This is a genomic window from Pseudotamlana agarivorans, assembly GCF_001642835.1.
Lineage (GTDB): Bacteria > Bacteroidota > Bacteroidia > Flavobacteriales > Flavobacteriaceae > Pseudotamlana > Pseudotamlana agarivorans.
On the sequence record NZ_LXEI01000008.1, the window covers coordinates 57,672 to 258,479 of the forward strand.

The window sequence follows — 200,808 nt, forward strand, 5'->3', positions numbered from 1 at the left end:
ACGAAGGGTTTACACACAGTGCTTTTGGCGATATTTTTTTAGAGGATTTACGTGTTTACAGAGAAAATCAATTGGCTAAACAAGGGTTTAAAGCTGTTTTTCCTATTTGGAAACGGGATACTAAAGCCCTTTTAAATGAATTTTTAGATTTAGGTTTTAAAACCATTATTGTTTGTGCCAACTCTAAATATTTTGGCGAAGACTTTGTGGGTACCGTAATTGATAAAGACTTTATTGCTAACCTACCAGAAGGCGTAGATCCATGCGGTGAAAATGGCGAGTTTCACACCTTTTGCTTCGACGGACCTATTTTTAATAAACCAATCCCCTTTACCATTGGTGAAAAAGTGCTAAGAGAATATAACCGACCTAAAACAAATGATGACGATGATAACATCTGCAAAAGTGATTCGGAAAAATATGGTGTTTGGTATTGTGATTTAATACCATAAAAAAGAGGCTTTCTTAGAAGTCTATTTTACGTCCATCTGAATTTATTTCAGATTCTCATAATCATTGAATTTCAATATCAGGAGATTCTATATCGCGTACAGAATGACGTTTGTTTTAACTTTTAAGAAAACCTCTAATTAGTAAGGTTTACACCTAAATGATATTAATTAAAATATATTTTAGAAGCTCCTAAAGCCACGCTTACTGTTTCTATTTTAGCTTGAGTTCCTAAATCGTAAACATGTAATTCACTTAAATCTGAAAAATTAGCATCAAGCAAATAAATATTATCATTTTCTACTTCTAATCCATATAAATAACCTTGAGATTCCACAATTGATGTCGTAGATAGTGAACCAGCGTTTTCATCAATAGTATACACTTTTCCATTTGAAGCATAATAAATATCACCATTATTAACAACCATTAATGAAGGATGTTCACCTTCTGCGAACACAATCTCTGAATCTACTTCTAATGAGCTCGTATTAATAGTAGAAATACTTCCTTCAGTGTTACCAATCACATTCCAGTCGGCATCATAAATGGTTCTTCCTTCAGATAAAACAACTAAATTACCTGCACTGTTAAACTCTAATTCATCAGGATTATCTTTTACAGTAATCTCTTGAAGGTTTTCAGTTGCTATATCAATAACCGAAACAATATTATTAGTAGTATATGCACCTTTATGAGACACAAATAACTTCCCGTCTTTTGCAATAATTCTTTCAGGTCCATTACCAACACTAATTGTACCTTCAACAGCGTAAGTACTTAAATCGACTACAGCCACAAAATCGTCAGTGTCATCCGAAGTAGATCCCCAGTTCGTTACATAACCTTTGTTTCCAACAATAGTCATAAATCTAGGTCCTGATAAACCTTCTGAAATTTCACCTTCATATTCAAAAGTATATCGGTCCACTACTGTAATGGTATTGGTATTATCTACAACGATAAACGCTTTAGAATCATTAAAAGCTATAGATTGCAAAAAAGTTCCTAGTTCAAGATCGTTGTTATTTTTTTTAAAAATTAAATTTTCAGAAAACGATAAATCTTCTGAAACAAAAGACACAGAACCGGTTCCAGCTCCGCTACCTTCACCGCTAATTAAAATACCATTTTCGTATGCGCCTTTTGGTAAGTTGTCACTCCCATCATCATCGTTAGAACATGAATTAAAAAGTAAAACACTAAAAATAAAAAGTGCTGATAATAATTTATTGATTTTCATAATTTAAAAAATATAGTTTATATTAAAATTAAAGTTTCTATTTGGCATCGGGCGTCTAGGCTGGGTTACATAGTATTTATTAAATACATTATTTACCTTAAGCCCCATTTTTAATTGCTGATTTTGAGTATTTAAAAGCTTAAAATCTATACCTGTATTAGCAACAAAGTAATGCGGTATTACAAAATCTTCAGAATTACTTGCTGTAGTATACACTTTACCATTATACAACTGCTGATAAAAAAAACTGAATCTTCTATAGTTGTAGCCTAAATTTCCATTAAATAAATTCTTTGGTACAAATATGACCTGAAGATCGGTGGCACCATCAATGGCAAGGGTGTAATTATAATTGGCATTTAATACTAATTGATGCTTATTAAAATTCTTTTTATAAGACATAACGACCTCAAGCCCTTTATTAGTGACTTCCGATAAGTTTATTGGCACCCAAACGCCTGGTCTATTTGCATCGCCATTAGGCGTCCAAATAATTTTATCTTTTGCCTGGATATAAAAGGCACCAACATCTATTGAAAACTGGTTGTTTTTATACCCCACTCCCACTTCTGATTGCAAAGCACTTTCGGGAATTAAATCTAGGTTCCCTTGACCTGGCCAATATAAATCGTTGTAAGTGGGCACTCTATAATTTTTAGACCCATTGGCTCTAATAAAAAAATGATTTAATGGTTTTATTTTTAATCCTAAAGCATACGTAAACGGCACTTGATAATCGGAGTTAAAGTCTTTTCTAATTTTAGCATCAAAATATAGGATTCGGTTGATATGCTGGTCGTAAATAAAAGACTGAGAAAACTGTTTTCTGTTTCGTTTTGTTATTTGATCTGTTTTTCCAAAAGCAGATTCATATTCAGAATAAGAAGATACGGTTGCATGCCACTTGGGTAAACGATAACTCACATTATAATTTAACAAATACCGATCTGATAACCCAAAATTGAATGTCTCAGAAGCTTTATCATCAAAATACCTATATTCTTGAAATAAATAAGCCAATTTGGCTTCATGGCTTAACCTTTTATTTTCGAAAGTGTATACCAATAAATTCCGGTAATTAATATCTTGATACTTATCATTAGCAGACGTCGGGTTTGGTAATTCTCCCGAAAATAAACGCTCTCCAAAATAGTTTGAACTGTAAAAATTTAGTTTAGAAAACTTCGTTAGCAAGAAAGAACCACTAACATTAAAACCCAAGTTTTCGTATGCGCCATTCGTGTTTTTATAATCTGTACCTAATAACGGATAATCATTTTCCGATTGATTATAGGATAGTCCTGCGTTTATAGTCCATTTAGAATTTGAAACTTTTAATTTATACAAGCTGTTATAAGTATCATAACTCCCCAATGAAGCTATAAACTGATTACTGACAAGCTCATCATTTGAAAATTTCAAATTATCGTTCAAATGAATCGTACCACCTATGGCTCCAGAACCATATTCTAAACTTCCACCGCCACTTCGAATATCAATAGCATCAAATAAACTAACCGTTAAAGAATTAAACCCTGTTTGCCCATTGTTAATGGAGTTAATATTAATACCATTCCAAATAACAGCAGTGTTGGAAGCGCTAGTACCCCTAAAACTAGCCGTACTAGTTCCTCCTGCCCCATATTCTTTAATGTATAAAGGAGAATTAAAACGTAACAAAGCGCTAAAGGATTCTAAATTGTTTACAATTATGGAATCGTTTAATGTTTCAACTTTATAACCTGCTGAATGATTTGTTAATTTTCTATCTGATACAATAACGACTTCACCTAAACGATTAACCAGGCTATCGTTTTGAGCAACACCATGAAACCAGACAAAAAACAATAATGTTTTAAAAAAGATTTTTTTCATAATAACTAAACCTTTATCCCGAAAGTTTTATTTTTTTGTTATGAAAATGGCAGGTCTCCTGACTTGCGTCTCCGTGTTGGTCTTCCCAAAGTTATCATGGCGCAGCAAATTATATTTGCTTTGGCAATCTCATACCTCAGTGACATTAAAGTGTAACACGAATCTCTTTTAAAGAGATACCCAATAAATTGGGTACTAAGCTTACAGTTGCGGGAACAGTTCTGGATTTTAACCAGATTCCCTTTTAATCGATAATGATAGTATTCTTATTCATTGTGAAGCATACTAAATTTGCTATCGAACCAAAATTCGCTGCAAATGTATAGTATTTTATTTATTATTTGGATACTAATAGATCCTTATAATTATAAAATTTTGAACTGAGTTCTGGTGATGTTTTATAGTAATCTGGATGAATCATTTTTGCTAAACTTTCAATACCATTTACCAACGTACTCGCCGAAGGTTGTGTAAACATATCAAAGTCTGCAATGTATACTTGATTATTTTGAACAGCTCTTAAACTGTTCCATTCTGGCTTTTCTTCCAAAAACTTCATATCCTCTAATGTTCTTGCTACCGTATAGCCACATGGAGCGATAACCAAAACTTCAGGATTATATTTTACAATTTTATCCCAAGGAATAACAATACTATCTCCTGATGGATGTGACAGCATATCAATACCTCCGGCATAAGCAATTTGATGAGAAATCCAGTGCCCGCAATTAAATAAAGGGTCTATCCACTCTAACAGCAAAACACTTTTAGGTTGCAATCTATTTTTTCTTTGAATATCAATAACGTCATCTATGCGCTGCATTAAGGCATCAACATGCGCTTTACCTTTTTTTTCTTGGCCAAGTACTTTTGCTATTGTTAAAACAGAATCAAAAACATCATCTAAAGACTGTGGTGTAATAGCAATAATTTCTGGTGTTTTTTCCAACATTGAAACTGCAGCTGCAGTACATTCGGTATCTATTTGGCATACTTCACAAACATCTTGGGTAAAAATGACATCGGGTAAAATCTGCTCTAACTTTTCTTGATCTACATAGTATAAACTTTCACCTTTATTTTTACTATTCGAAAATAACGTATCGATTTCCTTACTCGTATAATTTTTACCTTCCAAAACACATCTTACAACAGGTGTCTTTTCATTTAAAGCTTGGGCAGGGCATTCGAAGGTTATTCCCTCCAACAAATCTTGGAGTCCCATGTCATAAATCATTTGAGTTACTGCAGGTAAAAAAGAAGAAACAATCATAATTTTCAAATATTAAAAAACAAAAATACATACTTTTAATATAGCTTTCCTGTTTAAGAAATGTTTTTAACCTTTGCTACTTAACATCAGATCGAATTATGATTTACTACATCACAGGAGGCGAACGTTCAGGTAAAAGCAGTTACGCCCAAAACTTGGCTTTATCATTTTCTAACAGTCCAAAATATATTGCAACGTCACGAATTTGGGACGGTGATCACAGAAAACGCATAGAGAGACATCAAGCCGATCGTGATGAGCGCTGGACTTCCGTTGAAGAGGAAAAAGAAGTTGCTAATCACATCAACCCAAAAGATGTTGTTGTTATAGACTGCGTGACCTTGTGGCTTACCAATTTTTTTATCGACACAAAAAATGATATTGAAAAAGCTTTAGAATTAGCTAAAGTAGAATTCAACAAACTTTTAGATTTGGATGCTACCATTATCATCATTTCCAATGAAATTGGTATGGGCGTGCATGCCCAAACCGAAATTGGTCGAAAATTCACCGAATTGCAAGGTTGGATGAATCAGCATATTGCCAAAAACGCCGATAAAGCCACTGTAATGATTTCAGGAATACCACTAACGCTAAAATAATTAATCATGGTTAAAACCGATTTACAACAAGCCCTTCAACACAAAATAGACACTAAAACAAAACCGCTTGGTGCCTTAGGAAAATTAGAAAATCTAGCCTTTAAAATAGGCTGTATTCAAAATACTGAAACCCCAAAAATCACGAATCCAACCATCGTTGTTTTTGCTGGAGACCATGGTATTGCTGCCAAAGGTGAAGTGAATCCTTTTCCGCAGGAAGTAACCGCACAAATGGTTTATAATTTTGTAAACGGCGGTGCAGCAATCAATGTTTTTAGTAAAACAAACGACATCGATTTAAAAGTTGTTGATGCTGGCGTTAATCATACGTTTGATAGCGAAATAGGTATTATTGACGCCAAGATTGATTTTGGTACTAAAAATTACCAAAATGAGCCAGCCATGACATTGCAACAGTGCGAAGAAGCTTTCAAAAAGGCTGAAATCATTGTTGAAAACCTTCATAAAAATGGTTGTAACACCATAGGTTTTGGTGAAATGGGTATTAGTAATACCTCATCGGCTGCCTTGTTAATGAGTTATTTCACAAAAAACCCTGTTAAAGATTGTGTGGGTTCTGGTACTGGTTTAGACTCCCAAGGAATCTCGAAAAAAGCTGAAATTCTTGAAAGCGTTTTTCAAAAATATACCCCACAATCCCCTAAAGAAGCTCTGGCGACTTTCGGCGGATTTGAAATCGCCATGATTTGCGCAGCCATATTAAAAGCCAGTGCATTAAACATGGTTGTGGTTATTGATGGCTTTATTGTGACCTCAGCACTATTAGTCGCTAAAGCGATAAATCCTGAAGTGATTGATCATGTTGTTTTTGCCCATAACTCCAATGAGAAAGGCCATAAAAATATGTTAGCGTTTTTAAAGGCTGAACCTCTTTTAGATCTAGGTTTACGATTAGGAGAAGGTACTGGTGCAGCTCTAGCAATTCCGCTTTTAAGAGCTTCCGTAGATTTTTTAAACAACATGGCTAGCTTTGAAAGTGCTGGTGTTAGTGGAGAATCTGAAAACTAAAATCGTGAAGCACCCATTAAAGAAACTATAGTTATAAACATATGAAAAGAGAGCTCCAAATATTCCTTACGGCCATCATGTTTTTTACGCGAATCCCTTGTCCGAAGTGGGTGAATCATGAACCAGAATTTTTAACCAAGAGTTCCAAATATTTTTCTTTAGTCGGCATTATTGTAGGGGCTATCGGTGCCTTAGTTTACTATGCCGCCTCTTACGTGTTTTCTACTGAAATTGCTATCGCCCTAAGTATGGTCGCCACGATATATACTACAGGAGCCTTTCATGAAGATGGCTTTGCCGATGTTTGCGACGGATTAGGTGGCGGCTGGACCAAAGAGAAAATCTTACTCATCATGAAAGATTCTCGATTGGGCACTTATGGTGCCGCAGGACTAGGCCTAATTTTGGGTATTAAATTTTTAGCTCTGACTGATATGCCGGTATACCTCATTCCGCTCATCATTATTTCGGGACATAGCCTAAGCCGATTTATAGCCACGACCCTTATTTATACGCATCCCTACGTTCGCGACACCGAAGACAGTAAGGCCAAGCCTGCAGCAAAAAGCATGAGTATGGGTATGTTAGCCAGCAGCGCTATTTTTGGTGTTTTACCACTATTTTTTTTCAAAACATGGTGGGTTTTCGCAACCATAATCCCGTGTTATTTAGCCAAAATGTATCTGGCAGCTAAGTTTAAAAAATGGCTTGGCGGACAAACGGGCGATTGTGCAGGAGCAGTTCAACAATTTTCAGAAGTTATCTTTTATTTAAGTATTTTAGCCTTATGGAAATTTATCTAATTAGACACACCACGCCACAAGTTGAGAAAGGTATTTGTTACGGACAAACCGATTTGGATTTAATTGAAAATTTCCAATCTGAATTTGAAACCGTAGTTTCTAAAATTCCTCAAAACGAAAATATCAGCGTGTTTTCTAGTCCGTTGAAACGTTGCACCCAATTGGCGGACACCTTAAGCAATCAAGTCATTTTAGACAACCGCTTGAAGGAACTCAATTTTGGTGCTTGGGAACTAAAACCGTGGAACGACATTCCTGAAACCGAAATGAACCCATGGATGCAAGAGTTTGTGAACACCGCCGTACCCAATGGAGAATCTTACAGTGAACTAGCTTCACGAGTACGATCTTTTTTTCAAGCCTTATTAATTTTAAAAACTCAGAAGAACGTCGTTATTGTATCGCATGCAGGTCCAATTCGTGCGTTTCTTGCACACGTTTTAGATATCCCTTTAAAAGATTCATTCAAAATAAAAATAAACTATGGCGACGTGTTTCACCTTCGTTTACAGGGTAAGTCTTTTAAATTGGTTAGTGATGTTGACTTATAAGTTTCAAATTAGCAAAATTATAGTTGCTTGAAACAGCTTTGCTTTCTATATCAACATTAATTTTATGTTTGAAAAACGGTGCGTTAACCACCAAGGTATGGAACTCTCCATTTTCGCCACAGGCATCAATCCCTTTATTTTCCAACTCTTCTACTAAATCAGATGTCATTGTCCTTCCAAGGTAATCGGGACCTAACTCTTGGTTGCAAGACACAATAATGGCTTCAATGCCGACATCAATCATCTCTAAAACCAACTGTTTTCTATGCCCTTGCCATAAAGGCAAAATAGCCTCTAGCGCTGCTGCAGTTGAAACTTTTTCTTCCCATGCCCTATGCGATTCAATATCAATATCTCCAAAAACAGCATGAGTTATGGGGTAAGACTGGGTGATTTTCTTTAAATTTTCAATGTATTTAACCTCATAATCTGTCCATGTACTACTAAAAAAATGGATAGGTAAGCCTAAGGCTTCAGCTTGCGCTTGTAAGATGTCTTTAGGAATACCGTGAGACCGCGATCTGTCTCCAAATTCATTCATAACATTTAAAAGTACCGTTGGCTCAAAACCAAGTTTTGTAGCCTTATAAAAGGCGTAACAACTATCCTTACCACCACTCCATGAACACAAAAATCTCATATTATTTTATTTAATTTGTTCGAAAGTAAACTTAAGTATGTCGTAATACAAAAAAAATAATGACCTTTGAATTTCAATTATAATCCATGCGTTTTTTAATTTTACTTTCCCTTAGCTGCCTTTTTTTAACTTCTTGCAAGGATGAAAAGAAGAATACCCCTCCAAATCAAGAAGTTGTATCAACACCTGAAAACATCAAGTACGCCAAGGGATTTAGCATTACCAATTATAAAAATTATACCGAAATTATTGTCACCTCGCCTTGGCCAGGAAGCCAGGACGCTTTCAGATATCTTTTAGTGGATAACGATGAAGATATCCCTGAATTTCGTGAATCTACAGTTATCATTAAACGTCCTATCACTAAAGTTGTGGCCATGTCTACAACCAATATTCCTGCATTGGAATATTTGAATGTAGAAGACCGCTTGGTTGGTTTCCCTTCAACCAAATTTATTTCATCAGAGAAAACTAGAGCCCTTATCGATAAAGGCCATATTAAAGATTTGAATAACGATTTAGAAATAAATATGGAACTGTTTTTGGAGTTGCAGCCAGACTTAGTGATTGCCTTTTCCGTAAACGGAATCAATAAATCTTTAAACCAAATAGAAAAATTTGGCTACCCCGTGGTTTTAGACGGATCGTGGACAGAAGAACATCCACTAGGGCGTGCCGAATGGATTAAATTTATGGGAGCGCTTTTCAACAAACAAGATGAAGCTAATGCCATTTTTGAATCCATTGAAGCCGATTATTTAGAGGCTAAAAAATTAGCTATGGAGGTCAATGAAAAACCCGTTATCATTTCAGGATCCATGTTTAACGATGTATGGAATATGCCTGGAGGAAAAAGTTATATCGCTAAATATTTCGAAGATGCTAATACCAATTATATCTGGAAAGACGACCTTTCAAACGGTAGTATACATCTCAACTTCGAGAATGTTTTAGAACGTGGTCGTGAAGCAGATTTATGGATTGGTGCCGGGTCCTTTTACAACCTTGAAGACATGAAAAAAAGTCATAAAGGATACACTTATTTTGATGCTTACAAGAACAAAAATATTTACTCGTACACCAAAAAAACCGGTCCGAAAGGTGGCATATTGTATTATGAATTAGGTCCTCTACGCCCCGATCTTATTTTAAAAGATATCATCAATATTTCGCATCCTTATTTATTAAAAGATTACGAAAACTACTTTTATAAACGTTTAGACTAGTTGCAAAATCCTAAAAAATATCAACTCATATTTATAGCACTTATTCTGCTACTCATTGTTTGTTTTTTTATAAATATCAGTTTGGGGTCTATTTCAATTCCCAATAAAGATATTGTTAAAACCATTTTAGGAACAAGCGATAATGTATCTTGGCATCATATTATTATAAATTACAGACTCCCTAAGGCTTTTACCGCCATGATTGTAGGCTCTGGTCTGGGTGTTTCAGGCTTGATGATGCAAACCTTATTTAGAAACCCTTTAGCAGGACCTTTTGTATTGGGTATTACTTCTGGTGCCAGTTTAGGTGTGGCCATTGTTACCATGGGTGCCTCCCTATTTGGCGGGGTGCTTCTCGGTGTTTTAGCCTCAAAATGGACTTTGGTTATAGCTGCCACGTTAGGAAGTTTTTTAGTGTTACTTACCGTTTTAATTGTATCGACTAAGGTTCGTGATGCTATGGCCATTCTTATTATTGGTCTTATGTTTGGTAGTATTTCGGCTGCAGTGGTTAACGTCCTATCCTATTTCAGTTCGGCCGAAGAATTGCAACAATATTTCTTTTGGGGCTTTGGTAGTTTGGGCAATTTATCTTGGCAAGAGCTCCTTATTCTTTTTGCACTTTATGCTTTAGGCATCCTTTTAAGCTTAGCTGCTATTAAAAGTTTAAATTCATTATTACTGGGCGAAAATTACGCCAAAAGTCTAGGGTTAAACATTAAAAAAAGTAGGCTCCTCATTATAACCTCTACCAGTTTATTAGCGGGAACCATTACGGCTTTTGCAGGTCCCATTGCTTTTATCGGGCTCGCCATACCGCATATAACCAGACAAGTTTTTAGCACCTCCAATCATAAAATATTATTACCTGCCGTATTTTTATTCGGTGCTATAATCATGTTAATTTGTGATAGTATAGCGCAACTACCTACTAGCGATTATACCTTACCTATTAACGCCATTACCTCTTTAATAGGTGCCCCTGTGGTTATTTGGTTATTGGTTAGAAAAAGAAAAATGATGTTTTAATGACTAGGCCCGCTACACATATCGTTTTAAAAGCCGAGGATCTTTCCATTGGTTATACCTCTAAAAAAGAGCATCATATTATCGCTTCAAACATTAATATTGAGTTACACAAAGGGGAATTGGTAGGCTTAATTGGCGCCAATGGCATTGGAAAATCGACACTTTTACGCTCAATAACCAACGTACAACCTGCACTCTCTGGAAGTATCGCTATAAATGATAAAAATTTAAACAGCTATTCTAATTTAGAACTTGCTAAAGTTTTAAGTCTGGTACTAACTGAGAAACTAGCGTCTAAAAACTTAACCGTTTTTGAACTCGTGGCCTTAGGCAGGCAACCTTATACCAATTGGATTGGTAATTTTTCTGAAAACGATAAAACCAAGATTCATGAAGCGCTATCACACATTAAAATTGAAAACCTTATAAACAAAAAATGTTTTGAATTGAGTGATGGTCAGCTTCAAAAAGTGATGATTGCACGAGCCTTAGCTCAAGATACCGATTTAATTATTCTAGATGAACCTACCACACATTTGGACATGTATCACAAAGCCTATATTTTGAAACTCCTTCAAAAACTGGCTAAAGAAACCCAAAAAACCATTTTATTTTCCTCACATGAAATCGATTTAGCCATTCAACTATGTGACAAATTAATTGTGATGACTGAAGCCGCCGTAGTTTCAGACCAACCTTGTAACCTGATTTCAAAAGGCACATTCGACACCTTATTCCCTGAAGATTTAATTGCTTTTGATGCGAATACGGGAAGTTTTAGGGTAAAAAAATAATGTTTTCAGCTTTAAACAAAATTAACTATCTTTAAATATTTGATTTACTGAATATTACAAAACTCTCTCCTTAAGAAAATTAAAAGCAGACCTGAATTTTTATGCCATGCATCGGGATAAAAAATGGCATTGATCACTTTTAATTTTCAATCAAATGAAATCTAGATTCATAATTGCTATTAGCAGCACCCTATTACTGGTTCTGGTCTATGGCTCAATAACTTTTTCTTTATCTGAAGCAACCCCCAAATTACCAAAACTGGTGATGAGTACTATATCATGCACACCTGCAAAGTATTTGTTAGAAGACATAGATTCCACGAAACAAATTTCACCATTGTTTAATAATTTAGGAAAGCTCCATTTTAAAGTGACCACCAAAAACGATAGAGCTCAAGCATTCTTTAACCAAGGGGTGAAATTATCATATGCCTTTAATCATGCGGAAGCACATCGTTCCTTTATGGAAGCCGCACGCTTAGACCCTGATATGGCTATGGCATTCTGGGGACAAGCATTTGCCTTAGGACCTAACATAAATGATCCTACACCAACCGATGAGCGCAAAACAAAAATTAACGAAGCCATTACCAAAGCGCTTTTATTAAAACCAAATGCCAGTAATAAAGAACAGGAACTCATAAAAGCGCTTTCGTCAAGGTATAGTAACGATTTCAAAGCGAATCCAGACACACTCAACATGGCCTATATGAAAGCTATGGAAACCGTATTGCAACATTTTCCTGAAGATGCTAATATTCAAATTCTATATGCTGCCTCAGTTATGAATACCATACCGTGGAATTATTGGGACAAAAATGGAGAGCCATCTCCAAATATCAAAGAAGCTAAAGCAGCCTTAGAGAAAGCCATGACACTCGAACCAGAAAATCCAGGAGCCCACCATTATTTCATTCATATGGTTGAACTTCCTTATCCCGATATGGGCGTGGCAAGTGCCGATAAACTTGCTTCGCTAATGCCTGGAGCCGGACATATTGTACACATGCCTTCTCATATTTATATTCGAGTTGGCAGATACAAAGATGCGGTAACGACGAACCAAAAAGCCATATTGGCCGATGAAAACTATATTTCACAATGTTTTTCGCAAGGCCTTTATCCGCTTGGTTATTATCCGCATAACATTCATTTTTTATGGTCGTCGGCGAGTTTATTGGGCGCCAGCGATATTGCCATTGATGCCGCAAAAAAAACAGCCGAAAAAGTACCTATGGGCGAATTTTTAGAAATGCCTTTCTTGCAGGATTTTGCAGCCACTCCATTACTGGCTTACACACGGTTTGGCAAGTGGAACGAGATTTTAACCATTCCTGCGCCTAGTTCAAAAATCAAACATCTTAACCTGATGCGACACTATGCCCGAGGCATAGCATTTATAAGAAAAGGGAATATAGATAAGGCTCAAATAGAACTAGATAAAATTGAAATTCTGAAAAATGATCCTGAATTAGAAACCTTGGTGGCCACAGCTAATAATGCTTCCATACATTCAGCTCATATTGCCTTTGAAGTCGTTTCAGGAGAGCTCGAGGCTGCAAAAGGGAATTTAAATCAGGCCATCACACATTTACAAAAGGCCGTTGTTTTTGAAGATGCCCTAGTATACACCGAACCCGCTGCTTGGCACATTCCTACCCGTCAAAGTTTAGGAGCCATTTTAATGAAAGCAAAGAAATATAAGGAAGCCGAAAATATTTATACGGAAGATTTAAGCATTTTGAGACAAAATGGTTGGTCGTTGATAGGATTATACAATAGCCTAATCGCTCAAGGAAAAACAACAGAAGCCAAGACCATAAAAGCCGAGTTTGATAAAGCTTGGAAAGATGCAGACATTACCATAAACAATTCAATTTTATAAGTAAATCACACATAAGCTGCTTAATTTATTTTAATAATTTACAGAAAATCTGGAATTCCTAAAAATGTTATTAAATTGAATCTTGAGATTAATTCTTAAATCTAAAAAATATATATTTGAATATATTTCTTTTTTAAATGAACGACAATCTCATATTAATAATCGCTATTCTTATTGCTGCTGCCATTGGCGCTTATATTGGTAAACTGATTACAAACCTTAAAAGTAAAAGCGAAAAAAGTACTTTAGAAGAACGTAATAATAATTTACAACAACAATTAGCCGATTTTAAACAACAAGCAGAAAGTGACAAACAAAAGGAATTCAATCACTTCAACAGCCAGTTGGATGCCTTAAAAGAGACCATTTCTAAAATTGAAACCGAACGTGAAGCCATTCGACGTGAAAAGGATTTTTTAAACACCGAATTGACACGTAAAAATTCTGAATTTGAAAATCTTCAATTAAAAAATGATGAACAAAAAGCTGAAGTAGAAAAACTTCAAGAAAAGTTCACCAAAGAATTTGAGAATCTTGCCAATAAAATTCTAGACGAAAAATCTGAGAAATTTACCATTCAGAATAAAGAAAACATCAAGAATATTTTAAATCCGCTGCAAGAGAAAATTAAAACTTTTGAAGAAAAAGTAGATAGCTCTCAAAAAGAAAGCCTCATCATGCATTCGGCACTTAAAGAACAGTTGCTAGGCTTGAAGGATTTAAACCTACAAATGACCAAAGAAACCACCAATTTAACCCGCGCATTAAAAGGTGACAGCAAAATGCAAGGAAACTGGGGCGAATTGGTATTAGAGCGCGTATTGGAAAAATCGGGCTTAGAAAAAGATCGTGAATACTTTGTACAGCAAAGTTTCACCAAAGCCGATGGCACTAGAGTATTACCAGATGTGGTATTAAGCCTTCCAGATGGCAAAAAAATGATTATTGACAGCAAGGTGTCACTAACCGATTACGAACGCTTAGTAAATGCCGAAGACGATGACAAAGCCATTCACTTAAAAGCCCATGTTAATTCTATTAAGCGCCATGTAGACCAGCTTTCAGAAAAGAACTATCAAGATTTATACGATATGGAATCTCCGGATTTCGTATTGATGTTTATCCCTATAGAACCTGCCTTTGCTGTGGTTGTACATGAAGATAATACGATTTACAACAAAGCTTTTGAAAAGAATATTGTTATTGTAACACCATCTACCCTCCTAGCCACATTACGTACTATTGATACCATGTGGAATAACGAGAAGCAGCAACGCAATGCCTTAGAAATTGCTAGACAAGCCGGTGCGCTATATGATAAATTTGAAGGCCTAGTCACCGATTTAACAGGTGTAGGTAAAAAAATAGATGCTGCTAAGAGTGATTATTCAGCAGCTATGAATAAATTAGTAGACGGTAGAGGGAACATCATTACAAGCATTGAAAAGCTTAAAAAGATGGGAGCCAAAGCCAAAAAAGCACTTCCTGAAGCCATTATCAAACGTGCCGAAGAAGATCATATTTAATACGAAAACATCATGATAAAAGTAATTTTTAAAATTATTATCGCCCTAATCATCGTAGCTGCAGGCTATTTCTGCTTTATTTATTTTGCACATTATAGCGAAGGCGTTCGGGCAGGTGAATTGGTTAAATTCACTAAAAAAGGTATGGTGATTAAAACTTGGGAAGGTCAAATAAGTCAGGGCGTTTCAGAATCTCAGTTTTTTGAGTTTTCGGTAGAAAAAGGCGAACAAGCTGTTATAGACGACCTTAATAATTATCAAGGAGAATATGTAAAACTTCACTATTTCGAACGCTACAGAAACCTCTTTTGGCTAGGTCATACCAAACACTTTGTAACCAAAGTTGAAAAAATTAAAAAACACGAAAAAAACACACTCCTTAATAAATAGTTTTATGTTTAAACACGCATCAGAATCACAAGTTTCAATTACCCAACTCATGCTCCCATCCCACTCCAATTTTAGTGGTAAAATTCATGGCGGACATATTTTAGGCTTAATGGATCAAATTGCCTTCGCCTGTGCTTCAAAGCATTCGAGACATTATTGTGTGACAGCATCTGTTAATCGAGTGGATTTTCTTAATCCTATTGAAGTTGGTGAATTGGTCACTTTAAAAGCCTCTATAAACTACACAGGTAACACCTCTATGGTGGTTGGCCTACGCGTAGAATCTCAAAATATTCAATCTGGTGAAATAAAGCACTGTAATTCGTCATATTTTACTATGGTAGCTAAAGACGAAAATGGAAATAATGTACCTGTACCAGGGCTCATATTAGACGATAAGCAAAGCATACGACGCTTTGCTAGAAGTATTGCACGACAAGAGCAGTCAAAATCCAGAACTTCTACATTCAAGGCATCAGAATTTATAATGGAAGAACACCTTGCCTTGTTAAAAAATCAAAATGCCAAAATAGCATTATAAAAAAAGCCGCTTTAAGCGGCTTTTTTTATATCTATATCTCAGTAAATTACTTACTCAAGTACATTTTACGTCTTGCGTATAAGTCGTAAAACTGATCATCTTTTAAGCTATCTATAAATAAGATACTTTCACCTGTACTCTTCATTTCAGGTCCTAAACGCTTATCTACATTCGGGAATTTATTAAAAGAGAATACCGGTTGTTTAATTGCATAACCTTCAAGTTGAGGGTTAAATTTAAAGTCGGTTACCTTTTTAGCTCCCAACATTACTTTAGTCGCGTAATTTACATAAGGCTCTTTGTAAGCTTTAGCTATAAATGGTACGGTTCTAGAAGCTCTTGGGTTTGCTTCGATAATGTAAACTTTATCATCTTTAACGGCAAACTGAATGTTAATTAAACCTACCGTATTTAATGCTCTAGCAATGGTGTGGGTATGGTCTATAATTTGTTGCATCACCAAGTCACCTAAGTTGAAGGCTGGTAAAGTCGCATTAGAATCTCCAGAGTGTACCCCACAAGGTTCGATATGCTCCATGATACCAATAATGTATACATTTCCATCGGCATCGCAAATCGCATCTGCTTCAGCTTCAATAGCACCATCTAAGTAGTGATCTAATAACAGTTTATTGTTTGGAATTTTTCTTAGTAAATCAACAACGTGCTCTACTAATTCTTCTTTATTGATAACAATTTTCATCCCTTGACCACCTAATACATACGATGGACGTACTAAGATTGGGAAATCTAATTCTTCAGCTAATTTTAAAGCTTCATCAGCATTTTCAGCAACTCCAAATTCAGGGTAAGGAATATTGTGATCCTTTAATAGTTTAGAGAAACTTCCGCGGTCTTCAGCTAAATCTAAAGCCTCGAAACTCGTTCCTATAATTTTGATACCGTATTTGGTTAGCTTTTCTGCTAATTTTAAAGCGGTTTGTCCACCTAATTGCACGATAACACCTTCTGGGTTTTCATGACGGATGATATCGTAGATATGCTCCCAGAATACTGGCTCGAAGTATAATTTATCGGCCGTATCGAAATCGGTAGAAACCGTTTCAGGGTTACAGTTAATCATGATGGTTTCGTAACCACACTCGGCAGCTGCTAAAACCCCATGCACACAACAGTAATCAAACTCGATACCTTGTCCGATTCGGTTTGGTCCAGAACCTAAAACAACAATCTTCTTTTTATCGGTTACCACACTTTCGTTGTGTACGTATGTTTCGCCTTCGGCGCTTTCAATCGTATTTTCGAAAGTTGAATAGTAATATGGTGTTTTAGCCGTAAACTCTGCAGCACAGGTATCTACTAACTTAAACACACGTTGAATGTTAAGTTCTTCCCTTTTATTATACACCTGACTTTCTAAACAGCCCAACATGTGTGCTATTTGACGGTCACCATATCCTTTTTGCTTCGCTTCTAAAAGTAAATCGCGATCTAAAGTATCGATAGTGTATGTAGAAATTTCTTTTTCTAATTGGAATAATTCCTCGTACTGCTTTAAGTACCACATATCAATTTTAGTGATATCGTAAATCTGACTTAAAGGAATTCCCATGGCAATGGCATCGTAAATTACGAATACACGATCCCAACTTGCATTGGTTAATTTATCGATGATTTGGTTATAATCGGTATACCCTTTTCCATCGGCACCTAAACCATTACGTTTAATTTCTAAAGACTGAGTGGCTTTATGAAGTGCTTCTTGGAACGAACGTCCAATACCCATAACCTCACCTACGGCTTTCATTTGAAGACCTAAAGTACGATCAGATCCTTCAAATTTATCAAAGTTCCAACGTGGTATTTTTACGATAACGTAATCTAAAGTCGGCTCAAATAAAGCTGAAGTTGATTTTGTAATTTGGTTATCTAATTCATCTAAAGTGTAACCTATAGCTAATTTAGTAGCAATTTTAGCGATAGGATATCCTGTAGCTTTACTTGCTAATGCCGATGAACGTGACACACGAGGGTTAATTTCAATGGCAATAATTTCTTCTTTCTCATCTGGACTTACAGCAAACTGTACGTTACATCCACCTTCAAAATCACCAATACTACGCATCATTTTAATAGCCATATCACGCATTTTCTGGAAGGTGGTATCGCTTAATGTCATGGCTGGTGCCACGGTGATAGAGTCTCCTGTATGAATTCCCATCGGGTCCATATTTTCAATAGAACAGATAATAACTACGTTATCGTTTCTATCACGAAGTAACTCTAACTCATATTCTTTCCAGCCCATCATGGCCTTATCGATCATAACTTCGTGAATTGGAGATACTTCAAGACCATGTCTTAAAAGTTTATCAAAATCCTTCTCTTCGTAAACAATAGCGGCTCCTGCACCACCTAAAGTAAAGGAAGAACGAATACATAATGGGAAACCAAATTCTTGTGCAATTTCTTTACCTTTTAAAAATGATGTTGCTGTAGCTTGAGGTGCCATAGCTACACCAATTTTATTCATCAACTCTCTAAATTGCTCTCTATCTTCTGTAATATTAATCGCGTTGATATCAACACCTATTAATTCTACTCCAAAATCTTTCCAAATCCCCTTTTCATCAGCTTCAATACATAAATTTAATGCCGTTTGTCCTCCCATAGTAGGTAAAACAGCATCAATTTGAGGGTGTTCTTCTAAAATTTTAATAATCGACTTTGTAGTTAAAGGTAACAAGTACACATGATCGGCCATAGAAGGATCGGTCATGATAGTTGCAGGGTTCGAATTAATTAAAATAGTTTCAATTCCATCTTCTCTTAAAGATCTCAAAGATTGTGACCCTGAATAGTCAAACTCACACGCTTGTCCAATTACAATTGGCCCAGACCCTATAATAAGTATCGATTTTAATTTTGGATTTTTAGGCATTTTATGATCTAGTTATAATATTGAAAGTTAATGATTTACAAAAATAATAATAAGATGATATAAAAAAAGGCGTTACACTTAAGTAACACCTTTATTTTTATAAACAATTATTCATCAATTATTTTTTATGTCTAGTTTCAGATGATACAGACAATTTTTTTCTTCCTTTAGCTCTTCTACGTGCTAATACCTTTCTACCGTTAGCAGAAGCCATTCTTTCTCTGAAACCGTGTTTGTTTCTTCTCTTTCTTTTAGAAGGCTGAAATGTTCTTTTACTCATTGTCTTATATCTTTAATTCTGAAAATGTATGTTTTTTTTAATCCTTTGGCCTTTCTTCAAAACCGAGGGCAAATATACAAAGAGTTTTTACTTCCGCAAACCTAAATGTAAAAAAAATTGAATAATTTTTATTTTGTAACCCATAGCATGTAAGTCCTTTATATATTAAGGTTAAGACCTTTCTTTTGTTATTCCTTAATATATAAAATTTGATAAAAATTTAGTTTCTTTGCAATCTTAAATGACCAAAATACGTCGTTTTTTCAAGAACGACTTCTAAAAATTATTCGAAAATACAGATTATGTTCAACAAAAATATAAAACTTGTTTTAGCTGTAGCGATTATTGCTTATGCCGTGTATCAATTTACCGAAAGTAATATCGGCAACGGTATTATGCTTATCCTACTATCATTGATATTCATTTTTCTTTATTTCAAGAATGAATTCATACTATTAGCCTTTTTAAAATTACGTAAGCAAGATTTTGAAGGCGCTAAAGGATGGCTCAATAAAATTAAAAACCCGGAAGGTGCTTTAGTAAAAAAACAACAAGGCTACTATAACTACTTACATGGTATCATGGTTTCTCAAACCAATATGAATGAATCTGAAAAGTTTTTCAAAAAAGCCATTGCTTTAGGACTTTCTATGGATCATGATTTAGCCATGGCAAAATTGAATTTAGCAGGAATCGCTTTTTCTAAACGCAGAAAACAAGAAGCACAAAAACTACTTTCTGAAGCGACAAAACTGGATAAACAAGGTATGTTAACCGATCAAATTAAAATGATGAAGGACAACATGAAACGCGCACAAATGCCAAATCAGCATTACGGCGCTGGTGGTTCTTTAAGAGCACAAAAACGTCGCGGCTAACAATCCTTATAAAACACACATAAAAAAAGCTCAAAACTTTCAGTTTTGAGCTTTTTTTATTGGCTAAATCTTCTTGGTAAGATTTCAACCAAAATATTATTTATTAGGGTACACCCCTTTCATTGGGATTTCAATATGATATAGCTTACGACTGCTATTATTAAGTTTAGGTTCACGTAACCAAGGATTGTGAATTTTTAAAATCTTATAATTGATATCAAACTTTTTAGCAAATACAGCAAAATCGGTTACTGCGGTATCAACCTTAACCGTATAAGATGGCACTTCGCTATATAAATCTTTTTCTCTAAAATTGAATCCGTATTTCTTAGGGTTTGATAAAATTTCTTTTAAAGCTATGATTCTAAACACATAGCGCCCAGTTTCTTCTCCTAATAATAAATCGTAATAATCATCAACCATTTGATCACTTAATCGGCGCGACACTCCTGAATTCCCTGCATTGTAGGCCGCCGCAGCGAGCGTCCAACTACCTAGCAATTCTTTAGATTTTAGCAAGTACTGACAAGCCGCTTCCGTAGATTTCTCAAGATGATAACGTTCATCAACATTATCGTTTACTTCTAAACCATATTCTCTTGCTGTGGCTGGCATGATTTGCCAAATACCTCGAGCACCAGCTGGAGATACCACATTCACTAAGCCACTTTCTATAACCGCTAAATACTTAAAGTCATCTGGAATACCGTACTTTTTTAAAATAGGTTCTATAACTGGGAAACATTTATTTGCACGCTTAAACATGAGCAAGCCATTGGATTGCCAGTATGTATTTACGAGCAACTCCCTATCCATACGCTCGTAAATATCTGGATTTTTTAAAGGGACTGGTTCGCCTGCAAAATCTAAATGTTCTGGAATTTGTAAAGCATAAACATTATAGCCGTTTACCCTTTCTTTTTCGTAATTTTCATCGGTAGGCACATCTTGTACGGCGTAAATAAAAATCCCACACAAGCTTAATAGCCCTATAAATATAAAACCTTTTTGTATTCTTTTCATTGCTCTAATTTTACCTTAAAGGTAGAGAAATTTCGATTATTCTGCTAATATAATTTGAGGTAAATTCGCGTTAAACCACCTGTATTTATTAATAATCATGATATGGGTTCCCTCAGGAATACGGGTGCAATTGCTAATGTATTGCATCGGAAAAACAGGGTCTTTATCGCCATGAATGTGAATTAAATTTGGATCGTACGACTCTTGGTCCCAGCACACCATTTCCTTAATAGCCCAACTTAAATATTTAGGATCATTCACTGAAAGATACTTTTTATACAAGGCCAAGCGCTTGGTAACTTCCTTTCCGAAGGCGTATTTTTCTAGAACATCAATCTTACTTGCCAATTGCGTAGGCACGATTTTATAAGCACCTGTGGTTCTAGCCAATTGCATGGTTTTAGGCAACTCAAATTTACTCTTAACGCTTGAAACGATAATAAGTTTTCTCACCTGGATATGCTTACTCATTTCTTGAACCAACACTCCCCCAAAGGAAACCCCTATTAAAACTGGATTTTCATGCTTTATGTTTTTGGTCATTCTTAAAGCATAATCTGAAATAGGCTCATCTTTTAAAGGTAACATCCATTCTAAAAAATGCATTTCAAAAGTGTCTTTAGGCAGGTCGATATATTCAAAAATTTGTGAGCTTGCTGCCATGCCCGGCATGAAGTAAACAGGTATTAGCGACTGAATCATAAGGTATTAACTTTTAATTTACTTTCAGTTAACAATTTTTTTTCGTACTTTTGCGCAAAGTTATAGTAATACCCCCCTCGCTAGACTAACAATCCGAAACATAAACTTAGACAAAATGGTGGAAGCTGCAGAATTAATTGACAACGATTTTTTACGTCAATATGAACTTAAGATTGACGATCATTTAGCGAAAATTGAATACTCTTTACAAGAACGAAAAATTTTTTTAACCAAATTAGTAATTCCTGAAAGTATTACCAATGATGAATTTAAAAAAGATTTTTTAGCCCTTGTTTTCGATCAAATTCAAGAACGTAATTTAAGCGTGGTACCTACGAGTCCTGAAATCGCTAAATTCATGAGAAGTAACAGAAAGTACAAACGAATGCTTCCTGTAGGAGTAAGAATTTAATAGCATTAACAAAACGCTATAAAACAAGAAGCTGTCTCTAAAATCGAGGCAGCTTTTTTTATGATATATTATTGAGTACTTCTGCAAAATCAAATCGCACTAACCCATCGTCATCGATTTCAGTAAGTACCACTTCATGAAGTGTGTTTACCAATTCTGGATTCCAAGGTGTTTTTACTTTAACGTAATTCTCGGTAAACCCATGAATGTAGCCTTCCTTATTTTCGCTTTCAAATAACACGGTTCTTTGCGTTCCTAACTGACTCTCATAAAAAGCACGACGTTTTTTAACCGATAACCCTCTAAGCATCTTACTACGTTTGGATCGCACATTATTAGGTACAACGCCATCCATGTCTACAGCCTCGGTATTATCACGTTCTGAATACGTGAACACATGTAAATAAGAAATATCCAGTGTACTTAAAAAATTATAGGTCTCTAAAAAAAGTTCATCAGTTTCACCAGGAAAACCAACAATAACATCCACACCTATACAAGCATAAGGCATGACTTCTTTAATTTTTGAAACACGATCTACATACAATTCACGCATGTAACGACGTTTCATTTTTTTTAGAATTTCGTTAGAACCAGACTGTAAAGGCACATGAAAATGAGGTACAAAAGCCCTAGATTTAGAAACGAGATCGATGGTTTCGTTTTTAAGTAAATTAGGCTCTATTGAAGAAATTCTTAAACGCTCAATCCCTTCCACTTTATCTAATTCGGTAACCAAATCTAAAAAAGTATGCTCGTGTTTTTTATTGCCGAATTCACCTTTACCGTAGTCACCAATATTAACACCAGTTAAAACGATTTCTTTAATATTTTGCTCCGAAATTTCTCGAGCATTTTTTAAGACGTTAGTCATGGTATCACTTCTAGAAATACCTCGAGCTAAAGGAATGGTACAATAGGTACATTTATAATCGCAACCATCTTGCACTTTTAAAAAGGCACGCGTTCGATCGCCAATGGAATAAGAACCCACATAAAAATCGGCATCTTCGATTTCGCAGGAATGCACTTCACCAAAATCGTTTTTAGATAAATCGTTAAGGTAGTCGGTAATTTTAAACTTCTCGGTAGCACCAAGTACCAAATCTACGCCATGAACATCAGCCAATTCTTGCGGCTTTAACTGGGCATAACACCCTACAGCTGCCACAAAAGCATTCTCATTGTTCTTTTGGGCTTGTTTTACAATCGTTTTAAATCGCTTATCGGCATTTTCGGTAACCGAACAAGTATTAATCACATAGATATCTGCTTTTTCAGAAAAATCAACCCTATCAAAACCTTCTTTACTAAAATCTCTAGCAATGGTAGAGGTTTCTGAAAAATTTAATTTACAACCTAAAGTATAAAATGCGACTTTCTTATTCATGGTATTTTGTCACCTTGAATTTGCTTCAAGATCTTTTAAAAATTATCTTTACCTTTTCTCATACAGAAACAAAAAGAAAGCATTCTAACAGAGAATGACACACTTGAAGCTCAAAAAATATGAGGGTGCAAATTTACAACTAATTAGTTATATGATAAAACCTAATCTTAAACAAATAATAAGCTATTTATCAGTTACTTATCTCACCCTTTTCTTTTTATCTTGTAAGACCGACCACGACATCAATAGAGATCATTTGGTTTTTCGGTACAACGAATACGCTAATATCAATACTTTAGATCCGGCTTTTTCGAGAACATTGCAAGACAACTCGGTTTGTAATCAGCTTTTTAACGGCCTCGTTCAACTGGATGACGAGCTCAATATTCTACCGTGTATTGCAAAGAATTGGACCATTTCGGAAGACGGCATGACCTACCAATTTAATCTGCGTCAAGATGTATGGTTTCATAACCACGAATTATTTGGCAAAGACTCTACAAGAACGGTTGTAGCAAACGATTTTAAATACAGCTTTAACCGACTTAGAGATGAAAAAATTGCCTCACCAGGCAGCTGGGTTTTAAACAAAGTGGACGATTTTGAAGCTGTTAACGACAGTATTTTTGAAATTAAACTTACACAACCTTTCCCTGCTTTTATCGGACTTTTAACCATGAAGTACTGCTCGGTCATTCCGCATGAAGTTGCTGATTTTTATGGATTTGAATTTAGAAGTCACCCTATTGGAACAGGTCCTTTTAAGTTTAAACGCTGGGAAGAAAACATCAAACTTGTTTTTAGAAAAAATCACAATTATTTTGAAACCGACCAAGAAGGCAGGAAACTGCCTTATTTAGAAGCCGTTGCTATTACGTTTCTCCCTGACAAACAGAGTGAATTTTTACAGTTTGCACAAGGAAATATCGATTATGTTTCTGGTTTAGACGCTTCATATAAAGATGAAATATTAACTGCCAACGGAAAACTCCAAAAACAATATGCCGAATCGGTAAACATGATTCGTGGACCCTACTTAAATACGGAATATTTAGGTTTTTATTTAGATTCTGAAACGCCCGAAATACAATCGGAACTCCTAAGAAAAGCTATTAATTACGGTTTTGACAGAAAAAAAATGATTGTTTACTTAAGAAACGGCATTGGCACACCTGCTAACGGTGGCTTTATCCCCATGGGTTTACCGGGATATGACAAAACCATTGGTTACGATTACCAACCTGAAAGAGCAAAAAAGCTAGTATCACAATTTATAACTGAAACTGGAATTGTCAACCCTAAAATAACTTTAGTAACGACTAGCAACTACCTAAGTTTTTGCGAATTTATGCAACGTGAACTAGAAAAAACTGGACTAAACATACAGGTTGACGTGATGCCCGAAGCATCTCTACGCTCGGCCCGCTCTAACGGTAAGGTGGATATGTTTAGAAGTTCATGGATAGCCGATTATTTGGATGCTGAAAACTACTTATCCATTTTTTACAGTAAAAACTTTGCTCCTCATGGTTCTAATTATTTTCATTTTAAAAATGACACTTTCGACCAATTATACAATAAAGCTTTTACAGTAACCGATATCGAGGAAAGAAAAAAAATATACACAACCATGGATTCTATAGCTATGGATAAAGCACTTATGGTTCCACTGTACTACGATGAAGTCATTCGTTTTACGAGAAAAAATGTAAAAGGCTTAGGGGTTAACCCTATCAATTTACTCGATCTCAAACACGTAAAAAAGACGCTTTAAACATCTTCTAAGCGTTTTTCAATAATTACGCCGTGCACCATGAAATAGACACCTGTGGCATAAAAAAACATGATACTAAAGTCTTGATAAGGCACATCTGTTTTAAAGGTTTTTATAACCATAATTCCTTCAGAAATCATATAACATATCACACCGTAAAACACCGAAAGATAACTTTTTCTATCAACGACTTCTTTACGCAAATAAGCAAACTGACATAAGAGTAATGAAATAAAGTAACTCATTAAAGTTGGCAGAAAATAGTTTCCTAAATCCTCATAGATATAACTCACTAATCCAACAGTATAAATAAAAATGGCTATAGAAAAAGGAATTAAACGACGTACTTGAAAATCTGATTTGTGAGAAAACCGAAAGCATAAAAACAATTTTGCCACAGAATATATAAACAAGCTAGTCATTAAAAGATACATGTTTTCGTGGTTGATAATTAAAAAATCTGCTAAAAAAAAACAAACTAAGGCTAGCATGGTCCATGAAAAATTACGCTTTATAGCAGCCTCATTATTAAAATAGTAGTACGCAATAAGAAGTCCTAAAACCCAAGGTTTTGAAAAATAACGATACGGAACTGCAGGCAAATTTATTTTTACAGCAGTATCAATTATTAAAACTGTAAAGAATAAGATCGCAAACTTTTTTTTGTCTCGTATAATGTTCAACATAATGTTTAATTTGGATCCATTCTTCAATAAAACCTAAATTAAGGTTAGGTTATTATTTTAACCAATGCCAAATTACAAAAAAAACAAATTCAATTTAATAAATAGAAAAATTGCAAACTTTAGTATTTGGCATACTAGTTAAAACATAATAATGAGTTTTATATTTTGTTTGTGATGGATTCTTTTTTCTGTAGAATGGATTAAAAATAGCTTTCTGGCTCCATTCTTTTCTCGGTAATTATACCGTGTATAATCAAATAAATTCCAGTCGCATAGAAAAACATGATGGAAAAGTCTTGAAAAAGCACATCAGTTTTAAAGGTATTTATAATAGTAATACCTTCAGAAACCATGTAACACAACACCCCAGATAATACAAAAAGATAACTCTTTTTATCTACAACTTCCTTTCGAAGATAAGCAAACTGACATAAGAGTAAGGATATAAAATAACTGATAAGCGCGAAGATAAAATAACTTCCCAATCCGTCGTGTATATACAAAATTAACACAACCGTATAAACAAATATAACGATGGAAAACGGAATTAAACGACTGACTTTAAAATCGGATTTATGTGAGAACCGAAAACACAGAAATATCTTTGCTAGGGTATATACTACAAAGCTAGAAACCAATAACACTTGATTTTCTCTATTTATTATCAACAAATCGGCTACAAAAAAGGAACACAAGGCCAACATGACCCAAAAAAAGTTACGGTTCTCTGAAGGCGAATAATTATAATAGTAATATAAAACGATTAGTAATATGGTTGGCGTCTTAGAGATAAAACGGTAAGGCCATGGGAAATTAGTTTTAACAATGGTATCGATGATAAGCATCACAAAAAAAAGCAAGGCAAACTTTTTTTTATCCTTTAGTATCGTCAACATATTATTTCGTTTGGGGTGGCTAGGGTAAAAACTAAATAAATTAAGTTTTAACCGTGCACAAATTACAAAAAAAATGCTAGTCCTTTAAAAAAAATACCAAGTCCATTATGGCTAAAAAATCATACAGCAAAACTATGCTCATAATTAGAACACCAAGTCAACATATTTAATCACGTCTAAACTTTTTAGAAACTTCAAAAACATGCTCTAGGATGGCCTTGTCTTGTTCGGTAAGTTCAATATTTCGCCTTGACATCACTACATGGGCAACTTCAAAAGCCTTTTTGGTTAAATAGGTTGTAAATCCACTGCTTCCACCCCAACTAAAACTAGGCACAAAGTTTCTTGGAAATCCGCTACCAAAAATATTGGCACTCACACCTACAACGGTTCCTGTATTAAACATGGTGTTAATTCCACACTTACTATGATCTCCCATCATAAGACCACAAAACTGCAACCCTGTTTTAGCAAAGCCCTCAGTTTGATAGTCCCACAAACGAACTTCGGCATAGTTATTTTTCAAATTAGAATTATTGGTATCGGCACCAAGGTTACACCACTCACCCAATACAGAATTTCCTAAAAAGCCATCATGCCCTTTGTTAGAATAACCAAATAAAACAGAATTATTAATTTCACCACCTACTTTACTATAAGGTCCCACTGTAGTAGGCCCATATATTTTAGCACCCATTTTCACTGTAGCATGGTCGCATAAAGCAAAAGGCCCTCTAATGATAGCGCCTTCCATTATTTCAGTGTTTTTACCTATATAAATAGGACCACTAGAGGCATTTAAAGTCACAAACTCTAAACGCGCACCATCTTCTATAAAAATATTTTCTGGTGCAATGATATTATTACTAGAAGGAATGGATTGAGATTTTCTACCTTCAGTAATGAGATCAAAATCTTCCTGAATCGCCTCGCCGTTTTTGGAAAAAATATCCCAAGTATGGTTGATTTGAATGGTTTCCGCTTCAAATTCTATGGCTTCGTAGGCATCAAAATCAATATCTTCTTGCTCTTCTTTCGCAAAAAAAGCAATCACATCCTCTCCATTAAAAATAGCCTGATTCTCTTGAAGATCTTTAATCATTTCCACCAGTTCTGGACTTGGAAGGTAGGAAGCATTAATCATCACATTGTCTTCCATTTCTACCATCGGAAACTTATCAGCTAAATAATCTTCGGTAACGGTGGTACTAGTGCAATCTAAAAAAGATTCCCACTTCTCACGAATGGTTAAAATGCCAACACGAATATCGGCAACAGGTCTTGTGTAAGTAAAAGGCAACAGATTGTTACGGGAAGGACCATCAAAAAGAATGTAGTTCATTTTTAGATATAAAATTAAGAGACATACCAATTCTTGTTTAAAATACCCTTAATAAAATGCTCTTATTTCCTTTCTATTTCAGAATAAAAAGAAACCGTAGCTCAGCTATGCTTTATTTTTCTTCTTTCTATAAAGAAAAAAATCAAAATTTTATTTTAAGATCATTTTAAACAAGAATTGGTATTAGGCCTTCGAGATTTTTTCTCAAAAATACCTAACTCATGTTTTGCAATCCAAAAATAGCTTAATTCGGTAAATAAAAAAAGCCTCTCTTTAACAGAAAGGCTTTTAAAATATATTTTTTTGCTAAATTATTTTTTAAACTTAGCGTACTTAGTTTTGAATTTATCAATTCTACCAGCTGTATCTACTAATTTAGATTTACCAGTGTAGAACGGGTGCGATGTTCTAGAAATCTCCATTTTTATTAATGGATACTCAACACCATCAACTTCAAGAGTTTCGTTAGTTTCTGCTGTAGACTTTGTTAAGAATACATCTTCGTTAGACATATCTTTAAATGCTACAATTCTATAATTTTCTGGATGTATCTCTTTTCTCATCGCTAAATGCTTTTTATTACTTTCAATTTTGGAGTGCAAATTTAGTTATTTTTTACAAACCTGCAATACTTTTTATATTTTTTTATCTTTTTATTTGTTTCTGTTTTAGGAACATGACGTATTCCTTGTCAAACAAATCGTAATGTCAAAATTTTTTCACAAAACAAATGTAACGTTTTAATATATTTGAATACTAAGAGAAGTCACTAAAAATTAATTAATCAAAAAACATTATGGAAAATTCTTTAAAGTCCATTGCAACACATTACGGCCTATACTTAGGAGCTCTATTATCATTTTTAACCGTTATAATTTATGCCGTTAATTTGGATTTATTTGTTAATGTATATTATGGTTTTTCCTTGTATTTTATTGTTATTATTTTCGGTATCATAACCGTGGCAAAAGTAAAAGCGAATTACAACGGCTTCTTATCTTTTAAAAACGCCTTTACCTCTTATTTTATAACCATTTTAATAGGCTTAACTATAAGTTCACTTGTTTCGTTTGTTATTTTCAACTTTATAGACCCTGAAGCGGCCGAAATTTTAAAAACCAAAACTATAGACATGCTAGCTAATACTTTAGAAGGCCTGAATACCCCGGTAGACCAAATTGATGAAATGGTTGAAAAAGTTGAGTCTCAAAATATGTTTTCAATAGGTAACGTTTTTCAAAGTTTAGTAGTAAATTATTTAATCCCATTATGTATCATCGGACTCATAGTTGCGGCTGCATTGAAAAAAAGTAACCCAGAGGCCGAATAAATTCTGTATTTTTGAATATTATTTCGAAAATATTCAAATGAACATATCTGTAGTAATTCCACTACTTAACGAACAAGACTCTTTAATCGAACTTCATGATTGGATCGCACGCGTGATGCTATCCAATCAGTTTTCATATGAAATCATCTTTATTGACGATGGCAGTACCGATGATTCCTGGAAGGTTATTACCGATTTGGCTTCACAAGACATTCATGTAAAAGGCATTCAATTTTTAAGAAACTACGGAAAATCACAGGCTCTTCACGCTGGTTTTGAAAAAGCTCAGGGCGAAGTGGTAATTACCATGGATGCCGATTTACAAGACAACCCCGATGAAATCCCCGAGCTTTATCATATGATTAAAGCAGAAGGCTACGATCTTGTTTCGGGATGGAAAAAGAAACGCTACGATTCCGTATTGTCTAAAAACTTACCTTCTAAACTGTTTAATTGGGCTGCCAGAAAAACTTCGGGGGTAAAATTAAACGATTTTAACTGTGGCTTAAAAGCTTATAGGTTAGAAGTTGTAAAAAACATTGATGTCAATGGTGAAATGCACCGCTACATCCCTGTACTTTCAAAAAACGCAGGTTTTAGCAATATTGGTGAAAAAGTGGTACAACACCAAGCACGAAAATATGGTGTTACAAAGTTCGGAATCGATAGGTTTTTACATGGTTTTCTAGACCTCATTACCATTTGGTTTTTATCCCGTTTTGGCAAACGCCCCATGCATTTATTCGGAGCCTTAGGTTTTATTATGATTGCCATAGGTTTTGCTTTTGCTTTTTACTTAGGACTAGATAAACTCTGGATCAACCCTCAAGGCAGACTCATAACCGAGCGTCCGCAATTCTACATCTCACTTTCCACTATGATAATAGGAACACAATTTTTTGTGGCTGGCTTTTTAGGAGAGATCATTTTACGAACTAAATCAGATAAAAAACGCTATACCATTAAAGGGGCGTTAAACTTAAATTAATATTTCAAAATGCAGTATGATCATTTCTTTATGTTTTCTGTATTAACAACTAAATAAAAAGAGGAATTAACTATTTTTGTATCCCTTTACTTTACAACATTATGATACACATTGAACCAAAAATTTTAGAGAGAATAAACAGTTGGTTAACACCAGCGTTTGATGAAGAAACACAAAACACAATTAAAGAAAGCATCGCGCATAAACCTAAAGATATCCAAGAAAGCTTTTATAAAGACTTAGAGTTTGGAACCGGAGGTATGCGTGGTATCATGGGAGTTGGAACCAACAGAATAAACAAATACACCCTTGGAAAAAGTACCCAAGGCCTTAGCGATTATTTGCATAAACAATTTCCTAATGAAACTCCAAAAGCTGTAATTGCTTACGATTGTAGACATAACAGCAAATCTTTAGCTAAAGTAGTTGCCGATGTGTTTTCTGCAAATGGCATTGAAGTTTATTTATTTGAAGATTTACGTCCAACACCAGAATTATCTTTTGCTGTAAAACATTTAAATTGTCACTGTGGTATCGTGTTAACCGCATCACACAATCCTCCAGAATACAACGGATATAAAGTGTATTGGCAAGATGGCGGACAATTAGTACCACCACACGACAAAGGTGTTATTGACGTGATTAACACAGTTGATTATGCCAACATAAAGTTTGATGCTAACGAGCAACTTATTCATACTATAGGCAAGGTCGTTGATGATGTTTTTATTGATGCCTCAGTAGAAAAAGGAAGTGTTGGTGCTACTCAAAAAGCTAAAGATGATCTTACTATCGTTTTCACTTCGCTTCATGGAACATCAATTACTGCTGTTCCTGAAACTTTAAAACGTGCAGGTTATAAAAATGTACATATCGTAAAAGAACAAGAAGTACCAGATGGCGATTTCCCAACAGTTAAATCACCAAATCCTGAGGAACCTGCTGCTTTAAAAATGGCTTTAGAACTTGCCGAAAAAGTTAATGCTGATATCGTTATTGGTACCGATCCAGACTGTGACCGATTAGGGGTTGCTGTTCGTAATTCCGAAAATGAATTACAACTACTTAACGGAAATCAAACTATGGTGATGATGACGGATTTCTTACTTAAACAATGGAAAGCCGAAGACCGTATTAAAGGTAAAGAGTTTATTGCTTCGACGATTGTTTCTACCCCAATGCTTAGCAAATTAGCAGCATCATATGAGGTAGAAAGTAAAATTGTTTTAACCGGATTTAAATGGATTGCTAAACTGATTCATGATTTCCCAGAATTAGATTTCATAGGTGGTGGTGAAGAAAGTTTTGGTTATATGGTAGGTGATTTTGTTCGCGATAAAGATGCCGTAACCTCTACCCTTTTAGCCTGTGAAATTGCAGCCATAACGAAATCTCATGGCAGTTCTTTCTTTAACGAACTTATTCAGTTGTATACCGAACACGGTTTTTACAAAGAAAAACTCGTTTCACTTACTAAAAAAGGCATAGAAGGCGCCGAAGAAATTAAACAAATGATGGTCGACGCTAGAGAAAACCCGCTTGCTATTATCAATGGCTCTAAAGTGTTAAAAATCGAAGATTACGATTTATCTGAAGCCAAAAACATGCTAACCGGTGAGACCACTAAAATTGACATCCCTAAATCGAATGTAATCATTTACTATACAGAAGACGGTAGCCAAGTAGCATTACGACCAAGTGGTACAGAACCAAAAATTAAGTTCTACGTTAGTGTAAACACCGCTTTATCGAATGTCAACGATTTTGCAGCTACAGATACGGAACTTGACAACAAGGCAGAAGCCATTTTAAAAGACATGAACCTTATTTAATGAATAATTTTTATAACCTTTTACAATACGCCAAACCATATAAAAAGTTTGCTATTGGGCATGTCATATCTAATATATTCTATGCTCTATTTGGCACCTTGTCGTTCGTTGCCCTCATCCCCATGCTTGATGTTCTTTTTAAGCCTAAGGAAGTTAGTGCAGCACCTGCTGTAAAACCCGTTTATGAAGGGCTTGGCAGTATCGACGATTACGGTAAGGACCTACTAGCATACGAAGTTAGTCAGCACGCTGGCAACGATCCTCAAAAAGCCCTATTTCTTGTGGTTAGCCTAATTATTATCCTATTCTTGTTAAAAAACATTTTTGGATATATGGCCAACTACTTCATGGTTTTTCTAAGAAATGGCGTGGTAAGAGACTTAAGAACGGCTGTTTATAAAAAAACCGTAAGCCTACCACTCGCCTACTTTTCTGAGCAGAAAAAAGGTGATATCATGTCTAGAGTAACCTCCGACGTTTCGACTTTACAGTACTCTATGCTTCCCATGTTAGAACTTATCGCTAGAGAACCTCTAATGATTATTTTCACCATCGGGACCATGTTTATTTTAAGTGCAAAACTCACCCTATTCGTGTTTATTTTTATTCCTATATCTGGATTCATTATTTCTAGAATTGGTAAAACACTAAAAAGAAAATCTGATCGTGTACAAAGAGAACAGGGTACCATTCTTTCTATTTTAGAAGAAACCTTAACGGGCTTACGAATTATTAAAGGTTTTAATGCTGAAGATAAATTTAATGCCCGTTTTCAAAATTCATCCAACAAGTCTTATCACTTTTCAAATAAGCTATTAAACCGACAAAACCTAGCCTCTCCAACCAGCGAGTTTTTAGGCATTTTGGTTATTGGTATTTTACTTTGGTATGGCGGACAATTGGTACTTATAGACAAATCGTTGGATGGCAGTTCGTTTATTGCTTTTATGGGATTAGCTTACAATATTATGGTGCCTGCAAAAGCTATTTCTCGTGGCATTTATAATGTAAAGCAAGGTAGCGCTTCCGCGGAAAGAATCCAGGAAATTATTGATACGCCTAACCCTTTGAAGGATATTGAAAACGCCATTGAAAAAGAAAGTTTCGATAGTGAAATCAAATTTGATAACATTTGGTTTAAGTATAAAGACGATTACGTTTTAAAGAATTTCAGTTTAAACATTCCTAAAGGAAAAACCGTTGCTCTTGTAGGGCAATCTGGTAGTGGAAAATCTACCATTGCCAACCTCATCACCCGTTTTTACGATGTAAACAAAGGTGAAATACTTATGGACGGGATTAATATTAAAAATTTAGCAACAAAATCTTTGCGTGATCAACTCGGTATTGTGACTCAAGATGCTATTCTTTTTAATGAAACCATAAAAAACAACCTAAAACTAGGGAATGATCAAGCTTCTGATGAAGACATCATTGAAGCTTTAAAAGTTGCTAATGCTTGGGAGTTTGTTAAAGAACTTCCTGAAGGTATAGAAACCAATATTGGTGATGCTGGAAACAAATTGTCTGGCGGACAAAAACAACGTTTAAGTATTGCTCGTGCCGTACTTAAGAGTCCACCAATCATGGTTTTAGACGAAGCGACATCAGCACTTGATACCGAAAGCGAACGTTTAGTTCAGGAAGCTTTAGAGAATATGATGAAAAACAGAACCTCTATTGTTATCGCACACCGCCTTTCAACCATACAAAAAGCCGATGAAATTGTAGTTCTAAACAAAGGAGAAATCGTTGAACAAGGCAAGCACAGTGAGCTTATGGATAAAAAAGGCGTTTATCAAAAGTTGGTTGCCATGCAAAGTTTCGAATAATCTTGGTATTTGAAGAAAAAAAATAAACCTAACTTAATAGAAAATTAGAAAAAGGATAGAGATTTGGGTTTCTATCCTTTTTTCTGTTCCTGTCAGACTTGGGGACATCTAACAACATAAGTTAGGTTGTGAAACAAAAATAAACTACAAGTCTTAATTTAGCAAGGAAAAATACAGTTAATCGTCATTTACGAACGTTTCGTCGATAAAACAATCTATAATCCTTTGATTTACAAATCATTTAAAATCTGAGTAAAACAAAAAGCATACGGCATTAAACTTTTTGTAATTTTAGGAGTCCAATATGCAAACATTACTTAGTGACCGACGAAATAACACTAATAAAACAGCTACAATCTGAACACCAAAAGGATCAAGCCTTTAAGGCGTTGCTAAGCCAATATAAAGAACGTTTGTATTGGCACATTCGTCATATTGTTAAATCTCACGACGACGCCGATGATGTTTTACAGAACACCTTTATAAAAATTTATAAAAACATACATAATTTTAAAGGGGACAGTAAGTTATTTTCTTGGATGTACCGTATTGCAACAAACGAGTCTTTAACTTTTTTAAGCAAAAAAGCCAAGCAGTTACAAATTACCAACGAAGAGCTTCAAACCGCTTCCATTAATAATTTAACCTCAGATGTTTATTTTGAAGGCGACGAAATTCAATTAAAATTGCAGCAAGCCATTGCATCCCTTCCAGAAAAGCAACAATTGGTATTTAATATGAAATACTTTCAAGATTTAAAATATAAGGATATGGCCGAAATATTAAACACAAGCGAAGGCGCATTAAAAGCTTCATACCATATTGCTGTAAAAAAACTTGAAGCCTATTTAACCCAAGATTAAACCTTTACAAAAAAACTAAGTCTTATTAATAAGATGAAAACAAATAAAATACATAATATTAAGTCTTCTGGTTTTAAAGCCCCGCAGGATTATTTTGATGCTTTTGATGACAAACTCATGAACAAGCTTAAAAATGAGTCGCCTGTACAGGGTAAAAAAACTAGTGGTTTTGAAGTGCCTAAAGATTATTTTAAAACTTTAGACGATACCATTATTAAGCAGATTGAAAGTGACAAACCTACAACTAAAGTCATTCCGCTTTTCAATAAAAAAATGATTTTATACGCTACAAGTATCGCGGCTGCTGTGCTATTACTATTTAATTTATCGTTGTTTGATACGAATAGCAAACCAACGTTTGATAGCTTGGATTCTCAATCTGTTGAAAATTATATTTTGAATGAAAACATAAGCTTTTCAGAATTGGCTTCACTTTTTTCTGATGAAGAATTGAATGCAACCATATTTTCTGAAGACCATATAGACGATGAAAACATAGAGAATTACCTCCTTGATTATTCTGATATTGAAACTTTATTAACCGAATAAACACATGAAAAAGATACTTCTTATACTTCTATTTTGCTGTTCACTTTCTGTTACAGCACAAAAAAACAAACGTGATCATATCAAGGCTTTGAAAGTTGCTTATATCACAGAGAAACTAGACTTCACGCCTAGCGAAGCACAAAAATTTTGGCCTGTTTACAACGCTTACGAAGAAAAACATAGCCAAATTAAACATGATGAATTAAGACAAATTCGAAGTGAGATTAAATCGAATTTCGATACCATGACCGATGAGCAAGCGAAAGCCTTAATCGAAAAAGAAAATAAAGCTGAGATGCAATTACATCAGCTTCGCATGGATTTTAATAAGGACCTTGCTAAAATCATTCCTCCGAAAAAAATAATTTTACTTAAAGTTTCGGAAGAAGATTTTAGAAGAAAAATGTTTGAAGAGTTTAAAAAACGTAGAGGCGAAAAACGTTAGTACGTTACATTAATACTATCTTTAAAAGTTAGTTTAGCAATTTTACCAGGCCCTGTACCATAAGCTACCGAATCGTTTAAAAAGCGTAAGGCATAAAACCCAGCTTCGGTAACCTCTTTCCAACTATTACCAGAATCTGTGCTATAATAGACACCTTGAAAACTGCTTGCTACCAGAGCCTGACCACCACTTCTTGGCACATATTGAACACAGCTGCTATATCCTGGCTTTTGATTTTGAGCTACTAACTCCCATGTTTTACCTCCATCGGAAGTTCTAATTTTATTGGCTGCATTCAATTCCGGATGCTTATAGTCCCCGCCAATTGCAAAGCCATGTAATTCATCATAAAAATCGATCGAGTAAATACCTTGAGTATCTCCTTCACTAGAAATATCTGTTTTAGTAACCTGCCATGTTTGGCCGCGATCTTCAGTATAATAAATGTTACCATGAGTTGTTCCAAACCACGCTTTATCACCTAAGGTTTTTATATTTGTGTTACTTGCAGCAAAAGCACCTTCACCAGCTTCGGCTTCTGGCAATTGTGAACAATCCAGTTTTTTCCAAGTGGCACCGCCATCTCTGGTGATGATAACTGAGATACAACCATTCACACTATCTCCAATAGCAATACCATCTTTGTCGTCCCAAAACGTCATCGCATCATAAAAAACACCTTCACCCTGTTCTTCATAGACCAATACCATACGCCCTTTATCACCTGTTTTATAAAGCAAAGCAGGATTTTCAATACTCAACATAAAGAAATCTGATGAAGTATGTGCCGTTGCTCTAAAGTTTAGAGTCAAGGTATCGCGCTCTATAATGGAGGTTTGCCACATGCCTGTTTTAAGATCATTCATACCAAAAATTCCTTTGTTGGCAGCAAAAGCTAAAGTTTTATCTTTTAAAATTTCAAGTGTTCGGATACTGACGTCGGCATCACGAAAAATACCTTCAACCTCAACAACGTTTACATTTTTAAGAATTATAGGCTCTTCAACGGTTATAGGAGAAATAGCCAAACTATCGTCGTGTATCACAACAGGCATTTCATCAATAGGTTCTAATGAAGATTCGGTTGAAGTATCACGACCTTTTTTACAGCTAAATACAAACAATACAAGGAGGAATGGTAAAATATGTTTCATCTAAAAATTTTTTATAAAAATAGGAATCTAGGCCAACTAACTAAAGCCATTTACTTAATAAAATAGTAAAAATTAAAAATGTCGTGAATTCGTAGCAATTAACGTAACTTTGCACCCTTATTATAATATACGATGCGAATACACAGAAATTTAAGCTTTGCGGTTATTGATGGTTTAACACTCATCTTTAACGAAGGGAAATATGCCGATAAGGTGATTCAACAACTTTTAAAACGTGATAAACGTTGGGGATCTCGTGACAGAGGTTTTGTTGCCGAAACCACCTACGATATTGTGCGTTGGAAACGCTTATATGCTGAAATCGCAGAAGTCAAAGCACCTTTTGATCGGGACAACCTATGGCGTATGTTTGCTGTTTGGGCAACTTTAAAGGGTATTAATTTACCTGATTGGAAGTATTTTGAAAACACGCCTACTCGTAAAATTAAAGGCCGTTTTGATGAACTTTCTCAAATAAGAAAATTTAAAGAATCGATTCCCGATTGGCTTGATGAAGTTGGTGAAAAAGAATTAGGAGCAGAATTTTGGACTAAAGAAATAGCAGCCCTAAACGAGCAAGCCGATGTTATTTTAAGAGTGAATACTCTAAAAACGACCAAAGAAAAATTACAAGCCGAATTATTCGATTTAAATATAGAAACCGAATTTATTAAAGGCTATCCAAGCGCTTTAAAGCTAAAAGAACGTGCTAATGTTTTTTCTACTGAAGCTTTTAAAAATGGGCATTTTGAAGTTCAAGACGCCTCTTCTCAACTGGTTGCCGAGTTTGCTAATGTACAACCTGGAATGCGTGTGGTAGATACTTGTGCCGGTGCTGGAGGTAAAACGTTACACTTGGCCTCTTTAATGGAAAACAAGGGGCAAATTATTGCCATGGATATCTATGCCAATAAACTTCATGAATTAAAACGTCGTGCGAAACGTAATGGCGCTCACAATATAGAACCTCGAGCCATCGATTCGACTAAGGTGATTAAAAAACTTTATGATAAGGCAGACCGTGTGGTTATTGATGCGCCTTGCTCTGGTTTAGGTGTATTACGAAGAAATCCGGATGCTAAATGGAAGCTACAACCAGAATTTCTTGATAAAATAAGAAAAACACAGCAGGAGATTTTACAACAGTATTCCAAAATGGTTAAAGCTGGCGGACAAATGGTATATGCTACTTGTTCGGTTCTACCTTCTGAAAACCAAGAGCAAGTTGCAAAATTCTTAAAATCGGAAGCAGGAGCGAATTTCTCATTATTAAAAGACAATAAAGTATCAGCTCATAAATCTGGGTTTGATGGTTTTTATATGGCTCTATTGGAGCGTAAGGCTTAATACCTTCGGTAAGAATGTCTGCCTATATCTGCCTATCGCAGACAGGTATAGTCAAATAAGTTTCGGTGATAAAACACCAATTCGACTACGTTTTCTTTAAATCTAAATCAATTTCAACAGAATTTCACCTGTAGATTTTGAAACGATACGATTCTTTGTATTTTTAATACATGGATTCGACCTTACGGACACATATCTCTGAAATTATAAGCAAACCCATCCATCATGTCTCAGATTTACAAGGTGGAGACATCTCCCATGCTTACAAAATTATTTGTGATGGCCATGCTTATTTTTTAAAAACTAATGAAGCCGCTTATGCCTTAGAAATGTTTCAGAGTGAAGTGACTTCGTTAGGTGCTATAAAGCATACCAATACCATAAAAACACCTGAAATTATATCTTGTGGGATTTTTAAAAACCGCGCCTATTTGTTATTGGAATTTATTCCCACCAAAACTGCTGATGCTTCCGATTTTAAAACTTTAGGAAAACAACTCGCCCAACTACACCAAAACACACAGGAAAACTTTGGCTTTCCCCAACATAATTTCATTGGAAAACTCACTCAAAGCAATACCGAACACAACAATTGGTTAGAATTTTACACTTACGAGCGTTTACTTCCGCAGCTAAACTTAGCCACAGAAAAGAGTTTATTAAAAGCCAATGAAGCACCTAGCGAAGCCCAAATCCTTTCCACTTTAAAACCACTTTTTGAAAACATCAAGCCAAGTTTAATTCATGGCGACTTATGGAGCGGTAATTATCTCATTTCTGATAACGATGTGCCCTACCTTATTGACCCTGCTGCTTATTATGGGCATTATGAAGTTGATATTGCCATGAGCCAACTTTTTGGTGGTTTTGACCAAGAATTCTATGAAGCTTATTTGCAGGAAGTTGAACAAGAAAGCTTCAATCAAAAACGAATAGAAATTTATCAACTCTACTTTCTTTTAGTGCATTTAAATATGTTTGGCTACTCCTACTATACCGATGTTGTGCACATTCTACGTAAGTATTTTTAGCCCTACTTTCTGTTTCAAAAAACACCAATAAAAAACCAAACACAAATCATTAAAATTGTGTATTTTTGCCTTTTTTAAAACTTACACATAATACATCTAAAATGATTCATTTCTTTGGAAACGTAACCAGCAAAGTTTTCGCTGTTCAAACAACAAAAGAATTATCAACTGAAACTATTTCTAAATTAGAATGGTTATTTGGCAATCAGCCAAAAATAGAACAAGCATCATTGGATGCTTTTTTTGTTGGACCCCGAGCTGCTATGATTACGCCTTGGAGTACGAATGCTGTGGAAATCACTCAAAATATGGGGATTTCAGACATTATTAGAATTGAAGAATTTCAAGCTGTCGCTGAAAACTTTAAAGATTTTGATCCGATGATTTCGGAAAAATTTAAGGGGCTAAATCAGGATTCATTTACTATTGATATTCAGCCTGAAGCGATTTTAAACATTGAAGATATTGCTGCTTACAATACGCAAGAGGGTTTATCTTTAAGTGATGAAGAGGTGGCTTATCTAGAAGGTGTGGCTAAAAAAATTGGTCGCCCGTTAACCGATTCTGAGGTTTTCGGATTTTCGCAAGTGAACTCTGAGCACTGTCGTCACAAAATTTTTAACGGAACCTTTGTGATTGATGGCGAAGAAAAACCTACCTCTTTATTTAAGTTAATTAAAGAAACATCGAAACAACATCCTAACGATATTGTTTCGGCTTATAAAGATAACGTGGCTTTTATTAAAGGCCCTAAAGTGGAGCAATTTGCACCAAAACGTGCCGATATTCCTGATTTTTACGAAACTAAAGATTTCGATTCTGTGATTTCGCTTAAAGCGGAAACTCATAACTTCCCTACTACTGTTGAGCCTTTTAACGGTGCTGCAACTGGTTCGGGTGGTGAAATTCGTGATAGATTAGCCGGCGGAAAAGGTTCTATTCCTTTAGCTGGAACGGCAGTTTATATGACCTCGTATTCAAGATTAGAAGAAAACAGACCTTGGGAACAAAAGTTTGAAGCTAGAAAATGGCTATACCAAACCCCAATGGATATATTAATTAAAGCCTCCAATGGTGCTTCCGATTTTGGTAACAAATTCGGTCAGCCCCTAATTACAGGTTCTGTATTAACTTTCGAGCATAATGAAAATCAGTCTTCAAGCGATGCTGCTGCCAGACGTTTAGGTTTTGACAAAGTGATTATGCAAGCGGGTGGTATTGGTTATGGAAAAGCAGATCAAGCCTTAAAAGACAAGCCTAAAGCAGGTGATAAAATAGTTATTCTTGGTGGTGAAAATTACCGTATTGGAATGGGTGGTGCTGCGGTATCATCGGCCGATACTGGAGAATTTGCTTCAGGAATTGAATTAAACGCGGTACAGCGTTCGAATCCAGAAATGCAAAAACGTGCTGCTAATGCCGTTCGTGGTATGGTGGAAGGCGATGAAAACTTTATCGTTTCGATTCACGATCACGGTGCAGGCGGACACTTAAACTGTCTTTCGGAATTGGTTGAAGACACCGGTGGAAAAATCGATTTAGATGCGCTTCCAGTTGGAGATCCAACTTTATCAGACAAAGAAATTATTGGTAACGAATCGCAAGAGCGTATGGGCTTAGTGATTGCCGAAAAACATATTGAAACCTTACACAAAATTGCCGATCGTGAGCGTTCACCAATGTATACTGTAGGTGATGTTACTGGAGACGACCGTTTTACGTTTCAGTCTAAAACCAAAGGAAATACACCAATGGATTTAGCCCTAGAAGATATGTTTGGAAGTTCTCCTAAAACCGTTTTAACAGATAAAACAGTTACTAGAAAATATAAAAACGCCAGATACAAAACCAAAAACATTAGCATTTACTTAAATCAAGTTTTACAATTAGAAGCGGTAGCTTGTAAAGATTGGTTAACAAACAAGGTAGACCGTTGTGTTGGAGGAAAAGTGGCGAAACAACAATGTGTTGGACCTTTACAAATCCCATTAAACAATGTTGGGGTTATGGCTTTAGATTTTAAAGGCAAAGAAGGTATTGCAACAACCATTGGTCACTCCCCTATTTCTGGGTTAATTAACCCGCAAGCAGGAAGTAGAAACTCAATTACCGAATCGCTTACCAACATTGTTTGGGCGCCATTAAAGGATGGCTTACAATCCGTTTCGCTTTCGGCAAACTGGATGTGGCCTTGTAAAAATGAAGGCGAAGATGCGCGTTTGTATGAAGCAGTTCAAGCAGTTTCAGAATTTGCGATCGATTTAGGTGTGAATGTGCCAACAGGTAAAGATTCGCTTTCAATGAAGCAAAAATACCCTGATGGTGATGTGATTTCTCCTGGAACGGTTATTATTTCTGCAGGAGCTAACTGTAACGATATCAACAAAGTGGTAGAACCTGTTTTAAAACAAAACGGCGGAAACATATACTACATTAACATCTCTCAAGATGACTTTAAACTAGGTGGAAGTTCTTTCAACCAAGTATTAAATGCTATTGGTAGCGATGCGCCTGACGTGAAGAATCCTGCTTTTGTTAAGACAGCTTTCAATACCATTCAAGATTTAATTAAAGCGGATAAAATACAAGCTGGGCATGATGTAGCTTCTGGTGGTTTAATTACCACTTTATTAGAGCTTTGTTTTGCTGATGTAAATTTAGGTGCCGATTTAGACCTTTCTGCCTTAAACGAAGAAGATTCTATTAAGGTTTTATTTGCTGAAAACAGCGGATTAATTTTCCAAGCGGATGCTTCGGTAGAAACAGTTTTAGCTGAAAACAACATTGAGTTCTTCAACATTGGTTCTGCGAATGACACTGGAAACCTCAACATTAAAAATAACGACGATACGTTCACATTCAACGTTGTTGAAACTAGAGACGTTTGGTATAAAACATCTTTCTTATTAGACCAAAAGCAAACGGCAAATGGTTTAGCTCAAGATCGTTTTGATAATTTTAAAAATCAACCGCTACAATACACATTCCCTGAAAACTTTACAGGTGTGATGGCAGACATCGTGAAAAATACAGCCCCAGTTGGCAAACGCCCTAAAGCTGCTATTCTTCGTGAAAAAGGATCTAACTCAGAACGTGAAATGGCCAATGCTATGTTTTTAGCTGGATTTGATGTGAAAGACGTACACATGACCGATTTAATTTCTGGTCGTGAAACTTTAGAAGACATTCAGTTTTTAGGTGCTGTTGGTGGTTTCTCTAACTCCGATGTTTTAGGATCGGCTAAAGGTTGGGCAGGAGCCATTAAATACAACGAAAAAGCGAATAAAGCGATACAGAATTTCTTTAAAAGAGAAGATACGCTTTCTGTAGGAATCTGTAATGGTTGTCAGTTATTTATGGAACTGGAAGAAATTAATCCAGAACATGACATTCACGGAAAAATGCACCATAACGATTCTCAGAAACACGAGAGTTCGTTTACTTCTGTAAAAATTCAAGAGAACCACTCGGTAATGCTTTCTAGCCTTGCTGGAAGTACTTTAGGCGTTTGGATTTCACATGGTGAAGGAAAATTTAATTTACCTTATGCAGAAGACCAATACAATATTGTAGCAAAATATGGTTATGAAGGTTACCCAAATAACCCTAACGGCTCTGATTATAACACAGCCATGCTTTGTGATAAAACAGGTCGTCACTTAGTAACCATGCCACATATTGAACGTTCTACGTTCCAATGGAACTGGGCAAACTACCCAAAAAACAGAAAAGACGAAGTAACACCATGGTTGGAAGCGTTTGTGAATGCACGACTTTGGATTGAGAAGAAATAATTCTTTACAACATAAATATTTTTCTTAAACGAGAGGTTGCCTAGTTCGGCAGCCTCTCGTTTATATTTATAATACAATTTAATTTTTAACGTAATGAAAGTCTGGAGTATTATATTTGTAGATGGAACATTCCTACAGCGAAAATACCCCTAATGAAAAAAACGTTTTTAATTATTTCACTTCTACTATATGGTTTTAGTCATGCACAAAACGATATTGACAAACGTCATGCGGATGCCTTAAAAAAACAAATAGATCTAGAAGTAAACAAACCAAAAAAACTACAATTACTAGATAGTCTAGCAACCTTTGTTTGGAAAAAAAAAGTATTACCTTATGATTCTATCTCTAGAATTGCCATAGACTTTGCTGTAGAAATCGACTCTTTTAACAGTGCTGCCTATAACACAACAAACCTCATTAATTATTACAATAATTATTTAGGAAAACCGAAAGAAGGTTTAGCAGTCTTTACAAAATATTTTAACATTTTTAAAGGTCAAATAAGTGACCAAAATATGGCCTGTTTATTTATAGATTCAGGTGACAGTTACTATTTTATTAAAGAAAAAGATTCTGCCTTGCTGCAATATGATAAAGCTATTGAATATGCTAAAAAAGCTAATAACGAAAGACTCTTAGCTACTGCTAAATTATACCAAGGTTACGCCTATACCGATGAAGGTGATTTTGTAAATGCTTCAAAAACTTTACAAGAGGTATCTAAAATTTTTATTAAACTAAAAGACACTTCTAAAATTGTTTCTGTAAAAAATTCACTTTCTATATTATACAGCTATAATGGCTTCTCAAAAGAAGGTCAACAAGAGCGACGAGAGGCGATTTCCCTGGCTGAAAAAGCTAATGACCATGCCTCTTTAACAACCTTTTATTTTAACCAAGCTTTTGACAACAAAAAAGAAGGTTTAGAAAAGGAACGTTTAAAAAACCTACACAAATCCTTAACTGCAGTAAAAAAAACCAACCGTTTCAATTACTTTAAACCTATAATATTTACAGCCTTAGCATCTGCATACGCTGAGAATGACAGTATAAAAAAAGCTAAATGGTACTTAAAAAAGGTTGAAGAAGACAAAGAAAACACAGAAGGTATTTATGAGCACCACTATTATAAAGCACTAAAAAAGATTGCTTTTGCCGAAAGAAAATATGCTGAAGCTGAACAGCTAGGTTTAAAACACCTCAAAATTGTAACATCATCCAACCAGATCGAGAACATACAACTTGCTCAGGCATTTTTAGCAAAGGTTTACGAAAAGCTAAATAAACTTGACCTAGCCTATAAATATTATAAAATCTATAAAAAATCTGAAGATTCAATACTTTCTGTTCGGAAAACAAAGGCACTAGCCTATTACCAAACACTGTATGAAACCGCCAAGCGAGATCAACAAATAACGGAACAAAATACTCAAATTGAATTATTAGATGAACAAAACAAGCGTAAACAACAAGTCCTTTGGTTTGGAGGTCTCTCTCTCATTGCTTTATTTACTATTATTTATTTATGGCGTTCCTATAAGTTTTCACAACGTAAAAGCTTACTAGAAAAGACTTTTGCACAAGATTTAATTAGAAACATTGAAACAGAACGAAAACGTATATCCAGTGAATTACACGATAGTGTCGGACAAAGTTTGTTATTGATTAAAAATAAAATTTTTCTAAATTCTGAAAACAAAACCGACACAGGTTTAGTTGATGGGGCTATTGAAGAAATTCGCACCATATCGCAACAACTTCATCCGTTTCAATTCGAGCAACTGGGACTTATAAAATCCATAAAAAATACTGTTGAAAATTTTCAACAAAACTCAGAAATTTTCTATTCGGAAAATATAGAAATCACGGAATCAAACATACCTAAGGACAGTGAAATTTTCGTTTTTAGGATGATTCAAGAATGCTTAAATAATGTAGAAAAACATTCGCAAGCAAAAGCTTGTAACATAACGATTGAAGTCCATAAAAAAATGGTATGGTTTCAAATTAAGGACAACGGAATTGGTTTTGATATCACCGAAAACAGTAAAACGCTTAATAGCCTAGGTATGAAAACCCTTAAAGAACGTGCTCAAATTATCAACGCTCAAATTCATATAGAATCAGTAAAAACTAAAGGTACAACTGTACTAATAAAAGTTCCTAAAGAAAAATAACATGCCAACTTCTATAATACTAGCCGACGACCATCCACTTCTTCTTAATGGATCCAAAGAGTTTCTAGAAAAGCTCGGTTATAACATTTTAGACACCGCAACCGATGGACAGAAAGCATATAATAAAATATTAAAACATAGACCTGACATTGCAATTTTAGATTTTGAAATGCCGACCCTAAACGGGCTAGAGGTTGCAAAAGACCTAAAACGCAACCAAATTCCTTCTAAAATAATTATTTTAACATTACACAAACAAGAAGCTTTACTTAATGAAATAGGAAAAACCATTGATGGCTATTTAACCAAAGACAGTGCTTTGGAAGAACTTGAAGAGGCTATCAATACAGTTAAAAAAGGCAAAACATTTCTTGGCTCCATTTTAAGAAAATCAGATCTTAAAAAAGATAAAAACACTTATAAACTAACTGCTTCAGAAATAAAAATCTTAAAATATTTGAATGAAAACTATACAAGCAGTCAAATCGCTGACGAACTTTTCATATCCATCCGTACTGTTGAAAAACACAGAAGTAATATTATAAAAAAATTAGGATTAGACTCTTCTAATTATAGTGCATTAATAATTTGGTTAAAAAACAATCCTGATTTTTTTAATACTTAAGTTTGTCGCTTACAAAAATGTACTTTTCAACTTATGAAAAACTTACTGACTGTCCTGCTATTTCTAACTTCAATAGGAAATTTGATTGCTCAATCTGAAAAATCAAACATTACGAAACGCTATTTCTACCATGATAAAGTTATCGCTAGAGAAAAATGGTTTGGTGATGACAGGAAAATAGACAGTCTAAAAACATACTACAAATCTGGAAAACTTGATGAATGCTTTTATTTTCATAATGGAAGATATCAAGGAAAATCATATAAATACAACCCTGCTGGAGAAAAAATAACCACTTGGGAATTTGATAACGGAGAACTTATTAGTAGAACGGACCACATCATTGAGTTTAATAAGAAAACAGAAGAAAAAGTCCTAAAAGCACATGCTACGCTTAAAGAATTGAATCTTGAAATAAAGAACGATCCTAAAAGTTTAAAATTAAGGTTTCAAAGAGCACGCATAAGAAAATATCTTGACAACAACACATTAGCTCTTAATGATTTTAAAACAGCAGAAAAGCACCTATTAAAAATTTCGGAAACCAAAAAAGTACCTGAAAAAATATTAGGAAGTCTTTACGACAATTTGGCTAATATTTATGCAGATTATGAAATGCACGACTACTGCATTCAATACAAACTAAAAGCTATAAAAGCTTCACCTAAAGAAAGTAGGCTTTACCATAATCTGGGTTCTTACCTTATAACCGTTAAATCATACCGGCTAGGCATAGTATATTTAAACAAAGCCATTGAAATAGTGCCAAACCATTCGTTCGCCAATTGGGCACTCTCGGCCGCTTATACCGATTTAGGAGAATACGATAAAGCCATGATTTGTGTAAATACCGCTTTTAAGAATGAAGCGAATTTATATAAGCGAGGTGAAAAAAACACAGAAAGAGACCTAAGAACCATTCGAGGTTTATTATATCATAAATTAGGCGATTCGGATAAAGGCATAGCCGATTTAGAAGAAGCCTTAATTATAAATAACAACAATTCTTTTGCCTATAGGAATTTAGGTGAAGTTTACTTCGACCTAGGCAATTACAATAATGCTTGTGAATTATTAACCAAAGCTAAAACACTGGGCTACGAAAAAACATTCGACCGTGATGATTTACAAGACTACCTTGATTATTCTTGTGAACACGTTGTTGATGAAAACCAAATAGCAGAAACAACATCTGAAACATTTGAAACTACAAAATTAGCCGAAAAACCATATGCTTATCCTAACCCAACAAAAGGTGAAGTAAACATTAAAAATCTGCTGTTTGAAGATTACGATTTTTTAATTTTTGATTTTTCCGGAAAACTAGTTAAACAAGGTGAAAAAAACACAGGTATTAATTTATCTGAATTACCAAGTGGTGTTTATATTATTAAAGTAATCCATAAGGATAAAAGTGAAACCTTTAGAGTTATTCGAGAATAAATCTTAAAACAAAATAACTAAAAAGGGTGTCTTTCATATATTGAAAAACACCCTTTTTTATTATAATTATTTCTGTTATTAACTGATAATTTAAAACTCTTAATTCTCTTCTTTCCCAAACAAATATCCATAAGGCATCCCTACAAATAAGGCGCCTCCAACAATATTACCTAAAGTGGCAGGAATTAAATTTTTAATAAAGAAAGTACTCCAAGTAATATCGGCACCTTCAAAAATAGATAACGGAATAAAGTACATATTGGCAATACTGTGTTCAAAGCCCATCGTTACAAAGGCCATAACAGGAATCCAAATGGCTACTATTTTTCCAATCGTGTTTTTAGCGGCTATACCTTGCCAAATTGCTAAGCACACCAACCAGTTGGCTCCGATCCCTTTTATAAAAGTCACGAGAAACGTATTGCTTGTTTTGCTTTTGGCTATTTTATGAACCATATCAATATACGGTGTATCTGCTACTAGGTGCGTTAAATAAGTTATGATATAAGCCACAAATAAAGCGCCGACAAAATTTCCTATGTACACTAATCCCCAGTTTCTTAACATGGCGTATGCACGCTGTCTTTTGGTTAAAATATTAGGAATGAAATAGGCATTATTTCCTGTAAAAAGTTCGGCGCCAACAATAACCACCAAAATAAGTCCGAGCGGGAACGCTGCGCCAAATAAAAATTTCGCAAACCCCGGATTATTAGCTGCTATTCCAGGAGAGCCACCAGATATAATAATGGCTAATAAACCTCCAAAAGCGACGTAAGCTCCTGCTAAAAATGCTAGAATTAATGTTTTACTAACTTTATAGCCTTCTTTATTCAAGGCTATTTCATTCACTATTTTTATACCTTCTTTAGGGGTGTGCATGATATAATTGATGTAATAAATTTTAAGGAGAATACTAATTCACCTTAACTTCTTTAAAATATTGATTTAAAATTTCTACAGCAGCATCGATCTCCTCCTTCGTGTTTTCACGAGCATCTTTCAACTCATACTCCCAACCTAAGGCTTCCCATTTATGGATGCCTAATTTATGATACGGCTGAATTTCTAACTTTTCAATGGTTTTATAATCCTTGAAATGTTTTCCAAGAGCATGAAGTAATTCGGGTTTGTTAGTAATACCAGGAATTAACACGTATCGCAGCCACATCGCTTTTCCTGATTCTTCACGATGTTTAGCAAAAGTTAAAGCTGTTTTCATATTACGTTGCCCGGTTAAAGCTTCGTAACCTTCTTCGGTCATGTGTTTAATATCTAACATGATTAAATCGGCATAATCGTCTAACAAAGTTTTTGCGAAGTTGTTTAAAAGTCGGCCGTTTGTATCAATATTAGTATGAATCCCCTCTTCTTTTAATCGCTTGAAAAAAGGAACAAGCGCTTTCGATTGTAATAAAGGTTCGCCCCCTGAAACGGTAACACCTCCTTTTTTTCCGAAGTAAGGCTTCACTTTTAATACCTTTTCAACCAATTCTTCAATCTCGTATGGTTGACCTCCAGAAGTTTCAATCGTATCTGGATTATGACAATACACACACTTCAATTTACAGCCTTGTAAAAAAACTACAAAACGAATGCCTGGTCCGTCATGGGTCCCAAAAGATTCAATGGAATGAACATGTAATATATGGTCTTGAGTTTTTGCCATGTTAGTTATCTTCAAATTTAAATAAAAAAATAAGCATCTGAAAAATACAGTATTTATACTTCATTTCCAGATGCTTTTTCAAAATATAAATAAAACTCTACATGGATTCGTGGAAAGAACGTGTAATCACTTCTAATTGCTGTTCTCTTGTTAATCTAACAAAGTTCACAGCATATCCAGAAACACGAATGGTTAATTGAGGATAATCCTCTGGGCGCTCCATAGCATCCATTAACATTTCTCTGTCTAAAACATTCACATTTAAGTGCTGTGCTTTTCTACTGAAATAGCCATCAATAATAGTTGCTAAATTGTCGATACGATCTGTTTCAGAAGATCCTAAGGATTTTGGCACCATTGAGAATGTGTTTGAAATACCGTCTAATGAATCTTTATAATCAATTTTAGAAACTGAATTTAAAGAAGCAATAGCACCGTTACAATCACGACCGTGCATTGGATTTGCTCCAGGAGCAAAAGCGACACCACTTGGTCTACCATCTGGCGTAGCTCCGGTTTTCTTACCGTAAGACACATTTGATGTGATGGTTAATACAGACATTGTTGGTTCTGCATCTTTATAAACTGGCAATTGTTTTAGCTCGTTATTAAAATCGGCTACAGCATTAGCAGCTAAGGTATCTACGCGGTCATCATCATTTCCGTATTTTGGAAACTCACCTTCAATTTTAAAATCAACCGTTAAACCATCTTCATTTCTTATCGGTTTTACTTTCGCATATTTAATAGCTGATAGTGAATCGGCTACAATAGACAATCCTGCAATACCATAGGCAATATTGATGCCGGGGTTAGTATCGATTAAAGCCATTTGCGCTTTTTCGTAATAGTACTTATCGTGCATGTAGTGAATAATATTCATAGAATCATTATACACACGAGCCACTTCTTTCATAGCGATTTTAAAGTTCGCCATTACAGTATCGAAATCTAAATACTCACCATCCAATTCTTTAATACCATCAACCATAGGTTTTCCAGTATTTTCACAACGTCCGCCATTAACAGCTAACAATAATGTTTTAGCTAAGTTGGTACGTGCTCCAAAAAACTGAATAGATTTCCCTAAGCTTTGGTAAGACACACAACATGCAATTCCGTAATCGTCAGATCCACGTTGTGCACGCATTAAATTATCATTTTCAAACTGAATTGAAGAAGTATCAATCGCTACTTTAGCACAATAATCTTTAAAATTTTGCGGTAACTCTTGAGACCATAAAATCGTCATATTCGGTTCAGGTGAAGGCCCTAAATTATATAAGGTATTTAAGAAACGGAACGATGTTTTAGTTACTTTCGTTCTACCATCTTCAAACATACCACCAATAGCCTCGGTTACCCAAGTAGGATCTCCTGCAAAAATTTCATCGTAAGCCGCCATTCTTAAGTGACGTACCATACGTAATTTCATAACGAACTGATCGATGTACTCTTGAGCTTGTTCTTCTGTAATTAAGCCTTCTTTTAAATCATTTTCAATATAAATATCTAAGAAGGTAGACACATTACCTAATGACATCGCAGCACCATCTTGCTCTTTTACAGCAGCTAAATAAGCCATGTAAGTCCATTGTACTGCTTCTTGAGCGTTTTGAGCTGGACGACCTAATTCCAAATCGTATTTAGCACCCAATTCAAGCATATCATTTAATGCTTTTATTTGCGATGACACTTCTTCACGTAAACGAATAACAGCTTCTGTCATTGGTCCAGTGATGTTGCTTAAGTCTTCTTTTTTAGCTTCAATTAAAGCGTTAATTCCGTAAAGGGCCACACGACGATAATCTCCTATAATTCTACCTCTAGCATAATTATCAGGTAATCCAGTTAAAAACCCTAGGGAACGGAATTTTCTAATTTCAGCATTATAAGCATCAAAAACACCATCGTTATGGGTTTTAACGTATTTAGAAAATAATTCGGTTAAATTATCATTAGGTTTTACGCCTTGTTCCTGTAAAGCTTTTTGAACCACTTTAAAACCTCCAAAAGGTTTCATAGCACGCTTTAATAACTCATCGGTTTGTAAACCAACAATAACTTCATTGTCTTTATCTATATATCCCGCTTCAAAAGCGTTTACTGAAGAAATTACTTCTGTATCAACGGCACGTACACCGTTTCTTTGTCTCTCTTCTTGGGTCGCAACTTTACAAACTTCCCATAATTTGTTAGTTTTCTCGCTTGGTCCAACTAAAAATTCATGAGTTCCATGGTACGGTGTGATGTTTTGAAATACAAAATCTCTAACATTAATGTTCTCCGTCCAAATTCCGTTTTTAAACTGTTTTACTTCCATGTGTTTTATATTAATCTTTTAAATATAATTTCGCATCCATGATGTGTATACAAAGGTATAACCTGTTCTCATCTAATAAACTGACATTTATCAGTTTCCAGTTTAAACTGAGGATTTTACCTCTCGAAAACGTTTGAAATTCAATTATTAGACTTTAATTATTTCAATGTTTTCAGTTTTTTTAAAGAGGAGTTATTTTAATTCCACCATAGACACCAGAAATCTTCAATATTTCAACCTCAACATTAAAAGATTCATAAAAGCTTTATAATTTATCTTTTTTTATTGTTAGGGTATATTTTGAACATGGAAATGCATTAATCTTATTCTAAGGCTAAAAAATTAACAAATGTTTATCTTATCTTGTAAAGTCTTATTTGATAATCTTATTTAATTTCATATTTTGCGCGATACCACACTATACTAGAAACATAAGATGACTGAAATCACTAGATTATTTGATTTTCCTTATTTTCAACTTGAAAATAAACCAACTGATTCTGCTTTAGTTACAAAATACAACGGCGAATGGGTTAAAACATCCACTCAAGAATATATTGATAAAGCCAATGCCATGAGCCGCGCTTTGTTGAAACTTGGGGTCAATAAAGATGATAAAATAGCGGTTATTTCATCTTCTAATCGAACCGAATGGAATCTAGTAGATATTGGTGTTTTACAACTTGGTGCTCAAAATGTACCTATATACCCAACGATTTCTGCTGAAGACTATGAATTTATTTTAAATCATAGCGAATCGATTTACTGTTTTGTTTCAGATGAAGAGGTTTTAGAAAAAGTTAATAAAGTTAGACATCGTACAAAATTAAAAGAGATTTATTCCTTTAATATCATCGAGGGATGTAAACACTACTCTGAATTGTTAGAGCTTGGAGCTGATACTAGTAATCAAAACGATGTTGAAACCAGAAAAGATGCTGTATCCCCTAACGATCTAGCAACGATTATTTACACCTCAGGAACCACAGGTAAACCCAAAGGTGTGATGCTTTCTCACTGGAATATTACTAGCAATGTATTAAATAGTATTCCAAGGTTACCTATAAGAGGAGAAAAAACCAAAATTTTAAGCTTTTTACCTATTTGCCATATTTTCGAACGTGTATTGATTTACATCTATCAGCATGCGGGAGCATCGATTTATTACGCCGAAAGTCTTGACAAAATTGCCGATAATGCTAAGGAAATTAAGCCTAACCTTATGAGTGTGGTCCCTAGACTTTTAGAAAAAGTTTATGACAAAATCATGGCCAAAGGCACCGAGCTTACCGGTGTTAAAAAAGCACTATTCTTTTGGGCTGTAAGCCTAGGTGAAATATGGGAGCCTTATAAACAAAATGGCGCTTGGTATGAATTTAAACTGAGTATTGCCAACAAACTTATTTTTAGTAAATGGCGTGAAGCTTTAGGAGGTGAATTGTATACGATGGTTTCTGGAAGCGCTGCACTACAGCCCCGTTTAGCCAGAATATTTTGTGCTGCTGGCATGCAAATTATGGAAGGTTACGGACTTACAGAAACATCGCCCGTGATATCGGTTGGAAAGTACGCCGATAACATGTTTAAAATTGGCACCGTTGGAAAACCTATAGCGAATACTGAAGTAAAAATTGCTGAAGATGGTGAAATCCTAATTAAAGGACCAAACGTGATGCTTGGTTACTACAAAGACCCTGAAAAAACAGCCGAAGTTATAACAGGTGATTATTTTCATACCGGAGACAAAGGGGAAATTGATAGTGAGGGCTTTTTAAAAATAACAGGGCGTAAAAAGGAAATGTTTAAAACTTCTGGTGGTAAATACGTAATTCCTACCCTACTTGAAAACGATTTAAAACAATCCCGCTTTATTGAACAAATCATGGTTATTGGCGAAGGCGAAAAAATGCCAGCAGCCCTTATTCAACCAAACTTTGAATTTATTAACGAGTGGATTGAACGCAAAAAACATCAAATTGATACGCGCGATACGACAGCCATTGCTAATTCTGAAGTCGTCATAAATCGCATTCAAAAAGAAATAGACCATTGCAACAAAAAATTTGGTAAGTGGGAACAAATTAAAACTTTCCGGTTAACTCCAGATGTGTGGTCTATAAAATCTGGACACCTTACACCTACTATGAAAATGCGTAGATCCGTGATTAAAGAAATGTACCATGATCTTATTGAAAATATTTATAGACCTTAATACCACGAATAGCTAGACTTTATTTTTTCACATTAGCAGAATTAACAGGACTAATTTTTTGTATATTTATTACATAACCCCTTAATATTAAGGATTATGAATAAAAAATTTACATTTTTAGTGCTAGTACTTTTACTTGGACTTTTGCCTCAAGTTTCCACTTCCCAGGTTTCTGATAAAGAAATTGATGCCATTGTTAAAAAATCCATGGATAACTTTACAGTAGCCGGGGCCTCCATTGCCGTTGTGAAAGATGGTAAAATTATTATTCAAAAAGGATACGGCGTAACCTCTATCGAAACCCATCAAAAGGTAGATAAAAACACCATTTTTGGCATTGCTTCAAACACAAAAGCATTTACCGCAGCAGCCCTAGCTATTCTTGTTGATGAAGGTAAACTAACATGGAATGACCCCGTAATTAAGCATATTCCAGAATTTAAAATGTATAATGCTTATGCTACAAACAACTTCAACATTATCGACCTCATCACGCATCGTAGTGGTTTAGCAGAAGGTGCTGGAGACTTGATGCTGATGCCTACAGGCTCAGATTTTACAATGAATGATGTTCTAACTAACTACCAATACTTTAAACCTGTTTCAGCTTTTAGAACAGAGGCCGCTTACAATACCGTTCTCTTTTTGGTAGCAAGGGAAATTATTACCAGAATTAGTGGTATTTCTTACGGAGCATTTATTCAGAAACGAATTTTAGAACCACTTAACATGAACAATTCCTGTTATGGCTATTCCAAAACTTTAAATAAACCCAATGTCTCAAAATTTCATATCAGCAAGGAAAACAAATTAAACATTGAAGAAACTCCTAATTGGGATAATAAAAAAGTAAAAGATGCTCTTGAATTTGACTTCGTTTACTCTAATGCCCATGATATGACGAGTTGGATGCTTCTTCATCTTAATAAAGGAAAATATGGCCCAGATTTGAAGCAGCAACTTTTTTCTGAAAAAAATCTTCAAGAAATATGGAAAATCCACACGGTAATAACTCAATCTAAAAACCCAAGATACCATTCAAATTTCTCAGGAGTTGGATTAGGCTGGGGATTAAAGGATATTAACGGTCATTTACAGGCTTCACATATAGGCGGTTTTATGGAGAATAGAATTACCTTAATTCCAGACTTGAATCTTGGTATTATGGTGCTAACAAACACCTCCTTTGATGGTTATGGCTTAATAAATGCCGTTACTCAATCCATTTTAGATAAATATTTAGGTTTAGATGAATTTGATTGGATAAAGACTTATAAAGACTGGCTAAATTTCGATAATACTGAAGCTGATGCTGTGGTCGATAAAGTATGGGCTACGATTAAAACAACCGATACCAAACATCTCGATTTAAAAAACTATATAGGTTCCTACAAGGACCCTTGGCTAGGCACCGTAGAAATCTCAAATAAAGAAAATAAACTCTGGTTTGAATCCTTACGTTCTCCGAAATTATCTGGCCCCATGTACTTCTATAAAGCAAACACCTTTGCTGTAAAATGGACCGATTTTGGTATGCCAGACACAGATGCCTTCGTCATGTTTCAATTGGATGAAGAAGGTAAAGCTATAGGTTTTAAAATGAAAGGTATTTCACCTATAACAGTCCCTAGCAACAATTACCCTGATTTAGATTTTACTAAAATGAAGGACAACTAATCTCTTTTTTTAAATGCGAGTCATTCCAATTTAAACAAGACTTATGTTTGTCCTGTAATCTTTTACTTTTTAATAAAAAATTAGCTTAAATTTCTCGCATCTTTGTTATGCGTGCATAGCAAAATTCGCTATATTTGGGAAAATGATCCAAATATAACATGAAAGACAAGACCATTGATTATATATTGAGAACGACCTGGTTAACGGTTCAAAAAATGTATAATGAGGAAGCTGCAAAAATAGACAGCACCATGGCTACAGGCTTTACTCTACTGAGTATCGATCCAGAAAAAGGAACACCATCAACGGCTTTAGGCCCTAGAATGGGCATGGAAGCAACTAGTTTATCGAGACTACTAAAATCGATGGAAACCAAAGGATTTATTGAACGAAAACCAAATCCAGAAGATGGTAGAGGCGTAATTATTACACTCACAGACTATGGACTCGAAAAGAGAGAAATCTCTAAAGACAAGGTTTTAACCTTTAATGAAGCCATCCGTAAAAATGTTTCCGAAGAACAATTAAATCATTTCTACGAAGTTGCCGAAGTCATAAATCAAATGGTGTGCAACAAAAAAATCTACAACTAAACCCAATAGCTAAACTATAATGAGCAAAAGAAGAATTAATAAGGTAGCCATAATTGGCTCTGGAATCATGGGAAGCGGTATAGCATGTCATTTCGCCAATATTGGTGTTGACGTCCTTTTGCTAGACATCGTTCCTAACGAACTTAATGCTAAAGAAAAAGCACAGGGACTAACACTTGAAAACAAATCGGTAAGAAACCGTATCGTTAACGAGGCTTTATCTGCAGCTTTAAAATCTTCTCCTTCTCCGATTTATCATAAAAGTTTTGCCAGCAGAATAACAACCGGAAATTTAGAAGATGATATTGAAAAAGTGTCTCAAGTCGATTGGATTATGGAAGTGGTCGTGGAGCGACTTGACATCAAAAAACAAGTCTTTGAAAAGCTTGAAAAACACAGAACTCCTGGAACGCTTATTACAAGTAACACCTCTGGGATTCCAATAAAATTTATGAGTGAAGGTCGTAGTGATGATTTTCAAAAGCATTTCTGCGGTACACACTTTTTTAATCCTGCGCGTTACTTAAAATTGTTCGAGATCATTCCTGGTCCTAAAACAGCAGATTCTGTAATTGACTTTTTAAATCAATATGGCGAAAAGTATTTAGGAAAAACATCTGTAATCGCAAAAGACACGCCTGCGTTTATTGGAAACCGAATCGGTATTTTCAGTATCATGAGTTTATTTCATACGGTTAAAAGTATGGACTTAACCATCGAAGAGGTTGATAAACTAACAGGTCCTGTTATAGGTAGACCAAAATCAGCTACCTTTCGTACTGTAGATGTTGTGGGCTTAGACACCCTCGTTCATGTGGCCAATGGTTTGTTTGAAAATGTACCAAATGATGAACGTCATGAGATTTTTAAAATCCCCGATTTTATAGCCTCTATGATGGAAAACAAATGGCTAGGTAGTAAAACAGGACAGGGTTTTTATAAGAAAATTAAAAATGAAGAAGGCCAGAGCGAAATTTTATCTTTAGACCTTAATAATTTAGAGTATCGAAAGAAAAAATCAGCAAAATTTGCCACTTTAGAACTCACGAAGCCAATTGAAAAAGTTATCGATAGGTTCAAAATATTAGTGAATGGGAAAGATAAAGCTGGTGAATTCTACCGTAAAACCTTTGCGACTTTATTTGCTTATGTATCACATAGAATTCCTGAAATTTCAGATAAAATTTACAAAATAGATGATGCCATGAAAGCTGGTTTCGGTTGGGAACACGGTCCTTTTCAAATCTGGGACGCTATTGGTGTTGAAAAAGGTTTAGAACTTATCAAATCTGAAGGTTCGGAGCCTGCTCCTTGGGTCAATGAAATGGTCGCTCTAGGAAACACATCTTTTTATACGGTGAAAGAAGGTGCCTCCTATTTTTATGACATACCTTCTAAAACACAACAAAAAATTCCTGGACAGGATGCTTTTATTATTCTAGATAACATCAGAAAATCTAATGAAGTATTTAAAAATTCAGGTGTAGTTGTTGAAGATTTAGGTGATGGTATTTTAAACTGTGAATTTCAGTCTAAAATGAATACCATTGGCGGCGATGTTTTAGCGGGACTTAACAAAGCAGTCGATATAGCTGAAAAAGATTTCGACGGACTCGTTATAGGAAATCAAGGAGCCAACTTTTCAGTAGGCGCTAATATCGGTATGATTTTTATGATGGCGGTAGAGCAAGAATATGACGAGCTTAATGCTGCTATAAAATATTTCCAAGATACCATGATGCGCATGCGCTATTCATCAATCCCAACAGTTTCTGCGCCTCATGGCATGTCCTTAGGTGGTGCTTGTGAACTTTCTATGCATGCCGACAAAGTTGTGGCAGCTGCCGAAACTTATATCGGACTGGTGGAATTTGGCGTGGGTGTCATCCCTGGAGGTGCAGGATCTAAAGAAATGGCCCTTCGTGCTTCAGATAGCTTTAGAAAAGGAGATGTAGAATTGAATGTATTACAGGAATATTTCCTCACTATTGGTATGGCCAAAGTAGCAACTTCGGCTTACGAAGCTTTCGATTTAGGCATTCTACAAAAAGGAAAAGATATTGTGGTAACAAATAAAGATTGTCAAATAGCGACAGCAAAAGCTCATGCCAGAATTTTGGCCGATGCAGGCTATACCAAACCCGTAAAGCGTAAAGATGTAAAAGTTCTAGGTAAGCAAGCTCTTGGTATGTTTTTAGTAGGAACGGATTCTATGGAAGCTGCGAATTTTATTAGCGAACATGATCAAAAAATCGCTAACAAACTGGCCTATGTTATGGCTGGTGGTGACTTATCAGAACCAGCTCTAGTTACCGAACAATATTTATTGGATCTAGAGCGCGAGGCTTTCCTAAGTTTATGTACCGAACGTAAAACTTTAGAACGCATTCAGCACATGCTAAAAACAGGGAAACCTCTTAGAAATTAGAAGAGCCCCCAAACCCCCAAAAGGGGAACGTAAAAACTTGTGCGTGAAAATTTGTAACCATGAAAAAATAATCAGAAATAACTAATAAAATCCTATTGACCCCTAATAGGTATTTCCCCTTCGGGGGGCTAGGGGGCTAATATGAAACAAGCATATATAGTAAAAGCATATAGAACAGCCGTTGGAAAAGCGCCGAAAGGTGTTTTCCGATTCAAACGCACCGATGAATTGGCTGCCGAAACCATTCAGCACATGATGAAAGCCTTACCTCAATTGGATAAAGATCGCATAGACGATGTTATTGTAGGTAATGCTATGCCTGAAGGTTCACAAGGTTTAAATATGGCGCGTTTAATTTCCTTAATGGGATTAAACTCTGTTGAAGTTCCTGGTGTTACGGTCAATCGTTTTTGTTCTTCTGGTATTGAAACCATTGGTATTGCAACCGCTAAAATTCAAGCTGGCATGGCTGATTGTATTATCGCCGGTGGCGCTGAAAGTATGAGCGCTGTTCCTATGACTGGCTACAAACCAGAACTGAATTACGATATCGTAAAAGCAGGTCATGAAGATTATTACTGGGGTATGGGAAATACCGCTGAAGCTGTGGCGAATCAATTTAATGTGTCTCGTGAAGACCAAGATGAATTCGCTTATCATTCACATATGAAAGCTTTAAAAGCTCAAGCTGAGAACCGTTTTCAAGATCAGATAGTGCCCATTGAAGTTAATGAAACGTATATTGATGCCAACGGCAAAAAGGCAAATAAATCATATACAGTTACTAAAGATGAAGGGCCTCGTGCCGGAACAAGTCTAGAAGCACTTGCCAAACTTCGTCCTGTTTTCGCTCAAGGCGGAAGTGTAACAGCAGGAAACTCGTCGCAGATGAGTGATGGTGCTGCTTTTGTCATGATTATGAGTGAGGACATGGTAAAAGAGCTTAACCTTGAACCTATTGCTAGATTGGTAAATTATGCCGCTGCAGGTGTCGAACCACGCATTATGGGTATCGGACCAGTAAAAGCGATACCAAAAGCACTTAAACAAGCGGGATTACAACAAAAAGATTTAGAGCTTATAGAACTTAACGAAGCCTTTGCATCGCAAGCCCTTGCTGTAATTCGTGAACTAGACCTTAACCCAGATTTGGTAAATGTTAATGGGGGCGCCATTGCTTTAGGTCATCCATTAGGTTGTACTGGTGCAAAACTTTCTGTTCAGTTATTTGACGAAATGCGCAAAAGAAATATGACAGGAAAATACGGTGCCGTCACCATGTGCGTAGGAACTGGTCAAGGCGCTTGTGGGGTTTTTGAGTTTTTGAAGTAAAGGCCCCTCCTAGCCTCCCCAAAGGGGAGTAACTATATAAAGTAGAGAATTTAAACTAAAGTATAACTAAAAACCACCCTGCATCAATTCTTCCACTTTGGAGGAGTTATAGGGAGCATATTATGGAAAAAGACATTTTACGTGGCGGACAATTTCTAGTAAAAGAGATTAACTGCGAAGACATATTCACACCAGAAGATTTTAATGAAGATCAACTCATGATGAAAGAAGCGGTTACCGAGTTTATTGACCGCGAAGTATGGCCCAAAAAAGCTCAATTTGAACAAAAAGATTATGCGCTTACCGAATCCTGTATGCGAAAAGCTGCAGACTTAGGTTTTTTAAGTATCTCTGTACCTGAAGCTTATGGAGGTATGGGCATGGGCTTTGTTGATACCATGTTAGTGTGCGACTATATATCTGGGGCCACAGGCTCTTTTAGCACGGCTTTTGGTGCCCATACTGGTATTGGAACTATGCCAATCACCCTTTACGGCACTGAAGAACAAAAGCAAAAATATGTACCTAAATTAGCCTCTGGCGAATGGTTTGGAGCCTATTGTTTAACAGAACCTAGTGCAGGAAGTGATGCTAACTCTGGAAAAACTAAAGCCGTACTTTCTGAGGATGGTAAGTCCTATAAAATTACAGGACAAAAGATGTGGATTTCTAACGCAGGATTCTGTAGCTTAATGATTGTTTTTGCACGTATCGAAGACGACAAAAATATCACAGGTTTTATCGTAGAATACAATCCCGAAAACCCGAACGGCATTACTCTAGGTGAAGAGGAACACAAACTTGGTATTCGTGCTTCTTCTACAAGACAAGTATTTTTTAATGATACCGTTGTTCCTACAGAAAACATGTTGTCCACTCGAGGAAACGGATTCAAAATTGCGATGAATGCTTTAAATGTAGGCCGTATTAAACTTGCTGCTGCTTGTTTAGATGCCCAGCGCCGTGTTATTACAGAATCTGTAAAATATGCCAACGAACGCATTCAATTTAAAGTGCCTATTTCAAGTTTTGGTGCCATGAGACAAAAAATTGCTGAAATGGCAACCAATTGTTGGGTGGGTGAAGCAGCAAGTTATAGAGCAGCAAAAGACATCGAAGATCGCATTGAACTTAGAAAAAGCAATGGCAAGGACTCTGAGCAGGAAGCCGAATTAAAAGGTGTTGAAGAATATGCTATCGAATGTTCTATTCTAAAAGTAGCTGTTTCAGAATTTATCCAAAAATGTACCGATGAGGGCATTCAGATATTTGGAGGTATGGGCTTTTCGGAAGACACCCCAATTGAATCGGCTTGGAGAGACGCAAGAATTTCCAGAATTTACGAAGGCACCAATGAAATTAACCGTATGCTTTCTATAGGTATGCTTATCAAAAAAGCTATGAAAGGCCATGTTGATGTCCTTACCCCTGCCATGGCTGTAAAAGAAGAATTAATGGGAATACCTTCTTTTGAAACACCCGATTATTCTGAGTTGTTTTCGGAAGAAAAAAATATCATCAAAAACCTTAAAAAATTATTTTTAATGGTGGCTGGTGCCACTCTTCAAAAGTACGGTGAAGAAATAGAGCACCAACAGCAACTCATGTTAGCAGCTTCCGATATTTTAATTCAAATTTATCTGGCTGAATCAGCCATTTTACGTGCCGAAAAAATGGCAAAAAAGAATGGTGAAGAAAAAGTTAAAGAACAAATTGCTATGGCAAAACTTAACTTATTTCACGCCATCGATGTGATTGAAACCGCTGGTAAGCATTCTATCATATCGTTTTCCTCTGGCGACGAACAACGTATGATGCTCATGGGACTAAAACGCTACATCAAATACGTAAACATGCCTAACATCATTGAATTAAGAAATATTATTGCTGAAAAAGTAATTAAGGAAAATAAATATTGTTTTTAAAAAAATATTCAGTATTTTTAATTTAAGACTCATCTTTACTTTTGTTATTTAACTGAAAATAAGATGACACTTATCCAGATAAGTACTTCTGAAATTTATTCCGAATTACTAATAAAAAGTAAAGATGAGTTCTTAGTGACTAACTCAAATTATAAAAACGCTTCGAAAATTCATTTCGAGGCGTTTTTTGTTTTCGGTACTATTAAACCGTATTAGTTTCAAAACACGATCTTAAACCATTAAAATTTAATAATTTTACCTTCTAATTTATTTATAATGAAACAACGTTTACCTTGGCTCATACTCTGCTTATATCTTATTTGTTTTTCCGCGGAAGCGCAACATTTATTTTCTAACAGCAAAAACTTCACACGGCAAGACACCCTTAGAGGTAGCATTACTCCCGAACGTACTTGGTGGGATTTAACATACTACCATCTGGATATTATAGTAGAGCCAAATAATAAATTCATTTCTGGAAAAAACACCATTCAATATAAGGTTTTAAAAGAAAATCAAGTTCTACAAATTGATTTACAACAACCTCTAAAAATCACGAAAGCGACTCAAAACAACAAAGAGTTACACATAAAACATGACGGTAACGCTCATTTTATTACTTTAAAAGACCAACAAAAAATAGGTAGTATACAAAATGTAGCGGTGTATTATGAAGGACAACCTAAAGCTGCAAAAAATGCACCTTGGGATGGTGGATTTTCATGGAAAAAAGACAAAAATGGTAATGATTTTATTGCGACGTCCTGCCAAGGATTGGGTGCAAGCGTTTGGTGGCCATGTAAAGATCACATGTACGATGAGGTAGACAGCATGCTCATTAGTGTAAATATTCCAAAACACCTTACGGATGTTTCTAATGGTAGGCTGCGAAGCGTAAAAGAATACGACCACACAAAAACCTATACTTGGTTTGTAAATAACCCCATTAACAATTACGGGGTTAATGTGAATATTGGCGATTATGCACACTTTTCGGAAGTTTATAATGGTCTAAAAGGAAAATTGGATATGGATTATTATGTGCTTAAAGACAACCTTGAAAAAGCCAAAGTTCATTTTAAAGATGCACCAAAAATGATGAAGGCTTTCGAACATTGGTTTGGCCCATACCCATTTTATGAAGACGGCTATAAACTTGTGGAAGTCCCTTATCTGGGTATGGAACACCAAAGCTCTGTAACCTATGGAAACCACTACCAACAAGGTTATTTAGGAAGCGATTTGTCTGGTACTGGCTGGGGTTTAAAATTTGATTTTCTTATTATTCATGAATCAGGACACGAATGGTTTGCGAATAACATTACGAATAAGGATATTGCTGATATGTGGATACATGAAAGTTTTACGGCGTACTCTGAATCTCTATTCTTAGATTATTACTACGGAAAACAAGCCGCTTCGGAATACATGATTGGAACACGAAGAAGTATCTCAAATGACAAACCCATTATTGGTGAATATCATGTAAATAATGAGGGCTCAGGAGACATGTATTATAAAGGCGCTAACATGCTACACACCCTTCGACAACTTATTGAAGACGATGAGAAATGGCGAAAAATCCTCGTTGGAATGAATAAAACCTTCTACCATCAAACGGTAACAACCCAGCAAATTGAAAACTATTTAAGTCAAAATTCTGGCATCGATCTAACGGCATTCTTTAATCAGTATTTAAGAACCATACAAATCCCTACTTTAGAATACCGTATAGACGACAGCGTCTTAAAATATCGTTGGACCAATATTGTTGAAGACTTTGATATGCCTATTCAAATTACCATAAATAACATTGAACAGTGGCTATATCCTAACTCGGAATGGAAAACTTTAAACAACGAGAAAACGATTTCCACATTTAATGTTGATGAAGATTTCTACATAAACACAAAAAATCTTTAAGTTTTGAATGAGATTCAGGAATCATACTTTGCAAGGGATACAGATTGGTTTGATTGGCTTCTTAAAAATCACAACAAAGAAAAAGGCGTCTATTTAATTTTTTACAAGCTAGAAACCAACATCCCCACAATGCGCTGGGAAGAAGCTGTAAAAGTGGCCTTATGCTTTGGTTGGATAGACTCCAAAGTACAAAGCTTAGGTGACGGTAAAAGACGTCAATATTTTTGTCCGAGAAACCCTAAAAGTAGCTGGAGCGCTATCAATAAAAAATATGTAAACGAACTCATTGAGACTAGCTTAATGCAGGAATCTGGATATAAAGCTATTGAAATAGCTAAAGAGTCGGGAGCTTGGACAGCTATGGACGATGTTGAAAAAGGCGTTATTCCAATAGAACTTCAAGATGCATTCAATAATAATCCACAGGCCTATAAAAATTATAAGAACTTCGCTAAAGGTTATCAAAAATCGTATTTATTTTATCTCGAAAGTGCTAAACGTGAAGCCACCAAACAGAAAAGGATAGTTGAAATTATAAATCTTTGTGAGGCTAATAAAAAGATGCGTTAGCTTTAGGCTTTAGGAAATTTAAAAAATCTGATTAAAGCCTATGAAATAAAATATATCGCAAAAAAAACCCAAGATCTTCACCTTGGGTTCACGCACTAATATTACTAAGATGTTAGGTTTATCGTAATCGATCTACAGATTTTACAAGATCTTCATCCTTCTTGATGGCCTTATTGGCTAAAGCCAAAAATACGATAGAAACAATAGGGAGAAGCATCCCAATACCTTTCTCAGAAACCGCCGTTTCTCCAGATACATTTAGAGATAAATACACAAAAAATCCTAATAAAAAAAAGTTTAATATGATGTTAAGACGTCCCAACATAAACTGAGACTTCCTATTTTTGTAACGCAAGATAGAGGTTATAGAAAAAAGCGCTGAGGTTAAAAACATAAAGTAAATGTATGTAGTGTCATCGGCGTAAACTTTTACCCCATCGACAGTTTCCCATAGGTTAAAGGCAAAAATTAGTCCGCCAGAAACTCCAGCTGCTAACAATAAATATATGGTTTGTATACGTTGTAACATGTGCTTTTTCTACTCTGAAAGGCAAAAATAAAAGAATTAATGCAATAAAATAAAATAAAGTTGTATAATTGCATTAATAATTCTCAACAGTCGCAAATACAAGCGATTAAATCTTCAGATTAAACTCATTTTTTCAGAATAACTTAAGTTAGTGTTCAGTAACAACATATTCAATTAAACATCAATGTTTGAAATTTCACAATTAAAAGAAAAAAAGCTCGCTGATTTACAGGAGATTGCTAAGAAATTGAACGTTCCAAAGTTTCGTTCATTAAAAAAATTAGATCTTGTATACCAAATATTAGATCAGCAAGCTGCAGACCCTAAAGCGGTTAAAGCAGCTGTAACACCAACAGAACCTATTGAACCAGCTAAAAATATAGAAGAAAAGGACACAAAAACAGCAAAGCCTGCGACTAGAAAACCTAGACAACGTGTTCAAAAACCAGTTAGAAATACCCCTCAAAAAGCAGAAGAAAATGCTGCTACACCAACCGATAAAAAAGAAGAAGCTCCAGTTTCAGAACCAGTGAAAACTGAAACAGCTCCTAAACCAAAAAAAGAAGCTCCAAAACAAGACAATAGCCCGAAACCAAAAAAACAAACCGATACGCCGGCTAATAAACAAGCTTCAAGAAATCAAAATAACCAAAATCAGAACAATCAAAATAAAAATCAACATAGAAACCAAAAAAATGGTAATGTTGAAAAAGGCAATAAAGACAACAGAAACCGTTACCGTGAGCCTGATTTCGAATTTGATGCCATCATTGAAAGCGAAGGTGTTTTAGACATCATGCAAGACGGATATGGTTTTTTACGTTCTTCCGATTATAACTATTTATCATCACCAGATGACATTTATGTGTCTCAATCACAAATTAGATTGTTTGGTTTAAAAACAGGTGATACAGTTTTAGGTCATGTACGTCCGCCTAAAGAGGGTGAAAAATATTTCCCTTTAATTAAGGTAAGTAAAATTAATGGTCAGAATCCAAATGTCGTTAGAGACCGTGTATCGTTTGAACACCTAACCCCACTTTTCCCGCAAGAAAAATTTAATATAGCTGAAAAACAAAGTACCATTTCTACGCGAATCATGGATTTGTTTGCGCCAATTGGAAAAGGACAACGTGGTATGATTGTTTCTCAACCAAAAACAGGTAAAACAATGTTATTGAAGGATGTGGCTAATGCTATTGCTGCCAACCATCCTGAAGTTTACCAAATGATTTTATTAATTGATGAACGTCCTGAAGAGGTTACTGACATGCAACGTAACGTTCGTGGTGAAGTCATTGCTTCTACTTTCGACAAGGAAGCACATGAGCATGTAAAAATTGCAAACATCGTACTAGAAAAAGCAAAACGCTTAGTTGAATGTGGACATGATGTAGTTATCCTATTAGACTCCATTACACGTTTGGCTCGTGCTTACAATACCGTACAACCAGCTTCTGGTAAAATATTAAGTGGTGGTGTTGATGCCAATGCTTTACACAAACCAAAACGTTTCTTTGGTGCTGCTCGTAATATCGAAAATGGTGGTTCATTAACCATTATTGCTACCGCTCTTACTGAAACAGGTTCTAAAATGGATGAGGTTATTTTTGAAGAATTTAAAGGAACCGGTAACATGGAACTTCAATTGGATAGAAAGATTTCTAACCGTAGAATTTTCCCTGCTATCGATTTAACCTCTTCAAGTACACGTCGTGACGATATTTTATTAGATGACACAACAGTTCAACGTATGTGGGTAATGCGTAAGTATCTTGCCGACATGAACCCAGTTGAAGCCATGGAATTTATTAACGAACGCTTCAAACAGACTAAAAACAATGAGGAGTTTTTAATTTCTATGAACGGATAAATTTTAAAAACATAAATAATTTAGCCCTAACAAAATTGTTAGGGCTTTTTTATGTTCTTCATTTAGATTATATTTAATCAGAAGAAAGCTTATTTATTTCTTATTTAATTGCCCAATAATCACAGTAATCTACACTCCTAATATCATAATAGAAGTTAGAGCTCCCTTTCCTTTAAAAACAAAATATCAATCATGACCAATAAAATACGCTTACTATTCTTAACCTTAACGTTCACAACCACAATGTTCGCTCAATTATCTTCTCATAAAAAAGAAGCGGTTAACCGAGTAGAAATGCAATATTTACTATACACGCCTACACAAAATAACGAGAAGTCCCCACTTGTTGTTTTTTTACATGGTGGTGCAGAAAGTGATAAAGATTTAAATGTCGCCAAAGCTCACGGCATACCAAAACGTATTACAGAGGGTAAAGATTTTCCTTTTTACGTTTTTGCTCCACTTAACCCCAATAAAAAAGGTCTTTGGGACGATCGAACTATTCATAACATGGCTATGAATTTAGCAGACTCGCTACCTATTGACAAAAAACGCATCTATCTCGCCGGACTTAGTCGTGGTGGTGATGGCATATGGCGAATAGCTGTAAATAACCCTAACACCTATGCCGCTATGATTTCGGTATGTGCCGCAGATATTCCAATGATTTATATAAAATGGGCTAAAAACCTTCCTGTATGGTTTTTTCATGGCGAAAAAGACGCTGTTGTTCCGGTAGAACAAACCAAAGAAGCCTATAATACTTTAAAAAAACTAAACCCAAATACAAAACTAACTTTATACCCAAATGCGACTCACGATAGTTGGACCGAAACTTACAATAACGAAGCGGTGTACTCCTGGCTACTAAAACAGCATTTGTAAGCATTTAATGAGTACTATCTCGACAACAAACTAGGATATGTATTATCATAAAAAAGCCCCTCAACGCTAATCGTTAAGGGGCTTTTAGTATTATTATATAACTTAAACCAAAATTAATACGCTAATAAGAGCTCTTTATATGCTCTTAAATCGGCAATATTCGTTTTATTTTTAAGATTTCTAGTTAAAGAAATAACATATTTAAGACTTTCTACAGGATCTACAACAGCAGCTTCTTCTTCAACGGCTGCAACTTCACCATCCTCTGTTAATAACTCATCATCATCTTCTAACATAGGAATTAGAAATGAATCATGCTCTTCAATATGCTCGTAAGTATATCTTAATACTTTAACCACTAAAGGGGCTTCTTCTTCTATAGCGTAAGTTCTTAATTCTTTAATATCATTTATTAAAGTATCCGTATTAATTCCTGTGTTATCTAAATCAACAAGAATTTTATCTATTAATTTTATTGCTTTTGAATTTTCCAAAGAGGTAATATTATGAGTGTTATTAACTTTTATTACTGCAAATTTAGAGTATTAAAATAAAATTCACTCCATTTTGACTGCTTTTTTTACCCCTATAGTAACATTAAAATCAGCTCAATATGGCGCAAAAAAAAAGCTTCTCATTTCTGAGAAGCTTTCGTATATATTTTAAAATCTTAAGTCGAAAGAATTATAGAGCTGCAACGTGCTTTGCTAAACCAGATTTAAGGTTAGCAGCTTTGTTAGCATGTATAATGTTTTTCTTTGCTAATTTATCTAGCATAGAAACTACAGAAGGATATAAAGTCTCAGCCTCATTCTTATCACTTAACTCACGTAATTTTTTGATAGCATTACGAGTTGTCTTGTGATGATACTTGTTAGTTAAGCGCTTAGCTTCGTTACTTCTTATTCTTTTTAATGCTGACTTATGATTTGCCATTTTCTTTTTCTTTAAAATATTGTAGCCCGTAGGGGAATCGAACCCCTCTTACCAGGATGAAAACCTGGCGTCCTAGCCGATAGACGAACGGGCCATTTGTTTTTTTGAGTGTGCAAAGATAAAACTAATTTACAAATCTGCAACTAAAATTTTATTTTTTTTACTCCTCAATAATTTTTCAAATAACTGTCACAATGTTTCCATTGCGGGTGCAAATGTACAACTAATTTTCACTTTCGCAAGTGCTAAATAACTTTTTTTTAAAAAAAATTTTCAAACACTTGCTTTAGTATTGATTAATAAGCTTTTGCAAATAACACGCGACGTGCCGAAGGTTTACCGGAATAAACACAAACTCCAGTTTCTTCCTTAGCATCTAAAGGAACACACCTAATTGTTGCCTTAGTTAATTCTTTTATTTTATCCTCTGTTTCGGTAGTTCCATCCCAATGTGCCGAAATAAAACCTGTTTTCGTTTCTAAAACAGTTTTAAAGTCTTCGAACGTATCAACCTCCGTGATATGACTATTTCTAAAATCTAAAGCTTTATTAAATAAAGCATCTTGAATCTCTTTTAATAAGCTTTCTATTTTTTCAGCTAAAACATTCAGATTAACCACCTCCTTAGTTAAAGTATCACGACGGGCAATTTCAACAGTGCCATTCGCTAAATCTTTTGGTCCAATAGCAATTCTAATAGGTACGCCTTGCAATTCATGTTGAGCAAATTTTGCTCCCGGTCTGTGCGTATCTCTGTTGTCATACTTAACCGAAATATTTTTAGCTCTTAAGTCGGTTAAAATACTGTTAGCGACTTCTGTGATATTGTTTAAATCTTCCTCACTCTTATATATAGGAACAATAACCACTTGGTTTGGCGCTAAACTTGGTGGTAAAACTAATCCGTTATCATCACTATGTGTCATGATTAAGGCCCCCATTAATCGAGTTGAAACACCCCATGATGTTGCCCAAACATAATCTTGCTTTCCTTCCTTATTCGCAAACTTCACATCGAAGGCCTTTGCGAAATTCTGTCCTAAGAAATGTGATGTTCCTGCCTGCAATGCTTTTCCATCCTGCATTAACGCTTCAATACAATAGGTTTCATCAGCCCCTGCAAAACGTTCACTTTCAGTTTTCAAACCTTGAATTACTGGAATAGCCATAAAATTCTCGGCGAAATTAGCATATACGTTATTCATTAAAGCAGCCTCTTCTAAGGCTTCCTTTTTAGTTTCGTGAGCCGTATGTCCTTCTTGCCATAAAAACTCTGCGGTACGTAAAAACAAACGAGTTCGCATTTCCCAACGCACCACATTAGCCCATTGGTTAATTAATAAAGGTAAATCTCTATATGATTGTACCCACCCTCTAAAGGTATTCCATATAATAGCTTCACTTGTAGGCCTAACAACAAGCTCCTCTTCTAGCCTAGCTTCAGGATCTACACGTAGTTTTCCTGGTTTATCTGGGTCATTTTGTAATCTATAATGAGTTACAACAGCACATTCCTTAGCAAAACCTTCAGCGTTTTTTTCTTCTGCTTCAAATAAGCTCTTAGGAACAAACAATGGAAAATAAGCATTTTGATGTCCTGTTTCCTTAAACATTTTATCTAATTCGGCCTGCATTTTTTCCCATATTGCATAACCATAAGGTTTGATAACCATACACCCTCTAACCGCAGAGTTCTCCGCTAAGTCAGCCTTGACAACCAATTCGTTATACCATTTCGAATAATCTTCTGCTCTACTAGTAAGTTTTTTACCCATAAGTTTTTTTTGGCACAAATGTTGTACCTAAGTTAAATATAAAAATAGTTCAGCAAAACTAACTATTTTTGTAATGTCCAACAATAAAATTTAGAGATATGCAATTTATTAAATACTTAAAAAGAAAAGCACCGTTAGCAAGCCTACTAGGGTTAGCCCTTGTATTTGCTTCTTGCGGTTCTTACGAATATGTTGGCGCAAGCAATGATGGTATTTACGGTGGCACTGTTGCTCAATCGCAACAACAAAGCAATGAAGTTCCAGCGAATAACAATTACTACGAAAATTACTTCAAAACAAAATCAATAGAAGCTGAAAACTTTACTGAAGACCCAGCTATTTTTACAGACATTGATGCTTACGAGAATTCTGCCTATGTGGAAAATGACTCTTTAGTAGATGACTATCAAGGTTATGCTGGCTGGGGACAAAACAACAGTAGCGTTACAGTGAACTATATCGACAATGGCTGGAATAATTGGGGTACCGGTTGGGGCTTTGGCTTTTACTCTGGTTGGGGTTATGGTTATGGCGGCTGGGGTTATCCTGGTTATGGTTGGGGATATCCAAGCTACGGCTGGGGTTGGGGCTACCCAAATTACGGCTGGGGATATCCCGGTTATGGTTGGGGGTACCCAGGATATGGTAACTATTATAGAAATAACAGATATTACTCTTATGGGGCTACGCGTAGAGGAAGCTATGGAAGAAATTACTACGCTGGCACGAATGCTACAAGAAGAAGCTCTTACACGAGAAACAACATCAATGCTTCTAACACCACAAGACGCAGCTCTGCGGGGGTTACTTCAAAATACAACACAACGCGTAGAAGTAGTACCGCAAATGGTAATTCACAAACAACGACTAGAAGAAGTTATACCACCAACAGAAACCTATCTCAAACTGGCGTAACTAGACGATCTTCAACAGTAACGCGAACACCTTCTAACAACTCAACAAGAAGATCATCCAACGCTACGACTAGAAGAAATTCTAGCACGGTTTACAAACAACCTTCAAGATCAAATTCTACGAACTATAATAGTTCTACGTCAAGAAGTTCGAGTTACAATTCTAGTTCTAGTTCACGAAGTAGCGGAAGCTCCATGAGATCATCTGGTGGTTCGAGCCGAAGTTCTTCATCTAGAGGAGGAAGACGATAACATTAAAAACAATAGAAATTAACCAAATAAACTGGATTCAAATCGGTTTATTTGGTTAATTCATGCTCTTAAATCAATAACATATATGAAAAAGATTAGTTTACTACTCTTAAGCGCTTTCACATTTACAGGTATTTATGCTCAAGACATTACTGATGCTTTAAGATATTCGCAAAATGAACCTCAAGGAACTGCTCGCTTTAGAGCACTAAGTGGGGCTTTTGGAGCTCTTGGTGGAGATATGAGCGCTGTAGGTTTGAATCCTGCAGGTTCCGTTGTATTTAGTCATAGTAACATTACAGTTACAGGGTCTAATGCCAATGTGAAAAATGAAACCCTTTACTTTAATGAATACACAAACACTAATGACTCTAATTTTAGTATCAACCAAGGTGGTGCTACTTTAATTTTTGATAACAGAAACAGTTATTCGAAATGGAACAAATTTGCCATGTCCTTTAATTACGAGCGAACGAGTAATTTTAATAACTTTTGGAATGCCAGAGGACTTAACACCAATGACGATGGAAATTTCAGTAATTCGATAGCTAGCTATTTTTATGATTATGCCGATGGACAAAGACTCGCTGATATTTCTGCGATAAATGGAGAATCCATTGATCGTGCCTACCGAGAAATAGGTAATCAATTTGGCTATGGTAACCAACAAGCGTTCTTAGGATATGAATCTTTCATTCTTGACCCTGAATTTGATGATGATGACAACACTACTTATTTTTCAAATGTAGCTGCAGGAAATTTTTACCACGACTACACTTACGTAGCTACTGGCTATAATGGCAAAATGACCTTTAACTTTGCAACACAATTTGAAGACAAGCTATCTTTAGGACTAAACCTAAATTCTCATTTCATTAATTATGAACGCACTACAGCATTACTCGAAGACAATAATAACACTGGGTCTGTGGTAAATCATATTAATTTTCGAAACAGTTTACTTACTACAGGTGCTGGATTCTCTTTTCAACTTGGAGGGATTTACAATATCACGCCAGATCTTAGAGTTGGTTTAATTTACGATTCACCAACATGGTACTCTATCGACGAAGAAACGACACAATATATTAGTACTGAAAGAGATGTTTCGGGTGTACCAACCACACAAATTGTAGACCCAAGAATTATTAATGTGCTACCAAGATATCAGCTTCAAACACCATCGAAAATAACAGCTAGTTTGGCTTATATTATTGCGAAACGCGGGCTCATCAGCTTTGATTACTCAAATCAAAATTTAGCCAACACAGAATTTGGACCAACGTATGACCCCTATTTTATGGATCAAAATGCATTCATCCAAAATTCTTTAACCAACGTATCAACTTATCGAGTTGGTGCAGAATACAGAGTCATAGATTTACTTAGTTTACGTGGTGGTTACCGCTATGAAGATAGTCCGTACAAAGACGGTGTAACGGTAAGTGATTTAAGCGGTTATTCTTTTGGTATTGGTTTAAATTTTGGAAACACCAAACTAGATTTCACGTACGATCAAGCAAATAGATCATACCAAAATAACCTTTACAATCTAAATGGTGGTGGATCTCCATTTGCTTCAATTGACAGAAAAAATCAAAACTTTACGATATCCCTAGGATTCAGTATTTAACAATATAAAAACACCTCAACACTTAAAGACCATTTGAAAGCTCCATACAGTTTTAAATGGTCTTTTGAATTGGTCATAATTTATATAAAAAACGGCTTGTAATGAATAGGGCAATATTCAGACTAAAGCAAAAAATTAATATTTTATCAACACCAAGTATAACAAAACGGAATTGCTTATCTTTGCAAACTAATTTTTGAAATACAAATCATTCGTCATTCTAACATAAAACTCTTGTTAACAAAGAAGTAACAATGAATGACTTTTATGATTGTTGAAAAAACAATAGATTTTAACAGATGAAATTCGATAGTAATTTAGACGATTTTGACGCCTTAGGAGAAGAACACATTGGTACTTCGGAAGATACACCAATGCGAAATGATGCTTTTAAACTGTCTAACGAAGAAAAAATAGACATTATTAAAGATGATGTGCGTCATATCATGGAAACTTTAGGTTTAGATTTAACCGATGACAGCCTAAAAGGAACTCCAAACCGTGTAGCAAAAATGTTTGTTAAAGAAATTTTTGGCGGATTAGATCCTGCTAAAAAGCCTAGCGCTTCAACTTTCGACAACAAATACAAGTATGGCGAAATGCTGGTTGAAAAAAACATCACGGTTTATTCAACTTGCGAGCACCACTTACTCCCTATAGTTGGTAGAGCACATATCGCTTATATTTCAAATGGTACTGTAGTTGGTTTATCTAAAATGAATCGTGTTGTAGATTACTTTGCAAAGCGCCCACAAGTTCAAGAACGTTTAACCATTCAAATCGTTAGAGAACTTCAAAGAGTATTAGGCACAAAAGATGTAGCTTGTGTGATTGATGCTAAACATTTATGCGTAAACTCAAGAGGTATTCGCGACATTGAAAGTAGTACCGTAACTTCAGAGTTTGGAGGAAAATTTAAAGATATGGGTACCCGTCGTGAATTTTTAGACTATATAAAATTAGACACTACTTTTTAGTTCATTCATCAAAAAAACTTGTCATCTAAATCCGCATGCAGCTATACCAATCGCAATCCCTAAAGATTTACAATTCATTATCCGGAAAAAAAGAAACATTTAAACCTATTAATGAAGGCCACATTGGCATGTATGTTTGTGGTCCTACGGTTTATAGTAATGTACACTTGGGTAACGTGAGAACATTTATGTCTTTTGACATGATTTTTCGCTATTTGAAGCATTTGGGTTACAAAGTACGCTATGTAAGAAACATTACAGATGCAGGGCATTTAGAAAATGATGCTGATGTTGGTGAAGATAAAATCACCAAAAAAGCGCGTTTAGAACAAATTGAACCTATGGAAGTCGTACAACGATACACCGTAGATTTTCATAACATTTTAAATACCTTTAACTTTTTACCGCCAAGTATTGAGCCTACTGCTACGGGACATATTATCGAGCAAATTGAACTCATAAAAAATATTATTGACAACGGATTTGCCTATGTCGTAAATGGCTCGGTGTACTTTGATGTCCATAAGTTTAATGAGACGAATGAGTACGGCAAGTTGAGTAAACGTAAACTTGATGATTTAATTCACAACACACGAACCTTAGACGGACAAAGCGATAAAAAGAATCCTCAAGATTTTGCGCTTTGGAAAAAAGCCGAACCACAGCACATTATGCGCTGGCCTTCACCTTGGAGTGATGGATTTCCTGGGTGGCACTTAGAATGTACCGCCATGAGCACCAAATACTTAGGAGAACAATTTGACATTCACGGTGGCGGAATGGATTTAAAATTTCCACACCACGAATGCGAAATAGCTCAAAATGAAGCCGCTTTAGGAAAATCACCTGTAAATTATTGGATGCATGCCAATATGCTAGAGTTAAACGGGCAACGTATGTCTAAATCCACTGGAAATACTGTGAATCCTCACGAATTACTTTCAGGAGACAATAAATTTTTCAGTAAAGCTTATGCACCAAGTGTGATTCGCTTCTTTATTGCACAATCATCTTACCGAAGTGTTTTAGACTTAACGGACGACGGATTATTAGCAAGTGAAAAAGGCTTTAACAGATTGATGGAAGCCATGAATTTGCTAGGTGGCATACAAGCTTCAAATGCTTCATCATTAGACATTGAATCATGGAAACAAAAATGCTATGATGCGATGAACGATGATTTTAATTCGCCAATTTTAATCGCTCATTTATTTGAAGCAGCAAAATATATCAATCAGCTTAAAGAAGGTAGTGAAACCCTCACTTCTGATGACTTAAACATCTTAAAAGACACTTTAAACACCTTTGTTTTTGATGTTCTTGGTTTGGAAAACAATGCTGATAACAGCACTGGAACCGATAAACTTTCTGGAGCTGTCGATGTTTTAATTAAACTCAGACAAGAAGCTAGAGCGAATAAAGATTTTGCTTTATCAGATAAAATCCGTGATGAACTGGCTGAAGTAGGTATTCAGCTCAAAGACGGCAAAGACGGCACTACTTTTTCAATTCAATAAAAAGATACCATCTATAATAGAATACACTTTATTAAAAGTAAATAAGCATGCTTAAAAAAATACTGATAGCGCCTTTTTTACTTTTAATAAAAGTGTATCAAACACTTATTTCCCCTTTAACCCCTGCGACTTGCAGATTCCACCCTACTTGCTCTCAATATGCCAAGGAAGCTTTGACCAAACATGGTTTTTTTAAAGGCGGTTGGTTGGCTATAAAGCGAATTTTCAGTTGTCATCCTTGGGGTGGTTCGGGTTATGATCCTGTACCTTGATTTTGTTGTTTATTGGTTGATTTGTTGAATCGTTTAATTGTGAGTGTCACTTGTCATGTCAAACACAGTGAGACATCTTTTAAATAAAAACTTACACTTAAAAAGATACCTCCTACCGTCGGTATGACAGAAATAGTTCAATGAATCCACTGTTTAACGGTTAAACAAATCCATAGTTAAACAAATAAACCTATTTCACAGGAATCTGCTTCAAAATCTCTAAAACAAACTTCCAATACTTTTGAACTGAAGAAATCTGAGCACGTTCATCTGGAGAGTGTGCACCTTTAATGGTTGGTCCAAAACTAATCATATCCATTTCTGGATAATTCTGACCTAGAATGCCACATTCTAGTCCGGCGTGACAGGCGGCTACATGAGGTTTTTCATCATTTAAATCTTCATAAACTTTAGTCATCACTTTTAAAATAGCAGAATCCATATTAGGTGTCCACCCAGGATAATCGCCTGAAGCCTCAACCTCGCAGCCTATCAATTCGAAAGTTGATTGTAAAGCATTTACTAAATCAATTTTAGAACTTTCTACAGAAGATCGAGTTAAGCAACCAATATGCATATCACCATCTTCAACAATGACTCTAGCAATATTATTAGACGTTTCTACCAGTTCTGGAATATCAGCACTCATACGATACACACCATTTATTGCCGCATACATAGCTCTTGTGAATCCCTCTTGGGTCATTAAATCCATAACCTTTTCCGGCGTTTCACATTTTGAAGCTGTGATACTTAAATCGGGCTCCATGGTTTTAAGCTCCTTTTTTATAATCGCTTCTAGGTTTTTAATCTCGGCAACAAAATCATCCTCCTTCATAGCGTCAATAGCCACAATAGCTGCACTTTCTCTAGGAATCGCATTACGTAAACTTCCTCCGTCAATGGATGAAATACGTAACCCAAAAGCTTCAAATTTATCGTGTAAAATACGATTCATCAATTTATTAGCATTCCCTAAGCCTTCATGAATTTGCATACCTGAATGTCCGCCTTGCAAACCTTTCACTTCAATTTTATAGCCAATTTTAATTTCTGAAGTTTCTTCTTCTTCATACTGTCGTGTCGCGGTAACATCAATTCCTCCGGCGCAGCCCACTCCAATTTCATCGTCTTCTTCGGTATCTAAATTCAACAATATACCTCCTGAAAGTAACCCGCCTTTTAAGCCCATGGCACCAGTCATACCGGTTTCTTCATCAATAGTAAAAAGAGCTTCTATAGCTGGATGAGCAATAGAATCACTTTCTAGAATCGCCATAATAGTAGCAACACCTAATCCGTTATCGGCACCTAAAGTAGTGCCTTTAGCGCGTACCCAATCGCCATCAACATACATATCAATACCCTGTGTGTCAAAATCAAAGTCGGTATCGTTATTCTTTTGGTGCACCATATCTAAATGTGATTGCATCACAACGGTTACTCGGTCTTCCATACCAGAGGTTGCTGGCTTTTTAATAATCACATTACCAACGGCATCAACCAGTGTTTCAAAACCTAAATTTTCACCAAAAGCCTTCATAAAAGCGATGACCCTTTCTTCTTTTTTAGAAGGTCGTGGGACTGCATTTAAATCGGCGAATTTATTCCAAAGGGCTTGAGGTTCTAATTGTCTTATATCTGTGTTCATTTTGTGATTATTTTATCCGTCAAAGATAGAAAAATGGGGCGACCTCAGCATCTTAATGATTCTGTAATATTTAAGATTTAACAAAGTTTAACCTTATAAAAACTTTAAAAATTGAAAATTATATGCTCTATTTTTTTTACTATTTTTGATGATGCTCAAAGACAAAAAAACAATCATAGCACTTGCTATATTTCCTCAAATTATCATTGTTAGAATACTTTCCAATTACCCTGATTTTGTTGAGACCTACTACAGCAAAGCGTTCTACCCATTAATCTCCAAACTATCTCGTTATATTTTAGGATGGATTCCTTTTTCCTTTGGTGATTTGGTTTATGCTTTAACTATAGTTTATGGGATACGTTGGTTAGTTTTAAACAGGAAACGTTTACGCCTGGACACCAAAAATTGGCTTATTGATGTTTTTGCAACGCTCTCTATTTTCTACTTTGTTTTTCATCTGTTTTGGGGCTTAAACTACTACCGACAACCGCTTCACAAAAGTTTAGAACTGGAACATGATTACACCACAGAGCAACTGATAAGTTTCACAGAAAGACTCATCAAAAAGTCGAATGCTATCCATATAAAGATTACGAATAATGACACTTTAAAAGTTGAGATGCCGTATAATAAATCGGAATTATTTAAAAAGGCTCCTGAAGGGTATACATATTTAAAGGAAACCTTTCCGCATTTAGCTTATCATCCACAAAGCGTGAAACAATCTTTATTCAGCTACCCTTTAACCTATATGGGATTTAGCGGGTATTTAAATCCGTTTACCAATGAAGCACAGGTAGACGGACTAATTCCTATTTATAAGCTTTCGACAACTACCACACATGAAATCGCCCATCAATTAGGTTATGCTGCCGAAAATGAAGCCAATTTTATCGGAAGTATGGCGGCTATAAAACACCCTGATCCTTACATTCAATACACGGGTTATACTTTTGGACTGCGTTTTTGCTTAAATGAAATTTATAGACGAGACCCCGATATTTTTGAAAGGATGGAAAAAACTGTAAACCCTGGTATTCTTAAAAACTACAAAGAGGTTCGTGAGTTTTGGGAGAAACACCAAAATCCAGCCGAACCTCTTTTTAAATCTTTTTACAACGGTTTTTTAATAGCCAATAAACAAAGCAAAGGCATGCAAAGTTATAATTATGTCGTTGCGCTTTTAGTTAACTATTTTGAAAAAAACAGTTTATAATTTACTCTATAACTTGAGCGTTTTCAGGCATTTCAAATAATTCCTGATTCGGTTTTTCTTTAGAAACTTTCACGTTTTCAAAATGGTTTTCGCTATGTACAGTTGTAGGTAAATTGTTTTCATATTCATACCTCACAATTGTTTTTGGTAATAACAAACCTTCCACATTCATCCACTCACTGTATTTTCTAAAATGCCATTCTTTAGCTTTTTCTTGAGTAAAGAAGGTTACAGTATAACCTAACCACTCCATTTTATAAGTTTCTGGGTTGTAGTAAATAGCATATTCATCTTCTGGAGACTCCCCTACACCATTTTGGTATCCTATTCTTATCCCTGGATAGGTTTTACCTTCAAAAACCAGTGGTTCTATATCACCATAAATAATACCATCATCAGATAAAATAAAGGGCATGGTATAAAAGTAGAACATCAAATTGTAGTAAAATTTAGGTTTACCTTTGTATTCGGCATCATTCTTATTCTTTAACCAAACTTGTTCCCCATCATAACCTAAGGCATGATCTGGAGTTTCAATTAAAGACTTTCTGTTCCATAAATCGGTTGAAGTAACCTCATTAACACCATTTTTCTCCATGGCGAATTCTAAAAACCGCATGCTTTTCCAAAGATCCAAGCCACCATGAGCTTCAAATATTTTTTCTAAAGCTTCAGGATATTTCTTTTCTTCAGCTATTTCCTTAGTTTCTGTCTCTACAGGTGTTACTACAGTTTCTTTTTTCACATCTTTACAGTTCCAAAAAGCAAGTGCTACAAATAAGTAAATAATTTTTTTCATGTTATGTTTTAATAGGTTTCTTGTTTTGACGTGTTCATTTCGGATTAATTACATAAAATCCTTTACTTTTGTTTTTCAAATATGAAAGCCATTACCAGCATACAAAATTCGTTTGTAAAACAACTTTTCCAATTAAAAGAAAAGTCTCGAGAACGACGTAAAACAGGTCTTTTTTTAATAGAAGGCGCTCGTGAAATTATGTTAGCCATACAAGGCGGATTTGACATAGAAACCATATTATTCAACCCTGAATTACATCCTTTAGAACGTGTAGAAGCGCTTAATGCTGAAGACGTTGATATGATAGAAATTTCGAAAGAAGTCTATCAAAAGCTGGCTTATAGGGAAACTACGGAAGGGATTTTAGCAGTGGCTAAATCAAAGTCACATCAGTTAAATGCTTTAAAGTTCAATACAAAAAGTCCTTTAATTTTAATTGCTGAAGCTCCCGAAAAACCAGGAAATATTGGTGCTATACTTAGAACTGCTGATGCCGCTAACGTAGACGCTGTTATTATTGCCAATCCGAAAACCGATTTATACAACCCGAATATCATCCGTTCTAGCGTTGGTTGTGTATTCACCAACACCATTGCAACAGGAAGCACCACTGAAATCATTAAGTTTTTAAAGACTGAAGGCATTCACATTTATTGTGCTGCACTACAAGCGTCAGAACCCTACCACACGCAAGATTTCACAATACCCACAGCTATAGTTGTAGGCACCGAGGCAACTGGACTAAGTGAAGAATGGCGAGAAAATGCAACACAAAACATCATTATCCCCATGCAAGGTGCTATTGATTCCATGAATGTATCGGTTGCAGCGGGTATTCTTGTTTTTGAAGCTAAGAGGCAGCGAAACTTCAACTAACGGTAGATTAAAGAAATGTGTTTGAAAAAAATATTTATTCCTATTATTTTTGTAGTATTTACTTTTAACTCTTGTCATTTACCAAAATACACTTTAGGAACGATTACTCCTTATGTTGATTTTAGAACTGGAAAATGGTTATTAAATGATGTCCAATCTTCAGAAGACATTAAACCTATTTTAAATAAAATAGCTACAAAAAACTTCAAGATTTTCCTAAACGACAGATTATTTAATGTATCAAACACAAATGGAATTATTGTACCAAATTTTATTCCGTTAAACCCAACTGAAGACATCTTAAAAGATTTAAGAAATGGTACTGCTTTTGATTATTACATAAATATCAAAGCCCAACCCATTAAAAATGAGCTAGGATCAATTCTTATTGGAGACAATAATGATAATTATACGAATCAAGGAAACATTACTGTTGAAATTTATAATTTGAATACACTACAAATCATTTTTCATCAAACTGCTTTTGGAACAAATGGAACTGCCATTTTCACTAAGAATATATCATTTGCGAATAACGCGAACAGTTTAATAATTGGAGGGCTAGAAAAAATAATGAATGAAATAAAGAAAACCTCAAAATACTAATGCTAAAATAGCTACTTAAAACTCCAAGAATCAGAATAAAAATCGCAAAGTCGTAATAAAATAACAGCACACAACTAAATGACCGCACAAAGCCTTTTTTACATCATTATTGCAATTATTATCGTCAATTTTGTTGTCGATAAAATATTAGATGCTTTAAATGCCAAACATTATAATGATAAACTCCCCAAAGTACTGGAAGATGTTTATGATGAAGAGGCCTACAAAACATCACAAAAATATAAAGCCACCAACTATAAGTTTGATTTATTAACCTCATCATTTTCTATTGTTTTAACCTTAGCTTTTTTGGGACTTGACGGATTTGCATTTGTAGACAATTTGGCTCGTAGTTTTAGTGAAAACCCTATCATTATTGCGCTTGTTTTCTTCGGCATTATAATGATTGGTAGCGACATTTTAACCACACCCTTTTCTTATTATAGCACTTTTGTTATTGAAGAAAAATTCGGATTCAATAAAACGACTAAAAAATTGTTCTTTTTAGACAAACTAAAGGGCTGGTTAATGATGGCCATACTCGGCGGTAGTATTTTAGCACTCATCATCTGGTTTTACCAAGTTACAGGCACACAGTTTTGGTTATATGCCTGGGGACTTATGGCCATATTCACATTATTTATGAATATGTTTTATTCAAAATTAATCGTGCCTCTATTTAACAAACAAACACCTTTAGAAGCTGGAAGTTTAAGAAATGGCATCTCAAAATACGCTGAAACCGTAGGTTTTAAACTCGATAAAATATTTGTTATTGACGGTTCCAAACGAAGCACGAAAGCCAATGCTTATTTTTCGGGGTTTGGAAGTGAGAAGCGCGTTACTTTGTATGATACCTTAATTAATGATTTAGATGAAGATGAAATTGTTGCTGTTTTAGCCCATGAAGTTGGTCATTATAAAAAGAAACATATCATTTTTAATTTGTTTGCTTCTATCCTTTTGACAGGAATTACATTGTACATCTTATCTTTATTTATATCAAATCCCTTACTATCAAACGCTTTAGGTGTTGAAACCCCCAGCTTTCATATTGGCTTAATTGCCTTCGGGTTGCTGTACGCACCAATTTCAGAAATTACGGGACTTATTATGAATTTATTTTCAAGAAAATTCGAATACCAAGCGGATGATTATGCTAAAAACACTTTCAAAGCAGAACCTTTAATAACCTCATTAAAAAAGTTATCAAAAAACAGTTTAAGCAATTTAACACCGCACCCTGCATATGTTTTTATGCACTATTCACACCCTACTTTACTGCAAAGGGTGCAAAATTTGAAGAAGTAACACAACGGCTTCCTCATAAATTTCAGAAAGCAAAAATCATAAAAAAACCTGTAACGTGTCTCGTTACAGGCTTTTAAATTATATAATTCTAAAAGGATTATTGTTTAACTAAAGTAACTTCTACCCTTCTATTATTTCTTCTTCCTGCAGCGGTCGAATTATCATCAATAGGGTTAGATTCACCATAACCTTTACTTGTTAAACGATCGGAACTAATACCGTGTTCGATGAAATAAGTCATTACAGTACTGGCACGTTCTTCAGATAATCTCTGGTTTAATGCCTCAGATCCTGAACTATCGGTATGACCGTCAATCGAGAAATGAGAATCAGGATACTCATGTAAAATACCCACAATATTATCTAAAACTTGCTTAGACTCATCTAACACCGTTGATTTTCCATTATGGAATAAGATGGTTTTAGCATAAGCATTTAAAGTTTTCATTACCGCTTCTGTAACTTTTGGTACTTCAGGACACCCATTATTTGCTACGGTTCCGGCTACTTCAGGACAATTATCAACGTTGTCTAAAACACCGTCAGCATCAGTATCAGGCCAAGGACAACCATTGTTTTCAATAGGTCCTGCAACTGTTGGGCACTGATCTACATTATCAAGAACAGCATCATTATCATCATCTCCCCAAGGGCAACCTTTATTTTCCTTTGGCCCAGCCTCGTTAGGACAAGCATCAACGTTATCAAGAACACCATCGGCATCAGCATCACCCCATGGGCAACCGTTGTTTTCAATTGGACCTGCTACTTTAGGACATTCATCAAGTTTATCAATAACACCATCATCATCTTTATCTTTTGAACGACCTTGGTAAATAGGAATTTTTACACCAGCATACACATCGGCTGCCTTACTGTTATCACTCACTAAAGCTGATAATACCGATCCCGAACCAATATATAAAGGCCCTGCTCTAAAGCCTGCTCCTGCTTGGAATCCGCTATACTGCACTATACCCATTGGTAAATAAAAACTAAAAAACTTAGATTCAAAACGAGGTGTTAAAGACACGGTGTTGGCCACACGAGTTGCACTTACTTTTTCTTTAGACACAAGCGATAAATCGGTGTTTAAATTCAAATAGAAACGATTCGTAAAACTCCAATCCGCATTAAAATGTAAAGCCGTAGGTAAATTCACTTTATACCCCGTACTAGAATTTACTATAGTGTAATAGTTATTTAAAAAATCTTCAATGTCATCAGCATTGTCAAAATCATCTTCAATGTCCTCTACACTTACAGCTCCCCTGGTTATATCATAAGTTTCCTCAACACCTTCTTTATAATTGATGCTTCCTATATCGGTAATAGACAAACCTAATTTCAGTTTGTATTTATTTTTATCTTTTAGATAATGCGTTTCACCTTTAGCATTTGTTTTTTGGTAGTCTGGATAATTAGTTCTCCATTCGTATACAAATCCTAAATCAAATCCAACACCTGAAGCTTTTGGCAATTCATATTCGTACCCATCTTCATCAAAAGAGGTATCGAAAGCCGCGTATGTAAGTTCACCAGTAGTTTCGAGAGTTGGCATATTTGGACCAGCGCCATCGGCAACCAAATTAGCCGTGACATTATTTCCATTTAAACGAGCAGATCCACCACCTTGCAAATACTTAACCGTTAAACCTCCTTTTAAAAACTTGGTACGATCGTTTATAATAACGCGCGCGTAGGTAACTCCTAGTTCTCCCCAAGCGTGACCTGTTGTAATTAAATTTCCAGCATCCACATAAACATCTTCACTATCATCACTATCAAAGTTCTTGATAAGATTTCCGTTAACGTTATGAGCTGTTACAAAGGCTCTAGCTCTAGTGGTTACCGCTAAAGAACTGTTTTCGTTAAGATTAAACATGAAAGCAAGCCCTAAAATATCGGTATTCCATAAGGCATTGTTATTATCTGATGGATATGTGTTTGCGTCATCATCAAAATCGAAATCCCCTTTTACCGCATCCATAAAATTAACCCCAGTGTAGTCGTTACCCACAAATGTGCTGGCACCTACAATATTGATATCGGTTTTAAAACGAGAGTCTACAATATTAGCTGGGTTGAGGATGACACTATTCACACCGCTGTAGTTATCGGTGAGAAACCCATTAAAAGATTGACTATGCATGTAAATAGATGCACTAAGCGTCAATAGTAACAAAGTAATTTTTTTCATAAGTTTTTAATTGTTTGTTGTTTATTTTGTGGCTAAAATAGGATATTTGTGTTAACAAAAAGCTAATTTTCTATAAAACGTCATTTTTCCTATCTGTAATGAAAATAGGAAGTCGTTTTCATTTCATACCTTATTAAACCCAAACTTTTTCTTATATCACAAGCTTGGTTTTTACTAAAACCACTAAACACATAAAACATGAAAATTTATACAAAAACAGGCGATAAAGGCACTACAGCTTTATTTGGAGGCACAAGAGTTCCAAAACACCACATCAGAATTGAAAGTTATGGTACTGTAGATGAACTCAACTCATATTTAGGTTTAATACGCGATCAACCCATTCATCAAGATTATATTGATTTAATTATACGTATTCAAGACCGCTTGTTCACGGTAGGTGCCGAATTAGCAACCGATCCTGACAAAGCCACATTAAAAAATGGTAAAGAGCGACTAAATATACCCAGAATCTCTATTGAAGATATCGAGCGACTGGAGCATGAAATGGATATGATGAATGAAGCCCTTCCCGAAATGACTCACTTTATTTTACCCGGCGGAAATCAGTCTGTGTCATTCTGTCATATAGCACGTTGTGTGTGCCGTAGAGCCGAGCGACTAGCTTCTCAACTTAATGAAACAGAACCTATTGAAGCCAATACTTTAACCTACCTTAACCGACTATCTGACTACCTTTTTGTGTTGGCACGGAAGTTGTCTTATGATTTAAGAGCACAAGAAATTAAGTGGATTCCTCAAAAAAACGAAAGCTAATTGACTTTAATTTCATGCGCTATTGAGCTCGTCCATTTTTAATAGGCGATACACAATAAACAAAGACGTTCTTGTAATTAATGATAAATGCATTTTAAAAAATCTTACTAAAAATTTGAGATGATTTTTAATAAGGTTTTTACTCATGTTGAGCCCTTTATATTCAAAAGTCACCATTCTTTTGAGCTTTAAAAACAAAAAAACTCATTGAATATGAAATAATTCATTTTTTTCTTGCTTGTTTAAACTAAAAATTTATTTTTGCACAAAATTAAACACGTAAGAAATGTATTGGACTTTAGAACTAGCATCTTATTTAAGTGATGCACCTTGGCCAGCAACAAAGGATGAGCTTATAGATTACGCCATTAGAACAGGGGCCCCTTTAGAAGTTGTGGAAAACTTACAATCTATTGAAGATGAAGGAGACTCTTATGACTCTATTGAAGAAATTTGGTCTGACTATCCTACAGATGAAGATTACCTTTGGAATGAGGATGAATATTAAACAAACACATAAAGAATAGTTAAAAAAGTCTCAATTTGAGGCTTTTTTTTATCCATATCTTTAAACAAGATGTATCTTTGGAAGCACTTAAAAATGCTTGAAAAGAACCATTTAAAATATATTAGACAACCCTAGTACGTTCTAGGTGTAACACATAAAATAACTCTCATGAATCTTTTAAATTCTGTATTAAAAGTTTTTGTTGGCGACAAATCGAAACAAGATGTCAAGGCTATTACGCCAATAGTTTCCAAAATAAAAACTTTTGAATCTGCTCTAGAAGCATTATCTCACGACCAATTAAGAGCAAAAACAGCCGAGTTTAAGGCTAAAATTGCCGAAGCTAATAAGGCCATCGATGAAAAAATCGCGAATCTTACTTTAGAGGCTGAAAACACCGAGGACATTGATAAACGTGAAGATATATACTTGGACATCGATAAGCTTAAAGATGAAGCTTACGAAGTCACTCAAAGTGTATTAAACGACATTCTTCCTGAAGCTTTTGCTGTTGTAAAAGAAACTGCAAAACGTTTTGTTCATAATACCTCTATTTCAGTTACAGCTAACGAATTTGACCGCTTAATTTCAAGCGAAAAGGATTATGTTGTTCTTAAAGACGATCAGGCTGTTTGGGCAAACTCTTGGGATGCTGCTGGTAAAGCCATCACTTGGGATATGATTCACTACGATGTACAACTTATTGGTGGTATTGCCATGCACCAAGGTAAAATTGCCGAAATGCAAACGGGTGAAGGTAAAACATTAGTGGCAACACTTCCTGTTTACTTAAATGCCCTAGCTGGTAAAGGAGTTCACTTAGTAACGGTTAACGATTACTTAGCGAAACGTGATAGCGCTTGGATGGCGCCAATTTTTCAGTTTCATGGTTTAAGTGTTGATTGTATTGATTACCACAGACCAAATTCTGAAGAAAGAAGAAAAGCTTATAATGCCGACATCACTTACGGAACCAACAACGAATTTGGTTTCGATTACTTACGTGATAACATGGCACATGCTCCAGAAGATTTAGTGCAACGTCCACACAACTACGCCATTGTCGATGAGGTCGATTCTGTATTAGTTGATGATGCCCGTACGCCATTAATTATTTCTGGACCAATTCCTAAAGGTGATCATCACGAATTTAATGAGTTAAAGCCTAAAGTTGACGACATTGTTTCGGTACAACGTAAATATTTAACGGGTGTTTTAGCAGAAGCTAAAAAATTAATTAAAGAAGGTGATACTAAAGAAGGTGCTTTTCAATTGTTACGTGTTTACCGCGGAATCCCTAAAAACAAGGCGCTTATTAAGTTTTTATCTGAAGACGGTATCAAACAACTGCTTCAAAAAACTGAAAACTTCTACATGCAAGATAACAACCGTGAAATGCCTAAGGTAGACGCGGAACTTTACTATGTTATCGAAGAAAAAAATAATCAAGTTGAATTAACCGACAAAGGGGTTGATTACATTTCAGGAAAAGACAATCCAGACTTTTTCATCTTACCAGAAATTGGTGATGAAATTGCTAAAATAGAAAGTCAAGGGCTTTCTGCTGAAGAAGAAGCTACTCTTAAAGAAGATTTATACAAAGATTTTGGGGTGAAATCTGAACGTATTCATACCCTTAATCAATTACTAAAAGCCTACGCTTTATTTGAAAAAGACACACAATATGTGGTGATGGATAATAAAGTGATGATCGTTGATGAGCAAACTGGTCGTATTATGGACGGACGTCGTTACAGTGACGGACTTCACCAAGCGATTGAAGCTAAAGAAAATGTAAAAATTGAAGATGCTACTCAGACTTTTGCAACGGTAACCCTTCAAAATTACTTTAGAATGTACCGCAAACTATCTGGTATGACAGGTACTGCGGTTACTGAAGCTGGTGAGTTCTGGGAAATCTATAAATTAGATGTGGTTGAAATTCCAACCAACCGCCCAATCGCTCGTGATGATAGAGACGATTTAGTGTTTAAAACAAAGCGTGAAAAATACAATGCTGTAATTGACGAGGTAACCCAATTATCACAAGCAGGGCGCCCTGTATTAATTGGAACAACGTCTGTAGAAATTAGTGAGTTATTAGGAAAAATGCTTAGCATTAGAAAAATACCACATAATGTACTTAACGCAAAACAACATAAAAGAGAAGCCGATATCGTTGCTGAAGCTGGTAATGCTGGGCAGGTAACTATCGCTACCAATATGGCTGGTCGTGGTACCGATATTAAATTATCTGAAGAAGTAAAAAAAGCTGGTGGTTTAGCCATCGTTGGTACCGAGCGTCACGATTCGCGTCGTGTAGACAGACAGTTACGTGGTCGTGCTGGTCGTCAAGGTGATCCCGGAAGTTCACAATTTTACGTGTCATTAGAAGATAACTTGATGCGTTTATTTGGTAGCGAACGTATTGCCAAAATGATGGATAAAATGGGCTTAAAAGAAGGTGAAGTTATTCAACACTCTTGGATTTCTAAATCTATTGAAAATGCTCAGAAAAAAGTGGAAGAAAACAACTTTGGTGTTCGTAAACGTCTATTAGAATATGATGATGTGATGAACGCACAACGTGAAGTGGTTTATAAGCGTCGTCATCACGCCTTACACGGAGAGCGTTTGCGTGTAGACTTAGCGAATATGCTTTTCGATACTTCGGAAATTATTTCTGAAAAAAACAAAATCGCTAACGATTATAAAAACTTTGAGTTTGAGTTGATTCGTTATTTCTCAATGGGTGCTCCAGTTACTGAAGCTGAATTCGGAAAATTATCGGCTCAAGAAATCACTTCTAAAGTTTACCATGCAGCCTTCGATCATTATAAAGAAAAGATGGCGCGTAATGCCGATATGGCTTTCCCTGTTATTAAAAATGTGTACGAAACGCAACGCGATAAGTTTAAACGTATCGTAGTACCATTTACCGATGGGATAAAATCATTAAACGTAGTTACCGATCTTGAAAAGGCCTATGAAACTAACGGTAAACAATTAATTACCGACTTTGAAAAGAACATTGCTCTAGCCATTATCGATGATGCCTGGAAAACGCATTTACGTAAAATGGACGAATTAAAGCAATCGGTACAATTAGCGGTTCATGAGCAAAAAGATCCTTTATTAATTTACAAATTTGAAGCTTTCGAACTATTCAAAAGCATGATTGACCAAGTTAATAAAGACGTGATTTCATTCTTATTTAAGGGTGAGTTACCTCAAGAAACTCAAAATACCATTCATGAGGCCAGACAAACACGTGTAAAAGAAAACACGCAAACTCAAAAAGAAGAAATCCCAAATCTAGACGAGCGTTCTGCTCAAAGTAGAGCTGCAAGTAACACGCAACGTCAACCAGAAGTTGTGGAAACTGTTGTACGTTCGGCTCCAAAAATTGGACGAAATGATCGCGTAACGATTAAAAACGTTATGAATGGTGAAAATAAAACCATGAAATTCAAACAAGCTGAACCTTTATTAGCTAAAGGTGAATGGGTTATTGTTGAAGATTAATTCCTGCGTATACAGGAAACTTATAAATGAAAAGCGGGTGTTGAAATTAATTTCAACACCCGCTTTTTTGTTTTAAATACTATATCTATTCGAAATACTAAGAGTATAAGAATTCGACGAGATCAGAATGACGCTACAACTATTCATTGAATTTTGAACCATACTAAAAATTGTCTTCATTGTTTTGAGTTACTCCACCTCCCAAACAAAATCGAAAGACTGTATTAACAAAGTTGCTAAGAAATAATTAAAATGAAGCACAGTAACAGATAAAAGACTATTAGTACAAGGTAAATTAGGACAAGTTTTAAGGGTGTTAAAAAGATAGTTTTGTAAAAAAACTAACACAATGAAATTACAATTACTCTTAGTCACAATACTTTTTAGCAGTATTCAATCTTTTTCTCAAACCCCTGTAAAATTAAGTTCTGGTCAATTTAATTTTATTGAACGCCCTGTTTGGGATAGAAATGATCATATTTATTTTTCTGATGTAGGAACAAGGAAAGTTGAAGTTTATACCGTTTCTACAAATAGCTTTTCTACGGCATTTACTTCTAGTGTAAGAACAAATGGCCTTATGTTTGACAAGAATATGAATATAGTTGTTTGCGAATTTCAAGGCGGACAAATAACCGAAAAATCTACTATCGGCACATTACAAGACACCTATGCAACTGGCTTTACAAACCCAAATGATTTATGTATAGATAAAAAAGGAGGTGTTTATGTTACAGACCCTAATGTAAAAGAAATCTACTATTTAAGCCCAGGCACAACTAAAACAAAAACTTTAATTGATAGTAGTATTGAATTTCCTAACGGCGTAATTATTTCTAATGACGGAAAGACCTTATTTGTAAGTGACTCAAACAACTATGACATTTTAAAATTTGACATCGATTTAAACACCGGGCTTATTAGTAACAAATCGGTTTTTGCTACATTAACAGATACAGATAACTCGGAACCAAAATCGCTTGCTGATGGTATGGCGCTAGATACAGATGGTAACTTATACGTAGCTGCAAAAAAATCGATTCAAATTTTTAACACATCCGGTACTTTAATTAACACCATTAATTTTACAGAAAATCCAACCAACTGTACTTTCGGCTGTTCTAGTTTAAACACTTTATATGTAACAACTCCTAATGATTTTTATAAAATTGATTTTAGTGGTGTTACCGGATTTCAACATCCATTCGATTTACCCGAGACATCACTTTCGGTTAACAAAAAAAGTAAGGATTTTCAATTTAAAACATTTCCTAACCCTACTTACAACCATCAAATAAAAGTTGCTGTTGGCGATAATAACATAACAGAAATAACACTATACAATAATGTTGGTCAAAAAATTAAATCATACGATTTTAAAAAGACAAGTAATATTATAGATATAAATTTAGATCCTAATTTAAAGGCAAATCTTTACATCTTGACTATAAGAACAGCAGACGGCAACATGGCATCTAGTAAAATATTGGTTCTGTAATAAAAGTACTAAAGAATTGGTATAAGTAAAAATTAGACCATATAAAAAAATCCCGATAGGCATTTGCTATCGGGATTTTTATTTAGAATAAAAGGATATTCTTTTGAAATTAAAGTGCCAAGCTGTTAGTCTTCAGAACTTACATTTATTTCTAACTTGAAATTTGCTTTTTCATTACGTCTTGCTGCACTACGCATTAAGTAAACACGGATGGTATAATCACCACTTTCTGCCAATTCACCTTCATACATGTTCTCGTCCATAGAGCTGTTATAAATAGCAACATACTCTTCACCTGGCTCCATAATATTAAAATAATTTGCCGTATTATCAGTTACCATACTCACGTTCATAAATTGACCTTTTCGCACATTGATTTTATAATCGACAATTTGTTCTCCTTTTATACTTGACTCTATAAAAGTTCCTGATGTACCCTTATCAAAATGAACCTCTTCGGTTTTGATGGTAGCTGTTTGTGCGTTTACACTAGAAAACGCTAATAAAACAGCCAAAACGCTAAAGCTTAATTTTTTAAATAAGGGAGTTTTAAAAGCACCAAAACTGTTTAATGGATTAAAATGTTTCATAAGTTTTTATAATTAATGTTCTGTATTAAATGTACGAAAAAAACATATATCTAATTCTAATAGCAAATTAATTTAGCGGAAGAAAGTTATGGTTACAACTTTAACAATAGTTCTGGATTCGGACAATTCTTTTCGTAAAAATCTAAAGTTTGTTTACTACAAACTCCTGGATAATCACCTTCAAGACCCTGAATATCTTTTATGATTTGAAAATGCAAATGTGGCGGATAATTACCATTAACTTCTGAAGCACCCAATCGCCCTAAAACATCACCTGGATTGAAAGTTTGTCCGATTGAAATTTGAGAAATACTATCCACACTTAAATGCCCATAAAGTGTATAAAACGTATGTTTCTCTACCTCATGTTCTAAAATAATCGTTGGACCATAATCTCCAAAATTGGTATTGTTTTTAAAACTATGAACCTGACCAATAATAGGTGCTAACACGGGTGTATTCTCGGGACACCAAAAGTCCACACCCAAGTGTATATTTCGAGCTTTTCGGTTATCTTCTAAAAAATAGGTGCTGCGTTTATAAATATTGCGCACTTCCAAATAGCCTCCATAAGCTACTTCAGACTCATGATTGGCAAGAAAGCTATCGATATAAGCACTAAATTGCTCAACAGAATTCAAATCGACTTTTGAAAACGCACTATTGGTAATCGATAAATCTATAGGCACATATTTAGAAGCTTCAAAAAGTTTTATAGGCTGTTCTAGACTTTTAATAATATCTTCTATAACATTCACATCCATGATAACACAAGTTGTTTTAGCATTTATAATTTAAGTGAAGTACTGTAAAAAAGCAGCAAAGCAAAATACTGCTTTTCACATTGAAATCATAAGTTAACAACATAAATCAAAGCTACATTTTAAGTTGATGTTAACATCATATTTTAGTGAAATTTAGTTGTTATTTATAATTCCAGAATATGACATAAAGTAATACTTTTGCAAGATGGAAAGTATAGAACAGGTTACTAAAAAATTACATCGCGCAACAGGCGAGGCCATCAAACAATATACAATGATTGAAGATGGCGATCGTATTATGGTATGTCTTTCTGGCGGAAAAGACAGTTACACCTTACTTCAAATGTTGTTGCACTTTAAAAAGGTGGCTCCCGTTTCTTTTGAAATTATAGCTGTGAATTTAGATCAGAAACAACCAGGTTTCCCTGAACATGTACTTCCTGAATATTTAACGGATCTGGGTGTACCTTATAAAATCATTGAAAAAAACACCTATAAGGTGGTAATGGAAAAGACGCCTGAAGGGAAAACTACCTGCAGCCTCTGCTCCAGATTACGACGTGGCACCCTCTATGAAGCCGCAAAAGATTTAGGCTGCAATAAACTAGCGTTAGGCCATCATAGAAATGATATTATTGAAACGTTTTTACTGAATTTCTTTTTTGCCGGCAAACTAGAGTCCATGCCTCCGAAATTTAAAAATGATGCTGGCGATTTAATTGTATTACGTCCGTTAGCCCTTTGTAAAGAATCAGACATTGAAGTTTATGCCCAGCATATGGACTTCCCTATAATTCCTTGTAATTTATGTGGTTCTCAAGAAAATTTGCAGCGTAAAAAAGTAAAGGAAATGATTAGTCAATGGGAAAATGAATTTCCTGACAGAAGTTCCGTTATGCTGAATGCCTTGCAGAATGTTTCGCCTTCTCACCTTTTGGATAAGAATATTTATGATTTTGATGTTTTGGAATAGGTAATGACCGAAATTCAATTAACTCAAAAGGTTCTCCATTAAAAAATTAAAGTGACCCCTCTACACTTCTTGTGTTGTTGTCATTCCGATACGCAGTGAGAAACCTCTTTTAAAACTAGGATATTCGTTAACGAGAAGATTTCAACTAATGTCGAAATGACAGTAGCCGCGAGTTATGTAGATAAAAACTTACCTCCTTTAATAGGGGGTTCGAGCAGAGTCGAGAACATTATAGCTTCAATTTAACAAAACTTCTCGACTCCGCTGGAAGACCTTGAAAACTTCTAGGGATAAGATGCTTCAGTCGTACCTCATTCTGCATGACAGCGCATAAGCATTTACTAAGAAATTACCTCGCCGTATAAATCGAAATCTTCAGCTTCTATAATTTTAACCTTAGCAAACTCACCGGTTTTCAAATAGGTTTTAGTCGCATCAATTAAAACTTCGTTATCTACATCAGGCGAATCGAATTCGCTACGTCCCACAAAATAATTACCTTCTTTTCTATCGATAACCACTTTAAACTCCTGCCCTATTTTTTGTTGATTCAGCTCCCATGAAATTTGAGATTGAATTTCCATGATTTGATTAGCGCGATCTATTTTCACTTCTTCAGGAACATCATCTTCTAAATTATAAGCATGTGTATTCTCTTCGTGACTATAAGTAAAACAGCCTAAACGCTCAAAACGCATATCGCTTACCCATTGTTTTAATTCTTGGAAATTCGCTTCAGTTTCACCTGGATAACCTACAATCAATGTCGTTCTAATAGTCATTTCAGGCACTTTAGCACGAAATTCTTGAATTAACTTTGTTGTTTTATCCTTAGTGGTTCCTCGACGCATACTCTTCAGTATATCATCTGAAATATGCTGTAATGGAATATCTAAATAGTTACAAACCTTTGGTTCACGATTCATGATATCTAACACATCCATAGGGAATCCTGTTGGAAATGCATAATGTAAACGAATCCATTCGATACCTTCAACCTTTACCAAGGCTTCAAGTAATTCGGCAAGGTTACGTTTTTTATATAAGTCTAATCCGTAATACGTTAAATCTTGAGCAATTAAAATCAATTCTTTAACGCCGTTTGCCGCTAATTTTTCGGCTTCAACAACCAAGTCTTCAATAGGTGTACTTTTGTGCTTACCACGCATAATTGGAATGGCACAGAAAGAACATGGTCTATCACATCCTTCGGCAATTTTTAAATAAGCATAATTTTTAGGCGTCGTGGTTAAACGCTCACCAATCAACTCATGCTTATAATCGGCACCCAAAGCTTTTAATAAACCAGGTAATTCGGTAGTTCCAAAATACTGATCCACATTAGGAATTTCCTTCTGTAAATCTGGTTTATAACGCTCACTTAAGCAGCCTGTAACAAAAACTTTATCGACTTCACCATCCTCTTTCTTCTGCATGTACTCTAAAATAGTGTTCACACTTTCCTCCTTGGCATTATTTATAAAACCACAGGTGTTAATCACAACAACGTTGCCTTCTTCTTCATGCACAACATCTTTACCGCTAGCTTTTAATTGCCCCATTAGGACTTCACTATCGTAAACGTTTTTACTACAACCTAGAGTAACCACGTTTATTTTATTTTTCTTTAGAGTTTTTGTACGCATAACTTGAATAAATGAGGGCGCAAAGATACGGAATGATTTAGGATATTGCGTAGCAAAGTGCCAAAGATTCAGAGTCTCAAAGACTCAGAGTTACAGAGACTCAAAGATTCAAAGATGCAGGGGCTGAAAATACTGTAGGCATTAGGTATAACGCATAAAGCTTATGGCATACAGAAGTTTTCCTTAAAGTAACTTAGTGTTAAAACCTAAAACTGATGAGATTCCTGCTTTCGCAGGAATATTGTTACTTAAAAAAAGAGTCGACGAATTCGAATTTATTGAAAACCTGTAAATCTTCAATACCCTCGCCTACTCCGATATATTTAACTGGAATTTTAAACTGATCAGAAATACCGATAACGACACCACCTTTGGCAGTACCATCTAGTTTGGTTACTGCTAATGAAGTCACTTCTGTAGCCGCCGTAAATTGCTTAGCTTGCTCGAAAGCGTTTTGTCCTGTAGAACCATCTAAAACCAATAAAACATCATGAGGCGCATCGCCAATTACTTTTTGCATGACACGTTTCACTTTAGACAATTCGTTCATTAAGTTTACTTTATTATGCAAACGGCCTGCTGTATCGATAATAATAACATCGGCACCTTGATTAACACCAGATTGTAAAGCATCGAAAGCCACAGAAGCTGGATCACTTCCCATATCTTGGCGTACCATAGGTACATCAACACGATCTGCCCAAACTTGTAGTTGATCTATAGCTGCCGCCCTAAAGGTATCAGCTGCTCCTAAAACAACTTTTAAACCTTGTTTTTTAAACTGATAAGCCAGCTTACCAATAGTAGTCGTTTTTCCAACACCATTAACACCAACAACCATTAAGATATAAGGTGTTTTTGAACCATTCGGTTGTTTAGGAAGTTCAGGGATGGTGTATTCTGTGTCTTCACCAGAATTGGTTTCACTTAAAAGTCCCGCAATTTCTTCTCGCAATATTTTGTTAAGCTCATCGGTGCCTAAATATTTATCTTGAGCAACACGTTCTTCGATTCGCTCAATAACTTTAAGCGTCGTATTTACACCGACATCACTAGAAACTAAAACTTCTTCAAGGTTATCTAAAACATCATCATCGACTTTAGACTTCCCTGCTACAGCTTTACCTAATTTATCAAAAAAACTAGATTTTGACTTTTCTAATCCTTTATCTAAGGTTTCTTTTTTTTCTGAGGAAAATATTTTTTTAAAAAAACTCATATTGCTTTGCGGTTCATTGTTTAATTAGATGGCTACAAAAAGCTTATTTTAAAATCCACTTTTGATGTTACCTGCTGTATTCTTGTCAATTTCCTTACCATTTTAAACAAACTGTTAATATGTCAGAAACATCGAAAATCATTTCAAATATAAAAATAAAAAAGCTGCTTTCGTAAAGAAAGCAGCTTATAATATCTTGAAACGCTACGTTTTAGTTTTTAGCTAAAAAGTCGTTAACTTCTTCTGGACTCATGATAGATTCAACAAACATGTAAGCTCCAGTTTTAGGAGACTTTACCATCTTTATTGCTTTAGTTAATCTTTTAGATCCTGTTTGTAATGATGCTACTGATTTCTTTGCCATGACCTATTTGGTTTTATTTGGCATTTTTAACAATGTAAAAATGTCTAATTATTTAATTTCTTTATGAACTGTCATACGCTTAAGAATTGGATTAAATTTCTTAATCTCCATTCTATCTGGCGTGTTCTTTTTGTTTTTCGTAGTAATATATCTAGAAGTTCCTGGTTGTCCAGACTCTTTGTGCTCTGTGCACTCTAAAATTACTTGTATTCTGTTACCTTTCTTTGCCATGTCTTTTTACTTTTAAATACAGCTATTATTTTAAAAATCCTTTAGATTTCGCATCTTTAATCGCTGCAGATATACCAACTTTATTAATGGTTTTTAAAGCAGATGCAGAAACCTTTAAAGTTATCCAGCTGTCTTCTTCTGGAATGTAAAAACGTTTCTTTAGTAAATTCGCATTGAACTTGCGTTTAGTTCTGTTTAATGCATGAGACACGTTGTTTCCAACCATCGCCTTCTTTCCTGTTAGTTCACAAACTCTTGACATTTCTATATAACTTTAATTTCTTTGTTGCTTAAAATCGAGGTGCAAATATACAACTAATTTATATTCTAACAACAGAAACTTAATCAATTTTTAAAAATTTCTTTTAAAAGCATTTCCAAGGCCTTATTTACCGCCTTATTTATGACCTTAATTCTTAAATTTCCAAAGTTAAATTCCTGAGAATAAACGGCATTTTGAGTCGCCACAGCAATAAAAACAGTACCAACTTCGGCCTCTGAATCGCCTTTTTTAGGTCCTGCATTACCTGTTGTTGCAATCGCGTAATCTGACTGAAATAATTCGCGTGCATTTCTCGCCATACTTTCTGCAACCTGTTTACTTACAACAGAATGTGTATTAACTTCTTCTTCAGAAACCTTTAATACATTAATTTTTGATTGTGTTGAATAAGTCACCAGTCCGCCTTTAAAGTAAGCCGAAGCACCTGGATTTACCGTAAATCTCTCGGCCACAGCACCTCCAGTACAACTTTCAGCAATGGCTAAGGTTTCACCTTGCTTGGTGAGTTGTTTAGCGATTATAATCTCTACCGAGCCTTCTTTATCTTCTATACCTGCAAACTCCTCTTGAATTAGAGGTATAACGGCATCAATCTGACTTTGTACGTCTTGAATCAATACTTTTTTATCAAACCCTTTGGTCGATAATCGTAATCGCATTAAACCCAAACTTGGTAAATAGGCCAACCTTATATGTGACGGTAGCGCATCTTCCCAAGCCTCAATACGTTCGGCTAAAGCACTTTCTCCTAAGCCATAAACCAATAAGGTTTTATGAAGAATATATGGGCAATTGTATTTACTTTTTAAATGAGGAACCACTTCATGTTCAATGAGGTACTCCATTTCATAAGGCACACCTGGAAGAGAAATAAAAACCTTTTCTCCTTTTTCCATCCACATGCCAGGAGCCGTGCCTAGCGTGTTCATTAAAACTTTAGACGTTGATGGCACCAAGGCTTGGTCTCGATTAACCTGAAGCAATTGTGTTCTAACGTGTTGTTTCCAAATCGACTCTATATTTTCGAGCACAGAAGTATTTAAAACCAACGTATCATTGAAATACTCTGCTATGGTTTTTTTAGTAATATCGTCTTTTGTAGGACCTAATCCTCCGGTAAGTATAATAATATCGACTCTGTTTTCAGCATCTTCAAGAGCTTGTAATATATGCCCTTTATCATCTTGAATGGAGGTGATTTGATATACCGAAACCCCTATTTTATTGAGTTGCTTGGCTATAAAAGCAGAATTTGTATCGATAACCTGACCTATAAGAAGCTCGTCACCTATGGTTATTATTTCTGCTAGCATGTATTCATTTATAAATTGAAATCCGCCTTTAATTCAGCCGCAGCATTTTCGACAGCTGTTAAGACAATATTTAATTGTTCAGTGATATCTTGATCTTTTTTCTCGAACTTGCCCCAATCTTGAACCTCAATTAGTGTTTCTAAAACCCCTAATTCGAACAGATCGACTGTTGGCTTCATTTTATGAGCTGCCTGATAGGCATTGTAATAATCTTTATTAGTAACAGCAACTTTCAATCTTTCAGCATCCTCTGGCACTTCACCTAAAAAGGCATCTGCCAAAGCCGCTATAAAATCTTCATCATTGTCTGCTAATTCTCGTACCCTAAATAATTTGTAATGTTGTTCCATTTACTTAACTGTTATTGAAAACATTTCTTTGTCTTCTAAGAATCCTATTAACTTATCATTTGCGTAAACTTTACCTACGCCTGCTGGGGTACCGGTAAAGATAATATCTCCTATCTTTAATGTGAAATATTTAGACACATATTCTATGATTTCATCGATTTCCCAAAGCATGAGGTTTGTATTTCCATTTTGAACAATATTTTCGTTCTTTTTTAAACAAAATGCAATATTGTTTACATCTGGAAGTTCGGCTTTTGGAATCCAACGCCCTACTACAGCTGCCCCATCAAAGGATTTCGCTTTCTCCCAAGGCAAACCTTTTGCTTTTAATTGACTCTGTAAATCTCGGGCAGTAAAATCAATCCCCAAGCCTATTTCATTATAATATTTATGCGCAAATTTCTTATCGATATGCTTCCCTACCCTATTTATTTTTACCAACACCTCCACCTCATGATGTACATCATCAGAAAAATCTGGAATAAAAAATGGTTGTTTTTTAAGTAGAATGGCGGTATCTGGTTTTATAAAAATAACCGGATCACTGGGCTTTTCATTTTGTAACTCTTTGATGTGTTCGGCGTAATTACGTCCGATGCAGATAAGTTTCACTCAGATTATTGATTATGAATTATTGATTATTGTTTATGGAGTAAGTCAAATTGTTAATGATCTACTACCCCAATTTGTTGTTAAAATTTCTAAGCTTGATGGCTGTTAATACCTTTTTAGTATACAATGGAAAATCGGCATTTAATAACCATCCAAAATACCCAGGCTCCTTTTCTAAAACTTCGGTTACCAGTTTACCTTTATGCTTTCCGAAAGAAAAACACTCTTCGCCGTTTTTATTAAAAGCGATAAAACCTGCAAAATCGGCAAACTTTTTTCTAGAACTGAATTCTGCCAAAAACTTCGTGTCGTTCTCTAAGCTGTCGTATTTTGACAACTGAGCCTTTAACACCTCGTAGGTAGCATTGGTGTCAGCTTCAGCACTATGCGCATCATCTAAATTTTTATCACAATAAAACTTATAAGCGGCACTTAATGTACGCTGCTCCATTTTATGAAATATAGTTTGAACATCTACAGCTAAACGATTTCGCATATCAAAATCGATTTCTGCACGTAACATTTCTTCAGCTAAAAGCGGAATATCGAAGCGATTAGAGTTAAACCCTCCTAAATCGGAATCCTTTATCATATTATAAACTTCCTTGGCTAATTCCTTAAAAGTAGGTTCGTTAGCCACTTTTTCATCGGAAATCCCATGAATGGCAGTCACCTCAGCAGGTATTGGTCTTTCAGGGTTTACCAACCAGGTTTTACTTTCTTTATTTCCATTTGGAAACACTTTAAGTACTGAAATCTCTACAATACGGTCGGAGGTTATATTAATCCCTGTTGTTTCTAAGTCGAAAAAACAAATGGGTTTTTTAAGGTTTAATTCCATGAATTATTATCTATAGTAATTTTAAATACGATTGGGTACTCTACAAAAATAAAAAAACCCAACCGTTTAACGGTTAGGTTTTTCAATAGTTTATTTATAATCGTTATTACAACACTCGATTAACATCCCAAGCTTCTAGATAATCCTTAACAGCTTTAACAAACATACCACCTAAGGCACCGTTTACTACGCGATGATCGTAAGAATGAGATAGGAACATTTTATAACGAATACCTATGAAATCGCCTTCAGGAGTTTCAATTACCGCCGGCACTTTTCTAATGGCACCTAGGGCTAAAATACCAACTTGTGGCTGATTAATAATAGGCGTCCCCATGATACTACCAAAAGACCCAACATTAGTAACCGTGTAGGTTCCGTCTTGAACTTCGTCTGGTTTTAGTTTATTTTCTCTGGCGCGATTAGCCAAATCATTTACCTGCTTTGTCATGCCTACAAGGTTAAGCTGATCGGCATTTTTAATAACAGGTACAATAAGATTACCATCTGGCAAGGCCGCTGCCATACCTAAATTGATATTTTTCTTTTTTATAATGGTATCTCCTTTTACAGAAATATTCATCATGGGATAGTCGCGAAGTGCTTTAGCTATAACTTCCATGAAGATTGGTGTAAAGGTTAAGTTTTCACCTTCTTGCTTCATGAAATTATCTTTAACTTTCTTTCTCCAATTCCAAACATTAGTCACATCGGCCTCGATAAAGCTTTGTACATGTGCTGACGTTTGAAGCGAATCGGTCATGTGATTTGCAACCAGTTTGCCCATTCTAGTCATTTCTATGATTTCATCTTCACCACTAGAAATAACAGAAGCTACCTTAGGAATTGCTTTAGCGGCAGGTTTACTTTGCGCAGCAACAGGTGCTTGAACCACAGGCTTTTCTTCAACCGGCTTACTATCTTTATTTTTTATATAATCTAAAATATCATTTTTGGTAACACGACCTTCACTTCCTGTCCCTACAATAGCATCTAACTCTGATTGTGAAATATTTTCAGCCTTAGCAATATTTCTAACTAAAGGCGAATAGAATTTATTATCACTAGAAACTATAGGGTTAACTGACTCTTGAACACTCGTAATACTTTGAGTGATTTCTTCAACAGCCTTTTCTTGATCTTCTGAAATCTCCACAGGCGCATCGTCTTCATTTGTATCTTGGTCTGAAACAGAATCTCCTTCCGTTTCAATAATTGCTAATACTTGACCTACTTGCACAACATCATCAACATCGAAAAAGCGCTCCACAATAACACCATCAACCTCACTAGGCACCTCACTATCCACTTTATCTGTTGCGATTTCCAAAATAGGATCGTCCATTTCAATAGAGTCTCCCACCTCTTTCAACCAAGATGTTATTGTTGCTTCTGCAACACTTTCTCCCATTTTTGGTAACTTAAGCTCGAACTTTGCCATATCAATAACGTAATAGTGTATTTTTAATTTTCAGTTGCAAAATTACTGAAAACACATGAATTTCTTTAAATTATTTGCAATAAAAACTACTTTAAACTTATAATCTCTCCTCTTGCCAATCCGTTGTCACTTCCTATAATAAAATCCGAATTATTTGGCAGTATCTTATAAGTTAGGGCTTTATTTTGAGAAAATGAAGATTCTATGAATTGAATGATTTCTTTAAAACTTAAAAAATTTCCATCAAAAATAACCTCAACATCGGTTTCAACAGTTTTTAAATCACTTTTCAAAACTACAGGACGATCTAGAAACTTTTCTAAAGATAAATTTCTGGCTTTAGACACCAAATAATAAGCCTGAATCTGTTTCTTCCTAACATGGGGCACCTTTCTTAATAAATAGAAAAACTTAATCCCTACCCAAACTACAAAATCAAAAACAGCATTAGATTTAAAGTGCTTTTCATAAAATATTTGCATGGCACCAAAAAAACGACGCGCATAATTTTTATCTCGTAAAGTACTTTCTCCTTTATAATGAATCACTGAAGTTTTACCATAATAATAATTTTTATAACCCGCCTGAAGCACGCTATAAGACAAGTCGATATCCTCTCCATACATGAAGTAATCCTCATCAAAACCTCCTATTTCATTGTAAACCTCTCGTTTTAAAAACATAAATGCCCCTACAAGTATCTCGACTTCACCAATTCCATCGTGACTCACATGGTTCGCATAATAGGTTTTGGAATGACCACAAATCTTTTTTAAAGCCACACTAACATAGGGTATATTTCGTTTGCTTTCTGGAAGAAAAACTCCCGATCCATTTATCAGTTTACAACCTACAATACCTAAGTCATCTTTTGTTTCTGAAAATTCTAATAATTTCAAAAACGTATCTTCAGCAACGACCGTGTCCGGATTTAGAATGCACAGGTATTCTCCTTTTGCCCGAGCTACCCCTATATTATTCCCTTTAGAAAAGCCGCCGTTTGTTTTTTCTTCTATAAGGATAACGTCTGGAAACAAGTTCTTTACCATTTGGCAGCTATCATCCTCAGAATTATTATCGACTACAATAATTTCTGAATGTATAGTAACTGTAGCAGCTTGAACACTTTTCAAACAAAGTTCCAAAAAGTGGCGCACATTATAATTTAAAATAACAATGGAGAGTTTCACGAGAGGTTTATCTTATTTAACGAGCAATTTACATGAGCTGAAAACAATCGTTTTAATAGTTTTGGTTGGTTGGTTTAATTAAGATTTTAATGAATTTTCAAAAGGCACACGATTAATAATACTTCTACTTAAGGTGATCTCATCGGCATATTCCAATTCATCTCCAACTGAAATTCCCCTTGCAATGGTTGAAGTAAAAACGTTGTAATCTTGAATTTGCTTATAAATATAGAAATTTGTGGTGTCGCCTTCCATCGTTGAACTTAACGCAAAAAGCAATTCCTTTATTTCACCTTGCTTGACTTTATCTACTAAAGACTCAATATTTAAATCGTGAGGACCGATACCATCCATAGGCGATATTTTGCCTCCTAAAACATGGTACAAGCCTTTAAAAGAACTTGTATTCTCGATAGCCATAACGTCCCGAACATCTTCAACAACACAAATTAAACTAGTATCTCTATTGGGATTTGAACAGATTTCACAAAGTTCAACATCACTTATATTATGACAAGATTTACAGAATTTAATATCATCACGCATAGTTTTTAAGGCCTCCACAAGAGCGGTGGTTTGCTCCTTGGGTTGCTTTAGCATGTGCAAAACCAAGCGTAAGGCCGTTCGCTTACCGATTCCTGGCAATTGCGACATTTCGTTTACGGCACGCTCTAATATTTTAGATGAAAATTCCATGTTTGCGAATTTACTATTTTTTAAAACATTTGAAAGCAAAGTCAAAAAAGAATAAAATCTGATGCTTTTTTGTACTTTGGCTCAAAATAAATAGTGATGACGCCTACTCAAATTCTTCTACTTATACTTGCTTATTTTGTTGTTTTGATCTTAATATCTTACTTCACAGGAAAAGAAGATAGCAATGATGCTTTTTTTAAAGCTAATAAATCAGCACCATGGTATCTGGTTGCTTTTGGAATGATTGGCGCTTCACTGTCTGGTGTTACTTTTATATCGGTTCCGGGAGCCGTAGAAACGAAACAATTTGGCTATTTACAAGTGGTTTTTGGCTACTTTTTTGGCTATCTAGTTATCGCTTATGTTTTGCTTCCTATTTACTACAAACTCAACCTAACCTCTATTTACACCTATTTAAGGGATCGTTTCGGACGCGTAAGCTACAAAACGGGTGCTGTAGCTTTTTTAATTTCACGAGTTGTTGGCGCTTCCTTTCGCTTGTTTTTGGTCGCTAAAGTATTGCAATTATTGGTTTTTGATCAGTATGGCATCCCTTTTACTGTAACCGTGATGATCACTATAGCTTTGATATGGTTATACACCTTTAAAGGCGGTATAAAAACCATCATATTTACAGATACTTTGCAAACCCTTTTCATGCTTATTTCGGTGGTGGTTACTATCGCATTTCTTGCCAATGCCTTAGATTTAAATAGCATTTCGGAAATATATAGTCAAGTGTCAACTAGTCCTATGAGTAAAACATTCTTTTTCGACGATCCTAACGACGCTCAATATTTTATAAAAAGTTTTCTGGCCGGGATGTTTATCACCATTACCATGACAGGTCTTGATCAAGACATGATGCAAAAGAATCTAACTTGCAAAAACCTAAAAGAAGCTCAAAAAAACATGATTTCCTTTAGTGTTATTTTAATTTTTGTCAATATTCTCTTTTTAGTTTTAGGGTTACTACTTACCCAATATGCGAATCAAAATGGCATAACCGCCAAAAAGGATGATTTATTTCCAACCATTGCTATGCTTCCAGAAATAGGCATTGTTACTTCCTCGTTTTTCCTTTTAGGTTTAATCGCAGCGGCTTACTCTAGTGCAGATTCTGCTTTAACCTCGTTAACAACTTCCTTTTGTATAGACATTATTGAATTAGATAAAAAACCAAAAGAAGTTCAGAAACGCATAAGAAAACGCACACACATCCTAATCAGTTTTATTTTGGTGCTAGTCATTGTGTTGTTTGATGCTATTTTTAAGGATGTTTCTGTAATTTGGGAACTTTTTAAAGCGGCAGGATACACTTACGGACCTTTACTAGGTTTATTTGCACTTGGCATTTTCACTAAAACACAACTTAAAGACCGTTATGTTTGGATCGTAGCATTAATCGCACCAATCGTATCTTATTTTATAAATGCCTATTCTATGGAGCTTCTAAATGGTTACCAAATAGGATTTGAGATTCTAATTGTTAATGGTTTACTAACCTTTCTAGGTTTAATATTGATTCGTAGAAAGCAAGACCAAAGTACAAGCAACCTCGTATAAAATACCTGCTTCATGAAGTAATTTATAAAACTCTGGGTTTTCTGTTCCGGGGTTAAAAATAACACGTTTTGGTTTTAACGAAATGATGTAATCGTAAAACGGTTTTTGTCTGGTTGGGTTTAAATAGAGGGTGACTGTGTGAATGTTTTCATAAGGCATTAATTCTGTGTCAATTTCTACACCCGAAACCACTCCTTTTTTCAATCCAAAAGCCACAACCTCAACCTGCAATGAAGCTAATCGTTGTACAGCCAAATATGAATAGCGAGTCGATTTTAATGAAGCTCCTATTACCAGTGTTTTTTTACTCATCATGTGAAATTAATTTTTATTAAAAATATACGTTTAAACAGGTTTTACAGCCGTTAATCAAGAAAACAATAATTTAAAGTATTTTTTTTAGGATTTTTACAATAAATAAGACGTTAAAACGTTACCAAAACATACAATCTAACCAGCGAGTCAAATATAATTATTAGAGTTAGTCATCTACACATATTAAAATTCGTCATAAAAGATTGGTATAATAAAGCTCGGAAAAAATTTCCGAGCTTTTCTTTTATGTTAAAATTCGTTAAAAATCAACAGGTTACGAAATGAACAAACAATTTCTACGTCTAAGCAATAAGATTTTTCACTTTAAGTGTTAATTGAAGTTGATTAATAGCTACAGAAGCCCGAATGCACCGTTCGGGCTTTTATATTTTTAGTGGTTAAGCCCATTTTATTATAGCACTCGCCCATGTAAAACCACTACCAAAAGCAGCGAGCACCACATTATCACCTGCTTTAATTTTTCCAGCTTCCCAGGCTTCAGTAAGCGCAATAATTACGGAAGCGGCTGTAGTATTACCATATTTCATAATGTTATTGAAAACCTGTTCATCTTGCAATCCGAATTTACCTTGAATAAATTGCGCAATACGCAAATTGGCTTGGTGTGGAATAAGCAAATCGATGTCCTCTTTTTTCATACCGTTTTTAATCAAGCCTTCCATAATCACTTCGCTAAATCGTACCACGGCATGTTTAAACACAAAGGTACCATCCATATAAGGGAAGTATGAAATATCTTCGCCATCAGATTCTAAAATCTCAGGTACCCAATGTGCAATACTTGGCGATTCTACAATAAGTTTATCGGCGTACTTACCTTCACTATGTAGATGTGTTGATAAAATACCTTTTGAATTATCCTCTTCTCGAGACAACACACAGGCGCCAGCACCATCACCAAAAATCACTGAAACCCCACGTCCTCGTGTGGTTTTATCCAAACCATTACTATGATATTCTGCACCAATAACCAGCACATTTTTATACATGCCCGTTTTTATAAATTGATCGGCCACCGATATGGCATAAACAAATCCGGAGCATTGATTTCTAACATCTAGAGCGCCTACGGTTGGCATATCTAACATATCTTGAATTTGCACGCCACAACCCGGAAAATAATAATCTGGACTAAGGGTTGCAAACACAATAAAATCGATATCATCTTTTGTTATGCCTGCACGTTCAATAGCAATTTTAGCGGCCTTCGCCCCCATAACAGCCGATGTATCTTCGCTTCCTTCAGGAATCCAACGACGTTCTTTTATACCTGTTCGCTCCTGAATCCATTCATCATTGGTATCCATGAGTTTAGACAATTCGTGATTAGTCACCACATTTTCAGGCAAATATTTTCCTAATCCTATTATTTTAGAGTTGTACATATTTAGCAAAGTTTTTCATTTCCGCGTAAGCGAAAATCTTAGTATTGCTAAGCAAAATACAAAATAATACCATGATTCTCGAATATAATACCAGAGTTAAGCTATTATTTCCTTTCAAATTGTGTCAGTTTGTCATATTTACCCAATTGGCATTTTTGTTGTCTGTTGGAGTACAGTAATAAAACTATAAATGAATTAGATTCCTTTTTTAAAGGGAATAAAAAATAATCAAAAGATTCCCTCCTCCGAGGGCACAAAAATTAAAACTATTTATCATGACAAAAGGAAACATTAATGTATCGGTAGAGAATATCTTTCCTCTCATTAAAAAATTCTTGTACAGCGATCACGAAATCTTTTTACGTGAGCTGATTAGTAATGCGACAGATGCCACTTTAAAATTAAAACACTTAACCAATATTGGTGAAGCCAAAGTTGAATATGGCAATCCTAAAATTGAAGTTAAAATTGATAAAGAAGGTAAAAAACTTCACATTATCGATCAAGGTTTAGGTATGACTGCTGAAGAAGTAGAAAAATACATTAACCAAGTAGCCTTTTCTGGAGCTGAAGAGTTTCTAGACAAATACAAAGATTCAGCTAAAGATTCAGGTATTATTGGTCATTTCGGACTAGGTTTCTACTCAGCTTTTATGGTGGCTGAAAAAGTTGAAATCATCACCAAATCTTTCAAAGACGAGCCTGCAGCACATTGGACTTGCGACGGATCGCCAGAATTCACTTTAGAACCTGCTGATAAAACCGATAGAGGTACCGAAATCATCCTTCATATCGCTGAAGACTCAACCGAGTTTTTAGAAGACAGCAAGATTAGCGAGTTACTTTTAAAATATAACAAGTTCATGCCAGTGCCAATTAAATTTGGAACTAAGGAAATTAACGATCCTGAGCACGAACCACAAACTGTAAAAGGTGAAGACGGTAAAGAAACTACCGAACCTCACAGAAAAATTACGGTTGACAACATTATTAACAACCCGAATCCTGCTTGGACAAAGCAGCCAGCAGATTTAAAAGATGAAGATTACACTGGTTTTTACCGTGAATTGTACCCGATGCAATTCGAGGAGCCTTTATTCAACATCCACTTAAATGTTGATTATCCGTTCAACTTAACAGGGATTTTATACTTCCCTAAATTGTCGAACGACATGCAAATGCAAAAAGACAAAATTCAACTGTACCAAAACCAAGTTTTTGTAACGGATAATGTTGAAGGTATTGTTCCTGAATTTTTAACCATGTTACGTGGTGTTATCGATTCGCCAGACATTCCGTTAAACGTATCGCGTTCATATTTACAAGCCGATGGGGCTGTTAAAAAGATTTCATCATACATTACTAGAAAAGTTGCCGATAAGTTAAAGTCTCTTTTCAATGCTAATCGTGAAGATTTTGAAGCGAAATGGAACGATATTAAAATCGTCATTGAATACGGTATGCTTTCTGAAGAGAAATTCTTCGAAAAAGCTGAAGCCTTTGCTTTATACCCTACAGTTGATGGTAAATTCTACACTTACGAAGAGCTTTTCAATAAAATTAAAGCCAATCAAACCGATAAAGATGGTAAGTTAGTGATTCTTTACGCTTCAGATAAAGATGCACAACACAGTTACATCCAATCGGCTAAAGCCAAAGATTACGAAGTATTGTTGTTAGATTCACCAATCATTTCGCACTTAATTCAGAAATTAGAAGGCACGAAAGAGAACATTACTTTTGCTCGTGTTGATGGCGATCATATCAATAATCTAATTAAGAAAGATGAAAATACCATCTCTAAATTAAATGAAGATCAAACGAAAGCTTTAGACGAGTTATTAAAAGAAGTGATTCCTTCTGAAAAATTCACCGTACAATTAGAAGCTATGGACAGCGCTGAGTCGCCTTTTACCATCACGCAACCAGAATTTATGCGTCGTATGAAAGAAATGCAAGCTACAGGCGGAGGCGGTATGAACATGTTCGGTAATATGCCGGAAATGTACAACTTGGTGGTTAATACGAACTCTAACTTAGTTGGAGAAATATTAAATACGGAAGCTAAAGACAAACAAGAACGCTTAATTAATCAGAGTTTAGATTTAGCACGTTTATCTCAAGGCCTACTAAAAGGTGAAGAGCTTACAAACTTCATTAAACGTAGCTACGAAATGATTAAATAAGATCGCTGTTAAGCTAGAATTCTTTTTAATTAAAAATAGCATTCTAGCGCTTTCGCGGAAATAAAACCCTAAAAACCACTTTGTTGATGCAAGGTGGTTTTTTTATGATTTTATTAAGGAATAATTTTTCAATCTTTACGCAACCTTTTACAACATATAACATCTAATAAAAAATTGTATCTATGAAATTGATTAAAACCATTTCTACAGTCATTCTATTGACTATTTTAAGCACGTCTTGCAGCTCTAACGACACTGAAAACACTAGCTTTTGGGTAAACAGTATGAAAGCAGACTGTGATGCTGGAGCTGGGAAAGCACAATGCCTACAAATTTATAAAGGTGAGGATATTGAAAATGCCGAATGGACTTACTTCTATAGTACTATTGAAGGCTTTAACTTTGAACCTGGTTTACTTCAAAAATTAGAAGTTTCAGAAACCCATTTGGAAGCAAAAGATGTTCCTGCCGACGCTTCATCTATTAAATACAAACTGGTAAAAGTTTTGGAGAAAAAAGCAGACCCTAGAATGATATTAAACGACATTTGGGCAGCAACACATATTGAAGGCAACGCCATTGAAACCGATAACATTGACGTGCCTTATATAGAAATCAACATCGCCAAACTCATGATTTCAGGTACCGATGGTTGTAATAATTTTTCGGGAAGCATCAAAAAACTTAACACGAACACCATAGCGTTGGGCCCTATTGCCATGACAAGAAAAATGTGTCCCAATATGGAAGTTCCTGATCGTTTTAGCAAAGCTTTAACCCTTTCTACAACCTATAAAAGAGACGGTTTAACGCTTTATTTTTATGATTCGGAAGGTCATGAAACCCTACGTTTTAATAAAGCAGACTAAAACGTTTAATAATTCCGCTATTAAGACACCCCCTAATTAATAACACAAAATAATCCCCATGAAACAATTCCTATTTATTTGTGCCCTTGTACTTTTTACAGCCTGTGAAAAAGACGAGGCACCAAAAGATTATTCGGCTGAAAATGATGCAGAAATTCAAGCTTACCTCAGTGAAAACAACCTAGATGCAAGAAAAAGTGGTACTGGTTTATATTATATTATTGAAGACCAAGGAACAGGAGCAGTACCACAAGCCGACGACCGTGTAAAGGTTGCATACAAAGGGTACTTTACCGATGGTACCGTATTCGAAGAAAATGAAGAAGGTATATCTATTCAACTTAACTACCTTATCAAAGGTATGGTTGAAGGACTTGGGTACATGAAAGAAGGTGGAAAAGGGACTTTAATTATCCCTGCTCATTTGGCCTACGGCGATGAAGATTCAGGAGACATCCCAAGAGGATCTGTCATTATTTTTGATGTCGAACTCATTTACGTAAACTATACTACCGAAAACGAGCAAGAGATTAAAGCCTACTTAGAAGAAAACGATATAGAAAACGCTACTAAGTCCTATTCCGGCCTATACTATACCATTCACAACCAAGGAACGGGAAATAAAGCTAAAGATACCGATATTGTAAGCGTAACTTATACAGGATACTTTATAGATGGTGAAGAATTTGATAAAAGCGCTTCTGAAGTGACTTTCGATTTAACTAATCTCATAAATGGATTTTCGGAAGGAGTATCCTTGCTTAATGAAGGTGGTAATGCAACCTTGTACATTCCTGCTCATTTAGCTTACGGAAACACTGGACAGGGAAGTATTCCTCCTGGAGCCGTTCTTATTTTTGATGTCGAACTTGTTAAGATAAATTAAGTTTTTTTTAATAAATCACCATTTAACAACCTAAACCACCTTGTTTATACAAGGTGGTTTTTTTATGAAAAACTTTTAAAAAAACCTCATTTTAAACTTCTAAACCGCCAAATAAAGCTAATCATCCCATTTATTTTCACAAATCACACCAATTCAATACTTTAAAACCAATATTAATGTATTAACCACTCAAGCTCTTTACATATGAATTTACAAATTAGTAATTTAAGTAAAACCTATCACAATGGAGTTCAAGCCTTAAAAAATGTATCTCTTGACATTCCAGCAGGTATGTTTGGTTTATTGGGACCTAATGGCGCAGGGAAATCGTCATTAATGCGCACCTTGGCTACTCTTCAACAAGCAGATTCTGGCACGGTAACCTTAGGCGACATTGATGTATTGAACGAGAAAGAAAAGGTTAGAAAAATATTAGGATACTTACCTCAGGAATTTGGCGTTTATCCCAAAATTAGTTCTTACAACATGCTTGATCATATTGCAACTCTTAAAGGTGTTTCAAACAAAGCAGAACGTAAAGAATTGGTAGAATCTCTACTTAATAAAACCAACTTGTGGCAATTTAGAAATAAAAGCTTGGGAAGCTACTCTGGCGGTATGAAACAACGTTTTGGTATTGCCCAAGCCCTAATTGGTAATCCTAAATTGATTATTGTGGATGAACCTACAGCTGGATTAGACCCTGCCGAACGTGTTAGGTTTCACAATTTATTAAGTGAAATAGGCGAAAACACTATTATAATTTTATCCACACACATCGTTGAAGACATTTCAAACTTATGTAGCAGTATGGCTATCATTTGTTTAGGAGAGGTGGTTATTAAAGGAAATCCTATAACTCTAACCGAAGCTGTAAAAGGTCGTATTTGGGAGAAAACTATTGAAAAAGCAGACCTGGTTAATTACCAAAAAGAACTTCAAGTTATCTCAACTTATCTTAAAAGTGGTCAAACGGTCATTCATGTTTTAAGTGACAATCAACCAGATCTCTCGTTCAAACCTTCTGTTGCAAATTTAGAGGATGTTTACTTTTCTGAAATTACAACACGCATGGAAGCCATGCCTGTATAATGGTTTAATTCTACTTAATAAATTCGATCATTTATGTTTAAAGAAATATTTTTATTTGAATTAAAGTACAGACTAAAACGACCTGCGACTTGGGCTTATTTTAGTATGCTTCTAGTTTTTGGACTCATTTTTTCAATAAGTGGTGATGTTCCCGCTTCAGAGAAAGCCTTTGTAAACTCTCCGCTATCCATTGCCAGAATGATAAACGTTGTAAGCATTTTTGGCATTATGCTGGCAAGCGCTATAATGGGTGTTCCTGTGTATCGAGACCTTGAACATAAAACAATGAACTATTATTTTACTTACCCTATTACTGAAAAAGGGTATATACTTGGTCGCTTCTTAGGTTCTATGTTTATTTTGTTTATGGTAAGTTTAGGTTTTAACCTAGGACTTATATTAGGTTTTGAAATAGGGCCTTTTGTTGGAATCATAGAACCGGAACGCTATACATCGCTTAATCTTTGGCATTACATTCAACCAACACTTCTTATCGGATGGACAAACTTTTTCTTTGCAGGATGTATTTTCTTTTCCCTAGTAAATTTAACAAAAAACATCATGCTTGCTTATGCCGGTGGCGCTATCTTATTTATCATTTACCTAGTAGGTTTAACTTTATTAGATGATATTGAGTTTAGAAAAACGGTAAGCCTTTTTGATCCTTTTTGCTACGCAACACAAATTAATATTACGAGATACTGGACCCCTGTAGAGCAAAATACTTTAACTGTTCCTTTAACTAAAACACTTATATGGAACCGTTTGATTTGGGTAGGCCTTGGTCTCATAATATTTTTATATACCTTGTTTAAGTTTGATTTCATCAAATTTGCTAACTATAAATTTAAAGCTCAAAAAAAGGATCTCAACTTAGATAAAGCAAATCCGAATGCCGCTTTAATCAAAATCCCTCAAGTTTCTCAAGTTTTTTCTAATAGTCTCAATTTTAAACTCCTATTTAGCCTCGCTTTTTTAGAGTTTAAAAATATTGTACGAGATCATTTTTTTAAGGCCATTTTAATTGCGGCAGTAGTATTCTTAATTTTTGATGCTTTTTACGGAGCTCCTTTATATGGCACCCCCTCACTACCTCTTACCTATTATATGCTAGAAGTGAAAAACTTCAACTTTGTTGTACTCATTTTTATTCTTATCGTATTTATGACTGGGGAAGTGATTCATAGGGAACATACCGTGCATTACAACCAAATTTTTGGCGCACTTCCGATACCGAATCGACTCATTTACGCCTCTAAATTTTTAGCCATAGTTATGATATGTTTCATATTAGTTAATTTGGTACTTGTAAGTGGTGTGATAACCCAAACAGCTAAAGGGTATTTTAATTATGAATTTCAAAAATATTTCACCGATTTATACCTAATTGAATTTCCTAGATACATTATCTACACCCTACTAGCATTTTTCATTCATTCGTTAGTGACTAAAAAGTTTTTAGGTCATGTTATAACAATTGCCATTTGGGCAACACTTTTTGCTTTAAATTCTTTTGCAGATATAGACAACAACCTCTATTTATACGGATATACACCTCGCTATATCGTTTCTGACATGAATGGTTTCGGACATTTTGGCCCTGCATTATTCTGGTTTTTATTTTACTGGTTAAGTTTCGGTGGTGTCTTACTTTTAATTGGCTACCTGTTTTGGAAACGCGGAACAGATTCAGGAAGAAAAGCACGATGGCAAATTGCTAAAGAAAGACTGAACATTAAAACCATTGGGGCTCTTATTGTATTATTTGTAGCTTTTTTGGGGTCTGGAATTTTTATTAATTACAATACCAAAACGCTCAATAATTACCGTACTGAGAAACAACAAATTGCCCAGACTGCAGCTTACGAAAAACAACTAAGCAAATACCACCAATTACCTCAACCAAAAGTTATTGACGTTAAAGTTGTTGCCGATTTATTTCCAGAAAACAGAACTTCAAAAATAAAAACAACCATGCTTATGGTGAACATGTCAAACGTAACTATTGACTCCCTACACCTTAATTGGGGCCAAGAAGCATTGTTAAAAAAAGCAATTAACAGTTTCACCATTGGCGGCTTTACTCCTGTTTTAGGAAAGCGTTATGACAATTTTGGTTATGAAATTTACGCTTTTAAAAAACCTTTAAAACCAAACGATACTATCGAAATGATTTTAGATGTCACGGGCTCATACAAGGGGTTTCCTAATGAAGGATACGGGTCGGAAATTGTTTATAACGGTACATTTATAAATAATGATTTTTTTCCTTCCTTCGGTTACGATATTAGTAAAGAGCTTACAAGCGACAAAGACCGAAAAAAGCATAATTTACCAATTAAAGACTACATTTTTCCAGACCAAAATAATCCGTGGGGAAAGGATAATTTACTTTTTAATAAAGATGGCGATTATATTAATTTTGAAGGGGTCGTGAGTACGGCTCCCGACCAAATAGCTATTATGCCAGGGTATTTACAAAAAGAATGGACTGCCAATGGAAGAAGGTATTTTTCATATAAAATGAAAGAAAAACTAGATTATTTCTACAACATTTCTTCCGCCTCCTATAAAGTCCATAATGACGTTTGGCACGGAGCATCTGGTGAAGAAATAAATATTGAAATTTTTCATCACCCCTCTCACACCTATAATATTGATCGTTTTGTAAAAAGTGTCAAAAATTCCCTGGACTACTTCACAAAATATTATGGACCATACCAATACAAACAGATTCGCGTTTTAGAATTCCCACGATACGATACTTTTGCACAATCATTTCCAAATACGGTGCCTTACGCCGAAAGTTTTGGTTGGGTTGGTGACTTTAGCGACCCTGATGATTTAGACTATGTTTATACCGTTACTGCTCATGAGGTAGCTCACCAATGGTGGGGCCATCAAATTACACCTTCCATGACAAGAGGTGCCAATCAAATTTCAGAATCAATGGCAGAATACTGCTCTTTAATGGTTATGAAAGAAGAGTACGGCATTGATGCCATGCAAAAATTCTTAAAAGAAGAATTAGATAGATATCTCACAGACAGAGCTAACGAAAGTAAATTTGAAAAAACACTGCTAAACAATGATACCCAAACCTATGTATGGTACAGAAAAGGCGGACTTATCCTATATGCATTACAAGATTACATAGGAGAATCTCAATTAAATAGTGGATTTAAAGCTTATGCAGACGCCACTAAATTTAGTGAATCCCCTTTTACAACCTCCATAGAATGGTATGACTATATCAAATCGGTTACTCCTGATTCCATACACTATTATTTAGAAGATAGTTTTGAAAAAATAACCTTATACTCCAACAAAACTACGGAAGCCAAATACAAAAAAATAAATGACAATACTTATGAAGTCACACTGCAGGTAGAAAGTAAAAAAGAATATTTTGGCGGTAATGGTGAGTTACTAACCACTAGCAGTGACCCCAACCTTTTAGATATTGCCATTTTCGATCATGATGAAAAAAACAAAAAAGGTATGACCGTTAAAAAACCGCTTTTAATTAAAAAGTTATGGGTTAAACCTGGAAAATCGACGTTGACTTTCACAACAAACAAGCTTCCTATAAAAGCAGGAATTGACCCCTACAATAAAATGATTGACATGATTCCAGATGATAATTTAATTCCACTTGAAGAAGTAACCGATTAACCCTTTGATGATAAAATAAACACTAGATTTAGCATATTTCGTTATTTTTACCTCATGAAAATAACATCCACCAATACGGCCAAACCAACCACTATTATTTGGAATAATAAGGAGGTAACTACCGGCATTTACAAAACCCCAACCTCATCACCTATTTTTTTAGGTCAAAGCGATGTTGAAAACGATACTGTAACCGACAGAAAGTATCATGGAGGTGAATTTAAGGCATGTTATTTATTTTCAGAAGATCAATACCCTTACTGGAAAGGACTTTATCCAAATTTGGACTGGAACTACGGCATGTTTGGCGAAAACCTAACTGTAGAAGGTTTAGATGAAACTAAAATTCAGGTTGGAGATATTTACCGTGTGGGAACTGCTTTAGTACAGATTAGCGAACACCGAGAGCCTTGTTTTAAATTGGGCGTTAAGTTTGAAACACAAGAGGTTTTAAAACAGTTCATACATCATGGTTTTTGTGGTACCTATATCCGAGTAATTGAAGAAGGCCATGTGCAAAACGGAGATACATTTACTTTGGTTAAGCCAGCAGAAAACAGCCTAACAACCTCAGAACTCTTCCATTTAATTTTTGAAAGAACTAAAAACCAAGACCTGCTTCTAAAAGCCATAAATAACGAAGCCTTAGCTCCAAAGCTTCGAAATGATCTTAAAAAGCTTATAGATTAAAGACTTGCTATTTTATAAAAATTAGGTTTTGTTGTATCTCATTTTTTTGTACTTTTAGTTTATGAGCAAGACAACAAAAAAATTAAAGTTACAGCAGTATAGCGATATTTATATTCTGAACAAACCGGAATCTTTTGATGATACTTTCAAAGACATTTCTTATTCAGAATCTATTGTAACCACCTCCTGTGTGGAGTGCGCTTTGGTGTTCTCACAAACCAAAGATGAATTTATCAATCAAATGCTCACCTTATTCCCAAGGTTGTTAGACCATTCTGTAGTTTGGGTATTTTATCCTAATGATACTTCTATTAGTGAAATTTCAAAATTACATATCGAGCTAGACTGGGATTTTTTAGGCGATTACCGTTTAAAACCCACTAAATTAATCGCCATAGACAACACATGGAACGCTATGAAGATTAAAAAGATTCATGTCTAAAAGATTCTTTTCGGAATAACACTACTTTTCAGCTCCTATTCAAAATACTAGGATTCCTTTTTGAAACTATCTATTGTTATTTTTAAAACTACATCCCTAATTCCTTTTCAATTATCTTTGTGCCCATATATTGCATAAATTTTGAAAGACCTCTTACTTATTACCCCGCCTTTTACACAACTCAATACGCCCTACCCCGCTACGGCATACTTGAAAGGCTTCCTTAAAACGAAAAACATTAGTGCTTTTCAAATGGATTTAGGGATTGAAGTTATTTTAGAATTATTCAACAAAAAAACCTTCGCGGAATTGTTTGATTTAGCTGCCGAAAACCAACGCATTGTATCAGATAATTGTCAGCGTATTTACGCCCTAAGAGAGGCTTATTTAGAGCCTTTAGATGATATCATCCAATTTCTTCAAGGCAAAAACCAGAGTTTAGCTCGACAAATTTGTACCGATCATTATTTACCTCGTGCCTCGCGTTTCAATCAGTTGGACGATATGGACTGGGCTTTTGGCTCGATGGGATTTCAAGACAAAGCCAAACATCTGGCTACTTTGTATCTCGAAGATTTATCCGATTTCATTATTGAATGCATCGATGATAATTTTGGATTTAGCCGATATGCCGAACGCTTAGGTCAGAGTGCTCATAGTTTTAATGAACTCTATTCGAATTTAGAAGCGCAGCCCACTTACATCGATCAAATTACCTTGGAAATTCTTGAATCAAGAATGAGATCGACACAACCTAAGTTAGTTTGTTTTTCTGTTCCCTTTCCTGGGAATTTATATAGTGCCTTTCGATGTGCGCAATTCATTAAAGCGCATTTTCCAGACATAAAAATGGCTATGGGTGGTGGATTTCCAAACACCGAGTTACGGTCGCTCACCGATGTTCGTGTTTTTGAGTTTTTCGATTTCATCACTCTAGATGATGGAGAATTACCCATCGAATTATTACACCACAACCTCATTGGAAACGATTCTCCCCCACTTTACAAACGCACCTTTTTACTAGAAAACGGTAAGGTTTCATATAAAAACAACAACCCGAAACCTGATTATAAACAGCTTGAATTAGGGACTCCCGACTATTCCGATTTACACCTAGACAAGTACATTTCAGTAATTGAAATTGCAAATCCCATGCACAGTTTATGGAGTGATGGCCGATGGAATAAACTTACCATGGCGCATGGTTGCTACTGGGGAAAATGTACTTTTTGTGACATTTCATTAGATTACATTAAAATCTACGAACCTATTACGGCTAAATTATTGGTGGATCGTATGGCGCAAATCATTGATCAAACAGGAGAAAACGGATTCCATTTTGTAGATGAAGCCGCGCCTCCATCACTTATGAAAGCCCTAGCTCTAGAGATTTTAAAACGAAAAATGACAGTGACTTGGTGGGCAAATATCCGTTTTGAGAAAAATTTCACCCACGATTTATGTCAGCTTTTGAAAGCTTCTGGCTGTATTGCTGTATCGGGAGGTTTGGAGGTAGCATCCGATCGCTTACTAAAATTGATAGACAAAGGGGTTACCGTTGAGCAAGTTGCCCAAGTGACACGCAATTTCACCGAAGCAAACATCATGGTACACAGTTACCTCATGTACGGCTACCCAACACAAACGATTCAAGAAACTATTGATAGTTTAGAAATGGTGCGCCAATTGTTTGAACTTGGCATTATTCAGTCTGGCTTCTGGCATCAGTTTGCTCTTACCGCTCATAGCCCTATTGGTCAAAATCCAGACGCTTATAACATTACCCCGCATTATAAAAACATCAGCTTTGCGCACAACGATATCGATTTTTCCGACAACACAGGCATAGACCACAACATGTTTAGTTTCGGATTAAAAAAATCCTTGTTTAATTTCATGCATGGTATTGGTTTTGATTTACCTCTACAAGACTGGTTTGATTTTAATATTCCACACACCACTATTCATCGTGATTTCATTTATGATAGCCTAGAAACACCTGTGGATTTCAAACTAAAACCACGAGGCAAAGCTCTTTGGTTAGGATCACTCCCTTCAGTTAATGAATTTTCAAAAACTAAAAAAGCAAATACCTATGCCTATTTAAAACTATCATTTCATTTAAAAACGGATACGATTGATATTACGCTAAACAAAAATCATGGCGATTGGTTTATAGATATGCTTAGTAAACTCACACCAAATAATGAGCAATTATTAACGCTTTCCGAATTGAAAAAAGATTATGAAAGCCATTTTGACAATTTTGAATTGTTTTGGTTTTCAAAACCTATTATGACTTTAAGGGGAAACGGACTTTTGGTTTTATAAAATTGAAATCGCTTTCAGATAAAAAAGAATCATATTCTTATTTTTTCCGCTAAAGGAAAGCCAACACAATTTCCACTATCTTTGCGGAAACTTTCTACATGTCATTTAAAGATTTAAAACTCAACAGGCCAATTTTAAGAGCTGTAGCTGAAGCTGGGTATGATAACCCGACTTTAGTACAAGAAAAAACCATCCCTATAATATTAGAAAAAAAGGATATGATTGTTTCGGCTCAAACCGGAACAGGAAAAACAGCGTCTTTTGCCCTGCCAATACTTCAATCTTTATTTGACCGACAAGATGCTCCTAAAAAAGGCAAACAAGTCAAAGCTTTAATTGTAAGCCCTACAAGAGAATTGGCATCACAAATTAGTGACAACTTTAATAAATATAGCACCTATACTAATTTAAGAACAGCTGTTGTTTACGGTGGTATTTCTATTGAACCTCAAAAGGAAGTTTTAAAAAAAGGAGTCGATATTTTAATAGCAACTCCAGGTCGTTTATTGGATTTACACAAACAAGATATTGTCAATCTAGATTATGTAGAAACGCTAGTTTTAGATGAAGCCGATTTGATGTTAGACATGGGTTTTATTGATGATGTTAAAAAAATTGAACGCCTTTGCACCAAAGAAAAACAAATCTTACTTTTTTCGGCAACTATTCCATACAAGGTGGAACAATTAGCTAATTCAATATTAAATAACCCTGAACGTGTTGAAGTTGCTCAAAACGCTTCAACCTCTAAAAATGTAAACCAGTTGCTTTATTTTGTACCTAAACGCAATAAAATTGAATTGTGTTTACACTTACTAAGAAATACGATTAAAGGCCATATCATCATTTTCCGACGTACCAAATTTGGCGTTGAAAAACTGGAACAAACCTTGCTTAAAAATGGTTATAAAGTAGAAAGTATACATGGTGACAAAAGTCAGACTGCAAGACAGGACGCTTTAAGTAAATTCAAAAATAGGGATGCTAATATTTTAATAGCTACAGATGTTGCTGCCCGAGGCATTGACATTAATGATTTAGATGCTGTTATTAACTTTGATTTACCAAATATCCCTGAAACTTATGTTCACCGTATAGGACGAACTGCTAGAGCGGGTAATAAAGGCGTAGCATATTCACTGTGTTCTGCTGATGAGAAGACTTATGTACAAACCATACAACAGCTCATTCAAGTCCAATTGGACGTAATTGAAGAACACCCATATCCATTAGACCCAAAAGCCAAACCTATTGTTCATAAATCCAAAAAAACGGGGAGTAAACACAAAAAAGGACGAAAAAGTGAGGCTTCAAAAAAGAAAAAGAAACGCTGGTATTAAGTTTATTCCACAGGGAAATCAAAATAGGTATGAGGAAAAGGCTCATGACGTAATGTAAAGTGCCACCACTCTTTAGAATAACCTCTAAAACCGTGTTTAAGCATGATATCATGAAGTAGTTTTCTGTTTGCTTTTTGCTTTTCAGTAATCTCTTGATTGCTATACCAAGATACTGGTCCGAAAAAATCAAAAGGGCTTCCCATATCCAAAGGTTCACCCGTATTTCCATCAATAATGGTTAAATCCACAGTACTTCCTTTACTGTGTCCAGAATGTGTTGCTATGTATTGTTCTCTAAACAAGTTTTTCTTTCTAATATGCGGATAAAAGATTTGTTTGGTTAAAGTATCATTCACGTCCCTAGCCCACTTCATAAAATGATTTACGGCTCGTTGTGGTCTATAGCCATCATAGACTTTTAAACACAAATTTTGCATTTGTAAATCATCATTAACTAGTTTCAGGGCATGGGCGGCTTCCTTGGTTAAAATAAGTCTATTAGCATGGTAGCCCTCTACAGGTTTACCTACAAAATTAAAGCTCGTGTGATAGCGTAGTTCAACATCCAAATCGGGAATCACTTCTTTTACGTAAACAAAACCTTCAGGCAATTGGGCAAATAAACCAAAACTAGTCAAGCACGCTAGTATAAAAACTTTAAATTTCATTTTATTATTATTTCTGCGAATTTAAAAAAATAAAAGCCTATTGGGTAACTAATTTAAATATTGGCTTTTATTATTAGGACTGATACATTTGACAAGAATCATAATGTCATGACGCACTGATAGTGCTGCCTAAAATTAGGCATAAAAAAAACCGAGCTCCCTCAAACTCGGTTTCTTATCAATTTGCTGTTAGTTTTATGAAGTTAGATTTGGGATCACCCCATTAACAACATATGCAAATATTAATTAATTAATCCATTGAACTAAAAAAAATGTATTATTTAGTACACTTCAAATATAAAACAAACATCCTAATTTAAACGACTAAATACCGTTATTTTCGATTAAATACACGAATTATTAACATTTAACAACAATTTATAAGAAACACCGTACAACTAGAATCTAACCCCAGCAAATTATGTAAAATTTTTCTTCTTAGTAAAATCCAAACTAATACCATTTAAAATGGAAAAAGCACCTCTTAAAAAAAAGGTGCTTTTTCACTAACTAACCAACCAAAAATATGAATCACATTTACTAGTTTAAAGTAACCACTCAATAAACCATATCGCAAATGCATTCGGTACAAAATTAGCAATAGATATACCAAATGAATTATAGTTTTGGGCTTTTGTGAATAATTTAACAATGTTCATATTATTCATAGTATTTAAAAATTAATTATTAGATATTTGCCGATAATTAAATACCCTATTCATGAAAAAAATATCTATACTACTTTTAACCTTCATATGCCTATCTTGTGGAGATAACAGCAACGATTTAACGGTAAAAACCCATGTAAAAGGACTTAAAAAAGGAACCGTATATTTAAAGAAAGTAGAAGACACGACCCTAGTAACTGTCGATTCGATTGTAATTAATGGTAATTCGAGTTTTGAACTGCATAGTAAACTGGAATCTCCTGAAATGTTTTACTTAGATCTTGATAAAAATAGTACAGAACAAGATCGCATAGGCTTTTTTGCCGATCGTGGTGTTACAGAAATCAATACAACTCTTAAAAACTTCGTATATGATGCCAAAATTAAAGGCTCTAAACAACAGGAAGTACTAGAGAATTATAAAGCGCTTATTTCCAAAATAAATAACAGAAACTTAGATATCATTAAAGAAAAGTTTGAAGCTCAAATTGCCAAAGACACTACTAAACTAATAGAGCTTCAAAAGGAAGAAAACAGTGCCATAAAAAGAAAATATTTATACACGGTAAATTTTGCAATACAAAATAAAGATAGTGAAGTTGCTCCTTTTTTAGCGCTTTCAGAAATTTACAATGCGAGGTTAGATTTACTAGATACTATTAATAAATCTTTAACCCCAAAAGTTAAAGACTCAAAATACGGAAAGGAACTTAACAGTTTCATTGAAACTATTAAAAGTGCGGAGAAATAATCTTAATTACACGCTCTAAAAAAACAGCCTTGTAAATAATTTACAAGGCTGTTTTTTTTTAGTCTTAATACAACACAATAAGGTTAGTAAAAAGCATAAAAAAAGCTTCACTTTTAGTGAAGCTTTTTTGAGCCGATGGAGGGACTCGAACCCACGACCTGCTGATTACAAATCAGCTGCTCTAGCCAGCTGAGCTACATCGGCTTATTTAACGGGTGCAAATATAATCGCATTTTTTTTAATTGCAAGCATTCCGTTAAAAAATTTTATCCTAATGCATTAATTTTATCAATCAACCCTTTTCCTTTTGTTTCTAGCTCGTTGCTAATCGCCTTAAAATGAGCTTTTGGGTTCTCAGATTTAGCGTTTACCTTAGCAATTAACTCATCAAAAGTATTTATTGCTTCATCGATAATTGCTTCACTCTTTTTCGTGTCTTTATCAGTGTTTTCGTATTCCCAAACATAAACCGCTTCAATAATATCACCCAAAACAAAATTTATATCTTTTTTTAGGTCTCTAACATTTGCCATAATTTCTTAATTTATTTTGAGCAAAATTACATATAAACTTCCAATAGACCGCTATTTTAAGATATATTTTACAGTCTAAAACACTTCTAATATTTTGAGTGTAAGCCTAGCTCGATGGGATTATTTTTAAGTTAGTCTCCAGAATACCGTACAAAATTACGAGGCGTTTCATAAAGTGTTATTTCAAGCTCTAACGCAGCATCTAATTTAGGTTTTAACTTATTATAGATAACAACAGCAATATTTTCGGCAGTAGGGTTTAGGCTTTCAAATTCTGGAACTTCAAGATTAAGGTTTTTATGATCAAAAGCTGCTTCAATTTCAACCTCAATTAATTCCTTTAATATGGCGACATCAATAACAAAACCGGTCTCCTCATTAATTTCACCAGTTACACTTACAATAAGTTCGTAATTATGTCCGTGATAATTAGGGTTATTACATTTACCAAAAACAGCATCGTTTTTCTCAAAACTCCAGTTTTTGTTAAACAATCTATGAGCTGCATTAAAATGAGCCTTTCTACTTACAGTTGCTTTCATGTATTTAACTTTATACTATCGTAAAACTTATCGAAAATAACTTTAAACCAAGCTGTGTAAATTTCTGGTTGTTTTTCAATATCCTCTTTAACGGCTTCAAGTGGCATCCATTTCCAGCTCGCCACTTCATCGGGATTAATATTAGGTTCGCCATTATAAGTTCCTAACATAATATGATCGTATTCATGTTCGGTTAATCCGTTATCAAAAGGGGCTTTATACATAAAAGAAATCGATTCTTCTAATGGCACTTCAAAACCCATTTCTTCTTGTAATCGTCTTCTACCAGCATCTAAATTAGATTCACCATCACGTTGGTGACTGCAGCACGTATTGGTCCAAAGCCCAGGAGAATGATACTTATCCAAAGCGCGTTGCTGAAGCATCAATTCATTTTTATCATTGAAAACAAAAACAGAAAAGGCACGATGTAATAAGGCTTTTTCATGAGCCTCCATTTTTGGCATCAAGCCTATTTTTTCATCTTTTTCATTTACAAGTATTACTTTTTCTTCTTCCATCTATCAATTTCTGTTTTTAGAATTAAGGCTTATAAATTCCCTAGATTAAAGGAATTTATAAAATTTTATCATTTAGAATTAAATCATAAAAAACAAAAATACCAAGTAAATTTCGAATACCGAATGAATACAAATAGAAATTTAAAAAGTGTTTTTATCTGCTATGCTTATTGAAGTTATATCTTATCTTTGCAACCCATTTTGCAACAAGATTTATGAGTTTTTTAAAAGAAATACAACGACGACGTACTTTTGGTATTATTTCGCACCCCGATGCTGGTAAAACCACATTAACTGAAAAATTATTACTTTTTGGTGGAGCGATCCAAGAAGCAGGCGCTGTAAAGAGCAACAAAATAAAAAAAGGGGCTACGAGTGACTTCATGGAGATTGAGCGTCAACGTGGAATCTCTGTTGCTACTTCGGTCTTAGCTTTTGAGTACAACGGTATTAAAATTAATATTTTAGATACGCCTGGTCACAAGGATTTCGCCGAAGATACCTTTAGAACCTTAACAGCGGTAGACAGTGTGATTGTTGTTATTGATGTTGCAAAAGGTGTTGAGGAGCAAACAGAAAAACTGGTTGAAGTTTGTAGAATGCGTAACATCCCGATGATTGTTTTTATTAATAAAATGGATCGCGAGGGTAAAGATGCTTTTGAACTACTAGATGAAATCGAGCAAAAGTTAGGTTTAACTGTAACGCCTTTAAGTTTCCCTATAGGTATGGGGTACGATTTTAAAGGTATTTATAATATCTGGGAAAAAAACATCAATTTGTTTAGCGGAGACAGCCGTAAAAATATTGAAGAAACCATTGAAATATCCGATTTAGAATCTGAAGAACTTAATAAATTAGTAGGTGACAATGCCGCTGAAACCTTAAGAGAAGAGTTGGAATTGGTTGATGGTATCTATCCGCAGTTTAACCATGAAGATTACCTAAACGGTACGTTGCAACCGGTGTTTTTTGGATCGGCATTAAACAGTTTTGGTGTTCGTGAACTCCTAGACTGTTTTGTTGAAATTGCACCAAAACCACAGCCTAAAAACAGTGAAGAACGCCTTGTTAAACCCGATGAGGATAAATTTTCTGGATTTGTATTTAAGATACATGCCAATATGGACCCTAACCACCGAAACCGTTTAGCCTTTGTTAAAATAGTTTCTGGTGAATTTAAAAGAAATGCGCCTTATTTACATGTGAGACATGGTAAAAAGGTCAAGTTTTCGAGTCCGAATGCTTTTTTTGCTGAAAAGAAAGAAATTGTAGACATTTCCTACCCTGGTGATATTGTAGGTTTACAAGATACAGGAAACTTTAAAATTGGTGATACCCTGACTGAAGGTGAAATTTTAAATTATAAAGGTATTCCTAGCTTCTCACCGGAACATTTTAGATACATCAATAATGCCGACCCTTTAAAATCTAAACAGCTTTTTAAAGGCATCGATCAATTAATGGATGAGGGTGTTGCCCAACTATTCACCTTAGAACTTAACGGAAGAAAGGTTATTGGAACTGTTGGAGCTTTACAATATGAGGTGATTCAATACCGATTGGAGCATGAATACGGGGCTAAATGTACCTATGAAAATTTAAATGTTCATAAAGCGTGTTGGGTAGATCCGAGTAACTCAAAAACAGATGAATATAAAGAGTTTGTTCGTGTGAAGCAACGCTTTTTAGCTAAAGACAAACGTAACCAATTGGTATTCCTGGCTGACTCTGCATTTTCACTGCAAATGACGCAACAGAAGTACCCGAATGTTAAGCTTCATTTTACTTCAGAATTTAATTAGTCTTTTTAGATAACCCAAATTTTAACTAAAGTCTTCGCTGATTCTAAAACTATGAAAACAACGGAATACGGAAACCGAGAAATTAGTATCACCTATTGTCCTTTTCAATGTCAACAGTCTAATATCTGTACGCAAGAGCTTTCAGATGTCTTTCAAAACTCGGTAATTCCATGGATTGATCCAGAAGGTAGTACTACTGAAAAAATCATTAAACAGATAAAGAAATGCCCCTCAGGAGCATTAAAATATAAACTCCACAAAAAGGAAATGGCCTTTTAATAAAAAAGCCATTGAACAAAAATTTGTTCAATGCTTTTTTTTATGCTTGACCTGTAGGCCCAAAGTTTAAAGGAATTGGTGGTTGATCGTAATCTTTAATTTCACCATGAGCATTTTCAAATCGCGCTACATTTTCTCCAAGCGCCTTTAATAAGCGTTTAGCATGTTGCGGTGTGAGAATGATTCTTGACTTCACTTTGTTTTTAGGAACACCAGGCATAATATTAACAAAATCTACCACAAATTCTGAAACAGAATGGTTTATAATGGCCAAATTAGAGTAAGTACCTTCAGCTACTTTTTCATCTAATTCTATATTTATTTGCCCTTGTTTTTGCTTGTCTTGTTCGTCTGCCATATTTAAATATTTTTTTCCAATATAGAGGAAATGTTTTAAAGTTATGTGATTTTAAAATAAAAAAGCCTTCAAGTATAAATACATGAAGGCTTTTATTTTTAAGATTCCCGCCTTACTCATCGACACTTACCTTCAAAAAGGTATTCGTGAATCTTCGATTTCGCGGGAATGCTTTAGTTGTAATTTAACTCTTGTTTCACTTGCATCATTTCGTCAAACTCTTCTTTAGAACCTACAATGATATCAGAGTAACGTCTCATACCAGTACCTGCAGGAATTCTATGTCCAACAATAACGTTTTCTTTCAAGCCTTCTAAAGCATCTACTTTACCTGCTACTGCAGCTTCGTTTAATACTTTAGTTGTTTCTTGGAAGGATGCCGCAGAAATAAATGATTTCGTTTGAAGCGAAGCTCTTGTAATACCTTGAAGTATTGGAGTCGCCGTTGCTGGTTGAGCATCTCTAGCCGTAACAAGTGCTTTATCTTCACGACGTAAAATAGAATTTTCATCTCTTAACTGTCGTGGAGAAACAATTTGACCTGCTTTAAGCGTAGAAGAATCTCCAGCGTCTTCAATCACTTTCATTCCGAAGATATCATCATTTTCTTTAATGAAATCTGCTTTATGAGCCAATTGATCTTCTAAGAAAATCGTATCACCAGAATCGATAATTCTAACTTTACGCATCATTTGTCTAACAACAACTTCGAAGTGTTTATCATTAATTTTCACCCCTTGTAAACGGTATACCTCTTGTACCTCGTTTACTAAGTATTGTTGAACAGCTGAAGGTCCTTTGATATTCAAGATATCGTTTGGTGTAATAGAACCATCAGATAATGGCATACCAGCTTTAACGTAATCATTCTCTTGTACTAAGATCTGATTAGATAACTTCACTAAGTATTTCTTAACATCACCTAATTTAGATTCTACGATAATCTCACGGTTACCTCTCTTAATTTTTCCGAAAGAAACCACACCATCAATAGCAGAAACAACTGCTGGGTTAGATGGGTTACGCGCTTCGAATAACTCGGTAACACGTGGAAGACCACCTGTAATATCCCCTGCTTTTGCAGATTTACGAGGAATCTTAACTAAAATCTTACCAACATTAATTTTCTCTCCATCATCAATCATAAGGTGAGCGCCAACTGGTAAGTTGTAAGAACGCATGGTTTCACCACTAGCATCTTCAATATGAAGTGTTGGAATAAGCTTTTTGTTTCTAGATTCAGAAATTACTTTTTCTTGGAAACCTGTTTGCTCATCAATTTCAACTTGGTAAGTTACCCCTTGTTCGATGTTTTCATATCTTACTTTACCAGCAAATTCTGAAATAATTACACCGTTATATGGATCCCAAGTACATACGACATCACCTTTAGCTAATTCTTGACCATTTTTAACAAAAATAGTAGAACCATAAGGAATGTTATTAGTACTTAATACAATACCAGTTTTCTTATCTGTAAGTTTAAGTTCAGACGTTCTAGAAATTACGATATCAATCTCGTTTCCTTCACTATCTTGACCTTTAACTGTTTTTAAATCTTCGATTTCAGCAATACCGTTAAACTTAACAGCAAGCTTGTTTTCTTCTGAAATGTTACCCGCAATACCACCTACGTGGAACGTACGAAGTGTTAACTGTGTACCAGGCTCACCAATTGATTGTGCCGCAACAACACCAACAGCTTCACCACGTTGTACCATTTTACCTGTAGCTAAGTTACGACCGTAACATTTCGCACAAATACCTTGTAACGCCTCACAAGTTAAAGCAGAACGTACTTCAATACTTTCTAAAGGAGATGCACCGATGGCTTTAGCAACAGCATCATCAATTAATTGACCAGCAGAAGCTAATTTCTCTTCAGTTAAAGGATTAAATACATCGTTTAATGAAACACGACCTACAATTCTTTCCTGTAAAGTTTCAACAACTTCGTCATTCTTTTTCAATGGTTCAACTTCAACACCTCTTAATGTACCACAATCTTCAGTATTGATAATAACATCTTGAGAAACGTCTACTAAACGTCTTGTTAAGTAACCAGCATCGGCAGTTTTAAGGGCCGTATCGGCAAGACCTTTACGTGCACCGTGCGTAGAGATAAAGTACTCTAAAATTGAAAGACCTTCTTTAAAGTTAGAAAGAATTGGATTTTCAATAATTTCTCCACCACCAGCGTTAGATTTTTTAGGTTTTGCCATTAATCCACGCATACCAGTTAACTGACGAATCTGTTCTTTAGATCCACGAGCTCCAGAATCAAGCATCATAAACACCGAGTTAAACCCTTGTTGGTCTTCACGAATACGTTTCATAGACAACTCTGTCAATTCAGCATTTGTAGAGGTCCAGATATCAATAACTTGGTTGTAACGTTCGTTATTGGTAATAAGTCCCATGTTATAGTTACCAGTAATACCATCAACTAAGCCGTTAGCTTTATCGATCATACCTTGCTTTTCTGGCGGGATGATGATATCTCCTAAACTGAATGATAAACCACCTTGGAAGGCGAATTTAAATCCTAAAGTTCTAATAGCATCTAAGAAATCGGCTGTTTCAGGAACTGAAGTTGCTTTTAAGATATTACCAATAATATCTCTTAACGACTTTTTAGTTAATACTTCATTAATATAACCAGCTGCTTGAGGCACGTGTTGGTTAAATAATACACGACCAACTGTAGTTTCGATGATAACCGGAGCAAGTTTACCTTCCTCATTAATATCAATCGTTCTTACTTTGATACCAGCATTCAAATCAACGCGTTGCTCATTGAAAGCAATTTCTACCTCTTCTGGAGAGTAGAATGTTAAACCTTCACCTTTAATTGGCACTTCTGGTGTAGACTTACGTAGCTTGGTCATATAGTAAAGACCAAGTACCATATCCTGAGAAGGTACCGTTACCGGAGAACCATTAGCAGGGTTTAAGATATTGTGAGATGCCAACATTAACATTTGACACTCTAAAATAGCCTCTGGCCCTAATGGTAAATGCACCGCCATTTGATCCCCATCGAAATCGGCGTTAAATGCCGTACATACTAATGGGTGTAACTGAATCGCTTTTCCTTCAATTAATTTTGGTTGAAAAGCTTGAATACCTAAACGGTGTAAGGTAGGCGCACGGTTTAGTAATACTGGATGTCCTTTAAGAACGTTTTCCAAGATATCCCAAACCACAGGCTCTCTTTTATCTATAATTTTCTTTGCAGATTTTACTGTTTTAACAATACCTCTTTCAATTAGTTTTCTAATAACAAAAGGTTTGTATAATTCAGCTGCCATATTTTTTGGCAATCCACATTCAAATAATTTTAATTCTGGTCCTACAACAATTACAGAACGTGCTGAATAATCCACACGCTTACCAAGTAAGTTTTGACGGAAACGACCTTGCTTACCTTTTAATGAATCTGATAAAGATTTTAAAGGTCTGTTAGAATCTGTTTTTACGGCAGAAGACTTACGTGTGTTATCGAATAACGAATCCACAGACTCTTGAAGCATACGTTTTTCATTACGTAAAATAACTTCAGGAGCTTTAATTTCAACCAATCTTTTAAGACGGTTGTTACGAATAATAACACGACGGTATAAGTCATTCAAATCAGACGTTGCAAAACGACCTCCATCTAGTGGTACTAGAGGACGTAATTCTGGCGGAATGATTGGAATTACTTTCATAATCATCCATTCTGGACGATTTTCTCTATTTTGATTTGACTCACGTAAAGACTCTACAACTTGTAAACGTTTTAAAGCTTCCGTTTTACGTTGTTTAGACGTTTCGGTATTGGCTTTATGACGTAATTCGTATGATAAAGACTCTAAGTCAATTCTTGCTAATAATTCGATTAAACATTCAGCACCCATTTTAGCTAAAAACTTGTTTGGATCTGAATCGTCTAAATACTGATTATCTTGAGGAAGGGTTTCAAGAATGTTTAAGTATTCTTCTTCTGTTAAGAAGTCCATTTTTTGTAATGGTTCACCTTCTTCATTCTTAGCATTACCTGGTTGAATAACTACGTAACGTTCGTAGTAAATAATCATATCTAATTTCTTAGATGGTAATCCTAATAAATAACCAATTTTATTCGGTAACGAACGGAAGTACCAGATGTGTGCTACAGGAACCACAAGGTTAATGTGCCCAACACGATCACGACGTACTTTCTTTTCTGTTACTTCAACACCACAACGGTCACATACAATACCTTTGTAGCGTATTCTTTTATATTTACCACAAGCACACTCGTAATCCTTTACAGGACCAAAGATACGCTCACAGAACAAACCATCACGTTCTGGTTTGTGAGTTCGATAATTGATAGTTTCTGGTTTTAAAACTTCGCCTCTAGACTCTGCTAAAATAGACTCTGGAGAAGCTAAACCGATTGAGATTTTATTAAATCTCTTAACTGTATTTTTATCTTGTTTTCTTGCCATGTTTTTTAAGTCTTCAGTTTTCAGTCACAGTTCAGAGTAATTACTGAACGCTGTGACTGAAAACTATTATTTTACTCCTCTAATCTGATGTCTAAACCTAAACCTTTCAATTCGTGCATAAGTACGTTGAATGATTCTGGTAATCCTGGATCTGGCATTGGTTCACCTTTTACGATTGCCTCGTAAGTTTTAGCTCTACCAATAACATCATCAGATTTTACAGTTAAGATCTCACGTAAGGTACTTGATGCGCCATAAGCCTCAAGTGCCCAAACTTCCATCTCACCAAAACGCTGACCACCAAACTGTGCTTTACCACCTAATGGTTGTTGCGTAATTAATGAGTAAGGTCCAATAGAACGCGCGTGCATTTTATCATCGACCATGTGTCCTAATTTCAGCATGTAAATCACACCAACTGTTGCTGGCTGATCAAAACGCTGTCCGGTACCACCATCATAAAGGTAGGTATGACCATATCTTGGAATTCCAGCTTCATCTGTGAATTCATTAATTTGATCAATTGTAGCACCATCAAAAATAGGGGTTGCATATTTGCGTCCTAATTTTTGTCCAGCCCAACCAAGTACCGTTTCATAAATTTGACCAATGTTCATACGAGAAGGTACACCAAGTGGATTTAATACAATATCAACCGGTGTTCCATCTTCTAAGAATGGCATATCTTCTTGACGAACGATTCTAGCAACAATACCTTTGTTACCGTGACGTCCAGCCATTTTATCACCAACTTTAAGTTTACGTTTTTTAGCGATGTAAACTTTAGCTAATTTTATGATACCTGCTGGTAACTCATCACCAACAGAAATTGTAAACTTCTCACGACGTAAAGACCCCTGTAAATCGTTTTCTTTAATCTTATAATTGTGAATTAAATCAGCTACCAATTGGTTAGTATGATCATCAGTAGTCCATTTTCCAGACACTAAATGCGCATAATCATCAACAGCATTTAACATTTTAAGTGTGAATTTTTTACCTTTTGGTAATACTTCTTCACCTAAGTCATTATAAATACCTTGAGCTGTTTTTCCGTTTACAATATTGAAAAGTTTTTCAACTAAAATATCTTTAAGCTCGTCGAACTTTCTATCGTATTGTGCTTCAAGAGCAAGAATATCATCTTTATCTTGTGCACGTTTACGTTTATCTTTTACGGCTCTTGCGAATAATTTCTTTTCAATTACAACACCATTTAAAGAAGGTGAAGCTTTTAAAGAAGCATCTTTTACATCTCCGGCTTTATCACCAAAGATCGCACGTAATAATTTTTCTTCAGGAGTTGGATCAGATTCCCCTTTAGGAGTAATCTTACCAATAAGAATATCGCCAGGTTTAACCTCGGCTCCAACGCGAATCATACCGTTTTCATCAAGGTCTTTAGTAGCCTCTTCAGAAACGTTAGGGATATCGTTAGTTAATTCTTCATTACCTAATTTCGTGTCTCTAACTTCTAGAGAATACTCATCGATATGAATAGACGTGAAAATATCTTCACGAACCACTTTTTCAGAAATTACAATCGCATCCTCAAAGTTATACCCTTTCCAAGGCATAAAGGCTACTTTCATATTTCTACCTAAAGCTAATTCTCCTTTTTGAGTCGCATATCCTTCACATAAAACTTGACCTTTAGATACTTTATCACCCTTAACTACGATTGGTTTCAGGTTAATAGAAGTTCCTTGGTTTGTTTTTCTGTATTTTACTAATTGGTATGTTTTAACATCGCTATCAAAACTTACTTTAGCTTCATCCTCAGTACGTTCGTATCTAATTTGGATTTCTTTAGCATCTACGTAAAGTACTTCACCTTCTCCTTCTGCATTAATCAATACTCTAGAATCTGAAGCTACTTGACGCTCTAATCCAGTTCCTACAATAGGTGCATCTACTCTTAATAATGGTACCGCTTGACGCATCATGTTTGATCCCATCAAGGCACGGTTCGCATCATCATGCTCTAAGAAAGGAATAAGCGATGCTGAAATTGAAGAAATTTGATTAGGCGCTACATCCGTATAGTCTAATTTTTCTGGTTCAATAACAGGGAAATCACCCTCCATTCTAGCAATAACTTTATCGTGAAGAATTTTACCATCGTCATCAACTTTAACTGTTGCTTGAGCGATTAATTTTTCTTCCTCCTCTTCTGCACTTAAATAAACAGGATCATTTTTAATATCAACAACACCATCAGTTACTTTTCTATAAGGTGTTTCGATGAATCCCATTGGGTTCACTTTTGCATAAACAGAAAGTGAAGAAATTAAACCAATGTTTGGTCCCTCTGGTGTTTCAATCGGACATAAACGACCGTAGTGTGTATAGTGAACGTCACGTACCTCGAATCCAGCACGCTCTCTTGATAAACCTCCTGGTCCAAGAGCTGATAAACGACGCTTGTGCGTGATTTCAGCTAATGGATTGGTTTGATCCATAAATTGAGATAACTGGTTTGTTCCGAAGAAAGAATTAATTACAGACGATAAAGTCTTAGCATTAATTAAATCTATAGGCGTAAATACCTCGTTATCACGAACGTTCATACGCTCACGAATGGTACGCGCCATACGAGCTAAACCAACACCAAATTGTGATGATAATTGTTCTCCTACGGTACGAACACGACGGTTAGATAAGTGATCGATATCATCAATCTCTGCTTTAGAATTGATAAGCTCGATTAAATATTTAATGATGGTAATGATATCTTCTTTGGTAAGCACTTGCTTATCCATACCAATATCAAGACCTAATTTTTTGTTCATTCTATAACGTCCAACTTCTCCAAGAGAGTAACGTTGGTCACTAAAGAATAATTTATCAATAATACCACGTGCAGTTTCCTCATCTGGCGGCTCTGCATTACGTAGTTGTCTATAGATATGTTCAACAGCCTCTTTTTCAGAGTTCGTTGGATCTTTTTGAAGCGTGTTGTGGATAATGGCATAATCCCCTTGTTCTGTACTTTCTTTATGTAAAAGAATCGTTTTAACGTCAGCTTCAAGAATTTCTTCTATATTTTCTTTGTCAAGGATAGTATCACGATCAAGCACGATTTCATTACGCTCGATTGAAACTACCTCTCCTGTATCTTCATCAACAAAATCCTCATGCCATGTATTTAATACACGAGCAGCTAATTTTCTTCCTAAGTATTTCTTTAATCCAGATTTTGATACTTTAGCCTCTTCTGCTAAGTCAAAAATCTCTAAAATGTCTTTATCACGCTCGAATCCGATAGCACGGAAAAGCGTTGTTACAGGTAATTTTTTCTTTCTATCAATGTAAGCATACATTACCTGGTTAATATCTGTAGCAAACTCAATCCAAGATCCCTTGAATGGTATAACCCTTGCTGAATATAATTTGGTTCCATTGGCATGGAAAGATTGCCCGAAGAAAACTCCTGGTGAACGGTGTAATTGAGAAACAACAACACGTTCTGCACCATTAATACAAAAAGTTCCTGAAGGCGTCATGTAAGGAATAGTTCCTAAATACACATCTTGAACAATGGTCTCGAAATCCTCATGTTCAGGGTCTGTACAATATAACTTTAACCTAGCCTTTAGCGGAACGCTGTAAGTTAGCCCTCTCTCAATACACTCTTCAATAGCATATCTTGGTGGATCTACGAAGTAATCTAAAAATTCTAATACGAATTGATTACGAGAATCTGTGATTGGAAAGTTTTCCATGAAGGTATTGTAAAGACCTTCATCGCCTCTTTCCTCAGATTTAGTTTCTAATTGGAAAAAATCCTGGAAGGATTTAATCTGAATATCCAAGAAGTCTGGATATTCTGTTCTATTTACAATAGAGGAGAAATTTAATCTTTCAGCTTGTGTTGATAACATCAATGGACGGAATTTTGATTAAAAAAAATAATAAAAACGTATATACCTGTTATATACGCAAAATGGTTTAGGTCTTGAAGTAACTTCTTCAGACCTAAACCTTTATGTGTTTTAAGTACTAAGCTTACTTAAGCTCAACCTCAGCTCCTGCCTCTTCTAAAGATGCTTTTAAAGCTTCTGCTTCATCTTTAGATACAGCTTCTTTGATAGCGCTTGGTGCGTCATCAACTAAACCTTTAGCTTCTTTTAATCCTAAACCAGTTAATTCTTTAACTAATTTTACTACAGCTAATTTAGAACCACCAGCTGCTTTTAAGATAACATCAAATTCAGTTTGAGCTTCTTCAGCTTCACCACCAGCAGCAGGACCAGCAACAGCAACTGCAGCAGCAGCAGCAGGCTCGATACCGTACTCATCTTTTAATATAGTTGCTAACTCATTTACTTCTTTTACAGTAAGGTTAACTAATTGTTCTGCGAAATCTTTTAAATCTGCCATTTTTCTATCGTTTTAATAATTTTGTAATAATAATATAATTGTAATAAGTGCGTACTGTTTGATACTATCCTTCTCTTTCAGATAGTGTTTTAATAAGTCCAGCAATGGTTCCACCACCTGATTTAAGGGCTGAAATAACATTCTTAGCAGGAGATTGTAAGATTGTAACAATTTCTCCAAGTAACTCTTCCTTAGACTTGATATCAACTAACATGTCTAATTGTGCGTCACCGATGTAAACAGCTTCCTCGATGAAGGCTCCTTTTAATAGAGGCTTCTCAGATTTTTTACGGAAGTTTTTAATTAATTTTGCTGGTGCATTACCTGTTTCAGAGTACATCACAGATGTATTTCCTTTAAGCACAGAAGGTAAATCTCCGAAATCTTTTTCAGAAGCTTCCATGGCTTTAGCAAGTAATGTATTTTTAACAACCGCCATTTGTACGTTTGCTTTAAAAGCAGCACGACGTAAGTTTGAAGTAGCATCTGCATTCAATCCTGAAATATCTGCCAAATAAACATTGGCATTATTAGCTAATTCTGCAGTCAATTCCTCAATTACTAATGATTTTTCTTCTCTTGTCATAATAAAAGTTTTAACTTAATTAACCAATTTTAGAATCAACAGCGATACTAGGACTCATTGTTGAAGAGATAGAAATACCTTTCACGTAAACTCCTTTTGCAGTTGTTGGTTTTAATTTTATTAATGTTTGTAATAATTCATTTGCATTTTCAGCAATTTTATCAGCACTAAATGATGCTTTACCAATAGCAGCGTGTACGATACCAGTTTTATCAACTTTAAAGTCAATTTTACCAGCTTTTACTTCTGTTACAGCTTTCGCAACATCCATTGTTACTGTTCCTGTTTTTGGGTTAGGCATTAAACCACGAGGACCTAATACACGTCCTAAAGGACCTAATTTACCCATAACGCTAGGCATAGTAATAATAACATCTACATCTGTCCAACCACTCTTGATTTTATCAAGGTACTCGTCTAAACCTACATAATCAGCACCAGCTTCTTTAGCTTCTGCTTCTTTATCTGGTGTTACTAATGCTAATACTTTTACGTCTTTACCAGTACCATGAGGAAGAGATACAACACCTCTTACCATTTGATTTGCTTTACGAGGATCAACTCCTAAACGTACAGCGATATCTACAGATGAATCAAATTTTGTATTGGTAATTTCTTTAACTAAGGCTGATGCATCTTCTAAAGAATACACTCTTCCTTTTTCAATTTTCGCTAAAGCTTCTTTTTGCTTTTTTGTTAATCTTGCCATTTTGTAATGTCTTTAATAGATTAAGAAGGAAATTTCCCTGTTACAGTTATTCCCATCGATCTTGCTGTACCAGCAATCATTTTCATAGCAGACTCTGGAGTAAATGCATTTAAATCTACCATTTTGTCTTCTGCTATAGTCTTGATCTGATCCCAAGATACTTTAGCTACTTTTTTTCGGTTTGGTTCACCTGAACCTTTTTTCACCTTGGCCGCTTCTAATAATTGTACTGCAGCTGGAGGAGTCTTGATAACAAAGTCAAATGACTTGTCTTTGTATACCGAGATAACAACTGGTAAAACTTTACCGGCTTTATCCTGAGTTCTAGCATTAAATTGCTTACAGAACTCCATGATGTTAACTCCAGCAGCACCTAAAGCGGGTCCAACCGGTGGCGACGGATTCGCTGCACCTCCCCGAACTTGTAACTTAACTACTTTACTTAATTCTTTTGCCATTTTTAATAATTTAGTTGATATCCTTCTTAATTTTGGAAGCTAAAGAAGATATCATTTATATAGTGTAACAATTATTATACTTTTTCAACCTGCATATAACTTAATTCTAATGGTGTTTTTCTTCCGAAAATCTTAACCATAACTTCAAGTTTACGCTTTTCTTCATTGATTTTCTCAATGGTACCGTCAAACCCATTGAAAGGGCCATCGATAACTTTTACTGTTTCTCCTTTTGTATAAGGAATCGCAACGTTGGCAGTTTCTTCAACAGATAACTCATCCACCTTCCCTAACATTCTGTTAACTTCAGATTGTCTTAATGGAACAGGATCACCACCTTTAGTTTCTCCTAAAAATCCGATAACATTAGTTACCGATCTGATTATATGAGGTATTTCTCCAGTAAGGTTAGCTTGAACCATAATATAACCTGGAAAAAACACTTTCTCCTTATGAATCTTTTTACCGTTACGGATTTGTACAACACGTTCAGTAGGCACTAAAACTTGATCAACATAATCTTGCATACCTAAACGAGCAATCTCGTTTTCGATATAAGATTTAATCTTGTTTTCCTGTCCACTTACAGCTCGAACAACATACCATTTTTTTTCACTTACTTCAGACATAAAATTCCTTTTTCTTTTTTAGTATTAACTAATCCATTGAAAGTAAGCTGATATCACCTTGCTGAACACTGTATCTACTCCCCAGATTACTAGAGAGAATATAATTGAAAAAACAGCGACTAAAACAGTCAAACTCTGTCCTTCAGCCCAAGTAGGCCAAGTAACATTATTCTTTAGTTCTCCGAATGATTCTTTTATATAATTTGCAAATCCAGCCATGGTGTTATTTCTTTTTGATCTAATTGAAACAATATCAATTTTAATATTAATAGGTAAAACCTATTTTATTTGCACGGGCGGAGAGACTCGAACTCCCGACACCTGGTTTTGGAGACCAGTGCTCTACCAACTGAGCTACGCCCGTAAACATAAATCAAGGTATCTCAAAAAAGAGATACCTTAACTTATTATATGTTTAAACTAATAATTAGTCTAATATTTCAGTTACTTGACCTGCACCAACTGTTCTACCACCTTCACGGATAGCGAAACGTAAACCTACGTTCATTGCAATTGGTTGGATTAACTCTACAGTAATAGTTAAGTTATCTCCAGGCATAACCATCTCAACACCATCAGGAAGCGCAATGTTTCCAGTTACGTCAGTTGTACGTACGTAGAACTGTGGACGGTAGTTGTTATGGAATGGAGTGTGACGTCCACCTTCTTCTTTTTTCAAGATATAAACCTCAGCTTTAAATTTAGCGTGTGGTGTTACAGAACCTGGCTTAGTAATTACCATACCTCTTGAGATTTGAGATTTCTCAATACCTCTTAATAAGATACCAGCGTTATCACCAGCTTCACCTCTATCTAATATTTGACGGAACATTTCGATACCTGTAATAGTAGAAGTTAATTTTTCAGCACCCATACCAATAATCTCTACAGGATCTCCTGTTTGAGCTACACCAGTTTCGATACGTCCAGTTGCAACAGTACCACGACCAGTAATAGAGAATACGTCTTCGATAGGCATTAAGAAAGGCTTATCCATATCACGTACTGGCTCTTCGATCCAGTTATCACATGCATCCATTAATTCTAATACAGTGTCAACCCATTTTTGCTCACCGTTAAGTGCTCCTAAAGCAGAACCTGAAACTACAGGACCATTATCTCCATCGTACTCATAGAAAGATAATAAATCTCTAACTTCCATATCTACTAATTCTAAAAGCTCTTCATCATCAACCATATCAACTTTGTTTAAGAAAACAACGATACGAGGAATACCTACTTGACGACCTAATAAGATGTGCTCACGAGTTTGTGGCATAGGACCATCTGTAGCAGCTACCACTAAGATTGCACCATCCATTTGAGCAGCACCAGTAACCATGTTCTTTACGTAATCGGCGTGACCTGGACAGTCAACGTGAGCGTAGTGACGGTTAGCTGTTTGATATTCTACGTGAGAAGTATTAATTGTAATACCTCTTTCTTTCTCCTCTGGAGCGTTGTCAATAGAAGAGAAATCTCTTGCTTCAGATAAACCTGCATCAGCTAATACTTTAGTAATAGCAGCAGTTAAAGTTGTTTTACCGTGATCTACGTGTCCAATTGTACCAATATTTAAGTGTGGTTTTGAACGATCGAAAGTTGCCTTTGCCATGTTTTTAAATAATTTTAATCTTAGTTATATAATAATATTAGTGTAATCTTTTTTTTATTTCAATATAGAGCCAATGACGAGATTTGAACTCGTGACCTCTTCCTTACCAAGGAAACGCTCTACCCCTGAGCTACACCGGCGTAAAGTTTTTATTTCCTATTCTTTTAAAACCACCTAAACGGCATTTTAAAAAAAGAGATTCCTGCCTCCGCAGGTTTTAGAGCGAGAGACCGGGTTCGAACCGGCGACATTCAGCTTGGAAGGCTGACGCTCTACCAACTGAGCTACTCTCGCATTTTGATAAGCTTTAAACTTACCTGGTATTCAATATTTCAAATAGATTTCTGCCTACGCAGAAATTTGTTGTGGGGAGAGCAGGATTCGAACCTGCGAAGACGTAGTCAGCAGATTTACAGTCTGCCCTCGTTGGCCGCTTGAGTATCTCCCCGGACCACTTTTAAATAAAATTCAAAAGTTATACTTCAATATTTCAGAGCCGATGGAGGGACTCGAACCCACGACCTGCTGATTACAAATCAGCTGCTCTAGCCAGCTGAGCTACATCGGCTTTTTCTGTCTTTTTTACATATAAAAACAGCCCGCTATTTCTAACGGACTGCAAATGTATAGTTTTTTTATATTATTCAAAACATTTTTGAATAAATTTTATCATAAATATGCTCTTAATTTTTCTTTTTTCTTTTTCAACTGTCTTTCTAGGGATGCTATCGCCATATCTGCGCCTTCTTCAAAGCTTTTACATTGCTTTTTTACCACAAGACTATCGCCGGGTACACTCACTTTAACTTCGAATATTTTATTTTCTTTATCACTCGTATTTTCAACTTTCAAAAAAACATCTGATTTGATAACCTTGTCATAAAACAAATCCAATTTATCCATACGCTTCTGGATAAAGGCTAATAATTTTACATCTGCATTAAAATTTACGGATTGCGTGTTTACTTTCATCTGTTTACTTTTAATTTAATAAATCAGTTTCATAATACAGGTTTTGAATATTTAAGCTTTCACCTTATTCATCACACAGTACATGTCACTCATTTAGGTTAGACAATATGTGAATTTATTTTTTACTTCTGGGATGTGCATTAATATGTACTTTTTTAAGTTCGGCTATACTGTTATGGGTATAAACTTGCGTTGCAGCCAAACTTGAATGTCCTAGAAGTTCTTTAACAGCATTTAAATCGGCACCTTGGTTTAACAAATGAGTAGCAAAAGAGTGTCTTAATATATGAGGACTCTTTTTTACTTTTGAAGATGCCAAACTAAAATAATCATTTATTATTCGGTAAACAAGAGTTTCATATATTTTAACGCCTTTTTTAGTTAAAAATAAACTTTCATTATCTTCTATCAAACTTAGGTCATCGCGCAATTTTAAATACGCCTTTAAAGTCACAACTACTGCATTTAATAACGGTACAATACGCTCCTTATTTCGTTTTCCAATAACTTTTAAAGTTTTATTATCTAAATCTAAACTCGATAGTTTTAATCCCACAAGCTCAATACGTCTAATTCCTGTAGAATAAAATATTTCAATAATTAATTTATTTCTTACGCTTTCAAAATCATCTCCTATATTAAGTTCATCTAAAACGGTATTAATTTCACTTTCAGAAAAAGGCACCTGTATTTTTTTACTTGTTTTTAATGCTTTATGTTTTGCAAGCGGATTGACATCCACATCACCAACCTTAATTAAGAACTTAAAATAAGTATTTAATGTAGAGATTTTTCTATTAATACTTCGATTCGTGATACCGCTTTCTACTAACAGAACAATCCAAGATCGGACTTGCGCATAATTTACATCTTGAATTGTATCACTTCCATAGGTGTCCTTTATAAATTCCGAAAAACTTACCAAGTCACTTTGATAAGCTTTAACCGTCAACTTAGAGTAGTTTTTTTCAAGTAACAAATATTCGGTGAATGGTTTGAAAGACATTTTGGGTTATGGTTATTGGTTTAAGGTTTAAGGTTTAAGGTTTAAGGTTTAAGGTTTAAGGTTTAAGGTTTAAGGTTTAAGGTTTAAGGTTTAAGGGAAACTACAAATTGAAACTTTGATTTTGCTCTTCCCTCAATAAACATATGAACAATTACTCGACAATATATGATTTACGGTTGGCGACTTGGCAATTGGTTAATAGTTAATAGAAATATGATTTAAGTGTTTTAAAGATACTAATTTATGAGGCGCCTTATATTTCAGAGTTAGTTAAAACAAAAAGATATTATTTTAAAACCCCGAAAAATCGTCATACTAAAATAGGTACAGTATCTCTCCTCTCTGAAAATCCATAGTAATGAGCATCTGAAATAAATTCAGATTAGCCTAAAATCAACTTTTCAGCTAGCCTGAAAACAAAAAAATCCCGCGTAAAGCGGGATTAGTATCTATTTAGTGCATTAATATGAATTAAATATTTTCTGCATCTCTTAGTCCTTGGATGTATTGAGCTTTTTGAATTTGCGCTCTACGAACAACAGAAGGCTTGTCAAATTGCTTACCAGTCTGTAATGCACGTTTAGTTCCAGTTCTATCGAACTTTCTCTTATAACGCTTTAACGCTCTATCTATATTCTCTCCTTCTTTAATTGGAATTATTAACATAGTGTCTTAACCTCCTCTCTTTTAAAATTTTTCGGGTGCAAATATAAAAATTAATTCTATTTAAATCTAAAAAAATAAAATATTTTACGTTGCCGGCTTATATGTTTTTTTATCTATAATAATTTTAGCTAAAATCTCACGAAGAATTTCTGATGTACCTCCGCCTATTGGTCCTAAACGGCTATCGCGAAGTAAACGAGCTAAAGGGTAATCTTCCATATAACCATAGCCCCCTAAAAATTGCAAACACTCATAAATAACTTCATCGGCAACTTTTGTAGATTTTAATTTCGACATGGTTGCTTCTTTTACAACATACTCACCTTTATTTAATCGGTAAGCCACGGAATAATTAAAAGCTTTACAAAATTCTACTTCGGTTGATAATTCGGCTACTTTATGTCTTAATGCTTGAAACTGATCAATTGTTTTTCCAAACGCTTGGCGCTCGCTCATATATTTCACAGCGTATTCTAAAGCAAATTCGGCTCTAGCATGAGCGTTAATCCCCATAATTAAGCGCTCTAACGAAAAATGCTGCATGATGTATGGAAATCCTTTACCAGCTTCTCCTAGTAAATTTTCTGCTGGAATTTTAACCTGATCAAAAGCGATTTCACCAGTATCTGAAGCTCTCCACCCCAACTTATCTAATTTCGTAGAAGAAAGTCCTGGTGTTTTACGATCAACAACAAACATACTAATACCCTTCCCTCCTACGGTTGGGTCAGTTTTTGCCGCCACAACAAGATAATCACTAAGTAAACCGTTTGTAATAAATGTTTTAGATCCATTTATGATATAGGAGTCGCCCTCCTTAATCGCAGTTGTGCGCATACCTGCAACATCACTTCCCCCAAAAGGCTCAGTAATACACAAGCACCCAATCATATCGCCAGAAATACTTGGCGCTAAATATTTTTGTTTGATAGCTTCACTGCCTTCAGCATTAAGGTGCGTCATCGCTAAATAAGCGTGCGCCCAAATAGCTGCAGCAAAACCTCCTGAATTCACCTTTTGAAGTTCTTCAAGCAGAATTACGGTATAAAACAAATCTAAATCCATTCCACCGTAAGCTTCAGGGTATTTAATCCCTAAAAAACCCATCTCTCCAAATTTCTTCCAAATAAACCGTTCTATTTCTCCCGTTTGTTCCCACTTATCTATGTAAGGAACAACTTCCTTTTGCAAAAAATCTTGAAGGCTTTTTCTAAAAAGATTGTGCTCTTCTGTGAAGTACAAGTTATTCATCTATGTTTTTTTCGAGGTGCAAATATAATTGAATTATCTTGAATTTATTTGTAGGGAAGTCCTTTACTTTCAATAATTCATTTATCGCTTTATAAGCACTTCTTAATTGTCGGTATTCAATAATATGATGAGCCAAATCGTAATCTATATGCGGAATGGTTACCAATTGATTCACCGTTGCTGTATTTAATTCAATTTTCTGTATCACTTTTGGTGTTTTCACAGCAAACTGTTTGGCCATATTTTCAATGACTTGAGGACTTAAACCATAAACATCTTCTAACTGAATAACATCGGAAAAACCACCGAGAAGACTGTTTCTATATTTTACAATACGATTTGAGAGTACCTTTCCTACCCCAGAAACTTCCTGAAGCTCGATTGCCGTCACTGCATTTAGATCTTTCTTTTCGGCATAAGTTTTTGTGCCTTTGAAATTGTTTGATGTTACTTTTTTAGCTTTCGAAGTCTTTACCCAGTCCGGAAATTTAAAATATGGCGAAATGGCTTCAAATAGGGAATCTGATATTTTAGTGACTCTTTGAAATTCTTCCGAAGAATTAATCCATTGATTCTGATTCCTAAAAACGAGTAACCTATCAATTTCCTTCGTGCTCATGCCTAAGGCTGCTCCTTTAAAATCATCAATATAGTTTGGGTTGAAGGCCTTTATCTTCGGTTTTAACTTTTGAAGCTTGTCTAAACGCAAAGAATCCATTGTTTTTTCAAACTGAACCAAGCGCCTATTATCGACTGCAACATCTTCAGAAGGAAAATCAATAAAAAAATAAACACCCTGTAAAATAATAATTACCAGGAGTAATAAAAAAATCCCATGCCGCTGATTTCTAGAAAAAGTAACATGGGATTTCATTTAAATAATCTATATTTTAAGACTACATATGTTTTGTAAGATCTTCAGCCCCTTCTTCCAAGGCATCTTTCTTCAAATTGATTGCATTCATATACTTTTCTAGCTCCTTACGAATTACTGGCGATAAAATCACTACACCAATAATATTAGGGACAACCATGGCAAAAATCATGGCATCAGAGAAATCAATAACAGCACCTAAGCTAATAGAGGATCCTACAACTACAAAAAACAAGAACAAGATTTTGTAAACTAAATCGCTTACTTTTCCTTTTCCGAATAAAAATACCCAACCCTGCATACCGTAATACGACCATGAAATCATGGTTGAAAATGCAAATAATATTACAGCAATGGTAAGTACAATAGAGAAGTGAGGTATCACGGTATCAAAAGCCACAGCTGTTAATTCTACACCTTCCTTAATTGGTACGCCATATTCCATAAAGCCACCATCAAAGTTCGTAATCACAATCACTAAAGCGGTCATGGTACAAATTACAACAGTATCTACAAAAGGCTCTAAAAGCGCTACAATACCTTCACTAGCAGCATATTTTGTTCTAACGGCTGAGTGCGCAATAGCAGCACTACCAACACCTGCCTCATTAGAGAAAGCGCCACGTCGTATACCTTGAATCATAACCCCTACAAGACCACCTGCAATACCTAAACCAGAAAAAGCACCATGGTAAATTAAACTAAAGGCATCATCGATCAAGCTCCAGTTAGCCACTAATATAATTAAGGAAGCCAATACGTAAATTCCAGCCATAAAAGGCACAATTTTCTCGGTTACCTTAGCTATTCTTTTAATTCCTCCAATAATTACTACGGCAACAATAATAGCCATAACAAAACCAAAATACATTCCTGCATCTTCATTCTCGAAGTTAAAAAGTTTGGTAAATTGAGCTGCTGCTTGATTGGCTTGGAACATGTTTCCTCCACCAAAAGATCCACCAATAACGAATATGGCGAATAGTACGGCAAGCACCTTACCAAAACCTTTCATGCCTTTTTCTTGGAAACCTTTGGTTAGATAATACATAGGACCGCCGTAAACCGTTCCGTCTTTACCAACATCTCTATATTTAACACCTAGCGTACACTCAGCAAACTTTGAAGCCATTCCTAATAAACCAGCCAGAATCATCCAGAATGTTGCTCCTGGTCCTCCAATAGATAAGGCAACAGCAACACCAGCAATGTTTCCGAGACCTACGGTTGCAGAAAGTGCTGCGGTTAAAGCCTGAAAATGTGATACTTCACCATGTGCACTATCATCTCTTAAGGTTTCGATAATATTTTCATCCTCATTAGGTGTTTGATCACCGTATAAAGTATCGGCTCCATGTTTTTCAATATCTTCATATTTACCTTGAACAACTTGAATAGCTTTTCTAAACCCTGTAAAGTTTATAAACTTAAAATAAATGGTGAAAAAAATCGCTCCACCCATTAAAACAATTAAAACCCAAGGTATTTGATAAGTTTCAGAAAATGGAATTTCATAAAAAATCGCCTCTACAAACCATCCTGTGTAATCTTTAAAAATACGATCTACTTGTTGTGAGGTTGATTCTTGGGCAAAAATTAAAATTGGTGAGATTAATGTGAAAACTGAAAGAAGATATTTCTTCATAAGGTAGTAATTATAACTTATTTTTGTGGTTTTTGTTTTAAAAGCAAGCAAGATGGTAAAAAAAAATGGTTTTTTAAAACCACAGCTGTTAAAAATGCAATGCGCACTATATAATATTGTACACCGAATTTAATAAAGCTATTTGCTCTGGGCGTCCTAAAAAGATCACTTTTGAGTTTGGAACCAATATCAAATCAGCCTCTGGATTTACAATATATTCTCCTTTTTCACTTTTAAATCCGATTACAGTACAGCCTGTTTTTCGTCGTACATCCAGTTCTTTTATACTTTTTAGGTTTTGTGTATCGTACAATTTTTCAACAGGAACTTCTTCGACATTAATATCAGACTTTCCTACGATAGATAGGTTATCGATAAACTCCATTAGCCCAGGCACCACGACTAAGGACGCCATGTGGTCGCCACCAATTTTATCAGGAAGAATCACATTATTTGCTCCGGCAAACTTTAATTTATCGTAAGACGACTCGTTTGAAGCTCGACTTATTATATTTATAGTACTATTTAATTGTCTTGCAGAAAGCACCACAAACAAGTTATCGGCATCATTGGGCAAAGCTGAAATAAAACTCGAAGCACGATTTACTCCTGCAGCATTTAGAACTTCATCTTCATTGGCATTTCCAATCACATAAGGCACCTCATCCAATTGAAGACGTTCTTCTAATTCTTTATTTTTTTCGATAACAACAAATTGTTTTTTATGAGCCATTAGTTTTCTGGCCGCTTGCTTTCCATTACGACCATAACCACATATAACAATATGTTCATTAAAACTATCAATCATTTTTTGCATCCTTTTGTGTTTTAATTCTTCAACATCGTTTTTACTTAAAATAAATTCGGTAATAATAGAAACAGCATAACCTAAAATTACAACACTAGCTAAAATTAAAAAAATGGTGAAAATTTTAGACTCATCATCCAGCGGCATCACCTCACTAAAGCCTACAGTTGTCATGGTAATAACCGACATGTATAAGGCGTCTATCCAGCTATAATTGGAGATAAAACGATATCCGAAAACGCCAATTAACAAGATAATGACAAGCAATAAAAGCGCCTTGTATATCCTAACTCTAAAAAATCGATTTACTAAATTCATAAATTATAAATCAAAAACAGATGAACGTTTCGTATAAATCAGATCTTTAATACGAATCCAAAAAGCTAGAAACAGATATAAGGCAAAACCAAAACCTAGCGTTACGAAGGTAAGATACATGAAAGAAGTGCGTACCACTTTAGCTCGAATCCCGAGTTTATCGGCAATACGTTGGCACACGTAGTATCCACGTTTCTGAAAAAACAATAGCAATTTATAAATATTGTTCATGCCGCAATTTAAAACATCCTGCTATCCTTTAAAAGTTATTTGCTTAAAAGTTGATGTCCAACAGCGCACTTTAAACACAAATGCTTGTCGCAATACGCTGTTTTAAGTTGAATTAGCGCTTGGGAGTCCAAAGCCGATTTTGATACACGTTTCAAATTATTGAAAGCTTTTATAACACTATTATGCTCTGAAGGGATTTGATGAGCCATTACCATAATCTTCGAAGCATTTTCATCGCCACAGTGTTTGGCGTATAAAAATTTAATAGGTAAAATGGTGTTGATTAATAACAAATTAATAAACCCCCTGCTTAGCGCTTTCGCGGAAGAATGAGATGTCTTTTGAAAAGTATAATGGGTTTTCCAGTAATCTGAAGTTTCCACGCGAAAAATATCATAAAACTCATTGAGGCTCGATGAAGTCATAACTTTTGAAAACAAGTTTTGATGTTTATGATACAAGCTTGCTAGCTGCGATAATCTAATCGTTGGGAAGTTTAATGGGCGCAACCTAAAAAATTGAACTGGTAAAACGTTTCGGTTTTCCAAGTTGAATTTTTGTTTCAAAAACTGATACTCCCTAACCAAATTTACATGATAAGCATCTTCAACTTTATTTTCCAACAAACCTGCTTGTCCAAAAAGCAGTGCTTCTAAAGTATTTTGATGGCTTAGCGTTTTGCGTACTACCGAAAAATCTACCGACTGCCCCAAACTCATAAAAGCTTCCCCGTTAACTTTTAGTCCGAAATTCTTAGCTAACATTTGAAACAACACCGCTTCCCAATCATTTTTAGAAGCTTCAAGAAGCTGTGTAATGGTTTTTGACTTATGTTCTAAACGTTCAAAAAACAAACGCTCTAACCAATTTTCTAAAATAAAATCATCAACCGAACTGAAATCGTTTTCACATTTTATCCAATGCTTTTGCTTTGAAAATAGCGTTTGGTACTTGTTAATCATTTCTGAAGTCACATAACTTCTAAGTTCTAAAGTAGGAATGCAAGTATTGTCCTTTCTATAAATATCGGTGTCGTGTTCCCAAACCACATGGAGAATAACATTATCATAAACAGGATCTTGCTCGTGGTTATGTACATACCAATCGGATGATTTTACATGTACCTCAACATTACCAGCCCAAACCTGTTCGTCAATTTTCAGTTTTGCATTAAAAAAGTCTGGTCCAGAATTGAAATTATGAGTCCCAACTGAGGAGATAATCACAGGCAAACCTTGGGTGGTTTTCAATTGTGTGATTTGGAATTTTTTATACTTCCATATATAGTGTAGAAAATCTTCATTCATTCAATAAATATAAAAATTCCTACAAAACTTTATGTATTTAATTTGATTTATATGGAGTCGTAAATTAAAATACCTTATATATCAGCAGTAACCAAAACTTCTCGTCTCCGCTCGAAGACCATACATAGAAGCTCTGTGGATCTCTGTATTACCGCTTTGGAACTTTGCAGCTTTGAAACTTTGAAAGTACAGATTCTTCAGTCGTACCTACTTCTGAATGACACTCCTCTATCATGCAGAACGAAGTGAAGCATCTTCCAAATCAAAATGACAGCTACATTAAAAACACACAATACAATTAGGTTTAGTAAATTTGTAAAAAATCTATTTATGCACGGACTTGATTTATCTACACCTGCGCTATTATTTTCGGCGATTTCCTTAATTATGTTAGCTTACACCAACCGTTTCTTAGCCTATGCTGCGGTGGTTAGAGACCTACATGATAAGTACCTTAAAAACCCTGACGAGCGGTATATCAAACAAATTAAAAACATCAAAAAACGTCTTTACCTAACTCGCGCTATGCAAATTGCAGGTATTTCTAGTTTATTGTTATGTGTGCTTACCATGTTTTTAATTTACATCGAACAAGGCATGCTTGCCGTTTGGGTATTCGGATTTGCTTTGGTTTTGCTTATTATTTCTTTAGGCTTACTAATTATGGAGATTCAAATTTCGGTAAAAGCCTTAGAGCATCACATCTCTGATATTGAAAATAGCTAACTAACTTTACTGAAAACGCATCGCCTTAACCGGAGATATTTTAGTAATGATGTAAGATGGTAAAAGCAGCATAAGTAAACACAATACTAGGGTTCCAATATTTAGGATTAGAATATAACCTAAACTGATGTACACCGGCGCTTCGGTAACATAGTACACACTAGGATCTAGATGTAAAAGCTTCAAATATTTTTGAGCAAAAAGGAGTCCGAGTCCAATAACATTACCCCAAAACAAGCCCAAAAGAATTAAATAGGACGCATTGTATAAAAACAATTTACGAACGCTCCAGTTATTGCTTCCTAATGCTTTTAAAAGACCAATCATTTGGGTACGTTCAAGAATTAGAACCAACAACGCCGTAATCATATTAATACCTGCGATTAAAATCATGATACCAATAATCCCGTAGATATTCTTATCAAATATTTTTATCCATTCAAAAACAGAATAGTAACGATCTTTGATACTTTCTGTGTTTAAGGTTGATGGGGTGTTTTCATAAATTTCACGAGCCTTTTCATCTAATTGATTGTAATCTTCCAAAAAGACTTCAAAATTCCCAATTTGATCATTTTTCCATCGGTTTATACGTTGAATGTGTCTTAAATCCCCAAAAATATATTGAGCATCCAATTCCTGAAATCCAGAATTATAAACGCCAACAATATTAAAAGTGATGATATTGGGTAGCTTTTCAGGATCTTCTTTTGCAAAAACCATTTGCATTTTATCGCCTACTTTAAAATGGAGACGGTTGGCTAAGTAGGAAGAAATTAAAATATCCTCATTACGCTTTTGTGTATAATCGGGTAAACGACCTTCAACCAGAAACTCTTTAAAATAGCGCCAGTCATAATCGGCTCCCACGCCTTTTAAAAAAGCAGCTTCAAAATCATTTTCCGTACGAATCACGCCAAATTTAGAGGCTACAGCTTGAATGTGTTTAACACCTTCCACCGACTTAAACTCAGGATAAAAATCGGTATTTGAAGAAATAGGATGCAAACTTTCATGAGAATGATTGCTGTCAAAATTAGAAATAGTAACATGACCATTAAAGGCCACCACCTTATCACGTATTTTTTGTTGCAAACCAATACCTGTAGCAATAGCAATCATCATAACGATGATACCAATAGCAATTGCAGCAATACCAATTTTTATTATTGGCGCCGAAACGCTACTTTTATACGCTTTACTACCAATAATACGTTTAGCTAAAAAAAATTCGTAATTCAATTTATATCATGAAGTTTAATATTTTCAAAAATACAGTTTTATTATTTGTTTTAGCAATCATTTCTTGCGCGTCTAAAGCGAAAAATGAAAATGTTGAAAATTTAGTCCATAACAATACCATAAATGAAGCCACTCAAAAAGCTTCAAAGGAGGCTAAAATTATAGTAGGCGCCAATCAAACAGAAAGATACCTGCCTTTATTACATGGTAAAAAGATTGGTATAGTAGCTAATCAAACTTCGGTGATATTCAAAAAGGATCAAACCTATACACATCTTGTTGATTCGCTTCTTACATTAGAAGTTGATATTCGAAAAGTTTTTGCTCCAGAACACGGCTTTAGAGGACAAGCTGATGCAGGAGAAGTGGTAAAAGATGGCATCGACACCAAAACGAAACTACCTATAGTTTCCCTTTACGGAAAAAACAAAAAACCTTCGGCCGAACAACTTAAAGGTTTAGACCTCGTGATTTTTGACATTCAGGATGTTGGAACCCGTTTTTACACTTACATTTCTTCCTTACATTATGTTATGGAAGCCTGTGCCGAACAACATATCCCTATGCTCATTTTAGACCGTCCAAACCCGAACGGAAGGTATATTGACGGACCTATTTTAGAAAAAAAGAACACCAGTTTTGTTGGCATGCATCCCATTCCGGTGGTTCACGGTATGACCATTGGTGAATACGCAAAAATGATAAATGGTGAAAAATGGTTAGCTGGCGAAATGAGTTGTGAACTCACCGTGATTCCTGTAAAAAATTACAATCGCGAGGTAAACTACAGTCTCCCTATAAAACCGAGTCCGAATTTACCCAATGACCAATCTATAAACTTATATCCTAGTTTGTGCTTTTTTGAAGGCACTAATGTGAATGCTGGTCGTGGTACCAGTAAACAGTTTCAAATATTTGGGAGTCCGTTTTTAAACCCGTCGGTTTTTAACTACCAATATACCCCGGTAGCCAATGAAGGCGCGAAATATCCAAAACATCAAAATAAATTATGCTACGGCAAGGATTTATCTGAAGAAAAACAACTAGACCACCTAAACCTTTCATGGCTTATTGAGGCTTATCAAAACACAAAAAACAAAGCTGATTTTTTCAATAACTTTTTCATCAAATTATCAGGCACTTCAAAATTACAAGAGCAAATTGAATCGGGTGTAAGTGCGGAAGCTATCAAAGCTTCGTGGCAAAGTGGCTTGGAAGCTTTTAGAAAAACACGTGAACAATATTTGATATACAAATAGATGCCTAAATAGTGGACATCTATGTATTTAGATTCAACCGATCCGTTTTTTCATGGCTTCAACGATATTAAAAGCTGCGGGACAAATATTCACATTTTTTAATGTTAGGTTTGAAATCTGCTGAAACTTTTTTCTGTCGGTATGCGGAAATTCACGACAAGCTTTAGGTCGCACATCGTAAATAGAACAATAATTATCGGCTCCCAAAAATGTACAAGGCACGCTTTGCAAAACATAATCATTCTCCTCGTCGATACGTAAATATTGATCTATAAATTGCTGGGGTTTCAACCTGAAAGATTTAGCTATGCGCTCAATATCCTTATCTGTAAAGAGCGGCCCTGTGGTTTTACAGCAGTTAGCACATTCTAAACAATCGGTTTTTTCAAACTCATCTTCATGCAACTCCTGCATGATATAGTCTAAATTTTTAGGCGGTTTCTTTTTAAGCTTGGCGAAGAATTTTTTATTCTCGTTATGCTTATCTTTGGCCAGCTTTGGAAGGTTGTTTATAATATCCTGCATGGTGCAAAAATAATCCTTTTGATGATTAGATGAAATATTACACCGAGTTTCACAGTGAATTTCACGCAGAATCACGGCGTTCTGATGTTAAGATAATATTTTTAACTCTGTGCATCTCTGTGTGACTCTGTGTGAAAGAAAAAATATTTAGTTATTATATCGGGGAAAATGTTTTCGCTTTCGCGGAAATAAAAAAAGAAAATTACTTTATGAAAGACCTTTTCGGAAAAGCTTTATTAGACTATCAAAATGGGAACTACACCGAAGACCTCATGACCTCAACCCATATTTCTGATGAGGACAGTTTACCACTACCCTATTTATTCCGCGATTTTAAGAGCATGCCTAAATTGGAACAAGAAGCTTTAAAATTAAGCAAAGGCAAAGTTCTAGACGTTGGCTGCGGTGCTGGAAGTCATAGTTTATATTTACAAAACAAAGGATTAAAGGTTAAAGCTATTGATGTTTCACAAGGCGCTATTGAAGTCTCTAAATTACGAGGTGTTACCCATACCGAAAACAAGGGCCTTTTAGAAGAAACTGAACAATTTGATACCATTTTATTACTTATGAATGGTACGGGGATTTTTCAAGAAACCGCTAAAATTTCACAATACTTACAGCATTTAAAAAGTCTTTTAAAGGCAAACGGACAAATTCTTATCGATTCTTCCGACATAAAATATATGTATGAAGATGAAGATGGTGGTTTTTGGATGGATATGAATGCTGGTTATTATGGCGAACTTGATTATTTCCTTTCATATAAAAACGAAAAAGAAACCCCAATGAAGTGGTTATATCTCGATTTTGACACTTTAAAACTAGCTTGTGATACGGTAAATCTAAAGTGTGAACTGGTTCTTGAAGGTGAACATTATGACTATTTAGCGCGTTTAACTTTGTAACCTTGTAACTTAACTTCTCGACTCCGCTCGAAGACCGTAGGTACAAACTCTGTGAAGCTCGATGTTAAAACTCTAAAAAACACCCCCAAGCCCCCTCAAGGGGGTATTGACAGCAACCTTACATTTAACGTTAACCAAAATTGGTAGTAGTATTTTCAAACACCAACAAAAGTCTGCTAGAGAAATTGTCCCCTTGAGGGGACCTTAGGGGTGTTTTAAAGAAAAGCTACAAAAACGACCTCTTTCAAACTTAGCGTCCCCTTTGTTAATCAGCAAATTACAACTCTGAAATTTTGAGCCTTTGTAACTTTGTAACTTTGTAACTTTACAACTCTACAACCTCTTATATCCCAAACTTATACGTGGCGCCACCAAGAATTTGTAATCCTTGAACCTGGTAGGTCTGCCATCTATCGTAACTGTTATTCGTTAGGTTATTGGCTTTTATAAAAATGGTTAATTGGTCGTTTACATGATAACCACCATAAATATTAACATCTAAATACCCGCCAACATCAATGGTTTGTTCGTCTGGATCTGAATCTAAACTTCGAGCATCTTTACGTTGTCCCATAAAGAACATATTAAGCCCTGCGAACCAATGTTCATCAATTTGATAATCCGCAAATAGGGATCCGCTTAAATTAGGTAAATTCCAAGCCTCGGCTTCAGTATCAGAATCATAAAGAAAATAATCGGCTTTCACTCCCAATTTCACGTTGTCATGCACCACAGCATCCAAGGCTCCTGAAAGTCCGAAACTCGTCACATCGTCATAAACAACACCAAAGGAATTTCCGTATTCATAATCATATACCCCCGAAATATCCTTAATTCGATTGGCTTTAAAAAGCGCTTTGTTTTTATCTGAAATATAGTGTCCGCTAACATCATAATTAACATTATTGGATAACTTCCCTTTTATACCAACAAAAGCATTATAAGCCTGATTAGTTGGAGTGATCTCCAATGTAGGCGAGACAAACGGATTTTCATTTGCAAAATCGCGGTACGTATTCTGGTTTAAACCACCTGTTACACCGCCATAAGCCACTAACAACTGATTTACGATACCGTAGGATGCCAAAATATTGGGGTAAAAATAGAATTTACTCTCACTGTTTTGCATATCATTAAAATAGGTAACCGCCACCCCAAGATTGAAAGTAAAATCAGATTCCTTAAGTTCGAAAGTTGGTGTTGCTGTCACTTGAAAATTACTAAACTCATACAGCTCATCGATATCATACGATCTATCAAAATCACCGCTTAAATAATCAAATTTAAAAGGAATAGAAATTTCAGAATAGTTAATAGGAATATCGGCTTGACCCTCTAAAACAACGCGACTTTCAGATGAACCTTTGTTATCAAAAAAGCGTTGTAAAATCACATTGGTTTTATTAAAATAAGAATCTTCAAAAGTCACATGACCTCCAAGATGGGCGTCATAAAAAGAGTGTCCCACATCTAAGTAATACACCAAAACATTATCGCTTGCAATAGGCTCTGGAATACCATACCAGTTATAAAACTGATGCTGAAACCCACCTGCAATACCCCAAGTTAAATCTCTTGATTGGGAATTGTAATGCAAATTTATCTTAGAATTTGAAAAACTGCTTGGCACAACTGCATCATCAATCCCGCCGTTGGATGAGTGATGACTTAAATACCCTCCAGCACTTTCATAACGACTAATCATATGATTCACGTAAGCTTCTGCCAATACGGTTCTATAATTTCCACCGCCTAACGAGGCATAATTATCGTATAATTTGGTTCGTTTTTTTCGTTGTAGCAAAGTCGCATTCGCTTTTGAAGGCGTAAATGTTGAAGCTACAGGAATTGAAAAAATATTGTACTGAATCTCCTTTTTAGTATCGGTAGTTTCATCTTCAAGTCTTGGTGTTTCTTTCACTTTAAAAGCGTCAGAAATTGTAGGCACGTAAGGCTTAACAACATCAATCACTCCGGTTTGTAAAGTATCGTTTTCTTTTCGTTGAGAAAAACCAACTGTAATGCTTAATAAGAAAACAACTGAAAATATATTTTTTATGTGCTTGCGCATTGGTATCGTTTTACTTTTATAAATAAATTAATCTTCTGAATGAATTGAGGCATTCGTTTTAGCTTCTTCTTCCTTAACTTTTGCTAATTCTTCTGAAGCTTCTATAACAACATCATCAAACTCTGAAAAGTTTTGAATAACACTTTCTAAAATGTAAGTGGCTTGAAAAGCATCCTTTAAAGCATAGAAATTCTTAGCCATAAGCACTAGACCTTTGGCGCTATAATATTTATATCCTGAAAAATCTTTAGCTAATTTTTGAACGGTTTCATTTGAAGCTTCAAATTCCCCTTCTGCATTTTTAAAATACGCGTTATAGTATAGAGCTTCAGCAGCTGTTTCGCCTGTGGCTACTTTTTCAACTTTTTGATATGCGGCTTTAGCTTTAGCCTTATCACCTGTTTTCATAGCCGATCGAGCAATAATAATATGCGCATCACTCTGAATTTTAGTATCGGCTTTAGAATTTGCCAATACTTTTTCTGCATAGGATACAGCTTTGTTATAATCGGTCATTTGATAATAAGCTTTCATCAAATTCGATTGAGCAAAAATAACGTTATGCTGGAATCGGGCTTCTCCCTCTAACCTCAACAACAATGGTGTAGCGCCATCCCAATTTTTATTATTCAATTGGTATTGAGCAAGTTTTGTTAAGGCTTCTTCGGTAAACTGACTAGGAGCCGCGTCTACAACATACTTATAATGTCCAGAAGCATTGTCTGGTAAATTTTGTTTGGAGTACAATTGTGCTACATAAAAATGGGCGTTTAAAGCATTTAGCCCTTTCGGGAATTGTGCCAAATAACCATTAAATTGTTTAATAGCCTTTTCTGTGTTATTGTCTAAATATTGTTTCTCGGCTGCTTCATAAGTAGCATTATCCAAATCGACATCGGTAACCTCTACATAATCTAAGGTTTTCACCCATGTGGCGTATTGATCAACTTCACCCATATCAATGTAAATTAAACGAGCGGTCGACACAGCTTGCACGGCCTCTGGACTACCTGGATATTCGCTGGCTACCTTTTTAAATTTTGTAAGAGCCTTAGTATTATCACTAGCATTGTAATACACCAAACCTTGACGCAGTAAAGCTTTAGGCACGAAAGAACTCATTCTATACTCGGTACTTAAAGCGTTGTAAGCCCCCATGGCTTTATCAATCTGGTTTTCTTTAACATAGGAATTCCCTAACTCATACATGGCATCGTCGCGCAGTTTAGACTTCGGATAATCCTTTACAAACTGATCTAAAGCTTGAATCTTTTTGGAAGCATTCCCCATATACCCGATACTCATAGCTCGTTGAAATGCTGGATAATCTGAATTTACTTTATCCAATGAAATCGCCTTGTCGTAAGCAGAAATGGCTTTATCGTAGGATGTAGACACGAAATACGCATCACCCAAACGTAAATACGCATCGTTGAGTCGCGCGTTATCACTACTAGTTCCAGAAACAAAACGATTAAAATATTCGGCCGACTGTTCGTATTTCTTCAATTTGAAGTACGTGTAAGCCATATTGTAATCAAGATTATCAACTTCCGGAATCTCTAAACCTTCAGCTTGCTGTTCAAACTGCTTGAAACTAATCAGCGCATCGTCATAATTAGTTAGGTTATAATCTGATTCAGCTTTCCAAAAGGTAGCTCTTGTAGTGTATTTAGGCTCTCTAGGTTCAGACAAAGAGTTTTCAAACATCTCCTTGGCAGCGATAAATTGACCTTCATCATACAGTTCTAAACCACGGTAAAAAGTCACTTTTTGGTAAGCCACTTTACTTTCAAAACTGCTTTTACTTTTTAGCAATTTTAAAGCTTCTTTGTAGTTTTTAGAGGTGATGTAAGAATCGACTAAAAGAGATTCAATTTCAGCTGTATGCGTCGATTTTGGATATTTTTTCAAGTAGCCCGTTAAAACCTGCGGAGCCGACTCGTATGGGTTCCCGATTTCATAACTAATTTTAGCATAATTTAACCAAGCATCTTCCTGAATCTTCGAATCGAAAGTCATATACGAAGCCGTTCTAAACGCATTTAGAGCCTCTTGTTTTTTATCTAAGTGAATATAACTCTCTCCTAAATGGTAATAAGCATTTTGGGTAGTGGGATTATTGCCTTCAACAATTTTATTAAATTCAGAAACCGCATTAGCATAATCCTTTTTCATGTAATAGGCATAGCCCAATTGGTAAAAGTCAGTGTTCGTCCACTTTCCCTTTTTACCCTCATATGCCTTTAAATACGGAATCGCTTCGTCGTATTTTTTTAAGTTAAAATAACTTTCACCTATAATTTTAGAAAGCTCGGACACTTCTTCTGGGGTGCTGGAATCCAAGCGTTCTGTAGCCATTTGAATGGCCTTTTCGAAGTTACCAAGCTTAAAATTTAAATCGGCTTGATAATAAGACATCTTTTCTTTGTAGCGTTCTTGATTACTTACCTGATCGAAATAAGCCGTAGCCTCGTCGTAATCGTCGCCTTGATAAGCCATATGCCCAATATAGTATTTGGCTTGTGAGCCATACTCTTGAGAATTTTCAACTTTGTTAAAATACTTTTTAGCATCGTCGTATTGCTTAGTTAAAAACGCGGTGTACCCTTGATTAAAATAAACACGTTCTTGATCGGCATAACTTAAAGCCTCCTCATCAACTTTAGCATACCATTTTCTGGCATAAGCGTATTTGGCGTTATCGAAGTAATAATTGGCCACATCAACATAAGCGTTGTTGCGCTTACTACTTGTAGGATAGTCTTCTACAAAATCTTCAACCATTTGCTCGGCTTGCTGTTGGTTTAGACGTATAGCGCAATTTGCTGCGTAATAGGCACAATCGGCTTCAACATTCAACTCCTTGGTCGTTTCCTGAACTTCTTGAAAAAGCGCTTGTGCTGCTCCATATACCTGATTATTGTATAACGAAACGGCTTTTTGGTAGTCTGCCAGAGGATTCGTGTAGGTGGCAGATTCTTGCGCTATTATTTGTAAACTAAAAGGTATTGCCACTAATAGGGATACCATATTTTTTTTAGTCATTAATAATTTGGTTTTAATTTAAACTCAAAGATATTTAATACAGCTTTTATAACGCAACAATCTTCGTATAATTATAAACCGATTTATTAAATGATTTAATTTATTGGAAATAAACTATCGTTTTACACGTTTTACAGTTTCACTTTTAAGTTATACATTTACGACACTAAAAATAATCGCGTTATTTCATGTCCAATCCCATTTTACAATTAAAGGAGGCCTCTATTTATCAAGGCGAAAACCTCATACTTTCAGATGTTAATGTTGAGGTTAACAAAGGTGATTTTGTGTATTTAATTGGAAAAACGGGAACTGGTAAAAGTAGTTTTATGAAAACCCTTTATGGCGATTTACCTTTAACAAAAGGCGATGGGCATATAGTGGATTTTGATTTAAAAACTCTTAAAGAAAAAGAGATTCCGTTTTTAAGACGAAAGCTAGGCGTTGTCTTCCAAGATTTCAAACTACTTACCGACAGAACGATAAACGACAATCTTACATTTGTTTTAAAAGCTACTGGCTGGAAAGACAAAAAAGAAATGGCTGCGCGTGTCGAAGAAGTTTTAACAAAAGTAGACATGAAAACGAAGGGTTTTAAATTCCCGCATGAGCTCTCTGGAGGCGAACAACAACGTGTAGCGATAGCTAGAGCTTTATTAAACAAACCTGAGCTTATTTTGGCCGACGAGCCTACAGGAAATTTAGATCCGCAAACGAGTATTGAAGTGATGGAAGTGCTTCAAGATATTAGCAAAAATGGTAATACTATTTTAATGGCCACTCACGATTATGCCTTGCTTCTAAAATATCCGAGTAAAACTTTAAAATGTGAGGATAATGCCATATTTGAGGTGGTTCAGCGCAAAGGGTAAGGCTTCTAAAAATTTCATCTAGTGTATACTTAATACGCACATGTAATTTAAACACTAAAACATTCCTTTTAGAATTACGAGCAGTTACAAATCAAATAATAAAGAAAAGTAAATTTTCACCTTATCTATAGGATTATTTTTTATAGATATGAGGGTTTTTTCTCAAACCTTTCTTAAAAATTTTCCGAATCAACATTCTTAAATTAGCATCAATATCTAATACAATATTAGTAAAAGTATCTTCCGGTCTGCCTCTGTATTTTGTTACATGAAATTTTTCATTTTCTTTTAATGGATTGTCACTGAAATAATAATTAGAGATACAGCACCGTTGGGCATTAACTTCAACTTTATTTACAGAATGCCATGACGTATCATTGGTTGCCATAACCACTAACCTATTAAACTTACTTTCTATAACAATAGGCTTTTGCTTAGGTCCATTTGGCCAGACTTCGAGGTTCCCACCATTTTTAAGTTCCCAATTAGGAGACACATAATATAATAGATTTAAAACACGCCAACGTTTGCGCTCTGCGTCATGTGAATTATCTAAATGCGGATTTAAAAAATTATCCTGATCCATTAAAGAAAGTCCTCCTGCATATAAAGAATCGTCAGCGTAGATGGAATCAATTTCACATATTTCACCAATTAAATTAACAATAGACTCATCCTGAAAAGCATAAAGCACCTTCTCTAACAACGGGTTATGCTTATCCATTTGAGCAGACACATATTTATATTCTCTAATGGTTTTCAAGCATCGCATGTCACTTTTAGCAGGAAACACATTAAAGCATTCTAAAGCTAATTCTTCTGGCAAAATATTATCAATATAAAAGTAGCCTATATTACTTTTTGAAGAATCGTAAAGGTGTTTTATCTCTTCCTTGCTGCTATTAATCTTATCAAAGATTAATTTTACAATCTCTTTATTTTTCAATTTCAAAAAATTTAATTATGCAAATTAACTCTTTTACATCAATAATTTTTATAATTAAAATGTATTTTTACGTTATTTTTCATTCAGCATGCTATCTATTCTCATCCCAACTTTTAACTACGATATAGTCTCCTTAGTGTTAGAGGTTCGAAAACAAATTTTAGAAGCAAAGATTGATTTTGAAATTATAGTTCTAGATGATGGCTCAAAATCTTTACTAAACAAAAAAAACAGTAGTCTAAATAAATTTGAGCATTGCAAGTTTGAAGCACTAAAAAATAATATAGGTAGAAGCGCGATAAGGAATTTATTGGCACAAAAAGCGCAATATGAAAATCTATTGTTTATTGATGCAGGGACGCTTCCCAAAAGCAATGATTACATAAAAAACTATTTAAAATATCTAAACAAAAACATTGTTATTGGAGGAATGACTCACAAGGCTGTTGCTCCCAAAAAGCCCTTTAAACTTAGGTGGTTGTACACAAAAAAAAGAGAAAGCATAAACAACAACAAAGTATTTTGCTCGTCTAATTTTCTTATCAAAAAAAGTGTTTTTTCCAAACACCCTTTTGATGAGAGTTTAAAAAAATATGGTTGTGAAGACGTAGTATTTTTTAATAACTTATTATCAAATAATATTAAAATTTTACAAATTCCGAACCCTGTTATTCATGACTGTGAGGATAGTGCAAATACTTTTATTTCTAAAAGTGAAGAGTCAATAGAAAATTTACTTTATTTACTTGAAACAAAAAAACTACCAATCGAATCTTATAAGCTTTCTATCATTTATAAAAAGATTGAAAAATTAAAGCTAAAAAAAACTATTGCCATTTGTTATAAAATATTTAAACCTGTCTTAATATTAAATTTTAACTCTTCTTATCCATCACTCATATTTTATGATTTTTATAAACTTGGATATTTATGCACATTAAAAAAATAAAATGACTCCGTACTTTTCTGTAGTAATTCCGCTTTATAATAAGGAAAAATATATTGAAGCTACATTATTAAGTGTTTTTAATCAGACCTTCAAAAATTTTGAGATCATCATAATAAATGATGGATCACAAGATAACAGCATAGCGATTGTACAAACTCTTAATGACCCAAGAATTAAACTTTACTCAATAGAAAATCAAGGCGTATCGTTTGCAAGAAACCTAGGAATCAAAAATGCTTCGTCTAATTATATTGCACTATTAGACGCTGACGACCAATGGTACCCCAACCATTTACAAACCATGCATGATTTAATTGTAGATTTCCCCAATAAAGGTTTGTATTGCAGTCGTTACGAGTTCGTGTTTAAAAATAAAATTGCAAAAAAATCAAAATTAAAAGATATACCTGAGTTATATAGAGGTCCCATTACCGATTTTTTTAGTTCAAACCTTTTTGATCCTATTATTCACACATCTGCTGCGGTTATTCCTAAGCATATTTTTAGCGAGGTTAATTTCTTTGACACGAATTTAAAATCTGGGCAAGATACCTATTTATGGATTCAAATCGCCTTAAAACACGATATTGTCATTAGTAATGCCATTAGTTCCAAATTTGTTAAATATGCCAACAGTCTTTCTAAAAGTCAACACACAAAAGGCCGTATTTTCATTTTAGATAAGTTTAAAAAGCAAGAAGAAAACAACAGTGCATTCCACAAGTACATGGATATGAATCGATACGCTATGGCATTAGATTATAAATTACACAATCAGCAAGCTCTAAGCCATTCCATATACAAGGCTATCAATAAAAAAAATCTAAACTCGAAACAAAAATGGCTTTATGGATTACCTTCTATTTTTATAAAACATTTATACAAACTAAAAAACAGCTTGGACCATATGGGCGTATTTTTCCATCTTTACAGATAAGTTTTGCTTGAAGTGCTATTTTAACAACATTTTCCATTTTTCCGCAATATGTTCAATGTCAAATTTTTGCACACTTGGTACCGCTTGGCTTTTAAACATTTGAACCAATTCGGTGTTAAACACCATAGTTCTTAAAGCCTGAGAAACTTCCTTTTCATCGTACGACTTTAATAAGATACCATTAACACCATCATCAATAATATCAGAAGGGCCAGTCAAGCAATCTATGGCGAATACAGGCGTACCAACAGCCAAAGACTCGATTAAAACCATTGGAAATCCCTCGTAAAAACTGGTTAAAACAGTACAAATAGCATTTTTCATGTAGACATAGGGGTTCTCATTGAAAGATTCAAAAACCACTTTATCATCTAAACTCAAATCTTTTACAAGCTTTTCATAAAACGGCTTATCTAAACCATCTCCCAAAAGCATCAATTTAACACCTGTTTTAAAAATTTCTGATTTCGCGTATGCCTGAATCAGCAGGCTTAAGTTTTTGCAATGCTCTTCCAATCTGCCGCAAAATAAAATATAGGGGAAATTAATATTTAAACGAACAGTTCCCTTTTCTTTTAAATCATTTAAATCCACTGCATTTTCAATACAGACCACCTCTTTATTCAAATGAATATCGTTTACTAAGGCTTGCAACTTTTTATTTACGGCAACTATTTTATAGGCATTATTTAACAACCATTTTTTCAATTTAGGCTGTGCTGCAACTTCCTTGATATACGAAAAACTATGAACAACATAAATAACCTTAAAACCTCTATAAGCGTATTTACACATAGCAATTTCGTTAAGAATACTATTGGTACGCATTCGATTATCTATGATAAAATCAAATTGATTTTTTACAAGGTATTTTCTTAAAATTTTGGTGCGGTCAATTTTATCTGAAAAGGTATTTTTACTATCATCTTTAAATTGCCCAAGATTAAACAACTTCCCGTTATAATTGTAACTCACATGATTGCTAATGGGGACTATGGAAACATCGTATCCCAAATTAGAGAGCATAATAGATTGCATGGCAGCCGATTTACCAGCGCCTCCTATGCCTAATGATGGTGTTATAATACAGATTTTCACAACTTGATATTTGCCTTTTGTACCAACGAGTCGTAATTCTTTCCATTTAAAATATTACGACGCGCCTTTTTAAATGTTTCACTAAAAATACTCTTTTCTAAGTTCACTGATGTATCGGTAACCTGACAGAGGTGGGCAATGCTATGATATAAGGCATTCGTTTGGTAGGGCCGATCAGAATTCCTAACAAAACTATCGTGATTTAAATTTTTAAAAGTTTGCGATTGCCACAAAACAAAAGGTATTTCGAACATAGGAAGCGAGCCCACATCGTCGGTATGACCAACAAAATCCATAGTATCGTAAACTTCCTCACCGTGATCGGAAAAATATAACAAAGCACTATTTAATTCTTGTTTTTTTAAGGCTTCAATAAAGGAGGAAACAACATAATCGTTATATAAAACCGCATTATCGTAATTGTTTATAGTTGAATTCACTTCCTTTCCCGAAAAAACCGATTTGGGTTCTGTATTAAAGTGTTCAAATGCCTTTGGGAACCGGTATTTATAATTAAAATGAGTCCCTTGTAAATGAATAAACACGACTTTTTTATCTCCTTCATCTGCCATAACATTTTCCAGATAAGACAATATCTTTTCATCAAAAATTTTATTATCCATATACGTCGATGTGGTTAAATACTCTTGTTTATCACAGGCTTTAGCTACTTTTGAAACAAAACTCTCAAAAACTCCTATCGGGTTTTGATTGGATATCCAGTAGGTTTTAAAACCTCTACTATTTAACAGTTGCACTATAGATCCTTTTTTATCATCAACATCGATGGTTAATGCCTTTTTTAGAGTTTCTACGGTTAGGGCATTCGGACTAATAACATCGTTATAAACCACTAAATCATCTTTCATGGCTGATAATCTAGGAGTTGTTTTTCGATAATAACCATAGAGTTGCATATGTCTTCTTGACGTTGACTCCCCTATAACAATAGTAATAATCTTTTTTGAGTTTTCGGTAGCTGTAGCGCTAAAAGGTCCTAGCCGATCTTGAAAATAATTATCATTGTCATAAAAAGAATCTCGCTTTAAATCATAAACCGCTTTAGCCACAATAAAAGGTAAGTTTTCGCGTCGCGTATAACTCACTAACATTAGTCCTACTGACAATCCCAAAAACAGAAAAATTCGATTTCTTTTAGTCTTTATTATGGTCGTAGGGTTAAAAAAACGCTTAAAAGAAAAGAAAAAGAACACCGTAATTCCCATCAATACCGTCAATAAAAACATTACCCGAGCATCTATATAAAAATCTAAAAACTCTTTGGCTTCTTGAGTATTGGTTTGCATAAACACAAACACCGATGAGGCATTAAATTTAGAATTGAAAATTAAATAATAGCCCGTTTCAAAACTAACCATAAAGACTATACCTAAGAAAACAAACTTGGCATATAAAAACCTGAATTTTTGACTCGCTATACCACTTATAGGAATGCTTAGAATAAAAGCAAATAAAATATTTTCTAAGAAGTTGTAAAAGCGTTCTACATAAATGTGACTATAACCTATTTCAAAAATAAAACCAGTGAGAATAGGTAGTAAAATAGCAATATAGAAATGGGCATTTTTAGTCTTCATAATCTGTTGATTGAATGATATCTTGTTTCCTAAATAAAGGCTTTTTAAACACAAATAATAAAACGAGCAAATAGACAAAACAAGCCAAAGTATGTGCTTGTACAACACCCTTTATTCCAAACAAATCAATAAAATAAATGCTAATAAAATAAATAAGCGACATATAAATAACTTCACAAAGGATATAGGGCCATACCATTTTCTTGGCTAAAAACTGATATGAAATTACCAAAAACATAATTCTGAAAAAATCGCCTAACAACTGCCATAAAAACAAATCTTGCATAGGCAAAAACGCTTCTGTGAGCACTATTTTTATGATGAAATACCTCAAAAAATAAATGGCCAAATAACAGACCAGAACTACTGGCAATACTGTTTTATAAAAGTTAAATACCACCAATCTTAAACGGCTGTTTTTTTGAGAAAGCTCGGGCAACACATACATCTGAAACAATGAGAATACAAAGAGCATAAAATAGTTTGAAATTTTTCGCATGCCTTCCCAATAACCTGCTTGATCTACCCCTATGTGCTCTATAACATAATTTCGAATACCTAAATAGACCAAAGGAGCCATGATTCCAGAAAACAGTGTCATTGAAAAAAAAGATACAATCTTTAAAAAAAAATCTTTTGAAACCGAAACTATCGAAATACTTTTAAAAATTTTTATAAGTAATTTATACTTAAAAAAAAGGGTTGCAAACAATACAAAAGGAGTCATAACCATGGCAAGAAGCGCGCCTTGCAACTGATTGATGTACATCAAATAAATAATTAATATGGCTGTCGCAATGGCTGCTATTATATTTATAAGAACGATAACATGAACCTGTTTTAAACCATTGTATATAGCGATAAAAAAAACTTGTAAGGAAAATAAGGGCACCATAAACGCTGAAACCCTAAACAAATAGGTGTACGTTTTGGTATTGAAGACAAACACGCTAAATGTATTAGAAAACACCAATAAGACGAAGGATAACAGCAAACCGATAGACAGCGCTACAAAAAATCCTGAAGACACTATTTTTTTAAATTCATCCGGATCGTCTTTATATTCTGAAACATATTTAATGATGCCATTTTTAAAACCTAAAGAGGATAAATTTTCGACCGACTGTGTGAAGTTGGATAAATTTCCAGTCATGGCCATACCTGAAGGACCAATGAAAATAGCCGTAAATTTAGAAATTACAAAACCTGTTATTAATCTAACTAAAACACTTAAAGAGTTTACAGATGCCACCCGAATAAGTTCATTAGATTTAAGCTTATTAAGTCCCCCTTTAAACATGCTAATTAAGATCTTTTAAATTTGTCTTCGTTTATCTCCCCCTCCTTCAACACCAAAAAGTGAGCCTCCAAAGATGAGTAAAACGATACCAAAGTACATCAAATAACTCACAAAATGCGCAATAACGGCCCCTTGAATACCATTAAATAAATTAATAAAATAGATACTCGAACTATACAACGTAATCATTAAAAAGGCTTCGGTTAATACATAATGCCAAAACATTTTTTTTGCCAAAAATTGATAAGCAATTACAATGGACAAAACTTTAATAAAATCACCTAGTAACTGCCATAAAAATAAATCTTCTACAGGCTGAAACTCATCGGTAAAAACTACTAGCACTATATATTTTCTAAGCAGATAAATTAGAAAAAGTCCGATGACTAGAAAAGGAATCATACGCTTATAAAAACGAATCACAGCCTTTTTAAATTGAATGACCTCCTTGAATTCCGAAAATCGGGGTAATCGATAAAGGGTGATTAACGCCGTCACAAACATTAAATAGTACTTTGAAACTCGCATCATAGCCTCCCAAAAACCTGCATCTTTATAGCCTATGTTTTCAATAATATGTGTTCGAATAGCAAGCGCTACTAAAGGTAATAACACCCCTGAAAAAAAAGCCATAAGCACAAACATGTGCATTTTTTTCAAGTACCCAAAACTAAACATACTAGCCTTAATGAGCGGCACTAAACTACGTCTATTAATAATACCCACTAAGGTAATAAGAAAGATTAATGATTCAGAAATAACCACCGATATCAGAGCGCCATCGATTTTGTTTTGGAAAATTAATATTAGAGTAATAGAAACACTTAAAATCTGGCCAATAATATTAATTACAATTAGGATTTTATATTTTGAAAATCCGTTCATTATTGAAAATGAAAACATATTCAGAATATAAAAAGGTAAAGCTATGGCGAAGATTTTAATCACATAGGCATAATCGTTATAATTGGGAAAGACCAGGTCATTAATCCAATCTGCCTTGAGGTAGCAAAAAAAACACACCATAACGGTGCACACAAACCCAGCGTAAAAAACCGAGGAAATAACTTTACTGAGCTCGGAGATACTGTCATTAAACTTACCTACATATTTAACAATGCCTTTATAAAGCCCACCAGACGCCACTGTTTGGGAAGCTTGCACAAAATTGCGTAAATTCCCAATTAGTGCTAATCCTTCGGCTCCAATAAATACGGCAATAGCTTTAGAGGTTAATAGTCCGGCTACAATTCTTGTGAATACGGCAAAAATTTGTAAGGAAGCAATTTTTACTAAAACCTTGCTTTTTATATAGTCTATTAATTCCTTCAATTAATGGTTTGGTTTGGTTAATTAATTGATATTTTAATCACACTCCTCTTGTGTGATTAACACATAAAAAGACTAATTATTGGTCTATTATCAATTTATAAGAAACCAAATATACAAAATCATTTAAATTATAAGGGTTCTTTTGAAGTTGATAAAACAGCTAGAGTTAAAGCGTTTAAATTACTAGCTTTTTCGAAAATACAGATAGTAAATATTAATACAGCAGATCGCTGAATTGGTAATAATAATGGGTAATGAAGAAGGACTTAAGGCTATGCCATAAAACACGAATAGTAAACACCCAACGGAGTTTACTATTCGTAATTTTTTAACAGATGTCATTAGGAAGGAAATCAAAAGGACAGCCATAGCAAGATAGCCAAGCCATTCTACCCAAGCGATTCCTAAAAATTCCATCTATCTATTATATTGATTTATTTCTTTTACGTTCAACCTCTGTTAAGTAGATTTTACGAATACGTAAGAAGTTTGGTGTTACCTCAACATACTCATCTTTCTGGATATACTCTAAAGCTTCCTCTAGAGAAAACTTAATAGCAGGTACAATTTTAGCTTTATCATCGGCACCAGAAGAACGTACGTTACTTAACTTTTTAGTTTTCGTTACGTTAACCGTCATATCATCACCACGTGAGTTTTCACCAATAACTTGACCTTCATAAATATCTTCACCTGGATCTACGAAAAACTTACCACGATCTTGTAATTTATCGATAGAGTAAGGAATCGCTTGTCCTTTTTCCATAGATACTAACGATCCGTTTTGACGTTCTGGAATACCACCTTTTAATGGTTGATACTCTTTAAAACGGTGTGCCATAATCGCCTCACCAGCCGTAGCCGTTAATAATTGATTTCTAAGTCCGATAATCCCTCTTGAAGGAATAATAAACTCACAAACCATACGGTCACCTTTAGCTTCCATACTTAACATTTCACCTTTACGCATGGTTACCATTTCTACAGCTTTACCAGAAACAGTTTCAGGTAAATCGATAGTCATCTCTTCAACAGGCTCACATTTAACACCATCAATTTCTTTAATGATTACTTGTGGTTGTCCAATTTGAAGTTCGTAACCTTCACGACGCATCGTTTCAATTAAAACAGATAAATGCAGTACCCCACGACCAAAAACCATGAATTTATCAGCACTATCAGTTTCGTTAACTCGTAAAGCTAAGTTTTTCTCAAGCTCTTTTGTTAAACGGTCTTTAATATGACGAGACGTTACAAACTTTCCATCTTTCCCAAAGAAAGGTGAATCGTTAATTGTGAATAACATACTCATAGTAGGCTCATCGATAGCAATGGTTTTTAAACCTTCAGGATTTTCAAAATCGGCAACCGTATCACCAATTTCAAAACCTTCTAATCCAACAATCGCACAGATATCACCCGTTTGAACTTCGTCTACTTTTATACGTCCAAGTCCTTCAAATACATGAAGTTCTTTAATTTTATTTTTAACGATACTGCCATCGCGTTTCACTAGAGAGATGTTCTGACCTACTTTAAGCTCACCACGTGTTAAACGTCCAATAGCGATTCGTCCTGTAAAAGAAGAGAAATCTAAAGACGTAATTAACATTTGCGTTGTACCTTCTTCAATTTTAGGCTCTGGAATATGCTCGATTACCATATCTAATAATGGTTCGATATTATCAGTTGGCTTTTGCCAATCGTCACTCATCCAGTTATTCTTTGCAGAACCGTACACTGTAGGGAAATCTAATTGCCATTCTTCAGCACCTAATTCGAACATCAAATCGAAAACTTTTTCATGTACATCATCAGGTGTACAGTTTTCCTTATCAACTTTGTTTACAACCACACATGGTTTTAAACCTAAGTCAATAGCTTTTTGAAGTACAAAACGCGTCTGTGGCATAGGTCCTTCAAAGGCATCAACTAATAATAATACACCATCAGCCATGTTTAAAACACGTTCTACTTCACCTCCGAAATCGGCGTGACCTGGTGTATCAATGATATTAATTTTAGTATCCTTATAGATAACAGAAACGTTTTTAGAAGTAATTGTAATACCTCTTTCACGTTCTAAATCGTTATTATCAAGAATTAAATCTCCTGTGTTTTCGTTTTCACGAAATAACTGACAATGATACATGATCTTGTCAACTAACGTAGTTTTACCGTGATCTACGTGTGCAATAATTGCAATATTTTTAATAGTAGCCATAAAAGTGCCTTAATTTGAGCATGCAAATGTACTTAACATTTTACTTATTTTATTACAATTATTGTTTTTATTATTTTTTAATAATTTTTCGCATCTGCTTAGTATCCCCAGCTTTAACCTGCAAAAAGTAAATCCCGTTTTGTAGCGTTTTTAAATCTAAGGTATATTCTAATGCTTTTCCTGTTATTATTTTGTTTTTTACAAGTTTACCACTGATATCAAAAACTTGTAATTCATTAATAGACTCACTTGCTTTTATTGTAAGTACATCTAATACAGGATTAGGATACAACACCAATTCTTGACCAACAAAATCGTTATTTACCGATAAGCTTGCTGTAGTATATTCGATAACCAAACGTGGTGCCGCTGTTCCATCAAAAGCTTCGGCTTCACGCTCTCCACTTCCTGAGATTACAAAAGTTATGGCATTTAAAATCTCCCATCCTGATTGGTCAATCACTTCTTGAACTAGTGCTTTTAAATCTGGAGTCCTATGGCTTTCCTCCGAACGACCTATTTCTTCGGTGGTCCATGATGGAATATTATCCCAAGCCACGCTAGATACCCCTAACGTTCTTGAAGATATATTACCATTAGTAGCTGCAAAAGCTTCAGAATTAGGATGCAATTCTGTTTTAATGATTAAGCTTGTAGCATCGTCATTATCATCATCAACCGTAAATTGGATGTAAGCGTTTGTTATTAATGTGTTTTCAGGTAAATGAATATCTGTAAATCTAATACCTACCAATTGATTTGTTGAACCACTTTCGGCGATTAATTCCAAATCGGTGCTAGTTATATCCATTTCTCCCGTAGAAACTTCTTCTTCAGCATCATTATTGGCGTTGTTTACAACATACTCTAAACTTCCGCTTTCAGAAATCCCTACACAGTTACAATTTCCATCTTCAATATCGAACATGGTGCTATCATCGCCATCATCACAAAGCGTGCCTTTAGGCGCACATGGTGTTTGATAAAACAATTTTAATATCGGAGCTGCTGATCCATCAAAAGCCTCTGCCACACGTTTTCCTGAACCTGAGAAAATAAACGTCACAGCGTTACCTGGCATCCAGTCTTGTTGAGAAACTATTTCATGTACAATATCTGTTACATACGGCGTGCGTTGGTTTATACCTGCTTCGCCCACTGTTTCCCATAAAGAAACTGTATTCCAAAGTGCGGCATTACTTGTAAGCGCACGAGATGAAATATTATTTAAATCTGATGTAAATGTAGCACTCGCTGGAGCCAACTCGCCATGAATCATTAAATTGGTTGGATCTTGATCCATGTCATCTTCATCCGTAGTAAACTGAATATAAGCTCTATGAAGTGTCCCACCATCTGGAAATTGTACATTATTAAAACGTACCCCCACCACTTGATCTTCACCATCGTGTATAAACTCTAAATCTGTACTTGATACATCAACTACACCTGTTGATAAAAACTCTTCGGCATCATCACTAGACGACAATACTGAAAGCGAATCTTCTTTAACATCATCGGGAACACCAACACAGTTACAAAAACCATCTTCTTCATCGTTTATCGTTAGAGCATCACCATCATCACAAGGAGTACCAATCACCGGACAGTTATTTACTAAGGCATATTCAATGATTAAAACGGGCGCATCTTCTTGATCACCATCAAAAGCCTCTGCGGTTCTTTTTCCTGTTCCAGTAATGAAAAATGACATGGCATTAAACGGACTCCAACCTGGCTGATCCACAATTTCTTGTACAATACTATTTAAATTTGGTGTTTTTTGAGCTTCACCTGCATCGTTTACATTTTCCCATGCTGGCACATCTAACCAATTTACAAAGGCGCTTGTTTTAGTTCTATTAGCAATATCACTATTCGTTTCTGTAAAAGCAATACTATGATTTGTTTGTTCACCTGTTATGATTAAGCTTGTAGGATCGCTTCCCGTTTCATCTACAGTAAACTGAATATTAGCATTTAAAATGACAGCCCCTTGAGGTACCGTAATATTATTAAATCGAATCCCTACGGTTTGATTAAATTGATCGGCAAAAGAATCGTAAACCAACTCTAAATCCGAACTATCAATATACATCGCCACACCGGTTTCTGCTTGTTCCGCATCATCTTCGCGAGAATTTACTTGAAAGGATACTGTATCCTCTTCCTTAATTCCAACGCAATTACAATTACCATCTTCTAAATCTATGGTTGTTGTATCATCACCATCATCGCAAGGCGTTCCTACAGCAGGACATGGTTCTTGATAAAATAATTTTAAAACTGGTGCTGCAAGACCATCGAAAGATTCTGCAACACGTTTTCCAGATCCTGAAAACATAAAGGTTATCGCATTACCCGTAACCCATCCCGATTGTGAAACAATTTCTTGAACAATGCTCGTTACATAAGGCGTACGTTGATTTATTCCCGTTTCGCCAACCGCATCCCATAATGGAATAGAATTCCAAGCGATACTATTAGCCGTAAGAGATCGCGACGTTATATTATTAGATGCTGTAGTAAATGTTGCACTCGCCTCTGCCAATTCGCCATGAATTACTAAGTTGGATGCATCCTGAGCCATAGCATCTTCCGTTTGAAATTGAATATATGCACGATACAAGGTCGAACCTTTAGGGATTTGTACTTGATCAAAACGTATACCTATTACTTGATCGTCTGCATCATGAATAAGCTCTAAAGTAGCGCTATCTAAAGAAACTACACCTGATTGATTCTCTTCAGCATCGTCACTACTTGCAGCTACAGGCACAGTAAGTTCTTCCAGTTTTTCGGTAGGTAAACCTTCACACTCACAATATCCATTTTCCTCATCACTTACAGTAGCATAAGTACCATCGTCGCAAACTGTTCCAACTATTGGACACGGATTGTCTATTTCATTTTCATTAGAAATAACAACAACAGCTCCTGTGTCTGGTGTAAAAACATTTAAATTATCTGGTAAAACAAAAGGATTATCATTAGCCGTACTTAATTCTGTAACCTCTTGCCCGTTATTAATATCTATGGTTCTTAATTCAATTTTTTGTTCATCAACAAAAATCAATTTAAATTGATTAAAAGCTCCTGAACTTCTTGTCCAACTTTTATCATCATTGTTGGTACGTAAAGGTGCGCCCCAACAACCTTCTCCAGTGTAAACAGTTCCTTTCTTTTCATCGATCACAAAACCTTCATCATGACCTTCCTCGCTTGATGGTTTTATTGGCCAAGTTGTTTTAGCGGTATGCGAATCGCAATCAACGACCAAGCGCACATCCTCATCATAAAATAACTGCGCCCAAGCGTTATAAATATTATTACCTTCAGATTTTCCAGAAGTATGAGGACGCATGGGTTTATGGTACTGTGCCATTTTCCAAGTTAGCTGGCTTGACGCAGCTAAATCGTTTTCTAACCATGTTAATTGGTCTCCTAAAACAGAAATTTCTGAATTCAAGGTATAGGTTCTAATTAAATTATTTCCCCAAGTTAAACCGTAATATGAATCGCTGGTTGGTGTATTAAAGAGCTCGAAAATAGAATTAGCACCTTCATGATTTCCTCGTGAAGGGATAATTGGAATCATTCGTCCATCGGTTGCGGTTGTTAACTGCCAATCATCAAACCAATCTTGCCATTCGGTATTAGTGTCATCATCTGTCATATCACCTCCAAACAACACCGCATGTGGTTTTAACTTGCTTACTAATATATTGGCATTTTGACGAGGCACACGATTGTTTCGAGAATCGCCTCCAGCTATAAAAAACAACCTGCTATTATCACTTGGTGCTGTTTTAAACCAAAAGCGTTGGCTCACCCCTTCACTGTCATTTACAACAAAATAGTAAATGGTGTCTGGAGTTAACCCCGATAGGTTTACAAACATGTTATGCATGCCTTTTGCTGTGGTCTCATGGTCAACCGTTTTAGAAAACGAATACATTGCGGCATTGGTACCTTGATCTACAGTACCATAATGCACCGTAGGATTTTCACCCGAAATCTGATTAAAAGCAACGGTTATTGTTGTTGCTGGGTCATCAACAAGTATGAGTCTATACTTGTCGTTGTTAGCATTTAAACATAAGTTAAACACTAATAAACAAAATGTTGTAAAAAGTAATTTTAGGTTCATTTGATAATATTTTGATGGTTGTTTGTAATTTTAAATAGTGTAAATGTTGCCAATGGCAGTAAACCATGAGGTATTCGATATATGGTTAAAAAGGCAGAATTATGTAATGTGCTTAAGAAAAAGTGACTATTAACACCAACAATTACCCGTGCGAAAGCGGTTAAAAATCCCCAAACTATGATATACATAAAGGCATATTTTGAGAGTTTGGGTAGAAATATTAAAACAGATGCTACCACATCTAAAAAGCCCACGGTAAACAGAAAATACTTGGCTTGAGTTTCGGTAACTTTTAGAATGGAAATCGTTAAATCTATAAAGTGCCCTGGCACATAAATTAAACCCATTGCAAAAAGGCCGTGTGGAATAAATGTTAATGCAATGGCTATTTTTAACCACAGCAGTGTGCTTTTCTTATTTGAAGCTTCCAAATCACCAGAAAACAATAATGCTATAGGAGCTGCTATTTGAATAGACAACTCAAAAAATTGAAGCGGATCGTAACTTTTTTCTTTGGTAAGACATATCCCTATTATAACTAACAGCAAAGTGCCAAGTATTATAATAGTCCTTTTTAAGACCTCAAACTTGATACGTTCCCAAAACAAGCTCAATAAAGCTCCTAGAAGAAAAATAAATGCCCCGAATTTCGTAAAGCTTTCAATACTGTTATTAACCGCTGCGCTCGTGGCATAATCTTGCCATGACATATTAAAAAACCCTTCAACAATAGGTGTTAATAAACTTTCGTCCCACAACAAGGCTCTAAACGGAGCTCCAAAAAAGAAAAATTGATAAGCTCTTCCAAAGAACACAAAAAAGACACTCAATTTTAAATAAAATAAATACTGTTTCATGACCGCCAAAATTAGAATTAGAAACTAATAAACCCGGTTATGTGTTATTAAGAATAAATTAAGAGTAGGTTACCTAAAGTCGTTAAATCGGACTATGAAATAATACATCTCATCACTTTTAGATAACATTCAAGTTATTTAAGCCTTTTCAAACAACCTCAACCCCTGAATTTCTATGGGGACAGTAAAATTTAAAGTTTAAATAATATAGTTTAATAGAAAGGTATTTAATGCGTAAATTTGCCGCATAAAAAATGAAGTCTATGAACCTTAACGACGTTCCTAAGTTAAAACACACCAATTCTAATAACTTCTTTTTGCTTTGTGGCCCATGTGCTATTGAAAGTGAAGACATGGCACTGCGTATTGCCGAAAAAGTTGTGAACATCACTAACAAGTTAGAAATACCTTATGTTTTTAAAGGGAGTTTCAAAAAAGCTAACCGCAGTAGAATTGATAGTTTTACAGGCATTGGAGATGAAATGGCTTTAAAGATTTTAAAAAAGGTTTCGGAAACTTTTGATGTCCCAACGGTTACCGATATTCATGAAGTAACAGATGCTGCTATGGCTGCGGAATATGTAGATGTACTACAAATTCCGGCATTTTTGGTGCGTCAAACCGATTTGGTTGTTGCAGCGGCAAAAACAGGTAAAGTGGTTAATTTGAAAAAAGGCCAGTTTATGAGTCCGGAAGCTATGAAACACGCCGTACAAAAAGTAATAGATGCTGGTAGTAATAAAGCATGGATTACCGATAGAGGTACGATGTTTGGTTACCAAGATATGATTGTAGACTTTAGAGGTATTCCTACCATGCGCGAGTACGCGCCAACGGTTTTAGATGTGACACATTCCTTACAACAACCGAATCAATCGGCTGGAGTTACTGGCGGTAGACCCGATATGATTGAAACCATAGCAAGAGCTGGAATCGTTAATAACGTTGATGGTTTGTTTATTGAAACCCATTTCGACCCTGCAAATGCTAAAAGTGATGGAGCCAACATGCTTCATTTGGATAATTTAGAAGGGCTTTTAACCAATTTAGTTGCCATTAGAAAAACGATTAATGCTTTGTAGAATTTATGTAGGTTTCCAAAGCGTAAAGTTTCATAGATACAGAGTTTCAAAGCTACAGAGGTAAATTTAGGAACTCTGTATTTTAATAGTGTTTATCAAAAACAATCATCCTGAGCTTGCCGAAGGACATTAGCAGATATAGGCTTAAAGCATTAGGCCGTATGTTTTAGGCCAGAGCCTCGCCATAGTGAACTTCTTAAACTAATCTAGTACTTCTGAGACTTTATTACTTTGAAACTCTGACTTTTTGTTACTAACAGCTCTAGTCTACAGGTAAGAACATTTCCTGTATCTATTTAATAAACAGGCTTTTATATTTATCTCGCTTAAAAGTCACTCTTTTTCATTTAAACTTATCAAAAATAATAATGTTTATATCAAAACATTTTACTTACTTTGTATTTCAAAGTACTTTAATATGGAATCAAAAGATTATCTAAAAAACATAAGTGAGATTAAAGACTTAATGAATAAGTCATCTCGCTTTATTTCACTAAGTGGTTTATCAGGTATCATGGCTGGTATTTACGCTTTAATTGGTGGCGCCATCGCATATTGGTTAGTTGACAATTCAGGAAATGACTATTTAATTCTTGATGGGAGAATATTTACTTTGGCCATGCTCGATTTATTCTTAATTGCTTTTTTTAGTATCATTACAGGAATTTATCTTACTACAAAAAAAGCAAAAAGAAACGGTGCAAAAATCTGGGATAATACCTCAAAAAGATTAGTCATAAACTTTATAATTCCATTATTAGCAGGCGGACTTTATATTTTAATTATTTTAGGGCAAGGAAAATACGGGCATACCGGTGCACTCATGCTAATTTTTTATGGTTTAGCGCTAATTAATGCCTCAAAATATAGTATTGGAAATATTAGATATTTAGGTTTTACCGAAATCATTTTAGGGCTAATCGCAGCATTACTGCCCGGTTACGGTTTCTGGTTGTGGATTTTAGGTTTTGGAGTAGCCCATATAATTTACGGCACATGGATGCATTTTAAATATGATAAAAATTGATTTCATCTAAAACCCAAAACACGAAACCTAGCAGTAAACACCCTAGCTTCTCAGACTGAAAACATAAAAATGAGCATTATAACCAACATAAATAAAGTATTCGATCATAGAATTAGATTGGGCATCATGTCAATTTTAATGGTGAATGAGTATGCCGATTTTAATATGCTGAAAGAATTATTAGAAGCCACAGATGGTAATCTTGCAAGTCACACGAAAGCTTTAGAAAAAGCAGATTATATCAAAGTGGAAAAACAATTTATTGGTAGAAAGCCAAACACCCGCTATTCTACCACCGAACTAGGCAGTATGGCTTTTAAAAAACATATTGAAGCGCTTGAAAAATTAATAAATAAACAATAACAAAAAAATTTATCAACTTACTTTGAATTTCAAAGTACTTTACATTTTGCAATTATGAAAACACCCGAAAACACATCTCAAAACAACAAATTTGGAAATTGGTTAAAATATTCAGCTACTACAAGAATGCTTATGGTAGGCTTCCTTGTTATAATTCTATTAATTCCCCTATCGTATATCAAAAATTTAATAGAAGAAAGAGCCTATAGACAAAAAGATGTGGTTAATGAAATTAACGAAAAATGGGGAAACAACGTTTTGGTGTACGGTCCTATTCTAAAAATCCCATATAAGAGTTACACGGAAACTAAAACATACAATAACATAACAAAGACCTACTTAAAAGAAACACAAACCCATATAAAACATGCTTATATTTTCCCTGAAAAACTTAATACTTCCGTTAACGTAAATTCAAAAACATTAAATCGAGGCAATTTCGAATCGGCAGTTTTTACGTCAAAAATGGACTTTACAGGACATTATACACCAATTAATTTAGAGTCCAAAGGCATTAAGCCCGAAGATATAATTTGGAATAAAGCCTCTGTAATTATTGAAACCTCCAACTTAAAAGGCATTAAAAGCGAAATACAATTAAAATTTAATAACAAAACCTACAACTTTGAAACCAATCTAAACGAAAGAAAAAACACCGATTTAGACGTTTTAGAATCGAATTATATAAATCAAGAAAATTATTTACAGAATAACAATACAGAATTTAGTTTTTCAATAACTTTTAATGGTAGTAAACAAATACAACTCATTCCTATTGGAAAAACAACACAAATGCAAATGGTTTCCAACTGGGCCGACCCCAGTTTTATAGGTAACTACCTCCCTAACGATGAAACCAAACAAATTTCTAAAGATGGATTTAAGGCAGACTGGAAGGTACTTCATATAAACCGAGCATTTTCACAACAGCATTTAAAAAACATCCCAAATTTAAAACAATTTGCCTTTGGCACTAAATTTATGGTTATGGTTGATGAATATCAAAAAAGTGAACGCTCTGCTAAATATGGTTTTCTGGTTATTGGGCTTACCTTTTTGATATTCTTTTTAATACAAACCTTAAGCAAAATAAATATACACCCCTTTCAATATTTAATGATAGGAGTTGCACTAACCATGTTCTACACATTATTAGTCTCCATATCAGAACACAGCAACTTTTTAAAGGCCTACCTTATCGCAGGCACTTCAGTAATCGTACTCATCACGTTATATGCTAAATCCATTTTAAAAACATATAAGTTTCCACTGTTCATAAGTCTAAGTTTAGCCGCATTATACACCTTTATATATGTTATCATTCAGTTAGAAAACTACGCGTTACTTGTAGGAAGCATTGGTCTATTCCTAATTTTAGCAAGTGTTATGTTCGTTTCAAGACGTATTGATTGGAATAACGGATAATCAATTTGGGCGTTACCCCCGAGAAAAATCGGGGGTCATGCTTTCCGCTATATCTTTCTTGTGCCGAACTTGTTTCAGTATCACATCAAATAAGTGACCAAGATCTAAGTTCGAAATAATTTAAAATTTTAAACTAAGCACAAAAAAGGATGCCGCTACAATCATTAACGCAAACAGTAACTCCCAATGAAAAACCTCATATACTTAGGAAAAGTCACAGCTGTTTTAAGCTTTATCATAGGGACAACAATACTTTCCTTGTTCCTATATTTTGACCATTCGAACCTCATAGAAGACATCGGATTTCAATATGTTTTAATAGCCACATCATTCAACTTAATGGTATTTATTATAAACCTGATAGCAATAATAGCAAATAATAAACACCGTGTAGAATTATTAAAAACATGTGGAATTATGCTTCTAAATATTCCAATCGCATGCTATTACATTTTCATTGTTATAACCATTAAATATTAAAAAAAACTACTTATTCTCATGGCATTTAGCCTTAATAAAACATATATCATAATCACCATACTCCTATTTTTAATAGAAGTAGGAATCGCAACCTTTATAAAAACAGGATTTATACGCTACACGTTTGGCGACTATCTAGTTGTTATATTACTGTATTACTTTTTCAAAAGTTTTATAAAGGGATATGAATTTAAAATAGCCTTTTCTGTATTAGTATTTGCATTTTTCATAGAATTCCTACAACTCATCAATATCTTACAAGTCTTTAATTTACAAGACAATCACATTATAAAAATCATATTAGGTAGTACATTTAATGCTTCCGATTTAGTTGCTTATACGCTAGGCATACTAACTGTTTTATGTATTGATTTTTGGGTTTAGTAGGTTTGTAAAAAACCTAAAAACAGTTTTTAGGCAGATTTAGGTAATTTTTTATAAAATCGATCTTAATCGTTTCTATTTTTGGCTTGAATTTTTCTAACAATGTTAGTAGCTGTATTACGCGGAAGAAAACGTGGCAAGATGGCTAAAAACTTATTAAAGCCTCCAGGAATGGCATAGCTTTTCCCTTGTAACATGGCTTTGTAACCATACTCGGCAACACTTTTAGCACAAGCCATATTAAATTTAATTTTATTATCGGTCGTATTCTCCGAAACGGTTTGCTGAAAAGACGTTTGTGTCGGACCAGGGCATACTGCGGTTACGGTAACCCCTGTGCCTTTTAATTCATTCGCGATGGCTTCAGAAAAAGACAGCATGTAACCTTTAGAAGCATAGTAAATAGACATTAATGGCCCAGGTTGAAAGGCTGCTAATGAGGACATGTTTAAAATTTTTCCCGAACCGCGTTTCACCATGCCTTCTAATACCAGTTTGGTTAAATGTGTGGCGGATAAAATATGCACATGTAGCATGGCCGATTCACGTTTCCAATCAGTTTCGGCAAAGGTTCCAAACAAACCAAAACCAGCGTTATTTATTAGCACATCTACAGGTTGGTAATCAATAGATTTCATAATGTCTTCCGCCACATTAGGAACGGCTAGGTCTTTTACTAGCGTGATGACCTCCACATTAAAATCCTGTAACAGATTGGTTTTGGCTAGCTCTAATGCTTCTGGATTCACATCAACCAATATGAGCTTATAGTGATCTTTTGCTAATAATAGGGTGAGTTCATATCCCAGTCCGGATGCTGCTCCGGTTACCAAAGCTGTTTTCATGCTTATTTTGTTCTATTTAGTAATCAATTATAGTTCGTTGTCATCTACAAAATCTTGCAGATAGGAAAATTTAGGCGTTAGTTTTCCGTTTTCGGTGATTTTTGCCCGCTGCAAAATACCATCTTTATCCTTATTAAAAAAGGCCGGTATGATTTCTTGTGAAAATACTTCTCCAAAGCCTCTACTGGCATCTTTCGGAATTTCACAAGGCAAATTACTTACCGCCATAACAGCAATAGCTTTTTGATCTCTATAATCGACTTCCTTTCCTGTTTCTGGATCGTAACCATAAATAGGATTATTGATGTTTGAAGCTCGAAGGGTTGTAGCCAAAGGTCCGTTAACATCGCAACTAATATCGGCTACAACTTTAATATTAAAATGGGGTGATTTTACATCAGCTTGGGTGTAAAATTTAGGAGCGCCTGCACTATAAAAATGCCCTGTAATTAATAAATCGGCCACCTGAGCAAATCGCATAAAATTGGACTTGTAGTCCTGTGGGTTTTTATAAAAATCAGCGTTCACAAAGGCCTTTCCTGATTTATGCATGTTATAGTCACCCACATGAACTTTGCAATACACTGGCTCATCAAAAGACCCGTTTAGAAATTCGGCAACAGAAACTGCTTTAATCCCCATAGTATCTAACATCATATGCACGCTTTTCGCGACGCGCCCATTACCGGTTACTAAAATTTTAATGCTAGGCAGTTTTAGTTTGCTGAGTTCTACTTGTAAAGCTGTGGTACTATTTAAATGTTGCGCTGTAGGTAATTCCCAACTGTTAAATTTCAACCCCCAGGTTCTAAATGCATTATAAGCGCCTACAATACCCGCGTATTTTCCAAATCCAATAAGGCGAACACCATGACGATCTACCAGCGTTTCATGATCGTAAAGTGTGATGTTTTTATCTAGAATGGCTTTTAATAGCTTTCGGTTATGAACTTGCTTTTTTATGGTATGCGAAAAAAACATATAGGTTTTATTAGGAAGAAGGGCTTCCACAGGCACTTCCTTGATACCGATGAAAACGTCACAGTCGGAAACATCGTTTGTTACCTCAAACCCTTCCTTTCTATAAGCATCATCGGGAAATGTGCGCTCGTTTGAAGCTTCAATTTTAAATTGTGCTTTTGGAAACCGACGTGTTACTTCCTTTAATTTTGAAGGCGAAAAAACCACTCTTGGGTCTGGCGGTGTGATACGTTCTTTGATAATGGCAAATTTCATAGATTTTGTTCTTAGGTGCTAGGGATCTGTTTTTGTAGCGTTGTAGTTACTAAGATACGAAGTTAGACTGTTAGAAAGTTACAAAGCCTTAAAGTTGCAACACAAAGATTCCCCGAACTTATATTAACGGTCTTCGAGCGGAGTCGAGAAGTTTTGTATAATCGAAGGTTAATGTTCTCGACTTCGCTCGAACACCTTGTATTTGAGTTAGAAAGCTTCGAAGTTGTGACACAGAGAATCACAGAGGGTACGCTGAGTTTCGCAGAGGTTTTGTTAGACCTCATGGAGATGCTTCACTTCGTTCTGCATGACAAGATTAGTAGTTCATTCAGAAAGAGGTACGACTGAAGAATCTGTTTTTTTCGCCAAATTTAATCTTAAATAAAATAGCTTAAACGCCTCCATAATATAATTTATAAAATGGTTCATGTGGACAACTAAGTATGGAGACTAAAGGCTGAATAACTTGTAAGTTTTATAAGTGTTTAAATTCTAAAAAAACCTTTTTCGAGGGAAATACAAATGCTCCTATTGAAGTTGAAACTTTTTTAATACCTTTGACGCCCGCGTTAAGGATTGGAGCGGCATCCTTTTTTATGCTTAGTTTAAAATTTTAAATGATTTCGAACTTAAATCTGAGTCACTTATTTGATGTGATACTGAAACAAGTTCAGCACAAAAAAGATATAGCGAAAAGCCTGACCCGATAGGGAAACGCCAAAAAAACGCATTCAAGCGAAACCGTTGTTTTCTAAAAAGTAATGTGAAGGTGATAGCTTTTTTAAGTTTTTCCGACAAACTTGATAAGTTCATCCGCATTAGTTTTAATGCATTTTTGAGTTAAAAATACGTTTCAGTTATAAATTACTTGCTAGCGCAAGCATATTGGGGTCGACTGGTTTTGACAGCGAGATTAATTGAACGGTAAGCACGTCGTGTAATGGCATTGAAACACGTAAAAGGCTAGACCAAATTTTAAACGGCGAGAATAACTACGCTTTAGCTGCATAATCTGAATTATAGTAAGATTGGCCTAGTCCCGCAAGGCGGGAAAGCTTTATGTCTCCGGAAAGCCTTGATTGACGGCGTTCCATTTTGAGGCATCGTAAATGTCAATATAGTTTAAGCAGTGCTTTGATGCTTTTACGAAACTAAAGAAGCTAAGTTATAAGTAGGTTGTCTTTAACCAGCTTATAATCGAAAAAACAAGAAAAGAATAAACGTGTAGAAAGCCCTTTGGTTACTTGTTTGGACGAGAGTTCGATTCTCTCCGACTCCACAATTTTAAACGCAATTACTTTATTTTTAAGTGGTTGCGTTTTTTATTATTAAACTTTGCGTTATTGTTGTATTGCGAAAAGGTTTAACTGTGTAACTGTTGATTTGTTTAATCGGGTAATCGCTCTTCTCCGATTTTACGCCCCACTAAAATAAAACATTAACCTATTTTTACTTTTTATTTTTCACTTCTAATATCTAAAATTTAACTTCTACCTTCCATGGCTAAATTGTTTAACTGTTGATTTGTTTAATCGGGTAATCGCGGAGACTCATTTTTATCCTCTACTATTATCCAATCCGCTGTAACTATCAACTAATTTCTCCTTCTAATATTTAATATTTAACTTTTAATATCTAATACTAAACTTTCACCTTTCATTGTTAATCCGGGTAATCGTTACGCTACATTTATAATAAAAACATTACTCCAATACATCAACCAAAAACAAACAACCAACTTCCCCTTCTAATATTTAACTTTTAACATCTAACTTTCATTGATAAATTGAACTAGATAAAAACTAAACAACATCACTTTATATGAAAAGCACAATTGTTGAGTTATTTCATAGTCACACTTAAGAACTACCAAATGCTAACGTTATCAAATCGTTAAACTATACAACTGTTAAATTAGGTTTATGACAATTTGTTGCTTTGACATCTAATTTCAATATCACATAGCATAACTATTGAAACTTCATTTTTTCATTTAAGTCACGGTTAACCTCAAAAATTGATAATATAACGAGTATTTTTTTAGGCATCTCACAAAAGTCATAAATTCGCAGTCATCTTTAACATCTAGTTAAAGTGATGTTAATAAAATTCCATAACTTTGGTATACAAATATTACATTATGAATTTGATATAAAATAAAATTTTTAATCCATTAATCCCTTAAACGTGAAAAAAATTAAACTTATTAGTATCATTTCTCTCTCCCTACTAATTATTGGCTCATCATTATCTGTATTATATGTTATCATGTGCTGCTAAAAACACAACTAACATTTAATTAGAGTACAATAATGAACTGGAAAGTCTTGTATGTTAAACCAAGAACCGAAAAGAAAGTCGCTACGGCGCTTTCTCGTCTTGGCATAACGGCCTACTGCCCTTCGGTAACTGAAATACGTCAGTGGTCCGATAGGAAGAAAAAAGTAGAAGTGCCGTTACTAAAATCCTATGTCCTTATTCAAGTAAAAGAAAGCGAACACGAATTGGTCTTTCAAGTTCCAGGTGTGGTACGCTATCTTTTTTGGTTGGGTAAACCAGCAGTGGTTAAGGATAGCGACATACAAGTTATGAAAGATTGGCTTAGCCATAAAAACACCCAAGCCCAAGTTGAAAGCATTCAACCCGGTGACCGGATAAAAATAAAAACAGGGCTTTTTGAAGGCAAAAAAGCACTTGTTCATGAAGTTAGCAACAATAGAATCCAATTATTACTTTTGGATTTAGATATGAAAATTACTTTTAATAGGAATTAAGCCTATTTTAAAGTATTTTTCGCCTTGAATACCAACCTTTGCTGTGACTCAGGAGGCGGAGCGGTGGAGTGAAGTGAAGGAATCACTGAAGAACAAAACATTAAAAAACGAACCTACAACACTGAAAACCTTATATTTACAACAACCCATATACATTTTTAACGCATTTGCCCACCTACTGTTTTAAAATGCGCTAATTATGATTTTTATTTATTCCCCAAATTAAAAGTTTACCCTTAACCTACTAAATTATTTATGAAATTATTAAAACTGGCCCTGCTCCTACCTTTCTTATGGTGCAACTTCGCGAATGCACAATCGTGCTGTGTCGTTAAAAGTGAAAATCCTCAATTTGAAAACAACTGGAGTTTTGGAATCGGACTTAATGTCGTTGATGATTCTGGAAATGCTGTAAAACACTTATTCGACATCAAAGAAAACAGACGTTATCATTGGGCTTTCGAAAACCCCATCACTTTAAGCGTAGAATATTACTGGCGCAATAACATTAGCTTTTTTTCAACCACATCCTTTAATCAATTTAAATCAGGAAAATCTATTGATGGGACCGTGGTAGGCCCTGAAAACCAGCCTAATTTTTTCGCGGTAGATATCGGAAGCAAATATTCCTTTAGAAAATTTATTAAATCGAAAGTATTCGACTTTTACGCTGGCGCTAGTTTAGGTTATACCACTATTGGTGATTATACCAATGACGTTACAGGATTACCTGTAGATCCTAAAAACCGTTTTACCATTAACCCAACAGCGGGACTAAATATTTGGATGACTAAAAACATAGCCCTTAACATGTCTGGATCTGCAAAATTCACCTACACTCCAGACACGAGTCATTATTTGCAGTATAACCTTGGGTTAGTTTATTTATTATCTAAAAGAAATTAATTATAATTTATTCTCTTTAACACAGCCATTGAACACATCGTTAAGTGAATTGCTGATAACTGATGGAATAAAACTGATGTCACACTGAGCCTGTCGAAGTGCTGCCGAAGTGGAATGAAATAAGATTGAACCTCATCCTCAAACTGTCCTTCGACAAGCTCAGGATGACAACTTCGACAAGCTCAGATGACAGCGTCAATAATTACAGAAAACAATACAACACACCCTATAACTCATCTAGGGTAATAACGTAAAAATTCAAACGTGAACTAAAAACATGAGTCAAAAAGTAGCATTTATTACGGGAGTAACTGGCCAAGACGGGGCCTATTTAAGTGAATTTTTATTAAAAAAAGGCTATATTGTACATGGTTTAAAACGTCGTTCATCTTTATTTAATACCGATAGAATTGATCATTTGTATCAAGATCCGCATATTGAAAATCGCAACTTCATTTTGCATTATGGTGATATGACCGATAGTACAAACCTTATTCGCTTAATTCAGGAAATTCAACCTGATGAAATCTACAATTTAGCAGCCATGAGTCACGTACATGTGTCTTTTGAAATGCCAGAATATACGGCAAATGCCGATGGCATTGGTACTTTAAGGTTATTAGATGCTATACGCTTGTTAGGCTTAGAAAAGAAAACACGTATTTATCAAGCCTCGACTTCCGAATTATACGGAAAAGTTCAAGAAGTACCGCAATCGGAAACCACGCCTTTCTACCCGCGTTCGCCTTATGCTGTAGCCAAAATGTATGCCTTCTGGATTACGGTGAACTATCGTGAAGCTTATGGCATTTATGCTTGTAACGGTATTTTATTTAACCATGAGTCTCCTATTCGAGGAGAAACTTTTGTAACTCGTAAAATTACACGCGCAACGTCAAGGATCGCCTTAGGAATGCAAGATAAATTTTACTTAGGAAACTTAGATGCTAAACGCGACTGGGGACACGCCAAAGATTATGTACGCATGATGTGGATGATCCTTCAAGCGGATGAAGCTGAAGATTGGGTGATTGCCACTGGAAAAACCACAACCGTTAGAGATTTTGTAAGATTAAGTTTTGCTGAAGTGGGTATCGAGTTAGAATTTAAAGGTGAAGGTGTTGATGAAAAAGCGTTTGTAAAATCATGTAACAACCCTGATTACCAATTAGAAATCGGTAAAGAGGTTTTAGCTGTAGACCCAAGATATTTTAGACCTACTGAAGTAGAACTCCTTATTGGTGATGCCTCTAAAGCCAACAAAAAACTAGGTTGGGAATGCCAGTATGACCTCGCTGACCTGGTAAAAGACATGATGAAAAGCGATTTACACCTTATGAAAAAAGACCAGTATTTAGCTGATGCTGATTATAGAACGTTGAATTATTATGAATAAAGGCTGTAGGCTGTAAGCTATAGGTAGAACACTTAAACATTGTATAAAACTAGCATAAAGCATACGGCATAGAGCATACGGCTTTGAGCATAAAGCTTAAAAAATGAACAAACAATCCAAAATATACATCGCCGGCCATCGAGGCATGGTAGGCTCAGCCATATGGCGTGCCTTAGAAGCCGAAGGGTACTCAAACCTTATCGGAAAAACCAGTAATGAACTTGATTTACGCAATCAACATGCAGTAAACGACTTTATAAGCACTGAAAAACCTGATGTTATCATCGATGCTGCAGCCAAAGTAGGTGGCATTTTAGCGAATAGTCAATACCAATTTGAATTCTTGCTTGAAAACATGCAAATTCAAAATAATTTAATTGATGCCGCTCACAAACAAAACGTTTCGAAATTTATTTTCTTAGGAAGCTCTTGCATTTACCCAAAACTTGCGCCTCAACCTTTAAAAGAAGATTATTTACTCACAGGCCCCTTAGAACCAACAAACGATGGTTATGCCATCGCTAAAATTTCTGGGGTTCGTTTGTGTAAAGCCATAAGAGACCAATACGGTAAAGACTTTGTAAGCCTTATGCCAACAAACCTTTACGGTCCCTACGATAATTTCGATTTAAAATCATCGCATGTTTTACCAGCGATGATTCGAAAATTTCACGAAGCAAAAAACGTCAATGGCCAAGAACCGTCAAAGGTCAACAGTAAACAGTCAACGGTCACTTTATGGGGAAGCGGCACACCCATGCGTGAATTTTTACATGTTAACGACTTAGCAAAAGCCGTAATTTATGCCGTAGAAAACAAATTACCAGAGCACTTATATAATGTAGGTACAGGCACCGATGTCACTATAAAAACCCTAGCCGAAACCATTCAAAAAATAGTTGGCCACCAAGGCCAAATCATTTGGGATACAAATAAACCAGATGGCACCCCTCGAAAACTTATGGATGTTTCTAAAATGAACAAGCTAGGTTGGAAAGCAGCAATTGGTTTAGAAAACGGTGTTAGAGATACCTATGAGTGGTTTTTGGCCAATGAAGATTCATTTAAAGAGGTGAAGATGTAAGCAATATGCTATGAGCTGTATGCCTTACCCTATATGCTAAATCACGTTTGTCACACTGAGTAATGTCACACTGAGCCTGTCGAAGTGCAGTCGAAGTGCGGTCGAAGTGCAGTCGCCCCCCTATTAGCTACGCTAGGTATCTTCGATAAAAACGATGTTTTCATCTCGATAGCCCTCAAGGGGACAATAACCAACGTAAAAATTGAAACTTTAGTTAAGAACATAAACAAACAATAGCAAACGGCCCTATGTCACACTGAGCTTGTCGAAGTGCAGTCGAAGTCTCAACAGTCTTCGGTCCTCCGTCTTCTGGCAACAGTCAACCATCAACAGCCAACAGTCAATAGTCAATAGTCAATAGTCAATAGTCAATAGTCAATAGTCAAAAATATTATGTCCGTAGAAACAACAAACACAACAGTAACAACCAACAACCAACAACCAACAACAACTAACCACAAAAAAATAAAATCAATCTGCTGTATTGGCGCAGGCTATGTAGGTGGGCCTACCATGGCGGTAATCGCACAAAAAAACCCAGATATTAAGGTAACGGTTGTTGATTTAAACGAGCAACGTATTGCCGATTGGAATGACGCCGATTTATCGAAACTCCCCATTTTCGAACCAGGTTTAGATCAGGTAGTTGAGGAAGCTCGTAGTAGAAACTTATTTTTCTCTACTAATGTGAACCAAGCCATCGATGAGGCCGATATGATTTTCATTTCAGTGAATACACCTACTAAAACCTATGGTTCAGGAAAAGGGATGGCGGCCGACTTAAAATATGTAGAACTTTGTGCCAGACAGATTGCTGAGGTCGCTACAACAGATAAAATCGTTGTTGAGAAATCTACCCTTCCTGTAAAAACAGCACAGGCTATTAAAAGTATTCTTGACAATACAGGTAATGGGGTAAAATTCCAAATTTTATCAAACCCTGAATTTTTAGCTGAAGGTACAGCGATGACGGATCTTGCGAACCCAGACCGTGTGCTTATTGGTGGCGATCAAACATCAGAAGGTAAAGCAGCCATTCAATCCTTAGTGGATGTGTATGGTGCTTGGGTGCCTCAAGCACAAATTATTACCACAAACTTATGGTCCTCAGAGTTATCAAAACTCGTGGCCAATGCCTTTTTAGCACAACGTGTCTCTTCAATTAATGCCATTTCAGAACTTTGTGAAGCTACCGAGGCCAATGTGGAAGAAGTAGCCAGAGCTATTGGTATGGATTCTCGAATCGGACCAAAATTTTTAAAAGCTTCCGTAGGGTTTGGTGGATCTTGTTTTCAAAAAGATATTCTAAATCTCGTTTATATTTCTAAATCATTAGGTTTAAACGAAGTGGCCGATTATTGGGAGCAAGTTATCATCATGAACAACCACCAACGTGATCGCTTCGCCAACAATATCGTATCCACTTTATACAATACCGTTTCGGGAAAGAAAATCGCCTTCTTAGGCTGGGCCTTTAAGAAAGATACTAACGATACGCGTGAGTCTGCAGCCATTTACGTAGCCGATCGCCTTATCGATGAACAAGCTCAAATTTGGGTGTACGACCCTAAAGTTTCTGCTAGACAGATGCAAGCAGATCTAAATTACCTGAACACTCGAACGGAAACAGAAAACGCCAAGTACCTACAAACTGAAACCAATCCGTACAAAGCCTTAGAAGGCGCTCACGCTATTGCCGTGTTAACCGAATGGGATGAGTTTAAATCTTACGACTGGCAAAAAATTTACGATAACATGAGTAAACCTGCCTTTGTTTTTGATGGCCGTAACGTGTTAGACCAAGAAGCCTTAGAGGCAATCGGATTTCAAGTGCAATCTATTGGTAGGTAAATGATGAAAGGAAAGACTATATTAGTTACTGGGGCTGCTGGTTTCATTGGATATCACCTATGTGAAAAACTTATTAGACTAGGTCATCATATTATAGGGTTAGATAATTTAAACGATTATTATGATGTTAATTTAAAACTATCAAGACTTAAAAATCTAGGGATTTTATCAAAAGACTTCCCTTATAATAGCACTATCATAAGTGCAATATATGGTAAACAGGTAAAATTCATTAAAATGAATTTAGAAGACGAAACTAACCTCCCACTTTTATTTAAGGAAAATAAAATTGACCTTGTTTGTAACCTTGCTGCACAAGCAGGTGTTAGATATAGCATTGAAAATCCTTCAACATATGTAAAAAGTAACATATTAGGGTTTTCAAATCTTCTAGAATGTATAAAAAACGCTCAAATTTCTAAAATCATATACGCTAGTAGCTCTAGTGTATATGGATTAAATGACAAAGTACCTTTTTCAACGAAAGACAACGTTGATCATCCCATAAGTATGTATGCAGCAACAAAAAAAAGTAATGAACTCATGGCGCATACTTATAGTCATTTATTCAACATAGAAACCATTGGGCTAAGGTTTTTCACAGTATACGGTCCTTGGGGAAGGCCTGACATGGCAATGTTTCTATTCACAAGTGCTATTTTAAATAACAAGCCAATAAAAGTTTTTAATGAAGGAAATCTTTATAGAGATTTTACTTACATAGACGACATTGTTGATGGTATTGTAGCTACACTTTTCAGCGATAAGCAAGAAAAAACGTCCTACTCCATATATAACATAGGAAATAGCCACCCTGTTAAGCTGATGGATTTTATTAGTGCCATAGAGGACCTAACTAATAAAACTGCTTTAAAAGAAATGAATCCCATGCAGCCAGGAGATGTTGTTAAAACATGGGCGGACACTACAGATTTATTTAATGATTATAATTATAAACCTAAAACAGATTTAGAAACAGGTGTCTTCAATTATATAAGTTGGTATAAATCATACTACAAAAACAGTTCATTTTAACTTTTTAAGAATCCAAAATAAAGGTGAATATAAAAAAAAGACATTTTTTTAAAGCCATAACCTGGCGTATCATCGGGACTATAGACACCATTTTACTGTCTTGGCTAATCTCTGGAGACCCCTTTATAGGCTTAAAAATTGGTGCTTTCGAGGTGGTTACCAAAATGCTTTTGTATTACCTGCATGAGCAAGTTTGGTTTAAAATTAACATCACCTCAAGTAAAAAGAGACACCTCATAAAAACCATAACCTGGCGTCTTGTAGGTACTTTAGATACCATGATATTAGCCTGGGTCATTACAGGAAATCCTTTAACAGGTTTAAGTATTGGTGCTGCAGAAGTCATTTCTAAAATGCTGTTATACTACCTACACGAACGGGCTTGGTATAAAATAGATTTTGGATTAGAAAAAAGAAAACGATTAACCGAATGGAAAAAAACATAACCAACCACGAATACAAAATATGTCGATTAGAGCGTCAAAAGCTCAATGGCCATAATTCCTTTTTAATATTCTTTACAGGGCTTTCAGGCTCAGGAAAATCAACTTTAGCAAACGCTTTAGAAGAACGCTTGAATTCTGAAAAAATCCACACCTATGTATTGGATGGTGACAATGTACGCCGTGGTATTAATCAAAATTTAGGATTTTCTCCCGAAGACCGTTCAGAAAACAACCGTCGTATTGGTGAAATTTCAAAGTTATTTATTGATGCTGGATTAGTGGTCTTGGCAGCGTTCGTGGCGCCTTATCAAAAAGACCGTCAATTCATAAAGGATACGGTAAGCCCTGAAAATTTTGTGGAAGTTTTCGTGAATACCAGCCTCGAAGTTTGTGAACAACGTGACGTTAAAGGGCTGTACAAAAAAGCTAGAGCAGGAGAAATTAAAAATATGACGGGCATTTCAGCGCCTTACGAGGCCCCATTAAATCCTGATGTGGAAGTTTCGCATCTAAATACCATCGAAGAATCGGTTGAAATCATTTATCAAGCTATTAAAAATAAATTAGAACTAAGAACACATGAGTAAGTACTATTTAAATTATCTAGATGAATTAGAGTCTGAAGCGATTTACGTGTTACGTGAAGTTTGGGCGCAATTCGAAAACCCTGTCATTTTATTTTCAGGAGGTAAAGATTCTATCTTAGTCACACACTTAGCTAAAAAAGCATTTTACCCAGCGAAGATCCCTTTCCCATTAATGCATGTGGATACCGGACATAACTTTCCAGAAACCATCCAATTTAGAGATGATATCATTAAAGATTTAGGTGCTACCCTTATCGTTGGGTCTGTTCAAGAATCGATAGATGATGGACGTGTTGCCGAAGAAAAAGGAAAAAATGCTACGCGGAATGCTTTACAAATTACAACACTTCTCGATGCTATTGAGGCCAATAAAATAGATTGTGCTATTGGTGGGGGGCGTCGTGATGAAGAGAAAGCCCGAGCTAAAGAACGTTTCTTTTCTCATAGAGACGATTTCGGACAGTGGGACCCTAAAAACCAACGCCCAGAACTATGGAACATCTTTAACGGGAAACATTTTGAAGGCGAACACTTTAGAGCCTTCCCTATTTCAAATTGGACCGAAATGGACGTTTGGAACTACATCAAAAGAGAAAACATCGCCATTCCATCACTTTACTATGCTCATGAACGCGAAGTGGTATGGAGACAAGACACCTGGATTCCAAATTCAGAGTTTTTAGTTCTTGAAGACCATGAAGAAATTGTAACTAAAAAAATCCGCTTCAGAACTTTGGGTGACATCACTATTACCGGTGGTATAGAATCAGATGCCGATACCTTAGAAAAAATTGCTGATGAAGTTGCTGGCATGCGACAAACAGAAAGAGGTAATAGAAGTGACGACAAACGTTCAGAATCCGCTATGGAAGACCGTAAGCGTCAGGGGTATTTTTAATTAAAGGCAATAGGCAGTAAGCTTTAGGCTGTAGGCTGTAAGCGGTAAGCAATAGGCAGTAAGGTAAAACTAAGTTTAAACTAGCATATAGCAATATGCAGTAGGCTGTAGGCAGAAAGCCGTAAGATTAAACACAGAACAAACCACGCGTAAAGCATTAAGCTGTAAGCAATAGGCAGTAAGCTAAAACACTGTACAACCAAGCATACAGCATAAAGCATTCAGCATAAAGCAATTAACTGTAAGCAGCATCCTCTAAGTTCAAACACCGTACAAACCTAGCATATAGCATACGGCATAAAGCATATAGCCGAAAGAATAAAACCACTTTGAGAAATTTTAAGAAGTATCATGTTTGGGAATTGAGTCATCAACTAACCTTAGAGGTTTATCGTTTAACTCAGGCTTTTCCTAATTCAGAAAAATATCAATTAATTTCTCAAATGCAACGTGCAGCCTACAGTATTCCTTCTAACTTTTGTGAAGGTTGCGGAAGAAAATCCGATAAGGAGTTTTCAAGGTTCATACAAATTTGTCTAGGCTCAGCGCACGAACTAGAATATTTTTTTATTCTAGTTAAAGATTTAAAATACATATCGGAAAATGACTGTCAAGGTTTTTCTGAAAAATTAAATATTATTAAAAGGAAATTATACACATTAGATAAGAGGCTGTAGGCAATAGGCTGTAAGCAGTATGTAGTAGGCTAAAAAACAGTATAAACTAGCATAAAGCTATAAGCAGTAAGCAATAGGCAGTAAGCTACAACACTCTACAGCCAAGCATATAGCTTACGGCATAAAGCTATAAGCAGTAAGCTAAAACATAGTATAAACTAGCATAAAGCTATAAGCAGTAAGCTAAAACATAGTATAAACTAGCATAAAGCTATAAGCAGTAAGCTAAAACAAAGTACAAACTAGCATATTGCATACAGCATAAAGCCTAAAGCATAAAGCATTAAAAAAATGATAAACAACAACCAACTCCTAAGATTCACAACAGCCGGAAGTGTAGACGATGGTAAAAGCACCTTAATTGGACGTCTACTATACGATTCGAAATCTATTTTCGAAGACCAATTAGAAGCTATAGAAACCACCAGTAAAAAGAAAGGTCATGAAGGTGTCGATTTAGCATTATTCACCGATGGTTTAAGAGACGAGCGTGAACAAGGGATTACCATCGACGTGGCTTACCGATATTTTACAACGCCTAAGCGTAAATTCATAATCGCCGATACTCCTGGACATATTCAATATACCAGAAATATGGTTACTGGTGCTTCTACAGCCAATGTGGCTACCATTCTTATCGATGCACGCCATGGTGTTATCGAACAAACCAAACGTCACGCTTTTATTGCTTCCTTATTACAAATACCACATGTAATTGTATGTATTAATAAAATGGATTTGGTTGATTTTTCAGAAGACGTTTTTAATAATATTGTAGCTCAATTTGAAGAAATTGCGTCTAAATTATTAGTGAAAGATGTACGTTTTATTCCTATGTGCGCCCTTTTAGGGGATAATGTAGTAAATAGATCAGAGAACATGCCGTGGTACCAAGGCGCACCAATGCTACACACCTTAGAAACCATGCATATTAGTAGTGATATAAATAAGGTCGATGGACGTTTTCCAGTACAAACCGTACTACGCCCACAAAATGACTCACATAGAGATTATCGTGGTTATGCAGGTCGTGTGGCTAGTGGGATTTTTAGACCGGGAGACGATGTTACCGTGATGCCTTCTGGTTTTACCTCTAAAATAGAAACAATCGACACCTTGGACGGTACACTTGATGAAGCTTTTGCGCCGATGTCCGTTTCTATAACCCTAGAAGACGATATCGATATTAGCCGTGGCGATATGATTGTACGTTCCAAAAACCAACCCGATGCATCTCAAGATATTGAAGTTATGCTATGTTGGTTACACAACGATGCAGCAAAACCAAGAGCAAAATACAGTATTAGACACACGTCTAACGATCAAAAGGCCATGATTAAGGAAATCATCTACAAAATTGATATCGAAACCTTAGATCGCATTACAGACGATAGCGCGCTTAAAATGAACGATATTTCCAAAGTTAAAATAAGAACCACAAAACCACTTATGGTAGATTCTTACAGAGAAAACAGGTCTACTGGAAGTTTTATTTTAGTTGATGATGCCACGAATGAAACCGTTGCTGCCGGGATGGTGATATAGTTAATGGTTAATGGTTGTTAGTTTTTAGTTAATGATCAACCATCTGTCATTCTGAAGGAGGAACGACTGAAGAATCTCAAAAAACGAACATGAGATTCCTCACTCCAATCGGAATGACAAATCAACGATAGTACGAACTATATTTAACTTGAAACCTTAAACTTGAAACTAAATTTTACACTCTACTTACCAGTTCAACGATTAAACAATTAAACGAATAAACCATTTCAACCTGTATGTCATTCAGAAGGAGGAACGACTGAAGAATCTCTAAACATGAACATGAGATTCCTCATTACAACCGGAATGACAAGTCACCAATAGTACGAACACTATTTAACTTGAAACCTTAAACTTGAAACAAAATACACCATTCGAAGTATCAGTTCAACAATTAAACCTCTCTTAAACTTGAAAAATCTAACAACCCTAGCCATAAAAGCCGCCCTAAAAGCCGGAGCCCGCATCATGGAAATTTACGAAAATGAAAATTTCGACGTCAATTTCAAAAGTGATGATTCCCCGCTAACCAAAGCCGATACCGAATCCCACAATATTATTGTTAAGGAATTAGAAACACTCACCTACCCGATTCTATCAGAAGAAGGCCAACACCTACCTTTCGAAGAACGAAAAAATTGGAACCAATTATGGATTGTAGACCCCATTGACGGCACTAAAGAATTCATCAAAAGAAACGGGGAATTTACAGTCAATATTGCTTTTGCAGAAAACCAGAAACCGACCATCGGTGTTATTTATGTGCCTGCGCTTAACACCTTGTATTTTGCCAATGCCGAAATTGGCGCCTATAAAGTGACTAACCCGTCTTTGGATTTTACTCTAGATGCATTAATTAGCTCAGCAGATAAACTCCCTATAGCACTAAAAAAGGAAAAATTTACCATAGTTGCTAGTCGTTCTCACCTGTCTCCTGAAACACAAGACTTCATAGATGACATGAAAGAAAAACATGGAGAGATTGAAACCATTTCTAAAGGCAGTAGTTTAAAATTATGCATGGTGGCCGAAGGCGTTGCCGATTGTTATCCGCGCTTTGCTCCTACCATGGAATGGGATACCGCAGCAGGAAATGCTATTTGCTTAGCAGCAGGATTTGACGTGATCGATCAAGGTACTGGTGAAAATATGCTGTATAACCGGAAGGAGTTGCTTAATGATTGGTTTTTGGTTAGTTAAAATACCTTTTTTATTTATAAAAAAATTATCTCTAATATTAAAAACGAAAATGCCTAACCCAAATCTAAATTTTGTCACTAGTTAAAACACTTACCCAGGGCGTAAAATGGACGGCTCTAGACTCCACTTGCAGTGCCATCATTCAATTGGTCAGGGTTTTTATTCTGACGAAGCTTTTATCGGCAAGTGATTTTGGCCTTATGGCTTTAGTTCTAATTGTTACTGGTTTTAGTCAAATGTTTGTAGATTTCGGTTTAAGTAACGCAATTATTTACAAGTCTAAAAATTCCAATGAGCAACTATCAACCCTTTATTGGATTAATGTGATGCTAGGTGTGTTTACCTGTTTCATTATTTTAATAATAAGCTACCCTATTGCCTCTTTTATTTTTAAAGAAGGTAGACTTAATTCGATATTAAGAATAGTCTCCTTTACCTTTGCTTTTAATGGTTTTGCTGTACAGTATAAAGCGCTTCTTTCTAAAAAACTGGAATTCAGAACCCTAGCCCAAATTAATATTATAACACCCTTAATTGGTTTTATCGTAACCATAATTTTGGCATACAAAGGATATGGGGTGTATTCTCTTGTCATTGGATATATGGTTGAAAATATGCTACGTGGAACTTTGTTTATCACTTATGGTATTAAGTACCATAAACCTCAATGGTACTTTAACATAAAAGAAGTAAACTCATATCTTCAATTTGGAGGATATCAGCTATCTGAAAGGATAATAACATATTTTAGACAACAAGGCGATAATGTACTCATAGGAACCTTTTTAAGTACTGAAACCTTAGGTTTCTACAACTTGGCTAAAATACTCGTTATGAAACCCGTTCAATTGATCCGTAGTGTTTTTAACAAAATGGCATTCCCTGTTTATAGTGCCATAAAAGATGATAAGCAACTAAAATTTATGGCGTTAACAGTAAATAAAATTGTGTATTTAGCTATCATACCAATTATGCTTTTACTTATTGCATTTCCAGACGTAGTTATATATCATTTTTATGGAGAAAAGTGGATGGAAAGTTTACCTTACTTACAAACCTTAGCCATCTTGTTCTCTATCCGTTTATTTAGAGCAACCTTCGGCCCTTTACTACTAGCTAGAGGTAAAGCCAAACAGTCATTTCTATTTAATCTATGGTTTTCTTTACTGGTATTTATGGCTTTAGCTTTTGGGTTACAGTTTTCGATATTACATGCCTTATATGGATTAATTCTTATGGAATTATTTGTTTTTCAAGCTATGAATTTTAAAATGATTTTAAAGCCTGTTTTAGATTTTGGTGCAAAGGATTATTTAAAAGCTGTACTTAGCAGTTTCCTACCCCTTTTTTTCTCTGCAATCATAACAACCATCACATACCAAGTATTTTCGAAAAAAACATCTTTATTAATAAATTTAGGAATTTACCTTAGCGGCCTATGTATTGGGATAGCTCTATTTTATATATTGAATAGGGAAAGTGTAAAAAACATTACAACCATGCTGTCGAAATTTAAAAAAGAAAAATAATTAATGATTTCATATTCTAAAATAAATTCTAAATTGTCTACTTCGTTTATTGGAATACAACTCCTAACGACCCTATACAACATTAGAAACACTTGTTTTAAACTAATTCGTTTTAATTTTAAAAAGAGTATCCCACTTCAACCTAAAAATCACATTAATAATAATACTCAGGTATTTTTTATTGTAGGCGCAGGCAGATCAGGAAATACTCTGCTGAGAGCCATTTTAGATACTAACGAAAATGTTGTAGTACCACCAGAGCTATATTCGTTTAAACATATAATCAAAACGGCTCTTAAAAACAGGTTTTTAACTTGGGAAAAATTATGTTGCAAAGTTGTAGATGTTTTTTTTAACACGCCCGATACTGATGTTTGGGAAATTGATAGAGCCAAATTGACAGCTGATTTACTTAGTTACAAAAAAGAACACCAAAATATAGCAAAATTAGCAATATGCTTTCATGAATATTATGCCAAAAATAGAAAAAAGACGGGAGCACTTATTGGAGATAAAACCCCTCTTAACTCTTATAATCTTTGGTGGATCCATAAGCTTTATCCTGAAGCCAAATATATTCACATGCATCGCGACGGTAGAGATGTGGTAATGTCTTATAAAAAATCTGGTTTATATAAAACTTATACTAATGCAGCACACAGGTGGAATAACAGTGTAAATAACGTTCATGCATTTGAGAGAAAGTTTAATATGACACCTAAAGTACATAAATGTGGTTACGAGGATTTAGTTTTAAACACAGAAACAGTGATTCAGAACGTTTGCAAGTTTTTACAAGTTCCTTTTAATACTAAGATGATTACCTCCTATCAAAAACAATTTAAATCTATGGGGGATACAACTAAGTTTTCACATCATAGCAACGTTCAAAAATCTGTATTTACCTCTTCTATTGGTAAATGGCAAAAAATGGATAAAGAAAAATTAGAACAAATAACCCCTATAATGGAAAAAAATCTCAAGAAATTATCTTACTGAAAATAATTAATAAAAATGAATATTATTTCCGAAAAATTACAATCAATAGAAATACATCAGCATAAAAGTAGTGATGTTGTAATTGTAGCCTTTGGTGGAATAAAAAACAACATAGGAATACCTATATTCGAATTCTTTAATATGATGAAGAATAAACCATGTACAAAAATTTTTGTAAGGGATATAAAACAATCATGGTATCATAAAGGTATTGATACTGCAAAAGACATTCTTGAAACAAAATCACTGTTAAAGGAATTAATAACATCAATAGAGTCGGAAAATAAAAAAGTGATATTCATAGGAAATTCTGCAGGGGGATATGCAGCAATAATATTTGGTGTGCTTTTAAGTGTTGACAGAGTACTGGCTTTCGCTCCCCAAACATTTTTAGGCAAATGGAAACGATTAATATTAAGAGAAAAACGATGGATATCTGCTACAAAATCTTTAGCTTACCACAACAATAACCCTAAATATTTTTTTGATTTAGCTCAATTCTTTAAAAAAGTGCCTATTAATAATACTAAAGTAGAAATCTTTTATGCCACAGATAGTGTTATGGATATGAAACATTATTCCAATATTCGTAAACAACCTTTAACTTTTCATTTATATCCAAAAGGAAAGCATAATTTAATCAAGAAATTAAAAGAAGAAGGCGTTTTAAAAAACATCCTTGATAATATCTAATCTCATAAATTTACAATTAGTCTTCTCTAAAATTAAAGAAAGAAAACCTTGACCATGAAAATAGGATATTTTAATAATACGAATATTAGAATTTCAGAGACCTTTGTTTATGACTTGCTAAAAGGAATTTTCGAAAAACATGAAGACATTATCTACTTTTCTGGAGAACAAGAACAAGTTCTAATTGATTTTAATATAAAATCAAAAAATGTAGGGTTCAATCATGAGAATGCCTTTTTAAATCTTCTTCAAAAGATTTCATTAAAACTTCCTAGTTTTAAAAGTATATATCACACTAGAAAGGTAAAATCTATCAATAGAAAGTTAACATTAGCCAAAGCACAATTAGTAAATGTTGCTTATGTAGATTATGCCACCAATGGTATATTACTCATGGATTTTTTTAAAAAACATGAAATCCCTTTTATTGTACATGTTCATGGCCACGATATCACCTCAAAAATGCGTGACCCTTATTATAAAAAACAATTTCAAGAATTAACCTCATCATGTGCTTATTTTGTAGTGGCCAGTCATGCTATGAAACGTTTATTAATTTTAAACGGATGTCCAGATGATAAAATAAAAGTGATAAGGCTTGGTGTTGATTCAGAAAGTATAACTCCAATGAGTTGGGAGGAAAAATTTAAAAACCATACAGCAATTGTGTCTTTAGGAAGGTTAACTCCCAAAAAAAATCCCATTGCATCACTATATGCCTTTAAGTTAGTAAATAATGAAATCCCTGAATCAACATATACCATTATAGGGGAAGGAGAGTTAAAGCCACAACTCATAAAAAAAATTAAAGAATTAAACTTAGAGAATAAAGTACAGCTTCTAGGGGCCCTACCTAGGCACGAAGCTTTTAAAGCATTACAAAACAAAAGTGTATTTATACAGCACAGCGTAACAGCCTTAACTGGAGACCAAGAAGGTTTTGCTATTAGCTTGGCGGAAGCTCAAATGTTTAAAATTCCTGTGGTATCCACTATACACAATGGAATCACCGAAAATGTCATTAATAATAAAACAGGGTTTCTTGTTCAAGAATACGATTATGAAGCTATGGCACAAAAAATCATATTGCTATTAAAAAACAAAACAATGTGTCAAAAATTTGGTGAAGCTGGTAGACAACACATTTTAAGTCTGTGTAATACAGATAATCGTGTAAACAGCATATTGAATTTACTATTGGAGTTAAATAAAAAACAAATATCTAAACAATAAAAAATATTATGCCCGACAACAAATGGATATCAAAATTCCCAGAGCAACTTCCTGATTTCATTATTGCTGGTGGAATGAAATGTGCGACTACAACCATGCACGCGATTTTAGACAAACATCCAGATGTATTTATACCTAAGGGAGAGCTTCACATGTTTGATATAGATGATATTTTTGAACATTCAGATTTTAACTATTATAATCATGAAAAAGATAGGTGGTACTCGGCGACACGTAATTTCAACGAAAACTGGGAAGCATACCATACAAAATTTAAAGGTAATGAGTCGAAAATAAAAGGAGAAGATTCAACATCTTATTTACCTTCTAAAGATGCTTTTAGAAGAATTTCTTTGCAAAAGAAAACTATTAAAGTTATCGTAATGCTAAGAAACCCCACGTCTAGGGCTTATTCTAATTACCACCATTTACTTAAAAGTGGTAGAGCACTATATTCCTTTGAAGACACTATACAATACCTACCCTATACGGTTTTGCATAAAAGTATGTATAAGCAGCAATTAGAAAACTTGTATAAATACATACCTAAGACTGAAGTTAAAATTGTAATTTTTGAAGATTTTATAAAAAACCCAAAAGATGGTATGAAAGAAATTTCTAATTTTTTAAACATTGATTTTACAAAGTTTAAAGAAGAAGACTTTAATACTCATGCAAACAAAGGAAATATTCCAAGAAATGTACATCTTAAATATATATTTAGCAGGAACTTTAGAGGTTTTGGCAACAAACTTTATTTTAATAAAACATTAGATTTTAAACCTAAAAAAGACAGTTTTTATAAACGTTTAATGTTTGTAACTCATAATTTATTAAACCCAATAAAGGAAGGTAAACCAGAAAAAATAAAAATATCAACTAAAGTTTTTTTAGATGAATATTTTTTAAAGGAATTAGAAGGCCTTGATGAATTAATAGAGATGCCAGTTTTAAATAAATGG

171 protein-coding genes, 7 tRNA genes, 1 other RNA gene and 1 riboswitch (1 of these 180 cut by a window edge) are annotated in these 200,808 nt (G+C 35.1%); of the genes, 95 read left to right on the forward strand and 84 right to left on the reverse strand.

Annotated features, from left to right (window positions below):
• Positions 1-452, forward strand: the 3' portion of a protein-coding gene (locus A6I66_RS09715) for a Dph6-related ATP pyrophosphatase (RefSeq protein WP_067148478.1). It extends 277 nt beyond the left edge of the window; 452 of the gene's 729 nt are visible here — the last part of the coding sequence; its start codon lies beyond the left edge, outside the window; the stop codon is at positions 450-452.
• Between the two features lie 164 nt (positions 453-616).
• On the opposite strand, the gene A6I66_RS09720 is transcribed toward A6I66_RS09715, so the two are convergent.
• The 3 genes from A6I66_RS09720 to A6I66_RS09730 form a co-directional block, all read right to left on the reverse strand.
• Positions 617-1,693, reverse strand: coding sequence for a YncE family protein (locus tag A6I66_RS09720; RefSeq protein ID WP_067148481.1), 1,077 nt, complete (start codon positions 1,691-1,693; stop codon positions 617-619).
• A 3-nt stretch (positions 1,694-1,696) separates the two neighbouring features.
• Complete coding sequence (locus A6I66_RS09725; RefSeq protein WP_067148484.1) at positions 1,697-3,568, reverse strand: TonB-dependent receptor plug domain-containing protein; 1,872 nt, start codon at positions 3,566-3,568, stop codon at positions 1,697-1,699.
• 31 nt (positions 3,569-3,599) lie between these two features.
• Positions 3,600-3,887, reverse strand: a riboswitch (cobalamin riboswitch).
• Positions 3,888-3,905: 18 nt separating this feature from the next.
• Complete coding sequence (locus tag A6I66_RS09730) at positions 3,906-4,841, reverse strand: ABC transporter substrate-binding protein (RefSeq protein ID WP_067148487.1); 936 nt, start codon at positions 4,839-4,841, stop codon at positions 3,906-3,908.
• A gap of 98 nt (positions 4,842-4,939) precedes the next feature.
• On the opposite strand from A6I66_RS09730, the gene A6I66_RS09735 reads away from it, so the two are divergent.
• Genes A6I66_RS09735 through cobC form a run of 4 tightly spaced genes read left to right on the forward strand, consistent with a single transcriptional unit; the run spans position 4,940 to position 7,826 of the window.
• Positions 4,940-5,443 (forward strand): bifunctional adenosylcobinamide kinase/adenosylcobinamide-phosphate guanylyltransferase, encoded by a 504-nt coding sequence (locus A6I66_RS09735; protein WP_067148490.1) that lies wholly within the window; start codon positions 4,940-4,942, stop codon positions 5,441-5,443.
• Between the two features lie 6 nt (positions 5,444-5,449).
• On the forward strand, positions 5,450-6,472 hold the full coding sequence (gene cobT / locus A6I66_RS09740; RefSeq protein WP_067148493.1) for a nicotinate-nucleotide--dimethylbenzimidazole phosphoribosyltransferase: 1,023 nt from the start codon (positions 5,450-5,452) through the stop codon (positions 6,470-6,472).
• Between the two features lie 41 nt (positions 6,473-6,513).
• The gene (locus A6I66_RS09745) at positions 6,514-7,275 is read left to right on the forward strand and encodes an adenosylcobinamide-GDP ribazoletransferase (protein ID WP_067148496.1); all 762 of its coding nucleotides are present in this window, start codon (positions 6,514-6,516) and stop codon (positions 7,273-7,275) included.
• Positions 7,260-7,826, forward strand: coding sequence for an alpha-ribazole phosphatase (gene cobC / locus A6I66_RS09750; RefSeq protein WP_067148499.1), 567 nt, complete (start codon positions 7,260-7,262; stop codon positions 7,824-7,826). Before A6I66_RS09745 ends, cobC begins: the two co-directional genes overlap by 16 nt.
• On the opposite strand, the gene A6I66_RS09755 is transcribed toward cobC, so the two are convergent.
• Entirely contained in the window at positions 7,807-8,466 is a 660-nt protein-coding gene (locus tag A6I66_RS09755; protein WP_067148502.1) for a Dph6-related ATP pyrophosphatase, read from the reverse strand. The genes cobC and A6I66_RS09755 overlap by 20 nt on opposite strands.
• Positions 8,467-8,552: 86 nt before the next feature.
• On the opposite strand from A6I66_RS09755, the gene A6I66_RS09760 reads away from it, so the two are divergent.
• From A6I66_RS09760 to A6I66_RS09790, 7 genes are all read left to right on the forward strand, one after another.
• A complete protein-coding gene (locus tag A6I66_RS09760) occupies positions 8,553-9,692 on the forward strand; it encodes an ABC transporter substrate-binding protein (protein WP_067148505.1) in 1,140 nt (379 codons plus the stop codon).
• Positions 9,693-10,721, forward strand: a complete 1,029-nt coding sequence (locus A6I66_RS09765) for a FecCD family ABC transporter permease (protein WP_067148508.1) — start codon at positions 9,693-9,695, stop codon at positions 10,719-10,721.
• Positions 10,721-11,515, forward strand: coding sequence for an ABC transporter ATP-binding protein (locus tag A6I66_RS09770; RefSeq protein WP_067148511.1), 795 nt, complete (start codon positions 10,721-10,723; stop codon positions 11,513-11,515). Before A6I66_RS09765 ends, A6I66_RS09770 begins: the two co-directional genes overlap by 1 nt.
• A gap of 154 nt (positions 11,516-11,669) precedes the next feature.
• Entirely contained in the window at positions 11,670-13,400 is a 1,731-nt protein-coding gene (locus A6I66_RS09775; protein ID WP_067148515.1) for a tetratricopeptide repeat protein, read from the forward strand.
• Positions 13,401-13,537: 137 nt separating this feature from the next.
• Complete coding sequence (gene rmuC, locus A6I66_RS09780; protein ID WP_067148517.1) at positions 13,538-14,926, forward strand: DNA recombination protein RmuC; 1,389 nt, start codon at positions 13,538-13,540, stop codon at positions 14,924-14,926.
• Positions 14,927-14,938: 12 nt separating this feature from the next.
• Positions 14,939-15,316, forward strand: a complete 378-nt coding sequence (locus tag A6I66_RS09785) for a 6-phosphogluconate dehydrogenase (RefSeq protein WP_067148520.1) — start codon at positions 14,939-14,941, stop codon at positions 15,314-15,316.
• A 4-nt stretch (positions 15,317-15,320) separates the two neighbouring features.
• On the forward strand, positions 15,321-15,857 hold the full coding sequence (locus A6I66_RS09790; RefSeq protein WP_067148959.1) for an acyl-CoA thioesterase: 537 nt from the start codon (positions 15,321-15,323) through the stop codon (positions 15,855-15,857).
• A 46-nt stretch (positions 15,858-15,903) separates the two neighbouring features.
• On the opposite strand, the gene carB is transcribed toward A6I66_RS09790, so the two are convergent.
• Positions 15,904-18,759: a carbamoyl-phosphate synthase large subunit gene (gene carB / locus A6I66_RS09795; protein ID WP_067148523.1), complete on the reverse strand. Its 2,856-nt coding sequence runs from the start codon at positions 18,757-18,759 to the stop codon at positions 15,904-15,906.
• A gap of 118 nt (positions 18,760-18,877) precedes the next feature.
• Positions 18,878-19,039: a 50S ribosomal protein L34 gene (rpmH, locus tag A6I66_RS09800; protein WP_027878648.1), complete on the reverse strand. Its 162-nt coding sequence runs from the start codon at positions 19,037-19,039 to the stop codon at positions 18,878-18,880.
• 302 nt (positions 19,040-19,341) lie between these two features.
• Here rpmH and A6I66_RS09805 point away from each other — a divergent pair, with 302 nt between their 5' ends.
• Positions 19,342-19,917, forward strand: coding sequence for a hypothetical protein (locus A6I66_RS09805; protein WP_067148526.1), 576 nt, complete (start codon positions 19,342-19,344; stop codon positions 19,915-19,917).
• A 96-nt stretch (positions 19,918-20,013) separates the two neighbouring features.
• On the opposite strand, the gene A6I66_RS09810 is transcribed toward A6I66_RS09805, so the two are convergent.
• On the reverse strand, positions 20,014-20,940 hold the full coding sequence (locus A6I66_RS09810) for a lytic transglycosylase domain-containing protein (RefSeq protein WP_067148529.1): 927 nt from the start codon (positions 20,938-20,940) through the stop codon (positions 20,014-20,016).
• A 36-nt stretch (positions 20,941-20,976) separates the two neighbouring features.
• Positions 20,977-21,642, reverse strand: a complete 666-nt coding sequence (locus tag A6I66_RS09815) for an alpha/beta hydrolase family protein (RefSeq protein ID WP_067148532.1) — start codon at positions 21,640-21,642, stop codon at positions 20,977-20,979.
• A gap of 115 nt (positions 21,643-21,757) precedes the next feature.
• Between A6I66_RS09815 and A6I66_RS09820 the strand changes: the two genes are divergently transcribed.
• Positions 21,758-22,054 carry an N-acetyltransferase gene (locus tag A6I66_RS09820; protein ID WP_067148535.1) on the forward strand — a complete coding sequence of 99 codons (297 nt, stop codon included), beginning with the start codon at positions 21,758-21,760 and terminating at the stop codon, positions 22,052-22,054.
• Positions 22,055-22,112: 58 nt separating this feature from the next.
• Here the strand turns inward: A6I66_RS09820 and mtaB are convergent, their stop codons facing one another.
• The gene (gene mtaB / locus A6I66_RS09825) at positions 22,113-23,444 is read right to left on the reverse strand and encodes a tRNA (N(6)-L-threonylcarbamoyladenosine(37)-C(2))-methylthiotransferase MtaB (RefSeq protein WP_067148538.1); all 1,332 of its coding nucleotides are present in this window, start codon (positions 23,442-23,444) and stop codon (positions 22,113-22,115) included.
• A gap of 151 nt (positions 23,445-23,595) precedes the next feature.
• On the opposite strand from mtaB, the gene A6I66_RS09830 reads away from it, so the two are divergent.
• On the forward strand, positions 23,596-25,218 hold the full coding sequence (locus A6I66_RS09830; RefSeq protein ID WP_067148540.1) for an ABC transporter substrate-binding protein: 1,623 nt from the start codon (positions 23,596-23,598) through the stop codon (positions 25,216-25,218).
• Here the strand turns inward: A6I66_RS09830 and A6I66_RS09835 are convergent.
• The 4 genes from A6I66_RS09835 to A6I66_RS09850 all read right to left on the reverse strand — a co-directional run bounded on the left by A6I66_RS09835 (position 25,215) and on the right by A6I66_RS09850 (position 28,705).
• The gene (locus A6I66_RS09835) at positions 25,215-25,904 is read right to left on the reverse strand and encodes a lysoplasmalogenase family protein (protein WP_067148543.1); all 690 of its coding nucleotides are present in this window, start codon (positions 25,902-25,904) and stop codon (positions 25,215-25,217) included. The genes A6I66_RS09830 and A6I66_RS09835 overlap by 4 nt on opposite strands.
• 200 nt (positions 25,905-26,104) lie before the next feature.
• Positions 26,105-26,800 carry a lysoplasmalogenase family protein gene (locus A6I66_RS09840; protein ID WP_067148546.1) on the reverse strand — a complete coding sequence of 232 codons (696 nt, stop codon included), beginning with the start codon at positions 26,798-26,800 and terminating at the stop codon, positions 26,105-26,107.
• 166 nt (positions 26,801-26,966) lie between these two features.
• A complete protein-coding gene (locus A6I66_RS09845; RefSeq protein WP_067148549.1) occupies positions 26,967-28,142 on the reverse strand; it encodes a GlmU family protein in 1,176 nt (391 codons plus the stop codon).
• A 311-nt stretch (positions 28,143-28,453) separates the two neighbouring features.
• The gene (locus A6I66_RS09850) at positions 28,454-28,705 is read right to left on the reverse strand and encodes a type B 50S ribosomal protein L31 (RefSeq protein WP_067148552.1); all 252 of its coding nucleotides are present in this window, start codon (positions 28,703-28,705) and stop codon (positions 28,454-28,456) included.
• Between the two features lie 233 nt (positions 28,706-28,938).
• Between A6I66_RS09850 and A6I66_RS09855 the strand changes: the two genes are divergently transcribed.
• The 7 genes from A6I66_RS09855 to A6I66_RS09885 all read left to right on the forward strand — a co-directional run bounded on the left by A6I66_RS09855 (position 28,939) and on the right by A6I66_RS09885 (position 35,981).
• On the forward strand, positions 28,939-29,472 hold the full coding sequence (locus tag A6I66_RS09855) for a DUF4199 domain-containing protein (RefSeq protein WP_067148555.1): 534 nt from the start codon (positions 28,939-28,941) through the stop codon (positions 29,470-29,472).
• 37 nt (positions 29,473-29,509) lie between these two features.
• Positions 29,510-30,460 carry a glycosyltransferase family 2 protein gene (locus A6I66_RS09860; RefSeq protein WP_067148558.1) on the forward strand — a complete coding sequence of 317 codons (951 nt, stop codon included), beginning with the start codon at positions 29,510-29,512 and terminating at the stop codon, positions 30,458-30,460.
• Positions 30,461-30,561: 101 nt separating this feature from the next.
• Complete coding sequence (locus tag A6I66_RS09865; RefSeq protein WP_211267546.1) at positions 30,562-32,292, forward strand: phospho-sugar mutase; 1,731 nt, start codon at positions 30,562-30,564, stop codon at positions 32,290-32,292.
• The gene (locus A6I66_RS09870; protein WP_067148561.1) at positions 32,292-34,124 is read left to right on the forward strand and encodes an ABC transporter ATP-binding protein; all 1,833 of its coding nucleotides are present in this window, start codon (positions 32,292-32,294) and stop codon (positions 34,122-34,124) included. Before A6I66_RS09865 ends, A6I66_RS09870 begins: the two co-directional genes overlap by 1 nt.
• Before the next feature lie 320 nt (positions 34,125-34,444).
• A complete protein-coding gene (locus A6I66_RS09875; RefSeq protein ID WP_067148564.1) occupies positions 34,445-34,987 on the forward strand; it encodes an RNA polymerase sigma factor in 543 nt (180 codons plus the stop codon).
• A gap of 33 nt (positions 34,988-35,020) precedes the next feature.
• On the forward strand, positions 35,021-35,536 hold the full coding sequence (locus A6I66_RS09880) for a hypothetical protein (RefSeq protein ID WP_067148567.1): 516 nt from the start codon (positions 35,021-35,023) through the stop codon (positions 35,534-35,536).
• A 4-nt stretch (positions 35,537-35,540) separates the two neighbouring features.
• Positions 35,541-35,981: a hypothetical protein gene (locus A6I66_RS09885; RefSeq protein ID WP_067148570.1), complete on the forward strand. Its 441-nt coding sequence runs from the start codon at positions 35,541-35,543 to the stop codon at positions 35,979-35,981.
• On the opposite strand, the gene A6I66_RS09890 is transcribed toward A6I66_RS09885, so the two are convergent.
• Positions 35,978-37,135, reverse strand: a complete 1,158-nt coding sequence (locus A6I66_RS09890; RefSeq protein ID WP_157614175.1) for a WD40/YVTN/BNR-like repeat-containing protein — start codon at positions 37,133-37,135, stop codon at positions 35,978-35,980. The genes A6I66_RS09885 and A6I66_RS09890 overlap by 4 nt on opposite strands.
• A gap of 132 nt (positions 37,136-37,267) precedes the next feature.
• Between A6I66_RS09890 and A6I66_RS09895 the strand changes: the two genes are divergently transcribed.
• The 6 genes from A6I66_RS09895 (at position 37,268) to A6I66_RS09920 (ending at position 47,555) form a co-directional block, all read left to right on the forward strand.
• On the forward strand, positions 37,268-38,482 hold the full coding sequence (locus A6I66_RS09895) for an RsmB/NOP family class I SAM-dependent RNA methyltransferase (protein ID WP_067148574.1): 1,215 nt from the start codon (positions 37,268-37,270) through the stop codon (positions 38,480-38,482).
• A 170-nt stretch (positions 38,483-38,652) separates the two neighbouring features.
• Positions 38,653-39,513, forward strand: coding sequence for a fructosamine kinase family protein (locus A6I66_RS09900; protein ID WP_067148577.1), 861 nt, complete (start codon positions 38,653-38,655; stop codon positions 39,511-39,513).
• Between the two features lie 101 nt (positions 39,514-39,614).
• Positions 39,615-43,307, forward strand: a complete 3,693-nt coding sequence (gene purL, locus A6I66_RS09905; protein WP_067148582.1) for a phosphoribosylformylglycinamidine synthase — start codon at positions 39,615-39,617, stop codon at positions 43,305-43,307.
• A gap of 152 nt (positions 43,308-43,459) precedes the next feature.
• Positions 43,460-45,487, forward strand: coding sequence for an ATP-binding protein (locus A6I66_RS09910; protein WP_067148584.1), 2,028 nt, complete (start codon positions 43,460-43,462; stop codon positions 45,485-45,487).
• 1 nt (position 45,488) lies between these two features.
• Complete coding sequence (locus A6I66_RS09915) at positions 45,489-46,112, forward strand: response regulator (protein WP_067148587.1); 624 nt, start codon at positions 45,489-45,491, stop codon at positions 46,110-46,112.
• Between the two features lie 33 nt (positions 46,113-46,145).
• Complete coding sequence (locus A6I66_RS09920) at positions 46,146-47,555, forward strand: T9SS type A sorting domain-containing protein (RefSeq protein WP_067148589.1); 1,410 nt, start codon at positions 46,146-46,148, stop codon at positions 47,553-47,555.
• A gap of 99 nt (positions 47,556-47,654) precedes the next feature.
• On the opposite strand, the gene A6I66_RS09925 is transcribed toward A6I66_RS09920, so the two are convergent.
• The 3 genes from A6I66_RS09925 to pflB form a co-directional block, all read right to left on the reverse strand.
• Positions 47,655-48,437 (reverse strand): formate/nitrite transporter family protein, encoded by a 783-nt coding sequence (locus A6I66_RS09925; protein WP_067148592.1) that lies wholly within the window; start codon positions 48,435-48,437, stop codon positions 47,655-47,657.
• 34 nt (positions 48,438-48,471) lie between these two features.
• Positions 48,472-49,224 (reverse strand): pyruvate formate-lyase-activating protein, encoded by a 753-nt coding sequence (pflA, locus tag A6I66_RS09930; protein ID WP_157614177.1) that lies wholly within the window; start codon positions 49,222-49,224, stop codon positions 48,472-48,474.
• Positions 49,225-49,321: 97 nt separating this feature from the next.
• Positions 49,322-51,547, reverse strand: coding sequence for a formate C-acetyltransferase (gene pflB, locus A6I66_RS09935; protein ID WP_067148595.1), 2,226 nt, complete (start codon positions 51,545-51,547; stop codon positions 49,322-49,324).
• Positions 51,548-51,983: 436 nt separating this feature from the next.
• On the opposite strand from pflB, the gene A6I66_RS09940 reads away from it, so the two are divergent.
• The 8 genes from A6I66_RS09940 (at position 51,984) to A6I66_RS09975 (ending at position 64,207) form a co-directional block, all read left to right on the forward strand.
• A complete protein-coding gene (locus tag A6I66_RS09940) occupies positions 51,984-53,759 on the forward strand; it encodes an AMP-dependent synthetase/ligase (protein WP_067148598.1) in 1,776 nt (591 codons plus the stop codon).
• 96 nt (positions 53,760-53,855) lie between these two features.
• Entirely contained in the window at positions 53,856-55,436 is a 1,581-nt protein-coding gene (locus A6I66_RS09945; protein ID WP_067148601.1) for a serine hydrolase, read from the forward strand.
• A gap of 158 nt (positions 55,437-55,594) precedes the next feature.
• Positions 55,595-56,029, forward strand: coding sequence for a MarR family winged helix-turn-helix transcriptional regulator (locus A6I66_RS09950; RefSeq protein WP_067148604.1), 435 nt, complete (start codon positions 55,595-55,597; stop codon positions 56,027-56,029).
• A gap of 19 nt (positions 56,030-56,048) precedes the next feature.
• Positions 56,049-58,457 (forward strand): 3-hydroxyacyl-CoA dehydrogenase/enoyl-CoA hydratase family protein, encoded by a 2,409-nt coding sequence (locus A6I66_RS09955; RefSeq protein ID WP_067148607.1) that lies wholly within the window; start codon positions 56,049-56,051, stop codon positions 58,455-58,457.
• 141 nt (positions 58,458-58,598) lie between these two features.
• Positions 58,599-59,789: an acetyl-CoA C-acyltransferase gene (locus A6I66_RS09960; protein ID WP_067148610.1), complete on the forward strand. Its 1,191-nt coding sequence runs from the start codon at positions 58,599-58,601 to the stop codon at positions 59,787-59,789.
• A 122-nt stretch (positions 59,790-59,911) separates the two neighbouring features.
• Positions 59,912-61,714 (forward strand): acyl-CoA dehydrogenase family protein, encoded by a 1,803-nt coding sequence (locus A6I66_RS09965; protein WP_067148613.1) that lies wholly within the window; start codon positions 59,912-59,914, stop codon positions 61,712-61,714.
• A 276-nt stretch (positions 61,715-61,990) separates the two neighbouring features.
• A complete protein-coding gene (locus A6I66_RS09970) occupies positions 61,991-63,637 on the forward strand; it encodes a M1 family metallopeptidase (protein WP_067148616.1) in 1,647 nt (548 codons plus the stop codon).
• A gap of 3 nt (positions 63,638-63,640) precedes the next feature.
• Positions 63,641-64,207: a YdeI/OmpD-associated family protein gene (locus A6I66_RS09975; RefSeq protein ID WP_067148619.1), complete on the forward strand. Its 567-nt coding sequence runs from the start codon at positions 63,641-63,643 to the stop codon at positions 64,205-64,207.
• 118 nt (positions 64,208-64,325) lie between these two features.
• Here the strand turns inward: A6I66_RS09975 and A6I66_RS09980 are convergent, their stop codons facing one another.
• Entirely contained in the window at positions 64,326-64,736 is a 411-nt protein-coding gene (locus tag A6I66_RS09980) for a DUF4293 domain-containing protein (RefSeq protein ID WP_067148622.1), read from the reverse strand.
• A 184-nt stretch (positions 64,737-64,920) separates the two neighbouring features.
• Here A6I66_RS09980 and rho point away from each other — a divergent pair, with 184 nt between their 5' ends.
• Both rho and A6I66_RS09990 read left to right on the forward strand, forming a co-directional pair.
• Positions 64,921-66,609, forward strand: a complete 1,689-nt coding sequence (gene rho / locus A6I66_RS09985; protein WP_067148625.1) for a transcription termination factor Rho — start codon at positions 64,921-64,923, stop codon at positions 66,607-66,609.
• Between the two features lie 192 nt (positions 66,610-66,801).
• Complete coding sequence (locus A6I66_RS09990) at positions 66,802-67,494, forward strand: carboxylesterase family protein (protein ID WP_067148628.1); 693 nt, start codon at positions 66,802-66,804, stop codon at positions 67,492-67,494.
• A gap of 113 nt (positions 67,495-67,607) precedes the next feature.
• Here the strand turns inward: A6I66_RS09990 and A6I66_RS09995 are convergent, their stop codons facing one another.
• The 4 genes from A6I66_RS09995 to proS all read right to left on the reverse strand — a co-directional run bounded on the left by A6I66_RS09995 (position 67,608) and on the right by proS (position 70,205).
• Positions 67,608-67,988, reverse strand: a complete 381-nt coding sequence (locus A6I66_RS09995) for a hypothetical protein (RefSeq protein WP_067148631.1) — start codon at positions 67,986-67,988, stop codon at positions 67,608-67,610.
• Between the two features lie 190 nt (positions 67,989-68,178).
• Entirely contained in the window at positions 68,179-68,430 is a 252-nt protein-coding gene (gene rpsT, locus A6I66_RS10000; RefSeq protein ID WP_067148634.1) for a 30S ribosomal protein S20, read from the reverse strand.
• A gap of 22 nt (positions 68,431-68,452) precedes the next feature.
• A tRNA-Glu gene (locus A6I66_RS10005) sits at positions 68,453-68,524 on the reverse strand.
• Between the two features lie 202 nt (positions 68,525-68,726).
• Entirely contained in the window at positions 68,727-70,205 is a 1,479-nt protein-coding gene (gene proS, locus A6I66_RS10010) for a proline--tRNA ligase (RefSeq protein WP_067148637.1), read from the reverse strand.
• 98 nt (positions 70,206-70,303) lie between these two features.
• Between proS and A6I66_RS10015 the strand changes: the two genes are divergently transcribed.
• From A6I66_RS10015 to yidD, 5 genes are all read left to right on the forward strand, one after another.
• Positions 70,304-71,371, forward strand: coding sequence for a hypothetical protein (locus tag A6I66_RS10015; RefSeq protein ID WP_067148640.1), 1,068 nt, complete (start codon positions 70,304-70,306; stop codon positions 71,369-71,371).
• A gap of 85 nt (positions 71,372-71,456) precedes the next feature.
• Entirely contained in the window at positions 71,457-73,004 is a 1,548-nt protein-coding gene (locus tag A6I66_RS10020; protein ID WP_067148643.1) for an OmpP1/FadL family transporter, read from the forward strand.
• Positions 73,005-73,303: 299 nt separating this feature from the next.
• The gene (folE, locus tag A6I66_RS10025; protein WP_067148646.1) at positions 73,304-73,981 is read left to right on the forward strand and encodes a GTP cyclohydrolase I FolE; all 678 of its coding nucleotides are present in this window, start codon (positions 73,304-73,306) and stop codon (positions 73,979-73,981) included.
• A gap of 35 nt (positions 73,982-74,016) precedes the next feature.
• Positions 74,017-75,498 carry a cysteine--tRNA ligase gene (cysS, locus tag A6I66_RS10030; RefSeq protein ID WP_067148649.1) on the forward strand — a complete coding sequence of 494 codons (1,482 nt, stop codon included), beginning with the start codon at positions 74,017-74,019 and terminating at the stop codon, positions 75,496-75,498.
• A gap of 47 nt (positions 75,499-75,545) precedes the next feature.
• Positions 75,546-75,770, forward strand: coding sequence for a membrane protein insertion efficiency factor YidD (yidD, locus tag A6I66_RS10035; protein WP_067148653.1), 225 nt, complete (start codon positions 75,546-75,548; stop codon positions 75,768-75,770).
• Positions 75,771-75,960: 190 nt separating this feature from the next.
• On the opposite strand, the gene A6I66_RS10040 is transcribed toward yidD, so the two are convergent.
• Positions 75,961-77,421, reverse strand: coding sequence for an aminoacyl-histidine dipeptidase (locus tag A6I66_RS10040; protein ID WP_067148656.1), 1,461 nt, complete (start codon positions 77,419-77,421; stop codon positions 75,961-75,963).
• 148 nt (positions 77,422-77,569) lie between these two features.
• Between A6I66_RS10040 and A6I66_RS10045 the strand changes: the two genes are divergently transcribed.
• Positions 77,570-78,640 (forward strand): DUF3810 domain-containing protein, encoded by a 1,071-nt coding sequence (locus A6I66_RS10045; RefSeq protein ID WP_317047681.1) that lies wholly within the window; start codon positions 77,570-77,572, stop codon positions 78,638-78,640.
• Between the two features lies 1 nt (position 78,641).
• Here A6I66_RS10045 and A6I66_RS10050 read toward each other — a convergent pair whose 3' ends face one another.
• A complete protein-coding gene (locus tag A6I66_RS10050; RefSeq protein WP_067148659.1) occupies positions 78,642-79,439 on the reverse strand; it encodes a DUF6503 family protein in 798 nt (265 codons plus the stop codon).
• An 81-nt stretch (positions 79,440-79,520) separates the two neighbouring features.
• Between A6I66_RS10050 and A6I66_RS10055 the strand changes: the two genes are divergently transcribed.
• The 3 genes from A6I66_RS10055 (at position 79,521) to A6I66_RS10065 (ending at position 82,232) form a co-directional block, all read left to right on the forward strand.
• Complete coding sequence (locus A6I66_RS10055; protein WP_067148662.1) at positions 79,521-80,315, forward strand: TrmH family RNA methyltransferase; 795 nt, start codon at positions 79,521-79,523, stop codon at positions 80,313-80,315.
• A gap of 21 nt (positions 80,316-80,336) precedes the next feature.
• Positions 80,337-80,921: a hypothetical protein gene (locus tag A6I66_RS10060; RefSeq protein WP_157614179.1), complete on the forward strand. Its 585-nt coding sequence runs from the start codon at positions 80,337-80,339 to the stop codon at positions 80,919-80,921.
• Positions 80,922-80,999: 78 nt separating this feature from the next.
• Positions 81,000-82,232, forward strand: coding sequence for a M48 family metallopeptidase (locus A6I66_RS10065; protein WP_067148667.1), 1,233 nt, complete (start codon positions 81,000-81,002; stop codon positions 82,230-82,232).
• Positions 82,233-82,329: 97 nt separating this feature from the next.
• Here A6I66_RS10065 and A6I66_RS10070 read toward each other — a convergent pair whose 3' ends face one another.
• Entirely contained in the window at positions 82,330-84,432 is a 2,103-nt protein-coding gene (locus A6I66_RS10070) for a DUF5723 family protein (RefSeq protein ID WP_067148671.1), read from the reverse strand.
• A gap of 198 nt (positions 84,433-84,630) precedes the next feature.
• Between A6I66_RS10070 and A6I66_RS10075 the strand changes: the two genes are divergently transcribed.
• From A6I66_RS10075 to A6I66_RS10090, 4 genes are all read left to right on the forward strand, one after another.
• Positions 84,631-85,209 (forward strand): cob(I)yrinic acid a,c-diamide adenosyltransferase, encoded by a 579-nt coding sequence (locus tag A6I66_RS10075; RefSeq protein ID WP_067148673.1) that lies wholly within the window; start codon positions 84,631-84,633, stop codon positions 85,207-85,209.
• 286 nt (positions 85,210-85,495) lie between these two features.
• Positions 85,496-85,717: a DUF2795 domain-containing protein gene (locus A6I66_RS10080; RefSeq protein ID WP_019387375.1), complete on the forward strand. Its 222-nt coding sequence runs from the start codon at positions 85,496-85,498 to the stop codon at positions 85,715-85,717.
• Between the two features lie 168 nt (positions 85,718-85,885).
• The gene (secA, locus tag A6I66_RS10085; RefSeq protein ID WP_067148676.1) at positions 85,886-89,242 is read left to right on the forward strand and encodes a preprotein translocase subunit SecA; all 3,357 of its coding nucleotides are present in this window, start codon (positions 85,886-85,888) and stop codon (positions 89,240-89,242) included.
• A 349-nt stretch (positions 89,243-89,591) separates the two neighbouring features.
• Positions 89,592-90,740, forward strand: a complete 1,149-nt coding sequence (locus A6I66_RS10090; RefSeq protein ID WP_067148679.1) for an SMP-30/gluconolactonase/LRE family protein — start codon at positions 89,592-89,594, stop codon at positions 90,738-90,740.
• Positions 90,741-90,865: 125 nt separating this feature from the next.
• On the opposite strand, the gene A6I66_RS10095 is transcribed toward A6I66_RS10090, so the two are convergent.
• Together A6I66_RS10095 and A6I66_RS10100 are read right to left on the reverse strand one after the other, a co-directional pair.
• Positions 90,866-91,330, reverse strand: coding sequence for a hypothetical protein (locus A6I66_RS10095; protein ID WP_084399617.1), 465 nt, complete (start codon positions 91,328-91,330; stop codon positions 90,866-90,868).
• Between the two features lie 92 nt (positions 91,331-91,422).
• Positions 91,423-92,094 (reverse strand): peptidoglycan DD-metalloendopeptidase family protein, encoded by a 672-nt coding sequence (locus A6I66_RS10100; RefSeq protein ID WP_067148683.1) that lies wholly within the window; start codon positions 92,092-92,094, stop codon positions 91,423-91,425.
• 205 nt (positions 92,095-92,299) lie between these two features.
• Here A6I66_RS10100 and ttcA point away from each other — a divergent pair, with 205 nt between their 5' ends.
• Positions 92,300-93,067, forward strand: a complete 768-nt coding sequence (ttcA, locus tag A6I66_RS10105) for a tRNA 2-thiocytidine(32) synthetase TtcA (protein WP_067148686.1) — start codon at positions 92,300-92,302, stop codon at positions 93,065-93,067.
• A gap of 341 nt (positions 93,068-93,408) precedes the next feature.
• Here the strand turns inward: ttcA and rimO are convergent, their stop codons facing one another.
• The 12 genes from rimO to recR form a co-directional block, all read right to left on the reverse strand.
• Complete coding sequence (gene rimO / locus A6I66_RS10110) at positions 93,409-94,713, reverse strand: 30S ribosomal protein S12 methylthiotransferase RimO (RefSeq protein ID WP_067148689.1); 1,305 nt, start codon at positions 94,711-94,713, stop codon at positions 93,409-93,411.
• A gap of 244 nt (positions 94,714-94,957) precedes the next feature.
• Positions 94,958-95,932 (reverse strand): signal recognition particle-docking protein FtsY, encoded by a 975-nt coding sequence (ftsY, locus tag A6I66_RS10115; RefSeq protein WP_067148692.1) that lies wholly within the window; start codon positions 95,930-95,932, stop codon positions 94,958-94,960.
• Between the two features lie 211 nt (positions 95,933-96,143).
• Positions 96,144-96,296, reverse strand: coding sequence for a DUF4295 domain-containing protein (locus tag A6I66_RS10120; protein WP_067148695.1), 153 nt, complete (start codon positions 96,294-96,296; stop codon positions 96,144-96,146).
• A gap of 48 nt (positions 96,297-96,344) precedes the next feature.
• On the reverse strand, positions 96,345-96,527 hold the full coding sequence (rpmG, locus tag A6I66_RS10125; RefSeq protein WP_007648529.1) for a 50S ribosomal protein L33: 183 nt from the start codon (positions 96,525-96,527) through the stop codon (positions 96,345-96,347).
• Positions 96,528-96,552: 25 nt separating this feature from the next.
• Positions 96,553-96,789, reverse strand: a complete 237-nt coding sequence (gene rpmB / locus A6I66_RS10130; protein WP_067148698.1) for a 50S ribosomal protein L28 — start codon at positions 96,787-96,789, stop codon at positions 96,553-96,555.
• An 83-nt stretch (positions 96,790-96,872) separates the two neighbouring features.
• Positions 96,873-98,123 carry a competence/damage-inducible protein A gene (locus A6I66_RS10135; RefSeq protein WP_067148701.1) on the reverse strand — a complete coding sequence of 417 codons (1,251 nt, stop codon included), beginning with the start codon at positions 98,121-98,123 and terminating at the stop codon, positions 96,873-96,875.
• An 8-nt stretch (positions 98,124-98,131) separates the two neighbouring features.
• Positions 98,132-98,473, reverse strand: coding sequence for a hypothetical protein (locus A6I66_RS10140; RefSeq protein ID WP_067148704.1), 342 nt, complete (start codon positions 98,471-98,473; stop codon positions 98,132-98,134).
• A complete protein-coding gene (locus tag A6I66_RS10145; protein ID WP_067148706.1) occupies positions 98,474-99,085 on the reverse strand; it encodes a fumarylacetoacetate hydrolase family protein in 612 nt (203 codons plus the stop codon).
• 64 nt (positions 99,086-99,149) lie between these two features.
• The gene (locus tag A6I66_RS10150) at positions 99,150-99,926 is read right to left on the reverse strand and encodes a 3'-5' exonuclease (RefSeq protein ID WP_067148708.1); all 777 of its coding nucleotides are present in this window, start codon (positions 99,924-99,926) and stop codon (positions 99,150-99,152) included.
• Positions 99,927-100,032: 106 nt separating this feature from the next.
• The gene (locus A6I66_RS10155; protein WP_067148711.1) at positions 100,033-101,367 is read right to left on the reverse strand and encodes a dihydrolipoamide acetyltransferase family protein; all 1,335 of its coding nucleotides are present in this window, start codon (positions 101,365-101,367) and stop codon (positions 100,033-100,035) included.
• A gap of 86 nt (positions 101,368-101,453) precedes the next feature.
• On the reverse strand, positions 101,454-102,557 hold the full coding sequence (locus A6I66_RS10160; RefSeq protein WP_067148713.1) for a glycosyltransferase family 2 protein: 1,104 nt from the start codon (positions 102,555-102,557) through the stop codon (positions 101,454-101,456).
• A gap of 78 nt (positions 102,558-102,635) precedes the next feature.
• Entirely contained in the window at positions 102,636-103,253 is a 618-nt protein-coding gene (gene recR, locus A6I66_RS10165; protein ID WP_067148716.1) for a recombination mediator RecR, read from the reverse strand.
• 96 nt (positions 103,254-103,349) lie between these two features.
• On the opposite strand from recR, the gene A6I66_RS10170 reads away from it, so the two are divergent.
• The gene (locus tag A6I66_RS10170; protein WP_067148719.1) at positions 103,350-104,819 is read left to right on the forward strand and encodes a sodium:solute symporter; all 1,470 of its coding nucleotides are present in this window, start codon (positions 103,350-103,352) and stop codon (positions 104,817-104,819) included.
• On the opposite strand, the gene A6I66_RS10175 is transcribed toward A6I66_RS10170, so the two are convergent.
• Together A6I66_RS10175 and A6I66_RS10180 are read right to left on the reverse strand one after the other, a co-directional pair.
• The gene (locus A6I66_RS10175; protein ID WP_067148722.1) at positions 104,769-105,131 is read right to left on the reverse strand and encodes a CoA-binding protein; all 363 of its coding nucleotides are present in this window, start codon (positions 105,129-105,131) and stop codon (positions 104,769-104,771) included. The two genes, A6I66_RS10170 and A6I66_RS10175, sit on opposite strands and share 51 nt — an antisense overlap.
• A gap of 401 nt (positions 105,132-105,532) precedes the next feature.
• Complete coding sequence (locus A6I66_RS10180; RefSeq protein WP_067148725.1) at positions 105,533-106,540, reverse strand: 3-oxoacyl-ACP synthase III family protein; 1,008 nt, start codon at positions 106,538-106,540, stop codon at positions 105,533-105,535.
• Positions 106,541-106,815: 275 nt separating this feature from the next.
• Here A6I66_RS10180 and htpG point away from each other — a divergent pair, with 275 nt between their 5' ends.
• The 9 genes from htpG (at position 106,816) to A6I66_RS10225 (ending at position 120,051) form a co-directional block, all read left to right on the forward strand.
• Positions 106,816-108,726 carry a molecular chaperone HtpG gene (gene htpG, locus A6I66_RS10185; protein WP_067148727.1) on the forward strand — a complete coding sequence of 637 codons (1,911 nt, stop codon included), beginning with the start codon at positions 106,816-106,818 and terminating at the stop codon, positions 108,724-108,726.
• 182 nt (positions 108,727-108,908) lie between these two features.
• Complete coding sequence (locus tag A6I66_RS10190; RefSeq protein ID WP_067148730.1) at positions 108,909-109,595, forward strand: DUF4377 domain-containing protein; 687 nt, start codon at positions 108,909-108,911, stop codon at positions 109,593-109,595.
• Positions 109,596-109,653: 58 nt separating this feature from the next.
• On the forward strand, positions 109,654-110,481 hold the full coding sequence (locus A6I66_RS17055) for an FKBP-type peptidyl-prolyl cis-trans isomerase (RefSeq protein ID WP_067148733.1): 828 nt from the start codon (positions 109,654-109,656) through the stop codon (positions 110,479-110,481).
• A gap of 204 nt (positions 110,482-110,685) precedes the next feature.
• Positions 110,686-111,573 carry an ABC transporter ATP-binding protein gene (locus A6I66_RS10200; RefSeq protein WP_067148736.1) on the forward strand — a complete coding sequence of 296 codons (888 nt, stop codon included), beginning with the start codon at positions 110,686-110,688 and terminating at the stop codon, positions 111,571-111,573.
• Positions 111,574-111,606: 33 nt separating this feature from the next.
• The gene (locus A6I66_RS10205) at positions 111,607-115,248 is read left to right on the forward strand and encodes an ABC transporter permease/M1 family aminopeptidase (protein ID WP_067148739.1); all 3,642 of its coding nucleotides are present in this window, start codon (positions 111,607-111,609) and stop codon (positions 115,246-115,248) included.
• A 54-nt stretch (positions 115,249-115,302) separates the two neighbouring features.
• The gene (locus tag A6I66_RS10210) at positions 115,303-115,938 is read left to right on the forward strand and encodes an MOSC domain-containing protein (RefSeq protein WP_067148742.1); all 636 of its coding nucleotides are present in this window, start codon (positions 115,303-115,305) and stop codon (positions 115,936-115,938) included.
• A 61-nt stretch (positions 115,939-115,999) separates the two neighbouring features.
• Complete coding sequence (locus A6I66_RS10215) at positions 116,000-116,380, forward strand: hypothetical protein (RefSeq protein WP_067148745.1); 381 nt, start codon at positions 116,000-116,002, stop codon at positions 116,378-116,380.
• Between the two features lie 141 nt (positions 116,381-116,521).
• Entirely contained in the window at positions 116,522-118,711 is a 2,190-nt protein-coding gene (locus A6I66_RS10220; RefSeq protein WP_067148747.1) for a B12-binding domain-containing radical SAM protein, read from the forward strand.
• A gap of 98 nt (positions 118,712-118,809) precedes the next feature.
• The gene (locus tag A6I66_RS10225) at positions 118,810-120,051 is read left to right on the forward strand and encodes a DEAD/DEAH box helicase (protein ID WP_067148750.1); all 1,242 of its coding nucleotides are present in this window, start codon (positions 118,810-118,812) and stop codon (positions 120,049-120,051) included.
• A gap of 2 nt (positions 120,052-120,053) precedes the next feature.
• Here the strand turns inward: A6I66_RS10225 and A6I66_RS10230 are convergent, their stop codons facing one another.
• Positions 120,054-120,719 carry a M15 family metallopeptidase gene (locus A6I66_RS10230; protein WP_084399619.1) on the reverse strand — a complete coding sequence of 222 codons (666 nt, stop codon included), beginning with the start codon at positions 120,717-120,719 and terminating at the stop codon, positions 120,054-120,056.
• Between the two features lie 720 nt (positions 120,720-121,439).
• On the opposite strand from A6I66_RS10230, the gene A6I66_RS10235 reads away from it, so the two are divergent.
• Positions 121,440-122,138, forward strand: a complete 699-nt coding sequence (locus tag A6I66_RS10235) for a DUF4369 domain-containing protein (RefSeq protein WP_067148753.1) — start codon at positions 121,440-121,442, stop codon at positions 122,136-122,138.
• Between the two features lie 130 nt (positions 122,139-122,268).
• Here A6I66_RS10235 and A6I66_RS10240 read toward each other — a convergent pair.
• From A6I66_RS10240 to idi, 4 genes are all read right to left on the reverse strand, one after another.
• A tRNA-Thr gene (locus A6I66_RS10240) sits at positions 122,269-122,342 on the reverse strand.
• Positions 122,343-122,404: 62 nt separating this feature from the next.
• Positions 122,405-122,671 (reverse strand): hypothetical protein, encoded by a 267-nt coding sequence (locus tag A6I66_RS10245; RefSeq protein WP_067148756.1) that lies wholly within the window; start codon positions 122,669-122,671, stop codon positions 122,405-122,407.
• A 131-nt stretch (positions 122,672-122,802) separates the two neighbouring features.
• Complete coding sequence (locus A6I66_RS10250; RefSeq protein ID WP_067148759.1) at positions 122,803-123,213, reverse strand: 6-pyruvoyl trahydropterin synthase family protein; 411 nt, start codon at positions 123,211-123,213, stop codon at positions 122,803-122,805.
• Entirely contained in the window at positions 123,210-123,734 is a 525-nt protein-coding gene (gene idi, locus A6I66_RS10255; protein ID WP_067148762.1) for an isopentenyl-diphosphate Delta-isomerase, read from the reverse strand. Before idi ends, A6I66_RS10250 begins: the two co-directional genes overlap by 4 nt.
• Before the next feature lie 215 nt (positions 123,735-123,949).
• Here idi and A6I66_RS10260 point away from each other — a divergent pair, with 215 nt between their 5' ends.
• On the forward strand, positions 123,950-125,539 hold the full coding sequence (locus A6I66_RS10260) for a peptide chain release factor 3 (protein ID WP_067148765.1): 1,590 nt from the start codon (positions 123,950-123,952) through the stop codon (positions 125,537-125,539).
• A gap of 51 nt (positions 125,540-125,590) precedes the next feature.
• Positions 125,591-125,818: a (4Fe-4S)-binding protein gene (locus A6I66_RS10265; RefSeq protein WP_067148769.1), complete on the forward strand. Its 228-nt coding sequence runs from the start codon at positions 125,591-125,593 to the stop codon at positions 125,816-125,818.
• Between the two features lie 40 nt (positions 125,819-125,858).
• On the opposite strand, the gene A6I66_RS10270 is transcribed toward A6I66_RS10265, so the two are convergent.
• From A6I66_RS10270 to A6I66_RS10385, 24 genes are all read right to left on the reverse strand, one after another.
• A complete protein-coding gene (locus A6I66_RS10270; RefSeq protein ID WP_067148772.1) occupies positions 125,859-126,176 on the reverse strand; it encodes a DUF3467 domain-containing protein in 318 nt (105 codons plus the stop codon).
• Between the two features lie 173 nt (positions 126,177-126,349).
• Positions 126,350-130,651: a DNA-directed RNA polymerase subunit beta' gene (rpoC, locus tag A6I66_RS10275; RefSeq protein ID WP_067148776.1), complete on the reverse strand. Its 4,302-nt coding sequence runs from the start codon at positions 130,649-130,651 to the stop codon at positions 126,350-126,352.
• A 71-nt stretch (positions 130,652-130,722) separates the two neighbouring features.
• On the reverse strand, positions 130,723-134,535 hold the full coding sequence (rpoB, locus tag A6I66_RS10280; RefSeq protein WP_067148779.1) for a DNA-directed RNA polymerase subunit beta: 3,813 nt from the start codon (positions 134,533-134,535) through the stop codon (positions 130,723-130,725).
• A 124-nt stretch (positions 134,536-134,659) separates the two neighbouring features.
• Positions 134,660-135,034, reverse strand: coding sequence for a 50S ribosomal protein L7/L12 (gene rplL, locus A6I66_RS10285; protein ID WP_067148782.1), 375 nt, complete (start codon positions 135,032-135,034; stop codon positions 134,660-134,662).
• A gap of 64 nt (positions 135,035-135,098) precedes the next feature.
• Positions 135,099-135,620 carry a 50S ribosomal protein L10 gene (gene rplJ / locus A6I66_RS10290; protein ID WP_067148785.1) on the reverse strand — a complete coding sequence of 174 codons (522 nt, stop codon included), beginning with the start codon at positions 135,618-135,620 and terminating at the stop codon, positions 135,099-135,101.
• A 19-nt stretch (positions 135,621-135,639) separates the two neighbouring features.
• Entirely contained in the window at positions 135,640-136,329 is a 690-nt protein-coding gene (rplA, locus tag A6I66_RS10295; RefSeq protein WP_067148788.1) for a 50S ribosomal protein L1, read from the reverse strand.
• 20 nt (positions 136,330-136,349) lie between these two features.
• A complete protein-coding gene (rplK, locus tag A6I66_RS10300; protein WP_067148791.1) occupies positions 136,350-136,787 on the reverse strand; it encodes a 50S ribosomal protein L11 in 438 nt (145 codons plus the stop codon).
• A gap of 74 nt (positions 136,788-136,861) precedes the next feature.
• Positions 136,862-137,416 carry a transcription termination/antitermination protein NusG gene (gene nusG / locus A6I66_RS10305; protein ID WP_067148794.1) on the reverse strand — a complete coding sequence of 185 codons (555 nt, stop codon included), beginning with the start codon at positions 137,414-137,416 and terminating at the stop codon, positions 136,862-136,864.
• A gap of 24 nt (positions 137,417-137,440) precedes the next feature.
• Positions 137,441-137,635, reverse strand: a complete 195-nt coding sequence (gene secE, locus A6I66_RS10310) for a preprotein translocase subunit SecE (RefSeq protein WP_067148796.1) — start codon at positions 137,633-137,635, stop codon at positions 137,441-137,443.
• A gap of 72 nt (positions 137,636-137,707) precedes the next feature.
• Positions 137,708-137,780, reverse strand: a tRNA-Trp gene (locus A6I66_RS10315).
• A 63-nt stretch (positions 137,781-137,843) separates the two neighbouring features.
• Positions 137,844-139,031: an elongation factor Tu gene (tuf, locus tag A6I66_RS10320; protein ID WP_067148799.1), complete on the reverse strand. Its 1,188-nt coding sequence runs from the start codon at positions 139,029-139,031 to the stop codon at positions 137,844-137,846.
• Between the two features lie 68 nt (positions 139,032-139,099).
• Positions 139,100-139,171, reverse strand: a tRNA-Thr gene (locus tag A6I66_RS10325).
• A gap of 81 nt (positions 139,172-139,252) precedes the next feature.
• Positions 139,253-139,325 (reverse strand) — tRNA-Gly (locus A6I66_RS10330).
• Positions 139,326-139,397: 72 nt separating this feature from the next.
• Positions 139,398-139,479: transfer RNA gene (locus tag A6I66_RS10335), tRNA-Tyr, on the reverse strand.
• A 46-nt stretch (positions 139,480-139,525) separates the two neighbouring features.
• Positions 139,526-139,599 (reverse strand) — tRNA-Thr (locus tag A6I66_RS10340).
• Between the two features lie 101 nt (positions 139,600-139,700).
• Complete coding sequence (gene hpf / locus A6I66_RS10345) at positions 139,701-140,003, reverse strand: ribosome hibernation-promoting factor, HPF/YfiA family (RefSeq protein WP_067148803.1); 303 nt, start codon at positions 140,001-140,003, stop codon at positions 139,701-139,703.
• Positions 140,004-140,118: 115 nt separating this feature from the next.
• Positions 140,119-141,009 carry a tyrosine-type recombinase/integrase gene (locus A6I66_RS10350; protein ID WP_067148806.1) on the reverse strand — a complete coding sequence of 297 codons (891 nt, stop codon included), beginning with the start codon at positions 141,007-141,009 and terminating at the stop codon, positions 140,119-140,121.
• 471 nt (positions 141,010-141,480) lie between these two features.
• Positions 141,481-141,675, reverse strand: coding sequence for a 30S ribosomal protein S21 (gene rpsU / locus A6I66_RS10355; protein WP_067148809.1), 195 nt, complete (start codon positions 141,673-141,675; stop codon positions 141,481-141,483).
• A gap of 84 nt (positions 141,676-141,759) precedes the next feature.
• A complete protein-coding gene (locus tag A6I66_RS10360; protein WP_067148811.1) occupies positions 141,760-142,926 on the reverse strand; it encodes an acyl-CoA dehydrogenase family protein in 1,167 nt (388 codons plus the stop codon).
• Positions 142,919-143,800, reverse strand: a complete 882-nt coding sequence (locus A6I66_RS10365) for a ComEA family DNA-binding protein (RefSeq protein ID WP_067148814.1) — start codon at positions 143,798-143,800, stop codon at positions 142,919-142,921. The genes A6I66_RS10360 and A6I66_RS10365 overlap by 8 nt, the downstream gene beginning before the upstream one ends.
• 22 nt (positions 143,801-143,822) lie before the next feature.
• A complete protein-coding gene (locus tag A6I66_RS10370) occupies positions 143,823-145,445 on the reverse strand; it encodes an alanine/glycine:cation symporter family protein (RefSeq protein WP_067148980.1) in 1,623 nt (540 codons plus the stop codon).
• Between the two features lie 106 nt (positions 145,446-145,551).
• Positions 145,552-146,571: a potassium channel family protein gene (locus A6I66_RS10375; protein ID WP_067148817.1), complete on the reverse strand. Its 1,020-nt coding sequence runs from the start codon at positions 146,569-146,571 to the stop codon at positions 145,552-145,554.
• Positions 146,572-146,574: 3 nt separating this feature from the next.
• Positions 146,575-146,802 carry a PspC domain-containing protein gene (locus A6I66_RS10380; RefSeq protein WP_067148820.1) on the reverse strand — a complete coding sequence of 76 codons (228 nt, stop codon included), beginning with the start codon at positions 146,800-146,802 and terminating at the stop codon, positions 146,575-146,577.
• A 35-nt stretch (positions 146,803-146,837) separates the two neighbouring features.
• On the reverse strand, positions 146,838-148,109 hold the full coding sequence (locus tag A6I66_RS10385; protein ID WP_067148823.1) for a DUF2851 family protein: 1,272 nt from the start codon (positions 148,107-148,109) through the stop codon (positions 146,838-146,840).
• A 330-nt stretch (positions 148,110-148,439) separates the two neighbouring features.
• Here A6I66_RS10385 and A6I66_RS10390 point away from each other — a divergent pair, with 330 nt between their 5' ends.
• Positions 148,440-148,835 (forward strand): DUF2721 domain-containing protein, encoded by a 396-nt coding sequence (locus A6I66_RS10390; RefSeq protein WP_067148826.1) that lies wholly within the window; start codon positions 148,440-148,442, stop codon positions 148,833-148,835.
• 6 nt (positions 148,836-148,841) lie between these two features.
• On the opposite strand, the gene A6I66_RS10395 is transcribed toward A6I66_RS10390, so the two are convergent.
• Positions 148,842-150,077 carry an ABC transporter permease gene (locus tag A6I66_RS10395; RefSeq protein WP_067148829.1) on the reverse strand — a complete coding sequence of 412 codons (1,236 nt, stop codon included), beginning with the start codon at positions 150,075-150,077 and terminating at the stop codon, positions 148,842-148,844.
• 8 nt (positions 150,078-150,085) lie between these two features.
• Here A6I66_RS10395 and A6I66_RS10400 point away from each other — a divergent pair, with 8 nt between their 5' ends.
• Positions 150,086-151,336 carry an exo-beta-N-acetylmuramidase NamZ family protein gene (locus A6I66_RS10400; protein ID WP_067148831.1) on the forward strand — a complete coding sequence of 417 codons (1,251 nt, stop codon included), beginning with the start codon at positions 150,086-150,088 and terminating at the stop codon, positions 151,334-151,336.
• 33 nt (positions 151,337-151,369) lie between these two features.
• On the opposite strand, the gene A6I66_RS10405 is transcribed toward A6I66_RS10400, so the two are convergent.
• Positions 151,370-151,861 (reverse strand): YkgJ family cysteine cluster protein, encoded by a 492-nt coding sequence (locus tag A6I66_RS10405; RefSeq protein ID WP_067148833.1) that lies wholly within the window; start codon positions 151,859-151,861, stop codon positions 151,370-151,372.
• 209 nt (positions 151,862-152,070) lie between these two features.
• Between A6I66_RS10405 and A6I66_RS10410 the strand changes: the two genes are divergently transcribed.
• Positions 152,071-152,769, forward strand: a complete 699-nt coding sequence (locus A6I66_RS10410; protein WP_067148983.1) for a class I SAM-dependent methyltransferase — start codon at positions 152,071-152,073, stop codon at positions 152,767-152,769.
• Positions 152,770-153,112: 343 nt separating this feature from the next.
• Here A6I66_RS10410 and A6I66_RS10415 read toward each other — a convergent pair whose 3' ends face one another.
• On the reverse strand, positions 153,113-154,840 hold the full coding sequence (locus A6I66_RS10415; protein ID WP_067148836.1) for a porin family protein: 1,728 nt from the start codon (positions 154,838-154,840) through the stop codon (positions 153,113-153,115).
• A 27-nt stretch (positions 154,841-154,867) separates the two neighbouring features.
• Positions 154,868-157,888: a tetratricopeptide repeat protein gene (locus A6I66_RS10420; RefSeq protein ID WP_067148839.1), complete on the reverse strand. Its 3,021-nt coding sequence runs from the start codon at positions 157,886-157,888 to the stop codon at positions 154,868-154,870.
• 188 nt (positions 157,889-158,076) lie between these two features.
• Here A6I66_RS10420 and A6I66_RS10425 point away from each other — a divergent pair, with 188 nt between their 5' ends.
• Positions 158,077-158,760 carry a cell division ATP-binding protein FtsE gene (locus A6I66_RS10425; protein ID WP_067148842.1) on the forward strand — a complete coding sequence of 228 codons (684 nt, stop codon included), beginning with the start codon at positions 158,077-158,079 and terminating at the stop codon, positions 158,758-158,760.
• A gap of 133 nt (positions 158,761-158,893) precedes the next feature.
• Here A6I66_RS10425 and A6I66_RS10430 read toward each other — a convergent pair whose 3' ends face one another.
• The gene (locus tag A6I66_RS10430; RefSeq protein WP_067148846.1) at positions 158,894-159,706 is read right to left on the reverse strand and encodes a 2OG-Fe(II) oxygenase; all 813 of its coding nucleotides are present in this window, start codon (positions 159,704-159,706) and stop codon (positions 158,894-158,896) included.
• An 88-nt stretch (positions 159,707-159,794) separates the two neighbouring features.
• On the opposite strand from A6I66_RS10430, the gene A6I66_RS10435 reads away from it, so the two are divergent.
• Both A6I66_RS10435 and A6I66_RS10440 read left to right on the forward strand, forming a co-directional pair.
• Complete coding sequence (locus A6I66_RS10435) at positions 159,795-160,655, forward strand: glycosyltransferase family 2 protein (protein ID WP_067148849.1); 861 nt, start codon at positions 159,795-159,797, stop codon at positions 160,653-160,655.
• A gap of 1 nt (position 160,656) precedes the next feature.
• Entirely contained in the window at positions 160,657-161,592 is a 936-nt protein-coding gene (locus A6I66_RS10440) for a glycosyltransferase family 2 protein (protein ID WP_067148852.1), read from the forward strand.
• A 15-nt stretch (positions 161,593-161,607) separates the two neighbouring features.
• Here A6I66_RS10440 and A6I66_RS10445 read toward each other — a convergent pair whose 3' ends face one another.
• From A6I66_RS10445 to A6I66_RS10475, 7 genes are all read right to left on the reverse strand, one after another.
• On the reverse strand, positions 161,608-162,690 hold the full coding sequence (locus tag A6I66_RS10445) for a glycosyltransferase (protein WP_067148855.1): 1,083 nt from the start codon (positions 162,688-162,690) through the stop codon (positions 161,608-161,610).
• Entirely contained in the window at positions 162,687-164,288 is a 1,602-nt protein-coding gene (locus tag A6I66_RS10450; protein WP_067148858.1) for a sulfatase-like hydrolase/transferase, read from the reverse strand. The genes A6I66_RS10445 and A6I66_RS10450 overlap by 4 nt, the downstream gene beginning before the upstream one ends.
• Positions 164,278-165,588: an O-antigen translocase gene (locus A6I66_RS10455; protein WP_067148861.1), complete on the reverse strand. Its 1,311-nt coding sequence runs from the start codon at positions 165,586-165,588 to the stop codon at positions 164,278-164,280. The genes A6I66_RS10450 and A6I66_RS10455 overlap by 11 nt, the downstream gene beginning before the upstream one ends.
• A gap of 15 nt (positions 165,589-165,603) precedes the next feature.
• Positions 165,604-166,920 (reverse strand): O-antigen translocase, encoded by a 1,317-nt coding sequence (locus A6I66_RS10460; protein ID WP_067148863.1) that lies wholly within the window; start codon positions 166,918-166,920, stop codon positions 165,604-165,606.
• 424 nt (positions 166,921-167,344) lie between these two features.
• Positions 167,345-169,144, reverse strand: a complete 1,800-nt coding sequence (gene typA, locus A6I66_RS10465) for a translational GTPase TypA (RefSeq protein WP_067148866.1) — start codon at positions 169,142-169,144, stop codon at positions 167,345-167,347.
• 70 nt (positions 169,145-169,214) lie between these two features.
• Positions 169,215-173,294 carry a T9SS type A sorting domain-containing protein gene (locus A6I66_RS10470; protein WP_067148869.1) on the reverse strand — a complete coding sequence of 1,360 codons (4,080 nt, stop codon included), beginning with the start codon at positions 173,292-173,294 and terminating at the stop codon, positions 169,215-169,217.
• Positions 173,291-174,151 carry a hypothetical protein gene (locus tag A6I66_RS10475; RefSeq protein ID WP_067148872.1) on the reverse strand — a complete coding sequence of 287 codons (861 nt, stop codon included), beginning with the start codon at positions 174,149-174,151 and terminating at the stop codon, positions 173,291-173,293. The genes A6I66_RS10470 and A6I66_RS10475 overlap by 4 nt, the downstream gene beginning before the upstream one ends.
• A gap of 263 nt (positions 174,152-174,414) precedes the next feature.
• Between A6I66_RS10475 and kdsA the strand changes: the two genes are divergently transcribed.
• The 6 genes from kdsA to A6I66_RS10500 all read left to right on the forward strand — a co-directional run bounded on the left by kdsA (position 174,415) and on the right by A6I66_RS10500 (position 178,912).
• Positions 174,415-175,233 (forward strand): 3-deoxy-8-phosphooctulonate synthase, encoded by an 819-nt coding sequence (gene kdsA / locus A6I66_RS10480; RefSeq protein WP_067148875.1) that lies wholly within the window; start codon positions 174,415-174,417, stop codon positions 175,231-175,233.
• A gap of 418 nt (positions 175,234-175,651) precedes the next feature.
• Positions 175,652-176,260, forward strand: a complete 609-nt coding sequence (locus A6I66_RS10485; protein WP_067148878.1) for a hypothetical protein — start codon at positions 175,652-175,654, stop codon at positions 176,258-176,260.
• A gap of 69 nt (positions 176,261-176,329) precedes the next feature.
• On the forward strand, positions 176,330-176,623 hold the full coding sequence (locus tag A6I66_RS10490) for a winged helix-turn-helix domain-containing protein (RefSeq protein ID WP_067148881.1): 294 nt from the start codon (positions 176,330-176,332) through the stop codon (positions 176,621-176,623).
• A 54-nt stretch (positions 176,624-176,677) separates the two neighbouring features.
• Positions 176,678-178,048, forward strand: a complete 1,371-nt coding sequence (creD, locus tag A6I66_RS10495; protein ID WP_067148884.1) for a cell envelope integrity protein CreD — start codon at positions 176,678-176,680, stop codon at positions 178,046-178,048.
• 186 nt (positions 178,049-178,234) lie between these two features.
• Positions 178,235-178,528 (forward strand): hypothetical protein, encoded by a 294-nt coding sequence (locus A6I66_RS16670; protein WP_157614181.1) that lies wholly within the window; start codon positions 178,235-178,237, stop codon positions 178,526-178,528.
• Between the two features lie 18 nt (positions 178,529-178,546).
• Positions 178,547-178,912, forward strand: a complete 366-nt coding sequence (locus A6I66_RS10500; protein ID WP_067148887.1) for a ribosomal maturation YjgA family protein — start codon at positions 178,547-178,549, stop codon at positions 178,910-178,912.
• A gap of 65 nt (positions 178,913-178,977) precedes the next feature.
• Here the strand turns inward: A6I66_RS10500 and A6I66_RS10505 are convergent, their stop codons facing one another.
• The gene (locus A6I66_RS10505) at positions 178,978-179,757 is read right to left on the reverse strand and encodes an SDR family NAD(P)-dependent oxidoreductase (RefSeq protein WP_067148890.1); all 780 of its coding nucleotides are present in this window, start codon (positions 179,755-179,757) and stop codon (positions 178,978-178,980) included.
• A gap of 27 nt (positions 179,758-179,784) precedes the next feature.
• Positions 179,785-180,993 carry an NAD(P)-dependent oxidoreductase gene (locus tag A6I66_RS10510; protein ID WP_067148893.1) on the reverse strand — a complete coding sequence of 403 codons (1,209 nt, stop codon included), beginning with the start codon at positions 180,991-180,993 and terminating at the stop codon, positions 179,785-179,787.
• A gap of 887 nt (positions 180,994-181,880) precedes the next feature.
• Between A6I66_RS10510 and ssrA the strand changes: the two genes are divergently transcribed.
• The 18 genes from ssrA to A6I66_RS10600 all read left to right on the forward strand — a co-directional run.
• Positions 181,881-182,275, forward strand: a transfer-messenger RNA (tmRNA) gene (gene ssrA, locus A6I66_RS10515).
• Between the two features lie 1,030 nt (positions 182,276-183,305).
• Positions 183,306-183,767, forward strand: a complete 462-nt coding sequence (locus tag A6I66_RS10520; protein ID WP_067148896.1) for a UpxY family transcription antiterminator — start codon at positions 183,306-183,308, stop codon at positions 183,765-183,767.
• A gap of 255 nt (positions 183,768-184,022) precedes the next feature.
• Positions 184,023-184,673, forward strand: a complete 651-nt coding sequence (locus A6I66_RS10525; protein WP_067148899.1) for a hypothetical protein — start codon at positions 184,023-184,025, stop codon at positions 184,671-184,673.
• 277 nt (positions 184,674-184,950) lie between these two features.
• Entirely contained in the window at positions 184,951-186,069 is a 1,119-nt protein-coding gene (gene gmd, locus A6I66_RS10530; protein WP_067148902.1) for a GDP-mannose 4,6-dehydratase, read from the forward strand.
• A 103-nt stretch (positions 186,070-186,172) separates the two neighbouring features.
• Complete coding sequence (locus A6I66_RS10535; protein ID WP_067148905.1) at positions 186,173-187,153, forward strand: GDP-L-fucose synthase family protein; 981 nt, start codon at positions 186,173-186,175, stop codon at positions 187,151-187,153.
• Positions 187,154-187,546: 393 nt separating this feature from the next.
• Complete coding sequence (locus A6I66_RS10540) at positions 187,547-189,004, forward strand: UDP-glucose 6-dehydrogenase (RefSeq protein ID WP_084399621.1); 1,458 nt, start codon at positions 187,547-187,549, stop codon at positions 189,002-189,004.
• Positions 189,005-190,039: an NAD-dependent epimerase/dehydratase family protein gene (locus A6I66_RS10545; protein WP_067148907.1), complete on the forward strand. Its 1,035-nt coding sequence runs from the start codon at positions 189,005-189,007 to the stop codon at positions 190,037-190,039.
• A 23-nt stretch (positions 190,040-190,062) separates the two neighbouring features.
• Complete coding sequence (locus tag A6I66_RS10550) at positions 190,063-190,485, forward strand: DUF2061 domain-containing protein (RefSeq protein ID WP_394331375.1); 423 nt, start codon at positions 190,063-190,065, stop codon at positions 190,483-190,485.
• A complete protein-coding gene (cysC, locus tag A6I66_RS10555; protein ID WP_067148913.1) occupies positions 190,470-191,072 on the forward strand; it encodes an adenylyl-sulfate kinase in 603 nt (200 codons plus the stop codon). The genes A6I66_RS10550 and cysC overlap by 16 nt, the downstream gene beginning before the upstream one ends.
• Positions 191,065-191,970, forward strand: a complete 906-nt coding sequence (gene cysD, locus A6I66_RS10560; RefSeq protein WP_067148916.1) for a sulfate adenylyltransferase subunit CysD — start codon at positions 191,065-191,067, stop codon at positions 191,968-191,970. The genes cysC and cysD overlap by 8 nt, the downstream gene beginning before the upstream one ends.
• Before the next feature lie 329 nt (positions 191,971-192,299).
• Positions 192,300-192,647 carry a four helix bundle protein gene (locus A6I66_RS10565; protein ID WP_067148919.1) on the forward strand — a complete coding sequence of 116 codons (348 nt, stop codon included), beginning with the start codon at positions 192,300-192,302 and terminating at the stop codon, positions 192,645-192,647.
• 291 nt (positions 192,648-192,938) lie between these two features.
• Positions 192,939-194,192 (forward strand): sulfate adenylyltransferase subunit 1, encoded by a 1,254-nt coding sequence (locus A6I66_RS10570; RefSeq protein WP_067148921.1) that lies wholly within the window; start codon positions 192,939-192,941, stop codon positions 194,190-194,192.
• A gap of 411 nt (positions 194,193-194,603) precedes the next feature.
• Positions 194,604-195,392, forward strand: a complete 789-nt coding sequence (gene cysQ, locus A6I66_RS10575) for a 3'(2'),5'-bisphosphate nucleotidase CysQ (RefSeq protein ID WP_067148923.1) — start codon at positions 194,604-194,606, stop codon at positions 195,390-195,392.
• 71 nt (positions 195,393-195,463) lie between these two features.
• Positions 195,464-196,921: an MOP flippase family protein gene (locus A6I66_RS10580; protein ID WP_169815723.1), complete on the forward strand. Its 1,458-nt coding sequence runs from the start codon at positions 195,464-195,466 to the stop codon at positions 196,919-196,921.
• Between the two features lie 3 nt (positions 196,922-196,924).
• Positions 196,925-197,920 (forward strand): sulfotransferase family protein, encoded by a 996-nt coding sequence (locus A6I66_RS10585; RefSeq protein WP_067148929.1) that lies wholly within the window; start codon positions 196,925-196,927, stop codon positions 197,918-197,920.
• 15 nt (positions 197,921-197,935) lie between these two features.
• Positions 197,936-198,613, forward strand: a complete 678-nt coding sequence (locus A6I66_RS10590; RefSeq protein WP_067148932.1) for a hypothetical protein — start codon at positions 197,936-197,938, stop codon at positions 198,611-198,613.
• Between the two features lie 54 nt (positions 198,614-198,667).
• Positions 198,668-199,846: a glycosyltransferase gene (locus A6I66_RS10595; RefSeq protein WP_067148935.1), complete on the forward strand. Its 1,179-nt coding sequence runs from the start codon at positions 198,668-198,670 to the stop codon at positions 199,844-199,846.
• A gap of 8 nt (positions 199,847-199,854) precedes the next feature.
• Positions 199,855-200,808, forward strand: a 954-nt coding sequence (locus A6I66_RS10600) for a sulfotransferase family protein (protein WP_067148938.1), incomplete at its 3' end; no start/stop codon positions are given.

Coding starts and splice junctions, on each gene's coding strand:
- A6I66_RS09720 (WP_067148481.1), bottom strand. CDS start 1,693: ATGAAAATCAATAAATTATTATCAGCACTTTTTATTTTTAGTGTTTTA.
- A6I66_RS09725 (WP_067148484.1), bottom strand. CDS start 3,568: ATGAAAAAAATCTTTTTTAAAACATTATTGTTTTTTGTCTGGTTTCAT.
- A6I66_RS09730 (WP_067148487.1), bottom strand. CDS start 4,841: ATGATTGTTTCTTCTTTTTTACCTGCAGTAACTCAAATGATTTATGAC.
- A6I66_RS09735 (WP_067148490.1), top strand. CDS start 4,940: ATGATTTACTACATCACAGGAGGCGAACGTTCAGGTAAAAGCAGTTAC.
- cobT (WP_067148493.1), top strand. CDS start 5,450: ATGGTTAAAACCGATTTACAACAAGCCCTTCAACACAAAATAGACACT.
- A6I66_RS09745 (WP_067148496.1), top strand. CDS start 6,514: ATGAAAAGAGAGCTCCAAATATTCCTTACGGCCATCATGTTTTTTACG.
- cobC (WP_067148499.1), top strand. CDS start 7,260: ATGGAAATTTATCTAATTAGACACACCACGCCACAAGTTGAGAAAGGT.
- A6I66_RS09755 (WP_067148502.1), bottom strand. CDS start 8,466: ATGAGATTTTTGTGTTCATGGAGTGGTGGTAAGGATAGTTGTTACGCC.
- A6I66_RS09760 (WP_067148505.1), top strand. CDS start 8,553: ATGCGTTTTTTAATTTTACTTTCCCTTAGCTGCCTTTTTTTAACTTCT.
- A6I66_RS09770 (WP_067148511.1), top strand. CDS start 10,721: ATGACTAGGCCCGCTACACATATCGTTTTAAAAGCCGAGGATCTTTCC.
- A6I66_RS09775 (WP_067148515.1), top strand. CDS start 11,670: ATGAAATCTAGATTCATAATTGCTATTAGCAGCACCCTATTACTGGTT.
- rmuC (WP_067148517.1), top strand. CDS start 13,538: ATGAACGACAATCTCATATTAATAATCGCTATTCTTATTGCTGCTGCC.
- A6I66_RS09785 (WP_067148520.1), top strand. CDS start 14,939: ATGATAAAAGTAATTTTTAAAATTATTATCGCCCTAATCATCGTAGCT.
- A6I66_RS09790 (WP_067148959.1), top strand. CDS start 15,321: ATGTTTAAACACGCATCAGAATCACAAGTTTCAATTACCCAACTCATG.
- carB (WP_067148523.1), bottom strand. CDS start 18,759: ATGCCTAAAAATCCAAAATTAAAATCGATACTTATTATAGGGTCTGGG.
- rpmH (WP_027878648.1), bottom strand. CDS start 19,039: ATGAGTAAAAGAACATTTCAGCCTTCTAAAAGAAAGAGAAGAAACAAA.
- A6I66_RS09805 (WP_067148526.1), top strand. CDS start 19,342: ATGTTCAACAAAAATATAAAACTTGTTTTAGCTGTAGCGATTATTGCT.
- A6I66_RS09810 (WP_067148529.1), bottom strand. CDS start 20,940: ATGAAAAGAATACAAAAAGGTTTTATATTTATAGGGCTATTAAGCTTG.
- A6I66_RS09815 (WP_067148532.1), bottom strand. CDS start 21,642: ATGATTCAGTCGCTAATACCTGTTTACTTCATGCCGGGCATGGCAGCA.
- A6I66_RS09820 (WP_067148535.1), top strand. CDS start 21,758: ATGGTGGAAGCTGCAGAATTAATTGACAACGATTTTTTACGTCAATAT.
- mtaB (WP_067148538.1), bottom strand. CDS start 23,444: ATGAATAAGAAAGTCGCATTTTATACTTTAGGTTGTAAATTAAATTTT.
- A6I66_RS09830 (WP_067148540.1), top strand. CDS start 23,596: ATGATAAAACCTAATCTTAAACAAATAATAAGCTATTTATCAGTTACT.
- A6I66_RS09835 (WP_067148543.1), bottom strand. CDS start 25,904: ATGTTGAACATTATACGAGACAAAAAAAAGTTTGCGATCTTATTCTTT.
- A6I66_RS09840 (WP_067148546.1), bottom strand. CDS start 26,800: ATGTTGACGATACTAAAGGATAAAAAAAAGTTTGCCTTGCTTTTTTTT.
- A6I66_RS09845 (WP_067148549.1), bottom strand. CDS start 28,142: ATGAACTACATTCTTTTTGATGGTCCTTCCCGTAACAATCTGTTGCCT.
- A6I66_RS09850 (WP_067148552.1), bottom strand. CDS start 28,705: ATGAGAAAAGAGATACATCCAGAAAATTATAGAATTGTAGCATTTAAA.
- A6I66_RS09855 (WP_067148555.1), top strand. CDS start 28,939: ATGGAAAATTCTTTAAAGTCCATTGCAACACATTACGGCCTATACTTA.
- A6I66_RS09860 (WP_067148558.1), top strand. CDS start 29,510: ATGAACATATCTGTAGTAATTCCACTACTTAACGAACAAGACTCTTTA.
- A6I66_RS09865 (WP_211267546.1), top strand. CDS start 30,562: ATGATACACATTGAACCAAAAATTTTAGAGAGAATAAACAGTTGGTTA.
- A6I66_RS09870 (WP_067148561.1), top strand. CDS start 32,292: ATGAATAATTTTTATAACCTTTTACAATACGCCAAACCATATAAAAAG.
- A6I66_RS09880 (WP_067148567.1), top strand. CDS start 35,021: ATGAAAACAAATAAAATACATAATATTAAGTCTTCTGGTTTTAAAGCC.
- A6I66_RS09885 (WP_067148570.1), top strand. CDS start 35,541: ATGAAAAAGATACTTCTTATACTTCTATTTTGCTGTTCACTTTCTGTT.
- A6I66_RS09890 (WP_157614175.1), bottom strand. CDS start 37,135: ATGAAACATATTTTACCATTCCTCCTTGTATTGTTTGTATTTAGCTGT.
- A6I66_RS09895 (WP_067148574.1), top strand. CDS start 37,268: ATGCGAATACACAGAAATTTAAGCTTTGCGGTTATTGATGGTTTAACA.
- A6I66_RS09900 (WP_067148577.1), top strand. CDS start 38,653: ATGGATTCGACCTTACGGACACATATCTCTGAAATTATAAGCAAACCC.
- purL (WP_067148582.1), top strand. CDS start 39,615: ATGATTCATTTCTTTGGAAACGTAACCAGCAAAGTTTTCGCTGTTCAA.
- A6I66_RS09910 (WP_067148584.1), top strand. CDS start 43,460: ATGAAAAAAACGTTTTTAATTATTTCACTTCTACTATATGGTTTTAGT.
- A6I66_RS09915 (WP_067148587.1), top strand. CDS start 45,489: ATGCCAACTTCTATAATACTAGCCGACGACCATCCACTTCTTCTTAAT.
- A6I66_RS09920 (WP_067148589.1), top strand. CDS start 46,146: ATGAAAAACTTACTGACTGTCCTGCTATTTCTAACTTCAATAGGAAAT.
- A6I66_RS09925 (WP_067148592.1), bottom strand. CDS start 48,437: ATGCACACCCCTAAAGAAGGTATAAAAATAGTGAATGAAATAGCCTTG.
- pflA (WP_157614177.1), bottom strand. CDS start 49,224: ATGGCAAAAACTCAAGACCATATATTACATGTTCATTCCATTGAATCT.
- pflB (WP_067148595.1), bottom strand. CDS start 51,547: ATGGAAGTAAAACAGTTTAAAAACGGAATTTGGACGGAGAACATTAAT.
- A6I66_RS09940 (WP_067148598.1), top strand. CDS start 51,984: ATGACTGAAATCACTAGATTATTTGATTTTCCTTATTTTCAACTTGAA.
- A6I66_RS09945 (WP_067148601.1), top strand. CDS start 53,856: ATGAATAAAAAATTTACATTTTTAGTGCTAGTACTTTTACTTGGACTT.
- A6I66_RS09950 (WP_067148604.1), top strand. CDS start 55,595: ATGAAAGACAAGACCATTGATTATATATTGAGAACGACCTGGTTAACG.
- A6I66_RS09955 (WP_067148607.1), top strand. CDS start 56,049: ATGAGCAAAAGAAGAATTAATAAGGTAGCCATAATTGGCTCTGGAATC.
- A6I66_RS09960 (WP_067148610.1), top strand. CDS start 58,599: ATGAAACAAGCATATATAGTAAAAGCATATAGAACAGCCGTTGGAAAA.
- A6I66_RS09965 (WP_067148613.1), top strand. CDS start 59,912: ATGGAAAAAGACATTTTACGTGGCGGACAATTTCTAGTAAAAGAGATT.
- A6I66_RS09970 (WP_067148616.1), top strand. CDS start 61,991: ATGAAACAACGTTTACCTTGGCTCATACTCTGCTTATATCTTATTTGT.
- A6I66_RS09980 (WP_067148622.1), bottom strand. CDS start 64,736: ATGTTACAACGTATACAAACCATATATTTATTGTTAGCAGCTGGAGTT.
- rho (WP_067148625.1), top strand. CDS start 64,921: ATGTTTGAAATTTCACAATTAAAAGAAAAAAAGCTCGCTGATTTACAG.
- A6I66_RS09990 (WP_067148628.1), top strand. CDS start 66,802: ATGACCAATAAAATACGCTTACTATTCTTAACCTTAACGTTCACAACC.
- rpsT (WP_067148634.1), bottom strand. CDS start 68,430: ATGGCAAATCATAAGTCAGCATTAAAAAGAATAAGAAGTAACGAAGCT.
- proS (WP_067148637.1), bottom strand. CDS start 70,205: ATGGGTAAAAAACTTACTAGTAGAGCAGAAGATTATTCGAAATGGTAT.
- A6I66_RS10015 (WP_067148640.1), top strand. CDS start 70,304: ATGCAATTTATTAAATACTTAAAAAGAAAAGCACCGTTAGCAAGCCTA.
- A6I66_RS10020 (WP_067148643.1), top strand. CDS start 71,457: ATGAAAAAGATTAGTTTACTACTCTTAAGCGCTTTCACATTTACAGGT.
- folE (WP_067148646.1), top strand. CDS start 73,304: ATGAAATTCGATAGTAATTTAGACGATTTTGACGCCTTAGGAGAAGAA.
- cysS (WP_067148649.1), top strand. CDS start 74,017: ATGCAGCTATACCAATCGCAATCCCTAAAGATTTACAATTCATTATCC.
- yidD (WP_067148653.1), top strand. CDS start 75,546: ATGCTTAAAAAAATACTGATAGCGCCTTTTTTACTTTTAATAAAAGTG.
- A6I66_RS10040 (WP_067148656.1), bottom strand. CDS start 77,421: ATGAACACAGATATAAGACAATTAGAACCTCAAGCCCTTTGGAATAAA.
- A6I66_RS10045 (WP_317047681.1), top strand. CDS start 77,570: ATGATGCTCAAAGACAAAAAAACAATCATAGCACTTGCTATATTTCCT.
- A6I66_RS10050 (WP_067148659.1), bottom strand. CDS start 79,439: ATGAAAAAAATTATTTACTTATTTGTAGCACTTGCTTTTTGGAACTGT.
- A6I66_RS10055 (WP_067148662.1), top strand. CDS start 79,521: ATGAAAGCCATTACCAGCATACAAAATTCGTTTGTAAAACAACTTTTC.
- A6I66_RS10065 (WP_067148667.1), top strand. CDS start 81,000: ATGACCGCACAAAGCCTTTTTTACATCATTATTGCAATTATTATCGTC.
- A6I66_RS10070 (WP_067148671.1), bottom strand. CDS start 84,432: ATGAAAAAAATTACTTTGTTACTATTGACGCTTAGTGCATCTATTTAC.
- A6I66_RS10075 (WP_067148673.1), top strand. CDS start 84,631: ATGAAAATTTATACAAAAACAGGCGATAAAGGCACTACAGCTTTATTT.
- A6I66_RS10080 (WP_019387375.1), top strand. CDS start 85,496: ATGTATTGGACTTTAGAACTAGCATCTTATTTAAGTGATGCACCTTGG.
- secA (WP_067148676.1), top strand. CDS start 85,886: ATGAATCTTTTAAATTCTGTATTAAAAGTTTTTGTTGGCGACAAATCG.
- A6I66_RS10090 (WP_067148679.1), top strand. CDS start 89,592: ATGAAATTACAATTACTCTTAGTCACAATACTTTTTAGCAGTATTCAA.
- A6I66_RS10095 (WP_084399617.1), bottom strand. CDS start 91,330: ATGAAACATTTTAATCCATTAAACAGTTTTGGTGCTTTTAAAACTCCC.
- A6I66_RS10100 (WP_067148683.1), bottom strand. CDS start 92,094: ATGGATGTGAATGTTATAGAAGATATTATTAAAAGTCTAGAACAGCCT.
- ttcA (WP_067148686.1), top strand. CDS start 92,300: ATGGAAAGTATAGAACAGGTTACTAAAAAATTACATCGCGCAACAGGC.
- rimO (WP_067148689.1), bottom strand. CDS start 94,713: ATGCGTACAAAAACTCTAAAGAAAAATAAAATAAACGTGGTTACTCTA.
- ftsY (WP_067148692.1), bottom strand. CDS start 95,932: ATGAGTTTTTTTAAAAAAATATTTTCCTCAGAAAAAAAAGAAACCTTA.
- A6I66_RS10120 (WP_067148695.1), bottom strand. CDS start 96,296: ATGGCAAAGAAATCAGTAGCATCATTACAAACAGGATCTAAAAGATTA.
- rpmG (WP_007648529.1), bottom strand. CDS start 96,527: ATGGCAAAGAAAGGTAACAGAATACAAGTAATTTTAGAGTGCACAGAG.
- rpmB (WP_067148698.1), bottom strand. CDS start 96,789: ATGTCAAGAGTTTGTGAACTAACAGGAAAGAAGGCGATGGTTGGAAAC.
- A6I66_RS10135 (WP_067148701.1), bottom strand. CDS start 98,123: ATGCTAGCAGAAATAATAACCATAGGTGACGAGCTTCTTATAGGTCAG.
- A6I66_RS10140 (WP_067148704.1), bottom strand. CDS start 98,473: ATGGAACAACATTACAAATTATTTAGGGTACGAGAATTAGCAGACAAT.
- A6I66_RS10150 (WP_067148708.1), bottom strand. CDS start 99,926: ATGGAATTAAACCTTAAAAAACCCATTTGTTTTTTCGACTTAGAAACA.
- A6I66_RS10155 (WP_067148711.1), bottom strand. CDS start 101,367: ATGGCAAAGTTCGAGCTTAAGTTACCAAAAATGGGAGAAAGTGTTGCA.
- recR (WP_067148716.1), bottom strand. CDS start 103,253: ATGGAATTTTCATCTAAAATATTAGAGCGTGCCGTAAACGAAATGTCG.
- A6I66_RS10170 (WP_067148719.1), top strand. CDS start 103,350: ATGACGCCTACTCAAATTCTTCTACTTATACTTGCTTATTTTGTTGTT.
- A6I66_RS10175 (WP_067148722.1), bottom strand. CDS start 105,131: ATGAGTAAAAAAACACTGGTAATAGGAGCTTCATTAAAATCGACTCGC.
- A6I66_RS10180 (WP_067148725.1), bottom strand. CDS start 106,540: ATGTACAACTCTAAAATAATAGGATTAGGAAAATATTTGCCTGAAAAT.
- htpG (WP_067148727.1), top strand. CDS start 106,816: ATGACAAAAGGAAACATTAATGTATCGGTAGAGAATATCTTTCCTCTC.
- A6I66_RS10190 (WP_067148730.1), top strand. CDS start 108,909: ATGAAATTGATTAAAACCATTTCTACAGTCATTCTATTGACTATTTTA.
- A6I66_RS17055 (WP_067148733.1), top strand. CDS start 109,654: ATGAAACAATTCCTATTTATTTGTGCCCTTGTACTTTTTACAGCCTGT.
- A6I66_RS10200 (WP_067148736.1), top strand. CDS start 110,686: ATGAATTTACAAATTAGTAATTTAAGTAAAACCTATCACAATGGAGTT.
- A6I66_RS10205 (WP_067148739.1), top strand. CDS start 111,607: ATGTTTAAAGAAATATTTTTATTTGAATTAAAGTACAGACTAAAACGA.
- A6I66_RS10210 (WP_067148742.1), top strand. CDS start 115,303: ATGAAAATAACATCCACCAATACGGCCAAACCAACCACTATTATTTGG.
- A6I66_RS10215 (WP_067148745.1), top strand. CDS start 116,000: ATGAGCAAGACAACAAAAAAATTAAAGTTACAGCAGTATAGCGATATT.
- A6I66_RS10225 (WP_067148750.1), top strand. CDS start 118,810: ATGTCATTTAAAGATTTAAAACTCAACAGGCCAATTTTAAGAGCTGTA.
- A6I66_RS10230 (WP_084399619.1), bottom strand. CDS start 120,719: ATGAAATTTAAAGTTTTTATACTAGCGTGCTTGACTAGTTTTGGTTTA.
- A6I66_RS10235 (WP_067148753.1), top strand. CDS start 121,440: ATGAAAAAAATATCTATACTACTTTTAACCTTCATATGCCTATCTTGT.
- A6I66_RS10245 (WP_067148756.1), bottom strand. CDS start 122,671: ATGGCAAATGTTAGAGACCTAAAAAAAGATATAAATTTTGTTTTGGGT.
- A6I66_RS10250 (WP_067148759.1), bottom strand. CDS start 123,213: ATGAAAGCAACTGTAAGTAGAAAGGCTCATTTTAATGCAGCTCATAGA.
- idi (WP_067148762.1), bottom strand. CDS start 123,734: ATGGAAGAAGAAAAAGTAATACTTGTAAATGAAAAAGATGAAAAAATA.
- A6I66_RS10260 (WP_067148765.1), top strand. CDS start 123,950: ATGAGTTTTTTAAAAGAAATACAACGACGACGTACTTTTGGTATTATT.
- A6I66_RS10265 (WP_067148769.1), top strand. CDS start 125,591: ATGAAAACAACGGAATACGGAAACCGAGAAATTAGTATCACCTATTGT.
- A6I66_RS10270 (WP_067148772.1), bottom strand. CDS start 126,176: ATGGCAGACGAACAAGACAAGCAAAAACAAGGGCAAATAAATATAGAA.
- rpoC (WP_067148776.1), bottom strand. CDS start 130,651: ATGGCAAGAAAACAAGATAAAAATACAGTTAAGAGATTTAATAAAATC.
- rpoB (WP_067148779.1), bottom strand. CDS start 134,535: ATGTTATCAACACAAGCTGAAAGATTAAATTTCTCCTCTATTGTAAAT.
- rplL (WP_067148782.1), bottom strand. CDS start 135,034: ATGGCAGATTTAAAAGATTTCGCAGAACAATTAGTTAACCTTACTGTA.
- rplJ (WP_067148785.1), bottom strand. CDS start 135,620: ATGACAAGAGAAGAAAAATCATTAGTAATTGAGGAATTGACTGCAGAA.
- rplA (WP_067148788.1), bottom strand. CDS start 136,329: ATGGCAAGATTAACAAAAAAGCAAAAAGAAGCTTTAGCGAAAATTGAA.
- rplK (WP_067148791.1), bottom strand. CDS start 136,787: ATGGCAAAAGAATTAAGTAAAGTAGTTAAGTTACAAGTTCGGGGAGGT.
- nusG (WP_067148794.1), bottom strand. CDS start 137,416: ATGTCTGAAGTAAGTGAAAAAAAATGGTATGTTGTTCGAGCTGTAAGT.
- secE (WP_067148796.1), bottom strand. CDS start 137,635: ATGGCTGGATTTGCAAATTATATAAAAGAATCATTCGGAGAACTAAAG.
- tuf (WP_067148799.1), bottom strand. CDS start 139,031: ATGGCAAAGGCAACTTTCGATCGTTCAAAACCACACTTAAATATTGGT.
- hpf (WP_067148803.1), bottom strand. CDS start 140,003: ATGAAAGTAAACACGCAATCCGTAAATTTTAATGCAGATGTAAAATTA.
- A6I66_RS10350 (WP_067148806.1), bottom strand. CDS start 141,009: ATGTCTTTCAAACCATTCACCGAATATTTGTTACTTGAAAAAAACTAC.
- rpsU (WP_067148809.1), bottom strand. CDS start 141,675: ATGTTAATAATTCCAATTAAAGAAGGAGAGAATATAGATAGAGCGTTA.
- A6I66_RS10360 (WP_067148811.1), bottom strand. CDS start 142,926: ATGAATAACTTGTACTTCACAGAAGAGCACAATCTTTTTAGAAAAAGC.
- A6I66_RS10365 (WP_067148814.1), bottom strand. CDS start 143,800: ATGAAATCCCATGTTACTTTTTCTAGAAATCAGCGGCATGGGATTTTT.
- A6I66_RS10370 (WP_067148980.1), bottom strand. CDS start 145,445: ATGAAGAAATATCTTCTTTCAGTTTTCACATTAATCTCACCAATTTTA.
- A6I66_RS10375 (WP_067148817.1), bottom strand. CDS start 146,571: ATGAATTTAGTAAATCGATTTTTTAGAGTTAGGATATACAAGGCGCTT.
- A6I66_RS10380 (WP_067148820.1), bottom strand. CDS start 146,802: ATGAACAATATTTATAAATTGCTATTGTTTTTTCAGAAACGTGGATAC.
- A6I66_RS10385 (WP_067148823.1), bottom strand. CDS start 148,109: ATGAATGAAGATTTTCTACACTATATATGGAAGTATAAAAAATTCCAA.
- A6I66_RS10390 (WP_067148826.1), top strand. CDS start 148,440: ATGCACGGACTTGATTTATCTACACCTGCGCTATTATTTTCGGCGATT.
- A6I66_RS10400 (WP_067148831.1), top strand. CDS start 150,086: ATGAAGTTTAATATTTTCAAAAATACAGTTTTATTATTTGTTTTAGCA.
- A6I66_RS10405 (WP_067148833.1), bottom strand. CDS start 151,861: ATGCAGGATATTATAAACAACCTTCCAAAGCTGGCCAAAGATAAGCAT.
- A6I66_RS10410 (WP_067148983.1), top strand. CDS start 152,071: ATGAAAGACCTTTTCGGAAAAGCTTTATTAGACTATCAAAATGGGAAC.
- A6I66_RS10415 (WP_067148836.1), bottom strand. CDS start 154,840: ATGCGCAAGCACATAAAAAATATATTTTCAGTTGTTTTCTTATTAAGC.
- A6I66_RS10420 (WP_067148839.1), bottom strand. CDS start 157,888: ATGACTAAAAAAAATATGGTATCCCTATTAGTGGCAATACCTTTTAGT.
- A6I66_RS10425 (WP_067148842.1), top strand. CDS start 158,077: ATGTCCAATCCCATTTTACAATTAAAGGAGGCCTCTATTTATCAAGGC.
- A6I66_RS10435 (WP_067148849.1), top strand. CDS start 159,795: ATGCTATCTATTCTCATCCCAACTTTTAACTACGATATAGTCTCCTTA.
- A6I66_RS10440 (WP_067148852.1), top strand. CDS start 160,657: ATGACTCCGTACTTTTCTGTAGTAATTCCGCTTTATAATAAGGAAAAA.
- A6I66_RS10450 (WP_067148858.1), bottom strand. CDS start 164,288: ATGAAGACTAAAAATGCCCATTTCTATATTGCTATTTTACTACCTATT.
- A6I66_RS10455 (WP_067148861.1), bottom strand. CDS start 165,588: ATGTTTAAAGGGGGACTTAATAAGCTTAAATCTAATGAACTTATTCGG.
- typA (WP_067148866.1), bottom strand. CDS start 169,144: ATGGCTACTATTAAAAATATTGCAATTATTGCACACGTAGATCACGGT.
- A6I66_RS10470 (WP_067148869.1), bottom strand. CDS start 173,294: ATGAACCTAAAATTACTTTTTACAACATTTTGTTTATTAGTGTTTAAC.
- A6I66_RS10475 (WP_067148872.1), bottom strand. CDS start 174,151: ATGAAACAGTATTTATTTTATTTAAAATTGAGTGTCTTTTTTGTGTTC.
- kdsA (WP_067148875.1), top strand. CDS start 174,415: ATGAACCTTAACGACGTTCCTAAGTTAAAACACACCAATTCTAATAAC.
- A6I66_RS10485 (WP_067148878.1), top strand. CDS start 175,652: ATGGAATCAAAAGATTATCTAAAAAACATAAGTGAGATTAAAGACTTA.
- A6I66_RS10490 (WP_067148881.1), top strand. CDS start 176,330: ATGAGCATTATAACCAACATAAATAAAGTATTCGATCATAGAATTAGA.
- creD (WP_067148884.1), top strand. CDS start 176,678: ATGAAAACACCCGAAAACACATCTCAAAACAACAAATTTGGAAATTGG.
- A6I66_RS16670 (WP_157614181.1), top strand. CDS start 178,235: ATGAAAAACCTCATATACTTAGGAAAAGTCACAGCTGTTTTAAGCTTT.
- A6I66_RS10500 (WP_067148887.1), top strand. CDS start 178,547: ATGGCATTTAGCCTTAATAAAACATATATCATAATCACCATACTCCTA.
- A6I66_RS10505 (WP_067148890.1), bottom strand. CDS start 179,757: ATGAAAACAGCTTTGGTAACCGGAGCAGCATCCGGACTGGGATATGAA.
- A6I66_RS10510 (WP_067148893.1), bottom strand. CDS start 180,993: ATGAAATTTGCCATTATCAAAGAACGTATCACACCGCCAGACCCAAGA.
- A6I66_RS10520 (WP_067148896.1), top strand. CDS start 183,306: ATGAACTGGAAAGTCTTGTATGTTAAACCAAGAACCGAAAAGAAAGTC.
- A6I66_RS10525 (WP_067148899.1), top strand. CDS start 184,023: ATGAAATTATTAAAACTGGCCCTGCTCCTACCTTTCTTATGGTGCAAC.
- gmd (WP_067148902.1), top strand. CDS start 184,951: ATGAGTCAAAAAGTAGCATTTATTACGGGAGTAACTGGCCAAGACGGG.
- A6I66_RS10535 (WP_067148905.1), top strand. CDS start 186,173: ATGAACAAACAATCCAAAATATACATCGCCGGCCATCGAGGCATGGTA.
- A6I66_RS10540 (WP_084399621.1), top strand. CDS start 187,547: ATGTCCGTAGAAACAACAAACACAACAGTAACAACCAACAACCAACAA.
- A6I66_RS10545 (WP_067148907.1), top strand. CDS start 189,005: ATGATGAAAGGAAAGACTATATTAGTTACTGGGGCTGCTGGTTTCATT.
- cysC (WP_067148913.1), top strand. CDS start 190,470: ATGGAAAAAAACATAACCAACCACGAATACAAAATATGTCGATTAGAG.
- cysD (WP_067148916.1), top strand. CDS start 191,065: ATGAGTAAGTACTATTTAAATTATCTAGATGAATTAGAGTCTGAAGCG.
- A6I66_RS10570 (WP_067148921.1), top strand. CDS start 192,939: ATGATAAACAACAACCAACTCCTAAGATTCACAACAGCCGGAAGTGTA.
- A6I66_RS10585 (WP_067148929.1), top strand. CDS start 196,925: ATGATTTCATATTCTAAAATAAATTCTAAATTGTCTACTTCGTTTATT.
- A6I66_RS10590 (WP_067148932.1), top strand. CDS start 197,936: ATGAATATTATTTCCGAAAAATTACAATCAATAGAAATACATCAGCAT.
- A6I66_RS10595 (WP_067148935.1), top strand. CDS start 198,668: ATGAAAATAGGATATTTTAATAATACGAATATTAGAATTTCAGAGACC.